The organism is Gramella sp. MT6 (genome assembly GCF_019357415.1).
Lineage (GTDB): Bacteria > Bacteroidota > Bacteroidia > Flavobacteriales > Flavobacteriaceae > Christiangramia.
This window is the reverse complement of record NZ_CP048410.1, coordinates 2750172-2980857: the sequence shown is the minus strand read 5'-3', so window position 1 is coordinate 2980857 and position 230686 is coordinate 2750172. Positions and strand designations below refer to the sequence as shown.

At 37.7% G+C, this 230686-nt stretch carries 197 protein-coding genes, 3 tRNA genes, 1 other RNA gene and 1 pseudogene (2 of these 202 only partly in view); 98 read left to right on the top strand and 104 right to left on the bottom strand.

The annotated features are described in order from the left end of the window. The 6 genes from G3I01_RS13355 to G3I01_RS13330 all read right to left on the bottom strand — a co-directional run. Positions 1–510, bottom strand: the 5' portion of a protein-coding gene (locus G3I01_RS13355) for a methyltransferase domain-containing protein (protein WP_219548696.1). It extends 219 nt beyond the left edge of the window; 510 of the gene's 729 nt are visible here — the first part of the coding sequence; its start codon is at positions 508–510; its stop codon lies off the left edge, out of view. Continuing rightward, a complete protein-coding gene (locus G3I01_RS13350) occupies positions 503–1627 on the bottom strand; it encodes an NAD(P)/FAD-dependent oxidoreductase (protein ID WP_219548694.1) in 1125 nt (374 codons plus the stop codon). Before G3I01_RS13350 ends, G3I01_RS13355 begins: the two co-directional genes overlap by 8 nt. Positions 1628–1707: 80 nt before the next feature. Further along, a complete protein-coding gene (locus tag G3I01_RS13345) occupies positions 1708–2412 on the bottom strand; it encodes an OmpA family protein (protein ID WP_219548692.1) in 705 nt (234 codons plus the stop codon). 18 nt (positions 2413–2430) lie between these two features. Continuing rightward, positions 2431–2910, bottom strand: a complete 480-nt coding sequence (locus G3I01_RS13340; protein ID WP_219548690.1) for a lipocalin family protein — start codon at positions 2908–2910, stop codon at positions 2431–2433. Between the two features lie 83 nt (positions 2911–2993). Continuing rightward, positions 2994–3155: a DUF1328 family protein gene (locus tag G3I01_RS13335; protein ID WP_108171536.1), complete on the bottom strand. Its 162-nt coding sequence runs from the start codon at positions 3153–3155 to the stop codon at positions 2994–2996. A 131-nt stretch (positions 3156–3286) separates the two neighbouring features. Further along, positions 3287–5293: a dehydrogenase E1 component subunit alpha/beta gene (locus G3I01_RS13330; protein ID WP_219548688.1), complete on the bottom strand. Its 2007-nt coding sequence runs from the start codon at positions 5291–5293 to the stop codon at positions 3287–3289. 129 nt (positions 5294–5422) lie between these two features. On the opposite strand from G3I01_RS13330, the gene G3I01_RS13325 reads away from it, so the two are divergent. From G3I01_RS13325 to G3I01_RS13290, 8 genes are all read left to right on the top strand, one after another. Further along, entirely contained in the window at positions 5423–6373 is a 951-nt protein-coding gene (locus G3I01_RS13325) for a 2-oxoglutarate and iron-dependent oxygenase domain-containing protein (protein WP_219552833.1), read from the top strand. 2 nt (positions 6374–6375) lie between these two features. Then, positions 6376–6732, top strand: a complete 357-nt coding sequence (locus G3I01_RS13320) for a translation initiation factor (RefSeq protein WP_219548686.1) — start codon at positions 6376–6378, stop codon at positions 6730–6732. Positions 6733–6756: 24 nt separating this feature from the next. Then, complete coding sequence (locus G3I01_RS13315; protein ID WP_257710599.1) at positions 6757–7689, top strand: DUF1835 domain-containing protein; 933 nt, start codon at positions 6757–6759, stop codon at positions 7687–7689. Position 7690: 1 nt separating this feature from the next. Next, a complete protein-coding gene (locus G3I01_RS13310) occupies positions 7691–8560 on the top strand; it encodes a nucleoside phosphorylase (protein WP_219548684.1) in 870 nt (289 codons plus the stop codon). Positions 8561–8633: 73 nt separating this feature from the next. Further along, positions 8634–10688, top strand: a complete 2055-nt coding sequence (ppk1, locus tag G3I01_RS13305; protein ID WP_219548682.1) for a polyphosphate kinase 1 — start codon at positions 8634–8636, stop codon at positions 10686–10688. Next, positions 10685–11536: a substrate-binding domain-containing protein gene (locus G3I01_RS13300; protein ID WP_219548680.1), complete on the top strand. Its 852-nt coding sequence runs from the start codon at positions 10685–10687 to the stop codon at positions 11534–11536. Before ppk1 (G3I01_RS13305) ends, G3I01_RS13300 begins: the two co-directional genes overlap by 4 nt. Before the next feature lie 272 nt (positions 11537–11808). Beyond that, positions 11809–13434: a hypothetical protein gene (locus tag G3I01_RS13295; RefSeq protein WP_219548678.1), complete on the top strand. Its 1626-nt coding sequence runs from the start codon at positions 11809–11811 to the stop codon at positions 13432–13434. Positions 13435–13788: 354 nt separating this feature from the next. Further along, complete coding sequence (locus tag G3I01_RS13290; RefSeq protein ID WP_219548676.1) at positions 13789–14964, top strand: ScyD/ScyE family protein; 1176 nt, start codon at positions 13789–13791, stop codon at positions 14962–14964. A 55-nt stretch (positions 14965–15019) separates the two neighbouring features. Here the strand turns inward: G3I01_RS13290 and G3I01_RS13285 are convergent, their stop codons facing one another. Continuing rightward, complete coding sequence (locus tag G3I01_RS13285) at positions 15020–15685, bottom strand: uracil-DNA glycosylase (RefSeq protein ID WP_219548674.1); 666 nt, start codon at positions 15683–15685, stop codon at positions 15020–15022. A 46-nt stretch (positions 15686–15731) separates the two neighbouring features. On the opposite strand from G3I01_RS13285, the gene G3I01_RS13280 reads away from it, so the two are divergent. Together G3I01_RS13280 and G3I01_RS13275 are read left to right on the top strand one after the other, a co-directional pair. After that, complete coding sequence (locus G3I01_RS13280) at positions 15732–17915, top strand: DNA mismatch repair protein MutS (RefSeq protein WP_219548672.1); 2184 nt, start codon at positions 15732–15734, stop codon at positions 17913–17915. Positions 17916–17918: 3 nt separating this feature from the next. Then, positions 17919–18335, top strand: coding sequence for a thiol-disulfide oxidoreductase DCC family protein (locus G3I01_RS13275; RefSeq protein WP_219548670.1), 417 nt, complete (start codon positions 17919–17921; stop codon positions 18333–18335). Here the strand turns inward: G3I01_RS13275 and G3I01_RS13270 are convergent. Then, on the bottom strand, positions 18332–19666 hold the full coding sequence (locus G3I01_RS13270) for a dicarboxylate/amino acid:cation symporter (protein WP_219548669.1): 1335 nt from the start codon (positions 19664–19666) through the stop codon (positions 18332–18334). The two genes, G3I01_RS13275 and G3I01_RS13270, sit on opposite strands and share 4 nt — an antisense overlap. Positions 19667–19685: 19 nt before the next feature. Next, a complete protein-coding gene (aroC, locus tag G3I01_RS13265) occupies positions 19686–20750 on the bottom strand; it encodes a chorismate synthase (RefSeq protein WP_219548667.1) in 1065 nt (354 codons plus the stop codon). Positions 20751–20926: 176 nt separating this feature from the next. Between aroC and G3I01_RS13260 the strand changes: the two genes are divergently transcribed. Then, a complete protein-coding gene (locus G3I01_RS13260) occupies positions 20927–21730 on the top strand; it encodes a UDP-2,3-diacylglucosamine diphosphatase (protein WP_219548665.1) in 804 nt (267 codons plus the stop codon). Positions 21731–21732: 2 nt separating this feature from the next. Here the strand turns inward: G3I01_RS13260 and G3I01_RS13255 are convergent, their stop codons facing one another. The 3 genes from G3I01_RS13255 to G3I01_RS13245 all read right to left on the bottom strand — a co-directional run bounded on the left by G3I01_RS13255 (position 21733) and on the right by G3I01_RS13245 (position 27087). Further along, complete coding sequence (locus G3I01_RS13255) at positions 21733–22107, bottom strand: response regulator (RefSeq protein ID WP_219548664.1); 375 nt, start codon at positions 22105–22107, stop codon at positions 21733–21735. Beyond that, complete coding sequence (locus tag G3I01_RS13250; protein WP_219548662.1) at positions 22100–24076, bottom strand: PAS domain-containing sensor histidine kinase; 1977 nt, start codon at positions 24074–24076, stop codon at positions 22100–22102. The genes G3I01_RS13255 and G3I01_RS13250 overlap by 8 nt, the downstream gene beginning before the upstream one ends. Before the next feature lie 89 nt (positions 24077–24165). Further along, positions 24166–27087 carry an FAD-binding and (Fe-S)-binding domain-containing protein gene (locus G3I01_RS13245; RefSeq protein WP_219552831.1) on the bottom strand — a complete coding sequence of 974 codons (2922 nt, stop codon included), beginning with the start codon at positions 27085–27087 and terminating at the stop codon, positions 24166–24168. A gap of 138 nt (positions 27088–27225) precedes the next feature. Here G3I01_RS13245 and G3I01_RS13240 point away from each other — a divergent pair, with 138 nt between their 5' ends. Continuing rightward, positions 27226–27726 (top strand): hypothetical protein, encoded by a 501-nt coding sequence (locus G3I01_RS13240; protein ID WP_219548660.1) that lies wholly within the window; start codon positions 27226–27228, stop codon positions 27724–27726. A 63-nt stretch (positions 27727–27789) separates the two neighbouring features. Here G3I01_RS13240 and bshA read toward each other — a convergent pair whose 3' ends face one another. From bshA to G3I01_RS13205, 7 genes are all read right to left on the bottom strand, one after another. Next, positions 27790–28920: an N-acetyl-alpha-D-glucosaminyl L-malate synthase BshA gene (gene bshA, locus G3I01_RS13235; RefSeq protein WP_219548658.1), complete on the bottom strand. Its 1131-nt coding sequence runs from the start codon at positions 28918–28920 to the stop codon at positions 27790–27792. 3 nt (positions 28921–28923) lie between these two features. Next, on the bottom strand, positions 28924–31851 hold the full coding sequence (locus G3I01_RS13230; RefSeq protein ID WP_219548656.1) for a glycoside hydrolase family 3 N-terminal domain-containing protein: 2928 nt from the start codon (positions 31849–31851) through the stop codon (positions 28924–28926). Next, on the bottom strand, positions 31851–32336 hold the full coding sequence (locus tag G3I01_RS13225; protein WP_219548653.1) for an ABC transporter ATPase: 486 nt from the start codon (positions 32334–32336) through the stop codon (positions 31851–31853). Before G3I01_RS13225 ends, G3I01_RS13230 begins: the two co-directional genes overlap by 1 nt. 229 nt (positions 32337–32565) lie before the next feature. Continuing rightward, positions 32566–33357 carry a (Fe-S)-binding protein gene (locus G3I01_RS13220; protein ID WP_219552830.1) on the bottom strand — a complete coding sequence of 264 codons (792 nt, stop codon included), beginning with the start codon at positions 33355–33357 and terminating at the stop codon, positions 32566–32568. A gap of 35 nt (positions 33358–33392) precedes the next feature. Then, positions 33393–34733 carry a (Fe-S)-binding protein gene (locus G3I01_RS13215; protein WP_219548651.1) on the bottom strand — a complete coding sequence of 447 codons (1341 nt, stop codon included), beginning with the start codon at positions 34731–34733 and terminating at the stop codon, positions 33393–33395. A gap of 9 nt (positions 34734–34742) precedes the next feature. Next, the gene (locus G3I01_RS13210) at positions 34743–35702 is read right to left on the bottom strand and encodes an MlaD family protein (RefSeq protein WP_219548649.1); all 960 of its coding nucleotides are present in this window, start codon (positions 35700–35702) and stop codon (positions 34743–34745) included. 50 nt (positions 35703–35752) lie between these two features. Next, entirely contained in the window at positions 35753–36877 is a 1125-nt protein-coding gene (locus G3I01_RS13205; protein ID WP_219548643.1) for an N-acetylmuramoyl-L-alanine amidase, read from the bottom strand. Between the two features lie 136 nt (positions 36878–37013). On the opposite strand from G3I01_RS13205, the gene G3I01_RS13200 reads away from it, so the two are divergent. Together G3I01_RS13200 and G3I01_RS13195 are read left to right on the top strand one after the other, a co-directional pair. Then, positions 37014–39707 (top strand): putative LPS assembly protein LptD, encoded by a 2694-nt coding sequence (locus G3I01_RS13200; RefSeq protein ID WP_219548641.1) that lies wholly within the window; start codon positions 37014–37016, stop codon positions 39705–39707. Between the two features lie 109 nt (positions 39708–39816). Next, complete coding sequence (locus G3I01_RS13195; protein ID WP_219548639.1) at positions 39817–40200, top strand: RidA family protein; 384 nt, start codon at positions 39817–39819, stop codon at positions 40198–40200. Here the strand turns inward: G3I01_RS13195 and G3I01_RS13190 are convergent, their stop codons facing one another. From G3I01_RS13190 to G3I01_RS13180, 3 genes are all read right to left on the bottom strand, one after another. Beyond that, positions 40201–40569, bottom strand: a complete 369-nt coding sequence (locus G3I01_RS13190) for a methylglyoxal synthase (protein ID WP_219548637.1) — start codon at positions 40567–40569, stop codon at positions 40201–40203. Between the two features lies 1 nt (position 40570). Beyond that, positions 40571–41557, bottom strand: coding sequence for a 6-phosphofructokinase (gene pfkA / locus G3I01_RS13185; RefSeq protein ID WP_219548635.1), 987 nt, complete (start codon positions 41555–41557; stop codon positions 40571–40573). Positions 41558–41678: 121 nt separating this feature from the next. Further along, positions 41679–46052, bottom strand: coding sequence for a translocation/assembly module TamB domain-containing protein (locus G3I01_RS13180; RefSeq protein WP_257710598.1), 4374 nt, complete (start codon positions 46050–46052; stop codon positions 41679–41681). Positions 46053–46176: 124 nt separating this feature from the next. Here G3I01_RS13180 and tsaD point away from each other — a divergent pair, with 124 nt between their 5' ends. The 6 genes from tsaD to G3I01_RS13150 are packed head-to-tail and all read left to right on the top strand — an operon-like array spanning position 46177 to position 51374. Beyond that, positions 46177–47199 (top strand): tRNA (adenosine(37)-N6)-threonylcarbamoyltransferase complex transferase subunit TsaD, encoded by a 1023-nt coding sequence (gene tsaD / locus G3I01_RS13175; protein WP_219548626.1) that lies wholly within the window; start codon positions 46177–46179, stop codon positions 47197–47199. 1 nt (position 47200) lies between these two features. After that, positions 47201–47914, top strand: coding sequence for a 16S rRNA (uracil(1498)-N(3))-methyltransferase (locus G3I01_RS13170; protein ID WP_219548624.1), 714 nt, complete (start codon positions 47201–47203; stop codon positions 47912–47914). Next, complete coding sequence (locus G3I01_RS13165; RefSeq protein ID WP_219548622.1) at positions 47915–48565, top strand: DUF4159 domain-containing protein; 651 nt, start codon at positions 47915–47917, stop codon at positions 48563–48565. Further along, positions 48562–49086, top strand: coding sequence for a TrmH family RNA methyltransferase (locus G3I01_RS13160; protein ID WP_219548620.1), 525 nt, complete (start codon positions 48562–48564; stop codon positions 49084–49086). The genes G3I01_RS13165 and G3I01_RS13160 overlap by 4 nt, the downstream gene beginning before the upstream one ends. Before the next feature lie 12 nt (positions 49087–49098). Further along, positions 49099–50187: an AI-2E family transporter gene (locus tag G3I01_RS13155; RefSeq protein WP_219548618.1), complete on the top strand. Its 1089-nt coding sequence runs from the start codon at positions 49099–49101 to the stop codon at positions 50185–50187. A 5-nt stretch (positions 50188–50192) separates the two neighbouring features. Then, complete coding sequence (locus tag G3I01_RS13150) at positions 50193–51374, top strand: class I SAM-dependent methyltransferase (protein ID WP_219548616.1); 1182 nt, start codon at positions 50193–50195, stop codon at positions 51372–51374. Between the two features lie 5 nt (positions 51375–51379). Here G3I01_RS13150 and G3I01_RS13145 read toward each other — a convergent pair whose 3' ends face one another. From G3I01_RS13145 to G3I01_RS13060, 18 genes are all read right to left on the bottom strand, one after another. Beyond that, positions 51380–52384 (bottom strand): hypothetical protein, encoded by a 1005-nt coding sequence (locus tag G3I01_RS13145; protein WP_219548614.1) that lies wholly within the window; start codon positions 52382–52384, stop codon positions 51380–51382. A gap of 172 nt (positions 52385–52556) precedes the next feature. Continuing rightward, the gene (locus tag G3I01_RS13140) at positions 52557–53831 is read right to left on the bottom strand and encodes an AMP-binding protein (protein WP_219548612.1); all 1275 of its coding nucleotides are present in this window, start codon (positions 53829–53831) and stop codon (positions 52557–52559) included. Position 53832: 1 nt separating this feature from the next. Continuing rightward, the gene (locus tag G3I01_RS13135; RefSeq protein ID WP_219548610.1) at positions 53833–55494 is read right to left on the bottom strand and encodes a C45 family autoproteolytic acyltransferase/hydolase; all 1662 of its coding nucleotides are present in this window, start codon (positions 55492–55494) and stop codon (positions 53833–53835) included. Beyond that, complete coding sequence (locus G3I01_RS13130) at positions 55494–58484, bottom strand: MMPL family transporter (protein WP_219548609.1); 2991 nt, start codon at positions 58482–58484, stop codon at positions 55494–55496. The genes G3I01_RS13135 and G3I01_RS13130 overlap by 1 nt, the downstream gene beginning before the upstream one ends. Beyond that, complete coding sequence (locus tag G3I01_RS13125) at positions 58484–59689, bottom strand: DUF2062 domain-containing protein (protein ID WP_219548607.1); 1206 nt, start codon at positions 59687–59689, stop codon at positions 58484–58486. Before G3I01_RS13125 ends, G3I01_RS13130 begins: the two co-directional genes overlap by 1 nt. Before the next feature lie 62 nt (positions 59690–59751). Further along, positions 59752–60117: a hydroxymyristoyl-ACP dehydratase gene (locus G3I01_RS13120; RefSeq protein ID WP_219548605.1), complete on the bottom strand. Its 366-nt coding sequence runs from the start codon at positions 60115–60117 to the stop codon at positions 59752–59754. Between the two features lie 28 nt (positions 60118–60145). Continuing rightward, positions 60146–60769 carry an outer membrane lipoprotein carrier protein LolA gene (locus G3I01_RS13115; RefSeq protein ID WP_219548603.1) on the bottom strand — a complete coding sequence of 208 codons (624 nt, stop codon included), beginning with the start codon at positions 60767–60769 and terminating at the stop codon, positions 60146–60148. After that, positions 60756–61376 (bottom strand): polysaccharide deacetylase family protein, encoded by a 621-nt coding sequence (locus G3I01_RS13110; protein ID WP_257710596.1) that lies wholly within the window; start codon positions 61374–61376, stop codon positions 60756–60758. Before G3I01_RS13110 ends, G3I01_RS13115 begins: the two co-directional genes overlap by 14 nt. Before the next feature lie 146 nt (positions 61377–61522). Then, on the bottom strand, positions 61523–62581 hold the full coding sequence (locus tag G3I01_RS13105; protein ID WP_219548599.1) for a beta-ketoacyl synthase N-terminal-like domain-containing protein: 1059 nt from the start codon (positions 62579–62581) through the stop codon (positions 61523–61525). Next, complete coding sequence (locus tag G3I01_RS13100) at positions 62574–63758, bottom strand: beta-ketoacyl-[acyl-carrier-protein] synthase family protein (protein ID WP_219548597.1); 1185 nt, start codon at positions 63756–63758, stop codon at positions 62574–62576. Before G3I01_RS13100 ends, G3I01_RS13105 begins: the two co-directional genes overlap by 8 nt. 3 nt (positions 63759–63761) lie before the next feature. After that, the gene (locus tag G3I01_RS13095; RefSeq protein ID WP_219548588.1) at positions 63762–64019 is read right to left on the bottom strand and encodes a phosphopantetheine-binding protein; all 258 of its coding nucleotides are present in this window, start codon (positions 64017–64019) and stop codon (positions 63762–63764) included. Then, positions 64012–64617: a 3-oxoacyl-ACP synthase gene (locus G3I01_RS13090; RefSeq protein ID WP_219548586.1), complete on the bottom strand. Its 606-nt coding sequence runs from the start codon at positions 64615–64617 to the stop codon at positions 64012–64014. The genes G3I01_RS13095 and G3I01_RS13090 overlap by 8 nt, the downstream gene beginning before the upstream one ends. Beyond that, positions 64614–65756: a beta-ketoacyl synthase N-terminal-like domain-containing protein gene (locus G3I01_RS13085; protein ID WP_219548584.1), complete on the bottom strand. Its 1143-nt coding sequence runs from the start codon at positions 65754–65756 to the stop codon at positions 64614–64616. Before G3I01_RS13085 ends, G3I01_RS13090 begins: the two co-directional genes overlap by 4 nt. Then, positions 65753–66175, bottom strand: a complete 423-nt coding sequence (locus tag G3I01_RS13080) for a thioesterase family protein (RefSeq protein WP_219548583.1) — start codon at positions 66173–66175, stop codon at positions 65753–65755. Before G3I01_RS13080 ends, G3I01_RS13085 begins: the two co-directional genes overlap by 4 nt. Further along, positions 66172–66621 (bottom strand): hypothetical protein, encoded by a 450-nt coding sequence (locus tag G3I01_RS13075; RefSeq protein ID WP_219548581.1) that lies wholly within the window; start codon positions 66619–66621, stop codon positions 66172–66174. The genes G3I01_RS13080 and G3I01_RS13075 overlap by 4 nt, the downstream gene beginning before the upstream one ends. Positions 66622–66623: 2 nt before the next feature. Continuing rightward, a complete protein-coding gene (locus G3I01_RS13070; protein WP_219548579.1) occupies positions 66624–67502 on the bottom strand; it encodes a lipid A biosynthesis acyltransferase in 879 nt (292 codons plus the stop codon). Between the two features lie 4 nt (positions 67503–67506). Continuing rightward, a complete protein-coding gene (gene fabG, locus G3I01_RS13065; RefSeq protein ID WP_219548576.1) occupies positions 67507–68238 on the bottom strand; it encodes a 3-oxoacyl-ACP reductase FabG in 732 nt (243 codons plus the stop codon). A 2-nt stretch (positions 68239–68240) separates the two neighbouring features. Continuing rightward, on the bottom strand, positions 68241–69773 hold the full coding sequence (locus G3I01_RS13060; RefSeq protein WP_219552829.1) for an aromatic amino acid ammonia-lyase: 1533 nt from the start codon (positions 69771–69773) through the stop codon (positions 68241–68243). A 462-nt stretch (positions 69774–70235) separates the two neighbouring features. On the opposite strand from G3I01_RS13060, the gene G3I01_RS13055 reads away from it, so the two are divergent. The 5 genes from G3I01_RS13055 to G3I01_RS17220 all read left to right on the top strand — a co-directional run bounded on the left by G3I01_RS13055 (position 70236) and on the right by G3I01_RS17220 (position 73464). After that, positions 70236–71471: an NAD(P)/FAD-dependent oxidoreductase gene (locus G3I01_RS13055; protein WP_219548574.1), complete on the top strand. Its 1236-nt coding sequence runs from the start codon at positions 70236–70238 to the stop codon at positions 71469–71471. 276 nt (positions 71472–71747) lie between these two features. Then, positions 71748–71830 (top strand) — tRNA-Ser (locus G3I01_RS13050). Positions 71831–71960: 130 nt separating this feature from the next. Then, positions 71961–72035, top strand: a tRNA-Pro gene (locus G3I01_RS13045). Between the two features lie 215 nt (positions 72036–72250). Then, positions 72251–73324, top strand: coding sequence for a site-specific integrase (locus G3I01_RS13040; RefSeq protein ID WP_347708992.1), 1074 nt, complete (start codon positions 72251–72253; stop codon positions 73322–73324). Next, positions 73240–73464, top strand: coding sequence for a tyrosine-type recombinase/integrase (locus tag G3I01_RS17220; protein WP_347709011.1), 225 nt, complete (start codon positions 73240–73242; stop codon positions 73462–73464). The genes G3I01_RS13040 and G3I01_RS17220 overlap by 85 nt, the downstream gene beginning before the upstream one ends. 1379 nt (positions 73465–74843) lie before the next feature. Here the strand turns inward: G3I01_RS17220 and G3I01_RS13035 are convergent. Then, entirely contained in the window at positions 74844–75137 is a 294-nt protein-coding gene (locus G3I01_RS13035) for a hypothetical protein (protein WP_219548572.1), read from the bottom strand. Positions 75138–75642: 505 nt separating this feature from the next. On the opposite strand from G3I01_RS13035, the gene G3I01_RS13030 reads away from it, so the two are divergent. The 10 genes from G3I01_RS13030 (at position 75643) to G3I01_RS12985 (ending at position 87625) form a co-directional block, all read left to right on the top strand. Beyond that, a complete protein-coding gene (locus G3I01_RS13030; RefSeq protein ID WP_257710593.1) occupies positions 75643–76245 on the top strand; it encodes a response regulator transcription factor in 603 nt (200 codons plus the stop codon). A 76-nt stretch (positions 76246–76321) separates the two neighbouring features. Continuing rightward, positions 76322–77587: a HAMP domain-containing sensor histidine kinase gene (locus G3I01_RS13025; protein WP_219548569.1), complete on the top strand. Its 1266-nt coding sequence runs from the start codon at positions 76322–76324 to the stop codon at positions 77585–77587. 74 nt (positions 77588–77661) lie between these two features. Next, the gene (locus tag G3I01_RS13020; RefSeq protein ID WP_219548567.1) at positions 77662–78006 is read left to right on the top strand and encodes a PepSY-like domain-containing protein; all 345 of its coding nucleotides are present in this window, start codon (positions 77662–77664) and stop codon (positions 78004–78006) included. Between the two features lie 311 nt (positions 78007–78317). Continuing rightward, positions 78318–79040, top strand: coding sequence for a superoxide dismutase (locus G3I01_RS13015; protein ID WP_219548565.1), 723 nt, complete (start codon positions 78318–78320; stop codon positions 79038–79040). A gap of 161 nt (positions 79041–79201) precedes the next feature. Continuing rightward, on the top strand, positions 79202–80386 hold the full coding sequence (gene chrA / locus G3I01_RS13010) for a chromate efflux transporter (protein WP_257710591.1): 1185 nt from the start codon (positions 79202–79204) through the stop codon (positions 80384–80386). Positions 80387–81285: 899 nt separating this feature from the next. Further along, complete coding sequence (locus tag G3I01_RS13005; protein ID WP_219548563.1) at positions 81286–82956, top strand: alpha/beta fold hydrolase; 1671 nt, start codon at positions 81286–81288, stop codon at positions 82954–82956. Positions 82957–83219: 263 nt separating this feature from the next. Beyond that, complete coding sequence (locus tag G3I01_RS13000) at positions 83220–83549, top strand: hypothetical protein (protein WP_219548561.1); 330 nt, start codon at positions 83220–83222, stop codon at positions 83547–83549. Positions 83550–83689: 140 nt separating this feature from the next. Beyond that, the gene (locus tag G3I01_RS12995; RefSeq protein ID WP_219548558.1) at positions 83690–84700 is read left to right on the top strand and encodes a glutamine synthetase beta-grasp domain-containing protein; all 1011 of its coding nucleotides are present in this window, start codon (positions 83690–83692) and stop codon (positions 84698–84700) included. A gap of 113 nt (positions 84701–84813) precedes the next feature. Beyond that, positions 84814–86406, top strand: a complete 1593-nt coding sequence (glsA, locus tag G3I01_RS12990) for a glutaminase A (protein ID WP_219548556.1) — start codon at positions 84814–84816, stop codon at positions 86404–86406. Positions 86407–86413: 7 nt separating this feature from the next. After that, complete coding sequence (locus G3I01_RS12985) at positions 86414–87625, top strand: ammonium transporter (RefSeq protein WP_219548554.1); 1212 nt, start codon at positions 86414–86416, stop codon at positions 87623–87625. Positions 87626–87646: 21 nt separating this feature from the next. Here the strand turns inward: G3I01_RS12985 and G3I01_RS12980 are convergent, their stop codons facing one another. The 3 genes and pseudogenes from G3I01_RS12980 to G3I01_RS12970 all read right to left on the bottom strand — a co-directional run bounded on the left by G3I01_RS12980 (position 87647) and on the right by G3I01_RS12970 (position 91522). After that, positions 87647–88375: an MIP/aquaporin family protein gene (locus G3I01_RS12980; protein ID WP_219548552.1), complete on the bottom strand. Its 729-nt coding sequence runs from the start codon at positions 88373–88375 to the stop codon at positions 87647–87649. 17 nt (positions 88376–88392) lie between these two features. Continuing rightward, a complete protein-coding gene (gene glpK, locus G3I01_RS12975) occupies positions 88393–89886 on the bottom strand; it encodes a glycerol kinase GlpK (RefSeq protein WP_219548550.1) in 1494 nt (497 codons plus the stop codon). Positions 89887–89944: 58 nt separating this feature from the next. After that, positions 89945–91522: pseudogene (locus G3I01_RS12970) on the bottom strand (glycerol-3-phosphate dehydrogenase/oxidase). Between the two features lie 144 nt (positions 91523–91666). Here G3I01_RS12970 and G3I01_RS12965 point away from each other — a divergent pair. Continuing rightward, positions 91667–92425 (top strand): DeoR/GlpR family DNA-binding transcription regulator, encoded by a 759-nt coding sequence (locus tag G3I01_RS12965; protein ID WP_219548548.1) that lies wholly within the window; start codon positions 91667–91669, stop codon positions 92423–92425. Between the two features lie 35 nt (positions 92426–92460). Here G3I01_RS12965 and G3I01_RS12960 read toward each other — a convergent pair whose 3' ends face one another. From G3I01_RS12960 to G3I01_RS12935, 6 genes are all read right to left on the bottom strand, one after another. Next, the gene (locus G3I01_RS12960) at positions 92461–93426 is read right to left on the bottom strand and encodes an acyl-CoA desaturase (RefSeq protein WP_257710590.1); all 966 of its coding nucleotides are present in this window, start codon (positions 93424–93426) and stop codon (positions 92461–92463) included. A gap of 602 nt (positions 93427–94028) precedes the next feature. Next, positions 94029–95432, bottom strand: a complete 1404-nt coding sequence (locus tag G3I01_RS12955; protein WP_219548544.1) for a TolC family protein — start codon at positions 95430–95432, stop codon at positions 94029–94031. Then, positions 95429–96775, bottom strand: coding sequence for a biotin/lipoyl-binding protein (locus tag G3I01_RS12950; protein ID WP_219548542.1), 1347 nt, complete (start codon positions 96773–96775; stop codon positions 95429–95431). The genes G3I01_RS12955 and G3I01_RS12950 overlap by 4 nt, the downstream gene beginning before the upstream one ends. 1 nt (position 96776) lies before the next feature. Continuing rightward, positions 96777–98444, bottom strand: coding sequence for an ATP-binding cassette domain-containing protein (locus G3I01_RS12945; RefSeq protein WP_219548540.1), 1668 nt, complete (start codon positions 98442–98444; stop codon positions 96777–96779). Position 98445: 1 nt separating this feature from the next. Then, complete coding sequence (locus tag G3I01_RS12940; RefSeq protein ID WP_219548538.1) at positions 98446–99120, bottom strand: TetR/AcrR family transcriptional regulator; 675 nt, start codon at positions 99118–99120, stop codon at positions 98446–98448. A 230-nt stretch (positions 99121–99350) separates the two neighbouring features. Beyond that, entirely contained in the window at positions 99351–100133 is a 783-nt protein-coding gene (locus tag G3I01_RS12935) for a DUF1206 domain-containing protein (protein ID WP_219548536.1), read from the bottom strand. A gap of 277 nt (positions 100134–100410) precedes the next feature. Here G3I01_RS12935 and G3I01_RS12930 point away from each other — a divergent pair, with 277 nt between their 5' ends. After that, on the top strand, positions 100411–101526 hold the full coding sequence (locus tag G3I01_RS12930) for an adenylate/guanylate cyclase domain-containing protein (RefSeq protein ID WP_219548534.1): 1116 nt from the start codon (positions 100411–100413) through the stop codon (positions 101524–101526). Between the two features lie 229 nt (positions 101527–101755). Here G3I01_RS12930 and G3I01_RS12925 read toward each other — a convergent pair whose 3' ends face one another. Beyond that, positions 101756–101983: a hypothetical protein gene (locus tag G3I01_RS12925; protein ID WP_219548532.1), complete on the bottom strand. Its 228-nt coding sequence runs from the start codon at positions 101981–101983 to the stop codon at positions 101756–101758. A 381-nt stretch (positions 101984–102364) separates the two neighbouring features. Between G3I01_RS12925 and G3I01_RS12920 the strand changes: the two genes are divergently transcribed. After that, complete coding sequence (locus G3I01_RS12920) at positions 102365–102823, top strand: hypothetical protein (protein WP_219548530.1); 459 nt, start codon at positions 102365–102367, stop codon at positions 102821–102823. Between the two features lie 80 nt (positions 102824–102903). On the opposite strand, the gene G3I01_RS12915 is transcribed toward G3I01_RS12920, so the two are convergent. Further along, the gene (locus G3I01_RS12915; RefSeq protein WP_219548528.1) at positions 102904–103284 is read right to left on the bottom strand and encodes a hypothetical protein; all 381 of its coding nucleotides are present in this window, start codon (positions 103282–103284) and stop codon (positions 102904–102906) included. 282 nt (positions 103285–103566) lie between these two features. Here G3I01_RS12915 and mgrA point away from each other — a divergent pair, with 282 nt between their 5' ends. Continuing rightward, positions 103567–104559, top strand: coding sequence for an L-glyceraldehyde 3-phosphate reductase (gene mgrA / locus G3I01_RS12910; protein WP_219548526.1), 993 nt, complete (start codon positions 103567–103569; stop codon positions 104557–104559). Between the two features lie 113 nt (positions 104560–104672). Here the strand turns inward: mgrA and G3I01_RS12905 are convergent, their stop codons facing one another. From G3I01_RS12905 to G3I01_RS12895, 3 genes are read right to left on the bottom strand one after another with little or no spacing between them, the layout of a single operon-like run. Next, entirely contained in the window at positions 104673–105644 is a 972-nt protein-coding gene (locus G3I01_RS12905) for a type I phosphomannose isomerase catalytic subunit (protein WP_219548524.1), read from the bottom strand. 19 nt (positions 105645–105663) lie between these two features. Continuing rightward, complete coding sequence (locus tag G3I01_RS12900) at positions 105664–107280, bottom strand: glycosyltransferase family 39 protein (RefSeq protein ID WP_219548522.1); 1617 nt, start codon at positions 107278–107280, stop codon at positions 105664–105666. Next, positions 107264–107890 (bottom strand): lipid-A-disaccharide synthase N-terminal domain-containing protein, encoded by a 627-nt coding sequence (locus G3I01_RS12895; protein ID WP_219548520.1) that lies wholly within the window; start codon positions 107888–107890, stop codon positions 107264–107266. The genes G3I01_RS12900 and G3I01_RS12895 overlap by 17 nt, the downstream gene beginning before the upstream one ends. Before the next feature lie 295 nt (positions 107891–108185). Here G3I01_RS12895 and G3I01_RS12890 point away from each other — a divergent pair, with 295 nt between their 5' ends. Together G3I01_RS12890 and G3I01_RS12885 are read left to right on the top strand one after the other, a co-directional pair. Next, a complete protein-coding gene (locus G3I01_RS12890; RefSeq protein WP_219548518.1) occupies positions 108186–108440 on the top strand; it encodes a hypothetical protein in 255 nt (84 codons plus the stop codon). 137 nt (positions 108441–108577) lie between these two features. Further along, positions 108578–108651: transfer RNA gene (locus G3I01_RS12885), tRNA-Arg, on the top strand. Positions 108652–108820: 169 nt separating this feature from the next. Here G3I01_RS12885 and G3I01_RS12880 read toward each other — a convergent pair. After that, the gene (locus tag G3I01_RS12880) at positions 108821–109534 is read right to left on the bottom strand and encodes a glycosyltransferase family 2 protein (protein ID WP_219548516.1); all 714 of its coding nucleotides are present in this window, start codon (positions 109532–109534) and stop codon (positions 108821–108823) included. 233 nt (positions 109535–109767) lie between these two features. Between G3I01_RS12880 and G3I01_RS12875 the strand changes: the two genes are divergently transcribed. The 4 genes from G3I01_RS12875 to G3I01_RS12860 all read left to right on the top strand — a co-directional run bounded on the left by G3I01_RS12875 (position 109768) and on the right by G3I01_RS12860 (position 114924). Next, complete coding sequence (locus G3I01_RS12875) at positions 109768–110712, top strand: NAD-dependent epimerase/dehydratase family protein (RefSeq protein WP_219548514.1); 945 nt, start codon at positions 109768–109770, stop codon at positions 110710–110712. 397 nt (positions 110713–111109) lie between these two features. Further along, the gene (locus G3I01_RS12870; protein WP_219548512.1) at positions 111110–112960 is read left to right on the top strand and encodes a tyrosine/phenylalanine carboxypeptidase domain-containing protein; all 1851 of its coding nucleotides are present in this window, start codon (positions 111110–111112) and stop codon (positions 112958–112960) included. Continuing rightward, positions 112957–114003, top strand: a complete 1047-nt coding sequence (locus G3I01_RS12865; RefSeq protein ID WP_219548510.1) for a glutathione synthetase — start codon at positions 112957–112959, stop codon at positions 114001–114003. The genes G3I01_RS12870 and G3I01_RS12865 overlap by 4 nt, the downstream gene beginning before the upstream one ends. 9 nt (positions 114004–114012) lie before the next feature. Next, positions 114013–114924 carry a succinylglutamate desuccinylase/aspartoacylase family protein gene (locus G3I01_RS12860; protein WP_219548508.1) on the top strand — a complete coding sequence of 304 codons (912 nt, stop codon included), beginning with the start codon at positions 114013–114015 and terminating at the stop codon, positions 114922–114924. A gap of 29 nt (positions 114925–114953) precedes the next feature. Here G3I01_RS12860 and G3I01_RS12855 read toward each other — a convergent pair whose 3' ends face one another. The 3 genes from G3I01_RS12855 to corA form a co-directional block, all read right to left on the bottom strand. After that, the gene (locus G3I01_RS12855; protein ID WP_219548506.1) at positions 114954–115274 is read right to left on the bottom strand and encodes a hypothetical protein; all 321 of its coding nucleotides are present in this window, start codon (positions 115272–115274) and stop codon (positions 114954–114956) included. Between the two features lie 78 nt (positions 115275–115352). After that, positions 115353–116495 (bottom strand): lactonase family protein, encoded by a 1143-nt coding sequence (locus G3I01_RS12850; RefSeq protein ID WP_219548504.1) that lies wholly within the window; start codon positions 116493–116495, stop codon positions 115353–115355. A gap of 16 nt (positions 116496–116511) precedes the next feature. Then, a complete protein-coding gene (gene corA / locus G3I01_RS12845) occupies positions 116512–117594 on the bottom strand; it encodes a magnesium/cobalt transporter CorA (RefSeq protein ID WP_219548502.1) in 1083 nt (360 codons plus the stop codon). A gap of 222 nt (positions 117595–117816) precedes the next feature. Between corA and recQ the strand changes: the two genes are divergently transcribed. After that, positions 117817–119919 (top strand): DNA helicase RecQ, encoded by a 2103-nt coding sequence (gene recQ, locus G3I01_RS12840; protein ID WP_219548500.1) that lies wholly within the window; start codon positions 117817–117819, stop codon positions 119917–119919. Position 119920: 1 nt separating this feature from the next. On the opposite strand, the gene truA is transcribed toward recQ, so the two are convergent. Continuing rightward, the gene (truA, locus tag G3I01_RS12835; protein WP_219548498.1) at positions 119921–120709 is read right to left on the bottom strand and encodes a tRNA pseudouridine(38-40) synthase TruA; all 789 of its coding nucleotides are present in this window, start codon (positions 120707–120709) and stop codon (positions 119921–119923) included. A gap of 148 nt (positions 120710–120857) precedes the next feature. Here truA and G3I01_RS12830 point away from each other — a divergent pair, with 148 nt between their 5' ends. The 13 genes from G3I01_RS12830 (at position 120858) to G3I01_RS12770 (ending at position 133271) form a co-directional block, all read left to right on the top strand. Beyond that, positions 120858–121727: an AraC family transcriptional regulator gene (locus tag G3I01_RS12830; RefSeq protein ID WP_257710589.1), complete on the top strand. Its 870-nt coding sequence runs from the start codon at positions 120858–120860 to the stop codon at positions 121725–121727. Positions 121728–121854: 127 nt separating this feature from the next. Next, positions 121855–122403 (top strand): OsmC family protein, encoded by a 549-nt coding sequence (locus tag G3I01_RS12825; RefSeq protein WP_219548496.1) that lies wholly within the window; start codon positions 121855–121857, stop codon positions 122401–122403. Between the two features lie 84 nt (positions 122404–122487). Next, on the top strand, positions 122488–123561 hold the full coding sequence (locus G3I01_RS12820; RefSeq protein WP_219548494.1) for a DUF3616 domain-containing protein: 1074 nt from the start codon (positions 122488–122490) through the stop codon (positions 123559–123561). A 75-nt stretch (positions 123562–123636) separates the two neighbouring features. After that, complete coding sequence (locus tag G3I01_RS12815) at positions 123637–125814, top strand: DPP IV N-terminal domain-containing protein (protein WP_219548492.1); 2178 nt, start codon at positions 123637–123639, stop codon at positions 125812–125814. Between the two features lie 11 nt (positions 125815–125825). Beyond that, positions 125826–126311 carry a GyrI-like domain-containing protein gene (locus G3I01_RS12810; protein WP_219548490.1) on the top strand — a complete coding sequence of 162 codons (486 nt, stop codon included), beginning with the start codon at positions 125826–125828 and terminating at the stop codon, positions 126309–126311. A 3-nt stretch (positions 126312–126314) separates the two neighbouring features. Then, positions 126315–127247, top strand: coding sequence for a hypothetical protein (locus tag G3I01_RS12805; RefSeq protein WP_219548488.1), 933 nt, complete (start codon positions 126315–126317; stop codon positions 127245–127247). An 11-nt stretch (positions 127248–127258) separates the two neighbouring features. Beyond that, positions 127259–128089 carry a DUF1853 family protein gene (locus tag G3I01_RS12800; RefSeq protein ID WP_219548486.1) on the top strand — a complete coding sequence of 277 codons (831 nt, stop codon included), beginning with the start codon at positions 127259–127261 and terminating at the stop codon, positions 128087–128089. Then, positions 128090–128578: a GNAT family N-acetyltransferase gene (locus G3I01_RS12795; protein WP_219548484.1), complete on the top strand. Its 489-nt coding sequence runs from the start codon at positions 128090–128092 to the stop codon at positions 128576–128578. Between the two features lie 14 nt (positions 128579–128592). Next, the gene (locus G3I01_RS12790) at positions 128593–129348 is read left to right on the top strand and encodes a sulfite exporter TauE/SafE family protein (protein WP_219548482.1); all 756 of its coding nucleotides are present in this window, start codon (positions 128593–128595) and stop codon (positions 129346–129348) included. Between the two features lie 39 nt (positions 129349–129387). Next, complete coding sequence (locus G3I01_RS12785; RefSeq protein ID WP_219548480.1) at positions 129388–130266, top strand: cation diffusion facilitator family transporter; 879 nt, start codon at positions 129388–129390, stop codon at positions 130264–130266. Between the two features lie 134 nt (positions 130267–130400). After that, positions 130401–131555: a hypothetical protein gene (locus G3I01_RS12780; RefSeq protein ID WP_219548478.1), complete on the top strand. Its 1155-nt coding sequence runs from the start codon at positions 130401–130403 to the stop codon at positions 131553–131555. Positions 131556–131669: 114 nt separating this feature from the next. Continuing rightward, positions 131670–132407, top strand: a complete 738-nt coding sequence (locus tag G3I01_RS12775; RefSeq protein ID WP_219548476.1) for an NYN domain-containing protein — start codon at positions 131670–131672, stop codon at positions 132405–132407. Between the two features lie 9 nt (positions 132408–132416). Beyond that, entirely contained in the window at positions 132417–133271 is an 855-nt protein-coding gene (locus G3I01_RS12770; protein WP_219548474.1) for a pirin family protein, read from the top strand. Here the strand turns inward: G3I01_RS12770 and hisIE are convergent. From hisIE to fabG (G3I01_RS12715), 11 genes are all read right to left on the bottom strand, one after another. Next, the gene (gene hisIE / locus G3I01_RS12765) at positions 133268–133888 is read right to left on the bottom strand and encodes a bifunctional phosphoribosyl-AMP cyclohydrolase/phosphoribosyl-ATP diphosphatase HisIE (RefSeq protein ID WP_219548472.1); all 621 of its coding nucleotides are present in this window, start codon (positions 133886–133888) and stop codon (positions 133268–133270) included. The genes G3I01_RS12770 and hisIE overlap by 4 nt on opposite strands. Positions 133889–133893: 5 nt before the next feature. Beyond that, positions 133894–134649, bottom strand: a complete 756-nt coding sequence (gene hisF / locus G3I01_RS12760) for an imidazole glycerol phosphate synthase subunit HisF (RefSeq protein ID WP_219548470.1) — start codon at positions 134647–134649, stop codon at positions 133894–133896. Between the two features lie 135 nt (positions 134650–134784). Continuing rightward, positions 134785–135510 carry a 1-(5-phosphoribosyl)-5-[(5-phosphoribosylamino)methylideneamino]imidazole-4-carboxamide isomerase gene (hisA, locus tag G3I01_RS12755; protein WP_219548468.1) on the bottom strand — a complete coding sequence of 242 codons (726 nt, stop codon included), beginning with the start codon at positions 135508–135510 and terminating at the stop codon, positions 134785–134787. Positions 135511–135517: 7 nt separating this feature from the next. After that, a complete protein-coding gene (hisH, locus tag G3I01_RS12750) occupies positions 135518–136108 on the bottom strand; it encodes an imidazole glycerol phosphate synthase subunit HisH (RefSeq protein WP_219548466.1) in 591 nt (196 codons plus the stop codon). Next, the gene (gene hisB, locus G3I01_RS12745) at positions 136108–137247 is read right to left on the bottom strand and encodes a bifunctional histidinol-phosphatase/imidazoleglycerol-phosphate dehydratase HisB (RefSeq protein ID WP_219548464.1); all 1140 of its coding nucleotides are present in this window, start codon (positions 137245–137247) and stop codon (positions 136108–136110) included. The genes hisH and hisB overlap by 1 nt, the downstream gene beginning before the upstream one ends. Further along, positions 137240–138292 (bottom strand): histidinol-phosphate transaminase, encoded by a 1053-nt coding sequence (gene hisC / locus G3I01_RS12740; protein ID WP_219548462.1) that lies wholly within the window; start codon positions 138290–138292, stop codon positions 137240–137242. Before hisC ends, hisB begins: the two co-directional genes overlap by 8 nt. Beyond that, positions 138293–139576, bottom strand: coding sequence for a histidinol dehydrogenase (gene hisD, locus G3I01_RS12735; protein ID WP_219548460.1), 1284 nt, complete (start codon positions 139574–139576; stop codon positions 138293–138295). 21 nt (positions 139577–139597) lie between these two features. Continuing rightward, the gene (gene hisG, locus G3I01_RS12730) at positions 139598–140461 is read right to left on the bottom strand and encodes an ATP phosphoribosyltransferase (protein WP_219548457.1); all 864 of its coding nucleotides are present in this window, start codon (positions 140459–140461) and stop codon (positions 139598–139600) included. Between the two features lie 214 nt (positions 140462–140675). Further along, entirely contained in the window at positions 140676–141491 is an 816-nt protein-coding gene (locus tag G3I01_RS12725) for a prohibitin family protein (RefSeq protein WP_219548454.1), read from the bottom strand. A 15-nt stretch (positions 141492–141506) separates the two neighbouring features. Continuing rightward, entirely contained in the window at positions 141507–143540 is a 2034-nt protein-coding gene (locus G3I01_RS12720; protein WP_219548452.1) for a VWA domain-containing protein, read from the bottom strand. Between the two features lie 71 nt (positions 143541–143611). After that, positions 143612–144358: a 3-oxoacyl-[acyl-carrier-protein] reductase gene (gene fabG / locus G3I01_RS12715; RefSeq protein ID WP_219548450.1), complete on the bottom strand. Its 747-nt coding sequence runs from the start codon at positions 144356–144358 to the stop codon at positions 143612–143614. 269 nt (positions 144359–144627) lie between these two features. Here fabG (G3I01_RS12715) and G3I01_RS12710 point away from each other — a divergent pair, with 269 nt between their 5' ends. Continuing rightward, a complete protein-coding gene (locus tag G3I01_RS12710) occupies positions 144628–145488 on the top strand; it encodes a glycerophosphodiester phosphodiesterase family protein (RefSeq protein WP_219548448.1) in 861 nt (286 codons plus the stop codon). Positions 145489–145556: 68 nt separating this feature from the next. On the opposite strand, the gene sucD is transcribed toward G3I01_RS12710, so the two are convergent. The 10 genes from sucD to G3I01_RS12660 all read right to left on the bottom strand — a co-directional run bounded on the left by sucD (position 145557) and on the right by G3I01_RS12660 (position 155375). After that, a complete protein-coding gene (gene sucD, locus G3I01_RS12705; RefSeq protein ID WP_219548446.1) occupies positions 145557–146432 on the bottom strand; it encodes a succinate--CoA ligase subunit alpha in 876 nt (291 codons plus the stop codon). Positions 146433–146607: 175 nt separating this feature from the next. After that, a complete protein-coding gene (locus G3I01_RS17200; RefSeq protein WP_219548444.1) occupies positions 146608–148509 on the bottom strand; it encodes a M56 family metallopeptidase in 1902 nt (633 codons plus the stop codon). A 1-nt stretch (position 148510) separates the two neighbouring features. After that, on the bottom strand, positions 148511–148876 hold the full coding sequence (locus G3I01_RS12695) for a BlaI/MecI/CopY family transcriptional regulator (RefSeq protein ID WP_219548442.1): 366 nt from the start codon (positions 148874–148876) through the stop codon (positions 148511–148513). Between the two features lie 119 nt (positions 148877–148995). Then, positions 148996–149391, bottom strand: coding sequence for a nuclear transport factor 2 family protein (locus tag G3I01_RS12690; RefSeq protein ID WP_219548440.1), 396 nt, complete (start codon positions 149389–149391; stop codon positions 148996–148998). 7 nt (positions 149392–149398) lie between these two features. Further along, on the bottom strand, positions 149399–150328 hold the full coding sequence (locus G3I01_RS12685) for a UDP-3-O-(3-hydroxymyristoyl)glucosamine N-acyltransferase (RefSeq protein ID WP_219548438.1): 930 nt from the start codon (positions 150326–150328) through the stop codon (positions 149399–149401). 10 nt (positions 150329–150338) lie between these two features. After that, entirely contained in the window at positions 150339–150905 is a 567-nt protein-coding gene (gene efp / locus G3I01_RS12680; RefSeq protein ID WP_108171414.1) for an elongation factor P, read from the bottom strand. Positions 150906–150914: 9 nt separating this feature from the next. Next, the gene (gene lpxA / locus G3I01_RS12675; RefSeq protein ID WP_108171413.1) at positions 150915–151700 is read right to left on the bottom strand and encodes an acyl-ACP--UDP-N-acetylglucosamine O-acyltransferase; all 786 of its coding nucleotides are present in this window, start codon (positions 151698–151700) and stop codon (positions 150915–150917) included. Between the two features lie 5 nt (positions 151701–151705). Next, positions 151706–153103 (bottom strand): bifunctional UDP-3-O-[3-hydroxymyristoyl] N-acetylglucosamine deacetylase/3-hydroxyacyl-ACP dehydratase, encoded by a 1398-nt coding sequence (locus tag G3I01_RS12670; protein WP_219548434.1) that lies wholly within the window; start codon positions 153101–153103, stop codon positions 151706–151708. Next, entirely contained in the window at positions 153096–154121 is a 1026-nt protein-coding gene (lpxD, locus tag G3I01_RS12665) for a UDP-3-O-(3-hydroxymyristoyl)glucosamine N-acyltransferase (RefSeq protein WP_219548431.1), read from the bottom strand. The genes G3I01_RS12670 and lpxD overlap by 8 nt, the downstream gene beginning before the upstream one ends. A gap of 24 nt (positions 154122–154145) precedes the next feature. Next, complete coding sequence (locus G3I01_RS12660) at positions 154146–155375, bottom strand: HD domain-containing protein (RefSeq protein ID WP_219548428.1); 1230 nt, start codon at positions 155373–155375, stop codon at positions 154146–154148. A 127-nt stretch (positions 155376–155502) separates the two neighbouring features. On the opposite strand from G3I01_RS12660, the gene G3I01_RS12655 reads away from it, so the two are divergent. The 5 genes from G3I01_RS12655 (at position 155503) to G3I01_RS12635 (ending at position 160206) form a co-directional block, all read left to right on the top strand. After that, positions 155503–157053, top strand: a complete 1551-nt coding sequence (locus G3I01_RS12655; protein ID WP_219548425.1) for a PglZ domain-containing protein — start codon at positions 155503–155505, stop codon at positions 157051–157053. 129 nt (positions 157054–157182) lie between these two features. Further along, complete coding sequence (gene tsaE / locus G3I01_RS12650; protein ID WP_219548422.1) at positions 157183–157587, top strand: tRNA (adenosine(37)-N6)-threonylcarbamoyltransferase complex ATPase subunit type 1 TsaE; 405 nt, start codon at positions 157183–157185, stop codon at positions 157585–157587. 370 nt (positions 157588–157957) lie between these two features. Then, positions 157958–158563, top strand: coding sequence for a hypothetical protein (locus G3I01_RS12645; protein WP_219548411.1), 606 nt, complete (start codon positions 157958–157960; stop codon positions 158561–158563). Between the two features lie 57 nt (positions 158564–158620). Continuing rightward, a complete protein-coding gene (locus G3I01_RS12640; protein ID WP_219548409.1) occupies positions 158621–159823 on the top strand; it encodes an alanine dehydrogenase in 1203 nt (400 codons plus the stop codon). 2 nt (positions 159824–159825) lie between these two features. After that, complete coding sequence (locus tag G3I01_RS12635) at positions 159826–160206, top strand: hypothetical protein (protein WP_219548406.1); 381 nt, start codon at positions 159826–159828, stop codon at positions 160204–160206. 34 nt (positions 160207–160240) lie between these two features. Here G3I01_RS12635 and bcp read toward each other — a convergent pair whose 3' ends face one another. Further along, the gene (bcp, locus tag G3I01_RS12630; RefSeq protein ID WP_219548403.1) at positions 160241–160693 is read right to left on the bottom strand and encodes a thioredoxin-dependent thiol peroxidase; all 453 of its coding nucleotides are present in this window, start codon (positions 160691–160693) and stop codon (positions 160241–160243) included. A gap of 33 nt (positions 160694–160726) precedes the next feature. Between bcp and nth the strand changes: the two genes are divergently transcribed. After that, positions 160727–161383, top strand: coding sequence for an endonuclease III (nth, locus tag G3I01_RS12625; RefSeq protein ID WP_219548400.1), 657 nt, complete (start codon positions 160727–160729; stop codon positions 161381–161383). A gap of 253 nt (positions 161384–161636) precedes the next feature. On the opposite strand, the gene G3I01_RS12620 is transcribed toward nth, so the two are convergent. Continuing rightward, positions 161637–162221: a sigma-70 family RNA polymerase sigma factor gene (locus G3I01_RS12620; RefSeq protein WP_219548398.1), complete on the bottom strand. Its 585-nt coding sequence runs from the start codon at positions 162219–162221 to the stop codon at positions 161637–161639. Between the two features lie 232 nt (positions 162222–162453). Between G3I01_RS12620 and uvrA the strand changes: the two genes are divergently transcribed. Together uvrA and G3I01_RS12610 are read left to right on the top strand one after the other, a co-directional pair. Then, a complete protein-coding gene (uvrA, locus tag G3I01_RS12615) occupies positions 162454–165243 on the top strand; it encodes an excinuclease ABC subunit UvrA (protein ID WP_219548395.1) in 2790 nt (929 codons plus the stop codon). 135 nt (positions 165244–165378) lie between these two features. Next, entirely contained in the window at positions 165379–166674 is a 1296-nt protein-coding gene (locus G3I01_RS12610) for a hypothetical protein (RefSeq protein WP_219548393.1), read from the top strand. An 80-nt stretch (positions 166675–166754) separates the two neighbouring features. Here the strand turns inward: G3I01_RS12610 and G3I01_RS12605 are convergent, their stop codons facing one another. The 4 genes from G3I01_RS12605 to G3I01_RS12590 form a co-directional block, all read right to left on the bottom strand. Next, positions 166755–168179: a polysaccharide biosynthesis C-terminal domain-containing protein gene (locus G3I01_RS12605; RefSeq protein WP_347708991.1), complete on the bottom strand. Its 1425-nt coding sequence runs from the start codon at positions 168177–168179 to the stop codon at positions 166755–166757. Positions 168180–168212: 33 nt separating this feature from the next. Further along, the gene (locus G3I01_RS12600) at positions 168213–169496 is read right to left on the bottom strand and encodes a glycosyltransferase family 4 protein (RefSeq protein WP_219548389.1); all 1284 of its coding nucleotides are present in this window, start codon (positions 169494–169496) and stop codon (positions 168213–168215) included. 20 nt (positions 169497–169516) lie between these two features. Beyond that, positions 169517–171931 carry a YfhO family protein gene (locus tag G3I01_RS12595; protein WP_219548387.1) on the bottom strand — a complete coding sequence of 805 codons (2415 nt, stop codon included), beginning with the start codon at positions 171929–171931 and terminating at the stop codon, positions 169517–169519. A 75-nt stretch (positions 171932–172006) separates the two neighbouring features. After that, the gene (locus G3I01_RS12590; RefSeq protein WP_108171397.1) at positions 172007–172288 is read right to left on the bottom strand and encodes a DUF4834 family protein; all 282 of its coding nucleotides are present in this window, start codon (positions 172286–172288) and stop codon (positions 172007–172009) included. A 106-nt stretch (positions 172289–172394) separates the two neighbouring features. Here G3I01_RS12590 and G3I01_RS12585 point away from each other — a divergent pair, with 106 nt between their 5' ends. Further along, the gene (locus G3I01_RS12585) at positions 172395–173363 is read left to right on the top strand and encodes a transporter (protein WP_219548385.1); all 969 of its coding nucleotides are present in this window, start codon (positions 172395–172397) and stop codon (positions 173361–173363) included. Positions 173364–173430: 67 nt separating this feature from the next. Here the strand turns inward: G3I01_RS12585 and G3I01_RS12580 are convergent, their stop codons facing one another. From G3I01_RS12580 to G3I01_RS12570, 3 genes are all read right to left on the bottom strand, one after another. Then, positions 173431–174693 (bottom strand): aminotransferase class I/II-fold pyridoxal phosphate-dependent enzyme, encoded by a 1263-nt coding sequence (locus G3I01_RS12580; protein ID WP_108171395.1) that lies wholly within the window; start codon positions 174691–174693, stop codon positions 173431–173433. A 139-nt stretch (positions 174694–174832) separates the two neighbouring features. Further along, positions 174833–175873: a pyridoxal-phosphate dependent enzyme gene (locus G3I01_RS12575; RefSeq protein WP_219548383.1), complete on the bottom strand. Its 1041-nt coding sequence runs from the start codon at positions 175871–175873 to the stop codon at positions 174833–174835. Between the two features lie 76 nt (positions 175874–175949). After that, a complete protein-coding gene (locus tag G3I01_RS12570) occupies positions 175950–178076 on the bottom strand; it encodes a S9 family peptidase (protein WP_219548381.1) in 2127 nt (708 codons plus the stop codon). Positions 178077–178137: 61 nt separating this feature from the next. On the opposite strand from G3I01_RS12570, the gene G3I01_RS12565 reads away from it, so the two are divergent. Further along, on the top strand, positions 178138–178464 hold the full coding sequence (locus G3I01_RS12565) for a YbaB/EbfC family nucleoid-associated protein (RefSeq protein WP_219548379.1): 327 nt from the start codon (positions 178138–178140) through the stop codon (positions 178462–178464). A gap of 61 nt (positions 178465–178525) precedes the next feature. On the opposite strand, the gene G3I01_RS12560 is transcribed toward G3I01_RS12565, so the two are convergent. Both G3I01_RS12560 and G3I01_RS12555 read right to left on the bottom strand, forming a co-directional pair. Beyond that, positions 178526–179041 carry a redoxin domain-containing protein gene (locus G3I01_RS12560; protein WP_219548377.1) on the bottom strand — a complete coding sequence of 172 codons (516 nt, stop codon included), beginning with the start codon at positions 179039–179041 and terminating at the stop codon, positions 178526–178528. Between the two features lie 83 nt (positions 179042–179124). Further along, positions 179125–180153, bottom strand: coding sequence for a GntG family PLP-dependent aldolase (locus G3I01_RS12555; protein ID WP_219548375.1), 1029 nt, complete (start codon positions 180151–180153; stop codon positions 179125–179127). A gap of 198 nt (positions 180154–180351) precedes the next feature. Here G3I01_RS12555 and G3I01_RS12550 point away from each other — a divergent pair, with 198 nt between their 5' ends. Genes G3I01_RS12550 through G3I01_RS12540 form a run of 3 tightly spaced genes read left to right on the top strand, consistent with a single transcriptional unit; the run spans position 180352 to position 183666 of the window. Beyond that, positions 180352–181824, top strand: coding sequence for a circularly permuted type 2 ATP-grasp protein (locus G3I01_RS12550; RefSeq protein ID WP_219548373.1), 1473 nt, complete (start codon positions 180352–180354; stop codon positions 181822–181824). A 3-nt stretch (positions 181825–181827) separates the two neighbouring features. Continuing rightward, entirely contained in the window at positions 181828–182772 is a 945-nt protein-coding gene (locus tag G3I01_RS12545; protein ID WP_219548370.1) for an alpha-E domain-containing protein, read from the top strand. 42 nt (positions 182773–182814) lie between these two features. Further along, the gene (locus G3I01_RS12540; RefSeq protein WP_219548369.1) at positions 182815–183666 is read left to right on the top strand and encodes a transglutaminase family protein; all 852 of its coding nucleotides are present in this window, start codon (positions 182815–182817) and stop codon (positions 183664–183666) included. A 4-nt stretch (positions 183667–183670) separates the two neighbouring features. On the opposite strand, the gene G3I01_RS12535 is transcribed toward G3I01_RS12540, so the two are convergent. Beyond that, positions 183671–186061 (bottom strand): zinc-dependent metalloprotease, encoded by a 2391-nt coding sequence (locus G3I01_RS12535; protein WP_219548368.1) that lies wholly within the window; start codon positions 186059–186061, stop codon positions 183671–183673. A gap of 97 nt (positions 186062–186158) precedes the next feature. Here G3I01_RS12535 and prfB point away from each other — a divergent pair. The 4 genes from prfB to G3I01_RS12515 all read left to right on the top strand — a co-directional run bounded on the left by prfB (position 186159) and on the right by G3I01_RS12515 (position 190700). Next, positions 186159–187257 (top strand): peptide chain release factor 2 gene (prfB, locus tag G3I01_RS12530; RefSeq protein ID WP_219548366.1). Its coding sequence is split into 2 segments (ribosomal slippage): positions 186159–186221 and positions 186223–187257, totalling 1098 coding nucleotides; the frame shifts between segments, so codons are not numbered across the junction. Between the two features lie 68 nt (positions 187258–187325). Further along, entirely contained in the window at positions 187326–187667 is a 342-nt protein-coding gene (arsC, locus tag G3I01_RS12525; protein WP_219548365.1) for an arsenate reductase (glutaredoxin), read from the top strand. Positions 187668–187678: 11 nt separating this feature from the next. Continuing rightward, positions 187679–188047 (top strand): hypothetical protein, encoded by a 369-nt coding sequence (locus tag G3I01_RS12520; RefSeq protein ID WP_219548364.1) that lies wholly within the window; start codon positions 187679–187681, stop codon positions 188045–188047. A 115-nt stretch (positions 188048–188162) separates the two neighbouring features. Beyond that, the gene (locus G3I01_RS12515) at positions 188163–190700 is read left to right on the top strand and encodes an outer membrane beta-barrel family protein (RefSeq protein ID WP_219548363.1); all 2538 of its coding nucleotides are present in this window, start codon (positions 188163–188165) and stop codon (positions 190698–190700) included. 48 nt (positions 190701–190748) lie between these two features. Here G3I01_RS12515 and G3I01_RS12510 read toward each other — a convergent pair whose 3' ends face one another. Continuing rightward, positions 190749–190925 (bottom strand): hypothetical protein, encoded by a 177-nt coding sequence (locus G3I01_RS12510; protein ID WP_026934940.1) that lies wholly within the window; start codon positions 190923–190925, stop codon positions 190749–190751. A gap of 126 nt (positions 190926–191051) precedes the next feature. Next, entirely contained in the window at positions 191052–191564 is a 513-nt protein-coding gene (locus G3I01_RS12505) for a hypothetical protein (protein ID WP_219548362.1), read from the bottom strand. A gap of 287 nt (positions 191565–191851) precedes the next feature. Here G3I01_RS12505 and fumC point away from each other — a divergent pair, with 287 nt between their 5' ends. Then, positions 191852–193249 (top strand): class II fumarate hydratase, encoded by a 1398-nt coding sequence (gene fumC, locus G3I01_RS12500; RefSeq protein ID WP_219548360.1) that lies wholly within the window; start codon positions 191852–191854, stop codon positions 193247–193249. Between the two features lie 67 nt (positions 193250–193316). On the opposite strand, the gene ccsA is transcribed toward fumC, so the two are convergent. Continuing rightward, positions 193317–196517 (bottom strand): cytochrome c biogenesis protein CcsA, encoded by a 3201-nt coding sequence (gene ccsA / locus G3I01_RS12495; RefSeq protein ID WP_257710586.1) that lies wholly within the window; start codon positions 196515–196517, stop codon positions 193317–193319. A 128-nt stretch (positions 196518–196645) separates the two neighbouring features. On the opposite strand from ccsA, the gene G3I01_RS12490 reads away from it, so the two are divergent. From G3I01_RS12490 to G3I01_RS12450, 9 genes are all read left to right on the top strand, one after another. Next, on the top strand, positions 196646–197407 hold the full coding sequence (locus G3I01_RS12490) for a Rossmann-like and DUF2520 domain-containing protein (protein ID WP_219548357.1): 762 nt from the start codon (positions 196646–196648) through the stop codon (positions 197405–197407). Beyond that, positions 197391–197906 (top strand): HAD-IIIA family hydrolase, encoded by a 516-nt coding sequence (locus G3I01_RS12485; protein ID WP_219548355.1) that lies wholly within the window; start codon positions 197391–197393, stop codon positions 197904–197906. The genes G3I01_RS12490 and G3I01_RS12485 overlap by 17 nt, the downstream gene beginning before the upstream one ends. Before the next feature lie 4 nt (positions 197907–197910). Beyond that, the gene (locus G3I01_RS12480; protein WP_219548352.1) at positions 197911–198825 is read left to right on the top strand and encodes a geranylgeranylglycerol-phosphate geranylgeranyltransferase; all 915 of its coding nucleotides are present in this window, start codon (positions 197911–197913) and stop codon (positions 198823–198825) included. 3 nt (positions 198826–198828) lie between these two features. Further along, positions 198829–199416, top strand: coding sequence for a Maf-like protein (locus tag G3I01_RS12475; RefSeq protein WP_219548350.1), 588 nt, complete (start codon positions 198829–198831; stop codon positions 199414–199416). Positions 199417–199439: 23 nt separating this feature from the next. After that, positions 199440–200327, top strand: a complete 888-nt coding sequence (locus G3I01_RS12470; protein ID WP_219548348.1) for a septum formation inhibitor Maf — start codon at positions 199440–199442, stop codon at positions 200325–200327. Continuing rightward, the gene (locus tag G3I01_RS12465) at positions 200327–200866 is read left to right on the top strand and encodes a mechanosensitive ion channel domain-containing protein (RefSeq protein WP_219548346.1); all 540 of its coding nucleotides are present in this window, start codon (positions 200327–200329) and stop codon (positions 200864–200866) included. The genes G3I01_RS12470 and G3I01_RS12465 overlap by 1 nt, the downstream gene beginning before the upstream one ends. 70 nt (positions 200867–200936) lie before the next feature. Continuing rightward, a complete protein-coding gene (locus tag G3I01_RS12460) occupies positions 200937–203426 on the top strand; it encodes a PIG-L family deacetylase (protein WP_219548344.1) in 2490 nt (829 codons plus the stop codon). Positions 203427–203534: 108 nt separating this feature from the next. Further along, on the top strand, positions 203535–205238 hold the full coding sequence (locus G3I01_RS12455) for a sodium:solute symporter (RefSeq protein ID WP_219548341.1): 1704 nt from the start codon (positions 203535–203537) through the stop codon (positions 205236–205238). Next, entirely contained in the window at positions 205235–206203 is a 969-nt protein-coding gene (locus G3I01_RS12450; protein ID WP_219548339.1) for a Gfo/Idh/MocA family oxidoreductase, read from the top strand. The genes G3I01_RS12455 and G3I01_RS12450 overlap by 4 nt, the downstream gene beginning before the upstream one ends. Before the next feature lie 118 nt (positions 206204–206321). Here the strand turns inward: G3I01_RS12450 and G3I01_RS12445 are convergent, their stop codons facing one another. Beyond that, positions 206322–207170: a DUF2911 domain-containing protein gene (locus tag G3I01_RS12445; protein WP_219548337.1), complete on the bottom strand. Its 849-nt coding sequence runs from the start codon at positions 207168–207170 to the stop codon at positions 206322–206324. Between the two features lie 152 nt (positions 207171–207322). Here G3I01_RS12445 and G3I01_RS12440 point away from each other — a divergent pair, with 152 nt between their 5' ends. Genes G3I01_RS12440 through G3I01_RS12430 form a run of 3 tightly spaced genes read left to right on the top strand, consistent with a single transcriptional unit; the run spans position 207323 to position 209843 of the window. Next, on the top strand, positions 207323–207832 hold the full coding sequence (locus G3I01_RS12440) for an SRPBCC family protein (RefSeq protein ID WP_219548335.1): 510 nt from the start codon (positions 207323–207325) through the stop codon (positions 207830–207832). A gap of 5 nt (positions 207833–207837) precedes the next feature. Beyond that, positions 207838–208536, top strand: coding sequence for an SDR family oxidoreductase (locus tag G3I01_RS12435; RefSeq protein ID WP_219548333.1), 699 nt, complete (start codon positions 207838–207840; stop codon positions 208534–208536). After that, the gene (locus tag G3I01_RS12430; protein ID WP_219548331.1) at positions 208536–209843 is read left to right on the top strand and encodes a deoxyribodipyrimidine photo-lyase; all 1308 of its coding nucleotides are present in this window, start codon (positions 208536–208538) and stop codon (positions 209841–209843) included. The genes G3I01_RS12435 and G3I01_RS12430 overlap by 1 nt, the downstream gene beginning before the upstream one ends. Here the strand turns inward: G3I01_RS12430 and kdsB are convergent. Then, positions 209840–210586 (bottom strand): 3-deoxy-manno-octulosonate cytidylyltransferase, encoded by a 747-nt coding sequence (kdsB, locus tag G3I01_RS12425; RefSeq protein WP_219548329.1) that lies wholly within the window; start codon positions 210584–210586, stop codon positions 209840–209842. The genes G3I01_RS12430 and kdsB overlap by 4 nt on opposite strands. A gap of 23 nt (positions 210587–210609) precedes the next feature. Continuing rightward, positions 210610–212046, bottom strand: coding sequence for an AAA family ATPase (locus tag G3I01_RS12420; RefSeq protein WP_219552826.1), 1437 nt, complete (start codon positions 212044–212046; stop codon positions 210610–210612). Positions 212047–212170: 124 nt separating this feature from the next. Between G3I01_RS12420 and G3I01_RS12415 the strand changes: the two genes are divergently transcribed. The 5 genes from G3I01_RS12415 to G3I01_RS12395 are packed head-to-tail and all read left to right on the top strand — an operon-like array spanning position 212171 to position 215388. Further along, positions 212171–212824: a hypothetical protein gene (locus G3I01_RS12415; protein WP_219548327.1), complete on the top strand. Its 654-nt coding sequence runs from the start codon at positions 212171–212173 to the stop codon at positions 212822–212824. Then, entirely contained in the window at positions 212808–213626 is an 819-nt protein-coding gene (locus tag G3I01_RS12410; RefSeq protein WP_219548325.1) for a DUF3822 family protein, read from the top strand. The genes G3I01_RS12415 and G3I01_RS12410 overlap by 17 nt, the downstream gene beginning before the upstream one ends. Continuing rightward, on the top strand, positions 213626–214159 hold the full coding sequence (locus G3I01_RS12405) for an RsmD family RNA methyltransferase (protein WP_219548323.1): 534 nt from the start codon (positions 213626–213628) through the stop codon (positions 214157–214159). The genes G3I01_RS12410 and G3I01_RS12405 overlap by 1 nt, the downstream gene beginning before the upstream one ends. 15 nt (positions 214160–214174) lie before the next feature. After that, positions 214175–214555 (top strand): hypothetical protein, encoded by a 381-nt coding sequence (locus G3I01_RS12400; protein WP_219548321.1) that lies wholly within the window; start codon positions 214175–214177, stop codon positions 214553–214555. A gap of 5 nt (positions 214556–214560) precedes the next feature. After that, positions 214561–215388 carry a glycoside hydrolase family 16 protein gene (locus G3I01_RS12395; protein WP_257710584.1) on the top strand — a complete coding sequence of 276 codons (828 nt, stop codon included), beginning with the start codon at positions 214561–214563 and terminating at the stop codon, positions 215386–215388. On the opposite strand, the gene rnpB is transcribed toward G3I01_RS12395, so the two are convergent. Further along, positions 215388–215701: RNase P RNA component class A (gene rnpB / locus G3I01_RS12390), an RNA gene on the bottom strand. The two genes, G3I01_RS12395 and rnpB, sit on opposite strands and share 1 nt — an antisense overlap. Before the next feature lie 114 nt (positions 215702–215815). On the opposite strand from rnpB, the gene G3I01_RS12385 reads away from it, so the two are divergent. Both G3I01_RS12385 and G3I01_RS12380 read left to right on the top strand, forming a co-directional pair. Continuing rightward, positions 215816–217789, top strand: coding sequence for a DNA polymerase III subunit gamma/tau (locus tag G3I01_RS12385; protein ID WP_219548319.1), 1974 nt, complete (start codon positions 215816–215818; stop codon positions 217787–217789). A 1-nt stretch (position 217790) separates the two neighbouring features. Continuing rightward, positions 217791–218372: a tRNA-(ms[2]io[6]A)-hydroxylase gene (locus G3I01_RS12380; protein ID WP_219548318.1), complete on the top strand. Its 582-nt coding sequence runs from the start codon at positions 217791–217793 to the stop codon at positions 218370–218372. Here the strand turns inward: G3I01_RS12380 and G3I01_RS12375 are convergent. From G3I01_RS12375 to pdxH, 4 genes are read right to left on the bottom strand one after another with little or no spacing between them, the layout of a single operon-like run. Next, entirely contained in the window at positions 218369–219271 is a 903-nt protein-coding gene (locus G3I01_RS12375; RefSeq protein ID WP_219548316.1) for an exopolyphosphatase, read from the bottom strand. The two genes, G3I01_RS12380 and G3I01_RS12375, sit on opposite strands and share 4 nt — an antisense overlap. Continuing rightward, the gene (ppk1, locus tag G3I01_RS12370) at positions 219271–221373 is read right to left on the bottom strand and encodes a polyphosphate kinase 1 (protein WP_219548314.1); all 2103 of its coding nucleotides are present in this window, start codon (positions 221371–221373) and stop codon (positions 219271–219273) included. Before ppk1 (G3I01_RS12370) ends, G3I01_RS12375 begins: the two co-directional genes overlap by 1 nt. Positions 221374–221379: 6 nt before the next feature. After that, positions 221380–221865: a histidine phosphatase family protein gene (locus G3I01_RS12365; protein WP_219548312.1), complete on the bottom strand. Its 486-nt coding sequence runs from the start codon at positions 221863–221865 to the stop codon at positions 221380–221382. A gap of 3 nt (positions 221866–221868) precedes the next feature. Then, positions 221869–222516 carry a pyridoxamine 5'-phosphate oxidase gene (gene pdxH, locus G3I01_RS12360; protein WP_219552824.1) on the bottom strand — a complete coding sequence of 216 codons (648 nt, stop codon included), beginning with the start codon at positions 222514–222516 and terminating at the stop codon, positions 221869–221871. Between the two features lie 616 nt (positions 222517–223132). Between pdxH and G3I01_RS12355 the strand changes: the two genes are divergently transcribed. Then, a protein-coding gene (locus G3I01_RS12355; RefSeq protein WP_219548310.1) for an HYR domain-containing protein crosses the window boundary here: on the top strand, positions 223133–230686 show its 5' portion. It continues 1458 nt past the right edge of the window; 7554 of the gene's 9012 nt are visible here — the first part of the coding sequence; its start codon is at positions 223133–223135; its stop codon lies beyond the right edge, outside the window.

The following is a 230686-nucleotide window of genomic DNA, read 5'->3' as shown; positions in this document are numbered from 1 at the left end:
GTGCAGATCGTTAATTACAATTCCTAATTGAGCCTGATGATATAACTGTGCAAGGAGATCTATGATTTGCTCATCTTTGAAATGATGTAAAGTTAGAGTGCAAAGAATAATATCAAATTCCAGAGCTTTGAATTCATCACTAAAAATATTGAGTGTACGGAAGCTAATATTGTCATAATCCCTGGAAAGTCTCTTTCCAAATTCAATCGCATGGGCATTGGCATCTATTCCTGTTAACTCCAGTTTATAGCCATTCCTTTTTCCCCAATGAGTAATTTGTCTTAGAATCGCTCCATTCCCACATCCAATATCCGCAATACTTACAGTTCTATTTTTAGGAATATCCTGCAACAATTTTTTAATTCCGTTGATGGTGATCCTGTTTCCTCCCAACCAGGTATTAATATTATCGAGATCATTGAGAGTTTTTCCCAATTCTTCACCCTTAAGATCGAAATCATCCATGATCTCTCTTTCATCTGTGCGTTTTGAGGTATCGATCTTACGCATAAATAGGTTTTCCGTGAGTACTCTTAATGATATGCGGCATGATTCCAGGAAATTTACCAATAAGATTCTGCGATAGTTCAGATAAGGTATTGTTCAATAAAATCTTTTGTAATACCCTTCCAGACCTTATCCTGTTATTAAAATTATTCTGCCACTTTTCTCTGTATATATTTTCCACATTTTGCCTGTTCAATTCTTTTCTCGTGTAAAAATTCACCAGACTCTCAACTGCTAATTTAGCACTGTGAATAGCCATGGCCATTCCATTTCCACAAAGTGGATGAATAAGACCGGCTGCGTCACCAATCATAAGGACATGGTTTTCTATTAAAGATTTCTTATCAAAATTTACCTGAGCAATGCTTAGATCTTTTTGAAATACAGGTTCAGATCTTTCAAAAAATTCGTTCAGCCTGGGGTTTTTCATCAACACCGCCTTCTTATAGGCCTCGGTATTTTTATACTTCTTAAAACTGCTGTAGGTAGCAAGGTAGCAAACATTTACAGTATTCATCTCGGTTCTGGACAAACCGCAGTAGCCGCCATTAAAATTATGAAGAGAAACCAGATTCCCTGGATGGTCTGCATCTTTATAATGCGCCTTTATCGCCAACCAGCCAGACTGATTTTTAATAAAGTTTCGTTCCAGTTTTTTATCCAGATTAGACCTTTTACCAAATGCACCTAAGACAAAATCTGAATAAAATTTCTGTTCTTTTGCTATTACTTTAAACTTTTCCTTTTCAAAATTAACCTCAGTAACCTGTTGGTTAATAATCGTACAACCAGCTTTGATAGCAGATCTAAAAAGAAAATGATCCAGATTAAATCGACTAATGCCTAATCCGCCCATTTTAAGGTCGCAATGAATCACCTTCCCAGAGTTGGATGAATACTCTAATTGATTAATCTTGTAAGGATTTAATTCATGTAGATCTATACCAAGGGAATCATAATATGGTAACACTTCCGTAGACAAATACTCCCCACAAACTTTATGATGAGGATATTCCTCTTTCTCAAAAAGTATGACTTCGATGCCTCGTTTACACAGATCGATAGCGGCGGTTAAACCTGCCAATCCTCCACCAATTATTATAATACGAGGCTTTTTCACATTTTCAATTTACTTAAAAGAATAAAAAAATCCCGGAAATAATCCGGGATTTAATTTAAAGATATACAAAGTAGGGTTTATTAGTTGCCCTCCTGTTGTTCAGCTTCTCTCTTAGCTTGCTCTTTAAGCTCTTCATTCGCTACGATCGCAAGTTCAACCCTACGGTTTTTAGAACGACCTTCTGCGGTAGAGTTATCATATTTTGGTTGTGATTCACCGTACCATTTGGTGGTAAACCTACCTCTATCAATACCATTATCAACTAGGTATCCAGTAACCGCCTGAGCTCTGTTCTTGGAAAGAGTAAGGTTATAACTATCACTTCCAGTATTATCTGTATGCCCTTCTACAAGGATATTAGAATTAGGATATTCCTTAAAAATATCTGCAAGTTTGTTCAAAGTTTCCTGAGATTTAGCATTGATATTATACTTCTCTGTATCAAAGTAAACTCCACTTTTCTCATCGAAGGTCACATTAATACCTTCACCTACTCTTTCTACTTCAGCCCCAGGAATTTCCTGCTCGATCTCTTTGGCTTGCTTATCCATACGATCTCCAATGATCGCCCCGGCAGCACCACCAACTACACCACCAATAATAGATCCCAGCGCGGTATTACCATCACCGGTATTATTACCAATTACACCACCTATTACGGCTCCTCCTGTAGCGCCTATTACTGCACCTTTTTGCTTATTATTCGCATTTCTGGTAGCCTCACAACCAAATAAAAGGCTTGAAATCACCAATAAAGCGAACATGTTCTTAAATACTGTCTTCATAGCTTTTCTGTTTGTTTATTATTTTGAAAAATTCATTCTAATGGTAAAAGGAGAACCGTCTAAACTCACTGTCTGCTCCCATACCATGTTGGTATCAGTTAAACTTTTAAGATTCAATCTGAATCCCTGATTACCTGTGGTAGATTTGTAATTATCATTTGTTGGCTTTAGAAGAAAATCATATACTCCTGCAGGAGTGTTCTCTTCATCGATAGACCAAATAAAATAATTTGTATCACCATCACACCCTATACCACTTACAGTATATGTGCCACGATTGTTATTTGAGACAAAATCCCATGTACTATTTTCAAAACACGAAGCAGAAGCTTCATTGAAAAGGGTCACGTTAAATTCTCCCGGATTATTTGGATAGGTGATACTGGTTAGGGTCCAGTCCCCGTCAAAGGTCTTTCGAGCCTCTTTTGCCACCTTGCTGGCGCCACCGCATGCAGCCATCATTACCGCTACGGTAAATAAAATTAAATACTTCTTCATTGTAGATTTGATTTAAAACAAAAATCCAATGTGTTTTATGAGTATCATATGAACACATTGGATTTAACGATTTGATTCTTATATTATCTTCTGAATAATCTGCTTAACAGAGAGATCACCAATAGTACAAGGAAAATATAGAATATAATCTTTGCAATATCTGCAGCTCCTTCCGCAATTCCTCCGAATCCAAAAATTGCTGCAATGATCGCGATGATCAGAAAAATAACGATTAGACGTACCATAATTTAAAGATTTAATTGATTAGTTATGTCTAAATTACAGTAGGTGCTTGCGTTCCGCAAAAGATTATTAATAATTTAACAGTGCTTTTGTTAAGTATTCTTAAATAAAATAGCTTAAATAAAGATGCTTATTAATATTCTATTAATTCCTGAAGTTTTTTCCTGAATCTGTCTTTTGGTAGATATTCTTTTTCCAATTGCTGAGCAAATGGAATTGGAGTTTCAAGGCTTCCCACGCGCATGACAGGCGCATCAAGACTTTCAAAACAATTTTCTGATATGATTGCGGCTATTTCTGAAGCAAAGCTACCTGTTAATGAATCCTCGGTAAGAACAATTGCTTTTCCGGTCTTAGTGACAGACTCACATATTCTGTCAATATCCAATGGCTGGAGACTTCTTAGGTCAATAAGATCTGCATCATTGAAGCCAAGCTCTTCCAGGATATCCAAGGCCCAGTGAACACCTGCACCATAAGAAATAATACTGACCTGCGAACCTTCCTTTATTTTTGAGGCCTTTCCAAAAGGCAAAGCATAATAATCTACGGGCACATCCTGCCTTACGCTTCTGTATAAAGCCTTATGCTCAAAATATAGAACCGGATTCGGATCATTGAAAGCAGTATTAAGCAAACCTTTTGCATCATATGGAAAAGCCGGGTAGACTACTTTTAGTCCAGGGACTTTAGTAAACCACGCTTCATTGGTCTGGCTATGAAATGGGCCTGCTCCTACTCCGCCACCACAAGGCATTCTTATAACTACATCGGCTTTTTGGTCCCATCTGTATTTTACTTTTGCCAGGTAATTCACAATTGGATTGAATCCTGAACTCACAAAGTCACTGAATTGCATTTCTACCATTGCCTTCATGCCGTTGATTGAAAGTCCCATGGCAGCTCCAACTACAGCAGATTCACAAATTGGAGTATTTCGTATTCTTTCCCTTCCAAACTTCTCGATAAAGCCTTCGGTGATCTTAAAAACTCCACCGTAATCAGCGATGTCCTGTCCCATTAAAACAAGGTTCTCATGACGTGCGGCAGATTCTTTTAGTGCCTGGGATATGGCATCCACAAATCGAACATTTTCTACTTTATCAATATCTTCAAACTCCTGATATTCAAAATCTTCATACACATCATTTAATTCTTTAGTAGAATCTGAATTAATTACTTCTTCGGCAAACGCGATTTGTAAATTATCATCGATCTCTCTTTGAAATTCACTTTTGAATTCTTCTATTTTAGCTTCATCCAGAATTTGATTCTCTAAAAGGAAATTTTCGAAATTTGAAATAGGGTCTTTTTCTTCCCATTCATCCATTAATTCTTGGGGAACATATTTAGTTCCACTGGCTTCTTCATGGCCCCGCATCCTGAAGGTTTTAAATTCAATAAGAACAGGTCTGGGATTGTCTCTTATACTCTCTGCGATCTCTCTAACTTTGATAAAGACTTCAACAATATTATTACCATCTATAATATGAGACTCCATCCCGTATCCAATACCTCGATCTGCCAGGTCTTTGCAACGATACTGTTCAGCAGTTGGAGTTGAAAGACCGTATCCATTATTTTCTATACAGAACATTACCGGCAAGTCCCAAACAGAAGCAATATTTAAAGCTTCATGAAAATCTCCTTCACTAGTACCTCCTTCCCCGGTAAAAACTGCAGTAACTTTTTTCTCTTCTTTTAATTTATGAGCAAGGGCGATCCCATCTGCTACCCCCATTTGCGGACCCAAATGCGAGATCATGCCAACAATCTTATATTCCTGCGTACCAAAATGAAAACTGCGATCCCTACCGTTAGTAAAACCAGAGGATTTTCCCTGCCATTGAGAAAACAAGCGATTTAAAGGTATGTTTCTACTAGTAAAAACCCCCAGGTTTCTATGCATAGGCAGAATATATTCATCTTCCTGCATAGCTTTAGTAACTCCAACCGAAATAGCTTCCTGCCCGATGCCACTAAACCATTTTGAGATCTTACCCTGTCTTAATAGAATAAGCATTTTTTCCTCTATCATTCTAGGCTTCAGCATTGAAGAATATAGGTCTGTCAATTCTATATTTGAAAGTTTTCCAGACTGATATCTTATAGGTTGGGATTTGGGTTTACTTGAAAGCATATAAATTGGATTATATCTCAAATGTAACTATTTTTCTATATGCTAAGAAAAATATAAAGCATAAGCATATCCCTTAATTTTACTTAACTTTGCCTGTTACCTTAAATAAAAATACTGCTAATAATGGCAATGAATAATATCCCAAGCGTAGATCTTGCTGATTTTTTATCAGATGATCCAAAACGCAAAGAGAAATTTGTAAACGAAATTGGTAAAGCATACGAAGAAATAGGTTTCGTGGCTTTAAAGAATCACTTTCTAAGCGATCAACTGGTTGAAGAACTCTATAAAGAAGTAAAGTCATTTTTTGATCTTCCGGTAGAGACTAAACAAAAATATGAGATCGAAGGTTTAGCCGGACAAAGAGGTTATATTTCTTTTGGTAAAGAACATGCTAAAGGAAAAAAAGAAGGTGATCTTAAGGAATTCTGGCATTTTGGTCAGGAGCCTTCTGAAGATGCGAATCTTACTGAGGAATATCCCGAAAATGTACAGGTTGAAGAATTAAAAGATTTCAACCATACTGGTATGGAAGCTTACAGAATGCTTGAAAAAACAGGTATTTATGTTTTAAGAGCACTGGCATTGTATATCGGGCTTAATGAATTTTATTTCGATCATTGGGCCAGTAACGGAAATAGCATTTTAAGACCCATCCACTACCCTCCTATCAAAGAAGAGCCTAAAGGAGCTGTTAGAGCAGGCGCCCATGGTGATATAAATCTTATTACACTTTTAATGGGAGCTTCCACCGGAGGTCTTCAGGTTTTAAGAAAAGATGGTGAATGGATAGATGCAATTCCTCAGGAAGATGAATTAGTGATCAACGTTGGTGATATGCTGGAAAGGCATACCAATAACAAATTGAGGTCAACTATTCACAGGGTGATCAATCCACCTAAGGAAGAATGGGATAAACCCAGATATTCTATTCCATTCTTCATGCACCCACGTAGTGAAATGAGACTGGATTGTCTTGAAGAATGTATAGATGAAGATCATCCAAAACAATATGAAGATATCACTGCCGGTGAATTTTTGAATCAGCGCCTTATAGAAATAGGACTGGCTAAAAAATAGTTATGGCAAAGAAGAAATTAGGACTGGAAGATCTTGGAGGTTTTGTTTTTTCTACAAATGATGATTTTGACGAATCTGAATATACAGATGAAGGATCTCAGGAAGAACTTTCCCCGGGAGAACAGCAACTCGAAGCACATTTTAGTAATAAAGGTCGCGGCGGAAAAACCGTAACCATAATCAAAGGTTTTCAGGGGCCAGATGATGAACTCATTTCCCTTGGAAAAATGTTGAAGAAAAAATGTGGTGTTGGTGGATCTACCAAAGACGGAGAAATTATAATTCAGGGCGATGACCGTGAAAAAATAATGCAGATCCTAAAAAAAGAAGGTTATAATGTAAAGCGTGTTGGAGGTTAATTCAACACGCTTTTTTAATTCATAATGATGAAAAATAAGACCTTACACATAGTAAATGGCGATAGTCTGGCCGAGCAAATGCAGGAATTAAATTTGCCTGGAGAGCTAATCGTATGGAGAGAATTACTTTGTGAAGGTCCTACCCTAAAGGAGATCGATCAGGAGTTCTTTAAGATCAGGAAGAAATTTCTGCGTAAAACATACGATATTTCTGCAGAGAATTACGATGAGCGTTTTATTTCAGAAGTTAAAAGACTAAAATCACTTAAAGATTACGATAATGTAATTCTATGGTTCGAGTTCGACCTTTTCTGCCATATTAATATGCTGGCTGCTATTAGCTGTCTTTCTGAAAAGGATCACCAGGCTCCAATTTCCCTGGTTTGCAGTAAAAAGCTGAAGGGAGAAAAAGAATTTCAGCCATTATCTCAATTAAGTTTGAAAGAACTGCAAAATCATTATGAGAACAGAATAGAGTTGAATACTGAGGATATCGAAGTTGCCATGCTAATTTGGGAGCTTTACTGTGGTAATAATCCTATGAAGCTAAAACCACAGATCAAGGTAAATACCAATTTTGAATATTTGTCAAGTTGTATTCGGGCACATATAGAAAGATTTCCCAACAGTATCACCGGGATTAATACCCTGGAAAGAAATATCCTCAAACTTATCCAAAACCAGGATATAAAAAATGATAATCATCTTTTAGGTTATGCTTTGCAATATCAGGGATACTATGGTTACAGTGATACCCAAATGCAACGATTATTGAAAAAACTTTCCATCTTCTACAAGCAAGATGATGAAGGTATCGTTTTAACCGAAGCAGGAGAATTAGCCCTTGAAGGCAAAAAGAATTTCTACAGAGATCTCAAGAATGATGAATTTTTTGGAGGGGCAAAAATGTATGATTTCCTTTATGAATCTGAATCACACAGATTATTAAAATTATAAAATGAGTTTAAAAGCATCTGAACTAATCCTGAATAAAGATGGTTCAATATATCACCTTGGGCTTTTACCCGAGGAACTGGCCAATACGATCATAACCGTTGGAGATCCTGCGAGAGTTTCTTCTATTAGTAAACATTTTGATTCCATTGAATTAAAAAAGCAAAAACGAGAATTCAACACCCATACAGGTATCTACAAGGGAAAAAGGATCACGGTGATGTCTACAGGTATGGGAACAGATAATATAGATATCGCAATAACAGAATTAGATGCGCTTGTAAATATTGATCTGAAAGCTAAAAAGATCAAAGATAAACTTACAAGTCTTGATATAATCAGGATAGGTACTACTGGTTCGGTTAGAAAAGAGATCCCGGTAGATTCGTTTATCGTAAGTGAACTAGCTCTGGGTTTTGACGGATTAATGCACTACTATAAAGACGATTCATTCCTAAAAAAGGAAATAGCGGCAGCGTTTGTAGAGCAAACAAACTGGTCAGATAAAAAAGCTTATCCATATGTAGTTGAAGGAAGCAAAAAACTGATCGAAAAATTAAGCTCAGATAAAACTGTGAAAGGTTTCACGGGAACCAATGTTGGTTTTTATGGTCCACAGGCGAGAATTTTAAGAGCAGATGTCCCAGATCATGAAATGAATGATAAGATAGCGAATTTCATTTATAAGGGTCATGAGATCACTAATTTAGAAATGGAAACCTCAGGCATCTATGGAATGTCTAAAATCCTGGGTCATCATGCTGTTTCCATGAACCTTGTTCTGGCCAACAGAGCTACAGGAGAATTTGCAGAAAATGCAAAAGCTATGATGGACGAACTTATTATTTACTGCCTGAACAGGATCGCTTACTAGCATTCTTATTTAACAATATATTAAAAACTAAGCCTGGAGTAGTTTGTATTTTTGATGAAACAAATCTTAACCCATGCAGCAACCTAATGAAGACCGATTTAGACATAGAGATCTAAATTGGTTGAGTTTTAATGAAAGGGTTCTTCAGGAGGCCACAGATAAGATAAATCCATTATACGAAAGGATTAGATTTCTGGCCATTTTCTCCTCCAATCTAGATGAATATTTCAGGGTACGTGTTTCACAGTTAAGGCAAATGAAACGCGTAAAAAAAAGTATCCGTAAAAAACTGGCTCTAAGGCCTTCAAAGATCACTAAACAGATTATTGAGGAGGTTAAAGAGCAACAGGATAGATTTGGAGATATTTATCACAATGAGATTATTCCAGAACTAGCTGCAAATAGCATTCATATTCTGGATGCAGACCATTTTAATTCGGAACATAACGATTTTATTAGTTCATTCTTCCAGGATAAGGTTGAAAAACATCTTAAACCCATACGCTTAGATCTTAAGAAAGAGAACGAACTATTTTTAGAAAATTCGGTCCTTTATTTTCTGGTTACTTTTAAAAATGAAGATAACCTAGCCGTAGTAAATATTCCTGTAGAGGAATGCGGAAGATTTGTTTCCCTTAAAGATGAAAAAGATAGACATGAGATCACCTATCTTGATGAGATCATTAGATATGAAGCCAATAAGATCTTCCCGGAAGATGATATCACCGGTATCTACGAAATAAAATTATCGCGTGACGCCGAACTTTATATAGATGATATTTATGAAGGGGTCCTTGCAGAAAAGATCTACACGTCTTTAAAACAACGTACAGATGGTCAGCCAACCAGGTTACTATATGATGCTGGTATGCCGAAAGAAGTTCAGAAAAAGATCAGAAAACTTCTGAAATTAGGGAAGATCGATATGATGCCGGGTGGCCAGTATCATAATTTCAAGGATTTCTTTTCTTTTCCAGACCCTACCAACAATAAGGATCTTCATTATAAAGAACTCCCTGCTCTACCTCACAAAGTGCTGGAAAATAGCGAGAATTATTTTGAAGAGATCACGAAGAAAGATCAATCTCTGCATTTCCCATATATGTCCTTTTCCTACGTGGAAAAATTCGTAGCTATGGCCGCAGAAGATGAAAAGGTAACCGATATTAATATCTCCTTATACCGCGTGGCAGATGAGTCTGATCTTACAAACTCTTTAATGAAAGCCCTGGAGAATGGAAAAAGAGTAACTGTTTTTGTGGAAGCAAAAGCCAGATTTGATGAAAAGAACAATATTAGTTGGGGAAGAAAATTTGAAGAAAAAGGAGCGAATGTTATTTACAGCTATCCAAAAGTAAAAGTGCATTCAAAGATCATGTTGATCTGTCGCCAGGAAGGTGATATTAATATGCGCTATGCCTACATTGGAACCGGCAATTTTAACAGCGAAACATCAGAGATCTATTGTGATCATGCAATTTTCACAGCAGATAAGAATATTACCAAGGAACTCAGCAGGCTTTTTAAAGTTCTTGAAGGTGAGCTGATCATTCCGCGCGAAAAAAGCTTATTGATATCTCCTTTCTCTACCAGACAGGAATTCATTAAACTTATATATAACGAAATTGAGAATGCCCGCGAGGGCAAAAAAGCTAAGATCACGGCTAAAATGAATAGTCTGGAAGATGGTGAAATGATTGATCTGCTTTATAAAGCCAGCCAGGCCGGTGTTGAGATCAGAATGCTGATTCGAGGTTTTACCTGCCTAATTCCCGGCATAAAAGGCCTTAGCGAAAATATCTATATTACCAGTGTAGTTGATAGATTCCTGGAACATGGTAGGATCTATCTTTTCGAAAATGGCGGAGATGAATTGATGTTCTACGGCAGCGCTGATTGGATGAATAGGAATCTTGACCGAAGAATAGAGGTTATTTCTCCGGTTTTAGATAATGATGTAAAAAAGGAATTCAAGGATATTCTTGAGATCCAATTGAATGATAACGTAAAAGCTAGAATCCAAGATGCTGAAGAATCCAATCGTTATGTAGAAAGGAAGAAGGGACAAAAGAAGATACGCTCACAATATGAGATCTATAAGTATCTCAAAGAAAAACATACCTCATGAAAACGATCAAAGTAGGTGGAGTGCCAGAACATTTCAATTTACCATGGCACCTTTGTATTGAAAACAATAAGTTTGAATCTGAAGACCTGAATATTGTCTGGAAGGATTTTCCAGAAGGTACAGGAGCTATGTGTAAAGCATTAAGAGCAGGAGAGATCGATGTTGCGGTGATCCTTACTGAAGGAATTATTAGAGATATCATCAACGGTAATCCTAGTAAGATCATTCAAACCTATATTGCCAGCCCACTAATCTGGGGAATTCACGTGGATGCTCGTTCTCCCTATAAAAATATTGAAGATCTTAAGGGTACAAAAGCTGCCATTAGTAGAGAAGGTAGCGGTTCACATTTAATGGCTTATGTAAATGCAGAACATAAGAACTGGGATATTGATAAGCTTAAGTTCGAGATAATCAATAACCTGGAAGGTGCGGTAGAAGCTCTTAAAAATGATAAAGCTCAATATTTTATGTGGGAACATTTTACCACAAAGCCACTAGTGGATAATAAAACATTCAGACTTGTCGCAGACTGCCCTACTCCATGGCCTTGCTTTGTTATCGCAGCTACAGATGAAATTATAAAAAAGGATTCTGTGGCATTGAAGAAGATGCTTCGGGTATTAAATGAAGAGACAAAAGGTTTCAAGCAACAAAAGGAGATTGACCTCCAGCTTTCCGAAAGGTACGAGCAAAAACTTGAAGATATTAGAAAATGGCTGGACGTTACCCGATGGAGCCAAAAACAAATAAGTAGCGAGGACCTTGAAAAAGTTCAGAAAAACCTATTGAGGCTGAATTTAATAGATCATGAAGTAAGTTCCGAAAAACTAACGCATAAGCTTTAACCCCAATTTTTATTACCATATTCCGGGATTGATTCTAAGGACATTACAACACTAATATTTTGAATTATTCATCCTAAACAGATGCAAAGTTTAATTTTTAGAATTTAAAAAACTTAATATGATAGTTTGTATCTTTGCAACTGCCTGATAATCAAAATCAATAATTCCTTATACTTAAAATACTTTTCTTCTAACCCCCTGCTGGTCATCCTTTTTCAGGATCGACGGTATTTCTAAAAATACCACCTAAAATCATCAAAAAAGCAGAGGTTATGAAAACAAGATATCTTATACTCGTTATTAGTCTAATTTTTGTTTGTTCTTCAGCGGAATCACAAATTCTAAAAAAACTCAAAAAGCAAATTGAGAACACAACAGAAAAGGTCTTATTAAAAAAAACCGATGAAAAGACGGAGCAAGTCGTAGGAAACACGATAGATAGTGTTGTAAATCCTAATTCCACTCAAAAAAACAATATCCTTCCTGGTGAAACGACAAGAGCTAACGAGGCAAAACTCATCAATACCGAAGCTAAAAGATCTTTCTATACCAATGATGTTGTTGTAAAAACATCTGATAGTAAAGGAAAAGGAAGTGAATATTATTTTGATAGTGACGAGCTTGCTGCCCGCGGACTTGCTCCAAATGGTAAAGAAATATACATAGATAGCGAAGGCTATCAATACGGATATAATGATCATGAAGGCAGATGGGAAAAGACAGGATTAATGAGATCTGACGCTATGGCCTTTATGATGCCGGCCATGTCTATGGGGATATTAAAACTGCCGGCAGGGCCAAGTTTAGATGCTTCGCAAAAACTAAAGGAACAGGGGCTGAATATGAATACTTTTCAGATCGTGGAATGGGCTTTTATTTATAAGCCGGAACATTTTCGTAACGGAGATTACGAGGAAACTAACGCTCCCTGCCCGGGTGGAGGAAACTGCCCCAAGTTCATCTATAAAGATCCAGATTATAAAGGTTCCTGGGTTTTGTTCGACAGCCAGGAACGTTTGTCTGAAATATATGCTAACGTAAATACACAGCAGGCTCAGGGTGATGGATCTTATAAATTTGAATATGTTCCCGTGAGCATTAGTGTTCCCGCAGCGGTGGAAGTAAAACAGCCATTTCAGGATCTATTTATGGCGGGAGCCGATGCCACACCTCCAGGAGAAAGAAACATAGTGCAGGGAAATAGTAGCGGAAATGATCCCGTGTATAATAATTCCATGCCTTCAAACACCAGAAATAGTAGCGTAGGTAAAGGAGATTTGCCTTCCACTTACAGTTTTGAGTGGGAGTACCACTTGAAAATGGAAATGCCAAACCAGAAGCAAGATCCGCTAGATCTGTTGATCCTTCTTAAAAAGAACACCAATTACCAGGGTATGAAAATAAAGATGGAAAAATCTGAAGAAGCGACCATGGTGTTTGATTCAAATATAAAGGCTTTGGTGATGTTCATGGAAGCCGGAAATAATAAGATTCTCCAGATCCATTCTATGGATGGACAAGAAAATCAAGGCGATATGGCCGACTTTAAAATAAGGGAGCTGCCAGATAAAACCATAATTGGTTATAAAAGCAAAGGTGTAGAACTTGAAAATGATGAATATATCGCCCAGGTTTACCACACTTTAGAAGCACCAATTGAAATGAGTCAACTGTTTAATTCATCAGGCTCTATGGGTAAGGACCTTCCGAATATAGATCCAAAGCTGATCAAGCAATTTTCAGAAGGTTTGGTAACTGAAATGCATTATACAGACAAGAAAAATTCCAAAAACAATGTCCTGTTAACTGCCCAGGCTTTAAACCAGGTAAAAACCTCCATAAATACGGGAGAATATCAGAATATGAGCTTTATGGGTCAATTGAAATCAAAGAATTGAAATCTTTTCAAAGTTTTAAACTACCTAAAAATAAAGGTTCTACGCGCAAATATTTGCATTTTTTCGCGTGTATCCTTATATTCATAGGGCTATAAAAGAACTTAAGCTAACTTAATCTGATTCCAGGTTATTTTATAAAACAGGTTTCAGAAAAGTCTAAACCTCCCCCCCTTTTTTACAATGCTATTTTTAAGCCCCTAAGTTTAGTTCAGGACAATTTAATTATTAGTGAAACTATTGCATTACCATACTGGCGATTGAAGTTATCGCCTGCAATAATGCCTATAACCCGAAACTACGGTCAAAACCTTCATGCTTGGTAATTGTGTAAATAATTAACCAAAAATTATCATTATGAAGATTTTAAAATCTAAACGACACAAATTAAGATGGCTTACTTTACTATTCCTTTCCATTGCAATTATCCTTGGTTGTGAAAAAGAATCTGAAAGTCTGATACAGGAATCCAGTGATCTGTCAGCTAAAAAAATGGAATCAACAGGTCCTTATGAATTTCCCGGAAGTATCGTTTTTGATATTTCTACTACTCCTGACGGAAGTATTATGGTGGGAGTGAATGAGTTTTCGGGAAACAGAAGTATTAAACTTATCAAGAATGGAGAAATTTCCACTATGATTGGCCTTGATACTGAAACCGATATCCAGGGAGTTGAGTCCATAGGTGCGGGAAATGCTTTCTTCACCACCGCAGGAACCGATTTGGCTCAGAATGGTGAATTGTATCGTGCTTCCAAAGGAAAAGTCCGCATGGTGGCAGACCTTGCGAAATTTGAACGTGAAAATGATCCCGATGCCTTTGAAGGCCCTAAATGGAAAAATCAGGATTGTGAAAATTACGGTGGGTTCAGTGCCGGCCCACAGAATAATCCATACAAACTTAGTGCATTTGATGGTGAAACTGTACTGGTAGCAGATGCCGCCGGAAATACTGTTTTACAGGCGACCACGGAAGGCGAAATTGACTGGAAAGCAATTCTTACTCCTCCGGTAGAAAACGGTGAATATATGGTTTTATTTAATCAGGATGGTTTAGACTGCTATGTGCAACCCGTACCAACATCAGTCGCCATATCTGAAGACGGCTATGTTTATGTTGGCGAATTAACCGGTGAGATTGACGGTGGTCTTCCTATAGGATTATCCAGAGTTTGGAAATTCCCTGCAGATGCTAATAATCTAGTTTGTTCAGAAATCGAAGGCTCAAATGAATGTAATGTCCTGATAGAAGGATTAACTTCGGTTATCGATGTTGAAATTGGCCCTGACGGACTTCTTTATGTAGTGGAATTTGATTCTAATAGCTGGATTTCTTCAGTCGCAGAAACAGTTCCAGCAGGTGGAGGCTCCATATCGGCTTATGATCCAGACACTGGTGAAATGGTTATGGAAATAGCTTCAGACCTTGTTTATCCTAGCGCAATTACTTTCGATAAAAAAGGTAATCTATGGGTCCTGGAAAATAAACTTTTCGTAGGAGGAATTGCAGAAGTTAGGATGCTTGAAATGTAAAATCAGTAATGTGACTATAATAGGAAAGACCGGCCATTAAGCCGGTCTTTTAAATTTACCAAGTAATTTCTTTTTTTCCGTGCTGCCTTAAGTAAACATTTGCCTTACTAAAATGTTTATTACCAAACCAATATCCGCGATTTGCGCTTAAAGGAGAAGGATGACCACTGGTTAAAATAAGATGTTTTGAATCATCTATTAATATTGCTTTTTTCTTTGCATAGCCTCCCCATAAAAGGAATACGACATTTTCTTTTTCTTCTGAAATGGTTTTTATCACCTTATCAGTAAATTTTTCCCAACCCTTTTTCTGATGTGACCCAGCCTGGTGTGCCCTAACCGTTAAAGTAGCATTCAGCAATAAAACTCCCTGGTCTGCCCATCGTTCCAGGTTTCCGGTGTTCGGGATAGGTTTATCAAGATCTGTTTCTATCTCTTTGAAAATATTGATCAACGAAGGAGGATGTGTAATTCCATCCTTCACAGAAAAACAGAGTCCGTTCGCCTGCCCGGGACCGTGATAAGGATCCTGCCCAAGGATGACTACTTTTGTATCTTCAAATTTTGAGTGATCGAAAGCAGCGAAAATTTCAGGGCCGGGAGGAAAACATTTATTTTCTGAATATTCCTCCTTGACAAAGTTAATCAGGTTTTTAAAATATTCTTTTTCAAATTCTTGATCAAGCTCTTTTTTCCAGCTTTGATGTATTCTTACGTTCATGAGATTAAGTAACTTTGCAGGACCTCAAAAGTAGGGAAAAATTGATATGATTAAAATTAGTTCCAGGAGTCTTGATGATCTTGAGTTTCCGGTGGTATGCGCGCAGGTAAGTGAATTATGCATCACCGGACAGGGAAAAGAAAAGGCCCTTAAAATTCAACCTTATCCAAATTATAATAAAACGGTTTTTGGTCTGAACCAAACCAATGAATATTTCAATTCTAAAACCCAGGATCAACCAATCCCAAATCATGGGTTCGATTCAATACAATCTGAAATCAAATTACTGGGCATCGATGGCTCTGTAATTGAGATTGGTGGGTTCAGAAAGATATCTGCGATCACAGAAACTGTGAACACACATCTTAAATACTTTAAAAAATACCGGGAGGCATACCCGGCCCTTTCCGAAACTGTGGCTCACATAGAATTTGATCATAGCTTAACAGATAAGATCGATGCAGTGATAGACAGATTTGGGGAAATGAAAGATAACGCTTCTCCCCTTTTGCAGGATCTTCGACGCTCCATAAATTCGGTTAGAGGAAAGATCAATACCAGCTTTAATTCTGCACTTAGCACCTACCAATCTTACGGTTATCTTGATGAGATCAAGGAAAGTGTTGTGGAGAATGTGCGCGTTCTTGCCGTAAAAGCCATGTATCGCCGGAAAGTAAAGGGTGGTATCATGGGGAATTCAAAAACGGGAAGTATCGTTTATATTCAGCCGGAAACTACTTTCAGATACACCAGGGAATTGAATAATCTAGAGTATGAAGAAAAAGAAGAAGTAAAGAGAATTCTAAAGGAGCTTACAGAATTTGCTCGCCCATATCGGGAAATTTTGATAGAATACCAGGAACTTCTTAGCGATATCGATGTTATTTCTGCCAAATCCAAATATGCTGAAAAGATCAATGGCATACTCCCGAAAGTTACCAAAGACAGGGAGCTGCATTTAAAAGAGGCTTATCACCCCCTGCTTTACCTGAATAATAAAAAGAAGGGCGAAAAGACCTTTCCGCAGAGTATAGAGTTAATGCCAGATAATCGCATTATGGTTATTTCTGGACCAAATGCAGGTGGAAAAAGTATTACTCTTAAAACTGTAGGATTGCTGCAGGTTATGCTGCAAAGTGGATTGCTCATCCCTGTTCATGAATATAGCCGAATGTGTCTTTTCAAAAAGATACTTACTGATATTGGCGATAATCAGTCTATTGAAAATCACCTGAGTACCTACAGTTACAGGTTGAAAAACATGAATTATTTCCTTCGGAAATGTGATGATAAGACCCTCTTCCTTATAGATGAATTTGGTACCGGTAGTGACCCGGAACTAGGTGGAGCTTTAGCTGAAACTTTCCTAGAAGTTTTCTATGAGAAAGGTTCCTATGGTATCTTGACCACGCATTATGCGAACCTGAAAAAACTGGCCAATGAATTGCCTGAAATGAGCAACGCAAACATGATGTTCGATAATAAGACATTAGAGCCGGTTTATAAACTTCAGGTTGGTGAAGCAGGAAGTTCGTTCACCTTTGAGGTAGCCCAGAAAAATGGAATACCATACAGTCTTATAAATCGGTCGAAGAAAAAGGTGGAAAAAGGTAAGATCCGTTTTGACAGGAGTATCGCAAATCTTCAAAAAGAGCGTTCTGTTCTTAGAAAAACCACCGATTCACTAAAAGAAAAGGAAGAAAAGGCCGCCGCGCAAAAGGAAAAACTGGAGGAAATAAACACCAGGATCCAGCAGAAACTGGAGAATTACCAGGAACTTTATGATTCAAATCAAAGGCTTATTTACCTGGGGCAAAAAGTGAATGATCTCAGCGAAAAATACTTCAGCAATAAAAAGAAGAAAGAGCTGATAGGTGAATTCCTGAAAATGGTCGAAATTGAGAACTCCAAAAGGAAGAAAGAGGATATAAAAAAGCAGAAAGCCAAAAAGGCCAAAGAAAGGCAACTAAAGCAGGAGGTTCAGAAAAAGATCAAACCTATCCGCGAAAAGAAAAAAGAAGAGAAAAAGAAGGAAGAACAGATCAAAAAGCAGGAGGCCAACAAGCCAAAGGCAAAACTAAAAGTTGGTGATCGCGTTCGCCTGGAAGACGGGAAAGCTGTAGGTTCTATTGATACTATAGAAAAAGGAAAAGCTATTGTAAATTATGGTATGTTTACCACTTCAGTAGGATTGGAACAACTGGAACTGGTCCAGTCTGCTAAAAAATAGATTATGAGTGATATTCCTGAAAATAAGAAGATCGTACTCTTTGATGGGGTTTGCAATCTTTGTAACGAAGCAGTACAGCGTATCATAAAGCATGACAAGAAAGATATTTTTAGATTCGCGTCACTGCAAAGTGAACTGGGAAAAAAGCTTGTTGAAGAAAGAGGGCTGGATCCTGAGGAAATAGACTCTATAATTCTTATCGATCCTGGAGTAGCTTATTATCGAAAATCGACAGCCGCCCTTGAGATCTCGAGAGATCTTTCCGGAGGTTATTCTTTACTTAAAAACTTCCTGTTTATTCCTGAAGTTTTCAGGGATGGAATTTATGATCTTATTGCCAGTAACCGTTATAAATGGTTCGGGAGAAAAGATCAATGTATGATCCCTACTCCCGAACTAAAAGCTAAATTTCTGGATTAAACCTTTTCGGTTTCAGAGATATTTTCTGGTTCAGGGTGATAATCATCATCCCATTCCTTCACATTAGGAGGTCCCATCATATCTACAGATTTTGCAACCATTAAAGAAACTGCCGCATCACCAGTAACATTCACCGTAGTTCTACACATATCAAGTGGTCTGTCTACTGCAAAGATTAGTGCTAAACCTGCTTCGGGAATTCCTGCCTGTGCCAGAACGATCACCAGCATTACCATTCCCGCTCCGGGAACTGCTGCTGAACCTATAGAGGCCAGAGTAGCAGTAGCAATAATTCCTAATTGTGCTCCTAAACTAAGATCCATTCCGAAAGCCTGAGCTATAAAAACCGCCGCAACTGCCTGGTATAAACTTGTACCATCCATGTTAATGGTTGCACCAATTGGCAAAACGAAACTGGTAACTTCCCTGTGAACTCCCATATGCTCTTCTACCCTTTCCATAGTTACAGGAAGGGTTGCGGCACTTGAACTTGTGGAGAATGCCAGAAGCTGGGCCGGAGCGATCCCGTTAATGAAGAATGACGGAGTGTTCTTGGTAAATATCCAAACCAGCAATACATAGACGCCAATCATCAAGGCAAGACCTACCAACACGGTTAGAGCATACATTGCCAGGGCTGCAAAAAGATCTGTACTTGGCGACTCCACTACCAGGGCTGCTAAAAGCGCAAATACACCATAAGGTGCGGTAAGCATTATAATATCTATCATCTTCAGGATGACCTCATTAAAGCCATCAAAAAATTCCTTGACGGGTTTTGCTGTTTTTTCCGGGATAAGGATCAGGCCTATTCCGAAGAAAATAGCAAAGAATATAACCTGTAACATGTTAGCATTGTCACTGGCAGCACCAAAAATATTACTAGGCACTAGATCTTCCAGAGCCTGCAAAGGTCCGGCTTCCTTCTGCTTTTGAGCATCGGTGATCCTTACCGAAGCATCGCCTTCATAACTTGCGATAAGGTCACTTCGTGTTTCTTCTGAAATTGTTCTTCCAGGACCAATGACATTTACCAGGACCAGACCAATACTTACAGCGATTACGGTGGTCATAATATAGGTCGCGATAGTACGCGTACCCATTTTAGATAACTTCGATATATCTTTAAGATCTGATATTCCCTTGATAAGAGATGCCAGGATCAATGGCACTGCAATTAACTTAAGAGCATTAATGAAGATATTACCAAAAGGTTTGATCCAATCACCAACAAAATCTGCTCCCCAACTAAAATTGGTCATTATAAGGGCAAATACTACCCCGGCTGCCATTCCTAATAATATCTGCCAATGCAGTGCAAGTTTTTTCATTTTATGAGTTTTCTAATAATTAGATTTTGGATGATTTATTCTGAAGAAAAAAGTCGGCTAACACCAGGGCAGCCATAGATTCTACGATTGGAACTGCTCTGGGCACTACACAAGGATCATGACGTCCCTTGCCCTGCATCTCTACCTCTTCTCCTTTCGAGTTGATCGTGTTTTGCTTTTGTATAAGTGTGGCTACCGGTTTAAAAGCAACCTTGAAATAGATATCCATTCCGTTGGAAATTCCTCCCTGAATACCACCGCTCAAATTTGTTTTAGTAGTACCGTCGGTATTAAAATGATCATTATGTTCACTTCCTCTCATTTTCGTTCCTTCAAAACCACTACCATATTCAAATCCTTTTACGGCATTTATTGAAAGCATGGCTTTCCCGAGTTCTGCATGGAGCTTATCAAATACAGGTTCTCCCAAACCTTTTGGAACATTTTTAATCACACACTGCACTGTCCCACCCACGGTATCACCTTCAGCCCTTACTTCCTTAATATAGGCTTCCATTTTTGACGCCAACTCAGGATCTGGACAACGCACTGGATTTTTTTCGATTTCTGAAAAATCCAATTCAGTATAATTTTTCTGCAACTCCATTTTCCCCACTGAAGAGACAAAGGCATTGATCTCAATATTCTTGAGGAATTGTTTGGCTATGCTTCCGGCCACTACCCTGCATGCAGTTTCTCTTGCTGAAGACCTTCCACCGCCACGATAATCACGAACGCCATACTTTTCATCATAAGTATAATCTGCATGGGAAGGACGATAAGTATCTTTTATATGAGAATAATCCTTGGACTTCTGGTTGGCATTTTTAATGGTAAAGCCAATTGGAGTTCCTGTTGATCTGCCTTCAAAGATTCCGGAGAGAAATTCCACCGTATCGGGTTCCTTTCTTTGAGTAACAATAGCAGATTGTCCTGGACGTCTTCTATTAAGATCATTTTGAACACTTTCTATATCGATCTCGAGTCCTGCTGGACAACCATCGATCACACCCCCTATGGCCACACCATGTGATTCGCCAAAAGTGGTTAGTTTAAACATTTTACCAAAGGAATTTCCGGGCATCAGAAGGTTTTTGAACAAATGTAATTTTTTAAGGACATATTTAAAAATGGAATCCTATTTAATGTTATGATAACAAACCGCGCTCATTTTAACCATTTAGAAATCAAATTTTAAATATGCACTAAGCTGTAAGTTAAGATAATAATTAACCTTTGCCCATAAATGTATAAGAGCGATTGAAAAAAAGGAAACCCGAAATAGTCGTTATTTCAGATGTACACCTTGGTACTTTTGGATGTCATGCGAAAGAACTACTGGAATATTTAAATACTATTCAGCCTAAAAAGCTCATCCTAAATGGCGACATCATAGATATCTGGCAATTCAGAAAAAGTTACTTTCCACAATCTCATCTGGAGGTGATACAAAAGATCCTGGAGCTTAATACTAAGGGTACAGAAGTTATTTATATTACGGGAAATCACGATGAGATGTTAAGAAAATTCAGCGATATGAAAATGGGAGAATTTAGTATCGTTGATAAGTTAATACTCGATCTGGATGGAAAAAAAGCATGGTTCTTTCATGGAGATATCTTTGATGTATCAGTTACTAAAGCCAAATGGATCGCCAAGCTAGGTGGCTGGGGTTATGACCTTCTAACCTTACTTAACAGGTTTCTTAATTGGTTCCTTGTAAAGACCGGAAGAAAAAAATATTCCCTTTCAAAAAAGATCAAAAGCAGTGTGAAAAGCGCTCTAAAATTTATTTCAGATTTTGAAAAAACGGCAGCAGAGCTTGCTATAGAACAAGGCTATAAATATGTTATTTGCGGCCATATCCACCAACCAAGAATGATCAGGAAAGTCATTAAGAACAGTACCTGCCTTTATCTAAATTCTGGTGACTGGACAGAAAACCTGACCGCCCTGGAATACCAGAACAAGAAATGGGAACTGATTTACCATTCAGAATTAAAAAAAAGAAAAATAACAAATCCCGTGGTCGCAGCAACAACTATCCTTCAGAAGAAAGATTAAATTCAGGAAGCTTTATCTTCATTTTCCAAAATCTGATCGATCTTTTCTATTAGAGTTTCCATATCGAATGGCTTAGCCAGAAAATCTACCGCACCTGCAGATTTGCATATTTCATCAACGTTATGAAGCGCAGACATCATAAGAACCGGAATATGAGCTACCTCTTCATCCTGTTTGAGCTTTTTACAAACGTCGGTCCCATCGACTCCAGAGATCAATTTATCCAGGAGAATAAGTTCAATATCATTATCCTTGATATTCTCCTTGGTCTTCTTTGGTTGCTGTGAAACGGTAACATTGTGACCGCTAAACTCAAGAATATCCTTAAGCATTAAACCAATGGTCTGGTCGTCGTCAACAATTAAAATTTTAGCCATTTTGTTTTTGGTGATTTAGAGGGATGGTAAAAGTAAATTCTGAGCCTTTGCCTAACTCGCTTTTTACATATATTTTTCCATTATGTCTTTCAATGATCTCGTTCGAGAGATAAAGGCCTATTCCAAAGCCTTCGTAAGTATCGTCATTATTACCTGAAATCCTGTAAAATCTTTTAAATATCTGATTTTGTTCTTTTTCGTTAATGCCAATTCCGAAATCTTCTACACTAACTGACACATGGTCCTTTTCGGGTTCATAGATCCTTAATTTCACACGGTTACTATCAGGAGAATATTTCAGGGCGTTAGTAACAAAATTAATGACCACCTGTCCTATCCTGTCCCTGTCTGCATGCACATCACAATTTAAATCCTGCTCAAGTTCCAATTCTACGTTCTTATTGGAATATTTCAAATCTTCCAGGATCTCCATAATGTGCGAATTTAAATTGAATTTTTCAATTTTCAGATCCAATTCATTCTGTTCGATCCGGGAAAGATCGAGCATTTCAGATAATAGCCTGATCAACCTTTCTACCTGGGTTTCAATACGGTTTAAATAAGGCTTGATTGGAAGGCGTTTCTCAGTATCTCCCATATCTTCCGGGAGTAATGATAATAACAGCTGAATATAGCCCTTAATAGAGGTTACAGGGGTCTTTAACTCGTGACTTACCAGTTTAAGAAAATCTTCCTGCCTCTTCTCGTCTTCTTTTAATTTCTGGATCTCGGTACTTGAACTTATCCAGGAAGTTATATTTCCTTCTTCATCCTTAATGGGTGTAGCCTTTGAAAGGTGCCAGATGTAATTTCCATCTTTATCCCTTATTTGAACCTCTACATCCAGGTTTTCACCTGTAGACAGGCATCTTTCCACCTCTTTCTCTATATCCTCTCTTTCTTCAGGATGCAACATGTCAAGGTAAGATTGACCAAGAAATTCCTCAAAAGTTTTGCCGACAAAATTCAACCAGCTTTGATTATAAAAAACAGGGTTTCCCTCAGCATCGCTAAGACTTATCTTATGTGGCATGAAATTTACCAGCTCGCGAAATTCTCTTTCGCTCTTTTTAATCTGTTTATTTAATAAGGCCTGGTTGGTAACTTCACTAGCAATAATAGAAACTCCTTCAATTTCGCCATTCGAATCTTTCAGCGCCTGGTATATAAAATCAAAATAGCCAAGGATCATCTCACCATCCTTCAAGTGCATTATAGGGCTCTCCTGGGCAAAAAAGGCTTCTCCAGTTTCATATACATTTCTGAAAATTTCAGGCATTCCCTGGTCAACAATCTCCGGAAGTACGTCGAATAAGGAGCGGCCTTCAACATCTGGACCTTTTCCCCAAACTTTTTTAATAGCATCATTCGCGATTTCAATTACCATATCTGGTCCCCGTAAAATAGCTATCAAGGAATTTGAAGAATGAATTAGATCCTTATATCTATGCTCACTTTCTTTTAACTCGATTTCCGTCTTTATGCGGTCGGTCACATCCTGAGCAATGATACCTATACCAATTATTTCCTTATCTGCATTGTACTGAGGCATATAGGAGAAATCGAAATAGTGTTTTATCATCTCTCCATTCTTATCATGCTCCACCGGCAGGCTTCTGGCATGGAAGGGCTCTCCCTGATAAAAAACCTGGTCGAGATAATCTTTAATTCCCTGAGTGCGTAATTCTGGAAGAACTTCCAAAAGAGATTTGCCTTCTACATTATCTCCCTTACCCCAGACCTCTTTGATAGGTTCATTGGCAAATTCGACAATATAATCTGGTCCTTTAAGGAATGTAATTAGGGAAGTTGAAGTATATACCAGCCCTTTGAATTGATAAATTTCTTCCTGTAAATCAAGATTTGAGTTTTTAAGAGACTCATTTTCCTGCCTAAGCTTTTCCAGCTCATCTTCCTTCTTAAGTAGTCGTTCTTCTAACTCCGTAATCCTAGGATCTCCCTCTATCATTAATTGTAAGTTCTGATGCAAAAGGCTAAAAATACTGTTTTAAGCTTGCCTGAAAATAATTTTAAAAAACTATTAACATAGACGGCATTTTAGACTCTATTAAGGGCATTTCTAAGTATAGTTACAGGATGAAGCGCCTGTCTTCCAGTACCATCTTTTATTTGGTGACGGCAACTTGTTCCATTAGCCGAAATAATCACCGATTTATCACTTTTTCTTACCGCTGGAAATAAGGAATTCTCTCCAATTCTCATGCTTATTTCATAGTGTTCTTTCTCATAACCAAAAGAACCGGCCATTCCGCAACATCCTGAAGGAATGATCGTAACCTTATAATTTTTCGGCAGATTTAGGATATCAAAGGTTCTTGAAGCATTAGAAAGTGCTTTTTGATGGCAATGCGCATGAACTTTTATAGTAGCTTGATTTTGGGTGAATTGTTCTGCTTTTATATTGCCTTCTGAAATTTCCTGCTTCAGGAATTCTTCAATTATGAAACTGTTTTTTGCAAGAGTATTTGCTGCAGTCTTATCATCTGCCAGCCTGAGGTATTCATCTCTGAAACTCAAAATTGCAGATGGTTCTACCCCGATCAATGGGGTCTCAGTTGAAATAAGGTCCTTGAAAATAGCAACATTTTTATTTGCCAGAACCTTAGCTTTTGAAAGAAATCCTTTAGATATCTGGCTTCTTCCGCTTTCAGGGTGATCTACTATCAAAACCCTGTACCGTAGTTTGGCCAGCAGATTCAAAGCATCTTTACCAACCTGTACGTCCAGATAATTGGTAAATTCATCATTAAAAAGATAAACCGTTTTAATAGGATCCTTAATATTGAACTTTTCCCTGTTCTTTAAATAATAAGCCTTTAGGGTTTGTTTTCCTACCAGTGGTAATTCCCTTTCCGGTGCAACTCCCAGGAGCTTTTTTGCAATTCCGGAGGTAAACCCATTAGAAAGCACAAATCTCGAGATACCAGGGAATTTCGAAGCCCTTTCATTCTGTTGGGTAATATTGGCAAAAGCCTTATCTCTGAAACTGGGTTTATTGCTTTTATGGTACTGATGCTGAAATTCAGCTTTAAGGGCAGCCATATCCACATTTGAAGGGCACTCGCTTTTACAGCCTTTACAGCTGATGCATAGGTCAAGTACCTCCTTTAATTCAGGATGATCAAAGCGATTTGGTTTATCTGAATTTGTTAAAAATTCCCGAAGCGCATTTGCCCTGGCTCTTGTAGTGTCTTTTTCATCTTTGGTTGCACGGTAGCTTGGACACATGGTTCCCCCAGCTTCAACAGATTTACGACAATCGCCACTTCCGTTACATTTCTCAGCTAACCGCAAAACACCATCGGCATCAGAAAAATCCATGATAGTGTCGATCTCCGGCTCAATCCTGTCTGGTTCATATCTCAGGGAGGTGTCCATGGCAGGAGCATCCACGATCTTACCAGGATTGAAAATATTTTGAGGATCAAAAACGTATTTAACCGCTTTCAGTAATTCATAGATGTGTCTGCCGAACATCAACTCGATAAATTCAGCTCTCACCCTTCCGTCTCCATGTTCACCGCTTAAAGAGCCATTATAGCGCTTAACCAGTTCAGCGACATCTTTAGTGATGCTCCTGAACAGTTTTACATCAGGAGATTTCTTTAAATTCAGGATTGGTCGTAAATGTATCTCCCCGGCGCCGGCATGAGCATAATAAACTGCTTGTTGATCATAAGATTTCATGATCTTGCTGAAATCTGAAATATAATCTGCCAAGACCGGTAGAGCTACAGCGGTATCTTCAATACAGGCTACGGCTTTTCTGTCCCCTTTCATATTTCCCAGCAGTCCCAGACCTGCCTTCCTAAGTTCAAGCGCCAATTCTATTTGCTCATTAAAGAGCACAGGAAAAGCATATCCCAGGCCAGATTCATTCAAGGTTTCCAATAGTGAATTAACCTGATCCTGAAGATCAGATTCTGAATCGCTTCTTAATTCCAGCATCAGGATACCCTGCGGATCACCTTCAATAAAAAAGCGATTCTCCCTGTATTTCAAACTTTCCTTAGTGCAATCCAGGATCACTTTATCCATCATTTCGCAAGTATACAGAGAGTGCTTCATAGCCGGCACTACGGCCTGCATGCATGAATCTATACTTGGATAATGTGCCGCTACCATAGCGGTATATTTTGGAGGTAGATCATCCAACTGAAGAGTTATCTCGGTGATAAAAGCCAGGGTTCCTTCACTACCTGCAATCAGTTTTGAGAAATTGAATTTACCCTTCCCTGGTTCAAAAATTTCTGAGGTAAGTAATTCATCGATCGCATAACCAGTGTTACGCCTATGCAATTCGGCAGGAGGGTAATTTTTTAATATTTCCTCCTGATTTTTTTTATCGCCTAATTTTTCATTAATCAACCGGTAGATCTTGCCCTCCAGGTTTTTCAACTTAAGTTTTGCCTGGTATTCTTCAGGAGTAAGGTCTTTGAATTCAGCTCTAGAACCATCGCTTAGGATAACCTTTAACGAAATGATCTTATCCCTGGTTGTTCCATATTTTATGGAAGTAGTTCCACTGGAATTATTTCCTACCATCCCCCCTATCATGCATCTATTAGACGTAGAGGTATTTGGCCCGAAGAACAAGCCATGTTTTTCAAGCCTCCTGTTCAGGTCGTCCCTTATAACGCCTGGTTGAACGGTAACCATTTTACGGTTCTTATCAATTTTAATAATATCGGTAAAATGCTTGGAGACATCTACTACAATCCCATCTCCAGTGCATTGCCCCGCCAGAGAGGTTCCTGCAGTCCTTGGTATTAATGAGGTGTTATGCTCTTTTGCAAAATTGATAAGTTTAACCAGGTCATCATCATTCTTCGGGAAACTTACCGCTAATGGCATTTCACGATATACCGACGCATCGGTAGCATATATTGTTTTCCAAAGGGCGTCATATTGTAACTTTCCCTGGAGCTGTTCAGATAGTTGATTTAGGGCTGCCTTCATTTTCATACTCAAATTTAGAAGTTTTCTCTTTCTCTGCTTAACAGTTTTTTAATTAATATTAACAATACATTTGCTAGCCAGGACGTTTTACTAACGGTATTCAAATTAAATTTGTTCCATCTAATAAAACAATCAAACATGAAAAAATTAGTTCTATTGGCAGCTTTTACATTTGGAGCTGTTTTTTTTAGTCAGACTAACGCTCAGACTATTTCTGAAAACGCAATTGGTTTAAGAATTGGTGGTGGAAACAGTTATGGCGCTGAAGTTTCATACCAAAGAGCTATTGGAGGCGATAACAACCGTCTGGAATTAGATCTGGGCTGGAGAAATGACAGTAATTATGATGCCATCAAATTGGTGGGACTTTACCAGTGGGTCTGGAATATTGAAGGAGGATTCAATTGGTACGTAGGTGCCGGTGCTGGATTGGGTAGTTATGACGATAATCGTCGTGATGATATAGACTATGATGATGGTCTTTTTGCGTTAATCGCAGGAGATATCGGGTTAGAATATAATTTTGATTTCCCGCTACTACTATCACTAGATTTCAGACCAGAGATAGGATTCTCTGATTATAGAGATCATGATGATTTTTCACCAGACATCGCTTTAGGAATAAGATATCAGTTTTAGATTTTCTTAAATAGATAGGTTTAAGAAATGAAAAAGTGGAGAATTGATTCTCCACTTTTTTTTTTATGCTTTGATCAGAGCTTTTTGATATAACTCTTCATACATGGGAACTATATTATTTATATCGAATTTCTCAGCCGCTTCTCCTGCCTGTTTCTTAAATTTCATTAGAGTATCATGATCGGCAAGTATGGAAATAGCACTTTCAGCCATACCCTTCACATCACCCACATCATGAAGATACCCAGAAAAACCTCCAATATTAACTTCAGGTAAACCACCTGTATTAGAGGATATTACAGGTACCGAGTGAACCATTGCTTCAAGTGCTGCAAGTCCAAAACTTTCTGTTTCAGATGGTAATAAAAAGAGGTCTGAGAAGCATAAGATCTTATCGATCTCATTACTTTGTCCCAGGAACAGAACGCGATCGCGGATCCCTAATTCTCTAACAAGTTTCTCAGCTGTTTCTCTTTCCGGTCCTTCTCCAACCATCATTAAACGAGCCTTTAAATTCTTCTGAACTTCAAAAAAGATCTTTACCACATCTTCGACTCTCTTGACTTTTCTGAAGTTACTCACATGGGTAATGATCTTTTCATCATCATGCGCCATTAATTCCCTCTGACAGTCTGTAAAGATCTGCTGCTTGAATTTCGAAACATCAATAAAGTTCGGAATAACATCAATATCTTTCTTTATATTGAAAAATTTCAAAGTATCCTCTTTAAGGCTTTCAGAAACTGAAGTTACAAAGTCGCTGTTGTTTATACTAAAGGTAACTGCCGGTTTATAGAACGGGTGATTTCCTACAAGAGTAATATCTGTACCATGCAGGGTCGTAACCATAGGAATGGATATTCCCTCTTCCTCAAGCATTTTTTTGGCCATGTATCCCGCATAGGCGTGAGGAATTGCATAATGTACATGCAAAAGTTCTATCCCGTAATTTTTCACAACATTCACCAATTTACTGCTTAAGGCAAGTTCATATGGCTGGTAATGGAAAAGGGGATATTCAGGAACATTTACTTCATGAAACCTGATATTACTGGATATGGTTTCCAGCCGAACCGGTTGTTTGTAGGTCACAAAATGCACCTCGTGACCTCTTCTGGAAAGTGCAAGGCCTAACTCTGTAGCTACTACTCCACTTCCTCCGAAGGTAGGATAACAAACAATGGCAATTTTCATCAATTAATAATATATAGATTCGTAAATAACTTTCTGAATTTCAGATCTTATATCTTCCCTTATTAATTTTCGGTTATTCGAATCGGGATAAGTTCTATTAGACAAAAATACGTAAACAATCTCTTCTTCCGGGTCTGCCCATGCAAAAGTGCCGGTAAAACCACTATGGCCAAAACTCATCATAGAAACGCAATTACATGTAGGTCCTGCCTCCCCTAATTGGGGTTTATCGAACCCAACCCCTCTTCGTACATTATCCTCGCAATAATAGCAGGTGTTATACTTATCTATGGTTTCCTTATCAAGAAATTTCTCTCCACCATAGGTACCGCCATTCATATAGGTCTGCATGATCTTGGCAACATCATTAGCTGTGCTAAATAGACCGGCATGACCTCCAATTCCGCCCTGCATAGCCGCACCCTGATCATGAACATAACCCCTGACTACCTGGTTCCTCCATAGTAGGTCATTTTCTGTAGGAGCAATTTGAGTGCTGTCAAAACGGGTTCTTGGCAAGTATCCGGTATAGCTCGCACCCATAGGCTTGTAAATATGTTCCTGGGTAAGGTTCTGCAAAGAGGTTTGATAATAAGATTCAAGGTAGTATTTAAGTAAATAATATGGCAGGTCGCTGTATTTATACTGAAGACGTCTTTCCAGGTCGCTCTCCTTTATTATGTTGATAATTGTATCGCCAGTATCCTTTCTTATATACATTTTATCTGCCACCTGTGTATTGAAAAGGTCAGATGGAGTCTCACTATAATAATCGGCAGAGAGTTTCTTTGTCTTTGGGTCTAGCGTTGAGATGTAAAACGGGATCCAGGCTTGCAAACGACCATAATGCATTAGCATATCCTGTAATCTTATCTTTTCCTTATTTGAACCTATCATTTGCGGAAGAAGTTCTCCTAGTTTAGTGTCAAAATTCAGTACTTCTTTCTCATCAAGCTCCATAACCAAAGGGAGCGTGGCCAGGATCTTGGTTAAAGAGGCTAGATCATAAATAGTAGTATCGGTTACCGGAATTTCTTTTTCATAGGTTTGATAGCCGAAATTCTTATTATAAACCACTTTTCCTTTTCGAGCTATCAGGATCTGACCTCCCGGAGTCATCTCTTTATCAATAGCTATTTGCATTATACTATCGATTTTTGCCAGATGAGCAGAATTCATCCCAACAGTTTCCGGCATCCCGTAAGAAAGCCTTTCAATATTATTAGTATTAAAACCAGTCCCAACCGGAAATTCGTCTTTTATACTTACGGGAAGCTTTCCTTTAGCATTTACTCCTCCAAACAAAACCTGAGCAACTTTCCTTTGGGCTACCGGATTATTCTGATAACCAACAATAATTCCCTCAAGATTGGCAAAGCTTTTAATATCAAGCAATGCATAAGGCCTGGCAAAAAGTGAAAGTACTGTTTTGTTCTTTCTGGCGATCTCATGCAACCATACCAGTTCTTTATCTGAAAATTTATAGGATGCCCAGGGGCTGGTATCTGGTTTATGAAACCCAACCACCACGTAATTATAATCCTCAAGTTTCTCAAGGAGATCTGAAAGATTCGCTGCTTTCACCCAATCTACGCTAGCATATTTTTTCATTTGATCCAGAAACGGGCTGCCATCATCATTTCCGAAATTAACATAGGCTATCTTCTTTTTATCCAGTTTTTTCACCGGTACGAGTGCCTTATTATTTTTAACCACCGTCACGGCATTCTCGAAAAGCTCTTCGAGCAAGGCTTCGTCTTGGGTCGTATATAGGTCTGCAATTAAATTTTTGGTCTCTATAGGCTTAAATTCATTCAATCCAACCTTATATTTTGCCTTCAATATTTTTTTAACGGAAAGTTCAAGTCTTTCTTCTGAAATTTGTCCCGAATTAACCGCGTCCACAATACTTTTTGAAGCCTTCCCTATATCTTCACTCATAAGAAGAACATCATTACCTGCAAGAAATGCATCCAGATCTACTTCTCCAGGCTCCTTATTTCTGGAAACTCCTTTCATATCAAGCGCATCAGTAAAAATGAGCCCACTAAAACTCATATTATCCTTTAGCACATCGGTAATAATAGCTTGAGATAAAGACGCCGGAGTCCCGTTTTCAGCTTCCAGTTCAGGCACGTTAAGATGAGCCACCATGATACTACTAAGTCCATTAGGGATCAATTCCTTGTAAGGATACAACTCTACTTTATCTATCCTTTCTGAAGAAAAACTGATTGTTGGCAAAGTTTTATGTGAATCTGAATCTGTGTCCCCATGGCCAGGAAAATGTTTGGCGCTGCTTAAAGCCCCTTCCCGATGCATTCCATCCATAAAAGCGAGAGCCTTCTGAGTTACGTTGAATTTATCTTCACCAAAGGAACGATTCCCAATAATGGGATTATCGGGATTAGTATTAATATCTACAACCGGAGCAAAATTAAAATGAACTCCCAATCTCTTCGTATGCCTTGAAATCGCAGCACCCGCTTCTTCTACTAATTTATTGTCCTGAATGGCTCCCAGGGTCATGTTCCATGGCAAGGCATAAGTACTATCCAGTCGCATCGCCAGGCCCCATTCGGCATCCATTACAATTAGTAGGGGTACATCAGACATTTCCTGGAATTCGTTGGTAAGCTGGGCCTGTTTAACCGGACCTCCTTTGGAAAAAATAAGTCCGCCTATATGATTTTCTTTGATTTGCTTCCTGATGCTATCGGCCTCGTTGTCATTTTTAGACCAGATACTAGCCATGAACAACTGGCCAACTTTTTGTTTCAGCGACATGGAATCGTAGATACTGTCTACCCAGGCCTTTTGTGCCAAGAGATCATCAGCCAATAATGGATCTTCGATTTGTGAAGAACCATTAAAAGAAATAAATAAAAATAAAAGTAAGATGTAAGACGGCAGGGGCTGCTTCAACTTCATTAATTCATAAATCGTTTATGCCAACTTTCAGACGCCGGAACTTCCCAGTCTGAAAGATATTCGGCCTTATTATTTACCAGGTTATTAAAGACTATAGTATTCGGGGAAACCGCACGCTGTTTGGCCATTTTTCTAAAATCGGTTAAACTTTTATAAGCGATGAATTCTCCCTGTTTATAGGATACATTCATTTTATCAAGTAGATCTACATTGTATTCCTTTTCCAGTTGCTGAATGAACTGCACAGAAGCATCTATAGAGCATCCTGAAGCGGCATTAAGTTGCTGGTCCAGGGCTATAGTTATAAAACGATTGTATTTAATTTCGTAAGAAGCTTTGAGATCTGCACCATGAGCGGTCCATTTCTCAATAAAGAGATCCAGTTTTTTAGAAATTTCCTGAATTTCTTCTTCGGTAAAAGACCTGTTGGCCTGATAAATCCATACTCTGGAGCTATCGGCCAGGCTATCAAAAGGTACTAACATAAAGGCTAATATTGATTTTGTACAAATCTAATTTATTTAGCCCACAGCTCAAATATAGTACCGTGATTTAACTTTTGATATTTCCTTTTATCATAGATAAATATTGATCAAAAAAAAGTTCTGCTAAAATTGCTTCAGCAGAACTTCTATATTAAAAATTGATGTTATTCTAAAAGTCACGAAAAAATCCGAATGACTTTAATAATTCTTATTTTAAAATTTATTTTTCCTATAGATCTTCAGCGTTGGCAATAAGCTCTGCCACGTCCATAACCTCGACGCTATCCTCCTTTTCTTTATTCTTAACACCATCTGTCATCATGGTGTTGCAAAAAGGACAACCAGCAGCTATGATCTCAGGCTCAACTTCCAATGCCTGCTCAGTTCTTTCGATATTCACATCTTTGTTCCCTGGTTCCGGCTCCTTGAACATCTGTCCTCCACCGGCTCCACAGCAAAGACCATCTTTTTTACATTTTCGCATTTCCACAAGCTCGACTTCAAGCTTTCTAAGAAGATCTCTTGGAGCTTCATATTCGTTGTTGGCACGCCCTAAATAACAAGGATCATGGAAAGTGATCTTCTTGCCCTTGAATTTTCCTCCTTCAACCTTAAGTCTTCCTTCGTTAAGAAGAGCTTTAAGGAATTGGGTATGATGCATCACATCATAATTCCCACCTAAAGCAGGATATTCATTTTTAAGGGTATTAAAGCAGTGAGGACAGGCGGTTACTACTTTTCTTATTTCGTAACCATTTAATACTTCGATATTAGTCGCTGCCTGCATCTGGAAAAGAAACTCATTCCCCGCTCTTTTTGCAGGATCTCCAGTACAGCTTTCTTCGGTTCCCAAAACTGCAAAATCCACTCCAGCTTGATGTAATAACTTAACGAAAGCTTTAGTGATCTTTTTTGCACGGTCATCAAAACTTCCGGCACATCCAACCCAGAACAAAACCTCGGGTTTTTTGCCTTCCGCCATATATTCGGCCATTGTTGGAACCTTAAGTGCATCTGCCATATCGTTGATCTTTATCTTATTCTTTAATTCGTAATTTATTTTTCTTTCGCCCAGTTTAAACGATCCATCTGGTTGTAAGGCCATGGTGCTCCGTTGTTTTCGATATTGGTCATCGCAATAGCCAGTTCGTTTGGAGCAGCACTTTGTTCCATTACCAGATATCTTCTCATATCCAGAATAATGGAAAGTGGATCTATACCTATAGGGCAGGCCTCTACACAAGCGTTACAGGTTGTACAGGCCCAAAGTTCTTCTCTGGTAATATAATCATCCAGTAATTGCTTACCGTCATCTTCAAATTTCCCATTCTTATTGATGATCTCACCAATTTCCTCTACCCTGTCACGAGTATCCATCATGATCTTTCTTGGAGAAAGTTTCTTCCCGGTTTGATTGGCAGGACATTCTGAAGTACAACGTCCACACTCTGTACAGGTATAGGAATTTAAAAGCTGTACCTGGTTAAGATCAAAAATATCTGAAGCTCCAAATTTTTCAGGTTCGCCTTCATCTTCTCCTTCAGCAGGAGCAGCAAAAGGATCGGCATTTGGATCCATCATTAACTCCACCTCTTTCTTCACCGCTTCCAGATTATCAAATTCACCCTGAGGAGTCAACTTAGAAAGATATACGTTCGGGAAAGCAAGGATGATATGTAAATGTTTTGAATAATACAGGTAGTTAAGGAAAAATAGAATTCCGAGGATATGTAACCACCAGGCTGCTCTTTCAATAATAATTAAGGTAGCATTGCTTAGACCATCTAAAAGCGGCAATAAATACTGGCTTATAGGAAAACTCCCCATAATACCGTCTTCAGAAGCATAATGATCTGCTCCATTTAATTGCAATTGATAGTCGGCGGCATTCATGGTAAGGAAAAGGATCATTAGCACCATTTCGAAGTACAGGATGTAGTTCGCATCATTCTTAGGCCAGCCTTTAAGCTCTTTACTCAAAAACCTTTTTATATGGATCACATTACGTCTAATCCAGAAAAGGATCACTCCTACGAATACTAAAAGGGCAAGGATCTCAAAACTAAATATCAGAACGTCGTAAAAACCTCCCAGGAAAGAAAAAATACGATGTGTTCCAAAAACACCATCGATCACAATTTCTAAAACTTCAATATTGATTATGATAAAACCTACATATACCACGAGATGTAACAAACCTGCGATAGGTCTTTTCACCATTTTGCTTTGACCCATAGCAACCCGAGCCATTTTCGCGAATCTTTCGCCGGGATTATCTGAGCGATCTACTTCTTTCCCTAATTTCAGGTTGCGGATTACTCGTTTAATGTTTCTGGCAAAAAAGCCAATTCCTGCCACTAAGGCAATTATGAAAAGGATCTGGGCAACGATTTGCATGGTGGTTGGTTATTTTAAAGAATCTTTCGGAGCGTCGTACGGACCAGGGTTTTTCCCAAATACTGAAAAATGAACATATCGCTTCGGATTCAGTTTAACATCCTGTAGCAATTCTTCCAGTTGTTTAGTGGCCCTGTCTAAATTATTATACACGGCGTCATCATTAATAAGTCTCGCGGCGGTACCTTCTCCATTATTCAGTTTATCGGAAATATCTTCGAAGTCTGCGATCACTTTCTCCAGATCATTTGTGATCTTACCAATGTTCATAGTAGAAAGTGTATCTGAAAACTTATTAAAATTACCAGACATCTCATCGAGATTGGTAAAAGTTCTGTCTAATTTTTCTGAATTCCCCTGAACGATACCTTGTAATTCATTGGCAGTTACCTGGAACGATGAAACGGTTGCATCAAGATTTTTGAAAGTACCTCTAATGTTATTTCGAGTAGAGTCATCAAGGATCTCAGTAATAGCCGTAAGCATAGAATCTGCACTTACTATAGTATTTTCCAGTTTTTTCTGAAGGGGTGTTAACCTGTCATTCACAAGTTCCATAATTCCTTCTTCTTTATCACCCTGGAGCGTGTCACCAGATTTGGCGACTCCCATCTCGGAATCATATTTAGGAACTATAGCCAAAGATTTCCCACCAATTATACTACCTCCATAGATAAGAGCTTCGCTACTTTTAGAAAATGGAAAATCATTCTTTACGGTAAAGGTTACCAGAAGATCTCCTGAATTATTTAAAAAATCTATACCGGTGATGGTCCCTACTTTAAGACCATTTATAGTAACTTCAGAGGAAGGAGACAAACCTTCAACATCATCATATACTGCGTAAAAGGTTCGACTGTTGTCCAGTAGATTTTCCCCTTTAAGAAAACTATAACCGAAAATTAAAATCACTATTGCGATAATAGCTAGCAGGGCAGTTTTTACCTCTCTGGAATATTTCAAAAGCATGTATTTTAATGGATACGCACAAATTTAGAAATAAATATATAAAAGCCGTTCTATTTAAGCTTAGATTTTAACGCGTCATTAACCGTTATCTTCTGGTCGTTTTTAAACGCAACGATATAACTGGTTGGGTATCCCTTCTTTATCGCTTCCTGATGTAATTGCTGAATTTTTAAATAATCTGAAGTTTCTCCGTAGTAATATTTATATAAACTACCTTCCTTGGTACGATCTATATTGCTTAGTCCTTTAAAATTATACGGCTTGGTATCAATTTTTTTAGAACCGGCAGCCAGCTGAATTCTGAATGTGACATCTTCATAGATCTGGGAAGATGGAGTCACTGGGGAATCATGATGTTCTACTGGATGATCTTTGGCGATACTTTCCAAAAGGTCCAAATTTATAGTACCGCTATATTCAATAATAGCATTGGTAATAGCTCTGGCCATGTCATCCTGCCCTCTTCTACTATTAAGATAAGGCCCTTCCTGGTTGTTGGTAAGAAATCCTGTTTCTACCAATACACTAGGCATATAAGTTTGATGAAGAACAATAAGTCCCATTTGTTTCACGCCTCTATTCTTTCTCTTAAGATCATTGGTGAATTCCTTCTGAACAAGATCTGCTAAAAGTATACTTTGATCAAGGTATTCTTCCTGCATAATAGTTAACCCGATAAAAGATTCCGGTGAGTTTGGATCATAACCTTCATAGGTAACTTCGTAATTTTCCTCCAGGTAGATCACCGAGTTCTCCTTTTTAGCAACTTCGAAATTCGTTTCATTACGGTTAAGACCTAAAACAAAAGTTTCTGTTCCTGAAGCCTGGGAACTGTGAGAATTACAATGAACCGAAACAAAAAGATCTGCATTAGCTTCATTTGCTATGCGACCTCTTTCAAATAATTCTACAAAAACATCGGTCTTCCTGGTGTAAACAACTTTAATATTGTCATATTTTTCAAGGGCCTGACCTATCTTTAAAATAATACTTAAGGCAATGTCCTTTTCCTTGAATCCATTCCCCATGTTTCCAGGGTCTTTCCCCCCGTGCCCGGCGTCAAGCACCACTACAAACTCCTCTTTTTCAGGCGGAATTTCCGCTGAAATAGCAGGAATAGAAAGACCAAATATAAAAGTTGTGAATACGAAAAGTTTAAGTAAGTTCGTTCTCATAAAAAGCTAACGCTTAAGTAGGTTGAATATTTTAATTACTATTTTTCCTGCACACCCAAAAGTCAGCTGAAAAAATATATGTAATTTTGAATTTGCAAAAAGCAAGCCAATCCGTACAAAAATAGCACTTAAAGCATTGCAAACAAATATCCCCAATACTCTTTTTTGCTTCGTTTTTACGCTGTTCTTTTCAGTTGTTCTTCATTCACAGGAAGTTGAAACCAACTCTATTCCTGTAAGATCTGAAAAGGATTCCATAGCACCTGCCATGGATTCTGAAGAGATCGCGAAACAACTCCAACCTCAGGATACAGTAAAGACCGATACCGTAGGAAAACCACAATTTTTAACCGATGTAGTTAACTACACTGCGAAGGATTATATGCGCCTAAGTCCTAAGGATAATAAAATGTATCTCTATAACGAGGCAAAGATCATTTATGGCGATATGACCATTGAAGCCGGGCTAATTATTATTGACAATGAAAGGAATGAAGTTTTTGCCTACGGGATACCCGATTCTATTGGAGAATATTCTCAAAAACCGATTTTCACCCAGGCTCAAAGAAAAGTAGAGCCAGATTCTATAAGGTTTAATTTTGATTCCCAGAGGGCACTTGTCTATAACTCAAGAACACAGGAAGCCGAATTCAATGTAAAGGGAATGGTCACAAAAAGAGAGAATGATTCAGTTTATTTCATGAAGAATGTGCGGTTCACTACTTCTGAAGATGTTGATGATCCGGAATATTTCTTTTATGCCAGGAGGATAAAATTTGTACCGGATAAAAAGATCGTAACGGGGCTGGTTAATATGTATATCGCAGATGTGCCTACACCTTTAGGTTTACCCTTTGGATATTTCCCCCTTACAGATGAAGAAACGTCCGGATTTATTATTCCTTCTTTCGGAGATAGCCAGTATGGTTATAATTTACAGAACGGAGGTTATTATTTCGCTATAAGCGATTATGTAGACCTGTTAACCCTGGGAAGTTATTATACCAACGGATCATACACACTTGAATTTTCTTCAAATTATGCCAAGCGTTATCGATATAGGGGTAATGCCAGGGTACGATATGAGAAGTTATTCAACAGTGAGCGGGGATTTCCAGATTTCAGCGAAAGATCCTCATATAATATACAATGGAGCCATAGTCAGGATGCTAAGGCAAACCCAAGTTCCAGGTTTTCAGCATCGGTTAACCTTGGTAGTAGCGAGTATTATGCAGAATCGATCAACCAGGCGAACCAGGGGAATTATCTGAATAACACATTAAGTTCATCGGTTTCTTATAGCAAAACCTTTCCCGGAGAGCCACAGGTTAACCTTAGTTTGGCGGCAAGACACTCTCAGAATACAAGAACACAGGAAATTAACCTAAGTCTTCCTACTCTTCAATTGAGCATGTCTAGGATCTATCCTTTTGCACCCGCGGGGGGAGCGAAAAAGGGATTTTTTCAGAATATCAACCTTCAGTATAACCTACGGGCAGAGAACCAAATGAATACCGTGGATTCTTTGTTCTTTAAACCTGAAATGTTCAGAGATGCGAGATTAGGAGCACAGCATTCCATTCCATTATCTACCAACTTTAAAATTTTTAAGTTTTTAAGTGTTAGTACAGGAACCAGTTACGAAGAGACCTGGGTTTCAAAAACTTTTGAAAGAAATTACGATCCCGTGATCGATGATGTGGTAATTGATACCATCAGCGGATTTGATGCTTACAGAACCTATAATTTTAACGCTAGTATAGGTACCACAATTTATGGTCTGAAGAATTTCGGGAAAGACAAGAAAATACAGGCAATCAGGCATGTGATGAGGCCTTCGGTAAGCTATAACATCAATCCCTCTTTTGATAGATATTATGATTCTTATGAACGTGATAATCCCAATACAGAAGATATCGTAGAACTGGTGGATTATTCGAGGTTTGATGGAACTTTATACGGAGCTCCCGGACAGAATTTCTCTAGTTCAATAGGGCTGAATTTAAGTAATACTTTCGAGGCTAAAGTAAGAGATAAAGACAGTACTGCTATAGATCCCAAGAAGATCACCCTTTTAAATAACCTGAGTGTTAGTACCAGCTATAACCTGGCTGGAGATTCGCTAAGATTGTCCCCTATTGCCATTCGTGGTTCTATACCTATTGTAAAAAATAAACTGGATATCAACTTTGGTGGAAACCTGGATATTTATGCCCTTAATAATAACAACAGGCGAATTGATAAGCTGAATATCGAAAATGGCGGTAGTCTCTTCAGACTTACCAATGGTAGCGTAAACTTTGGCTATGCATTCTCAAGTAAAGATTTTGACGGAACTGACGAAGAAGATACAGATGATCTGGATAATGAAACCTATAGAAATGGTGGTAGACCAGATGATCTATTCGGAAAAGGAATGGGAATAGATGGAGAGTTATTTGATGATGATCCCTTTGAAGGAAAGGAAACCGAGAATGAGAATGGCTGGTATAACTATAAGATACCATGGGATGTGCGACTCGCCTATTCTATGAACTATTCTAACAATGCAAGACAAAGCGAGATCTCGGCGCATTCTATCATGTTCAATGGTAACGTAGAACTGGCTCCAAAATGGCAAATTGGGGTGAGCTCTGGTTATGATCTAGTAAATAATGGGGTAACCCCAACGCAACTTAGATTTCAAAGAGACCTGAATAGCTGGATGATGAGTTTTAGCTGGGTGCCATTCGGGGATAGAAAGTCCTGGAACTTCTTAATAAGGATCAAAGCGAATGTTCTTAGTGATATCAAGTATGATAAGAGAAGAGTTCCAGACAGACGTCTTTAATTTGCAACTGGCAATATGAGTTTCTAATTTTCAGAACTCAAACATCATATTAGTATCTCAGAACCATTTCAGTCTAGAAATTTTATATTAACAAACTCAAATAAGACAAATGAAAAAGATCATACAAACCAAAAATGCACCTGCTCCAATAGGTCCTTATAACCAGGCAATATTTGCAGGAAATACACTATATGTATCAGGACAGATCGCCCTCGATCCAGAAAGCGGTGACCTAATTACAGATGATCTGGAAAAGGAAACGGTACAGGTTCTTGAGAATCTAAAAGCTATTATTACCGAGGCCGGTCTAACTATGGATCATATTGTAAAAACCTCAATTTTTATAAGCGATATGAATAACTTTGGAAGGATCAACGAAGTTTATTCCAGATATTTCGATTCTGAGAATGCTCCAGCCAGAGAAACCGTAGAGGTTGCCAACCTCCCGAAATTTGTTAATGTCGAAATTAGCGCTATCGCGGTAAAATTCTAATTATTCCAAACCTCGAATTAATAGCCTGGCAGTAGCCGGGTTTGTTGCCAATGGTACGTTGTGTACATCACACAACCTCATGAGCATAAAAATATCGGGTTCGTGGGGATGTTTATCTAATGGGTCTCTAAAGAAGATCACCATATCTACCAGGCCTTCGGCAATCCTCGCAGCAATCTGCGCATCGCCTCCCAGAGGTCCTGAAAGTAATTTTTCTACTTCATAACCGGCTGCTTCAGTTTTAGAACCTGTGGTACCGGTCGCAATGATCTTTAATTGTTTTGAATGTAGTATATCCCTGTTTTCATTTAAGAATTGAACCATTTCTGGTTTTTTTCCATCATGGGCAATAATAGCAATGGTTTTCATATTAGGTAGATAAGATTTCAGAAATCCTTAAGAGGTCTTTATTAATATTATGCTTTCCTTTTAGCGCCTGGTCTAAACTACAGGATTCTATTTCATTATTCATCATACCAACCATAAGGTCCTTCTTACCATCAAGTAATAGTTCCACTGCTTTAACAGAAAGTCTGCTGGCCAGAACTCTATCAAAACAGGTTGGTCTACCTCCTCTTTGAATATGACCTAGAACCGTAACCCGGGCGTCATAATAAGGAAGATTTTTCTTCACGTATTCAGCCAGTTCAAAAACATTCTTACCTATCTTATCACCTTCAGAAACCACAACGATACTTGAGGTTTTGCCTGCTCTTCTACTCCTTTCCAATGAATCGAGCAATCTTTCTAAACCAAGATTTTCTTCCGGAATAAGGATCTCTTCAGCCCCTGCTCCAATTCCGCTGTTTAATGCAATAAAACCTGCATCGCGACCCATTACCTCTACAAAGAACAACCTGTTATGGGAACTGGCAGTATCACGTATCTTATCTATGGCTTCTACCACAGTATTTAGAGCGGTATCATAACCAATAGTGTAATGTGTACCGAAAATATCATTATCAATAGTGCCGGGCACCCCTATTACCGGAATTTTATGCTCCTGGCTAAACACCTGGCCACCTCTAAAAGTACCGTCTCCACCAATAAGGATCATCGCATCAACTTCGGCTTCTTTAAGATTCTGAGCTGCTTTAGCCCTGCCCTCCTTTGTCATAAATTCTTTGGAACGAGCAGACTGTAAGATGGTTCCACCCTGGTTTACTATATTTCGTACGCTACGGGCATTCAGATTTATAGAATCTCCGCTTATCATTCCCTGAAAACCTTGGTAATAACCAACACAATCTGTATGATAATATGCACAGGTCCTAACAACCGCTCTAATAGCGGCATTCATTCCCGGAGAATCTCCTCCAGAGGTCATTACCCCAATACGTCTAACTTTTTTACTCATAAATAATGATAATTGAAACTTAAATCTACAAACTAAATTTAAAGATTAAAGCAAACAGGTCTATTTCTTTCAAAGTTAAAAGGATGATATAGAATCAGAATTAAATAATTATTAAAATTTATCAGTTTCCTTCTTCTGAAAAATTGATATAATCTGGTGCAAAAGATTTCGCCGCCTCTAATTTGGTATCATCTTCCTCTGTTTTATCTGCAATTTCGGTATTTGCTATTTTTCTGATAAGCTCTTTAAATGTATCGAAATCTACATTATAGGAAAGCCCTACTCCCTGCGTAAAACCAATTTCTTCACCAATAAATTGAATATTGTTTTCACGGTTGAAAACTTTTGCCCGGAGGGTCCCATCTTCATTCAATAAAAACTCTATTTCAAGATCGCCTATTATTACAGATTCGGTCACACCTCCAATTGGCACACCTACCTGCCCGTTAATAATAACCCGGTCTGAAATTTGGGTAGATAAAGTAAGCCCAAACCTGTCTACAGTTTGTTGATCTGGGGTACGATCACCCTGGACATAGTTAACACCAACCTGGAATTTACCATCATCATCGGCAAAAATATCGTTTACAATACTGGAAGCTCTTTCTGCAAGGGTTCCATAGATAGCCGCACCTCGTAGGCCAAATTCACTATAGAAAGTTCCCTGGGTCACCAGGAATAAAGCTTGTAATTCGGTTGTAGCCCGGTCATCTATTCTATATTGTAGTTCAGATTTTACGGTGGAACTTGCACTTGGAAAATCAATTTCGAAACCTATTTCCGGCTGTTCAATATCCCCTTGAAGATTAATGACCACCTCTACCGGTATCTTTCGATTAACCGATGGATTTTCCAGTAAAACCGCCGGGTTTGCATTGAGTGAATAAACCGCGCTTACATCTAATTGAGCATCTGTAGGGTCACCATCCCAATTTATACTTCCTCCAGACTCAACAGTAAATACTTTTTGAACCAGTCCTGCATATTTAAAATTATAAACTCCCTCATAAACAATGAAGTCACCCCACATATTAAATTTCCCGTTGGTATTAATTTCCAGCAAAAGGTTACCAGATCCACGCCCTCTAAGTGTACTTCCACTGGTCTTATCTACCACTACTTCAACTTCTGCATCATTGGTGATATCGAGATCAAAGATCAATTCAATACCTTTTACTTCAGGGATCTCAATATCTTCACCAGCAAGTCTCGCTGCTTTTTCTTCCGGACTTAGAAATCTAATAAATGAATTATCACCTACAGATTCAGTATCGCTCAATGGAATTTTGAAAACAGTACCTCTTTCCGTAGCAGCGGTTACATCTATCACCAATTCGTCTGTAGGTCCTTTTATAGTAGCCTCGCCATCGATAAAAGCAGTTCCATAATAAAGTGCATCTTCTTCAGCTTTGGTGTCCAGAACAAGCATTCTGTTAGAGTTTAGCGAAAGATCTAAGAACCATTCAGAGAAGTTCTTATGAGAAATAATACCATCCAAAGTTCCCCTGGTATTGTATTTAGTATCAACGATCTCAATATCATCAAAAACGAACTGCTGCTTAGTAAGATTCACCCTGGCTTCATCCTGTAAATCTATGTCCACGTTTAGATAGGGAATCCTGAGTCCGGCTTTATTAAGCCTTAAACTACCTGAAAAATCTGGATTCTTATAATTACCCGTTACGAATGCCCTTCCTGTAGCCAGACCACGGATATCGGTAAGTACATCTGCACCCAGTGGGGTAAAAATGGACAAATTCAATTTATTGAGATTGACTTCAAGATCTATAAGAGGCTCTGCCCCCGCAACATTTATATCCCCTATAGCTGAAAGTGATTCCATTCCTTCTTTCTTGAGAAGAGCATAAACGGAATAATTGGTGAGATCTTCATTTCCTTTCACATCAAGTCTCAGGTTACCCATAAAAGTTTCGTTTACCTGAAGTGAATCTATTTTTAGATCTGTGGTTGGGAAATAGGCGCCGCTTTCCTGAAGCAGGTCCAGGTCTCCATTCAGGGTACCAGCAAGGTCCAGACTATCAATTTCGGGGGTGATCTTTCCAATATCCACATTCACGAATTTCATCTTGAAATTCTTATATGTAGAATCTTTCATTTCGCCGGCTAACCTTATCTCCTCGTTCTTATGGCTCATCACCAGAGAATCGATCTGTAGATCCCTGAAACTATTGTCGAAAACGATCTTATTGCTCTTATTACTGTTCTCGTTAAGATACCAGACCTTATCCTTGAATTTAAAATCTGATCTTTGTATTCCAACAACGGACTTATTATCCTCATTGATCGTATGGAAAAGGTTCAGGTTGAAAACATCATTATTGTTCTTCCCTCCTTTAAATTCAGATCTTATAAATAAAGTATCCCTTTGGGTTACGTTAATAAAACTGAATTCAGAAAAATTATAAAGATCGGTCGCCACGCTATCGGCCTCAAAGAACGTATTATAAATAGGGTTGGTGTTATCTACCTGTAAATTAATATCCTCGATCATATTGTCGAAAACATCGATCCTGGGTGATTTAAAGGTGAGCCTAAACTCAGATTCATCAGACTCCACTCGTCCCCGAATATAGGTGTTTGGAGCTAATTCAATTTCAGGAAAAAACACTTCGACGATCTGGTTATAGATATCGAAATCGAATTCCATATACTGGTTCGTTGTAATGGTTTTCGGCTTGTAATTCGTGTAAATACTACCAATTGAATTTTCAACCAGGGACCCCACTTCACTTATTTTGAAGACCCCGGAGACTTCACCATTTATTACATCTGGAGAATTAATGGTAATGGTACGAACTTCCTCTTCAAAACTGGAAGTTATATTAAGATCATCAAAATAATAAAGATCATTCTGGTTTTTATAAGAAGTATTCAGAAGCAAAATATCTCCAAAAGCATTATCGATATTAGTCCCCTTCATATTCATGATCACATCACCCTTAAATACCGAAACACTATCCCGGCTTACGAAATTCAGGGTATTAAGGTCTGCATATTCTACCGATGCCTCGAAATCATATACATTAATATCTTCAGAAACGTCTATCAAACCATTGAATTCCATTTGAAGATTTGGATCATCTGATACGAAATACCCATTGAATAAAGGATTACGAAGATTTCCGATTAAACGAATATCCTTATAGGTATAATTGTTATAAGTGAACTTGGAAATTCCCCCTTTCAATTGCGTATTCAGATCTTCAGGATTAAAGCCACCACCATCAAAATCCAGGTTAAAACTTGTTTTACCTAATTGTTCGTTCTTAATGAGTCTTCCAAGGTTAATATCCCTGAAGATCAATTTTCCTTTATAGGTCGCCGTAGATGAATTATTAAAGTCGTTCAAGATAAAATCAGCATCTGCAGAACCGAGCTGGCTGGAAAGATAAACATCGGCATCCAAAGAAGAATTGGTCACGAAGGTGTGTCCTTTAAGGTTTACATTTCCAAATTCCCTTAAATTTTCTGGTAATTTACCTAACAATGGTCCGGGTAAAAAATTGACCATATCGTAGTAATTGGTGCTAAAATCTGAAAAGCTACCGTCCATGCTAAATTCCTCAGGATCTTTGGAGAAAGAACCTTTTATTTGGAAATCACCATAGATCTCGGTCCTGTCTAAACCTTGCAACTGAAAATCTTCCAGCTGAAAATCATTTAATGTCCCCGTTAAACTGGTTTTAAAATTAAGGATCTGGTCATTCCCGAAACCATCATAAAATGCTTTTAGATCGTTACTGGACAACACACTTTCTCTAAAACTGGCTTCAACCTGCACCAGGTTCTCAAAATCTGCAAAATCTGAAAGTTCATAATTAAAAAACAGATCGGCATTAATTAATGATCCTGGAGTTTGCAGTTGCATTTGCTCCAGGTGCATATTAGTTGGGTCATAATGAAATTGAGTGCTAAGATTATCAATTTCGATCCCCCTGTGCTCATAACCGCGAAGCATACCAATATCTATATCAATATTCTCATCGTCTATTTGCAGTTCATTGGCATAGATATTTAAACTATCAACAATGACCACATCCTGGGCATCGAGATTCTCATCTATATAGCTGTATTTACTATTGAGTACCTGAACATTTTTCGCATGCAATTCAAAATGCACGGAGTCACCGGTAGGTTCTTTTCTTAATTTTTCTATGAGGATCCCTAAATTGTCACGATCTTCATCCTTATATCGACGCATTTGAAGGTTAAGCCCCTCAATACGAGTATCTCCAAGATTAGGAGAATTGTTAATAAGATTTCCCAGGCTCAAGATCGAAGAACGTATCTCTTTTGCCGTTAGTAAGGTGTCTTCATGGTGATCCTCAACATATATCTCATTGAGTTTCACATTCCCGAAGTAAGTTAAGGAGACACGGCCAATAGAAAGGTTAACATCGTTCTTTTCTCTAAGAGAATCGGTAAGTCTTTTAGCTACAGAAGTTTGAACTGCAGGAATAGAAAATACTATCAATAAAATAATGAATAACAAAACGAGGGCAACCAGCGTTTTAGTTAGTATTTTCCAGAATTTTTTGATACGTTTTTATGTTTTAACTTTGCGTCTAATTTACAACTTCTATGTTCAATAATTTCTGATGCAAGACCAAAAAATCAACATTCTCGCCATTGAATCTTCTTGTGATGATACAGCCGCAGCTGTTCTTTGCAACGGAAAAATCCTATCTAATATTGTTGCAACTCAGGAAGTGCATCAGCAATATGGAGGAGTAGTTCCTGAACTCGCTTCACGTGCACATCAGCAAAATATCGTTCCGGTTATACACCAGGCGCTGGCGAAGGCAAATATCGATAAAAAAGATGTTTCTGCAATCGCCTTTACACGTGGACCCGGATTAATGGGGTCTTTGCTTGTAGGTACTTCATTTGCGAAATCACTTTCTATGGGTCTAAATATTCCGCTTATCGAAGTGAATCACATGCAGGCCCACATTCTCGCTCATTTTATTGAAGAACCTGATTTTCAAAAGCCTGAATTTCCCTTCCTCGCCATGACCATTAGCGGCGGACATACACAGATCGTAAAGGTTACCGATTATTTTGAAATGGAAGTCATTGGAGAAACCATAGACGATGCAGTAGGAGAAGCATTTGATAAAAGCGCCAAAATCCTTGGATTACCCTATCCTGGTGGTCCTTTGGTTGATAAATATGCCCAGGAAGGTAATCCTAAAGCCTTTAAATTTCCGAAACCTAAAGTAGATGGATTGAATTTTAGCTTTAGTGGATTTAAGACCTCTGTCCTTTACTTTGTACAGAGGGAGACTAAAAATGATCCGGCTTTTATTGAAAAAAACCTTAAAGATATTTGTGCTTCCATTCAATACACCATAATAGGAATACTATTGGATAAGTTGAAAAAAGCAGTTAAAGAGACTGGTATCAATCAGGTGGCCATTGGTGGAGGAGTTTCTGCTAATAGCGGAATAAGACAGGCTTTGAAAGATGCTGAGCAAAAATGGGGATGGAAATGTTACATACCTAAATTTGAATATACCACAGACAATGCCGCTATGATAGGTATTGCCGGTTACCATAAATTCCTGAAACAGGATTTTGCAGATTTTTCAATTACCGCGCAATCCAGATATAAATTTTAATATGCAGTTATTCTTCAACCCTGAAATTACTGAGAATGATTCCCAGGTCACATTTCCAAAAGATGAAAGCAGGCATATTGTAAAAGTGCTTCGGAAATCTGAAGGTGATATTCTAAATATCACCAATGGAAAGGGATTGATCTTTAAGGCGGAAATTATTATCGCTGATGTAAAACAATGCACGGTTAAGATAATTTCTGCTGAAAAGGAACCCCCACCACCCTACTATCTGCACATGATCGTTGCTCCTACCAAGATGAACGACAGGTATGAATGGTTTCTTGAAAAGGCCATGGAAATTGGAGTTCACGAGATCACACCTGTTATTTGCGATCACAGTGAACGAAAAGTAGTAAAACTCGATCGATATGAAAGAGTCCTTCTAAGCGCTATGAAACAATCCCTTCATGCTCGTTTTCCGAAATTGAATGAACCTGTAAGCTTTAAAGATTTCATGAATCAGGAATTACATGGTTCTAAATTGATCGCTCATTGCGAGGATGTGATGGAAAAACCATATCTTCAAAAGAAAGTTCATCCTTGGCAACCTGTAAATATTTTGATTGGTCCGGAAGGGGATTTTAGTAAGGAAGAAATTCATTTGGCACTGGGAAATGGCTGGGAGCAAATTAGCCTTGGCGACAGCAGGTTAAGAACAGAAACTGCCGCAATCGTTGCCTGTCATACGGTTGCTATGAAAAATCAGGAATTATAAATGCGAGGAATTCAGCTATTATTTTGTATTATTCTCCTAAGCCTTTCAAGCATCTTAAATGCTCAGGAAATTGCAGTCCTAAAATATAATGGTGGCGGAGATTGGTATTCTAATCCCACTGCGCTACCAAATCTTATAAAATTCTGCAATTCCAATATCAATACCAGTATCAACGAAAAGACGGAAACCGTTGAACCGGGCAGTACCGATATTTTTCAGTTCCCTTTTGTTCATATGACCGGCCACGGAAATGTGGTTTTCAGCGATGATGAGATCGAGAATCTTAGAAATTACCTTATTAGCGGAGGCTTTCTGCATATTGATGACAATTACGGAATGAATAAATATATTCGTACCGAGATCAAAAAATTATTCCCTGAAAAGGAATTAACGGAAGTCCCTACAGATCATGAAATTTTTTCATCGGCTTTCGATTTCCCAAATGGCTTACCCAAAATACATGAACACGACGCACTCCCACCACAGGCATTCGGCATTTTTGAAGACGACAGGTTAGTTCTTCTATTTACTTTTGAAAGTGATCTCGGCGATGGCTGGGAAAGCCCTGAAGTTCATAATGACCCTGAAGAAGTCCGATTAAAAGCCTTAAAAATGGGTGCAAATATTATCAAATACGCCTTCGAGAATTGATCGACCAACTTACTCATAAAGAAACTACGTTTCAAAAAAAGAAATTCCCCATTATTCTATTGCTGGACAATGTGATGGGAGAAGCTAACCTAGGAAGTGTTTTTAGATTAGCAGATGCTTTCGGGATCAATAAGATAATTTTCTGCCGCACTGCACCAAACCTAAAAAGCAACCGGCTTAGGCGCACAGCGAGAAATACCTATAATACCGTAAAACATGAATTTCATGAAGATCCTGTAGAAGTTCTGGAAGATCTACATACAAATGGATACACATCTACAGCGATAGAGATCACATCCTCAAGCAAACCAATGCAAATGTTCGAATTACAAAACCAGGAAAATTTCGTGTTAGTTGCTGGAAATGAAAGACATGGAATTTCCAGTGAAGTTTTATCACTTTGTAAACACTTTTATCATATAGAAATGTTTGGCGAAAATAGCAGTATGAATGTGGCACAGTCTGTTGGAATTGCGTTATACGAAATCACCAAAGCATTCAACAAGTTTGATAAGAAATAATATATTTACGCTGTGAAAGCACAAGAATTTGCAAACGGAATACTAAGAGCGACAGGTATCATGATTGGTATCGTTCTTCTGCTCTACTTTTTATGGGAAGTCCAGTCAGTGATCGTTTACGTTGCCGTTGCGGCTGTTATTGCGCTTATTGGAAGACCAATAGTAATTTTTCTAAGGAACAAACTCCGGCTACCCAACCAATTAGCTGTAATCACAGTTCTGGTATTGGTTCTTTCTGTATTTGTAGGTATTATTTTCGTTTTCGTTCCAATTGTGATCGAGCAAAGCAAATACCTTGGGCAAATTGATATTGAAGCCTTTAAGAGCGATCTTAACGATCTTAATACACAGATCAATAATTACCTTGGCGTTGAAGAGATAAATATAATTGAGGGACTTAAAAGAAGCGAATTCGTTAAAAATTTTGACGTAAGCCTCATCCCTCAGTTTCTGAACAATGTCTTCGGAATTCTAGGTGCCACATTAATTGCAGTATTTTCTATTCTTTTCATCTCTTTTTTCTTTCTAAAGGACAGTAAATTAATGCTGAACAGTATCCTTGTTTTCGCCAATCGCGGGGAAGAACAAAAATTCCAAAGGGTTTTTAATAAGATCAAGGTTTTGCTTTCCAGGTACTTCGTAGGTTTAACGTTGCAAATTACAGTTCTCTTTATTTTATATACCATTCTGCTCACTGTATTTGAGATCAACAATCCTATTGCTATCGCATTCATATGCGCATTCCTGAACCTGGTGCCATACCTGGGACCTCTTCTAGCTGGAATTCTAATGGGACTTTTTGTGATCTCCAGTTTCCTGGGGGCAGATTTCAGTGCGGTGATCCTTCCCAGACTTATTTATGTTATGTTAGGTTACGGAATATGCCAGTTAATAGACAATTTCATCTCTCAACCAATGATTTTTGGTGCCAGTGTGAAATCACATCCTCTTGAGATCTTCCTCATCATTTTGATCGCGGGATTAATGTTCGGTATTACTGGTATGGTTGTAGCAGTCCCATTTTATACGGCTCTAAAAGTGATCGCTAAAGAATCATTAAGCGAATACAAGATCGTAAAAAGATTAACCAGAGACCTTTAAAAGCCATGCTTAACCAGGCACTTTTAGATCCTGAAGTTTCAAAATTCATTCGGCAGAATCAGAAAAAAGACCTGCCAGCACTTATTCTAAAAGGTAGTCCGTTTGAGAACGTCAGCATTCAGGAATTAGCCATTCAGATCAAAGGTCTCAAGGTAGCATATAAGAAGTTTCCGGAACTTTATAACAATCCAGAGATCCTTTATCCTCCAAAACTTAATCTGGAGCAGACCTCTTCTGAAATTACAGCAAAATATAAAGCCTCCTTAATTAATGGTGATAAAGGAATTGATATCACCGGTGGCCTTGGAATAGACACTTATTACCTGTCTCAAAATTTTAACAATTTTAGTTATTGCGAATTAAATGAAGACCTGGCTGAAATTGCCAAACATAATTTCAAGGTCCTAAATGCTAATAATATAAAAGTACAGGTTGGTAATGGCCTTGATTTCCTTAGAAATTCTAAAGACAAATTCGACTGGATATATGCAGATCCTGCCAGACGGGATGACCATGGAGGGAAAGTATTCAAGTTCGAGGATTGTGAACCGAATATTCCGGAAAACATGGAATTATTATTTCATAAGGCTTCTAGCATCTTAATAAAAAGTTCGCCGATTCTGGATATCACTTCCGGTCTGACTGAATTAAAATACGTTAGGGAGATCCATATTATTGCGGTTAGAAATGAAGTAAAGGAATTACTCTGGCTTTTAGATAAGGATCAAAAAGGAAAACCGCTAATCAAAACGATCAATTTCGAAAAGGAGTCAATACAGCAGTTTTCAAATGAAAAAGATGACATTGATAAAATTGCAGAATATTCCTTACCCGAAACTTTCTTGTACGAGCCGAATTCGGCAATCATGAAAAGCGGTTTATTTGATGCATTGGCCATTCAAACCGGCACTAAAAAACTGCAGCATCATTCTCATTTATATACTTCAGAAAAATTAATAGACTTCCCAGGAAGAAAATTTAAAATAACAGAAATTAAAGGATTTAAGCCTGCTGAGTTAAAGCGTTACTTTAAGTCTAAAAAAGCGAATATCACTACTAGGAACTTTCCCGAAACTGTAGAAAATATCCGGAAGAAATTTAAAATTAAAGAAGGTGGGAATGATTTTATTTTCTTTACTACAAATATGAGAGACGAAAAAATAGTCATCTTCTGTAAAAAGGTCTAGGTCCTTTAAAATTCATTTACCTGATCCACTTCAAATTGCCTCATCGCCTCTCCTTCTTTCAGCTTGTAAGAGATCTGTCTCATTTTACCAGTCTGTTTATCATTCTCATAAATAGGAAATCGCCTTACTAAAGAGGTTTCCACCAGAGCAAATTCATCATGTCCTTGATATCCTTCAGCAAGTTCTGATCTATTCTCTAAAGAAGGGAATGAAATTAAACTCATAGATTTCTTATTATTAGTAGTAAAACCATAGACATTTCCTTTTTTGCTCTCGCCAGAAGCATGGGTAAAAACAACTACTTCTGGAGAACCGTCAGAATTCAGGTCTTCAACTTCTGCATTTTTTACGTTTCCTTCAATTTCAAAAGTCAATGGCTGATTTGGTTGCTCCAGGCCAAAGGCATAAACCGTTAACCTATTTTTACCATTATCATTTATTGAAGAGATATTGAAACCAACATCCTGAAGCGTCAAAACTTTACTAAACAGGGTTTTATCTATTTGCGTACTATCCAGTTCCTCATTAATCTTACGATAAGTACCGGCAACACTTGCGCCACCAGAACAGTAAAAAGCTAATACGCCTTCAAACTCAGGTTCTGCGGGCGAAATGGTCAGGTTTGAATCTTCGAACTTATAAAGTATAGTTTTACCGTCGAGTACAGAACTATAGGTATTTTCGTCAACTCTACTGGCTGTAGCATCAAAAGTACAGGTCGGTTTTTTTTTGTCTGCTCTTGATCTTACTTTTATATTTATCTGATCATTACCCGCATCAGTTACCGCAACAGAAACCCAATCATAACCTTCATCTTTCTGACTATAACCATCATCTACATAATTGCCTATTAACTGGTTTTCTAACTTAGACTCTGATGTTTCATTTTCTTGATCCTGGATCGTTTCAGGAAAATCTGAGGCCTCCTGTTTTGGCGATTTCTCTGCCTTATTTTTACAGCTACCAATGGTGATCATCAGCATCAGCAAAACAATAATTTTTTGTTTCATAGAATCTCATTTAGGATGATAGAGCAAGTGCTCCTAAAAACCTGGAGTTATTTGATAAAAAATAAAATCAACAAACAAACACCTACTTTTAAATAATCAACTGAAAGGCAATTGATTAGCACCTAAAAATAAAGAAATAAATTAATACTAAAATCAGGTAAGTTTTGATTTCTTATCTAAAATCCCTGAAGATCTGAGGTTTCCTACTCGTCCTGGGAAATTTCATTTTGTTTAGTTCTACCAGTGGAGAAACTTTTATTTCTGGTGCAACATTTAGTTGTGACCTGAAATAATCTTTTAATTCCTCAAATTCCATAAAGGAATCCGGGACTATTATTACTAGTTTATCGTTATTAAGATCATCAAGGTAAGCTTCGATCAGGAAGTTTTCAATTTTCCCATATGCGTTAAGTACCTCAATGATATGTTGAGGATACAGGCTTGTGCCTTTAAATTTGATCTTTTGCTGCTTTCTACCCAGAACCGGACCCAGCCTGATAGAATTCCTACCACAACTGCAGGCATCATCCCAGTAAGTTAGCATATCACCCGTAGCAAACCTTAACAAAGGCATGGTCTGAGTTCCCAGGGGGGTTACTACTAATTCTCCGATCTCACCTGGTCTAACCTGCTGTCCATTTTCATCCAGAATTTCAGTATATATAAGATCTGAAGCTACATGATTCCCTGTATGTGCCGGGCATTCAGTAAAAGCGGTAGACATTTCTGTTGACGCATAGGTGGAGAAAAGTTCGATATTCCACAAGTCAGTTATCTTTTTTCCTAGTGCATTTAATTGGAATTCCTGGTCTCGCAAAGGTTCTCCAATACAGATAGCAGCTTTTACTGATGAATTCCTGTAATCGATATTATTTTCTTCGGCGAATTGAATCATTTTCACTAAAAATGAAGGAACAGCAACCAGGTAATCTGGTTTAAATTTCTCTATACTCTCCCATTGCAATAGAGGTAATCCGCTCCCAGTCCTGATGATGCCTGCTCCTAGTTTTCTTAAACCAAGAAAGTAAGCAAGACCGGCCATAAACCTTCTATCCAGGGTTGTAGTGATCTGAACCTTATCTTCTTTTTTGATCCCGACCTGTTCAAAAGACCTGAATTCATTTTCAGCGAGGCGGTCAAGATCGGCATTATTAAGTGCGAAATTAACCGGGCTTCCAAGCGTTCCAGAGGTGGTGACATAATCTATAATATCGGCTTCCGGAACCGCAATAAATTCTGAATTTTTCTTTTGCAGATCTTCTTTTGTTGTAATGGGTAAATTGTGCAGATCTTCAAAAGTCTGAAAGCCTTGAGGATCTATGGAATTCTCTTTGAAAAGTTTTTTATAGAATGGAGAGTTCTTCGAAATATATTCTATTTGGCGCTTGAGAAAGCTCCATTGTTCTGCTTTGATATTCTCGATTTTTTCAAAAGATAGATCGCTCATACTATAGTTTTCGATAGCTTTTTCTGATCATTTTTTCAACCATTTCTGCATCTGGAAGAGTTGTTACTTCCCTCTTTTTGGCCTGTTTGAAATGAATAACCGCCTGCTTATAATTTTCTTTCTGATAATAGACCTGCCCCGCTAAATACCATGCTTCCCAGAAATTCGGATTCAGTCTTACAAGTCTTTCTGCATCCCTCAATGAAACTGGTTTATTTTCAGCTAGATCCTGCTTTACCTGAATTTCCAGTTTTCGGAATTCTTCATAATCGCGGAAGGCTTCAGTATGCATAAAATTACTTTCAGGAATATTATTTTCAATATCTGCCACCGAACCGTTGACCAATCCATTCTCAAATTTTGAAAAAACTTCATCGAGATCATAAGCGACGAATTCACCCATCTGGTACGGATTAGAAGAAACCCAGACCTTTCTCTCTTCAGGTTTAAAAACAATCCCGTGATGAGCCAATAATTGGTTGATAGCTTTTTCATTGCCGTAACCAATCTCCTTATCATCGAGCCCATTTATATTTCTTAAAACTGCAACCGCTTTTTCAGGATCAATTTTATCGGTTTCAGAAATGAGTTCCTGCATTCGGTCATACCTGTATTTAGAATGACTTTCTTCAATGGTTTTTAGGTTCCTGTTATCATCCAGATAGGGCTCACTTTGAAAGTGATTGCTGCAAATTAGTTTATCTGAATTTTCAACCTCGTAAACTCCAAAATTGCCGGGAGAAACCTCTATTAAGATCGCTTTACGCTCATCTCCACTGCCCACCATAATAGACTCAGACACGAAGACCTCTCTTTTCCTTGCGATCTCAATCGCCTCAGAAGTATTTGAAGCGTATTGCAAAATTTCTCGTGCTAAAAGACTAATCGGAGTTTTAGCAACCAAAGGCATTTTAGATTTTCCGGCATTTATAGTAACGGAAATTCCTTTTTCATTCATTCCGCTCACCGCACCAATAAATCCTCCCCAGGTATACATCATAAATTTATGGCCTGAATCTGGATTTATAAATGCAGCAATTTTTTGATCACCAAATTCATCCCCTGCATAAAAGTCAAAATTTCGGCCAAGTATTAATTGTCCGTCTTCAGTTTTAGAATCCCATGCGGCAAAAGAAGTACAGCCAACCAGCATCAAGTCCTGTAAAGCATGCCCGATATCGTGAGCTCCATGAAAATAAAGCATTCTAACGTAACCTGGCGCGAAATCATCATAACGCTTCAAACCGTATCGGGAAACGCCGTAGATCTCCTGTTGGTACTCCTCAGGGACGTGTAAATACATTTTTCTATTGAACCAAGAGACCACACTCTTTAAAAAACCACGGTAACTTTCTGAAGGCACCATTTCCTGGAGCTTGTTCATAAATGCTATTTCCTGGTGATGTATAAGCTCTCTGGTGAGATTGCCGTTCGCAACTCCCCTTTCCAGGGCATCCCCTTCCAGGTAAAGTTCCCATATCCCCTGTTTATTTTGGTAAAGCTGATTTTCACCAAGACTGTAGAAACTATCGCTGTGTTTGATTCTTGTAGTATCTATTTTTTCAATACCGGAAACATCGGGCCTTTGCTGCATAGATTTTTTAACTCCACAAGCAGTAAGATTTATAAAAACCAGTAATATCAGCAATATTCTCGATTTCATTATTCCGCTTTTCTTAAGACCAGAATATTATTCTGGCGATAAATGATCTCGAAATTCAGGTCTAGTAACCATCGATTTGGAAACTCGGAATCAACAAAAATGACCTTTTCAGCATTTTTTCCAATAATTTCCTTTAATTCCTTTTCAGATTCAAAATTACCGTACACAACATATACCCTTGTATCTGGCAATTCATTGAGTTCTTTATAGAAAGAAATATCGGCAGATTTCGACCTGGCCGTGCTTCGGGAGATCTGGAAAGATTCATTATCAGTTTCGAGGGCGTGTATACTCGATTCTTCAAATTTATAAGAAAGAAACAATGGTATAATTCCGTAACCAGAATTTATCACCGAGATACTCTCTCCATTCTCTATATAATTACTAATTCGTAGATTCTTTTCCCTTATCGTTCTGAATCTTTTTCGCACTTGTGAATACACAGATCTATACCTGTAGTTATCCAGAACAGCACGTTTTCGATATAATTTTTCACTTTCGGTTCCAGTGATACTACCTTTAAAATCTCCCAACTGTCTTAAATAAAATGGTGATTTTCCACTTTCAGCTCTGTTCAAGATCAATTTTCTAAAAATAGCTCTTTGCAGAACAAAACTTACGGAAACCGCTGTAATCACTCCAATTATCGATACAATGGAAACCGATTTCAAAGCGGGATGCTGCGCGAAAATGAGCGCTCCCATTCCCAGTAATGTTGTTATCACCGAAATAAGTATGGAAGTCTGGTAGGTCTTCAATTCATTTTTTCCCGTCTCATATTCATTAAGACTTGCATTAGTAATGAAAATGCTGTAATCCAGTCCTAAACCAAATATAAAGGTGGAAATAATGATATTTAAAATATTGAATTCAATGTCCAGTAACGCCATGATCCCCAGGGCGCAAATCCAGGTAACTGCAATTGGCAATAAGGTAAAAAGGCTAATTTCAAGATTTCGGTATGAAATTAACAGCACCAGAAATACCGCCAGCACCGATATCAAAATAAGCTTATTAAAGTCGTCCTTAAGGTTTCCAAGAAAATTCTGGTTCATTGCCTTGCGGTCTAAAGCAAAAACCCCCTGTTCATCTTTATAATAAGACACAAACTGGTCTGCATTCTCTTCTGGCAGGCTCACCGTACTTGTTACTGTGGCGATGTCTTCTCCTTCTGATATAAAATCATCCAGATATAAAGATCCTGCTCTCTTATAATCGTTTAAACCGATCGTTTCAAAATCTTTATCAAGCTGATCATAGAACCTTTTGAAGGTCTGGGGCCTGAAACCATATCCTGAAGAAGTATTTAAAAGATCTCTTTTTAAACTATCCTTTTTAGATGGCGTCCAGAAAGAATCCCAGTTCTCTATCCTTGCGGCTTGGGTCGTGGTAGATGAGATCACTCCGCCTATACTGCTGAAATTCTGAATAAAACCTTCGCTCTCAAATTCCCGAAGCTGCTGATATAACTTATTATTTTGTTGAAGCGCTTCATCAACAGTATTCCCATAGGTAACCATGTAAACGCTCTTACCTGATCTTCCGGCAAGGCCTTCAACCTTTTCTTCCAGTTCCCTGATCTTCTCCGGCTGATAATTCAATTTTGAAAGATCGCTATTGAATTCTACTTTGTTGAAAAAGAATAATGAAATGACAAAGACCGCCATTACACCGATCACTAAAGGTTTTACTCTTGAATAATCTATGGCCGCGATCCTGTCCAGGAAGGTCGTTTTTTCAACATCTGTTGAACCCGGATCATAAAATAGCGGAATCAGGATCAAAGCAAAAACAGAAGAAAGCAACACGCTAACAGCCGCGAAAACACCAAGATCATTAAGCGCTTCACTTCTTACAAAGATTAGACAAAGAAAAGCTATTGCCGTAGTAACACTGCTCATAAGAACAGGTTTAGTAATATCCAGATACAGATTTTCTGTATCCCGGTTATTTCTAAAATGCGTTAAAATATGTAAAGCATAATCGAGGGTTACGCCTATTAATATCGCTCCTATTCCAAGTGAGATAGCAGAAACACTTCCTTTAAAAATACTAAGGACCGCAATAGCTGTGACGCCGGCGAGCAGACTTGGTAAAAACAACAAGAGTGGAACATATATCTTCCTGTAGAAAAATATAAGCAGGATCAACAGCAGGCTAACTGCGATCCCCATGGTTAGCTGAATATCTTTTCTTATACGGTTCGCATTTGCCAAAGAATAAAGCACACCGCCGAAGTAACTGGCTTCCACAGAGGGATAAATCTCATTCAGATTTACAACAGTCGACTCTAACGAATTGATAAATTTTTCATTCCTGTTGGTTTCCGAAGCCGGAAAAGCAGGATCTAAAAACAGGATTATATGTTGCCTGTCTTTTGTAATTAGGTAATTCTTATAAATACTAAAATTATCTCCAACCTGTAATTCCTGTAGTTTTTCCAGCCCCAGATTTGTAAAATTCAAGGGATCACTTAAGAAGTAATCTTTGGTTACGAAACCGGTGGGAGACATAAGCTGTCTATATCCTGATGCTAACCGATCTTTAATACTATCCTGATACAACCTGGTCTCAATTACCTTATAATCCTGTTCATTCAGAAAAATGGGTAGATTTTCATGAACAAAATTATATATCTCCTTCAGGTCCTTTTCGGGAACTTTACCCTTGATCTCCAGAATATAATCTGAATAATCTTTTTCTAATATGCGAGTAAATTCATTAGCATAAATAACCAGTGAATCCGGGCTAACATTTTCTGATTCTGCCGAAATACTTACGATCAGTTTATCTGAAAAATCTGCTTCTTTCAATATCTTTTTTAGCAATACCTGCCTGTCCCCTCCAGGAATGAGCTTGGTTATATCTTCCTCCAGGTCGATATTCCATGCAAAAAATGAAATGATAAGGGTGTACAAAAACAGTATTGAAAAACCAATGATCTTGTGGTTCTTCAAATATTTGTGAATATTGTAGAAAGCTTTGTGCATTAAGGTTTCACCACCTGCTTTTGGTTAAAGACCGAAAATAAAAAATAAAATACAATCCACAGGCTTATCGCCATGACAATTGCAAGGGCAAAACTACCCATTATATATTGCCATAAGCCAAGGAAAACATCGGCGCCAGTATCGAATTTTTGAAGTTTAAGTTCCCAGTCAAAACCTTTCCCGGTAATTAAAGATCCAGCCTGGTAACTTGCGTAAACAATAAATGGAATTAAAGGCGGTATACTAATATTCGAGAATAAGAAGGCTATAACCTTATTTAATTTGAAAACAGCCGCCAGAGTAAAGACCAGTAAAGTATGGATTCCCCAAAACGGTGATATTCCAACGAAAATGCCTAAAGCGATCGCAGCAGCCTTTTTGTGCGGCGGTTCCTGACTTTTGATAATGTCTTCTTTCCAGAACCTCTTGAAACCTTTATTCTTAAAATCCTGGTATTTATTTCGAGGGTGAATATAGAAGAAACTCACCAGTACAAACCACATATAAAGAAGAACGATCCTTACAATATCCCAGAAAGGCCTGAAATGAGTAACCCTTTCCCCTTCTTGATATAATACCTTGATAGGGATGTTCTTTACTTCTGCCTTTTTCCATGCAGCTTTAACCAGTACCTCGATCTCTAATTCGAATTTCCAAGTAATAAGTTTTAGGGAGTTAAAAAGCTTTATGGGATATAATCTATATCCGCTTTGAGTGTCATGAAGCTCTATACCAGTAACCACAAGAAACCAGAAGTTTGAAAACCTGTTTCCTTTACTACTCTTTCCCGGTATTCCATCCCGCCCCATATTTCGGTCACCAACAAGTAAAAGTTCGGGATCTTCTGCTTGTCTGGATTCAAGTTCGGTTAAAAAAACATCCAGGTCATCAGGATAATGCTGGCCATCAGAATCTATGGTAATCGCGTAATCATAACCCAACTCTTCAGCAAACATAAACCCGGTCTTCAGGGCCATGCCTTTGCCTTTATTTTCTAGATGCTTCCTTTGATGAAAATCTGGGTGCTTTTCCAGGATCTGGGAAGTACCATCTGTAGATCCGTCATTTATGATTATGATCCTGTTTGTATAAAGCTTTAGATCAGTTAAAAAATGCTCAAGTGAATGGGCATTATTGTAGGTAGGGACAATAACGCAACAATTAAGATCTTCAAATCTGCTTTGAAAAACAGGCTCTTTTTTCACTCTGAAATCATTTACTGCAAAAGTATTATTTATTCAGAGAGCAACATAACCGAAATGAAGTTTTAGATCGTTTTATATAAGGAGTTAATTTTTAACACAATACCGCTCTTATTCTTAGCTAAGCCTTTAAGTTTGATGAATTCACCGGTTTCAGTGAGTTGAGAATCGAGTATAAGTTCATCATCCTGAGTAGGATCAAAAACAGCAGTGAATTTCACGTTATCGGCACGCACTAACTGCAGGTTCTTATCAAATATCCGCTCGGCTTCTTCTTTAAAAAGTTGCATTAGAACAACTCCCGGAGTCACCGGCCTTCCAGGAAAATGACCTTTATAGATCTCATGGTCCTTATTAACTCTCAGGGTAGTGACCGCAGCGTCTCCTGCGACAGATGTATTGGATACTTTATAAAATCCTTCTAAAATCATAGTTAGTTTTTCGTGAAGGCAAGATACTTTAGTTTTGAAAAACTGAAGGAGGAATAGGCTGATTAATTTTTATATTCTTCATGGAAATTTCGGTATAATCTCCAGAAGGGTCAATAAGTCTCACAGATCTAATTAGATGCTCTGCATTGAAATTGATCCATATCTCTTTGAACATTCCGCGAAGATTTTGATCTTTAGGAATAATAAGTGCCTTTACGTTGGGACCGGCATGGTGATAGGTAATATCAAAATCCTTATCGGCCATAAGAATCTTACCATTTACGCTTCCGGCTACCAATTCACCCATCTTATCAAACAGTTTATTAGAACTAAGATCAACTTCAGATAAATGGCCTTCTTCTACGATATAAAGTTTTGAGTCCTTAAACAGTAACTGGTAATCGTAAGGCTTGATATATTCCCATTTTAAGGTATTTGGAGACCTGTAATAGACCTTGCCCTGACTTTCAGGATTTCCATCCATCATTTTCATATGCTTAACCTGTGAGAATTCTGCAGAAAAACTGTTTATATCGTTAGATCTTTCAATCACACTGGCTTTAAACGCCTGCTTTTCTGAATTGCTTAAGGTGCCATTTTGGGATAGCATGCTCAGGCTAAAAAGGAAAATGAAAAGTTTAATTATACGCATGAATATTAAATAATTTATCAGGTCTTACGGTTCTTAATTTACGTTGTTTTAGAATAACCAATAATTGTTCCAATATGACTGACGTTTTAGGCATATTATCATGTAAAAGTATAAGATCACCTTTATTCAGATCTTTAGTGATCCTTTGGATGATCTTTTCAGGAGATTTTGTGATCGCGTCGTAGGGCCTAATATTCCAACCTATTACTTTATGTCCCGTCTTTTCGAGGGCTCTTTTAGTTTTCGGGTTTATGATACCAAATGGCGGCCTGAAAAGGTTAAGATCTACTCCGCCGATCTGCTTAGCGATCGTATCGCATTGCTCGATTTCTTGCTGAATAGTTTTACTGCTAAGAAACCCCATTTTCCTTGTATGCGAGAAAGTATGATTTCCCACGATATGACCCCGATCTATGATCTCTTTAAAGATTTCAGGATGTTTCTCAATATTTCTTCCAATACAAAAGAAGGCAGCTTTAGCATTATACCTATCCAGAATTTCAAGGATTTCCAGGGTGCTTTCTGCAGGGCCATCATCAAAACTTAACGCAACCGCATTCTCATTAAAATTTGGATTTTTGTGATAAGCTTCGACAAAAAAATTCAACTGTACATTGGTTGACAGTACCAGAATTATTATGATATACACAAGCAAGATGACAATAACCGGCCATAGCGGCCAACCATTAAGGTAATAAAAAGCAACTGAAGTAATTACAGCAATTGCGAAGAGGATTTTAATCAGTTTATAGATCAATGGCTTTGTAAAAGAATTAGACCGTGGTTTCTCCCCAGATATTGATTATAGATCAAAACCTTCCTGGGGACTTTGCAATTTAAAGTATTCAATTTAAAAATCTCCGGAAGCTTCTTTTCTTTCAGGATTCTAGAGGCAAGCCAGAATGCATATGAAGAAATCGAATTATTATCTCCTACCAGATGTTTAAAGCCTAACTGACATTTTTCTAAAAACATACCTTGCTGTAGATCTTCATAAAAATGGTCAAATCTATGATCTCCATTTTTTCCAAGTATTACTGCATCGATCTCTGAAAGATCAGTATCATTTCTAGAAAGAAATTCTTCGATTTTTGAATTCAATTCAGTTGAATCAACTGAATTTATAATTTGCACATCCTTAAATTCAGCATAGGTATTTTCATTAATTTCTGAACTTAGGGAAAAGAATGCTGCAGATTCAGATATAATTGTACCAGGACTTATAGTTGAAAAAAGATCAAAATTATTGATATTCTTTTCTTTTATCTGCCCGTCCAGTCTTTGGAAACCGGTAAATTGGGTGGATGTCTCATCTACCCCACCTACCAGGATGTTTCTAATTTCTCCCATTTCACTTATCAAAATGGCATCCAAGAGAGCACTTTCAAAAGAAGCGGAATTCTGCGTAAAAGTCATGTTATGTCCATTGCATTTAAGATCCAGGGCAATCTGTCCAGCAACGGTATTATGTGTGGATTGAATAAAGGAAGTTGGGCTCAAAAGACCTTCTTCAGATTCCAGCATATTGGTCATGAATTTTTCTGTATCCTGCATACAACCCTGGCCGGTACCCACCAAAATAGCGTCTGGATCATCTACACCTGCCTGTTTTAATGCTTTCTTTGAACAATAAAGCCCCATTTTTACCGCCTTGGACATACGCCTAAGCATCATGGGTTTTATCAGCGATTTATAATCTACATCTAAAGAAGGAAGTATATTTTCACTATAGGTCTGCGGAATTTCATTCGCAAAGATATCTTCAGATTGTGGGGAAACAGATGATATTCCATTAATAAAAAGCCTACTCATCTTTCTGAAATATTAAAGATGTGCAATTTCCGCCAAAGCCGAAGGAATTAGAAAGCACTGTCCTGATCTCCTTTTTCTGAATTTGAGTTACCGGCTTCAAGCTGGTTTCCGACATCTCGGAATTAAAATTCAGATTGGGATATATTTCATTATTCTGGATCGCCAATAAACTGAAGATCGCCTCTACCGCACCTGCGGCTCCAAGCGTATGACCTGTAAAAGCCTTGGTAGAACTGAATTCTGGAACAGTATCATGAAAAACCCTCTTTAAAGCCACGCTTTCCGAAAGATCATTATTTACAGTGCCGGTTCCGTGAGCGTTTATATAGTCTATTTCTGAACCTGCTATTTCAGCTTTCTTCAAAGCTTGCGAAATGGCCTGGTATGCTCCTTCTCCATTTTCAGATGATGCGGTTTGATGAAACGCATCATTAGCATTGCCATAACCAGAAACCCGTCCCAGAATTTCTTTCTCTCCTACAAGCTCATCAGCTTCAAGCATTAAATAAGCCGCGGCTTCCCCGAGATTTAAACCTTCACGGTCCTCGTCGAAAGGTTTGTTCTTTTCCTGGGAAAGGATCTTTAAAGAATTGAAACCGTTCAAAGTAAACCTGGTCAAACAATCACTACCACCTACAATAACTCTTTTCAACTTTCCGGATTCAATCATTCGTGCTCCCATCATGATGGCATTCGCAGAGGATGAACAGGCAGTACTAATGGTGGTTATCACTCCTTTTAAGTTAAAATATTCCGCGATCTTCTCTGTAGTATAACCTGGATGCTGCGCCTGTATATATTTACGAATTTCAGGTTTATCGATAAAATCAGAAAAATGCTCTTCAGTCATATCTATTCCTCCAATACTGGTGCCTGAAATAAATCCAGTATCTTCCGGAAACTGGTCAAAATTACTATTCGAAAGCAATTCATTAATAGCTAGAGTCCCAAGCATAGCTGCACGAGTATAGGAATGATCCTTTGGTAACTCAAGTATTTTGGTTAGTTGGGAATTACTCAGTTTGATCTCTCCTACGGGAAGATCATTCAAATTAGTTGTAAGGATTTCAGGCAAACTAATTCCGTCATTACCGTTTCTCAGTGATCTATGGGCCTCGTCGATATTATTCCCAATAGCGGAAACAAGCCCCATTCCGGTAACGGCTACGCCTCTCATAGATTAGCGTGTCCTGTTTTTCTCGATAAAATCTGCCATCGTATTTATAGAATTAAAGATCTCTTTGCCCTGGTTCGGGTCTGTAAGTTTAATCCCATAATCCTTTTCCAAAAGCACAATAAGCTCTAAAGCATCAATGCTATCCAGCCCAAGACCATCACCAAAAAGGTGTTCATCATTCTCTATTTCACTCGCCTCCATATCCTCGAGGTTGAGTTGTTCTATAATGCTTTTTTTTAATTCGGTATGCAGGTCACTCATGTGTAGGTAAGTATAATTTCTTTAGCTCCTCTTCGTTAAACTCTGTTCCGCCGCTAAGAGCAATTTGCCACAAAAATACATCATAATCGTTATTGTGCAAGTCCACCCAGCCACAAAGCACATTATCAACTTTTTTCTGATAAAATAGGGCCTTACAATAATCAATAAACAGGGAAGGATCAAACTCCCGGGATACAAAAAAGACGTTCTCAGAATTTAGCTGATGTCTTATACTTATTTCTCCCAGCATAATATTGGGTAAAGTATAAACGAACAGCGAAGGAGATGGAAAATCCTGCATTGTTTCGGCATATGCTTCATCGGTGTCAAGACTTGAGGCCGAGTTGGCAAATACAAGGGCAGTTTCCTTATTACTAATATTCCCGCTTGTTAAAATTTCTGTTCCCAAATATCCTAGTTTGGAAAGGCTGTCCATCTTAAAGAATTTGGGATATTTCAGATTAGCATGCCTGTAAATCGTCTTCAGAAATTTGGATAGATCAATTTCATTTTCCTTCCCAAAAATAAGATCTCCATTTTTCCAAATTTTGGAGTTCCTTATGGTTATAGAGCTCTGTATAAAAAGATCCTGACTCATATAGTTTCCTTTTTTAAAAGCATAGCCAGGTTACAACCTCCAAAACCAGAAGCAGTTTTTAGCGCCAGTTTCAACTCTTTATCCTCATTTTCCTGAATAATATTCAATTCTCTTGAAACCCCTGATTTGGTAAAATTCAGGGAATTATACAGTTTATTATCCAACAGGCTATGCCTTGTAAGAATACTCTCAATTAAGGCCGAGGTTCCCAAAGTATGGCCATAAAAACCTTTAAAACTATTCACAGGTGTTTTATTCAAACCGGCCCGGGAAAAAGCGATGGCTTCCATCTCATCGTTGTAAATGGTAGCAGTCCCATGTGCCGAGAGGTAGTCTATTTGGCTGGGATCTATATTGTTGTTATGAAGCAATCGGGAAATACTTTGATACAAACCTTCGCCGGTCCTGCTGGGTCCTGAAATATGATTTGCATCATTTGCCGTTGTAGCATCTAGATACGCTACTTTTTCAGGAGTTTCTGAATTACCTGGACCTATTAAAACAGCTGCTGCTGCTTCCCCGAGGCTTACTCCCTGCCTGTCGTTGGAAAAAGGCCGGCATGGTTCCGGACTAATCGCCTGAAAGGATTGAAAACCAGATAACACAAATTCTGAGACCAGGTCCCCGCCAGCGACAATTGTATTTGAAAACCTTCCGCTCTCAATAAGATCATTAGCTGTCTTAATAGCCAAAGCGCCAGATATACAAGCGTTAGAGACCACTATGGGTTTTGTTTTTATTCCGAAGAAATCAGTGATAACTTCAGCCATTTTCCAGAGTTTAAGCCTTACCGCCGGAAAATCGTTTTTCCCTAACTGATCTATATTACCTTTAGTTGTTGATATGATTAAACCCGTATTTCTAAGGTCAAGATCTGGATTATCATCAAGTACTTGTTGAACGGCCAGGATGAGCATTTTTTCTAACTTGGTATAAGCGTTAGGATCTCCAATTTTGCTAAATCTCTCATCTATTATTGATTCTTCGAGCAATCCGGCATAAAAACCATGCTCAAAAAATCTTGGATTCTCATGTAATTTTAACGCTGATTCTGATCTAAGAATAGCCGCAAGGTTTTCTTTTGTGCTAAAGCCGATCGGAGAAATTATTGAATCACTTAATAGGTAGTTCCTGCTCATTTAATCAATCCCATTTTCATTTTCCAATCTAAGAAAAACGGTGGATTGTTGAGTACCAATTCAGAATTTTTATCGGTAAATACCTGAATGGTTTTACCGGTACAGATCAGTTTTCCAGAAGAAAAGATCTTATACTCAAAGATGATCTTGGCAGCTTCAGAATTCACATAGGTAGTTTCCACGTCAAATTCGTCGCCATATTTTAAAGGAAGTTTATGCTCACATTCCGTTTTAACTATGGGCGTGGCAAATCCATTTCTTTTAGCATCCAGATAGGAAATACCATGATCTCTACAGAAATCTTCCCTGCCCTCCTCAAAATATTTATAATAATTGCCGTGCCATACGATCTGCAAAGGATCACATTCGTGAAAACGGACTTTCATCAATGTAGTAGTCTTCAAATCCTCCTGGCTCATTCTACCGTTACGGTTTTCATTTCTGAAGTCGCGATTACCACTCCCCTTTCATTCTCGGTCCTGGCTGAAACTGACGTTACATTCATGATCTCATGAAGTATCTGAACGTATGTTTTCAGCTTTTCTCCAACTTCTGGCAAAGCAAATATTTCAACGGTTTTGATAACTCCTATGAATCCGGTTTTAGGTTTTGTTTGTCCACTCAAAGACCCCTGGTAACCTCTATGAAGGGACATGCTTTGGGCCATATGTTCAATCAAACCGCTTTCCGCAAGTTTATTTCCGTCAAGCAATACATTCTTTTCGGGAACGGTAAAACCTGTAACACCTGTTAGCGAAGTATATTCAAAAAGAGTATCAACAAAAACAAAAGGTTCTTTTTGCGGAATAAGGTTTATGATCTCCTCATGCGAGGTAATTGGATGATGTAAAAGGTTTTCTGCCATTTTTAACTAAAATCGTTCCAGTAATCGTAGTAATTATACCACTGATGAGGATATTTTTTTACCATTTTTTCAAGATCGTCAAGATAATATTTTAAAATTTCCTGAGCGGTGAATTTTTCAGGTTTGTATGGCCGAGCATAGAAATGATAGTGAAAATTCTTTTCTCGCATCAAATGAACAAAAAGCACAGGGATCTTATTTCTGCCAGCCAGTTTGAATGGTCCCTGGGGAAACTTCACCTGCTCACCAAGAAACTGCGCCTTATAGGTTTTTGAATGTTTTAAGTACCTGTCTGCGGCAAATACCAGAAGTTCATTATTCGCCAGAGCCTCCTTCATTTTAAAAATATGACTGAGATCTTCTTTGAGGACGATGATCTTCACCTCTGAGGTACCGGTAACAGATTCAAGATAATTCTTGATCTGCCGGTGTTCAAAATCGGTTATAACAAGATTAACCACCGCATCTGAATGTCTTTCTTCAAAAAAGTGTTTGGCAAGATTGAAATTACCTATGTGTGCGGTAAGTAAAATTCCGCCTTTATTCTGTTTTAAAAGGTTTTCTATATGTTCAACTCCATCAAACTCAAAGGTGAATTTATGTTTTAATCCGCTGGTAATGGCGATCCGGTCCAACTGTATCCTCCCAAATGTAAAATAGCTTCGGTAAACATTAAAAGCAGAATTCAAAGGTGAATATCCCAGTCTTTTCCTAAAAAGATAATAGGTGCTTTTTGTAGAAGTAAAGGAGAAGAATATAAAATAAAGGGCCACGAAAAGAAGCACAAAATAGGCCGAATATAATCCGGTCTTTTTGATTATTTGCACATAGATCTTGAAGCCTAAAAGAGTACCTCGAGATTTTCCTTTCCAGGTTGCCATAACTCTAGGAGTATAATCCACCATTTATATTTATCACCTCTCCGGTGATATAAGAAGATCTATCTGAAGCCAGAAAACTAACCAGTTCTGCTACTTCTTCAGCTTCTCCAAATCTATTTAGAGGAATGAGTTTTTTAAATTCTTCCTCATTGAAGTCTTTGGTCATATCAGATTGAATAAATCCGGGAGCAACTGCATTTACCGTGACTTTACGTTTTCCAATCTCCTGAGCTAAGGCTTTGGTAGCAGCGATTACAGCTCCCTTAGCAGCTGAATAATTTACCTGCCCGGGATTGCCTTTTAATCCTGAAAGTGAAACTATATTGATTACCCGGCCGTACCTGCTTCTTAGCATATCCTTCAACACAGCTTGAGTTACATTATAGAATCCATTTAAACTGGTATCTATCACCGATTTCCATGATTCTTTACTGGTAAAAATGAACAAACCGTCTTTAGTAATTCCCGCATTGTTCACCAGGATCTCAATTTTAGAATCAGGATTTTCAGATTTCCATTCTTCAATGGAGCTTTGAACAGCATCAGCATTCGTTACATCGAATTTCAGAATCTCACACTTTACTCCCAAACCCTCGATTTCAGCACGGATTTCCTCAGCAGCTTCTGTATTCGAATTATAATTGAGTAAGATATTATATTTTAGATCTGATGCGATCTTTAGACAAACCGCCTTTCCTATTCCTCTTGATCCTCCGGTCACCAATGCGTACTTCATAATTAGTAGGCTTCGTTATTCTTTAAATATTCTTTTAAATCTTTAATTTCCTCATATAGCGGCCTGTCCTCCTTTATCTGCGGAATAATTTCTCTTAGAACTCCTAATTTAGATCTGGTCGCAGAGGATAATCTGTCGTCAAAATCCAGGTAATAAAGAGCCTGTATGATCGTAGCCAGCTCTGTTGAAACAACCTCGAAACTATTATCTATAACCTTCCTGGTCATATTAGCAGAATTTGCTCCCATACTCACAATATCCTGATTATCATTATTATTGGGAATACTGTGAACATACATAGAATTGGAAAGCATCTGGTTCTCGGCCGTAGTGGAAACCGCGGTAAACTGTGCGCCCTGCATTCCGAAATTTAGCCCCAGTTTCCCCATATTCACAAAGGGTGGTAAGATTTCATTAAGCTTGGAATTCAGTAAATAATTCAGCTGTCTTTCCGCCAGCATAGACGTTTTGGTCACAGCCAGGCGTAATTTATCCATTTCAAGAGATACGTAATCTCCATGAAAGTTTCCGCCGTGATAGACATGCTCTGTCTCTACATCAATAATAGGATTATCGTTGGCAGAGTTCACTTCTTCAATTAGGATCTTCAATGAGTTTTCCAATGTATCTGAAACCGGTCCTAAAATTTGCGGTACACATCTCAAACTATAATACTCCTGCACCTTTTCCTTAAAAAAAGTATTCCTGTCTGCGCCATTGGCATATAGATGATCGTTACGGTCGCGGGTAAGCTTTGAATCCTTGAGGTGCTTCCTCATATTTTCAGCAATCTTCTGCTGACCTTTATGAAGCTTAGAAGAATTAAGTTCCTTAGAAAGGTGATCGTCATAAGCTTCTACGATCTCATTGATGACCGAGCTACAAAAGATTGACCAGTTAAGCAGGCGTTTTGAGTAAATAAGATTTACAATTCCTATTCCCGTCATAGCCGAGGTTCCGTTCATCACGGCCAGACCTTCTCTTATTTTAATTTCGGCAGGTGGAATATCTAATTTCTGAAAAACATCACTGGTTTTTGCTCTTTCACTTTCATAAATCACTTCCCCTTCGCCAATAAGCACCAAGGCAAGATGGGCAAGCTGCACAAGGTCTCCAGATGCTCCAACTCCACCATGTTCGAAGATCACCGGAGTTACATTCTTATTAATTAATTCTATAAGAGTTCTCGCTATCGAAATATGGATACCAGATTTCCCTAAACACAAGGTATTTAGCCGGGCAAGCATAAGAGCCTTTACATAAAGCGGTTGCATGACAGCTCCAGCTCCAGTAGAATGACTTCTTATAAGATTAAGTTGTAATTTGATCTTATCGTCATCATTAACCCTGTACTGAGCCATTGGCCCAAAGCCTGTATTAACCCCGTAAATGATCTTGTTTTTGGAAAAATCCCTCAGGAAATTATAACTGTTTTCAAGTCTTTCTTGTGCGCTATCACCTAGTTCAATCTCTTCATTATCAAATAGAACCTGGTAAAAATTTTTAAAGTCAAGGGCATTATCTAGATTCAGCATATACCTTTTCTGCAAGTATTTTAGATTTTGGGTAGCTGTTAAAGCTTTTAACAAATGTAGTATAATTAATAGAAAACATAGCTCATCATAAGAGTTGATATCTCAATTATTTAATGAAAAACCTCTACTATGCCCTATTCATTTTAAGAGAAGATAAATTTAACCTTACCAATATCAGTAAGACTTTAAATAAAAGTTAGATGTTCTATGATAACTGAATATTTCAAATCAAGTAAACTACATTTGAGTATGATTAGTATCTTAATAATGGGCGTCGTAAGCGGGATCCCAGATTTGATATCGAGTCTTTCTTTATAACAACCTTTGCTCATTTTAATATTAATCTCTTGCTAATATCTCAGGAAAAGTCCTAACAATCCGGTTAGGGCTTTTTTTTGCACTAAATGGACTATTCGAATTGCCGGTTTCTGTTTAAGTTTGCTAAAACATAGCCTACATTTTATGGAAAAGGAAATCAGGGATATTGTGATCATCGGCGCAGGACCATCTGGAAGCGTTGCGGCGGGTTATTTGGAAAAAATGGATACTTCTGTTCTAGTTATTGAAAAGCAAAAGTTCCCTCGCTTCAGCATTGGTGAAAGCCTTATCCCCAGATGTATGGACAATTTTGAGGAAGCAGGTTTTTTAAATATCCTGAAAACAAAGGGCTTTCAGAAAAAATTCGGAGCACGTTTTATCAAAAAAGAGATGGTTGCTGAATTCGATTTCAGTAAAAAATTTGGTGAGGGCTGGGACTGGACGTGGCAGGTACCTAGAGCCGAATTTGACAAGGTCCTTACAGATGATCTAATTTCACGAGGTATAGATATTAGGTTTGAAACGGAAGTTATCTCCATTACCTATAAAAATGAGCTTTGGACGATCAAAACAATAAACAGTCAGGCAGAAGAGGCTGAGATCAAATGTAAATTTATTATTGATTCCAGCGGTAACGGCCGCGTCCTGGCTAAGGAATTAGACCTGGAAGCTCCGCCAAAGATCTATGACCATTCCTCTATTTTTACTCATATAGAAGAAACATCAAGGCCTGTAGGAATTGAAGGAGAACAAATAACTTTTGAAGTTTTGGATACAGAAACCTGGTTCTGGTACATTCCTTTCTCCAACGGAAATTCCAGTCTGGGCTTCGTAGGACCAAACATATGGTTTGAACAGTTTGATGGGGATCCTGAAGAAAATTTCAGGAATATGCTGATGAAAACCGATTATTACAATGGAAGGTTTGATGAATATCCGTTCAAGTTTAAACCGGTTCGATTCAATAACATTTCCAGAAATGTAAAGTATATCCATGGAAAGGGATTCGCGCTAACCGGGAATTCAGCAGAATTCCTGGATCCTGTTTTTTCCTCGGGTGTTGCTTTTGCTACTGAATCAGGATTATTAGCGGCAAAGCTCGCTTACAGGGAGCTTCAAGGTGAAAAAATTGATTGGAAATCGGAATATTCAGATTTCATAAGAAAAGGTGTAGAAGTATTTTCCACCTATGTTAAAGAATGGTATACTGGACGATTACAGGATATATTTTTTCATCCAAGTCCTTCTCCAAAGATTAAGTCACAAATTTGCTCGGTATTAGCAGGTTATGTATGGGATCCTAAAAACCCATTTGTAAGAAACCATAAGAAAGCAATTGAAAATTTGCACGAGATCATACACAAGGAATTAGAAATTTAGGTTTTGAACTTCAGGAATGTTTTAATATTGGTACTTTTTTTCAGATATAATATTAATTAAAACCTTTATCTAAAATAACTCCTATTGATAAAATTTCTGAACTATAATTTTTTTTAAAAAATTTGAATTCCGTATTTCTTTGAAGCCTAGAATATTGAAAAATAATATGAATTTAAAAGCTATAAAAAGAGTAAAAAAGGAATAAAAGGTTTGGAAGGTACATAAGTAAAAGTTACATTTGCAACCGCAAAAATACTTGCGAAGTTCTTAAATAACGGAGAGGTGGCAGAGTGGTAATGCAGCAGCCTGCTAAGCTGTCATCCTTCTTGGATGCCCGGGTTCGAATCCCGGTCTCTCCGCTAGATTTTTAGTCTGCGGTTTTTTATTCTCTTTTTCTGGCTGAAAAATTGGGATAAATTTCCTCCGCATCCCGGGTGCTTTTTTAAAGTGATTTGGATCGGAAAAGACTAAAAATAAATTGTAATTATTCGGGGTGTAGCGTAGCCCGGTTATCGCGCCTGCTTTGGGAGCAGGAGGCCGCAGGTTCGAATCCTGCCACCCCGACGAACCACCTAATAAGTGGAAACAAAACACTGTTAATCTCTTGATTTTCAGTGTTTTTTGTTTTTAGGGATATCAAATAATATCATTTTAAAGCATAAGTCTGGTGAATCATTCGGTGAATCAATTTTTACAAATAATTCCGTAACTTCCTAAGGCATTTGAGTTAGTTTGATTTTCGTCTTTGCGAACTGATTGTTTCATTAAAGACGCTTGAAATGCCTGATTACACTACCTTTTCCGTATTATTCTTTGTCCGAAAACATCATGATGAGACCAAGAAATTATTTATTTATGCCCGAATTACTGTTGATGGAAAACGCTCCGAAATTAGTCTGAAAAGATCAATTCCGGTGAATCAATGGGATACCTCAAAAGGACGCGCCAGGGGAACCGCTCCAAAATCACGAATTCTAAACCAGTACTTAGACCAGGTTTACAATAAGCTGTTAGACTGCCATAAGCAGCTGTCGTCAGAGAATAAAGTTATCTCCGCCCAGACTATCAAAGCCCGTTTCTATGGGAAGGATGAACATCACAAAACTTTACTGGAACTGATGGATTATCATAATACTAATATGAAGAATGTATTAAAACCCGGCACCCTCAAAAACTATTATACGACCGAAACTTATTTAAAGGAGTATTTAAATAAAAAACTGAAATGCAATGATATTAACCTTAAACAGATCAATTACCGGTTTGTAACGGACTTTGAACAGTTCTTACGCAATTATTCGGCAAAAGTTTCACGCAAGACCTGTGGGAATAATGGTACCATGAAACACCTGGAACGTTTCAAGAAGATGCTTAACCTGGCTATTAAACTGGAATGGCTGGTAAAAAATCCATTTGACAACTTTAAATTCCGGTTTGAGAAAAATGAACGGCAGTATCTCAATAAACGGGAGCTTCAAATATTAGAGACGACCGAATTTACGAGAAGTAGCTTGCAAAAAGTAAAAGATATTTTTGTTTTCTCTTGCTATACGGGGCTTGCTTATGTTGATATTAAAAAATTAACCCTTCATCAGATTGTAAAAGGAATTGATGGGAGTAACTGGATCTATACCAAACGGGAAAAAACAGAAGAAACTATAAAGGTGCCTGTACTTCCCCAGGCGCAAATCTTATTAGATAAATACAAGGACCAAATTATATCAGGTGATTATTTGTTTCCTGTTTGTTCCAATCAAAAGGTCAATAAATACCTAAAAGAGGTGATGCAGCAACTGAAAATAAAAAGACTATCACCTTTCATTCTGCCAGGCATACCTTTGCCACCACCATAACTTTATCTAACGGGGTGCCAATTGAAACGGTCTCTAAGTTATTAGGACATACTAAATTATCGACTACGCAGATCTATGCCAGGGTGATTGATTCCAAAATATCCAGTGATATGGAATGTTTAAAAAAGAAATTAAAATAAAGATGATTGACTTTGAAGTAGGTATAAAAATAGCCCTAATCCTAAAAGGGACATAATTATACCAATTATAAGAATTAAATAATGTACAATCTTTAGTTTGAACATATGATAATTTGAAGTCGCAATTAAGTTCTTTCTTATGGAGACGATTGCCGTTTTACCAATTAGTATTGTCAATTTAGGATCAGCTTAATATATTAATTCCGTGCTAATTACAATATGTGTGGGCTCAATCTTGATTATTTCCGATGTTCTCATGAAGAAAATGAGATGTTTATGGAGTATCTAAACTTTTAGGGAATATCAAAATAGTAACAACCCAGATTTATGCGCGAGTGATATCCACGAAAATTTCCAAGAAGGCACAATACTCGAAAAAAAAGTAATAACGGGATTTTTAAATCCTTCAAAAAAGCAGTTGGTACAAACCAACATGTATGAAAAATTTTGTCCCGCCTGCGGGACGAAATCGAATAGCAAGACGGTAACACGCTACGCGATGTTATTCGATTCCTTAAATTCATAAATATTTGTTGTTCAGTGTTTTATAAGTTAAACTATCCTATAGTATATCCACCCAAGTGGATATACCCATCTGAAAAGACCTATAAAATAAGGAAGGCTATAGCCAGTATATAATGAAATAGTATCCATTTTGCCCAAAAAAGGTTTCAATTAAGCAAGTAGGCCTGGAGTTTTCTAAAAAACCAATAGCTCTGTTTCAGCAAAAGAGGTTCATTCCTAATTGTCCTGGACACGAGCCAAAAAGCTTAGATTATTAAATGTTTGAAAGAATAATATCAAAAAGATTTTTTTAAGTTCACTAGGCGGTAACTAAAATTCACCGATCAGGATTTCAGAATTCTTTATCTTCTTTCATCACCTTATCTTTCGATGCGAAAATGACAAACTTTAAAATTAACCGGAGCCCATAAACCACTCTGTTATTTATAGCTCCTCTATAATTTTAAAGCTTGAAGCTAGGAGCATCAAAAGGTAATGCGATGGCGCTGGAAGAAGTAAATAGAAATAAATAAAAACCAGTTCATCCTGATCTACAGTATTTTTTTTCACAGCAAACGGAAAATGCTCAAGATGAAAAAAGTAAATAGTGTTTTCTCTTTTAACTTTTTGCTAGTAATTTTCAAATATTATTTATTATACATTTAAAGTAAAATCAAAGATAAAAAAGGGTTAATTCTGTTATTGCAGTCACGGCCCTTTTTTAGTATTCAAATATTTGATTACTCCCGATGGTCGCAATGAAAAAAGAGATGTTTATTGTGGAAACCAAACATCAGAATTAGTAGAATCAAAGCCCCCTATCTATCGAACTAATACTATGAAATGTTTGGTCGCTAAATAAACTACCTTTCCATTCATGGCATTAAGGATTTGGGAATATTCTTTCTTTTCATTCCCAAAGTACGCATATGATCAATCAAATTAGCTTTTACACAGTTTTCGATTTGATCCATCGGAATTCGATAGCTGCTTTTGCATTTATATTCCATCTTATTATCACAAAGTTTAGTGGTTAAATCAAGGTCTACCTTATTTCCATGAGTTTTGGTGTGTAAATAATAATTAAACTCAATATGCTCTTTATCTGCCAATGGAGAGCCTTTAATTTTAGGAATATAGACCGCATCTTCTAATTTCTGAAATTCCATAGTTACTGGTTTTTAAGGTGATTTATAAAATATAATAAATTTTATGATTGGAATTGAAATAGGAGCAGTTTGTTAAGAAAAAAGGGAAATGACGCTTTTACCTGCATTTCCCCTTTTAATTCCACTTGGGGGGTGACCCTTTGTGGAATAAACTTTATTAAAAGTTTACCGTGATTTTAAAGATACAAATTATTCTTTGCAACCTCCGGGCGCAAAGCAAGATTGTCATGACAATGACACATCTTGCTTTGTTTTCTTTTTTTGAATGATAAAGTATTATTTGGCAAAAATTACCACATAGGACTTTGTTAAAGTCATAAGATTTTGGCATTTAAAGAAGTAGGTAGTGCAGCACTTCAGATCGCATTTTTAATCTGAACAGCCGAAGCTCCAGGATTAATGGAAGCATATAAAACTACAGCTCTAGAAACATATTGATTGTTATTAAAATTTCAAAAGTATCCTTTGCAATATTTCTACAGAATTAATTCTGTAATTTGGAATTATGAAACTGCTTATAATAGAAGACGAACCTGAAATGCTAAAAAGCCTTGAAGATTTTGCCATAGAGGAAGGGTTTACTTGTGATACCGCAGGCAATTATTGGGATGGTGCTGAGCGTATCAATCTCTATGATTATGATTGTATTATCCTAGACATCAATCTCCCTGATGGAAGTGGGTTCGATTTACTTGAAGCTCTCCATAAAACAGATAAAACCGATGGAGTAATTATCCTTTCTGCTCGTAATTCCCTTGATGATAAAATAAAAGGACTGGGCTTGGGGGCGGATGACTATTTGACTAAGCCCTTCTATTTTTCAGAACTAAATGCCCGTGTAAAGGCAATTATCAGAAGGAAACAATTTAAGACTAATAAATTGGTTCGTTATTCAAACCTTATAATCGAACCAGATCAGTACATTGTGGGAGTCAATGAACTTGAAAGTAAACTTTCTCTGACTAAAAAAGAATATGCAATACTCACTCACTTGATTAGTAATCACAAGCGGGTACTTACCAAAGTTTCATTGGCAGAATATATATGGGGAGATTATGTAGATGAGGCACAGAGTTTTGATTTTTTATTCTCTCAAATCAAAACCTAAAACGTAAATTAAAAGATGCCGGGGCACAGGTGGAAATAAGCAATATTTATGGTATTGGTTATCAAATTAAGTCTTTATGAAACTACTTACCTACACTTCCCGCATTCAATTACTTTTTTTCCTGATCCTGTTCGGGATTTTTTCAATATTGTTTTACCTGGTACTAAATTGGAACGTACTTCAGAATGTGGATGAAGTACTGTATAACCGCAAAGACAACCTGCTGGCTTATCTTGAAGAAAATCCTGAAGCTCCATTTAAAGAAGACAACCCGCTAGACGATTTTACTTTTTATACTGTTGCAGAAACTGTGTTCCAGGAAAGTTACGAAAGTTACTCCGACACTCTTATTTATGAGCCTGTTGATAATGAGTTCGATGAATACCGCAAACTAACCACTTTTGCGAAATTACAAGGTGAACATTACCGGCTGGAAATAATAAAGCCCCACCTGGAGGCGGCAGAAATGATCAGTACAATCGCTATTACTCTCGGAAGTTTATTTTTGGGGTTAGTATTGTCTTTTTATTTATTCCAACGTTTTATCTCACGAAAAATATGGAAGCCGTTTTTTGGAATACTCGAAAAAATTCGGCTTTTCCGATTGGATAAGCAGGAACTACAAGAACTGCCATCTACATATATAGATGAGTTTCGGATGCTAAATGAAGCCGTTAATGAGCTGACCCGGAAAAACAAGGAGGTATTTGAAAATCAGAAGCAGTTTATAGAAGACGCCTCCCATGAATTGCAAACACCCTTATCCATAATTCAGTCAAAATTGGAAGCGCTAGTGAGCAGAACCACGTTAACCGCAGAACAAGCAGCTATTGTAGACAGTATCATTGGCTCTACGCAACGGCTAAAAAAACTGAACAAAACCCTTTTACTGCTGGCCAAAATAGAAAATAGTCAGTTCCTGATGACGGACGAGGTTAATGTCAATGGAATAATCGGCAGATCCCTGGAATATTATGACGAACAGAAAAATATCCTGAATATTAAAATGAAAATTAATATAAGAAAAAGGGTTGTAATTTCAGGAAACAAGATGCTTACCGAAATCCTCATCCAGAATTTGCTTAAAAATGCCTTTTTACATAATGTCGAAGATGGAATGGTAGACATAAAATTAGACAAGAAACAATTGGTTGTTACCAATTCTGGCAATCAAAAAAGTATAAGTCAAAAAAGGCTGTACCAAAGATTTAATAAATCTTCTAATAATCCTGAATCTTGGGGCTTAGGGTTATCAATTGCTTTTAAAATTGCCGATAAAAGTAATTGGAAATTAAAATATAATTTCGAAGGGAATCAACACATTTTCACAATATATTTCTGATTCTCCAAAATTTCTACAGAGTTGTTTTTTAAATTTCAATTTCAATAAATGTTTAATTTTAAAATCTTATTGTTATGAAAACAAGTAAAAATTTATTTCGCATTTTATTATTCTCCTTACTTTTTATAGGAGGTAATGTGGCTACAGCAACTGCCCAATCGGAGATCAAAGAGTTAAGTGAAAAGTCCATTGAGTTCTCTGAACTACCCGAAGCCGTAAAGGATGCTTTTAAGAACTCGGAATACGCCGAATGGGAAATAGAGGAGGTGGAAAAGGTTGAGACCAATAAGGGCACTATGTATGAGCTTGAGGTCGAAAACGAAGATGAAACCTATTATGAACTTTATTTTAGTCCGGAAGGAAAATTAGTGCTCAAAAAAGAGAAAAGCCACAAAGATGGTGAAGATGATCATCGATAATGCTTCAACTAATAAAATCTAAAGGATTTCAGACCTTTTATAGAAGCTGAGGGCTGCCAAGAAGAATTTCGACTTGTGTAGATCTCAGCTCTTAATCTTTTACCATCCTCTGGATTAATAAAGAGGAAAAATAAGAAGAAATACTTGAATATGTTTCCTTGTTACTTTTGATACGTATTAGATTCAAATTTTTCTTTCTATGCCCATTGCTGTTCGTTTTTTGGCAATGAGATCCCGGAATTTGGAGTTTAGTATTCTATTTTAAAATAAGGCCAGAAAAATCATTAATTAACTTTTAAATATAAATGCAAATGGACCGAAAAGATTTTATAAAAAATTCAACAATATTGGGTAGTGCAACTATCCTCCCCGTTAATAACGTTTTTTCTCGAGGTGTGAATGAAAATGGTATTGATAAATTAGTAGATAACAATGGTAATTTTATTCAGAAGTCGCTACCTTACAATAAAACCTTTCTGGAACCTCATATGGATGAAGAAACTCTGCATCTACATTACGAATTTCATCATGGTGGAGCGGTAAAAGGAGCTAATAAAGATCTCGACAATATTAAAAAGCACCTTAAGTCTGGTGAAATGGAAATGGTCGATTTATGGACAAGGAAATTAGCCTATCATTTTTCAAGCCACGTACTTCATTCTATTTTCTGGACTAACCTGTCCAATAAATTAACCAAGCCAAAAGCAGATTTATTAAAACAGATAGAAAAAGATTTTGGTTCGTTTGATAAACTCCAAGCATACATAGCCAAAGTTTCCAAAAGTGTTGAGGGCAGTGGTTGGGGTATTTTAGGTTATCAGCCTTACTCACAGTCCCTTACACTTTTGCAATGTGAAAACCATCAAAAATTAACACAATGGGGGGTTATTCCTATTTTGGTAATAGATGTATGGGAACACGCCTATTATTTAAAGCATAAAAATAAAAGAGGAGATTTTGTAGATACTGTGTTAGATATTATTGATTGGGATAATGTAGCAGATAGATATAACACCGCCATTAAACTTCGATAATTGGAAAAATTACCTTTCAAGGAAGCCCTGAGAGTATGGGTGAAAGTAGCTATCCACAGTTTCGGAGGACCAGCTGGGCAAATTGCAGTAATGCATAAAATATTGGTAGAAGAAAAAAGTGGATCAGTGAGAGCCGTTTTCTACATGCTCTCAATTACTGCATGTTATTGCCGGGACCAGAAGCACAGCAACTAGCTACCTATATCGGCTGGTTGCTTCACAGAAACAAGGGAGGACTGGTTGCGGGGATATTATTTGTCCTACCAGGTTTTATCTCCATATTAATCCTTAGTATTCTCTATGCAGCATACCGGGATATAGGAATTGTAGAAGCCATTTTTTTTGGCATTAAACCTGCTGTATTGGCCATCGTTATTGGTGCAGTCATCAAAATAGGGAAAAGAGCCCTAAAAAATGAGGTCATGGTGAGTATGGCAGTACTCGCTTTTATCGCTATTTTTTTCTTCCAGATCGACTTTCCTTATATTGTTCTGGCTGCTGGGTTAATAGGTTTTATAGGCGGAAAACTTTGGGAAGAAAAATTTCATGTAATAAAGGGACATAGAGAAAAAAGGGATGAAGATAATGCCTTTTATATAGACAGCTATATCCAGCCGGTAAAGCCGTCTCTTGTAAAAAGCCTGAAAACCATATTCCTCTTTTTAAGTTTATGGGCACTACCGTTGATACTGATCGCCATGTGGATTGGAACGGAGAACATTTTCTTCTCAGAAGGGATATTTTTCAGTAAAACGGCAGTGGTTACGTTTGGAGGAGCTTATGCAGTCTTGGCCTATATTGCTCAAAAAGCAGTGGAAGATTATGGCTGGCTAAGAAGTGGGGAAATGCTGGACGGTCTGGGAATGGCAGAAACAACACCGGGCCCCCTCATCCAGGTCGTTCAATTTGTTGGGTTTATGGGAGCTTATCGCTTATCTGGTACGATGGATCCTCTTATGGCCGGCATCTTAGCTTCCTTTTTGGTGACCTGGACAACTTTTATTCCCTGCTTCCTGTTTATATTTACCGGCGCACCCTATATTGAATACCTCCGGGGCAATAAAAACCTAACCACTGCCTTGTCAGGAATTACGGCTGCAGTCGTAGGCGTTGTACTCAATCTTGGGGTTTGGTTTGCTATCTATACACTTTTTGGACGAGTAAATGAAAGCCACTCATACGGAATAAGATGGTTAATTCCGAAATGGGAAACCATTAATATTCCTTCAATGGTAATTGGAATTATTGCTGCATTTGTTTATTTCATCCTTAAATGGGACATGCTAAAAACCATTGCTGTGAGCATTTTGTCAGGAATAATTTACTTCTTCATCTTTAATAACTAGCTTTAATGAAAAATTTAATCCAACATCTAAGCGGCAATAAAAATGGATGTTTCAAATTAAAAAGTAACTCAATTAAGGACTTATAAAAGGGTGAAGGAGAAGCCCGGCTTATGCAGTCCGGCTAACTTCTAAATCTTGTCCATTAGCATCTTTAAAGAAAAATAGTAGAGACTCGGAAAAGTAGTTTTTTGAAGGGGCTATTTTATAGAAAATCATATCTTTATACCACAAAGGCGAGCAAATAAAATGAACTCTCTTTGTTTTATGAAGTTTGGTGAATCATTCGGTGAAACATCAAAATAGTTAACAGTGAAAGTATTGTGGTTAGGGCGTTTGTACAAAAATAAATTATCCTGCCACCCCGACCATAAAAATCCAATCACACATCGTGGTTGGATTTTTTGTTTGGAGAAAATCGAAGTTTACTTCAGATTGGAAACGAACAAAAAAGACAAAGGGTGAAGCCTGATTGGATTTTGATGAGCAACAATACCAAACTCAGGATCACCGACAACAGGGAGGTAATCCTGCCACCCCGACCAAAAGCCTTACATTTTTTGAATGTGAGGCTTTTTTTATGCCAAAATATTACGGAAAACATTGGCTCTCCAAATCCTTCTGGACTCCCCCCGGATCAAGACCATTATCAAATCACATTGAATCCTTATCTAAAGTATTTCCGAAATGATTGTCTGTAACAATCTTAATTTAGAAAAGAAGATTTGAGAAATTATAAAGGACTGAAAAATTTAATATAAACTGAATAGAATAGAAAAATGTTGTTTTCTTAATATTACATTTATAAAATTAAACTTATTACAAAATTTTAAAAATAAGTCCCTTACAGATTTTAAGCTTAGTATTTACAAATAATATTCAGCAAAACGAACATCAATTCAATGAAACCCACAACTCAATACACCAAAAATTCGCGTATCAATATCGCCTATCAGGTTTTTGGATCGGGTGCTATAGACCTTGTGTATATCCCAGGATGGGTTTCGAATATAGACTGGATGTGGGGATGTCCGGAACTGGTCAATTTTTTTACTGAACTAGGTAAAATAGCCCGTGTTATTTTATTCGATAAACGAGGAACCGGACTTTCAGATCGTGTTACCGAGCTTTCTACTTTAGAGGAACGAATGGATGATCTTCGCGCGGTGATGGATGCTGTGGGTTCAGAAAAAGCTGTATTATTTGGTCATTCAGAAGGAGGATCTGTTTCGGCATTATTTGCAGCAACCTATCCAAAACGTACTATTTCTCTTATCACTTTTGGAATATTTGCTAAGCGAATCTATTCGCCAAATTATCCCTGGGCGCCTACCAATGAAGAGCGTCAGGTGGTTTATGACATGATCGAAAATAGCTGGGGAAGCGGAGAAATGAACTTAGAGTCTCTTGCGCCTTCCAAAGCGAATGATAAGGTCTTTATGGACTGGCTGGCAAATTATCTTCGCTCTGGTGCCAGCCCTAGTGCAGCTCTAGTGCTAACTAAAATGAATACCGAGGTAGATATCATTGATATTCTAGGATCCATCAAAGTCCCTACCCTCATCATGCAGCGCACTAACGATATCGATGTGAAAATTGAAGAGGGAAGATTTATTGCCGAAAGAATTGAAGGAGCCAGGTTTGTAGAACTGGAAGGTGACGACCATCTTTTTTGGGTAGGTAATACGAAAGAAGTCCTGGATCATATGAAAGCCTTTATTTTAAATGAATTTACCGTTGAAAATCATGAGCAGCAACTTTTCACCATTGGGGCTGCAAAGATCATTTCAGATCAAAGGCTTAACCAAGGTCAGCTAGAATTTTTTACCCAATACGTAGAGCAGTATCGCGGAAAAGTTATTGAAAGCGATGGGCAAACATTCATAGCTACTTTTGAAGGCCCCAGTAAGGCTGTAAATTGCGGCCTTGGTCTAATTGAAACCGCAAAAACCTTAAACGCCCAACTTGTTTTAGGTGTTCATATTAAGGAATCTCCTGTAGACGAAGCCCATTTTATAAGCAGAGAAACAAATCTAACCATAGAGTCTATACTAGAGCAGGCCAATCCAAATCAGATTTTGGTTACTCAAACAGTAAAATACCTTCTTTCTGGGGCAGGTTTGAGCTTTAATCAAAATAAAACCATATTTGAAGCCAACACAGGTGAACCAATAATTCTGTATTCAGTTGTAGATGAATCCAAACTAGATCTGCAACACGATACTCCTTATCAATTCCAACTTCCTAAAAACGATTCATTTCTGGAAAATGTGCTCCAGCATATAGATGATCATCTTGGGGATGAATTTTTTAGTGTGGAGATCCTGTGTAATGAATTAGCGATTAGTGATAGACAGTTACAGCGAAAGCTTAAAGCAATTACCAACAAATCTCCCATACAGTTAATCTCTTCTGTTCGCCTTCACCGCGCCAAGGAACTTCTTCTGGAAGGAAAACATAATATTGCTGAAATTGCCTACCAAACAGGTTTCTCCAATCCTTCCTATTTTTCAAAATCCTTTAAAAAAGAATTCGGAATTACTCCATCAGCTTTTCAACAAAAGGAGTTGTAAAAAATATCCTTCTATGGGACTCTTTTTTTGTTTTCAGACTAAAAAAAAAGCTACTCTTTTTTCTTTTAAATGCTGAATAGAAATTGTTTTAAGGTTTTGTTTTTCAGTTTTTTACATATGATCTGTCGGAAATGTAATAGCCTGTCGGAATTGTTATTACGAATGTCGGGAATGTTGATTTTTTCGACGGTTTAGTTCTAATAAAAAGGCTCTTATTCAATCTACATTTGTCCAGGTAAAAATCAATAAAAATACCTGACATAATGAAATCCAATATTCTTATCACATTAGTATTCAGCTTAATAGGTTTGTTCTCATTTTCCCAAGAGAAAAATATAACCGGGCCCAAAGCTAAAAATCATAAAAACTGGGTAGGTCATAATTTTAACACGCAGATAATTCTTAAAAATCATAATCACAAGCCTGTAACCGGGCCTAAAGCTAAAAATAGCTATAGTAAGAAGGATGATTGTGATACCTACCAGTTTATACCATCCGAAAGGACGATTGTTACAGGTCCTAAATTCAAAAACCAGCAATTTAAAAATTCAAATCCTAAGAAGGAAGAGCCTTCCTTTCTCACTTATTTATAAAATTCATCGATCATCATTAAAAAAAAAATTATGAGAACAAATGATCACTTAAGAGTAAAAACTAAATCATCCATAAGAACCACATGGAATACAAGAAGAAAACATCGCACAACTATGTTCAATTTTAAAAATCAATAATTATGAAAACGTTTAAATGTGAGTACATCTGGCTCGATGGTTATAAACCGGAAGCCAACTTAAGAAGTAAGACAAAGATTATTTCAGGAGAGGAAGAACCTTCCCTAAAAAACCTGCCTCTATGGTCTTATGATGGGAGTTCAACCCAGCAGGCTGCAGGTAGTTCTTCAGATTGTATTTTGAAACCGGTAAAAGTCTGGAAAGATGCAGGCCGAGATAACGGGTATCTTGTAATGTGTGAAGTTTTCAATGCAGACCTTACACCTCATAAGACAAATAACAGGGCCAAATATGAAGATGCTTTAGACTTCTGGTTCGGTTTTGAACAGGAATACGTTATTACTAAAAACGGGCTTCCCTTAGGTTTCCCAACTGAAGGATATCCGGCACCTCAGGGCAAATATTATTGTGGTATTGGCACCAAGAACGTGGTTGCCCGTGATTTTGTAGAAGAACACCTTGACCTTTGCCTGGCTTGTGGTCTAAATATTACCGGGATAAATGCCGAAGTAATGGTGGGTCAATGGGAATTTCAACTATTAGGAAAAAGTGCAAAAGCAGCTTCAGATGATCTATGGTTGGCGAGATATTTACTTTTTAGAGTTGCTGAAAAGCATGGTCTGGAAATCGAATTACACCCTAAACCGGTAAAAGGCGATTGGAATGGTTCTGGAATGCACGCCAACTTCTCTAATGAACAAATGAGATCTGTCGGCGGGGAAGAATATTTCAAGAATATCCTTAAGAATTTAGATATCACACATGAGGATCATATTGCAAACTACGGTTCTATGAACCATGAAAGGTTAACAGGGCTACATGAAACTCAATCTATAGATCAATTTTCATTTGGAGTAAGTGATCGTGGAGCTTCAATTAGAATTCCTATTACAACAGTAGAAAATGACTGGAAAGGTTATTTGGAAGACAGGCGTCCAGCTTCTAATGCATGCCCTTACCTAATCACATCTAAAATCGTTGAAACGGTAACTGAAAAAGAATTGGCTTATTAAAATTCAGTGATCAAGGGTTAATGAGAAAAGGTTGCCTGTAGATTTAAATTTTTCATTAGTAGGATTATGATTTTATAGCCCGGGCAGCCTTTTTTTTCTTAAAAATATTAGATATGATTACCACTACACAAATTGATAGTAATGCTGCTGATTCACTTTTTAGAATGCTGGATCCTGAAGGCAAAAACAGCATAGATCCACATAAATTTTTGAGTCAGTTATCTGGAGCTGGTATTCTCCAGGATGATCCGAGATTGAGGGAACTTTTAGACCTGCCACATTTTAGACAGCAGATCAATAAAGGAAATCAAATAGCCAAAACCGAATTCAACGAAATTCTTCAGCAGAATGCATTGATTAAGAAATCACTTTCGAAAAACCTGGTTATCCCAGATTTTGAAGCTTTCTGTCAACAAATTCAGGATATTTTTCTGGATACTCAAAGAAATAAAGGAGGGAAAGTAGCCGATTATATCCCTCAATTAGCGAGGGTAGATCCTGAGCAGTTTGCTATTTCAATTTGTACGGTAGACGGTCAACGATATTCCATTGGAGATTCAAACACCAATTTCTGCCTGCAATCCTCTTGTAAGCCTATAAATTACTGTATGGCTCTGGAGGAGTTGGGAGAGGAAAAAGTACATACGCATGTAGGCCGTGAGCCCAGCGGGCAATCTTTTAATGAATTGGCCCTGAATCTTAAAGGTCTGCCCCATAATCCTATGATAAACGCAGGGGCAATGATGAGCTGTTCGCTTATTGATAATAAAAACAATAGTGCCGATCGTTTTGATAAAGTAAACAAAACCTGGGAGGCGCTCTGCGGCGGAAAAAAGATGAGTTTCAATAACTCGGTTTATTTATCTGAACGTCAAACCGCAGATAGAAATTTCGCCTTAGCGTACTTCATGCGGGAAAAAAATGCCTTTCCAGAAAACACAAATCTTACGGAAACGCTGGAATTTTATTTTCAATGTTGTTCAATTGAATCCAGTTCATATGATCTTTCGGTTGCCGCAGCTACTCTCGCAAACGCAGGCACAAATCCATTAACCGGAAAAGCAATTTTCAAGTCTTCTACAGTTCAGAATTGCCTTTCCCTAATGTTAAGCTGCGGGATGTACGATTTTTCCGGTGAATTTGCTTTTAAAATAGGATTACCTGCCAAAAGTGGAGTTTCTGGAGCACTTATGCTGGTAATTCCAAATCTTATGGGAATAAGCATCTGGTCGCCAAGATTAGATGAAGTAGGTAATAGTGTTCGAGGTGTGGAATTCTGCGAACGCCTTGTGGAACGTTTCAGTTTTCATCAATACGATTCGCTTACGGGAAATTCATCGAAGGTGAATCCTCGAAAAAAGGAAAATGAATTGATGGCTTCAAAAGTTATGGAGTTAATAAGATCTTCCAGTCATGGAGACCTGGATGAAATATTAAGATTAGAGGCTGAAGGAGTGAATCCAAATATCTCCGATTATGATGGGCGCACGCCGCTTCACCTGGCAGCCTGTGAAGATCAAATTGAGGTGGTCAGGCATTTTATTCAGAAAGAAGTCCAGTTATCGCCAAAAGATCGCTGGGGGAATACTCCTTTAGACGATGCTAAGAAATTTAAAAATAAAGACATCGTAAGCCTGCTTGAGGAAGCGATCAAATCTCAAAATAAAGATCACAACACGTCTAAAGTTTTAGTTACTAAAAAATAAGAAAGAAATGATGAATTCAGGAGATACCGCTTGGGTGCTAATTGCAACAGCACTGGTAATGCTAATGACGCCGGCAGGCCTGGCACTTTTTTATGGAGGATTGTCCAATAAAAAAAATGTAATGAATACGGTTGGGATGAGCTATGTCGCGTTTTGCCTGGCCACTATTGTATGGGTAGTTGCTGGTTACAGCATTGCTTTTGGACCAGAAGGGCATCCCATTTTTGGATCGATAAAAAATCTGTTTTTGAAAAATATTCCTATAGATCAGTTAGTTGGGTCTATTCCAGAAATGTTGTTCGTCGCCTTTCAGGGTGTTTTTGCCGCTATTGCTGTTGCCCTAGTTTGCGGGTCGGTAGTTGGACGTTTGAAATTTAAAAGCTGGATCATATTTTCTATTCTTTGGGTGTTATTCGTTTATGCGCCTCTGGTTAGGATGATTTGGGGAGAAGGATTGTTAAATGGATTGGGAGATCTTGATTTTGCAGGCGGCACTGTGATTCATATAAATGCCGGAGTTGCAGGTTTACTATTATCAATTTTACTGGGAAAAAGGAAAGAGAAAAATTTATTCGAGGCTTCCCCTTCTTCTTCAAAATTGACCATTTTAGGCTCTGCGCTTTTATGGTTTGGCTGGTTCGGTTTTAATGCTGGCAGTCAGCTTGCGGCAGACGGCATTGCTGCGAATGCCTTGCTAGTTACCAATGTTGCTGCGTGCGCTGGAGGACTCGCGTGGATGGCTTTAGAATGGTATTTAAAGAAAAAACCTTCAATTTTAGGATTGGCCTCTGGTGCGATCTCCGGCTTGGTGGGAATTACTCCTGCGGCAGGTTATGTGGGCATAGATGGAGCTTTGATAATTGGACTTGTCTCTGGATTGGTGGGTTACTATGGAGTGGTACACTTGAAAAAGGCTTTGAACTACGATGATACGCTGGATGTTTTTGGAATTCATGGCCTGGTGGGTATTTGGGGCGCCCTGGCTACCGGCCTTTTTGCTGATCCTTCTATAAATGGAGCAGCAGGTTTATTCTACGGCAATCCCTATCAAATGATTCCTCAAATAACAGTAATTTTAGTGACCATAATTTATTCACTTACAGGAACTTTTATTCTATATAAAATAACCGGATTCCTTACAAGAGGTACCAGAGTAGATGAGGCAACCGAACTCAATGGAATTGATAAGGCTTATCATAAAGAGCGAAGTTTTTCTTGAGGTTTAAATCATTCTATTAAATCATAATACTAGAAACAATCCAGCAGCGATAATAGAACCTATTAAAGGGCCCACAATTGGTATCCAGGAATAGTTCCAGCCACTGTCTATTTTACCTTTTATTGGTAGAATAGCATGCATGATCCTTGGACCAAGATCCCTAGCGGGATTAATGGCATATCCTGTAGTGCCACCAAGGGAAAGACCAATTCCCCAGACTACGAAAGCCACAGGAATTGCCCCAAGTGAACCAAGCCCAACCGTGGTGCCCGAACCGTCATTGATCTGTGCTTCTGAAAAATAAAACACACAGAAAAGCAGGACAAAGGTTCCTAATATCTCACTAAGAATATTCCGGAAGTTATTGGGAATAGCAGGTTCAGTACAAAAAACAGCCCTTTTAAGATTTCCATTTTCCGTCACATCAAAATGATCTTTATACATGACGTAAACAAGGGAAGATCCTAACATTGCTCCAATCATTTGTGCTGCAATATAAATAGGTACTTCAGACCACGGGAATAAGCCAGCTACGGCAAGTCCAATTGATACCGCGGGATTAATATGCGCTCCGCTATACGGTCCTGCTATGACCACACCCGCAAATACAGCAAGTCCCCAAGCAGTAGTAATACTTAACCATCCACCTCCATTCCCTTTTGTTTTCTTCAGAATGTCATTAGCCACATTACCCCCACCAAGAAGAATGAGTATACCTGTGCCTAAAATTTCAGCGACGAATGGAGTCATAATTTACCTGTTTTTGTCTAGAGGGTTGTCCAGTGCTCCAGTGCTTTTACAGCATTGTACCAACCATTTATTTTCACCTTAATATTCTCCCTGTCCTCCACCGGATTGAAACGGATCTCTTCCTGCCACATTTCCCGAATCTGTTCCTCACTTTCCCAGTAACCAACGGCGAGTCCTGCCAGGTAAGCAGCTCCAAGAGCTGTAGTTTCAGTGATCTTAGGCCTTATGGTGATAGAATCCAGCACATCTGCCTGAAATTGCATCAATGTATCATTTACTGCTGCACCACCATCTACCCTAACCTCTTTGATCTGAATCTCTGAATCTGCCTGCATCGCTTTAAGTATATCCATGGTTTGATAAGCGATAGCTTCTACAGAGGCCCTGGCTATATGTGCATCTGTAGTTCCACGGCTAATCCCAAAGATCGTTCCTTGGGCCTTCTGGTTCCAATATGGCGCTCCCAGGCCAACAAATGATGGAATAAAATATACTCCATCTGTACTATCTACAGAAGCAGCCAACCATTCTACATCTGAAGACCTTCTTATAATTCCGAGTCCATCACGCAACCATTGAACAACAGCTCCGCCAATAAAAATACTTCCTTCAAGAGCATAATGCGTTTTCCCGTTAATTCTCCAGGCTACAGTAGTTAATAGATTATTTTTAGAAAAAATAGGTTTCTTTCCGATATTCATCAACATAAAACAACCGGTACCATAAGTACTTTTAACCATTCCTTTTTTGGTACACATCTGGCCAAACAATGCTGCCATTTGATCTCCGGCGATACCGGCAATTGGGATCTTAGATGCAAAAACAGTTGTTTTGGTTATCCCATAGATTTCGCTTGAATCCTTTACTTCTGGCAACATACTTTTAGGAATATTGAAGAACTTTAGAAGTTCGTCATCCCAATTCATGGTATTTATATTGAATAATAAAGTACGGGAAGCATTGGTAACATCAGTAATATGAAGTTCCCCTTTAGTGAAATTCCAAATGATCCAGCTATCGATCGTTCCCATAGCAAGTTCTCCTGCTTCAGCCCTTTCCCTAACTCCTTCAACATTATCCAGGATCCATTGTACTTTTGTGCCGGAAAAATAAGCATCGATCACCAGGCCGGTCTTTTGCTGAATCATTTCACCATCTCCATTCTTCTTGAGCTGCTCACAATAATCTGCCGTACGTTTATCCTGCCACACGATCGCATTATATACGGCCTTACCAGTTTTTCGGTCCCAGACAACCACTGTTTCTCTCTGATTCGTAATTCCTATTGCAGCTATATTTTCACCATTAAGTCCTTTTTTCGTAGTTGCTTCAGCAGCAACTCCAGCCTGAGTAGACCAAATTTCGTCGGGATCATGTTCTACCCATCCTGGTTTTGGAAAATGTTGCCTGAATTCCTTCTGAGCTATGGAAACTATACTTCCTTTTTTATCAAAAACTATTGCGCGTGAACTTGTAGTTCCCTGATCTAAAGCTAAAATATACTGTTCCATAGATATTGAATTTAGGCCCTAAAAAACAAGAACCCGGTTATTAATGTAAGGAATCTCTTTAACTACAGGTATAACGCCTGGCCAAAGCAGTAAATTCATTTATCTGGTCATCTTCCCATTTCTCATCTTTCTCTAACTCATCTGCAATTAAACGGGCGACCTCCGGTGCCATATCAATAGCTGCTTCGGCATCAAGAAATAATGCTCTTACCCTTCTGGCAAGAACATCTTCAACAGTCCTCGCCATTTCAAAACGCACGGCCCAGATCACTTCGGCTTTTACAAATGGTAACCTTTTATCTAACAGATCACCTAATGCGGGTTTATCTGAGATCAATCTTTCAATTTCTGGCCTGTCACTACCATAGAATTGCAAATGACCATTTTTCTTAGAATTCTCTATAGCCCCATGTAATTTCAATTCTTTGGTCCTGCACTCTTTAGCAGGAAGTTTACCTAAAGAAATTGCTTTGTCTATGGTATCTTCTGCCATTCTTCTATAAGTGGTCCATTTTCCGCCAGTTACCGTGATCAATCCAGAATCCGAAACGATAATCTTATGACTTCTGGATATCTCTTTACTTTCTTCAGATTTGTCCTTGGGCGCAGCAAGCGGACGCAAACCGGCAAAAATGCTTTTAATATCAGACCTGGTTGCCCTTTTGGTATTGTAGTTATTAAAGGTATTTAAAATGAAATCAACTTCCTTTTCTAAAGGTTGCGGTTCAAGACTATGGCTTTCCAGATTTGTATCTGTAGTTCCCACCAAAACTTTATTATGCCACGGAATTACAAATAGTACTCGCCCATCTTCAGTTTTCGGAATCATGATCGCATCTTCTCCCGGTAAAAAAGATTTATCAAGTACAAGATGAACTCCCTGGCTAGGAACGATGGTCTTTTTAGCATTAGAGTCTTCCATTCTTAGAATATCATCAGCAAAAACACCGGTGGCATTAACAACCAATTCACCGTTAAATTGATATGTCTTGCCAGTTTCGGTATTTATTGCAGACACCCCTGAAATATCACCCTTTTCATTCTCAAGAAGATCGATAACTTTAAAGTGATTTAAAAGGGTCGCTCCATTTTCTATACAGGTTTGAGCTATATTTATGGCCAGCCTGGCATCATCAAACTGCCCATCCTTATAAATTACTCCTCCCCTTAGCCCATCGACCCTTAAGTTAGACAATCGCTTAATTGTTTCTTCTTTACTTATATGAGTTTATTTTCCAAGACTTAATTTCCAGGCAAGTAGGTCGTAAGTTTTAAGACCCAAAGTATAATAAAAGCTATCGAACCACCTGTAATTTGGAATCACAAAGGTTCTATTCTCCACTAAATGCGGAGCATTCTTAGAAAGCAATCCTCTTTCGTAAAGGGCCTCCATCACTAAGCCAATATCACCCTGGGCAAGATAGCGAACACCTCCATGTACTAATTTCGTGCTACGGCTGGAAGTCCCCTTTGCATAATCTACCTGTTCCAGCAATAGAGTTTTATATCCTCGCGTAACACTATCCAAGGCTATTCCTAAACCGGTAGCTCCTCCTCCAATAACTATAACCTGCCATTTTGAAGTATTTTCTATACCATCGATTATAGAATTCCTTGAATAGATATTCTCTTTCATTAAATTTTCTTTACTTTCGTTTACTTTCAAATATAATTATATTTAAGTCTAATTGAAACATATCGAAGTTTTTAACGACTGTTTAATTAAGTGCAATTATTAACTCTAAAAACAGGCTTTATACTTTTGTAAAAGAGACAATACATGGAAAGACACCAATCCATCCTGGACATATTAAAAGAGAAAAAACATGTAAAAGTGCTGGAACTTTGTGAAGTTCTGGACGTAAGCGCCGTAACTATAAGAAAGGACCTGAAACTTCTTGAAGAAAAGGGATTGTTATATAGAACACATGGTGGGGCTTCTTTGGAGAATCCTTATATAAATGAGCGGCCTATCCAAGAAAAAGAAAAGATTTCGATCCAGGAAAAGTCAAAAATAGCCGAAGCTGCTGCAAAATTAATTCAAGTAAATGATTCTATAATGATTGCTTCGGGTACTACCGTGCAACAACTGGCCAGGGCAATCGAACCTAAAGGTAAATTGAATGTAATCACCTCCTCTCTTTTTGTAGCTTTAGAATTATTGAAACATCCTGATATTGAAGTGATCCAATTGGGAGGAAAAGTTAGACATAGTTCAAGTTCGGTAATTGGTCATAATGCGCTTCAGATCTTGAATAGTATTTCCTGTAATCAACTTTTTCTGGGAGTAGACGGCATAGATCTGGAGTATGGTTGTACCACAACCAGTTTAGAAGAAGCTGTGCTCAATAGAAAAATGATAGATGCAACACAAAAAACCATTATCCTGGCCGATTCTTCCAAATTTGGAAAGAGAAGTTTTGGTAGAATTTGTAGACTGGACGACATTAATCATATAATTACCGATGACCGTTTGGATAAAACTATCCATAATAAATTAACTGAAATGGGTATTGAAGTCACCCTGGTGAAACAATAAGTACAAAGTATCTATAAAATCTCTGTATTACCTTTCTATCCAGCGTTCCAGACCACATTCTTTTTACCCAACATCCTGAGCATCTTAATGTGATCCCATATTGCTCCTACAAAAGTCTTTTTTACATGATATGGAATACCGTGCTCCTTTGCAGTGTTTTCTACGATCTTGGATATCTTTCTATAATGAACATGGCATATGTTGGGAAATAAATGATGTTCCACCTGGTAATTTAATCCACCTATTAACCACGAAAAGATCTTGCTTCCGGGAGAGAAATTGCTGGTTGTAATTAACTGGTGCCTGTACCAATCTCCCTGAATTTTATTTTTATCATCTGGTAGAGGAAAATCTGCATCAGGTATAATATGCGCGATCTGAAAAACGGTACTAACCAGGAAACCCGTAACTAGATGCATACTTATAAATGCCAGTAATATGATCCACCAGGATAATGGCACCATAATTAGAGGTAAGATCAAAGCGTAAGTATAATACAGAAGCTTCCAGCCGGCTATTGAAACTAATTCTTTCTTGAATTCGCTTTTATTATCAATAAACCCCATATTCTTATAGCGTGTTATCCTTACAAAATCCTTCACTGTAACCCAGAGAATAGTAGATATACTATAAAAGAACCAAACATAAACAAATTGAAACCTATGCGTCCAATGCCATTTAGTATTTGGTGAAAATCGAAGGAAAAAAGGAGGATTTATATCATCATCGGCACCATTAACATTCGGATACGTATGATGTAAGACGTTATGCTGTATTTTCCATACAGAGGCATTAGCGCCAATTAAATTGAAGGTAAGACCCAGAGCATTATTCAGCTTTTTATCCTTTGAATAAGACCCATGAATGGCATCGTGCATAATTCCCATCCCTACGCCAGACATTCCAAAACCACTTATAATATAAAGCAGAAATAAAAGCCAGGGATTAGCGATCAAGCCAGTGTTAATAGCGATAAGAGGTCCAAAGAAAAGAAAGAGCATGAATACGGTTTTTGATACCATGCTGGTATTTGCATTCTTGCTTAAATTATTTGATTTGAAATAGTTATTAACGCGACTTTTCAGCGTTTTGGAAAAATCGGTATTTCTATTTGTAGAAAAACTTGGGGCATTCATATATCATTATTTTATTAAAGCTTTTAGTTCTCCACTTTTTATTAAAATAATGTCTACTTATTCTTTAAAAGTAAAATGCAGGGTCGAGGGAGGTGAGGATTTACATAACCACATTGTCCATATGAAATTATATCATCCGGAAGAAAGTGAAAACATTTAAACTTACCATTCATAGATGGCTTTTTAAGAAAAATGATTAACACTTCAGAAACTCAGAGTTTCCATTTTAATTCTCGTAAATTTCAGGGAATTACAATAGAGGAAAGACTTAATTCAAGAATTCTTCAATATCCTTATATACATTCTGGAACGCCTAAAAACAATAGCGTTAGAAACATGCTATAAGGTAATGGAAAAATACCACAAATGGTTATATATTTATAATTATTAATTATATAATTGAAATACTTTGGTTAACCTAATTGAGCTTTATAGTCTTTTCAGGCTAGTTGAAAGAAAGTTTAATCTTATTGAATTTCAATTCCCGGAGCAGTATTCTTAAATAATTCAGCTTTGCTTTTCAGTAATTTCCGGGCCATTTCAATTTCTTTTAATTTTACCGAAATAAGTTGATTCTCCCTGCTATTTATAAGGAAAAGGGAACTTTCGCCGAGTTCAAACTTACGTTCCTCAGCATTCATCATTATGGCATAATCCTGCACTAATTCGCTCATCATCACATTCTGATCTCTTAAAGCAAATATTTCATTCTGTAGCGCCTTAAGATCATTTTCAATTATTAAGCGTTCACTTGCAAGGTTCAGTTCGGCATTATTGAGTTCAATTTTTGCCAGCTGTAAATCACCTCTTTCTTTTCTTAAGAATAAAGGTAAGCTGAATTTCATCCCGAATTTGTAATTCCTGTTATTCAGCGTATTGATTTCATCAGCAGTTTCGGTTAGAAAATTATACTGAAGATCTAATTTTGGAAGTAATTTATTAGCTCTCAGTTTTTTCTCGATCTCCAGCATATCCACATCATAAGAAATTGACCTTACCTTGGGATGTTCACTTATATCAACCCCTAAAAGGATCTCATCTATCTTCAGAGTTTCAGATACTTCCTGTTGAATTTCATCTTGCGGTACGACCTTAGAAGTTAATTCGAGTGGGATGTTACCTTCAGCCCAGATAAAATTCGAAAGGTTAAGTTTTGAGTTATTAAGTTTCAATTCACTCTGATTAAGATCAATTCGCCGGTTTTGTATACTTAAACCCGCTTCAACAGTATCTATAGCTGGCTTATCTCCTACTCTGAATTGACTCTTCACCCCGTCTAGCCTCATTTCGGCATTCTGCAAAAAGTTTTGAAAAAGCTGATATTCCCTGTAATTAGCATACCATTCAAAATATGCAAGTGAAGCTTTATATAAAATTTCCGTCACTTGTAACTGCTGCTTCAACCTTGACTGATCACGGTATATTTTAGCCTGTTTCAGGGAAGCCATTCTTTCACTCATAAACAACCCATCAGCTACATTTAAAGAAACCCCTGCAGAATAAAGTCCGTCATCGGGAACAGTATTCTGGGGATTTAAATATTCGCCGGCATTATCCTCGAACTTCGCATTAAATTCGAGTCCGTACCAGGTTGGGATCTTAAAGGCTGAGCTAAAATTGCTATAATACTCTGTAGACTTATAATTTTTAGTATCATAATCTGCTTCTATTTTAGGATCAAAACTACCCCTGGCCTTCAATAGTTTCATCTCTCCCTCATCCAATAAAAGGTTCGCCTGCTTTACCAGGGGATGGAATTTCTTTACCATGGCAAGATATTCGGTATAACCCAAGGCCAGGCTATCTGGAGTTTGAGAATAACCGATTTGAGAGGTAACCAGAAATACAAGTATGATTAGAATCCTTTTCATTTCTTTGCTTTTTCGCTATTTTCAGGAGTATAATAATTTGGCGGGAAACCATTCAATTGTCGCCATATTTCATACCAGATAGGCACATCTTCCAGTAAAGCTAAAGTATTCGCACCAGAACCTACCCTAACCGCCGCTGGCCATGGGTGATCATCTTCATCCTGAGCAAGCAGAACCCTGTATTTACCATTTGGACTAATAAAATTTTCGATAGCCACAATTTTAGCACCATAGGTACCGTAAGAAACATTCGGCCAGCCGCTGAAAACGATCGCGGGCCAACCATCAAACCTGATCCTTACTTTTTCACCTTTATGCAGTAAGGGTAGGTCTATAGGCTCAACAAAAGTCTCTACTGCCAGTTCATACTCTGAAGGCATGATGCCCACAAGTGGATCTCCTTCTTTAAAGGTCTCCCCTATTCCAGATTTTATGGCTTTATTTATATAGCCGGTTTGCGGTGCCCTTATGTAATAAAGATCATTTCGCATCTGATAATTCGTGAAAGAACTCTCCAGTTTTGAAACATCAGCTTCAGTTTGGTATAGGTCACTTTCTGCCGTGGACCTTTCACTTCTTGCTTTGGAGATCTTATCACCATATTCTGCATCTATCCTGTTCAATTCAATTTCAGCATTGATAATATCGTTACGGCTGTTCAGGAGTTTGTTTTCCTGAGAGATAAGTTTCGCCTGGGATTCCTGCAATTTCAACCTCTTTTCTTCAAGGTCGGTCATAGACTTCAAGCCTTCTTCATTAAGCTGTTGAATACGATTAAATTGTCTTTCAGCAATTTCCAGATTGATCTTAAATGCTTCCAGGTCTATGCTATCACTTCGCATTTTCAAAATGCTTTGCCTTAGTTTGTTTTGAGCCTGCTCAAGTTTAAGATTTTTCTCTACCTGCAATGAATTTATCTGGCTACCCAGAGAGCTTATCTTATTTTCATAGGAATCCAGAGACCTCTTCTTTGAATTCACCTGGTCGCCCGTCCTCTCTGCCAGTTGTGGATCAAAATATTCATTTTTGATTTCTGAGATGAAAAGGATAGTATCTCCCTTTTCAACGAAATCTCCTTCATTTACATACCATTTTTCAATTTTCCCAGGGATAGGAGATTGAATGGTTTGTGGCCGTTGTTCCGGAGTAAGTGTCGTAACAGAACCCGTTCCCGATACCGTTTGCGTCCAGGGTAGAAACACCACAATGATCAAAAAGGCTGCGAAAAATTTAAGAAAGCGGTTAAAGTACTTATAATGTGATCCTCTAAGCACCTTTTTACCTGCCTCGTATTGCCCTAAATCAACCTTATCGTATAATGAATTATTGGTTATATTCAGCATCTTATACTCCGTTATTTACTAATTTACCCTGCTCAATTTGCAGAATGCGGTTACAATAATTTTTCCATTTTTCCTCCTTACTGCTCACAATTACAGACCATGAATTTTCAGGACTGAAAATAAAATCAAGAATCTTATTCTCTTCCTCTGGATCTAATTGATCAAGGGGGTCATTCAATATCAATAAGGAAGGTTTTCTCACTACACTTCTGGCAAGAATAATCTTTCTGCTAACAGAATATGGGATTTGTAAACCTTCCGGATGAATAACAGTATTAAGACCTTTGGGTTGCTGTTTTACGAAATCGGCTAAACCGGTTTTCTCCAAAGCCCAACGAATATCCTGCTGAGAAATACTTTTATCTCCAAAGGTGATATTGTCTAACAAGGTCCCCTCAAATGGAGATTCTTCAGAGAGGGATTGCCCAAGCATTGACCTGTAATGATTCAATCTTAAGCTTTTCAGGGAAATATTATTTACAAAGATCTCCCCGGAAGTTGGTTGTATTAAACCTGCAATAAGTCTTAGCAAGGTAGATTTACCTGCACCATTAACTCCCTTTAGAAGGATCTTATCGCCGGGACTTATTTTAAGATTGATTCCATTAATTATATTCTTTCCATTGAATCCTTGATAAGAAATATCATCAAGTTCAATATGTAAAGGTTCATTTTCTGAAAATGGTTTTTCTCCGTCCTGGTCTTCCAGCTCCTTATCTACAACCTCCCCCAGTTTTTCGAGTGAAGTGAGCACATCATAGAATGATTCCAGCCCTAGGATCATTTTTTCTACGGAACTGATTATTAAAAGGATAATAATTTCAGCAGCAACGAATTGTCCAATATTCATCTGTTGATTAAGAACTAGAATCCCCCCTATTAATAAAAGTCCGGCAGTTACCAATACCTTAAATCCAATCATTTGTATGAATTGCAATTTAAGTACCTGGAAGTGACCTTCCCTTGCATCCAGATAATCGCTCACCATCTTGTCATTTCTGGAAATTGCCAGATTTGTTCTTCCGGAAACTTTGAAACTAACCAGAGTCCTGGCCACTTCCTGAATCCAGTGTGCGATCTTATATTTATGCTTAGATTCTACAATACTCGTGTCAAGTCCTTTTTTCGCTGTGATCTTAAAAACTATATAGATCAGGAATACCAGCAGCAGTCCGTAAATTATAAAGAAAGGATGGTAAAGCGATAACAAAATGATACCAAGAATTACCTGGGTTAGTGCAGCTGGGAAATCCAGCATAACCTTGGTTAATCCCTTCTGAATAGTAAGAACGTCAAAGAATCTGTTAGCTAGTTCTGGTGGATAAAAATTTTTCAATTCGTCCATTTTGATCTTCGGAAAGCGATAGATGAACTCAAAAGAAGCCCTGGTAAAGATCTTCTGCTGAATATTCTCCAAAATCCTGATCTGCATTAACTGAAGTATTCCCACGAAAGCAACACCAAGAGTTACCAGAATTACTAGGACGATCCAGGAAGTAGAAATACGAGCTCCCTGCATCAAATTCACAATAGCCTGAATTCCCAATGGTACAGATAAGCTAACCAAACCTGAAAAAAGCGCATAATATAAGATCTGTAAAAAGTCTTTCTTTTCTAACTTCAACAAACCTACAAATCGCCTCCAGGGTGAAAGTGTTTTCTCCTTCATTTTAATTTTTTATTAGATTATTTACCATATCCTTGAAATATTCTGTAGGTGTTATGCTGTCATTACAATCTGTAATAGATTTGAAATGTTCCCTAAGAAAATGTTGATGTAGAGTGCCGTCGATGATGGTACTCGCCAGGCTTGACGGGTACAGATAATCCTTATTTACGGCAGTGAGCATCTCTGAAAGTCTTCTCACCAAACGCTTATAAATTGAAAAGTAGCCTTCTAAATTTTCCTCATCAACCTCTTTGGTTAAATAGGATTTTGAAGATTCATTTACGATAATATTGCTCAATGCCACTTCATTGATATGACCAAATCTCGAGTCTTCTTCTACCGGCTTTGTGATCACCTCTATGGCTTTAATCAGCTTTTCCCCATTGTCGGCGATGTTATTGGTCGCAAATACTAATTGAAATTCTTTCCATCCCCAAAACCAGGAAGTTATATAAACAAGGAATTTATGTTTATTCTCAAAGTACCGGTAGATCGAACTTTCATTAGAATTGATTTCCTTACCCAATTTCCTAAAGGTAAAGTTCTCAAACCCAATTTCATCGATGAGTAAAATTCCCTGTTCTACGATCCTTTTCCCAAGAGCCGTGGATTCAGGATCTTTAAGGTATATTCTATCGCTTACTGATATTTTAATATCCTGAAGAAGATGTTTCATGCTTCAAATTTTGCACAAATATAATAGTATTACTTTTTATTTTAATAGTATTACTATTATTTAACAAACTTTTGAAAATTGTAAAGAAGAGAGTAATCGTTTGCAGGTTGAAGATCTATTTAAAAACCCGGGGCTTGTTTCTTTTTAAATCCCTTTTACCGATTAATATCTTAAACAAAAAAAGCCTGCTGATTTTTTTCAACAGGCTTATATAGTTATCATTAATTCATTTATCTAAGACTCGCTACACTGATAGCGGGATGCTTAGCTTTTATGAACATATAAACTCCATATCCCACAAAGCCTAAAGCAACTATCCCAAGCACAATAGAACCAAATTCGTTCTGGATATAACTGAATGCGTCGGTTTGGGTACTAATTTTATTACCGCTGGCAAGGCCAGATTTTAATGTAAGATATGCCATCAGGCCAATTACCACACCTCTGGCGGTATGACCAAATTTCCCTGCATTTATTAAAAGTTTCTGTTCTTTTTGGTCAAGTCCTGCTTCTTCTACTTCTTCTCTGAACTTATTCGAGTAAGCACGGTAAAGATCATAAATGGCTTTTATTGCCATTCCTAATCCAATAATTATAGCAATAGTGTCACCATTAGATCCAGACATTAGTGAACCCATCATAGATCCAGATCCTCCAGAACTACTTCCAAAAGCTAATTTGAATGAATAAAAAGCGAAACCACCATAGATTAATCCACTAATAAAATAGGCTACTCTCTTAGCATATCCCTTGGCATTATCTTCCAGACCTTTAGGATTTGCAAAGACCTGGTACATTCTCCAAAACACATATCCTAGCAATCCAATTCCTAGAATGATAAGAAGTATCTGCCCGTAGGATTGCTGAGCTACATACTGTAATGCTCCTTTAGATCCTGTTTGTTGTCCTCCCTGCCCAAAAGCAGCAAGTGCCGTTAAAACTCCAATTAAAGAATAGACGGCTCCTTTCGCAGCCATACCAAAGCGTGCAAAATTCTCTTTTTTATTACTCATTTTAATAGTTTTTGGTTGATTATCTCTAGTAAAGTTATAGGATAAACGAATGCTGACTAATTAATTAGAAAAACTTTATACTAATTTTAGCTAAATCTTTGAGATTTAATAAATTTGATTCTCCTTTTATACTAGCTTTAACCTACTGGTTACTTTTAATATTACAGAATTTTAATTATCGGCTTATTTTCTTCCATCCTCCGGTATTTCATGGGCAAGAATCTATGGCAGATACTAGAACCTATTCGTATTTAATATATCTGTCATCTCATTCAATATGCGTTTACGTCCGAAAATAAGGGTTCAGCTTTTCTTGGTTCTTGGTATTACCCTTTTCTGGATTGCAAGTGGTGCCTTTATGGCTTTCTATAAATGCGTGAACTATATACCCTCTACGAACGAATTTGTCTTCATGGTTCCAAACCAGTTAAGTTTTTTTCGGTTTCTTCTGATCAATATAATAGGACCAGCCGTTGGTGGATTTATAGGAGGAAGTATCCTGGTATTTTACCTGAGCGAAAATCTCAGGAGAAAGAGCTACTGGTATTACATGCTCATAAACTTTCTTTTTTTCATCGGTTTCATTTTGCTCCTCAACACCTTAGTGCCATATATTTTCTACTACAGGGAAGAAATCGCGAATGCTGAAGAACCTTTGAAAAGAGCTCTGGACCTATTAATATTTAGCCCATATGCAGTTAGAAATGTTGTGACCTGGTTAATTATCGCCTGGATCACTATCCAAGGATTAAATATTTATGAAAAATATACTCCTTCCACACTAATTTCTATGTTTCTTGGCCGTTTCCACAGGCCAAATGAGGTAGACAGAATTTTCATGTTCCTGGACCTTTCTAACTCCACAACCATTGCAGAGCGCTTGGGACATATCAAGTTCTTTAATCTCCTAAAAGATTTCTTTAGTGATATGACAGATCCAATTTTGAACTCACAAGGCGAAATTTATCAATATGTGGGAGATGAGATCGTAATTTACTGGCCGGTTAAAAGATCTGTGATAAAACATATGCAACCCATAGCATGTTTTTTCAGAATCGAAAAAAGCATTCAGGAAAGAAGCGAATATTATATTAATGAATATGGCCTGGTTCCTTTATTTAAAGCAGCCATTCACAAAGGGCATGTGGTAGTTGGAGAAATGGGGGCAATTAAAAGGGAGATCGTTTTTTCCGGAGATATATTGAATACTACCTCAAGACTAATGGAACAATGCTCTATTTTCAAACAAAAGCTTATTATTTCAAATGAAATGCTGGAACTAATTCCAGAAGAAAAGAAATCTAAATATAGCCTTCTTCATTTAGGAGAGTTAGCCTTGAGAGGAAAATTAAGTAAATGTCACCTCTATGGCGTTGATCTAAAAGACGAGTAACTCTCTATACCTTAACCCTGGAATAACGTAATAAACAGTATAAATAAAACACTGATTAAAAAGATCACAAATTTTACCTGATCTTCCCTTTTAGTTTGAGAATCCATAAAATTAAATTTTAGAATTAGAATCAAATTAATTGGGGTAATTAATGTAGGGATTAGGATATTAAGTTTTGATAATCAAGACTTAATGATTTAAAATTACATTTTTTATCGGAATATCAAAATCATTTTTTTTCAATAAATTTTTGATGATCTGAAAGCCATTTATCGAGTTTCACTTTCTTTTTTTTGGCTACTTCTCTCCCACTACTTAGCTCAATCCATTCAGAGTTTGTCTCTGAAAGCTTATAGGTTTTAATGGTAGAATATAATTGAATACCCATTATTTTATAACTATTAATGGCTTTAATCGAATATCCATCACCATTTTTTGACACATTTATCAATTTCATCAATCCTCATTTAGATCATTCAAAAAATCAGCCTTACTCTTAGACCTAAAAATTTTTCCTAATGCGTTATTATAAAAGCGGAAATTTAAAAATTAAGCCTGGAAACAGTAATCACTTAAATTCTAAAATAGCGTTAACTTTTATCTCAATGGAGAGCCAATAACCAACTAATTCTGGCACCTCACCTTAGCCAAGGTATTTCTTTATGATTTTTTTATAGGTTTAAATATAGACAATATCACTTAAAAAACTATATTTCAGTTACTTATGATTTATTCTTGATTTTAGGACAAATGTTAATTCTTAAATTTTCCTTAATTAAATACAATAGGTTTTTTAGCTTTACGTTCCCACTAAACCAAACAAAAGATCTTATACCCTATGAAAAGATTTAAAATTGTGTTAGTATTCGTAATGGTCAGTATGCTGCTTTCTTGTGATACCGATCAGGATGACATTAGCATTTCTGAAGCTGAAGCGAACGAACTCAACATGATCGCTCAAGAAGGAGAATGGAAAATATCCCAATTTACCAGAAACGATGTTGAAAATACAGCTAATTACTCCGACTATAGCTTCGTTTTTGAAGATGGCAATAATCTAATGGCGTTTGGCTCTATTGATGAAGTTTCAGGAACCTGGAGAGTTAGTAATGATTCTGGAGACGAATTTGATCCATATGACGATGTAGATTTTCATATCTTTTTTAGTTCTCAAGGTAAGCTTGGAGAGCTAGCAAATAACTATGATGTCATTGCAGCGACAGATTCTGAGATCAGACTTATCCTGCAACAAAATAGCAACGGAGATTCTGCCAGACTTACCTTTAGTAAGAATTAGCAAATTCCAACGAAATTATAAATTCTTAAAATTACCGGGTTTTTTAGGTCTTTCATTAATAATAATGGTAAGATTTAACCCTACTCGGTTACTTTAAAGGTTTTTTCAATAGAAATTCCTTTTCCATTCTTTTGAAACCCTTCTACCTTTATTTTAAAAATACCGGTTAGATCTGATGTGAAAAATTCAAAGCTGTTTTGCTTAAGTTCCGGTTGCCAGAAAAGCTGCGGCCGATAATCGGGTATTCTGGATAGTTGTGCTTTCTTCTCGGCAGAAGAGTAATCGGGAGAATAATAAACTTTAGAAGGTTCTGTCTGGACCATATCTAAGGTATGATCTGCCTTAAAATCTGGTGTACCTTCTTTAATTGTTTCTACCATAATGATTCCCTGAAAAACCTCGGGACCATAGAAGTACTTATCCCTCACTATAATGATCTTCTCGATAAGTTTAGCATCCATATTTTTCACTTAATTCAACCCCCGTTAACTAAAGAAAGGTTCTGATAACCAATTACAGAATCATGTAACTTAAACAACTCTTCTCTGGTGTCTGAATCTTGTGAAAATACCGTGTGAAACTGAAAAAATAAAAAAAGAAGAAAAAATGGGACTAAATACATAGAATAAATATCTTCCAGATTGGCGGAAGAATTTCAAACTTATAAAAATATTAATACTTATAAAAATTTTAAAATTTATATTGGAACTTGATAAATTATCCTTTTAAAAATTATCGAAAAAATGGAATATAAGGCTTCAAATAAAAGATATGATAATATGCAATATAGACGCTGTGGCAAAAGCGGAATCAAACTTCCACTTCTATCACTGGGTCTATGGCATAATTTCGGCGACCATGATAATTTTGAGAATGCTAGAGAAATTCTCAGGACCGCTTTTGATAATGGAATCACTCATTTTGACCTTGCTAATAATTATGGCCCACCTTACGGCTCTGCAGAAAAGAACTTTGGAAAGATCTATAAAGAAGATTTTAAAAAATACAGAGATGAATTAATTATATCTACTAAAGCGGGATGGGATATGTGGCCCGGCCCGTATGGTAATTTCGGTTCCAGGAAATATCTTATTGCCAGCCTGGATCAATCCTTGGAAAGAATGGGACTGGATTATGTAGATATCTTCTACCATCATAGACCAGATCCAGAAACTTCATTAGAAGAAACAATGGGAGCGCTGGACCAGATCGTAAGACAGGGGAAAGCTCTTTACGTTGGCATATCACAATATAATGCTGAAGATACGGCTAGAGCCGCAAAAATTCTAAAAGATTTAGGAACTCCATTTCTTATTCATCAACCAAGATATAATATGATGGACCGCTGGGTGGAAGATGGTTTATTAGACACACTTGAATCTATAGGTGTGGGAAGTATCGTTTTTTCTCCCCTTGAACAGGGTATACTTACTTCTAAGTATTTACATGGAATTCCAGAAGGGTCCCGTGCAGCAAAAGAAGGAAGTTACCTGGATAAATCACAAATCACAGATAAGGTAGTGGACCAGATACAGAATTTGAACGAGCTTGCAGATTCAAGAGGTCAGAGTCTTGCGCAAATGGCCGTTGCCTGGTTATTGAAAGATTCAAGGGTAACCTCTGTTCTTGTTGGAGTAAGTAAAGTTTCTCAGTTAGAAGATAATATTGACGCTTTAAAGAACATCAATTTCAATAATGATGAATTACAGAAAATAGATACAATCCTGGGCTATTAAAATAGTTGTTGTTTCTGATTATAGTAATGAAGATGAAAATTCTGAGGCTAGAAAAAGGTACAGCAAGTTTTTATACCCTCATAAGCAAGTTTAAAATATAATATGCTGGAGATTTATTTAATGTAAATTTCCAGCAATTCTGCATTCTTCGCCTTAATATGAAGTTTGTTCGTGGAAGCAGGAATCAAAAGGCTCTGCCCTTTTTCAATCTTTTCATTATAATGATCAACGATTATTTGAGCATTACCTTCAACACACATATAAACAACAAATGAATCGAGCCAGGAATAATCCATTTCTATTTCTCCTTTTACGGGCAGGAAATTAGTACTAAAATATTCACAGGAAACTATCTCTGACGATCTGTTGATCTCCTTCTCATAGGTTAAATGATAATCATCCTTTCTTCTGAAATCTATTGCATCCAATGCTAAAGCAGTATGCAGCTCCCGGCTTTGCCCTTCTGAATCTTCCCGGTTCCAGTCATAGATCCTGTAGGTTATATCTGAAGTTTGCTGAATTTCTGCAAGTAGAATTCCACCACCTATAGCATGCACCTTTCCTGTATTGATAAAAAAGGAATCGCCTTTTTCAACTTCCTCGAAATTTAGAAGTTCGGTTATCTTCCCTTTTTCAAGATGATCCAAATATTCCCTTTTATCGAGGTCCTTTTTGAAGCCTATATTCAACCTGGAACCTTCATCAGCCTGCATCACATACCACATTTCTGTCTTCCCGAAGGAATTATGTCTTTGTTTTGCTAATTCGTCATTAGGATGCAATTGCACAGATAAATCGGTCTTGGCATCAATAAACTTAATAAGAAGAGGAAAATCATTCCCAAATTTAGAATATATCCCCTTTCCTACTAACTCACCCTTATACTTAGAAATTAAATCGGTTAATCTAGTTCCTTTTTCAGGTCCGCTTTCAACAATGGATATATTGCCGTCGACACCAGATATCTCCCAGCTTTCACCAACGCTTTCTCTAATCGTTTGTTTATTGAGTATATCTCTAAGCTTACGGCCTCCCCATATCTTATCTTGCAGAATTGGTACAAACCTGATTGGGTAATTGATCATTTTGAATTTGATTTTTTGGCTAGGGCTTCTTTATTAAATATAAGTCTCTATACAATCTGTTCTTATGGGTGTTTCCCACCGGATTCATATCTATTTCATCTATTTTTTCAATATTATAATCCGGGAAAGTTTCAAGCATGGAATCATAATTTATAGGAGTATTCAATAACAGGAATTCATTTTCAGAAGGCTTTTCATAGGTTTCGCCATTCCATAGAACTTTAATAGGCCTGCCATATTCCCATATGATCTCTGGAGTAAAATCCTTAAATTCATAAACAGGAATATCCATTTTCTCCCTGTAAGTGTCAACTGCCAGGATACTTTTATATTCAGGGTTAACTTCTAACTTTTTGGCAATTGGTAAACCAAAGAAAATAACACTAATAATGAACCATACAGATAAATAAAATACTGGTTTTATTTTATTCTTTTTAAGGTAATAAAACATCAAAATCCCAATTCCAAAAAGACAAATTGAGGTCATTAAGAACCACGGCCAGATACTCGGTAGAAGTTCATTAAGATAAATGAATCCCGCGATTGGGAACAATAAGCCTATGAACGCGATGAGACCGAAATTGAAATAAACCACCCACTTTTCTTTTTTCGGAAGCATATCAAATCTTCTGAAAAGATATTCTATATAAAAGGCGGTATTCAGCGCCAACGGAATAAGAACCGGTAACAGGTATCGTGATTTCTTTTCTGGAATAATAGACAATAGTACTACCGATCCCAGAGTCCACCACAATGTGAATTTATAACCAGGTTTGTTGAAAACGCGATTCTTCAAATAGGGATATAAAAGACTTACGAATGCAGGGATGGTCCAGATTCCGCTTTGTATCACAAAACTCCAGTAATAATAAAATGGCCTTACATTATAATCCAACCAACGCCCGGTTTCTCTATCTGTTATCTTTGCGACGGCCTGCGTATCAAAATAATATACATATAGGCTCCAGGAAGCGGAAACAATGGTAGCCATCACCAACATTAAGACCACCGGAAACCAGTTCTTTTTAAAATCTCTATACTTAAATACTACTCCAAAAGCTATCAAAAACGGTAACAAAAGGGCGTACATGGAAACCGGTCCCTTGCTTAGAAACGAACAACCAATTAGAATCCCAGATATTATGGCATTACTGTATTTAGAAGTTTCTTCTGTAAATAATTTATAGATCCCATAAATGGCCATTATCATCCATGCATGAGTATGAATATCCCACTGCCCATCCCTTCCGGAATATAAAATATAGAAGGAAGTTGCCGCAATTAGGCCTGAAATAAAGGCGTATCTTCTATTAGCAGTAAACTTCAGCCCCAGTTTGTAAATAAAAATTACGGAAATAGAACCCATGATTGCCGCAGGTAACCTTAAAGCAAAAAGGCTTTTCATTCCGAAAAGAAACATTGAAATGGCTGTCAACCAGGTGGGAAGCGGAGGTTTTTCATATCTGGGTTCATTATTTAGGGTCGTGAAGATCCAGTGATCTAAATTGAGCATTTCCCTCGCTGTGGCAAAGTTACGGGCTTCCATGATATTCACAAATATGGCATCAAGATTAACGAAGAAGATCGCTAAACATACCAGAACCAATAAAAGAAGATAATTATCCTTTAACTTCATTCTTTTGAATATAAATATTTCTAATATACATAATCAAGCCAAAACCATGACCAGCCAACAGCACTGGATCCTCCCTGATAATCGCATAAACCATAATAAGTCCTGACCCCAGAAGGCTTAACAGCCAGAATCCAAGAGGTAATGAGGATATCTTCTTTCTTTCTGAATAAACCCACTGATAAATAAATCTTAGGGTAAATACCAGGTGACCCACAGAACCGAGAACTATTAACCAGAATGGAATAGCATCATTTCTAAATAATTTTGCGGCGTCATATTCATTGTTATTAAAACCGTAGACCACAATAAGAAGTGGAAATATCCATAAAAATATCCTGAAAAATTTCGGGATCTTTAGCCACTGTCCTTGCAGCTGAAGGTTTCTTATATAAATGAAATACGTTAAAGTTTGGCCCATCATGATCGCAAAATCATCCCTCAAATAACCATATACAAAAAGTAAGAAGGAGGCTAGTAAACTTAAATGCCAAAAAATAATTGGCGTAATGATCCTTTTACTTTTTTCTGAAAGTACCCATTGTAAGATCATCCTGCCAGAGAACAATAACTGGGCGATAAAACCAAGAGTGTAGATCAACCAGCTATCCATTAATATTGGCTATTTCATAGTTCAGAAAATTTACTTTTAAATAGCTCTTTATAAAGAAATATAATCCATCTCTTATACTTCCATAAAAATGCAGAAAATTGAACATATTAAGGTTCTGGGAATTTTCGGCTAAATTAAGATTATTTCGGGAACCTCATATAAAGTACTTTACCGATTAATTAATGCGTTTCAAAGATTTTCAATCAACTTAACCGGTCTGAATTATTTTAACCTATATATTTGATTCACCAAATCTACATTACTTCCTGCTTGGCTAACTGTAAAACAATTAGTTATGCTCAAAGAACAGGGATATATCCTCAATGTTGAGGAAGAATACAAACAGATAGAATCTGTTAAGGAGTGGATTCATCAAATTCATGAATCCGGAACATTCTTTAATCTATCGCTCAAGACGCTTGAATTGATACGTAGATTCAACAAACTATATACAGAGGTTATTAAGAATGACAATCCAACTCCAGGTAACGTAAATCAGTTGATCATCATTTCAAAAGGGCTGGAATCTGAATTAGTTCAAGAAAATTAGAAAAAACTAAAAAGTACTATTTGCTGATAATCAAAAACTTCCTTCAGGAAGTTTTTCTTTTTTTCATATTCGGTGAATTTTTAGATAAAAAAACATTGTATAATTTATAAAGTGGCTTATATTTGCAACCGCAAAAAGGTGGCATAGCTCAGCTGGATAGAGCACCTGCCTTCTAAGCAGGCGGTCCCAGGTTCGAATCCTGGTGCCATCACGAAAAGCCACGTTTTTAACGTGGCTTTTTTGTTTTTATCTACACCCCTATTTCTTAAGAAATTTCAGTAATCAAAAAATAAAAATGCAACATACTCTGTTGGAGAAAATTCAACAGAAAGTACGCTTTAAGAAAGCAAGAGATAGTTTTTAATTAGCCCAATAGAAGATCAGGACCTTTTAGAAACATTATAATTAATATAATTCTTCTTCATCCACAAGTAAGCGAAGCAGTCCATAAGAGGTTTTATCAACCTATTCCTTAGACCAAATTTAGGTGTGCCAGCCATTCTAGGGTAATGTTTAATGGGGACCTGCTTTATCCTTCCACCCTGCAACATGATCATCGCTGGAAGGAATCTGTGCAGCCCTCGAAACATAGGGATACGTTTCGCATAATCTGTTCTAATGATCTTTAAAGGGCAACCGGTATCATACATACCGTCATGGGTAAACCAGTTTCTTACGGTATTTGCTATTAAAGACGATAAATTCTTGATCCCGGAATCCTTACGCTCATGTCTGAATCCATTAACCAACTCATAATTACCGATCTCCTCCAATAGAAGATCAAAATCAAATGGATCTGTCTGAAGATCTGAATCTATATAACCTGTTAGGTTGGTAGTAGAATAATCGAACCCAGCTTTAATGGCAGCACTAAGACCACAGTTCTTTTCAAAACTGATAAAATTAAATTCAGGATTACGATCACAAATCTCGATCATCAGGTTTTCAGAATTATCCTTAGAACCATCATTCACCAGCAGGATCTGGCAATCAATTTTAGATTTAAGAGCATATTCTTTCAACTTTTCCTCAACACGTATTAGATTCTCCTCTTCATTATAAACAGGAACGATGATGGTGAGATTATAATCCATTCTAAGAATTTAAAATTTGCGCAAAAATAGTTGTAATAATACTAAAAGACAATCTTTTGAAATTTTTAAAGGATTGGTTTAAATATTCCTGGAAAGTGGAAAATAATGCGGTATTTGAAGTGTGGTTACTTTATCAATAAGAGCTTCTTAAATTTAAAAGTTAGTAAAAGCTATGTTTTCTGCGGGCTATTGATTTATTTTGCCTGATTTTTGATTTCAAAATTGTAATAAATATGAATGTTTTAGTAACCGGTGCCGCTGGATTCATTGGATCTCATTTTGCTGAGAAAATAGCTTCCCTTGGTTTTAAGGTTATTGGAATTGATAATTTTTCAGAATATTACAGCAGGGACCTTAAAGAGAAAAATGCTGGCGACCTGGAATCAAAAGGAATCCGGGTAATCAAGCATGACCTGTGCGATGGAGATTTCAATAACCTTATAAAGGAAGATATCCATTATATATTTCATTTTGCAGGTCAACCAGGAATCTCTGCAAAATCAACATTTGAATCTTATCTAGAGAATAACTTTATAGCCACTCAAAATCTTTTAAATTTTGCCCTGACTCAAAAGAAGCTGAAATTATTCGTGAATCTAAGCACTTCTTCTGTTTACGGTAAATTTGCAACACTTGCCGAAGACGAAGAAACCAAGCCGGTTTCAGATTATGGAGTCACTAAATTAGCAGCAGAGCAACTGGTTTTGTCCCGGTCACGGTCAAATCTTTTAAAAGCCTGCTCCTTAAGATTATTCTCGGTATATGGGCCACGAGAAAGACCAGATAAATTATTCACCAAACTAATAGATTGCGCCATCAACGATAAGAACTTCCCATTATTTGAGGGAAGTACCTCCCATATAAGAAGTTTTACTTTCGTAGGTGATATTATAGATGGGATTTTAGGTGTAATTGGAAAGGAAGATATTTGTGACGGTCAGATCTTCAACATAGGCTCAGAAAACGAACACACTACCCAGGAAGGTATCGATATTATTGAGAAGATCACTGGCAAAAAGATAAAATTTGATCACTTACCAAAAAGACCTGGTGACCAGCTTCGTACAAGCGCGAATATCGATAAAGCTAGAAGGCTTTTGGGCTACGATCCAAAAACTACATTTTATGAAGGTTTGGAAAAGCAAACTGAATGGTTCAGAAAGAATTGGGTGAAATAACTTACCTGTTCAGTAATTAAATAAAAAGTCTTTGATATCAACTTTCCGTTATATCTGGAATCTGATTTCCAGACTCTAATTTATTACCATACTCATAATAAAGCCATAATTCCTTGTATTCAGCAAGTCATAATTTCTTTTAAAAAAATGGATTGGATTTAGTTCAAATTTTCAATTTGTCCTTTTTACTCTGAATTATCTTCTCAAATTATTGATAATAGCACATAAAAGCTTTCACATTAATTAATAAGCTTTCATAAAGTATTGTCAAAAGGTTCCTTTTAGAAGGTCAGACCTGCAAAACTTACTAAATTAGGTAGTACGATTATTTCAAACCGATCAATAAACCCTTATAAATAACAGCATCAGGCCGTTATTTGTGTAAGTTTTCAAAATAATGCAGGAAATACCTGACCTATCTGAAAATTCTATTGAACAAATTTTAACAATTCTCAAAGAAGAGAAAGAGATAAGTTGTCGCTTACCTGATAGGGGAATTTTACATATAGAGAAGGAACTTCCCTACCTGGTGATTTACCGTCGAAAACCAAATGATAAAGGCACTAGAAGATTTGTAACCAATGAATCTTCTTACATGGTAATAGGAAATGAAGAGTTCAAAGGATACCAGAAATTACTTTATAAAATTTCAGACCAGATTTCTGCCGAAATGAAATCGTACCTCTTGTTTGAGATATATGCGGGAGATATAGATTCAACAAAGATTAAGATCAAAGGACCGGCACAGAGGTTACCTTCCACCCTGGACACATTACAGGAAGAGTTTTTAAAAATAAATTCAGAATTTACAGGTTTATACCTGGACACAGAGATTCTGGACACTCCCAACAGGCAACCCGAAGGCTCTCAACCTCTTATGAGTATCGAAGATGCCAAGAATTGCGGGGCTGTTGTCGTAGGCCTTGAAATACCACCGATATACAGAAATGATGAGAACCATTTATATCCGGTATTTTTCAGGAATTTCAAAGATTACCTAATCAAAGTGATCCACCGCTCTTTTTTTGAATTCATAAGAGTTCAAACTTCCGGCGGTGTTGCCAGTTTCAATGCACTGGGCCGAAAATATCTAAAGCAGATCGTATTTGATATAGACAAGCAACTGGCCAATATTGAAAAATCTTATCAATTTCTATGGCTGGTATCCCCGGCTAATATCCATGATATTAAAAAGCAATTCTTCGAGAGTAATTATGAGAAAGTGATCGATTACCATTACAGGTTATTACCTGTTGATCCAGATGTTCTTAAAAGGAAACTTTACAATCTGAAGCTTGAAGATATCGATGATCCTGCCATGTCCTATTTGTTCCGTGAAAAACGTGAGGAACTGGATATGCAGATCACCATGCTAAATGAGCGCGGAACCAGGAACTTCATGTATGATAGTATCAGGCTATACAAAGGTGTAGAAAATAATTTATGCGAGGAAGCCAGAAATATTCTTGAAAACGTTCCGGAAGAATCAGAATCTGAAGTAGATGAACTTTTAGATGCAAAAGCTTTCAGTAGTATGGCTCGAAAGGAATTCGATTATTTCAGGAAACAGGATGAAAACTTTAAATGCAAGGTACACATCAGGAAAGATGTAAATGTGATGATGGTTTCGCACGGTGAATTATACATTCCGGCAGATTATAAAATGAATCGTGTAGAAGCTGAAGCTCTCATACAACATGAGGTGGGAACACATGTTTTAACCTATTATAATGGTAGCAATCAACCCTTGAATCAGTTAAGTATTGGTCTGGCAGATTATGATCCGCTTCAGGAGGGACTGGCCGTAATGTCTGAATTTATGGTAGACGGACTTACCGCGAACCGGCTTCGAATTCTGGCAGGAAGAGTGATTGCTGGACAGGCTTTAATGGACGGAGGAAATTTCCAGGAAATATTCAGATTATTGAAATTAGATCATGGATTTTCTCCAGAAAGAGCTTTCAATATTACCTCCCGCATCATGCAGGGCGGTGGTTTTATGAAAGACATCATCTATTTAAAAGGCCTTGTATTATTAAAAGAACATTTAAAGAATGGCGGTGAATATGAACCTCTTTTAGCCGGTAAATACGGTATAAAGCACACCGGGATCATTAAGGAACTTACAGATAGAAAAGTTTTAAAACCTGTACAGGTAAAGCCTAGTTACCTGCACAGTGAAAAAATGTACGAAAAATTAGAATTAATCAGGCAGGGTTTAAGCCTGTCACAAATGGTATGTAAATGAAAATATGTTTTGTATTAAATGATATTGAAAGTGAAAAAAGCGGAACTTCGGTCGCTTTAATGTGTATGGCCCATCAAAGAGGTCATGAAGTTTATGCGATGGGAGTTGGTGATTTTAATTTTCACCATGACTCGCCTATCACTATCAATGCCACGCAGGTGCCTAAAAATACCAAAACCAAATCTCCAGATAAATTCCTGGAAGCTTTACAGGGTAAAAAAGCAAGGAAAAAGCAATTAGATTCCACCAAACTGGATGTATTGTTCATTAGGAACAATCCAACCGAGGAAGAAGGAAGACAATGGGCTGAACAGGCTGGTGTAGCATTTGGAAGAATGATACAACAACAGGATGTTTTGGTTCTAAATGATGCTTATGCTCTTTCCCATGCTTTTATTGATAAATTGTATTTCGAGGAATTACCTGAAGAGATCAAACCAGATTCAATCATCACTAGGGATAAAGACCAGCTTTTAGATTTCTGGGAGAAACAGAATAAGAAAATGGTTCTAAAACCATTGGAAGGTTCTGGAGGACAGGATGTATACCTCATCGATGAACATGAAAAGAATGTAAATCAGATCATAGATCATTTGAGCTCTCAGGGATATGTCATTGCTCAGGAATTTTTACCTGCGGTAAAGGATGGTGATGTTAGAGTTCTACTTCTTAACGGAAAAGTTATGGAAAAGGATGGAGAAAAAGCAATTATTAGACGAGTAGCCGGAGAAGGTGAATTCCGAAGTAATTTTGCCCTTGGCGCTACCGCAGATAGTAGTGATCTAACTCCAGCCATGAAAAAGATCGTTGAATTAACCGCACCTAAATTAATTAGAGACGGACTCTTCTTTGTAGGTCTGGATATCGTTAAAGATAAACTCATTGAAATAAATGTTCTTAGCCCGGGCGGAATGGAGCATTTCAAGGATATCGGCCTACCACCTTTTACAGATTATGTAATTGAAGCGATCGAAAGAAAAGTTGAATATAAAAAGGCATACGAAGGTCAGCTAAGCAATCGAACCTTAGCTACGATGGACTAAAATATTGTTATGAGCATAGAATTGAAAAAGGATATTCCAAGGATCATAGGGAAATACAGTTCTGGTAAAAAAGGCCCCCTGCTTTTTGTGACGGGCGGAATTCATGGAAATGAGCCAAGCGGTGTCAAAGCTTTGATAACAGTTTTTGAAGAACTTGAAAGAATTAAGCCTGAAATTGATGGAACGATTGTGGGAGTTTCAGGAAATAAAAAAGCGTTAAATCAAAATAAACGCTATATAGATGAAGACCTCAACAGAACTTGGACAGAAGATAATGTAAAAAAAGAATCTCCCGATTCTCATGAGGAGAGAGAGATGTTCGAGATCATAAATGTCCTGAAAGAGCAATCTGAAGGCGATTTTACAAAACGATATTTTTTAGATTGCCATACCACTTCTTCAGCGAGTCTCCCCTACATCTCGGTACAGGAAGTGAATGATAATGATGAATGGGCACATAAATTCCCTACCTATATTATTAGGGGATTTAGTGATATCATTACGGGAGATATAGATCATTATTTAAGCAGGATAGGTATGACTGGTTTCGTTTTTGAAGCTGGACAGCATACGGATAAAACATCCCAGGAAAACCATGAAGGTGTTATTTGGCTGGCTTTAAAGGAAGCTTGCAATTTTGACTTAACAAAAATTTCAACCTATCCGGAATGTGTAGATAGTTTTGCAAAGAAAAATGCACCGGAACAAAAAACCTTTGAGATCATATATCGCCATGGCCTGGAAGATTCGGATATTTTTGAAATGGAGCCGGGTTATGAAAACTTTCAAAAGATCAAGAAAGGGGAACTACTAGCAAAACAAAATGGCAATGACGTTGTGAGTGAATGGGATGCTTACATTTTTATGCCGTTATATCAATCCCAGGGAAATGATGGTTTTTTCGTAGTGAAAGCAGTATAAAATTCAAGGCCGGTATGCCCGGCCTTTTTCTATTCCTTAACGATCCCAATAACCTCACCAGTGCTGCAATTTAACCGTAGTAATTCTTTACCAGTTAATCCATACATACCAGAAGGAACCCTGTAATCACCTTTACCATCATGTGATACAACCATGATGATCTCAACCCCGCTTCGAGGATCAACCAATGGACTTTTACACGAGGTGTCATCAAGACTTAAACCAGGTTTTGGCTCAAATGCCACAGGAGTATCTGTCGCAGGTCTGACTGTCTTTTCATTAAAATTTTGTGTAGTTCCACAACCGAAGAAAAAGGCCAGGAATAGCAGGCTGTAAAAAGTTCTTTTCATCTGATTTCAGAAATTAAATTAATCTTGAAATTAAATAAAATTCCAATTCAAATTTCTGAAAATCAATTTATTGAATAGTTATTTTACAAACTCAAGACAAACAGGCGTTTTTATCTGAAATACTGGTTCCTGTGGCTTCAATTTTCCAGTTTCTTCATTGATCTTATAGGTAGTAATATTCCCGGTATCCTGGCTGGCGGCATAAAGGTATTTTCCGTATGGTGAAATCGCGAAATTTCTGGGTGTCTTTCCTGCAACCGGAATATAATCCACATGGGTTAGTTTACCAGTTTCAGAATTGATCTGAAAAATAGCTATGCTGTTATGGCCACGATTGGAGGTATATAAAAATTTTCCAGAAGGATGTATATGGATATCCGCAGCTGAATTCCCCTGGCGATATGTTTCAGGTAATGCTGAGATATTTTGAAGATGGTTAAGACTTCCATCGCTTTTAACTGAAAAAGCACTTACAGTACTATTCAATTCATTTATCGAATATAGAAAACTTCCATTTTTAGCAAAGCTTATGTGGCGCGGGCCAGCACCCTTTTCCAACTCAATAGATTTCTCCTTGTGAGGTTCTAATTGGCCAGTCATAATATTAAAACGATAGATCCATATTTTATCATTTCCAAGATCGGCTATATAAGCATAACGATTATCCCCACTAATTTTTACAGAATGTGCATGCGCTGAGTCTGAATTTTCCAGTTTTAGCTCCTGGCTTTTCCCTAAACTACCATCAGATCCAATTTTATAGACCATCACAATCCCGCCCATATAATTGCTTACAAAAGCATATTTACCAGATCTATCCAGAGCAATGTGACAGGGGGCAAAACCACCTGTTCCAAGTTTTCCAATATTCTTTAAAGAGCCGTCCTCCTGAATTTCAAAAGAATGAACTACACCGCTATCACCATCCTTAGGTCCAAGTTCACTTACGGCATAAACATATTTTCCCATTTTGCCCACTTTCACAAAGGAAGGATTTATAAGCTGGGCGGCGGTACAAACGAATTCAAGATTCCCGGTTTGAGGATCCTGATTCAATAAATATATCCCTTCAGCTTTTCCATCCACGTGTCCTTCTTTCCTGGTATAGGTCCCAACGTAGATCTTATTTATAGAATCCCTTTTCTTTACCACATCGCTCTGCGCTTCCATAGGTTTAAAACAAGTAATGGACAGAAGACATAAAATTATCAAACTTCTCATAATATTGTATTTATGGTTATAACCATTTTTTTCTTTTGAAATAATAGAGCATTAATAAGAAAATAATGATCATCACTCCCCAAAGTACAAAGTAGCTATATTTCCATTGCAATTCAGGTATATATTCAAAATTCATCCCATAGATACCCGCAATGAAGGTAAGCGGAATGAAAATACTTGCCATGATCGTTAAAACCTTCATCACCTCGTTCATCTTGTTACTTATGGTAGTCATATAAAGGTCCATAAGACCCCAGATCATTTCCCGATAAATATCTATATGTTCTGAAATCTGAATGATATGATCATGAAGATCTCTAATATAATTGATGGTACTATTTTCTATAAGGCGAGTGTCCATTTTTTCTAATCTGCTTACTACTTCCCTTAAAGGAAAAACAGATCTTCTTATTCGCAATATCGTTTGTTTTAGTTCCTGGATCTCCTGGGTTACATTATCATTTGGTTTATTGATAAATAAACTGGCTTCCATTTCTTCAATGCGATCACTTATATCATCTATCACCAGGAAATAATTATCTATTATAGAATCGAGTAGAGCAAACATTAAGTAATCTGCAGACCTCCCGCGAATCCTTCCTTTCCCAGTCTCCAGTCTTTCCCTTACCGGGTCGAATACATCCCCATCTGATTCCTGAAAAGTTAATAGGTAATTCTTGCCAACGATCATACTTATATGCTCATTCTCAATATTACCATTCTTATAATAAAGCATCTTGGCGACTATAAAAAGGTAATCCTCATACTCTTCTACCTTAGGTCGTTGCCCAGTGTTCACTATATCTTCCATCACCAGTGGATGAAGTTCATAATATTCGCCCAGCTTTTCAATCTCCCTAACATTACTAAGACCATCAATATTGAACCAGGTGATCCTCTCCTCGTCTACGAACTTGAAAGCATCTTCTGTAGAAGTAGAAGTAAATCTTTCATATTGCTCAAGATTATAATCTATTACATCGAGTTTGGTTTCGCCAGAATCCTTTGTTCCCACGTAGGTCATGGTACCCGGGATCTGGTTTACAGTTTTGGTATTCTTGGGACGGCGAAGCAAGGATTTAGGTCTTTTAAGAGCCATATATAAGTATTTAAAAGCAATTTAATCAATAAGGTCAATTTCCAGACCTTGAAATCTTCCGATTATAAAAAGCAGTTAACCGAATTTAATTTTGATAAATGTAAGAATAATCCGCTAACACAAGGTTTTTAGATCACTTTGAGCTTCTCATTTTTGAAAAATAAAACTGAATTGAAGTTTAGAAATTGAATAAAATCTAAGCTTAATTTTACCTTTGCGCCTATGAAAGAAGCTGTGCTGTTAGATACCCTGAAAGAATATTTTGGTTACGAGAGTTTTAGACCTCTTCAGAAAAAGATCATAGCATCTGTTTTTGACGGAAAGGACAATCTGGTCATTATGCCCACCGGTGGTGGTAAGTCTATTTGCTATCAGTTACCAGGGATTTTGCTTCCAGAGATCACCCTGGTCATTTCTCCGCTTATTGCCTTAATGAAAGATCAGGTGGATGGGTTAAATGCCAATGGGGTTCCCGCGGCTTACTTGAATAGCAGTCAAGATGAAGCAGATAAGCAGGCTATTTTTCAAAAGATCGATAATAAGGAGATCAAATTACTATATGTAGCACCCGAAAGTCTTCAGTTCGTAGACCGGTTCCTCACCGATGGTAAGGTAAGCCTTATTGCCATAGATGAGGCACACTGTATTTCCAGCTGGGGTCACGATTTCAGGCCGGCCTATACTCAACTTGGTTATTTAAAGAATCGCTTCCCTTCTACTCCGGTTCTGGCGCTAACCGCTACTGCAGATAAAGCTACCCGAAACGACATCTGCAAACAGCTTAATATCCCGAATGCTAAGAAACATGTAGCCTCCTTTGATCGTAAGAACCTGAGTCTCGAGGTGAAACAAGGTATTAAACGTTTTGAACAGATCTCAGATTTTTTAAAGAACAGAAAAAAAGAAAGTGGTATCATCTATTGTTTAAGCCGAAAGACCACTGAAGAACTTGCTTCAAAACTAAAAGTAAAAGGTTTTAAAGCCGAAGCCTACCACGCTGGCCTGGATCACCTGGAGCGTTCACAGATCCAGGATGATTTCATCAATGACGAAAAACAGATCATCTGCGCGACCATCGCTTTTGGGATGGGTATCGATAAATCGAATATCCGCTGGGTGATACATTACAACATGCCGAAGAACCTGGAAGGTTATTACCAGGAGATTGGCCGTGCAGGAAGAGATGGATTACCATCAGACACACTTCTCTTTCATAGTTACTCCGATGTGATCCAGCTTCAGAAATTCGCTTCGAATGCCAAGAACGAAGAAGTTCAGCTGGCTAAACTGGATAGGATGAAGCAATATTCAGAAGCTCTGAGCTGCCGCCGAAAGATCCTCTTAAGTTATTTCGGGGAATACCTGGAAGAAGATTGTGGTAACTGCGATATATGCCGGAATCCACCTGAATTCTTCGATGGAACGGTAATAGCACAAAAAGCACTTTCCTGTATCTTCAGGTTGAAAGCTTCTGAACCAATTTCGGCCGTGATCGATGTTCTTCGTGGTTCCCAGAACGAAGTAGTAAGAAGAAGTAATTACCAGGAACTCTCTACTTACGGGATCGGTAAGGATATTTCCTGGCATCATTGGCAGCAATACATCATTCAGCTTATCAATTTAGGATATATAGAGATCGCTTTCGACCGCAACAATAGACTGCAACTTACCGAACAGGCTAAAAAAGTCCTTTTCGAAAATGAAAAAGTGCCTCTGGCAGATGTCAAGGATAAAAAACCACAGGCACAGGCTGAAAAAACTACTACTGCAAATAATTCCTTATTCGAAAGATTAAGGCAATTGCGACTGGAAATTGCCCGGGAAGAAGATATTCCTGCTTATCTCATCTTTAATGACGCTGCCTTAAAGGATATGGAAAAACAACGACCAATGTCAGATTCCGAATTCATGCTCATTAATGGAGTGGGAAGAAAGAAAATGGAGGATTATGGTTTTAGATTTATAAAGGAGATCATTGCTTTTAGCAAGGAAAAAAGAGAAAAGAAAACAAAAAAGAAGACCAAAAAAGGGAATACTTTAAAAGAAACCCTGTCTCTTTATAAAGATGGTTTAAGTGTAGAGGAGATCGCAAAAGAACGAGGCGTTGCCAGGAATACGATATTCTCCCATTTAATAAAACTCTATGATGAAGGTGAAGAAGTAAACCTGAAGCAATTCGTGCCTAAATCTGAGCTGCAATCCATTAAAACTGCCAAAAAGAAACTGGATAATCCCAGCGGACTAAGAACCTATTTTGAACATTTTGAAGAAGCTATTCCGTATGAAACCATCAAGATCTCATTAAAGATCCTGGAAAAGGAATAGGTCAATCGAATTCGATTTTATTTAATATTAATCCGGAAGCCGGGGCAATATAGTCCATTTGTAATTCGGGACTATCAGGTTTAAGACTATTACTGATGTCCTCAAGGCTTAACTCTCCCCTGCCTACCAGCACGAGGCTGCCCATCATGAGCCTAACCTGGTGACGCAAAAATCCGGAGGCATGAATATGGAAAATATAGGAACGCTCCGGGAAGAAATTGGCGGTATACTCAGTATTCTCTACCAGTTCAGATTTGATCATCTCTCTCTCAAAAGTGCTCTTATCTGAAACCCGAACGCAATAGTTTTTAAAATTATGTTTTCCCTGGAATAAGCTTGCGGCTTCCTTCATTTTTTCAATATCCAGATCTTCCTGGAAATTTGCCATAAAGGGAGCGCAAAAAGGATGAAATTTGTCCCCTACGCTAAACAAATAGGCGTATTCCTTGGTTTTGGAATGCTGGATGATATTGAACTTTTCATCTACTTCTTCTATACTTAATGCCCTAATATCCTGGGGAAGGTTTTTGTTGAAATCTTTCAGAAATTCATCCAGGTCTGCAAGAGGTTCATGATCAAGGAATAATTCAAAAGCAGATTCTTCTGCAGAAACCATGGCATCTGTCCTGCTAGTCCCAAGAATTTTACATTTCGCATCGGGCATGACCCATCTCAATGTTTTAGTGATCAAACCTTCCACGGTTTTTACATCTGGTTGTTTTTGCCAACCATGCAAACGGTAACCTAAATACTGAATCTTAATAAAATAATAGAATCGCTTTCGGAACAAATCTTGGATTTTGGCCAAAGATATTCATAATAATCTGCAAACCTAAAGTACTGTAGCAAGTCATTTCATAAGAGATTAATATTCTTATAATTAATCCCAAAATCACTAAATTTATATTGAGTAGATGATAGTTTCTGAATCGCTCCAGATGATCGTAGACATTTATAACTATTTCAAGAAAAGACCGGGATTCCATAAACTTATAGGAGAACAATACCTTATTGTTGAATATAAATGTCCGCTAGAAGTGGAAGACTACCAGTTCTGGACCGAGTCTAACCTTATAACTTTTGTAATAAGCGGAAAAAAGGACTGGATATCTGCCGGGGATATTTACCATATTGAAACTGGTGATGCCTTATTTATTAAGAAAGGTGTTTATACCACTAAACAATATCTTGATGTGGAGTATTGCGTTATCCTCTTTTTTATGCAGGATAGTTTTATAAAAGAATTCATATTAAATAATCCGGATCTTAACCTCACAAAATTTATCCCCAAAAATTCCTTTAACCAGGTTTACCCTATAGAAACTACCGAAACCTTTCAGTCTTTGGTTTTCAGCATTTTTAATTATTTCAAGTCTGGCGAAGATATACCCCGAAATCTTGTTGAAATAAAATTCAGGGAACTTCTTTATAATATTGTTCTAAACCCTAAGAACTCTGCCCTTATCAATTATTTCATTTCCCTGAAAGAACAGGCCGGATCGAATCTTGAAAATATCATGCTCAAAAACTTTCAGTATGATCTTAAAATAGAGGATTTTGCCAGGCTCAGCGGACGAAGTGTCTCCACATTTAAAAGGGATTTTAAAAATGAATTCAATACCACTCCCGGTAAATGGATCCTGGAAAAAAGGTTGCAAAGGGCGAAAAGCCTTATCGTGGGTACAAATCTTAATATAAATGAGATTTGCTTTGAGAGCGGATTTAAGAATCCGTCACATTTTAATGAAGCTTTTAAAAGAAAATATAAATCGACTCCGAGAGAATTCAGATTAGAAAATATCCATTAGTGATCCAAAAGACCCCTAGAGAAAATAAATTGAACTTAAGAGAAAATAGCTTCCCCCTAACCGTTCATAAATTTGACTATAGATAATCGCTAAAAAGACTGGTCTTTTTTAGCTAAAAATCAAAGTCATGAAAACAAATTCGATAGTAAAACAAAGACAATTACCCCTAATTGAAAATTATGTAGAATCTCCTGAAAAAGCCTGGATCACAGATGTAGCTTTTGTTGAAGGAAAAAACCTTGACAAACCTTTTCATACGGAAGTAAAGATTAATGAAGAATTACAAACATCTGTTGGTATTGGGGTTCACCGGGCCCTAGGTGGTTACCACGATCTTCCCAATCCCGGGGATATGTTATGTGCTACCCTGGCTTCCTGTTTTGAAAGTACTCTTAGAATGATCGCAGAAAGAATTGGCGTAAAACTAACCTATACCTTCGTCAAGGCCGAGGCTCATGTAGATGTAAGGGGAACTTTGATGATGGACAAAACGGTGCCGGTTGCCTTCCAGTCTATGGACCTAACCATAAAAGTCAAAACTGACAATGATGATAATAAATTACCGATTTTGCTAAAAGCAACTGAGAATAGTTGCGTCATCTTTCAGACTTTGAGATTAGCTATCCCAATTAGGATAAAGAATGAACAAGAGATGGCTCATGCCGTGGAATTATAAATTATAGTTAATTTATGAAGGCTCTTTAAAAAGAGCCTTTTTTTATTGCTTTTATCTGGGTAGATTGAAGAAAATATTCCGCGCATGAAGCCAAGTCAGAAAAAAGTAGCCCATAAATGCCTTCTAAAATTTGAGGAAGGTTTTTCAAATATGGAAGATCTAAGGACTGAGATTTCCAGTAGTCTTGCTACAGATAACAATCTTTGGTTAAGCTATGATGAAGATGCCGGAATTGAACGCCTCACCAGAACAGAAAATGGTTATGGTTATCATAAGCATTATGACCTTTTTGATTTTTTTGACCTTCCCTCTAGCAATGGGGAAGCAGACATGGAAGCACTCGCCTATCAGGAACCATATCTTTGGTTCTGCGGAAGTATGAGTCTCAAAAGAAATTCGCCATCGTCAGACGAATCCCTGGATAAACAACTTATGCAATTAAGTGAGATCGCCATAGATGAGAACAGGTTCAGTCTTGGATGCATACCCTGTATTAATAAGAATGGTACTTATGAATTACTGAAAGAATCCGATTATAAAGGCAGGAAGATAAGGCCGCTAATGCTTAGGGGCGGCACAAAGAGCACCGAATTGCATAATGCACTTATGACAGATGAACATCTCGAAAAGTTTATGAGAATCCCTTGTAAAGATAATGGCTTCGACATTGAAGGCCTGGCAGTTTTTGAAAATAGGATCTTTATAGGTCTAAGAGGTCCAGTATTGAATGGATATGCCGTGATCCTTGAAATAGGCTGTAAGGAATTTGACGGGGAACTCCTTCTTTCAAAGAAACCTGATGAGGAAAAGCTATATCGAAAGCATTTTCTGGATCTCAATGGAATGGGGATAAGAGAACTCAATATTACCAAAACTGGAGATCTTTACCTTTTGGCTGGCCCTACTATGGATCTTGATGGGACCATTAGTATTTATAAGATCAAGGGCGGTCTGCCAGATGAAAAAGGAAGCGTGATCCATGATCCCGAAAGATTGTTTGATGTTGCCAGGGGTGCTGAGCTAGAACATGGAGCAGATAAAGCGGAAGGAATGGCTTTTCTACCAGATGGCAAACTACTAATTACATACGACACGCCGATTAAAGAAAGATTAGAAGGAAATACCGGAGTATGGATGGATTGTTACGATCTTGACTGATCCTGGAATCTGTTTGCAAGGTCTTAATGAATGCCCTTTATATTTTTTATCTTGCTAAATCAAATAACGATCCTAATGAAAAAGTCCCTACTATTATTTTTCCTGACTGCTCTTATAAGTCTTACCGCTGTTTCACAATCAGGAAAAGATCAGGTAACCAGTGAAGATTACGAAAGGGCTGTACAGTTTCTTAGTGAGAATACAGATGCCCTGGTCTATAGAAAGCACGTTAGTCCCACCTGGCTGGATAGTGAGAACTTCTGGTACCAGGTTTCTACCGTGAATGGAGAAGAATATGTACTGGTTAATGTCAGGAATGGTGAAAAACAAACTGCCTCATCATTAGATAAATTACTGAGCAATACTAAACTTCAGAAAAAGTCGGATGAAAAATTATATACTAGTTCAGAAATGGTTTCGCCCAATGGTAAGAAAGTGGCTTATATTAAAGACTGGAATCTATGGATGAGAAATCTTGAAACAGGCAAGGAAACCCAGCTTACCAGAAATGGAATAGAGAATTACGGTTATGCCACCGATAATGCCGGATGGAAAAAAAGTGATAAGGCAATTCTGTTATGGTCACCAGATTCTAAAAAAATTGCTACCTACCGCCAGGATCAAAGACATGTGAGCGATATGTATCTAGTCACTACAAATATTGGCGCGCCTAAATTGCAAAAATGGAAATATCCCCTTCCGGAAGATGAAAAAGCGATACAAATAGAAAGGGTAATCGTTGATACAGAGAATCAGGAGGTCATTAACCTAAAGATGGAACCTGATCCACGCAGAGGAACGCTTTGCGATAATATTAGCTGTTCCGGAAGCTACGATGATAATGAATGGAGTGAGGATTCCTCGAGATTGTATTTTGTATCTACTTCCAGAGATCATAAATCGGCAAAACTCAGAATGGCAGATGCCACTACCGGTGAAGTAAAGGACATTTTTGAAGAAAAAGTAGATACACAATATGAATCTGGTCGCGGGGAGATCAACTGGCGTTATCTGGATGATTCGAATGAGATCATCTGGTATTCAGAAAGAGATGATTATGGCCATCTGTATCTGTATGATGCTGAAACTGGCAAATTGAAAAACCAGATCACTAGTGGTGATTTTGTAGTCACCAAATTATCTTATGTGGATGAAGAAGAAAACGAGATATATTTTTTAGCAAATGGAAAGAACAAGGAGGAGAACCCATATTTCAGTTATCTCTATAAAATAGATCTTTCAGGAAAGAACTTAAAAAGTCTGACTCCTGAAACCGGAACCCATTCTATCAATTGGTCTCCAGATCATCAATATTTTGTGGATAATTACTCCACTCCTACTCAACCAAATATTGCGGTTCTAAGGAAAAGCAATGGAAAGATCATTAAAGAACTCGAGAAAGAAGATATTCAGGCATTAATAGAAAATGGCTGGAAGGCCCCAGAAGAATTTTCTGTAAAATCTGCGAATGGGGAATGGGATCTTTACGGACTCATGTTTACTCCTACACACCTTGATAAAACTAAAAAGTATCCGATAGTAAATTATATCTACCCTGGACCACAAGGAGGAAGTATTCGTGGCTGGTCATTTAAGGCCTCCAGAAGGGACCATCAGGCCCTGGCAGAGCTCGGTTTTATAGTCATCGTTTTGGAAGGAACCTGTAACCCAGGTAGAGAGAAATCTTTCCACGATGCCTGTTATGGAAGTCTTTCAGAAAATACTTTGCCAGACCAGATAAGTGGAATAAAACAACTTGCTGAGAAATATGCCTATTTAGATACCACGGAAATTGGTGTTTGGGGTCATTCCGGTGGAGGTTCCGCCACGGTAGCTGCCATGTTTAAATATCCCGATTTTTATAAGGTCGGTATTGCCGAATCTGGTAACCACGATAATAGAAATTATGAAGATGACTGGGGAGAAAGGTATATTGGACTTATGGGAAAAGATCCAGACAGCACTTCTGCTTATATTTATGATGCTAACGCACAATATGCTGATAATTTAGAAGGTGAATTAATGCTGATTCATGGAGCGATGGATGATAACGTACCACCTTATCACACTTACCTGGTGGTGGATGCACTTATTAAAGCCAATAAGGATTTTGACCTTATCATTCTGCCACATGCACGACATAGTTATGGTGATGATTTCTATTATATTATGCGAAGAAGATGGGACTATTTTGTAGAGAAACTAAGAGGTGCTACTCCTCCTGAAAACTTCAAAATAAACCTGAAAAAATAAATAAAATCAAAATGAAAGATCCTGAAATAGTAGAAATGGAACCGAAAAAGCTGGTAGGCATTAGCCTTCACACCAGTCTGGCAGATGACAAAACAGCTCTTCTCTGGAAAAGGTTCATGAAGTACAAAAAGAACATCACTAACGCTAAAAGCGATGATCTCTTTTCTGTTCAGGTGTATGATGAAGGATTCATGTCTGGACAATTCAATTCTCAATCGGTCTATGAAAAATGGGCTGCTCTTGAGGTAGAAGATTATTCAGATCTTCAGGAAAATATGAAGGGACTAAAACTTCCCGGTGGATTATATGCCGTTTTCACCCATGAAGGGACCTCCAAGGAATTTGCTGAAACGGCGAAATTCATATTCGACGAATGGATACCAGCTTCTGAATATACCCTGGACAACAGACCACATTTTGAAGTTCTGGGCGAAGAATACAAAGGTCCTGAAAATCCTGATTCAAAAGAAAAGATCTGGATTCCCATCAAAAAATGATCTATGAGAAATTATCTATCTCTTGTCCTATGCTTTATCTCTTCCATAGGTATTTCTCAGAATTTACTTAAAACTGAACCGGTCTTCAAAGACTTTCAGGAATTATTAAAAACCAGGGATTTTACCGTTTATGAAAACGAAGCTTACTTCACTTTACAGAGCATGAATGAAAATATCTCTGTAATCGTTAGAGCCAGGAGGAATAACAATGAATGGAATGATAGAGTTATCGTTGATTTCAGCGGAAAATATAAGGACCTTGAGCCTATGCTCTCCCCAAATGGATTGAAATTATTTTTCGTCTCGAACCGCCCTGTCTCAGATTCAGCAACAAAAAATAAGGATTTTGATATCTGGTATGTTGAAAGAAATAAAATTGATGATGAATGGTCTGCACCGATTAATTTAGGTAAACCTATCAATACGAAAGCAGATGAGTTTTATCCCTCTGTCACTAATTCCGGAAATTTATATTTCACCAGGCCCAACCCGGATAATAAATCTGAAGATGACATTTTCTATAGTCAGTTCATTAACAATTCATATGCTGATCCAACGGTTCTTGATGACGCCATAAATACGAAGGGATATGAATTTAACTCATACATTGCTCCAGATGAAAGTTACCTTATTTTCTCTGGTTATAACCGGGAAGACGGTTTAGGGAGTGGCGATATGTATATAAGTACTAGATCAAAGGACGGGAAGTGGTCTAAAGCTAAGAACCTTGGAAAAGGAATAAATTCAGACCAAATGGATTATAGTCCTTTTGTAGATACCACTACCGGCATCCTATACTTTACCAGTAGAAGATCTGCTCTTGAAAAAGAGAAGGATCAGGATTATTCCGAGCTTATCAACATTATAAATTCCTATGAAAATGGCCTAAGCAGAATTTATAGGGTTGATTTTTCTGAATTTATTGAAGAAGAATAAAATATTGAAATTTGAAAGATCAAAATATTCTTGACCAGTTCAAAGGTTTTCTCAACACCAGGGATATTTTCCTTTCCAATGATGGAACAATAAAATCCTTTAAATTTCCTGAGATCAATATTACAGATTCACTATTGAATGATCTTAATGATCTAGATCATCCCCGAAATTCAGTTCTGGGAAAACGAATGGAAAGTTTCTTTGAGATAGCCATTAGGAATAGCAGCAAGTATGAATTGATCGCTTCGAATATCCAGATCATAAACGAAAAAAGAACAATTGGCGAATTGGATTTCCTGGTTTTTGATAATGAAAGATTAAAGCCTTTGCATATTGAGCTGGTCTATAAACTTTATGTTTATGATCCGGAACTTTCTCCTGAAAAAAATAAATGGATCGGCCCGAATAGAAGAGATAGTTTTTCTGAAAAATTGCAAAAATTAAATTCAAGGCAGTTTCCCTTGCTCTATAGCCAGGAAGCGCTTTCTTATCTTGATGATTTGAATTTAAATTCTGTTGAAATAGAACAGCAGCTTTGCTTTAAAGCCCAGCTTTACCTACCTAGAAATTCAGAATATCACCAATCTGGCCTCATAAATCCCGATTGTTTAACCGGAAACTGGTTAACCTTAGAAGATTTCAAAAATTCGGGGTGGAAACAAAATTTGTTTTTTAGCCCAGGAAAAAGAAACTGGAGCTGTGATCCTTCAATTAATTCTGAATGGTACAGCTATGATGATTTACTTGATAGTATTCAGCAATTATTTGAAAAAAAGAAAGCTCTCTTGGTTTGGATGAAAACAGAAAATTCAATTCACAGATTTTTTATAGTTTGGTGGTAAATGATTAGAGCAATAACATCTACCGATGCCACGGAGATCCTCCATATCTATGAGCTGGGGCTGGAAACGCGTAATGCGACTTTCGAAACCAAAGTGCCAACCTGGGAAGAATGGGATAATAAACATCATCTGCATTCCAGATTGGCCATGGTTGAAGAAGACCAGATTCTAGGATGGGCTGCCCTGGCTCCCTTTTCTAAACGGGAAGTTTACAAAGGCGTGGCAGAAGTAAGTATATATATACATCCTGCTCATTCAGGTAAAGGAATTGGTTCTAAATTAATGCAGGAGTTGATCAGATCTTCAGAAGAAAATAAAATCTGGACATTGTTCTCCAGCGTATTTCCAGAGAATCAAGCCACCATCAGGCTGCATACTAAGTTCGGATTCAACCTCCTTGGTCGTAGAGAAAAGATCGCGCAATTGGATGGAATTTGGCGAGATACACTCATTTTTGAAAGACGAAGTAAAATTGTTGGAATAAATTAAATACTGAATCAATAATGGTGGAACTATTCCAGGAGATCAATATTTTATATTTAATAGTACTCTTTTTTGCAGGATTAATTGCTTTTACCATTTCTACAGTTTCCGGTGGAGGTGGTGCATTGATACTGGTTCCTCTTTTAAATTTCATGCTGGGCACTTCTAAAACCGCACCTGTTTTAAACCTGGGAACTTTTATTGGGAGACCTGCCAGACTTATTCTATTCTGGAAATATATTAACTGGAACGTTTTCTGGTATTATGTACCGGCCGCCTTGCTAGGAGCCTTTTTAGCCGGATGGTTCTTTACTAGAGTAGATTCTTACTGGTTACAGATCCTGGTCGGTTTATTTCTAATAAGTACTGTATTTCAATATCGATTTGGTAAAAAGGAAAAGTCATTCCCGGTAAAACTTTGGTATTTTATTCCTCTTGGATTTATTGTTTCTGTTTTAGGAACCATCATAGGTGCCCTTGGTCCAATTTTGAATCCCTTTTACCTTAATCTTGGATTAGACAAAGAAGAATTGATCGCGACCAAGACAGTAAATTCATTTTTTCTAGGGATCGCCCAAATTGGAAGTTATACATTCTTTGGATTGTTACATGGAGATCTATGGATCTACGGTATTGCTCTTGGGCTTGGAACAGTGGCTGGTAACATTCTAGGAAAAAAATTCCTCTCAAAAATGAAGAGTAGTACTTTCCGTAAACTGCTCATACTTTTTATGGTCGTTAGCGGAATTTTACTCATTTATAATCAGCTGAAGTAACTTATTATTTTAATTTTGTAATCTCCAAAAAACTACGTTATGCAGCCGGGTTACCGGGAAGCGGTTAAAGCCTCCTATTTTAGTATTGCAGGAAATGCCCTTTTAGCAATTGCTAAGGCAGTAACCGGTATTTTTGGAAATTCCTATGCGCTTATCGCAGATGCAATAGAATCTACTACCGATGTTTTTTCTTCTTTGCTGGTTCTTCTCGGTTTGAGATATGCCAACAAACCTGCTGATGAGAATCATCCCTATGGCCATGGAAAAGCCGAGCCACTTATTACCTTCATGGTGGTAGGATTTCTAATAGTTTCTGCTACTGTAATTGCTTATGAAAGTATTGAGAATATACAAACACCTCATGAAGTTCCGGAACCGTATACCCTGGTAGTTCTTATGGTAATTATCCTGATCAAGGAAATTTCATACCGGTTCGTTTCAAAAAAGGGAACCGAAATTAATAGTTCAGCCTTAAAGGCAGATGCCTGGCATCATCGCAGCGATGCTATAACTTCCCTAATGGCATTTATCGGGATTTCTATTGCGCTCTTTTTGGGCAAGGGTTATGAAAATGCAGACGACTGGGCTGCTTTGTTCGCTTCAGGATTTATCCTTTTTAATGCTTATCTCATCTTAAGACCGGCTCTAGGTGAAGTGATGGATGAGCATAGATATGATGATGTTGAATTAGAGATCAGGGAAATTGCCCAGAAAATTGACGGAGTTGTGGATACCGAAAAATGCTTCATTAGAAAGACCGGAATGACCTATCACGTAGACCTTCATATAGCGGTAGATGCTAAAATAAGTGTAAAAACAGGGCATGATATCGCACATAGAGTAAAAGACGGTATCCTGGAAAAACTACCACAGGTTGCAGATGTTTTAATTCACGTGGAACCAGACGACGAACTGTAGAACCATTCAGTTTCGTTTAAATAAACTTTGATAATTATTAAGAAATATTTAGCACAACACAGCGGCTTAGGGCTTTGATGTGGCTCTGGTAAGGCGTATCTTATAGGTTAAATTAACCGAAAAATATATTAGATATGTCGATGATTAATGAACAAGAATTCAAAAAACTGGCCAATATAAAGAGTGACACTTGTGTTTCCATATTTATACCTACACAGCGGGCCGGGAAAGAAGTACTCGAGGAAAAAAATAAAAAGCATTTACATTGTGAATGGGTACAGATCCGTAAAAAACTAAAAGAAGATAATGTTGAAGAAAGCGTTATAGAAAAAATAGGGAAACCTATCCAGGAACTTCTGGAAGACCGGGACTTTTGGAGACATCAGTCTGATGGTCTGGCCATTTTTGCTTCTCCAGATTTTTTTGAAAGCTATACTTTACCAGTGAATTTTGAAGCTTACCACTATATTTCAGAGGAGTTTTACGTAAAACCTCTAGTTCCGGCAATGACAGGCGACGGGAAGTTCAATATTCTTGCTATTCAACTTGAAAAAGTAAGTCTCTTTGAAGCTTCAAAATATAGCATAGCACCTGTTGAAATTGATGACCTCACCCCTTCCCGACTGGAAGAAAGGGTTGGTTTCGATTTTAAAGAAAAAGCCTTGCAGTTCAGGACTCAGGGAGAAGGCGGAGATAAGACCCAGTTTCATGGACATGGAGGAAGTGAGCGTGATGAAAAAACGGAGATCAAACAGTTCTTCAGAGCAGTAGACCAAGGGTTGAAAGACTATCTAACCCGGGAAAAATTACCATTGGTAGTTTATTGTCAGGATTACCTGTTTCCAATTTATAAAGATGCGAACACTTACAATCACTTGATGGACGAAGTAATTCCCGGAAACCCGAATGACTCTGATCTCTTAGGCATACATCAAAAAGCAATGGAAGTGGTGGAGCCTTATCTAAATGAGAACAGGAATGAAAAGATCGAAAAGTATAAAGAGCTAAGTCAAACCGAAAATACCACTTCTGCAGTGAGCGATATCATTCCTGCTGTTTATCAAGGAAAAATAGATACTTTATTTATTGAAAACCGGGCTGAGATCTGGGGAGATTATAAAGAAGATGAAATGAAGGTGGAATTTTCAGAGGACAGAAAGAATGGAAGCATATCTTTATTGAACCTCGCTGCCAAAAAAACGATTGAAATGGGTGGAAAAGTCTATCTAGTGGAACATGAGTTCATGCCGCAAAAGAAATCAAAAATGAATGCTTTATTGAGATTCTAAAATAATCGATGGGCCTGTAACTAACTTGCAGGCCCATTTTAATATATTTTTGGCTGAATAAGAAAGGACTAATATTTTAATCTTAACTTTAGTCACCCAAATAAATAAAAATTAATGGAAACAAATTTAGCTGTACTTATAGACGGCGACAATATACCATCTGCTCATGTAAAGGAAATGATGGAAGAAATTGCCAAATATGGCAACCCTACGATCAAAAGAATCTATGGTGACTGGACCAAACCTCATTTAAATAAATGGAAGAATGTTCTCTTAGAGAACGCTATCCATCCTATTCAACAATACGGTTATACACAGGGAAAAAATGCGACAGATTCTGCCATGATCATCGATGCGATGGATATTCTATATTCCAACAAAGTTGATGGATTCTGCCTGGTTTCAAGTGATTCAGATTTTACCCGCTTGGCTACGAGGCTTCGAGAAGCTAGTATGAAGGTTATCGGCATCGGCGAGAAAAAGACTCCAGATCCTTTTATTGTGGCATGCGATAAATTCATTTATATCGAGATCCTTAAGAATAACACTAAGGAGTCTGAGAGTGATAAAAGCAATAAAGAAAAAGGCACTAAAAAGCAGAACTTAGATAAGATCACTCCAAAAGTGATTAGACTCATATCTCATACTATATCTGATGTAGCCGATGAAGATGGCTGGGCTTTTCTAGGAGATGTGGGAAGTTTACTTCAGAAAAAGCAACCTAATTTTGACTCAAGGAATTACGGATTCCAAAAGCTGACTCCTATGATAAACTCTATAGATAAATTTGAGATCGAGTCCAGGGAAAATGCTAATTCCAAATTCAAATTAATTTACGTTAGAAATAAATAGACTTTTAAAATGAGGAATATTAAGAAACTGCATAAAGCGGAGTATCGTCCTATGGGGGATCTTGAAACATGGTCTCCTCTTCCCAGCCGTAACCTGCAAATGATAGATCCATTTATATTTCTGAATCATCACGGACCTCAAAAGTATCCACCAAATAATAATGGTTTGCCTTTTGGACCGCATCCTCATCGCGGGATGGAAACGGTAACTTTTATCCTTGACGGCGACATTGCACATAAGGATAGTAGCGGCCATAAAAACGTTATTGAAAGTGGTGGCGTTCAATGGATGACTGCCGGTAGCGGACTTATTCACGCGGAAGTGTCTTCCCAGAAGTTTAAAGAGGAAGGTGGCCCACTGGAAATTTTACAGTTGTGGGTCAATTTACCTAAAAGACTGAAAATGATGCAACCCACCTACCACGGACTTCAAAAAGAACAGATTTCAACCTGGAAAAATGAAGAAGAAACAATCAGGGCTCAGGTAGTTTCAGGAAATTTTAAAGGAATTAGAGGAGCATTTGACACTCCCACTTCAGTAAACTTATCTACGGTGCACTTTGAAAAAGATTCCGAAATTCAACTGGAGATCCCTAAATCTGATAATATTTTCTTTTATGTTATTGATGGTGAACTTGAAGTGAACGAGATCAATGTTCCAAGATTACATCTCGCTGAATTTTCTAAAAACAGTGAAATTCTAAATATTAAAGCTACAGAAAAAAGTATACTCCTTCTTGGGCATGCAGAACCATTTGATGAAAAGGTGGTATTTGGCGGACCGTTCGTTATGAATTCCGAAGATGAGATCCACCAGGCTTACGAAGATTATAAATCAGGAAAAATGGGTGGCTGGGAAGACTAATGTCTTCCCTCCAGTACTTTTACTATATCTTTCAATCCAAATCCTTTTGCTTTTAGTAATATCAAGTAATGAAAAAGCAAATCGGCACTTTCATTAAGAAATAGGTCATCATTATCATCTTTGGCCTCGATCACTGTTTCTACAGCCTCCTCTCCTACTTTCTGAGCGATCTTATTAATTCCTGCATCAAAAAGTGAAGTAACATAGCTATTTTCGTTTTCCTTTCGCAATCCTGGCTCGGTTTCACTTAATTTTTGACGACTTTCAATAATTCCTTCAAGTTTCGAAAGAAAACCATATTCTACAGTATTTCCTTCAGCCCAGCAGGTATCGGTTCCCTTATGACATACAGGACCTTCCGGATTTACTTCCACCAAAAGGGTGTCGTTATCACAATCCAGTTTTATATTTACCAGATGTAGAAAAATACCGCTTTCCTCACCTTTCGTCCATAATCGCTCTTTAGTTCTACTATAAAAAGTAACTTTTTTTGTCTGGTTGGTTTTCAGAAAGGCTTCCTCATTCATGTAGCCTAACATCAGTACCTTTTTTGTAATTGAATCCTGGATTATTGCCGGAACCAGGCCATCGCTGTTCTTATTGAAATCTATATTCATTTTCTTTATATTCTCACCGGTATACCGGCTGTTCTTAGTTGATTTTTAAGATCTGAGATCTCTATCTCCTTAAAATGGAAAACACTGGCAGCTAGAGCAGCATCTGCTTTTCCTTTCTGAAATGTATCCTGAAAATGCTGAATATTTCCTGCTCCTCCGGAAGCAATAATAGGAATATTTAATTCCTCAGAAAGTCTGGCCAGAGCCTCATTCGCAAACCCATTTTTGGTACCATCATGATCCATTGAAGTAAAGAGGATCTCTCCCGCTCCGCGCTGTTCAACTTCTTTGGCCCATTCAAAAAGATCCAGTTCGGTAGGAACTTTACCTCCTACGAGATGTACTTTCCATTTCCCATCAATATTTTTTGCGTCTATCGCCACCACCACACACTGACTTCCAAATTTATCAGAAAGCTGATTTATAAGATCGGGGTTTTTAACTGCGGAAGAATTTATAGAAACCTTATCGGCTCCATTCTTAAGCAGGATATCTACATCTTCTACTGAAGAAATCCCGCCACCAACGGTAAATGGAATATTGAGTTGTTCGGCGACATCCAGCACAAGCTTTGCCAGGGTTTTTCGTTTTTCTTCCGTTGCTGAAATATCAAGAAAAACCAGTTCGTCAGCACCTTTCTCGGCATAGGCCGCAGCCAGCTCCACGGGATCTCCTGCATCTCTCAGGTCAACAAAATTGACTCCTTTAACTGTCCTTCCATTTTTGATATCAAGACAGGGTATTATTCGCTTAGTTAGCATCTTTTTAGATGTTAGATAATAGATTTTATTTTTCGAAAGTTTCAGTATTCGTCATCCTGAACTTGTTTCAGGATCTCAAAATTAGAAGCTGAAACAAGTTCAGCTTGACGCTTTTCCATTAAAGTAAACTAGCTACTATTTATTTAAAATATAATTCTCCAATTGTTTTAAACTGATCCTATTCTCATAGATCGCTTTCCCTATGATTACTCCTTCGCAGCCTAATTCTGCCAGTTTAGGCAGCTCATCAAATTCTGAAATTCCACCGGATGCAATAAGATAGATGTTTTGTGTTTCAGACAGGATCTCTTCATAAAGATCAAATGATGGGCCTTCCAACATTCCATCTTTAGAAATATCTGTACAGATCACATATTTCGCCCCCTTCTCTTCATAATTCTGAATAAATGGGATGATTTCCTTGTCTGAATCTTCCAACCAGCCGGAAACTGCTATCTTTCTATTCTTTGCATCTGCTCCTAAAATGATCTTGTCACTTCCATACTTTTGAAGCCAGTTCTGAAATATATCAGGATCTTTTACAGCAATACTTCCACCGGTGATCTGATTCGCGCCACTTTCAAAGGCGATCTCCAGATCTTTATCAGATTTCAATCCGCCTCCAAAATCAACTTTCAGATCAGTTTTTGAAGCGATTTGTTCAAGGATCTTATGATTTACAATATGTTTAGACTTCGCACCATCCAGGTCTACCAGGTGTAAATATTCAATTCCGTGGTCCTGAAATGATTTCGCCACCTCCAGGGGATTCTCATTATAAATTTTCTTGGTATTGTAATCACCTTTTGAAAGCCTTACACATTTACCTTCGATAATATCTATTGCCGGTATTATTCGCATTCTAGTATTAATTTAATTCTAGCTTCAAAAAGTTTTTAAGTATCTGTTCGCCTGTTTTGCTGCTTTTTTCGGGGTGAAACTGTACCCCGTAGAAATTATCACGATGTAAAGCCGTGGAATAGTTCACACCATATTCTGTTCTGGCAATTTCATCTGCACATTCGGGAACGTAGTAACTATGCACGAGGTAAACATATTCGCCGTTTTCAACATTATCGAAAAAATGTGAATCAAGATTTGTGATCTGGTTCCATCCAATCTGGGGAACTTTTACCGAATTATCAAATCGTTTCACATCGGCATCAAAGATCCCCAGGCCTTTTGTATCACCTTCCTCGGAATAATTACACATTAACTGCATTCCCAGACAAATGCCCAGAACAGGTTGCTTCAGCGTGGGTATTACTTCATCAAGACCTGTTGATCGCAACATTCTCATCGCGCTTCCTGCTTCTCCCACACCCGGGAATATAACTTTATCGGCTTTCCGGATCTCTTCAGCATCACTGCTTAGCTCAGCCACAAAGCCAAGTCGCTTTATCGCAAATTTGATACTTTGGATATTCCCGGCTCCGTAATCTATAATTACTATTTTCATTAAAGCATTCCTTTTGTAGATGGTAAGATCATTTTTTCGGTGTCTCTTTTTACCGCCATTTTTATAGCTTTTGCAAAGGCTTTAAAAATAGCTTCTATCTTATGGTGCTCATTTTTACCTTCAGCTTTAATATTCAAATTTGCTTTGGCACCATCGGTGAAAGACTTGAAGAAATGATAGAACATCTCTGTTGGCATTTTGCCAATCATTTCCCTGTTGAAATCTGCTTCCCAAACCAGCCAGTTTCTTCCGCCAAAATCGATGGCGACCTGAGAAAGACAATCATCCATAGGTAAACAAAATCCATATCGCTCTATACCCAGCTTATTACCAAGTGCTTTACTAAAGACCTCTCCTAAAGCGATCGCAGTATCTTCGATAGTATGATGTTCATCAACCTCCAGATCGCCTTTAACAGCGATTTTAATGTCCATCTGTCCATGACGTGCTAACTGATCAAGCATATGATCAAAAAAGTCGATACCGGTGCTTATATCACTTTTTCCGGTTCCATCGAGATTCAATTCAATTTTAATATCAGTTTCATTGGTCTTTCTCTCGATAGATGCTGTTCTATCCTGTAATTTCAGGAACTCATAGATCTCTTTCCATGAATTGGTTTTCAAAGCTATTCTATTCTCAACTTCAGATTTTTCATTTTTCACTTCATCCTCGCCGAGCTCCTCATGATTATCAATGAAAATTCCCTGACCACCAAAGTTCATGGCAAATTCTATATCTGTAAGTCGGTCACCTACCATAAAAGAGTTCTTCAGGTCATAATCTGAATTATCCATGAATTTTCTTTCAAGTAAACCGGTATTTGGCTTCCTGGTAGGTGCATTCTCTTTGGCAAAGGTCCTGTCTATCAATACATCGCTAAATTCAACCCCTTCATTCTTAAAAGTTTTGATAATAAAATTCTGAATTGGCCAGAAATCGCTTTCCGGAAAACTATCAGTTCCCAGCCCGTCCTGATTGGTCACCATTACGATCTCATAATCCAGCTCTTTGGCTATTTTACCCAGGTAGGTAAAAACTTCAGGATAAAATTCAAGTTTATCCAGACTGTCGATTTGATAATCCTCAGGCTCATGGATCAATGTCCCGTCACGATCTATAAATAATAATTTATTCATTATCTAATTCTTTAAATGCTTTGATGAGTTTCTTATTTTCTTCCTTAGTTCCGACAGTAATTCGCAGGCAATTTTCGCACAATGGCTGGTTGCTTCTGTTTCTTATAACAATTCCTTTTTCAAGAAATTGATCATAGCGTTTGTTTGCATTATCTACTTCCAGAAGCAGAAAATTAGCGTCAGATCTATATATTTTTGAAACAAAATTAACTTCAAGTAATTGTTCAACTAAAAGCTTTCTTTCACTCTTAATACCAGCAACTTGTGTTTTTATTTTATCTAAATCAAATAAGGTTTCCAGAGACTCATTCTGAGTAAGTTGATTCACATTATACGGAGGTTTGATCTTATTCAGAATAGTAATAATTTCTTCTGAAGCATATAGAACTCCAAGCCTGATCCCTGCCTTTCCAAAAGCTTTAGAAAAAGTTTGAGTAATGATAAGAGTAGGGAAATCTTCCAGCATGTTGATCCAGCTATCTTTCTCTGAAAAATCTATATACGCCTCATCGATCACCACTAGTCCATTAAACCTTTTTAGAATCGCTTCTATTGTATTCGCTTCAAATGAATTCCCGGAAGGATTATTCGGTGAACATAGAAAAATGATCTTGGTCCTGGAACTTACCTGTTCAAAGATCGCGGTAACATCTGGTTCAAAATCGTGGTTTAATAAAACCTCCCTGTTTTCAATATCATTGATATCGGCAAGCACTTTATACATGCCGTAGGTAGGCGGTAGTGAGATAATATTATCTCTTCCAGGCTCACAGAAAGCCCTGAAAATAAGATCAAGGACTTCATCACTCCCATTACCTAATAAGATATTGGATGGAACGACGTTCTTAATTTCAGAAAGCTTTTCCTTAACCTTAGCTTGGTGCGGATCTGGATATCGGTTTAGCCCATTATCATTGGGGTTCTCATTCGCATCCAGAAAGATCATTTCCGCTCCCTGAGTTTTGAATTCGTCTCTGGCAGAAGAATATGGCTTTAATTTCGCCACATTTGGTCTGATCAATTTATTTAAATCAAATACCTCCATTTAATTCAGGTCTTTTAATCTTAGACTTACTGCATTCTTGTGAGCCTGCAAACCTTCAGCTTCAGCAAGTAATTCTATGGATGGTCCAATTTCTTTAATTCCCTGTTCCGAGATCTTCTGAAAAGTGATGGTCTTCATAAAACTATCCAGATTTACACCGCTATATTGCTTGGCGTAACCATTTGTGGGTAAGGTGTGATTTGTTCCGGAAGCATAATCCCCTGCACTTTCAGGGGTATAATTTCCTATAAAAACAGAACCGGCATTTACAATTCCCTGCACAAAATAATCTTCATTTTCAGAACAAATAATAAAATGCTCAGGACCATATTCATTAATAAGTTCCAAAGCTTCTTCTTTTGAGCTAACCAGGATCAATCTTGAATTCTCTATAGCTTTATCAGCTATCGCTTTTCTTGGGAGCTCCTGAACCTGGGCTTCGATCTCATCTGAAACTGCATTGATCAGCTTTTCTGAAGTTGAAACCATGATCACCTGGCTATCTATTCCATGCTCTGCCTGACTTAAAAGATCTGAAGCAACATAAGCCGGATTTGCTGAATCATCTGCAAATACCAATAATTCTGAAGGGCCTGCCGGCATGTCTATGGCTACCTGATATTTTGTAGCGAGCTGCTTCGCAACCGTCACAAACTGATTTCCAGGACCAAATATCTTATATACCTGCGGAACATCTTCAGTTCCAAATGTCATCGCTCCAATAGCCTGAATTCCTCCAATTTTAAATATTTGAGTTACACCACAAAGTTCGGCCGCATACAGAATTGCCGGATTTACGTTTCCATCTTTATCCGGAGGAGTGCATAAAACGATCTCTTCACACCCGGCAAGCCTAGCTGGAATAGCCAGCATCAAGATCGAAGAAAATAAAGGTGCCGTTCCGCCCGGAATATAAAGCCCAACTTTCTGGATCGCTTTCTTTTCCTGCCAGCATTTTACTCCATTAGTAGTTTCAACACTGATCTTTTCAGTTCTCTGGGCCGCATGGAATTTTTCAATATTAGATTTCGCCAGTTTTATAGCCGATTTTAATTCTTCTGAAATTTCCTTATCGGCATTCTGGACTTCATTTTCTGAAACCTTCAGCTCATTTAATTTAATTCCATCGAACAGCTCGGTATATTTAGCAACTGCGGAATTCCCTTTTACCCTGATCTCATCAAAGATTTGATTGACCGTTTGCTCAATATCGGCAACGGTTTGAGTTGGTCTTTTCAGGATCTCAGGCCAGTCTGATTTTGAAGGATTTAATATCTTATTCATAATCTTAATATTCAGCAGTTATTAAATTACCATTTTTTCGATTGGCGCAACCAGAATTCCTTCTGCTCCAAAGTTCCTAAGCTCATCCAGAACCTCCCAGAAACGCTCTTCATTGATCACGGTGTGCACGGAACTCCAGCCTTCTTCTGCTAATGGTAATACCGTAGGGCTTCTCATTCCGGGCAAAAGCTTTATTACATCCTCCAGCTTCTCATTCGGAACGTTCATAAGAATGTATTTAGAAGTCCTGGCATTCAACACAGACTTCATTCTGAATTGCAACTTCTCAAGGATCTTCTTTCTTTCTTCAGAAATTTGAGGAGAAATAGCAAGTACCGCTTCACTTTTCAGCATCACCTCTACTTCTTTCAAACCATTTTTAAATAAAGTACTTCCACTGGAAACGATATCGCAAATAGCATCTGCAAGACCAATGTTTGGAGCGATCTCCACCGACCCATTAATAATATGAAGTTCCGCTGAGATACCTTTCTCTTTCATGAATTCATTCACTGTATTAGGATAAGAGGTAGCTATCTTCAAACCATCCAGATCCTTAATTCCGGTATAATTAAAAGATTTTGGGACCGCCAGGGATACCCTGCATTTTGAAAATCCGAGTTTTTCTCCTTTAATGATATCCTGACCCTTTTCGATCAAAACATTTTCACCTATGATCGCAACATCTACTACTCCATCCCTAAGATATTGCGGAATATCTCCATTTCTTAGATACATAACTTCCAAAGGAAAGTTTCTGGATGAGGCTTTAAGCTGCTCTTTTCCATTATCTATAGAAATGCCAGCGTCTTTTAGAATCCCAATGGAATCCTCGAATAATCGACCTGATTTTTGAACTGCTATTCTTAATTTTTCTTTACTCATGATCTTAATTGGTAGTATTAGAAATAAAAAAACCCGCTTGATTGCTCAAACGGGTTATGATATTTTAGTTAAAGTTACAACATATCATATTCACCTCGCCTGAGCGTGGGTAGAAAAATGATGGTGATGTACTGTATAGTTTCTCATTGTGAGTTCAAATCTAAATAAAATAATCAGAAATAAAACCTGAAAATTAATTTTTAAGATTTGTTTATTAGTTGTTACCTAAAATTATAGGCATTCCACTATCTCCCTGACCTATCACAACAACTTTAGCATTTGGGGATTTCGCCAGTTCTACTGTAGCTTGAATTCCTTTTTCCTTCAGCACCTTATCTGTCAAAGATTCACTTAGGATGCGGTTTGCCGTAGCTTTACCTTCGGCATCTATACGCTGGCGTTCTGCTTCCTGTTCAGCCTTGGTCAACCTAAATTCATATTCCAGGGATTCCTGCTCCTGTCTAAGCTTTCTTTCAATCGCCTCTTTAATAGTTGAAGGCAAAGAGACATCTCTAACAAGAACTTCATTCACCTGAACATATTGTTCATCAAGCAACAGGTTGGTTTCGTCAAAAATCTCCTTCTGGATAGCTTCTCTTTTACTAGCATAAAGCTGCTCAGGATTGTAACGTCCTACAACCGCTCTGGTTGCCGATCTAATTGCCGGCTGAAGCAAACGCTGGATATAAGCCTCTCCTTTCTCCTGATGTAGTTTTCCTAATACTTCATATTCTGGTTGAAACCAAACTGAAGCATCTAAAGATATTTCTAATCCATTTGAAGAAAGAACAGTCATTTCTTCATCTAGAGACTGTTGACGTACCTCATAAACGAATACTTTGTTCCAGGGAGCTACAAAATGGAAACCTTCAGATAATGGTGGTTCCTCTGTTACAACACCTCCACCGAAAGTTTTGTATAATACTCCGGCTTCACCGGAATCAATAGTAACAGTACTTTTAGCGATAAAAATTATTAAAATGACGACACCAATAAACAATGGTATGCCAATCTTTGGTAATCTTTCCATAAATAAAAATTGTGATTAAATTAGTCCTAAATATTTTCGGTAAAACCATTCAGCGGCAAGAAAAAATATCAAAATGAACAGTAGGTAATACCAGTCTATCAAAGGTACGGTTTTTTGCCGGCTTTTTTGGACAGGTTTGAACTTATCATCAGTAAGTAAGGTATTTACGAGGTCATTCAACTTATCTGGATAATAAAGTATAGTTCCGTTATTATCTGCAAAAGACTGCATGCCAGAAAGGTTAGAAGAAACAAACTGCTGCTCTGTATTATATTCTACCACCTCGAATTGACCAGATTTAGAAAGGCCTCTTCCCTGTACACTAACGGTATAAGAATATTCACCGGGCTTTAGATCTCCTCCATCAAACTGATAGAAGTTATTCTTTAGAACCAGGTCTGAGGTAAATTCTTCATCTGCTCCCTTATTTTCTATACTAATTCTCAAATTCACACCCGGATCAAACTGATAATTTTCATCAAAATACTGTGCAGAAATAACTACATTCTGGTTGGCATAATAAAAATTCTCTGCATCTACAGTTAATCGCTGTCTTGAGTTGCTTGAAGCTAAATTTTGAACTAGTTTGCCTATAAAATTGTCAAAATCTTCAAAAGAACGGTTATCCAAATATGATTTAGCTCGCCATCGCCAGATATTCTCACCAAATAAGAATCCTGATTTTGGAGTGGTTTGTGTAACACCCATCAAAGGATCCCCGGTTTTAACTCCCTGCAGTTCCTGAGAAAGCATTACATTAAATCTTTTCTGATTTATTTCCAGAGGACCAAATCTATCAATTAGAGGAGGGAAATCATCAAAGCCTATATTTTCAAATTGAAAGGAACTAAATACGGGATTATAAACAGGAAATATTTCCTGTGACTGGCTGGTCGCATTTTTATTATAGCCAAGATCCAGGGCATTCAAATAATTCCAGTCTGTTTTAGTACCGGTAACCACCAGATAGTTTAGATCCTTTTCAAGAATTTCCGCGATCGAATTATTAAACTTTCTGTTTACCTGGTACAGTATAACTAATTGATAATATGATATATTTAAATTTTTATCATCTAAATATTTAATATTTACAGTACGTTGCTGATTACTAGCTATAGATTTCTCAAAAGCTCCCAGGTCTGGATGAGCAACATCGCTTAAAATAAGAATAGAAGTTCGCTCATCAACTACCTCGATAGCAAATTTCTGCTGATTATTAACTTCATTCCTTTCATCTGAAAGCGTTTCGACTTCAACCGAATATGTTTTAACTCCCAGTGAATTAGCCGGCAATTCAGTTCTAATGACTTCCGACTGTGAATCCTTGGAAAATTTAAGTTTTTGGGTATAAATTATTGACTCTCCAGATCTGATATTGAAGCTGGCCTCTATATCTTCTTTTCCAGCATAATTGACAAATACTTCGACAGGAAACCGGTTGTTAAGAAAGGCGTACCTATTAGCATTGATCCTTTCAATGCTTAGATCTTTATAACTGGTGGTATCCCCTATTATCAAAGGAAAAATGTTAGTACCGGTTCCTTTATTAAAATATCTAAAATCCCTGCCCAGGCTTTGATTACCATCCGTTAACAGCACGATGACAGGGTTTTGATTGGAATAGATATTTTCAGCTTCAGAAAGCGCCGAATAGATATCGGTCTGGCTAGCTAGGAAATCCAAGGAATCATTTAAACCCAGTTTTTCTCCGAAATAAAGGCGATTTACTTCAAAATCCTTCTGAATATCGGTATTACCGCTAAGAGCATCAGAAATCTCACTGATCTTATCCTCAACATTCAAATATGAAATAGATTGAGAATTATCTGTAAGCAGGATCAGTTCTGGCTTATCTATTTCGTAATCTACAGATGTTATCTTTGGATTGATCAAAATTAAAAGCACCAGAAAGACCGAAAGTGCTCGCAATGAAAAAAATATATAGTCTTTCCTCCTTCTAGGATTCTTATGATACAGATACTGAAAAAAAGCGAACCCCAGCGCTGCAATGAGAGCCAGGGTTATATATAAGATCGTGCTTGTATCCATTAAAATAAGTTAGAATCGTGAAGTTAACAATTAAATGGAATATTTCACATTCTAACCAGAAAGACGAGATCTTAGGTGTGCATTCCTCCGTCTACATGGATCACCTGTCCAGTTACGTAAGAGCTAAGATCGCTACCAAGATAAACACACGCATTGGCAATATCTTCTGGTTTACCCCCTCTTTTCAAAGGAATAGCATCTCTCCATCCCTGAACGGTCTTTTCATCGAGCTTCTCTGTCATTTCTGTTTCAATGAAGCCTGGAGCAATTACATTAGTTCTAATATTTCGAGATCCAAGTTCCTGTGCAATAGATTTAGAAAATCCAATGATTCCAGCCTTTGAAGCCGCATAGTTAGCCTGCCCGGCATTTCCGGTAACACCAACCACAGAACTCATATTGATAATACTTCCGCTCCGCTGTTTCAACATAGTTCTTTGAACGGCTTTGGTCATATTAAAAATAGATTTCAAGTTCACTTCGATAACCTTATCAAAATCCTCTTCACTCATTCTCATAAGCAGATTATCCTTAGTGATTCCCGCGTTATTAACTACGATATCTATTGAACCAAAATCTTCGACTACGCTGTCTACCAATTCCTGAGACTCTTTAAAACTTGCAGCATTAGATTGATATGCCTTGGCTTTTACACCCAGAGCTTCAAGTTCTTTCGCAAGTTCCTCTGCAGATTGTGACGATGAATTATAAGTGAAAGCGACATTTGCCCCGTGCTGAGCAAATACCTGAGCGATACCTTTTCCTATTCCGCGGCTACCGCCTGTAATTATAGCATTTTTTCCTTCTAATAATTTCATATTAAATGATCTTGGTTAATTCTCTGTCCAAATATAGCAAAAGCTATTTTGGATTGAATAATTTTCATTTGAAGATTCAAGGCGGAGGGAATATTGAAAGTTCGGTGATCATTAAAAGCTAACAAATCAATGATCTTAGATTAAAGCGAGATGCTGAAATTTCCTTTTATTTTCAGAATCGAACTTAACATTAGTTAGTTAGCTTCAAAATGCTTATTTTTAGGTAGTTACGAATTTCAAGTGATCAAGATTCCAAAATTCTTTCCAGGATGTTCAAGAGCAGTCTCATACCTCTATGCTTCTCGTGGATCCTGATGCTAATAACAGTATCGGGTTCAGGTAATAGCTCGTACCCCGAAAGTAGAAGCCTTTACAGTCCTGAAGATAAAATCCTTATTGCCGCTCACCGCGGAATTCATTCTAAATTTCCCGAAAATTCAATTCCGGCAATAGAAGAATGCATAAAAATGGGAATTGATATTGTAGAAATTGATATAAGAGAAACCAAAGACAAAGTACCGGTGCTAATGCATGATTCCAGTTTATTCCGAACTACCGGTAGCCATAAAAAGATCTCAGAGCTTGAGTTCACTGACTTGAAGAATTACCCCTTGTTATTTGATGAAGATAAAACCGAACACCTAATTCCAAGCCTTGAGCAGGTTCTGCAGGTAGCAGAAAAAAGGATAATTCTTAACCTGGATTACAAACAGGACGACCTGGAAGCTTTTAAAAGAGCTTACAGTTTGATCACCAAATTCGATATGGAAAAACAGGTCATCATAACTTTGAACAACCTGGAATTAATCCCTGAGCTCTACAGCTTGAATCCAGACATTAGGATCATGCCGGTGGCATTTAGCTGGTGGAAAATAAACATGGCTACCAGTTATGACTTTTTAGATATTATCCAGCTTTATCACCGGCCATATTCAAATTACAGAATTCATAAATTAGAAGAAAAGGAAATCGATATCTGGGTAAATGCGCTTCAGAAATATGACAGATTGGAAAAATCCGGGAGAAATGGTTTTGAAAAGCTTATTTATATAAAAAAGGCAGATATCATACAGACAGATTACCCGGAGGAACTCCTGGTTTTTCTTCGCGAAAAAGGCCTACATGATTAAATCTTATTCAAAAAAAATCCCTCTCTTACATCGTAAAAGAGGGAATATATATTTGATCTGAAAAACTCTTAAGCTTTAAGAACTTCAGCTACTTTCATTCCAATTTCGGCAGGAGAATCAACAACGTGGATTCCGTTGTCTCTAAGAATTTTCTTTTTAGCCTGAGCTGTATCTTCACTACCACCAACGATAGCACCAGCATGACCCATGGTACGTCCAGCAGGAGCGGTTTCACCAGCGATAAAACCTACAACCGGCTTTTTATTTCCATTAGCCTTTACCCACTGTGCTGCGTCTGCTTCTAACTGACCACCGATCTCACCGATCATAACGATACATTCGGTCTCATCATCATTCATCAATAGTTCTACAGCTTCTTTAGTAGTAGTTCCAATAATTGGATCTCCACCAATTCCAATTGCAGTGGTAATTCCAAGACCTTGTTTTACAACCTGATCTGCAGCTTCATAAGTAAGAGTACCAGATTTAGAAACGATACCTACTTTTCCTTTTTTAAAGACAAAACCTGGCATAATACCAACTTTAGCTTCTCCAGGTGTAATAACACCAGGACAGTTAGGACCAATCAATCTACAGTCACGATCTTTAATATAATCTGAAGCCTTTACCATATCGGCAACAGGGATACCTTCAGTAATGGTGATAATAACTTTAATACCTGCATCAGCAGCTTCCATAATCGCGTCAGCAGCAAATGCCGGCGGTACAAAGATGATCGATACATCTGCCCCGGTTTGCTCAACTGCATCAGATACAGTATTAAATACCGGTTTGTTAAGGTGCTTCTGTCCTCCTTTACCTGGAGTTACACCACCAACTACATTCGTACCATATTCTATCATCTGCTCGGCATGGAAAGTTCCTTCACTTCCAGTAAACCCCTGCACGATTACTTTAGAATTTTTATTGACTAAAACGCTCATAAGTGTCTTTTGAATTTTGGATTACAAAAGTATGTTTTTAAATATAAAAGTTAAAAGCTTTTTACAAGTTTATTAAAGCTTTAACCTCTTCGAAATCCCTTAAATATCAACAATTCTGATACTTTAAAAAAAGAAGCCGGGAATTTCCCGGCTTTCAATCTTTCTTTCTTTATGGTTATATATAAATTTTAACTGCATCTTTATTTTCAGAAATTTTCCTGATATCTATCTGTTTTGCTTTGCCTTCCTTTATAATTTTCATTGCTTTTTGATAACTTATTTCGTTATCATTTAAAAAATAAACAGCATCTTTTGGATACTTCGTGATTGATTTCTCTTTACTAGCAGTGGTTTTTACAACAAAGCCATTCTCATTATTTACATCTTCAGTTAGAACATTTGAATCTCCATTATTCCTTGAAGAATGTGCTTCAGATTTATTTTGATGTCTTTTTTCAGCTTCAATCTGCCTTCTTTCCATCTCTTCCTGTCTCTCTTCAAGTTCTTTCTGTTTTTGCTCCATCCTCAACTCAATTTCCTCCACACGTGCTCTTTCCCTGGCCTGATCACGCAGTATTCGCTGTTTTTCGGTTTCAGAAAGTTTCTGGTCATTATTTAACTGTCTTTCCAGCTTTCTCAATTCAGCTTCTTTAGATCTCAACGCCGCCCTTTCCTTTGCCAATCTCTCCCTGTCTTCTTTAAAATTAGCTGAATGTTCCCTATGAGGAATCTTCATTCTTTCCTCATGGTCAAGTTTATCCTCCAGTAATCCATTATGCTCTGGATGAGGCGGTGGAGGTGGCGGAGGCGGAACCTGCCCTATCTCTGCAGGAGAAGGTGGTAATGGTGGTGGCGGAGGTAGAATATTTCTTCCTGTTACTTTGGCTAGCCTGGTTTTTTTAAACTCTCTATCCAGTTCTTCCATAAATCCATCAACTGCATTAGAAGTTTTCAAATTAATGCTAACGTCCATTAGTTCTTCATCCTTTAATTTTGAAGTCACTGCATCAATCTCCTCAGCAAAATTCCCAGGTTTTGTGGCTTTGCCATTTATCCAGACCTTCTCGTTCTCAACTTTGATCCTTAGATCTGGTTGCTGGTAGACAGATTGTTTATTTGCTATGTCAACCGGTTGATATTCGGTATTAGATTCCAAAAATGGTAATTCCGAAGTTTTTAAATTTGCTGGACTCTTTTCAGAAATATATACTGGTTTCGCTATTATTTCATTATTGAAAAAGAAAATACAGCAACCTAATACAGGCACAAAAAGTCCCGCTCTCAAAAGGAGTTTTTTAATTGAAAAATCTTTAGTGATCATGATAATTCGTTTTTTGATTAATGAATGATTTATTGGGCTTGATAAGGTATTGTGATGATAGCCCGAACTGTAATTAAATAGAATATTTGAATATTCTAAAGCATTGAAATCTTTGGAGAGAACTTCTTTATCTGCTAGAAATTCATGATTTAATTTGATAGACCTTTTGATCCAGAAAAATATTGGGTTGAACCAGAAAATGATCTGAAGTATTTCAATAAATACGAGATCTAAGGAATGCCTTTGATCTACATGAGCCTTTTCATGCTCAATAACCGCTTCAGAAATTTTATCATTTTTAAATTCGGTTTTATTCAGAAATATATAATTGAAAAATGAATAGGGATCCAGTTTTTGCCCCAGCAGTATATAGATATAGTTGAGTTCTGTGAGACGTTCATTACTGTTTGCTTCCTTTAAAAGGGATCGTAAATTTTTATAAAACCGATATCCAAAGAAAAATAATCCTGCCAGGTAAATACCCGCCGCGCCATATAATAATATCTGCCAATTGATCCATGAATCTTTAGAATTCCGGTCAGTAAAATTAACTTCCTCAAACTCTCCACCGGTGGAAGGAGCCGGCACTTCTACTTCATAAGTAAAGGTAATTAGCGGCAAAGAAAAGGATAGGAATAATGCAGCTAATAAGTAGATACGCTTAACCTTATGAAAATTTTCATTTTCAAGGAAAAACTTATAAAAGCTGAATAAAACCAGCAGGCATAATCCCGATTTAAGTAAATAGATCAACATTCTATTTATTTTTAATTCTTTCGTCTATTAATTTACGGATCTCCTTAAGCTCTTCTTCAGAAAGATCAGTTTCACTTGTGAAAAACGATGCGAACTGCGAAGCGGAATCGTTGAAAAAATTCTTAATCATCCCGCTCATTTGCTTAGAGAAATAATCCTTCTTTTTCACTTTCGGAAAATATTCCCTGGACCTTCCCTGCTTGGTGTAGCCAACAAAGTTTTTATCCTGCATACGTTTCAGCAAGGTTGCTACCGTAGTTAAAGCCGGTTTTGGTTCCGGATACTCCTCCACGAGATCTTTCATATATGCTTTTTCCTTCTTCCAAAGGATCTGCATTAATTGTTCTTCTGAATTAGAAAGTTCCATAAATATTTATTTACTCTACAAATGTAGAACAAAATATCTTATTCTACAAACGTAGAATTAAAATAAATAAAAAAACCTCTGAAATGTCAGAGGTTATATATAAATAGAATCAATTTTGTTTAATTCCAGGGATTTTCATCGATCTCCTCTCCCAGCTGGCTAATCTGGACTCCCCTATATAGCTTTCCATCTTGTAATTCCCAAATTGCGATAAAATGCGCCAGAGGCATTTCTTCTTCAGGGTTTTCTATTGTTCTTACGTGGTATGTGAAATGGATAGCTACATTATCACTTTTCGCAACTACTTTCTCCACTTCTGCTCTAAGGGAATCAAAGGATTTAGCTAATTGCTCGCTTATTTGAGCAATTCCCTCAAGGTTCAATTTTTTCATACCAGTGGTACCATACCAGGAAAGTTCAACATCGGGATGCAGATAACTTCTTAGCACATCTTCATCCTTATAGAAATTGGATTCATAGAATTTCTTTACAATTTCTTTTGTTCTCAAACCCATAGTATACTTATTTTAAGTTTTTTACAATCTCCGGCAATTTTTTGATTGCCGCATATTCTTTCAGTTTAGTACGTACCTCTCCAAAAGGTGTGCCCCAATAAGTTGTATTAGGTGTAGTATCTTTTGAAACACCACATTGTGCCATTAATACAGTTCCAGTAGCAATAGTAACATCGCTTCTAATCCCAACCTGGCCCCAGATAGTTACATCATCCTCTACTACAACGCAGCCGGCAATTCCAACTTGCGAAGCAATAAGACATTGTTTCCCAATTACAGTATCATGGCCAATCTGGATAAGATTATCCAATTTTGAGCCTTCACCTATTATAGTGTCCCCGGTAACTCCGCGGTCTATGGAACAATTAGATCCTATCTCTACATTGCTTTTAACCAATACCCGTCCACCAGACAATAATTTGTCAAAACCTGAAGGACGTTTTTTATAGTAAAATGCATCGCCACCCAAAACAGTTCCCGCGTGAATGATCACATTATCTTCAATAATACAATTATCTCCAATATTTACATTGGCATGGATCAAACAATTTTTTCCAATCTTAACATTATTTCCGAGCACCACGTTAGGCTGCAAAAAGGTTCCCTCACCTATTTCAACCGAATCTGGAACTGCTACATCTGCTCCCTTAAATGGTTTAAAGTGCCTGGTAAGTTTATTGAAATCCCTGAATGGATCTTCTGAAACAAGTAAAGCCTTCCCCTCAGGACAATCTACTTCTTTGTTTATTAAAACTATGGTAGCTGCAGATTCCAGAGCTTTATCATAATACTTAGGGTGATCCACGAATACAATATCACCAGGGGTAACCACGTGGATCTCATTCATTCCCAATACCGGGAACTCAGGGTCACCAATGAAAGTACAATCTATTAGCTCTGCTATTTCTTTAAGGGAATGTTTACGAGGGAATTTCATTAATAATAAATTATTCCTTGATTCTTTCTTTGTAGGTTCCCTTTTCTGTCTCGATCTTTATCTTGTCTCCTTCGTTAATAAATAAAGGAACGTTCACTTCGAAACCAGTTTCAACAGTTGCAGGTTTAGTTGCGTTTGTAGCCGTATTTCCTTTCACTCCAGGCTCTGTATGAGTAACTTCAAGAACAACACTTGCAGGCATCTCTACAGAAAGCGGCATATTATCTTCTGTATTGATAAGAATAGTTACAACTTCACCTTCCTTCAGAAGTTTAGGCATATCCAGGGCATTTTCAGTCAGTCGAATCTGAGTATAGTCTTCGACGTTCATGAAATGCCAGAATTCACCATCTTCATAAAGAAATTGAAACTTATGAGTTTCAACTCTAATATCTTCGATTTTATGACCTGCGGAAAATGTATTTTCAAGAACTTTTCCTGTAGTAACGCTTTTTAGCTTTGTTCTTACGAATGCCGGACCTTTTCCTGGTTTAACATGCAAAAATTCCGTGATCTTATAAATATCATGGTTATATCTAATACAAAGTCCGTTTCTAATATCGCTGGTTGTAGCCATTTTAATATTTTAATTTGAGCTGAAGTATCCTTTCATGATACCTCTTTGTGAGTTTTTAATGAATTCTAATATTTCGTCTCTTTCCGCTGTTGCTTGCATTTCTGCTTCAATAATCGCCACGGCTTGAGAGTTATTATAATTTTTCTGGTACAGTATTCTATAAATATCCTGGATCTCCCGAATCTTTTCAGTCGTAAATCCTCGACGTCTTAGACCTATTGAATTGATCCCTACATAACTTAAAGGTTCCCGTCCTGCCTTTACAAAAGGAGGAACATCTTTTCTTACCAAAGACCCCCCGGTTACAAAAGCATGTTTCCCGATACTGCAAAACTGCTGAATCGCTGCCATTCCGGCTAAGATAACATACTCCCCAACATTGATGTGTCCCGCAAGAGTACTGTTATTTGAAAATATGCAATTATCCCCTACGATACAATCGTGAGCGATATGGCAATAAGCCATGATCCAGCAATTATTACCAATTACAGTCTTCATTCGATCTGTAGTACCTCTGTTGATTGTAACACACTCTCTAATGGTAGTGTTATCACCAATCACGGTAAGAGTATCCTCATCGTTGAATTTTTTATCCTGTGGCACTGCAGAAATTACTGCGCCTGGAAAAATACTGCAATTCTTCCCGATCCTGGCGCCTTCCATAATACTCACATTGGAACCAATCCAGGTACCTTCTCCAATCACCACGTTATTATGTATCGTCGCAAAAGGTTCAATTACAACATTCTTTGCAATTTTCGCTCCCGGATGTACGTATGCTAAGGGTTGGTTCATGCTATTTATTTTGATTTAACTATTTGTGCCATTAAGATGGCTTCAGTGGCAAGTTGCCCGTTTACATATGCATATCCCTGCATTTGACAAATACCTCTCCTTATTGGAGCTAATAATTCTAATTTAAATATAAGTGTATCTCCTGGTACTACCTGTCTTTTGAATTTTACATTATCGATCTTCATAAAGAAGGTAAGGTAGTTCTCAGGATCTGGAACAGACTTCAAAGCTAGTATCCCACCGGTTTGAGCCATTGCTTCTACCTGAAGAACACCTGGCATCACAGGTTTTCCAGGGAAGTGCCCTACGAAGAACGGCTCGTTCATAGTTACGTTCTTCATCCCGATCACATGCGTATCGGTCAACTCATAGATCTTATCTACAAGTAAAAATGGTGATCTGTGCGGCAAGGTATCCATTATATCATTCACATCCATCAATGGTGGTTGCGAAAGATCTATTTTAGGAACATTATTCCTTTTCTCTGCCTTAATAACCTTGGCCAGTTTTTTAGCAAATTCGGTATTTACATGATGACCCGGTTTAGTGGCAATGATCTTACCTCTAATTCTGGTACCAACCAATGCTACATCTCCAAGTACATCTAATAATTTATGTCTGGCAGCTTCGTTAGGATAATGTAAGGTTAAGTTATCCAGTATTCCATTAGGCTTAACAGATATCTGGTCTCTGTTGAATGCTACCCTTAGTTTCTTCAGTGTTTCTTCACTGATCTCTTTATCAACGTAAACGATCGCATTATTAAGGTCCCCTCCTTTTATTAGGCCATGCTCCAATAATGTTTCTATTTCGTGCAAGAAGCTGAAAGTTCTGGCATCGGCTATTTCGGTTTTGAATTCAGATAAATGTTCTATGGAAGCGTTCTGCGTTCCAAGAACCTTTGTTCCGAAATCCACCATAGTGGTCACTTGGTATTCATCTGCAGGCATTGCGATTATTTCACTTCCGTTCTCGTCACGATAGCAAATAATCTGATCTACAACATATTCTTCGCGTTCTGCCTCCTGCTCTACCGTACCTGCTTTTTCTAAAGCCTCAACGAAAAATTTGGAAGAACCATCCATAATTGGAGGTTCAGAAGCATTTAATTCAATATAAAGGTTGTCTATTTCTAAACCAACACAAGCAGCCAGGACATGCTCTGAAGTTTGAATGGAAACCCCATTCTTATCTAGATTAGTACCTCTCTGGGTATTAACCACATAACTTACATCAGCCTCAACTTCCGGGCTACCTTCAAGGTCTACCCTTCTAAATACATAACCAGTATTTTCAGGTGCCGGTTTAAAAGTAAGCTTCACTTCTTTACCAGTATGCAGGCCAACACCTTCAAGAGAAACTTCTTCCCTGATTGTCCGTTGCTGTAAATTTCTATCAGCCATTATTCATTTTTTTTTCGAGTTGGTGTATTATATTCATAGTTCGAGGCAGGTTCTTAAAATGTATATAGGATTTGTTATAATCGCTATACCCAATTGCAGGTGAACCTTGTAACATTTCATCGTCTTTAATATCCCGCCCAATTCCTGATTGCGCCTGGATCTTCACACGATTTCCTATGGTGAGGTGACCGGCAATTCCTACCTGGCCTCCAATAAGACAGTTCTTCCCGATCTTGGTAGAACCGGCAATTCCCGTCTGAGCAGCGATCGCTGTGTTTTCACCAATTTCAACATTATGAGCTATTTGAATATGATTATCCAACTTCACTCCTTTTCTTATGATTGTAGAGCCCAATGTAGCCCTGTCTATTGTAGTTGCGGCTCCAATATCCACATGATCTTCAATGATGACATTTCCTATTTGAGGTACCTTACTGTATTCTCCTGTTTCGCCTGGGCTAAATCCAAAACCATCAGCACCAAGGATCGCACCACTATGAATGGTGACGTCATTACCAATAAGGGTTTCAGAATATATCTTTACTCCTGCAAAAATGGTCACATTATCACCAATTTTTACATTATCTCCTATATATACATTGGGATAGACCTTAACATTTTTTCCGATCTTCACATTTTCTCCTACGTAAGAAAATGAACCTAAATATAAGCCTTCACCATATTCAGCAGAATCTGACACATGACTAGGATTTTCTATTCCAGACTTATTTAGCTTGATCTGATTATAGTATTCCAACAAAGTAGAGAAAGCCTTGTAGGCATCCTTTACTTTTATGAGCGTTGTATTAACCGGTTGCTCTACTTCAAAATCATCATTTACGATGGTAATAGAAGCATTAGTTGTATATAGAAAGGAGGTATATTTAGGATTACTAAGGAAAGTTAGTGATCCTTCAGCACCTTCCTCGATCTTGGCAAGCTCAGAAACTTCGGCTTCAGGATTGCCCTCAACCTTACCTTCTAATATCTCGGCTATTTGCTCTGCTGTAAATTTCATTCTGGCAAAAGTAAAAAAAATGAGTTAATCTTTAACTTTTGGATAACACATATAGTATTTAGTAACGGTATTTGTGAGGGCTTTTAAATTGAATTGATCTGAAACCTTGACTACGTCGTTGATCTTTCCGTTCTTATGGAGGATATTTATATTATCCTTTTCTCTCTTATAGGCTAAGTTTGCGATTTTCCCTTCGAATACAAAGTAAGAAGCTTCCTTTTCAGAAATATCATATTTTTTCTGCAGTGCCAGCGATCGCTTTTCCAATTTTTCTTTGGAAGGTTTTTTCTTTTTAATCTTTACTTTTAGAAGATTCCTGTTAATTATCATTTCACAAAGATTACTAAGCACAAAATCGTCTGCATACATCCATTCTTTCATAGCAGAGATCACATCATTGTCATCCAGCCTTGCGAACATATTTAAGGTCTCATCATCAAAATCCTCCCTGGTCACCTTATTTTTCAAGAAGTACATCAAGGAGCCACTTGCGTGCAGAACCTGGCCTTGCTGAATTAGTTCTTTAGCTCTTTTAAGCACACGTATTAATAATTGTTCTGCTACCAGGCTAGTTTTATGCAGGTAAACCTGCCAGTACATCAACCTTCGGCCTATAAGGAATTTTTCTACGGAATAGATGCCTTTTTCCTCAACTACCAGTTCATCATTAACCACATTAAGCATAGTGATCAAACGCTCACTATTTATATTTCCTTCCACCGCGCCCGAATAAAAACTATCTCTTTTAAGGTAATCCAGGCGATCCATATCCATCTGACTCGAGATTAACTGGTTCATGAACTTGCGTTCATACGTACCCTTGAATATCTTGATAGCCAGAGTTAAACTTTGGTTAAAGTTTGAATTCATCTTTTCCATGAAAAGCAATGAAATGGTCTCATGGTCAACACCTTCCACTAGACTATGCTCCATAGCATGACTAAAAGGACCATGTCCTATATCATGCATTAAAATAGCTGTTAGCAAGGCTTCCTCTTCCGCATCAGAGATCTCAACACCCTTGTACTTAAGCACCCGCACGGCTTTCTGCATTAAATGGACACAACCTAAAGCATGATGAAACCTGGTGTGATGCGCTCCTGGATAAACAAGGTATGAAAGACCCATTTGAGATATTCGGCGCAATCTTTGAAAGTAAGGATGTTCAATTATTCTAAAGATCCGCTCGTTCGGGATGGTAATAAAACCGTAAATTGGATCGTTTAATATTTTGAGTTTAGTTTGTGAAGCCAAGCTTTATTTTTCTAAAATTCTAAACAAAGATACATATATGAAATGAGCCACGGTAAATTCTTATTATCAAGTAAGATACTAGTGGAAAATTACATATTTATATAAATTACAAATACAATAAAACTATATGAATAATATCAAAATTTTATGGGTGGACGACGAAATCGACTTGCTAAAACCTCATATCATGTTTTTAGAAAGCCGGAATTACGAAGTTACTACCAGTAAAAGTGGTACGGAAGCATTGGAACAGATTGAAAACGAAAATTTTGATATTGTTTTTTTAGATGAGAATATGCCAGGTTTAACCGGTCTGGAAACTCTTGCCGAGATCAAGGAAAAACGAGAGACCATTCCGATTGTAATGATCACCAAGAGTGAGGAGGAATATATTATGGAGGAAGCCATTGGCTCTAAAATAGCCGATTACCTTATAAAACCTGTAAATCCAAATCAGATCCTTCTAAGCATAAAAAAGAACCTTGATCATTCCAGACTGATTTCAGAAAAGACCACTTCCAACTACCAGCAGGAATTCAGGAAGATCGCCATGGAAATGTCCCAGGTAAATTCTTATGAAGAATGGGCAGAGCTTTATCAGAAATTGGTTTACTGGGAAATTCAACTTGAAGATATAGAAGATTCCAGCATGGTGGAGATTCTGGAATCACAGAAACAGGAAGCAAATAATCAATTCTTCAAATTCATTTCGAAGAATTACCAGAGTTGGTTTGAGAAAGACGCAGAACCACCAGTAATGTCTCATACCTTGTTCAGAAAAAAGATCCTCCCAGAGATCAATATGGAGCAACCTACTTTATTAGTAGTAGTTGACAATTTAAGGTATGACCAATGGAAAGTACTGGAACCAATAATTAATCCTTTTTACAAGAAAGAAAAGGAAAGCGCCTATTATAGCATTTTACCAACTGCCACTCAATATGCACGAAATGCGATCTTTTCAGGACTTATGCCCAGTGAAATGGAAAAGCTTTTTCCAAAATACTGGAAAAATGATACCGAAGAGGGCGGGAAAAATCTTTATGAATCACAATTCCTGGAGGAACAGTTAAAGCGACTGGGAGAAGACCTGAATTACGAATATCATAAGATTAGCAGTCTTAAAGCAGGAAAAAAACTGGTAGATAATTTCAAAACTCAGAAATCCAATGATCTTACGGTAGTTGTATATAATTTTGTGGATATGCTCTCCCATTCAAAGACCGAGATGGAAGTGATCAAGGAATTGGCTTCAAATGACAAATCCTATCGAAGCTTAACCCAAAGCTGGTTTAAAAATTCACCTTTACTGGAGATAATCCAGAAAGCACAGCAATCTGGTTTCAAACTTATCATTACTACAGACCATGGAACTATTAACGTGAAAAATCCATCAAAAGTTATAGGCGATAAGAATACCAGTTTGAATTTGAGATATAAAACAGGCAAAAGCCTTACATATGAAAACAAAGAAGTACTTGCGATAGAGAACCCTAAGTCTGTTTATCTTCCTACAATAAATATGAGTAGTTCTTATATTTTCGCTAAGGAAGATCTATTCTTTGCCTACCCCAATAATTACAATCACTACGTAAGTTATTACAAGAACACTTTTCAGCATGGCGGGGTCTCTTTAGAGGAAGTCGTAATTCCCTTTGTAGTCCTGAATCCTAAATAATCGATAAAATACACATTTCATCGATTAAAAACATAAAAAATAATTGTATCATCCTGATATTCAGTTACCTGTGGTGGTATAATTATTTTTTACATATATTTACAGTCCCAAATCTGACATATTGATATTATGGAGTTAACCTATAGACTTCAAGAACTGGATGTAGCCGTAGATTATATTCTAAAAAATACCAAAAGCAAAACTTTGCTTTTTTACGGCGAAATGGGTGCAGGAAAAACTACTCTTATTAAAGAGTTGGTTAAGGCACTTGGCGTACAAGATACAGCCTCCAGTCCCACGTTTTCATTAGTGAACCATTACGAGTCAGAGGAAGGATCTGTTTTTCATTTCGATTTTTACAGGATCGAGGATGAAACTGAAGCTTTAGACATGGGTATTGAAGATTACCTGGAGTCAGAAAGTTGGAATTTGATAGAATGGCCGGAAAAAATTGAAAATTTACTAGGGGAAAACACCCAAAAATTGCTACTTCAGGTAGAATCAGAAGAAACAAGAAAGTTAAAGTTTTGTTAACAAAACGAAAAACAGGGAAAATAGAAGCACAAAACTTATTGTAAGAATTTTTTTACTTTTACAATTGTTTTATAAAGTTAAAATTGGAAATTATATTCATTGAACGATTTATAAATAAATTTAACCTAACATATTTAAAGTTCAAATTGCGATTTTCAGGCGATTTTTTACCTGAAAAAAAGCTGCAAAAGTACAACTAATGTTTTAACTGACAGGATTTTAAGTTGTTATATGTTTGTCTCAGAAAACAGAACGAAACAACAACTTTTAAAACCTATAATTATGAAACTTAAAGCAGTACTTTTCGCAGCAGCAATATTTGGAGCTAGTTTTTTTGTAACTTCAACTACAGATAACGATACTAATAAAGATGAAATTAAAAAGCAAGCTGTCGACAGAAGACTCATCAAAGTTCCTACTAACGGGTAGTATACTTGCTATAATTATAGCCTTTTCACCTTATTTATTTTATATATATGAAATTTTCCCAAACGGCCGCGTTTGGGAAACTTCTTTATTTACGTATGAGAGCAAGTATTATGAAGATGTTCTTACTGCAGCTTGGACATATTCAAGCAAAATTGTTCCGTTAATTCTTCTTCTAATCTGGTTTTTTACATGTAAACATTGGTGGTATCATGTAATATTGGTTCCATTAATAATGTACGGCTATCAATTAATTTCCGTTTTTTATGAAGATGTATATTTAGATGTTATTGCAATGGATAGCGGAGATTTAGTTTTTATGGCTCCTTTTTTCATAATAATACTTTCCATAGTTTATTTAGTTCGTATTAAAATCTTTGACAAAATTTATGGAATCGATTTATCAGAATTAGATGAAACGGAAATCTCAGTATTTTCTCCAATTTCAGATAAAGATCTTAAAGAGATCAAATATTTTCAGGAAGATGAAGATATGGAAGAATTAGAAGAGTCTAACCTACTAATTGAAGACTACTACCGCAAACTATAAATCAATATTCTTCATTTTATTAATTTAGTTGTAATTTAACTGCTTTAACATATTTACATGGGAAAACAGCAGGTATCACCTTTTACGAAGGCTCAACTAATACCACAAGAAGAAACCCTCGAGATCTATAAGCGTAAGGGTGAGCTTTTTATAGGAATTCCAAAAGAGACCGCCTATCAGGAAAAACGAATTTGTTTAAGTCCGGATGCTGTGGCTGCAATCACGGCTCATGGTCATAGAGTCATGATAGAATCTGGTGCAGGGAAATGGGCTAGATTCAGCGATAAAGATTATTCTGATGCCGGTGCTGAGATCACTAAAGATACCCGAAAAGTATTCTCCTGCCCAACGATTTTAAAGATCGAACCGCCATCCATTGAAGAACTTTCATATATAAACCCTCAAACTATATTAATCTCTGCGCTTCAGATAAAAACTCAGTGTAAAGAGTATTTTCAAAAACTGGCAGAGAAAAGAATTACTGCCCTTGGCTTTGAATTTATTAAAGATGATGATGGTAGTTACCCGATTGTTAGAGCCTTAAGTGAGATCGCAGGAACTGCTTCGGTTTTAATTTCTTCAGAGATCATGAGCAATCATGCCGAGGGTAACGGACTAATGTTTGGTAATATTAGTGGGGTTCCTCCAGTAGAAATCGTTATAATTGGTGCAGGAACGGTGGGTGAATTTGCAACGAGATCTGCGATAGGTCTTGGAGCCAGCGTAAAGGTTTTTGATAGTTCCCTAACCAAATTAAGAAATATCCAGGCCAACCTGGGAAATACCTTTTACACAAGCACTATTCAGCCAAAGAACCTTTCTAAAGCTTTAAAACGTGCAGATGTGGTTATTGGAGCGGTAAGAGGTAAAGACCGGTCCCCTATTCTAGTTACTGAAGAAATGGTACAGTCTATGAAACGTGGAGCGGTCATCATTGATGTAAGTATAGATATGGGTGGCTGTGTAGAAACCAGCGAAATTACTTCTCACGATAATCCTATTTTCACTAAACATAATGTGATTCATTATTGTGTCCCAAATATTCCTTCAAGATATGCCCGAACCTCTTCGCTTTCAATCAGTAATATTTTCACTCCTTATCTCTTACATATTGGAGAGGAAGGCGGACTTGAAAATACCTTGAGATTTGATAGAGGTTTACGCAATGGTTTGTATTTTTACCATGGAATTTTAACCAGCAAATCTATTGCAGACTGGTTCAATCTTTCCTATCGGGATATAAATCTTTTGATCTTTTAAGTATGAAGTTTGTGCATCGCCTTGCCTATTATGGGCTGGGGCTTTTTTTTGGAATTGTTATTTTACTTTTCTTTTTAGGCGGAAAAAAAACATCTTGTGATTACTCTCCAAATGCCAGGGTTCTGAAGAATATTAAGATCAAGGAAAGAAGATTTTCTGAAAGCTCGATGGAGTTCTTTCAAACCAATAATATTGACACGTCAATGGTATCTGAAATTCTAAAGGATGGCGATGTCGATTTCAATAGAAGTAATACAGATGCTGAACCATGTAATATTTATTATATCTCAGGAGGTCCTGAAAACAATATTCTGGAATTAGAGATCGAGAATTGTGATAGTACAGCTACAATTCAAAATGCTTACATTAAAAAAGACGAGTAGATTTTACCCGTCTTTTTAACTGTAAATATTTAATCTATTCCAGGATCTGCTCCGCATGTTCTTTGGTCTTCACTTTTTTGATCACTTCCTCTATCTTTCCCTCTTCATCAATAATAAAGGTAGTTCTGTGAATTCCGTCATATTCCTTACCCATGAATTTCTTAGGTCCCCAAACACCATAAGCATTGATAACCTCTTTATCCTCATCTGCTAGTAGCGGATATTTAAAGTCATACTTATTTTTGAAATTCTGTTGTCTTTTTTTAGAGTCAGCGCTTACTCCAAGGATCTCATATCCTTTCTTTTTCATTACATCATAATTATCGCTTAGGTTGCAAGCTTCCGCTGTACACCCCGGAGTACTAGCCTTCGGATAGAAAAATAAGACTAACTTTTTACCTTTATAATCAGATAATTTGATCTCATTCCCATCCTGATCTTCAGCTTTAAAATCGGGAGCCTCATCCCCTTCTTTCAATGTTGTCATAATTATTACTTTTGCCAATAAATTTAAAGCTTTATGACCAAACAGGAAAAGGTACAGTTCGTTATTGATACGTTAAATGATATTTACCCAGAGATTCCAATCCCTTTAGATCATAAAGACCCCTATACATTATTGATTGCCGTCTTGCTATCTGCTCAAAGCACAGATGTCAAGGTGAATGAGATAACACCGATTCTTTTCGAGATTGCTGATACTCCTCATAAAATGGTAAAGTTATCTGTGGAAGAAATTCGAGAGATCATAAAACCGGTAGGATTATCTCCAATGAAATCCAAGGGTATCCATGGTTTATCTAAGATCCTGATAGAAAAATATAATGGAGAGGTTCCTGCAGATATGGAGGCTTTAGAAGAATTACCTGCCGTTGGACATAAAACTGCTAGTGTGGTAATTTCCCAGGCTTTCAATATTCCCGCTTTTCCTGTGGACACACATATCCACAGACTTATGTATCGCTGGAATTTAAGTAACGGAAAAAATGTAACGCAAACTGAAAAGGATGCAAAAAGATTATTCCCTAAAGATCTCTGGAATAAGTTGCACCTTCAGATAATATGGTATGGAAGGCAATACTCACCTGCAAGAGCATGGGATCTTGAAAAGGACATCATTACCAAAACCATTGGAAGAAAATCTGTAATAAAAGAATACTTGAAGAAAAAGAAATAAAAAAGACCTGTAGGCTAATAACACAGGTCTTTTTATAAATTAATTCATAAGCGTTTCAAACTTCATCTTCTTATACTCAATTACACTAAGTGCTTTTGAATAATTCAAAAGAAACTCTATAGTCTCTTTTTTTGGTTGTGGACGATTAATTTTTTCTTCTTTCGAAGATTTTTTAAAGTAAAGTTTCCCCATTTGGTATTATTTTATGATGGTTTTATAGAATAACGTTACAAACGGGGGGATATTGTTTCTATTAATTAGTTAAAATTAAATTTCTCTTCTCGATAATCTTTCTCAAATTGATCAATGCGTAACGCATTCTTCCCAAAGCAGTATTTATACTAACTCCGGTGCGTTCAGAAATTTCTTTAAAACTCATGTCTTTATATATACGCATGGTCAAAACTTCTAGCTGATCTGCAGGTAGTTCCTTGATCAATTCCTGAACATCACATTCGATCTGATCTTTAATCAATTGTTTTTCCGCATTAAGATCTCCATCACTCAAAACAGAAAAAATATTGAAATCCCCACTATTATCAAATTTGGGCATTCTTTTGTTTCTTCTAAAATGATCGATGACAAGATTATGGGCAATTCGCATTACCCAGGGAAGAAATTTACCTTCTTCATTATATTTTCCTCTTTTCAAGGTCCGGATCACTTTGATGAAAGTGTCCTGGAAGATATCTTCAGCGATATCCCGGTCATAGACCTTTGAAAAAATAAAACTGTAAATACGATGTTGGTGACGAGTGATGAGGGCGCCAAGTGCGTTTTCATTTCCATCAAGATAATCACGAACGAGCGAAGCGTCAGTTACCTTAGTGTTATTCATAACAGTTACTTTAATGTACAGAAATTAGGTATTCCTGTGGGTTAGGTTATTTAGTTTAAAAAAAAGTAACTGTGCTTAATAGGCAACTATGTATTGGTTCTGCACCAAATATAGCAAGATAAAATCGAGAAATACAAACAAAACCTTAAATTTTTAACAATACTATAGGTTTTTATAGGCTTTCTTTCCCGCTTCATTATGAGTAACTTTGCGCTTTTAGCAGAAATTGAGAATGACAACAGATATATCACAGGTAGACCCCAAACAGAACATAATCATTAAAGGTGCAAAGCTGCATAATCTTAAAAATATAAATGCGGTGATCCCAAGAAATAAGCTGGTGGTGATCACCGGATTATCGGGTTCTGGAAAATCCAGTCTTGCTTTTGATACACTTTATGCTGAAGGTCAACGCCGGTATGTAGAAAGTCTTAGCTCTTATGCTCGACAATTTCTGGGCAGGCTCAATAAACCAAAAGTAGATTATATAAAGGGGATTGCCCCTGCCATTGCAATTGAACAAAAGGTAAATTCAACTAACCCCCGCTCTACCGTGGGTACATCTACCGAAATTTACGATTACCTGAAATTGCTTTTCGCCAGGATTGGTAAAACCTACTCTCCTATTTCTGGAAATGAAGTTAAAAAAGACACGGTCACAGATGTAATAAATTATGTAAAGGCGTTTCCAGAAAGAGAAAAGCTCCTCCTTCTTGCTCCAATTCATGTGGAAGAAGGTAGATCTTTGGAAAAAAAGATCAAAATTCTTGCTCAACAGGGATATAGCCGCATTAAACTTGATCATGATGTGGTAAGGATCGATGAAACCGATCTTTCCAAAGCCAAAGATGATAATACATGGCTGGTAGTAGACCGGATCATTACCAAAGATGAAGAGGATTTTTATAATCGCCTTGCAGACGCGATAGAAGCTGCTTTCTTTGAAGGTAAAGGAGAATTGTTCATCGAAAAGCTTTCTGATAACAGCTCAAGACACTTCAGCAACAAATTTGAGCTGGACGGAATGAGTTTCCTGGAACCTAACGTGCATCTATTCAGTTTTAATAATCCTTACGGCGCCTGCCCTAAATGTGAAGGATATGGAGACGTGATTGGGATCGACGAAGACCTAGTTATTCCAAATACGGGCCTTTCAGTTTACGAAAATGCCATCTTCCCATGGAGAGGTGATAGTATGAGCTGGTATAGAGATCAGTTAGTGAACAATTCACACAAGTTCGACTTCCCTATTCATAAACCATATTTTGAACTAAGTGATGAGCAAAAAGACCTTATCTGGAATGGGAATCAATATTTTGAAGGATTAAATCAATTTTTTGAATTTCTTGAGAGTAAAGCTTATAAGATTCAGAACAGAGTTATGCTTTCTCGTTACCGAGGCAAAACAAAATGCTCGGCCTGTAAAGGCAAAAGGCTAAGACCTGAAGCTCAGTACGTGAAAATTAATGATCATAGCATTACAGACCTGGTTGAAAAACCACTGGATAAAGTAAGAGCATTTTTTAAAGATCTCGAACTGAATGAGTATGATGAAAAAATAGCTAAAAGACTTCTAACCGAAATTCGTAACCGACTAGAATTCCTTTCAAATGTTGGTCTAGACTATCTTACTTTGAATAGAAAATCCAATACATTATCTGGGGGAGAATCTCAAAGGATCAATCTGGCGACATCATTAGGAAGTAGCCTGGTTGGATCTATGTATATTCTGGATGAACCATCAATAGGTCTTCATCCCAAAGACACCGAAAAACTAATTGGAGTTTTAAAGAATTTACGCGATCTGGGAAATACAGTTATTGTGGTAGAGCATGATGAAGAGATCATGAATGCCGCTGATGAGATTATCGATATTGGCCCCGAAGCAGGAACAAATGGTGGTTATGTGGTAGCCACTGGTACCATGAAAGATATCCTGAAGTCTGATTCCTTGACCGCGAGCTACCTTAATGGTAAAATGGAAATTGAAGTTCCTGAAAAAAGAAGGACTTCAAAGAATAAAATAAAAGTTCTTGGAGCCAGGGAAAATAATTTGAAGAATATCGATGTTGAATTTCAACTGGGAATATTTACAGCGATCACAGGTGTATCTGGAAGTGGAAAAAGTACCTTAGTAAGAAAAATTTTGTACCCGGCAGTGCAAAAAGAAATAGGTGGCTATGGAGAGAAAGCAGGCCAGTTTAGCGGCGTGGAAGGAAACTTCAAAAGCCTTGGGACAGTTGAATTTGTAGATCAAAATCCTATTGGGAGATCTTCCAGGTCTAACCCTGTGACTTATATCAAAGCTTATGACGATATAAGAAACCTTTTTGCCAGCCAGAGGCTAGCAAAATTAAGAGGTTTCAAGGCCAAACATTTCTCTTTTAACGTCGACGGAGGTAGATGCGAAACCTGTAAAGGTGAAGGCGAAGTTACTATAGAAATGCAATTCATGGCAGATGTACATCTTGAATGTGAAACCTGTAATGGTAAGCGGTTTAAAAAAGATGTGCTGGAAGTAACCTTTCATGATAAGAACATAGATGATGTTCTTAATATGACCATTGATGATGCCACCAAATTCTTCGAAGATCATGGTCAGGACAAGATTGTAAAGAAATTAAAGCCACTTAAAGATGTTGGGTTAGGATACGTGCAATTGGGACAAAGCTCTTCTACCCTCTCTGGAGGTGAAGCCCAGAGAATAAAACTTGCTTCTTTCCTCGTTAAAGGAAACACTAAAACCAAGGCGTTATTCATTTTTGATGAACCTACTACAGGATTACACTTTCATGATATCAAAAAACTTCTGAAATCCTTTAATGCTCTTATTTCGAAAGGACACACGGTAATTGTTATCGAACATAATATGGATCTAGTAAAGTGTGCAGACCAGGTTATAGATCTTGGTCCGGAAGGGGGTGAAAAAGGTGGATACCTTGTGGGACAGGGAACCCCGGAGGAACTTGCTAAGAATAAAAAATCCTACACCTCAAAATATCTGGAGGAGAAACTATCCTGAAAATATAATGAATTAAATATCAGTTTTTTAGATCATCACAAAGTGGAGTAAAGCTTTGCTAGTCCAGCATTTACGGACTTTGGCACGTACTTTGTATTTAATAGTGAAATGTTCATAATTAAATACTCTACTACCATGAGAAACCTGACCCTTATTTTCGCATTCTTATTTATTGGATGGTCAGTATCGGCATCCGTAAATTCAAAACCAGCCACCACTAATTATTATAATTATAACGATTCATTCATCTTTGTTGAAGGAGGAGTTGAATTTGCGGTTTACCCAAATGGTGAATTCGATTTTTATTATAATCCGGAATTCAGAAGAGGAAATTCGGTACATTTTTCAACCCCGAATGTAAACATAAGTTATAATGGAGGTTATAATTATGATCCTTATGTTCAGTACGACGACTACGGAGCAGTGATTCAAATTGAAAATGTACCGGTGTATTATGACTATTATGGCAGGATCATCCAGGCTGGAAACATATACCTTAGTTATAATAACTTTGGTAGACTGGCCAGGGTAGGTAATTTACATGTACATTACAATAATCACCATCACATAACTCACTACAGCGGATATATTAATCACTATAATAGACGCTATGTTTACAGACCATGGCATGATTATTACCGTCGTCCAAATGTAAATGTTAGTATAGTTTTCGGTAGACCTTACCGCGCATATTATGAGCCTCAGAGAATTTCATATAACAAGTATGTAACTGTTTACAATAATTATTATTCTAAAAATAATAGAAGAAAGAACTTTTACAGACCTTCTCAAAAAGTGAGATCATATAATCACGGTAGAAGGACTAGCTCAAAGCGCAATATCGCCTATGTAAATAACAGTAATGATTACAATAGAGCAGCCACCCGGGAAAGTGTATCAAGAGACCGGGTATATTCTGAAAGGAATAAAAGCTCCAGAGTGAAATCGGCACGGAACACGAGAGGTATTGTAAATAACAGATCTCCGAGAACATACAGTGAAAGAAACGAGAGAAGTACAGATTCCAGGGGAAGGTCTTCCAAAATTGGAAATAGCACTCAAAAAAGACAAAGTACAGTTAGAGAGCGTTCTGTTAGATCGCCACAAAATCAAAACTCTTCTGTTAGGTCAAGAACTGAAAATCGAACTTCAAACAGGGTTGAAAGACCTACACAGGTTTCCAGAGATAGATCAATTCAGAATAAGACAAACACGAGAATTAAGCGTTCATCTCCTGTAACCAGAGGTAGGACTATAGAAAAAAGCACTAGAAGTTCTGAAAGGAATGCTGCTGTAAAGCGTCCAACAAGACAGAGCAGTTCTTCTGTTAGAACTAGAACAAATTCGGGAACTTCAAGATCTCAGTCTGTTAGAACAAAAAAATCTTCTGGATCGAGAAGTTCGGCACGAAATGTGAATAATAGATTATAGATGACAAGTTCATAATTTAATTTTTTGGTTGGTTAGTTGGAAAACCCTTGACGCTCCCACGCTGATAGGGTTTTCTCGTTTTATGACCTTTTCAGAAATTTATCTATCATCAAATTGAGGTCTTCAGAAAATCTTAGGTAGTAAACGATAATAAGATATAAAACACCTGATAGCGTTCCTTTTACAGCAATATTAATAACCGCATGTAGTGGGAAATTCAGAAAATAGAATCCAATACTAAATAAGGCCGTTAATAATAACGCCCAGGTAGATTTAGTAGTAAACGGATGAATTTTAAACTTTTTGAATACTATGAATACTTTCGAAGTATTATAAAGAGAAAATGCTATAAAACTAGCTACTGCCGCTCCTTCAATTCCATACTCAGGAATAAAAAGAATATTAAGAACAAAAGCTACCAAAACCAGGATCACCCCTACCCCAAGGACAATGCGATAATAATCTGAATTAAAAAGAATACTATTATTATTGCCCAGAAAATTATCATATAACTTAACCAGCGAGATCAACAACACGATCAAAATACTGATCTCATATTCTTCAGGGATCAATTCATACAAAGAATTCACATTGGTAATGATCCAGACAAAAATGAGTCCGCTAACAATTAAGAGGTTCAGGGAACTTTTTTCATATAGATCTTTAAGCCCAGATTTATCTTTATTGTTCAACATTTCAGCAGTAAGCGGATTGGTGATCTGGTGCATCGCTTTTTGAGGAACAGAGATGACGGTAGCTATATAAACCGCAATTCCGTAAATAGCGACGTTCTCGATGGGTAGATAGTGTTCTATCATCACTTTGTCCAGATCTAATAGAACGGTGGCTACAGAGGCTGCCAGAAGTATCAGAGAAGAGTATTTTAATACCGGAGATAGATTCCTTGGGAATTTAAAACTGAATTTGGGTCTGTGAAGTGAAAAAGCATACATAGCCATCAAAATAGTCCTGAAAACAAAAACTCCCGAAATACTGTAAATAAAGAACTCTACATTTATCCATTTAAAATAGAAAGCAAATAGAAGCAGACTTATACAAAGCCTGTGAAAAACCTCCTTCATCAAATTCCCGAATGCGCTTTTATAGTAGATCTTAGACCAGGAAAAGAAAACTTCAAAATAAGCGGTCGCCAGAGCTATCACAAAAATAAGCCAGACGTAAGGTTGCACCAGACTGTTCTCTCCCTGAAAATAATCGAGAAGGTAATTGTAAAATATAAGACCAATAGTCCCTAAGATCAATCCCACCACTGCTGGAATTACCAAAACAAAATTCAACAACCTGTCCTGATCTCCTCTGGTTTTGTAGGAGGTAAAGAATTTAATAAGAGTACTGTGCACTCCGAATACCAGGAACGGCCAGATAAGATTAGCTGCCGATAACAGGAAACTTACGAGTCCGTAATATTCCTGATCCAGAAAATATGTAAAAAGAAATAACGTATTCACAGCCCCGATACCGAAACCAACATATGTGGTTACCATATTTTTTAAGGACTGATTAATTATTATTCCCATCTAAATCTGCTTAATTAAGTTGGCAAGTTTACCGGTCAAGGTCCGGCGATGATATTTTTCAATATCATGTAATGCAGAACCAGGTTCTCCATGGGAATATTTTTTAAACATTTCCAATAAGTGACCTTTGAGTCTTTGTACATCTGTATAAGAAAAAACCTTTCCGGAATTCGTTTCTGAAATTATCCTTGCAGCATCCCAATTATCAGGGCCTATTGCCAAAATAGGAGACCCTGAGGCCAGGTATTCAAAAAGCTTCCCGGGAATAATTCCTCTGGTTTCATTAGAATCTATTTCTATCAGTAAAAGAACGGAGGCCTCCCTTTGCATTTCCAATGCCATTGAATGGCTAACATACCCTTCATTAATCAGATAATCTTCCAGACCAGCATTATGAATACTTTCCAGAACTACTTCACTAACTTTCCCTGCTAATCTTAGCCGAAAATCCTTTTGAAAACCTCTGTTTTCTTCCAGTAATTGTTGTAGCGCTTTCCATAGATTTTCAGGATTTCTACCCGAAAGTAATGATCCAATGTGAGCTATTTGAAATTTGTTTTGATCGACCGATTTTTCATGAATTTCAGAATCAAAACCATTAGTTATTACCGTGATTGGTTGAGACGTTTTAGTCTCAAATTCAGTTTTGGTCGTGAAGCTGGTGGTAATAATATGATCTGCAGTATTCAGCACCTCACTTTCCAGTTGTTCGTGCTTTTTCCTAGAGCTTTCATTTAATTTAAGCTTTTCATGATAACCTATCTGTGTCCAGGGGTCTCTGAAATCTGCGATCCACTTACAACCTAATTCCTTTTTTAGACTCAAACCAATTAGATGTAAACTATGGGGAGGCCCGGTAGTTATGATTGCATCATAATTGCCGTTCTTAAGTTCCTGCTTTAGAAAATTAATCGACGGCTTGACCCAGAACTTGCGGGCATCGGGAATAAAATAATTACCCCGAATATATAACATTGCCTTTTGCAGTGCAGACTGATTTTCTTCTTTCTGAATGATCCCGGAACTAATGGTTTCAGTATCCTTTTTTGAAAAAATTCCAGCGATCGAATAAGGTTCAAATATCTTTTTCTTTAATACTCTTATCCCCTCTGGAATTTCAGCTTCAAAACTATGATCAATGATAGGGTAACTTGGATTCTCAGGAACATAGACCACAGGTTCAACATCAAAATCTCTTAAATACTTAACGAATTTAAGCCAGCGTTGAACCCCGGGGCCACCGGCCGGTGGCCAGTAATATGTAATAATGAGAACTTTTTTCATTCAGGTATAAGATCAAAAGATCACTTTCTCTTTTTCAGCTCGAAACCAATTCCGCCTATAAAAACAAGACCAATGAGAATAGAACTTATGAGGGCGATACTGCTACCAGTCTTCACTACCTCAGGCTCAAATTTGAATACGATTTCGTGTTCCCCTGCCGGAACATTCATTCCTCTTAAAACGTAGTTTACCTGAGCATGTTCTGCAGGTTCGCCGTCAATGTATGCCTGCCAGCCGGGTTGGTAATAATTTTCAGAAAAAACCACAAACTGATTTGACTCAGCATTAAATTTATATTTAAGATTATTAGGTTGATAGCTTATCAGCTCAATGGTTGCTCCTTGATCGAAACTGAAATCTTCCTGAACAACATCCCGGAATTTCGAATTGATCATGGCAGTATTTCTTAGATCTGTATCTTTAAGAGCCAACATTTCCTGGTCCTGACCTTCTACCCATTTAATATTTTTTACGATCCAGGCATTTCCATAGGCATTTGGATTTTGTTGGGCCTGAGTACCTTCTTCAGTCGGAACAATAAAATATTTCACATTTAACATGCTCAATATTTCCATGTTGTTATTTGAGATATAGAAATCGTACAGTTCCTGAATTCTACCGGGTTTTGCAGCATGATAACCACCCAGTGCATTGTGATAATATGATGTTCTACCGGTATTAAATGGACTTCCGGAAACATCAAAAACCCTGTAATGACCATTATCTTCTAAGATAGCTTCATCTGCAGCTAATTTTTGAAATGGTTGCTCCATCTCCCTGGCCAGAACAAAATCTTCTTCATTCACATATCTTTTGTCAACTCCAATCAGGTCTACTAATAAAAGAATGCAAAACCCGCCAATTAGCAGATTTCTGTTCAGTTTAGCTTTCAAATATCCCCATATAAGCCCTGCCGAAAGCAATACAAATACCAAAGAACGAATTACATCGGTAGTAAAAATACTTTTTCGGTCTTCCTCGAGGGCTTTCATGAAGTCCATTCCGAACTGTTGAGAATACATTGCATCATTTGCTCCTTCAAAATCGAATAGAATTGATTTGAACAATAAGAATATTAGTAATAAGCCTCCTGTAATGATCGATGACCATTTTAAGGCATATATTTTTTCTTCCTTTTTAACTTCAGTCAGGAATAGCTTATAAAGGCCCATAACGGCAAGCATAGGCAAACAAAGTTCCAGAATAACCTGTATAGAAGAAACCGCTCTGAACTTATCATACAACGGCACAAATTCGATGAAAAACTTAGTAAAGAACTCAAAATTCTTACCCCAGCTCAAAAATAAAGCCAGCAGACTTCCACCTACGATCCACCATTTTAATCTTCCCCTTATCAAGAACAAAGCGAAAACAAATAAGAAAATTACCGTAGCCCCAATATAAGCTGGTGCCCCTACAAATGGCTGATCACCCCAGTAGGTTGGAGCACTTTCCGTAAAACCTTCAGCCTGGACCGGCGAAGCTCCAATTTCCCTTAAAGCATTGTATAAGTTAGAATCCCTTCCAATATTTTCAGAACTTCCACCTCCCATGAACCTTGGAACCATCAGATTGAAACTTTCTAAAATTCCGTAACTGTATTCGGTTATATAATCAAAACTTAAACCTGTATTCTGCTTCGAGCTTCCGTCAGGTTCAATTGTAAGATTAGATTCTCCACGTGTACTGAATTGAGTATACTCGCTCGTTGCCAATAGGTTCGTAGCATTAGCTGCTATTGCCAGCACAACAGCAACAACCATGATGCCCAAAGCTTTAAAATACCTTGGGAGCATTTTTTTTCGATAAGCATCAATAAGATAAGCTAGGCCCAGAGCTATTACCAATAACAGCAAGTAATAGGTCATCTGGAAATGGTTTGCCTGAATCTCGAGCGCCATGGCTACCGTAAGCACAAGAAAGCTCCAAATGTTGCGATGCCTGAAAATGGCTATGATCCCGGCAAGCACCATAGGCATGTATGCAATTGCATGTGCCTTGGCATTGTGACCAACTCCCAGAATTATGATCAGATAGGTTGAAAATCCAAAGGCGATTGAACCTAAAAAGGCAAGTTTATAATCTACCTTCATACAAAGGAGTAGAATGTAGAAACCTATAAAATAGAGAAAGAGATAATCTGCCGGCCTGGGCAGAAATCTCAAGGCTGTATCAAGTTTTTTTACATAATTGTGAGGATAGTAAGCGCCTAATTGATATGTAGGCATTCCCCCAAATGCAGCATCGGTCCAATATGGTTCTTCCCCGGTCTCTGCCCTGAAGTCATTTTGCTCCTTGGCCATCCCGATATATTGAATAATATCGCTTTGGTAAATTTCCTTTCCCTGCAGGACCGGATTAAAGTAAAATAATGATAAAATGATAAAACCTGCCAGAACTAACAGGTGAGGTAAGAATTGCTTCAATTTAGCCATTAATCGGACTTTTGATTTTGATCACAAATTTTGTGTAAAACAAAGTCGGTCTAGTGACTTTGCTAAAATCCGAAATTAATCAATTTCTTCGTAATCGATATATTCACCAACATTTTTATTGGACTGCTTTCCGTTTTTCGGCTTTTTATCGATACTAACTTTTCCTTCTTTATCCTGAGGTCGCTGTGCTCCTCCAAACTGCTGATTGAATTGTTTTTCAAATTTCTGACCCATCTTTTTCATAAACCACTTCAGGATCAATGGACCAAAAAATCTAAGTAATATTTTAAGACCAAAGTATACTAACAGAACGATAAGTACCGTTTTTAATACCCCGGTTAATGATGCTTCTAACATTCTAAGTCTTTTTACAAAAATAAAAATAAGCCTCCACAATCAGGGACGCTTCGGCTATAAAATTATAATAAATCTTATATCTTTGAGAGACCTAACCCGACCAATTATGCGTAAAACAGCCATACTTAGCCTTTTTCTAATTATTGCTACCAATCTCCACGCTCAATATACCGAAACCATAAATTCGAACAGACCGGGACAATCCCAGGGAGCTTTTGCTGTTGGAACCAATGTTATACAACTTGAAAGCGGACCTTATTTTGGGAGTGAGGAACATACAGGACTTGGAACCGATACCGATATCTGGGGCGTAGATTACCAATTAAGATATGGGTTACTTTTTGAGAATCTTGAATTGAATCTAACCGGCTCATTTGAGTCTCAGGACATATTCAGGGATTTTCTTGGAGTGACGAGTGAATCAACAATCAGAAATTTTAAAACAAATTCTATAGGTGCCAAATATCTAATTTTTGATCCCTATAAAAGTCTGGAAGAAGACAAACCCAATTTATACAGCTGGAAAGCGAATCAACGATTCAAGTGGAAAACACTAATTCCTGCCATTTCCATTTACGCTGGGGCTAACTTTTCCTTTGGTGATAATCCCTATTTATACGAAGGAGAAGGAAAGTTTAGTCCAAAGGCAGCAATAATTACTCAGAACAATTGGGGTCGCTGGGTTTTAGTATTAAACCTTATTGCAGATAAACTTTCTGAAGATTACAGATCTTACACAGGAATAGTTACGGTTACCCATACCCTTTCTCAAAATCTGGCGATTTTTGGAGAATACCAGGCTATAAAGAGTGATATATATGCAGATGATATTTTACGAGCGGGAGGAGCATATTTAATAGGTGAAGACTTCCAGTTCGATGTTTCTGGCCTGGTTAATTTTAAGGACACCCCATCAAAGTGGCAGGTAGCGGCAGGAGTTTCTTATAGGTTTGATCTTCATAAAATGGATGAATTCCTGGAGGAATCTAATGAAGGTAACAAAAGAAGACAGAGAACTGAAGAGCTTAATAAAGAAGGGGAAGAAGTTATAGATGAAGAAGGAGGACTCGAGTAACTGAAATCAATAAAACTAAAAATGCCCTGCAAAATGCAGGGCATGTTTTATATCTGAATATTTTTGATTACTTATTAGACATCGCTGCCTCAACGGAAGCTGAAAGTCTTTTATAAGTACCATTTTCAAGTCTTTCACGAATAGCTGAAAAAGCTTCTACTGTTTCTTCAACATCTTGTAAGGTATGGGTCGCCGTAGGGATCATTCTAAGAAGGATCAATCCTTTTGGAATTACCGGATATACAACGATAGAACAGAACACCCCGTGATTCTCACGGAGATCCTTAACCAAAGCCATAGCTTCTGGGATACTTCCCTTAAGATAAACAGGAGTTACACAACTTTGTGTAGTTCCAATATCGAATCCGTTATCTTTTAATCCGTTTTGTAATGCATTTACATTCTCCCAAAGCTTTTCTTTAAGCTCTGGCATAGTTCTTAGCATATCAAGACGCTTCAATGCTCCAACCACCAACTGCATTTGCAGGGATTTAGCGAACATTTGTGATCTAAGATTATATTTTAAATAATCTATGATCTCTTTATCTCCAGCGATAAATGCTCCTGTACTGGCCAGTGATTTTGCGAAAGTTGCGAAATATACGTCTATTTCGTCCTGTACTCCCTGCTCCTCACCTGCTCCGGCTCCTGTTTTACCAAGAGTACCAAAACCATGAGCATCATCTACGAATAATCTAAAGTTATATTTTTTCTTAAGCTCAACGATCTCCTTCAATTTACCCTGTTCGCCTCTCATCCCAAAAACACCTTCAGAGATCAATAAAATTCCTCCTCCGGTTTGTTCTGCGATCTTGGTAGCACGCTGAAGATTCTTCTCGATACTTTCCATATCGTTGTGCTTATAGGTAAATCTCTGACCTAAATGCAATCTAACACCATCAATGATACACGCGTGTGCATCTACATCATATACGATCACATCCTGCTTAGAGACAAGGGCATCGATCGTTGAAACCATCCCCTGATATCCAAAATTTAATAGGTAGGCTGCCTGCTTGTGTACAAAAGAAGCAAGTTCATCCTGTAATTTTTCATGAAGATCAGTATGACCACTCATCATTCTCGCTCCCATAGGATAAGCAGAGCCATACTCGGCTGCAGCTTCTGCATCTACTTTACGAACTTCAGGATGATTGGCTAGCCCAAGGTAGTCGTTGATACTCCATGTAATAACTTCTTTACCGCGAAATTTCATCCGGTTAGAAATTGGTCCCTCTAGTTTAGGAAAAACGAAGTATCCTTCTGCCTGCTCAGCCCATTTACCCAGCGGTCCTTTGTCTTTGTAAATTTTATCAAATAAATCCTTCATCGGTCATTTTTTAGACGAGCCGCAAAAATACTGAAATTTGGCTCAATTGTACAAAGTAAATTATAAACATCGAAATCTAAGAAAAACAAAAGCATCCTACAAAGGATAGGATGCTTTTGTTAATAAGTGTTAAAAACTTTTACTTGATCACTTCTATAGATTGAGAGTTGGTCTCGTGTTGTGTATCGAAAAATCCCTGCTCGTTCATCCATTCATCGCTATAGATCTTACTCATGTATCGCGATCCATGATCAGGGAAAATAATCACCACATTCGAATTTTCATCAAATTCACCTTCCTCATTAAATTGCTTTAATCCCTGCATAGCTGCTCCACTGGTATAACCTACAAAAAGACCTTCAGTCCTTGCCAGTTCCCTGGCTGTGTGGGCTGCGTCTTCATCAGTTACTTTTATGAATTTATCTATGGCATCAAAATCTGTTGCGGTAGGAATAAGGTTTTTACCTAAACCTTCTATTCGGTAAGGGTAAATTTCACCTTCATCGAATTCACGAGTTTCGTGGTATTTTTTAAGAACAGAGCCAAATGCATCGATTCCTAATATCTTAATATCCGGATTTTGTTCTTTTAAAAATCTTGCAGTTCCAGAGATAGTTCCCCCGGTACCACTACAAGCTACTAAATGTGTGATTTTTCCTTCAGTCTGCTTCCAGATCTCAGGTCCGGTTGAGTGAAAATGAGCATCAATATTCAATTCATTGAAATATTGATTAATATATACAGAACCTTTTATATCGTTGTGAAGTCTTTTTGCTACTTCGTAATAAGAACGGGGATCATCAGCAGGAACGTTAGCCGGGCAAACATAAACCTTGGCTCCCATGGTCTTCAGCATATTAATCTTATCCTGGGAAGATTTTGAACTTACCGCAAGAATACATTCATATCCTTTGATACAGCTTACCATTGCAATACTAAATCCAGTATTTCCGGAAGTGGTCTCTATAATGGTGTCTCCAGGTTTTAAGATGCCTTTTCTTTCAGCTTCCTCAATAATATGAAGGGCGATCCTATCCTTGGATGAATGTCCTGGGTTAAATGATTCTACTTTAGCGAAGTAGTCCCCTTTAAAATCCTGTGTAATCTTATTTAAGTGAATTAACGGTGTATTACCTACTAATTGCAATACATGGTCATAAACCTTTAAGTCTTCTCTCATAAATCGAAGTTCTTTTTACAAAAGGCCCTAAAATAAAACTTATTGAGGCCGGTCAAATTTAAGGCAAATTTTTTAATTATTGATTTATACCCTCCAGATCCAGTAAAAATGCGTATTCCTCAGCTACTTCTTTAAGAGCTTCAAATCTACCTGAAGCACCTCCATGACCTGCATCCATATTGGTATGAAGCAAGAGCACATTATTATCTGTCTTTAACTCCCTGAGTTTCGCAACCCATTTGGCAGGTTCCCAATACTGAACCTGGGAATCATGAAGACCGGTAGTAACAAGCATATTTGGATATTCCTGAGCAACTACATTATCATATGGAGAATAAGATTTCATGTAATCATAATAATCCTTTTCATTCGGATTCCCCCATTCATCATATTCACCTGTAGTTAGCGGAATACTATCATCTAGCATAGTAGTTACGACATCTACGAAGGGAACCGCAGAAATTACTCCATTATATAGGTTCGGAGCTAAATTCACCACTGCCCCCATCAATAATCCACCGGCAGAACCTCCCATTGCATAAAGGTGATTAGATGAAGTGTAGTTTTCTTTGATAAGGAATTTTGAAACATCAATAAAATCTGTGAACGTATTCTTCTTAGTGAACAGTTTCCCGTTCTCGTACCATTCACGGCCAAGATATTCCCCTCCACGAATATGTGCGATCGCATAGATAAAACCACGATCTAATAAACTCAACCGAACTGAAGAGAAATATGGATCTATAGTAGAACCATAAGATCCGTAGGCATATTGTAGTAATGGACTATTTCCATCTTTTTTAGTTCCTTTTCTATAAACAAGAGATACGGGAATTTTAGTTCCATCTTCGGCTGTTGCCCAAAGCCTTTCAGATACATAATTGTTCTTATCGAACTTTCCGCCCAGAATTTCCTGCTCTTTTAAAACAACCTTATCCCCGGTCTTCATATTATATTCAACAACTGAAGTTGGGGTTGTAAGACTATTATAGGTATACCTCAACAGATCTGTCTCAAAATCTGGATTAATGGAAGTATAAGCGGTGTAAGTCTCATTATCAAAAGGAATATAATATTCCTTGCTGTCATCCCATTTAATGATCCTTATTTTATTCAGGCCATTGGTACGCTCGCTAACCACGAGGTATTCCTTGAAAATATCGATATCCTCAAGAAGAAAATCTTTCCTGTGAGGGATCACATCTACCCAATTCTCCATTCCGGTCTCATCAACCGGAGTTTTCATCAGTTTAAAATTGGTAGCTTCATCTTTATTGGTTACCACATAAAAGTGGCCGTCGAAATGCGAAATGCTATACTCGAGACCTCTTACTCTCGGCTGGAATACAGTAAACTCCCCTTCTGGTTTATCTGCATCAAGAAAACGATATTCCGTAGTAAGCGTACTATGAGAACCAATAATGATATATTCTCTGGACTTAGATTTATAAACGTAAGTATTAAAGGTTTCATCTTCTTCCTCAAAGACCAATTCATCCTTTTCAGGATCTGTTCCCAGGATATGCTTATAGATCCTGTAAGACCTCAAAGTTTGAGGATCTTTCTTAGTGTAGTAAAGTGTTTTATTATCATTAGCCCAGGTAGATCCGCCGGTGGTATTCTTGATCTCCTCGTCGTAGATCTCACCGGTTTCAAGATTCTTGATCCTAATAGTGTATTTTCTTCGGCTTAAAGTATCTGTCCCAAAGGCTACCAGCTTATTATCCGGACTTACATTAAGACCACCTAAACTATAATAATCAAAGTCTTTGGCCATTTTGTTCACATTGAACATGATCTCTTCTGGTGCTTCCTGGGATTCCTTTTTTCTTGAATAAATTGGGTAATCATAACCTTTTTCAAATCGGGTGATATACCAGTAACCATTCAGTTTATAAGGCACAGATTCATCATCCTCTTTGATCCTGCCTTTCATTTCCTCGAATAATCTCTCCTGAAATTCTTTAGTATGGGAGGTCATTTTATCGTTATAATCATTCTCGGCCTCCAGGTAGGCAATGACTTCAGGATCTTCACGCTGATTCATCCAGAAATAATTATCTATCCTTACATCACCATGCTTCTCAAGCTCTTTAGCTACTTTCTTTGCTTTTGGGGCTTCAATATCTTTTTTCAAATCATTTTTGTTTTGCGCGGTTGCAAATGTAACGCATCCTAATAGAAATACTAATAGTCTTTTCATTTTGACTGGTTTGATGCGGTAATTTAGTAAATTTGAATTCATAAATTTTAAATCGAAAAATATGTTTGGAGATATGATGGGCATGATGAATAAACTGAAGGAAGCCCAGGAAAAAGTAGAAGCAACTAAGCAAAGATTAAATTCTGTTCTTGTAGACGAACAAACCAGTGATGGGCTTTTGAAAGTAACCATTACTGCTAATAGAGAGGTAAAGAATATTTCTATAGATGATTCCTTGCTTGAGGACAAAGAACAACTGGAGGATTACCTGGTTCTTACCATGAACAAGGCTATTGAAAAAGCTACAAAAATAAATGAAGCTGAAATTGGAGCTGCGGCTAAAGACGGAATGCCAGATATTCCTGGAATGGACGGATTAATGAAATAAGGTTTCTGAAAATATCCAGAAAATAAAAAGCCCGGAAGTAAATTCCCGGGCTTTTTCTATTTTATGCTTCTCCCCTTGCAGGATAATCATCTTTAATTACAAAAGAGATAGATCTTAATAGCTCATCGAACTTTGGCCGGGCAAAAGGCATTGATTGAATACTTGCAGAATAAAGTGTATTATCTGGCCGTATCAGGAAAAGGGCCGGTTCAAGAAAAACTTCAGGTTCTGAATCCTTTGTCGCTTCTGAAATGAAAAGCCCCCATTTTCTACCTTCATCAACACTAAAATCATAGCCAATATTGAGATTATCAATATCCCATTCCTCTACAGTCTTTTGCGCCAGTTCCTCGGTATTTGAACTTACGCAAATAACATTAACTCCTTTATCTCTGAAATCTTCGATCTTCGTGTTCAATTCTTCCAGGTATTTCATACAAACCGGGCAATGTATGCCCCTGTAAAAAACAAGCATGGTAAAATTTTCAGGTTGATTATCCCGAAGATCCCATTTTAAACCTTTAGTGGTCTTTACAATCAGTTCCGGAACTTCCTGTCTTGGTTTCAAATTCTTCATAAATCAATTTTCCTGAAAAATAACTGAATTTGAACCTCATTGCTATTAAACCCCTGCTAATCTTTAGTTAAGTTTAATTAAAACTACAGATCAATATTTTGAAGTAGAGACAGGAATTGATGATGCATTTCTTCTGAATAATCAAGATGAGTCACGATCCTTAATTTTCCCTGCCCCATATTGCTTATCCGGATGCTATTTTCTGAAAGTTTATCCATAAAGGCTTTTTCATTTTCTGGATCCTCCAGGTAAAAAATGATGATATTAGTTTCTACAGGTTCTACTTTACCAACATAATCAAGCGATGATAGCACCTCAGCAATTTCTGAAGCTCTTGCATTATCTTTTTTCAACTGCTCCAAATGATTATCCAGAGCATAAATCCCAGCCGCAGCCATAAAACCAACCTGACGCATTCCACCACCCAGAACCTTACGAACTCTGATTGCATTCTTCATCAACCTTTTATCTCCAATTAGAACTGATCCCATTGGAGTTCCAAGCCCTTTGGATAAACAAACCGAAATGGTATCAAACAATTTTCCATAATTTTTAGGGTCTTCATTATTCTTAACAATAGCATTAAATAATCTTGCCCCATCTAGATGCAATCCAAGATCGTTCTTATCGCAAACTTTTCTAATTTTCTTTATTTCTTCCAGATCATAGCAGGCACCACCACCTTTATTTGTTGTGTTTTCAAGACAAACCAAAGTGGTTAGCGGGCTATGATAAAAATCTGGTGGATTAATGCTTTCTTCCACCTGTGTTGCTTTGATCATCCCACGGTCTCCATCCACTAGCTTACATGAAACACCACTATTAAAGGAAACGCCTCCTCCTTCATAATTGTAAACATGAGCCCACTTATCACAGATCAATTGTTCTCCCGGCTGGGTATGAAGTTTTATCGCGGCTTGATTAGCCATACTTCCGGTAGGGAAAAATAAAGCCTCATCTTTACCAAACATATCCGCAAGCTTTTTTTCCAGAGCATTGATCGTTGGATCTTCTTTATAAACATCATCACCAACTTCGGCAGACATCATAGCCTGCAACATTCCCTTGGTTGGTCTGGTTACTGTATCACTTCTTAGATCTATTTCTTTCATGGTAATTTTTTCTAAAATGCTAAGGTAAAATTTAAATGTCTTTTTTCTAAAATCCACTATTCACAATAAAAGCAGGCTATTTTCTTTTTATATGAATTTTTCTGAATGTTTGATTGTTTATCTGTCATTTTTCGCAACGTTTTGTTTAAACACCTGAAAATGAACAATTTTATTTGTATTTTAAGGCAAATCTGATCTATGAAAAGCAATAATGACAATCCAACCTTTGAGTCTTATAATCGAGATCCTAATCTTTATGATGAGATCTTTGACGAAAACAATAATGTAAGGCAAACCTATAAAACCTTATTCGAACTTTACAGTGAACATTCCGCAAAAGATTTTGGCAGACTTAATAATAAAGCCAAATCTTCTTTTTTTAATCAGGGTATTACTTTTCAGGTATATGGAGATCACGAGATCAAGGAAAAGATCTTTCCATTCGATCTTTTTCCAAGGATCATAGATCCTGAGGAATGGGAAGTCATAGAGAAAGGTGTATTGCAAAGAAGTAAAGCTCTTAATGAATTTCTCTGGGACCTTTACCATGATAAGAATATTATAAAAGAAGGGATCGTACCACTGGAACTCATAAGTTCTTCAGTAAACTACCTGGATCAAATGAACGGATTCGATCCACCCGGTGGGATCTATAATCATATTTCAGGTACAGACCTTATCAAACATTCAGACGGGAAATATTATGTGCTGGAAGATAATATTCGCTGTCCTTCCGGAGTAAGTTATGTGATATGTAACCGAACCGCATTAAAAAGAGCTCTTTTCGGTGTTTTTAATCATTATCAAGCCTACACCGTAACTAATTATGCCGAAAATCTTCTGGAAATACTGGAAACGGTAAAACCTAAAGGCGTGGATGTCCCAAATTGCGTGGTGATCACTCCTGGGATCTATAATTCTGCCTACTATGAACATTCCTACCTGGCTAAGGCGATGGGTGTTGAATTAGTTGAAGGACGTGATCTTTTTGTAGAAAATGACTTCGTCTACATGAAAACCATCAACGGTCCCGAAAAAGTTGATGTTATCTACAGGAGGATAGACGATCAATTCATAGATCCGTTGGAATTTAAACCAGATTCTGCTTTGGGTGTTCCCGGACTTATGGCTTCCTATAAAAAAGGAAACGTTTGCCTCGTAAACGCTCCCGGAACCGGAGTGGCAGATGATAAAGCTATTTATACCTATATGCCGGAGATCATTAAATATTATTTAGACGAGGAGCCAATTTTAAATAATGTGCCTACCTATCATTGCAGCAGGCCAGATGAGTTGAAATATGTACTTGAAAATGTTCATAACCTGGTGATTAAACCTGTAGATGAAGCCGGTGGTTATGGAATTTCTATTGGTAACAGGCTTAGTAATGATGAGATCGAAGAGGTTAAAAAAACTATACAGGCCAGTCCACGAAAATATATTGCGCAACCAATCATGTCATTATCTGTTCACCCTACCTATATTGAGGATAATGAATGTTTTGAACCAAGGCATGTAGATCTAAGGACCTTCACTTTACTCGGCGCAGGAAAGGATTTTGTGCTTAAGGGCGGACTTACCCGTGTTGCTTTACAAAAAGGAAATCTAATAGTTAATTCTTCTCAAGGTGGTGGTTCTAAAGATACCTGGGTTTTAAAAAACAATCAATAATTTATGTTAGCAAGAGTAGCCAATAACCTGTTCTGGATGGGAAGATATATTGAACGTCTTGAACATGTAGCAAGATATTTAAATGTAAACTATTTCGCCTCCCTGGATGCACCCAATGAACTTTCACAGTCGAGACAATTTGTGCTTCAGTCCATGCTTTTCATGGCAGATGATTTTAGCCGTACTGAAAAACCTCTGGACGAGGAAGAAGTTCTATATGACATCGCCCTGAATCCAGACACAGATTTTTCGATCATTAATTACGTAAAACTAGCTCGCGAAAATGCAAATTCTGCTAGAGATCTTATTTCTACTGAATTATATGAGTCGATCAATAAATTCTACCATTTTGTATTGAATTACCCGGTAGAGAATTTCAAAAAGCGAGGCCTTTACGATTTTACGGTTCAGGTAACTGAAAATGTTTCCATCCTAAGAGGAAAAATTCGGGGTACGTTGTTACACGATGAAGTCTACGCCATTATCATGTTAGGTGTGAACATCGAGAGAGCCACGCAGGTTATCCGCATTATCAACTCCAAATTCAAGGATGCAGTAATTGCCCAGGGAAGTTATGGTGACACCTTAAAGAACAGTTATGAATGGACCACCTTGTTGAAATGTGCCGAGTCTTATGATATGATGAGACGATTCTATCGTCAAACTCCAACCAGTATAACCACTCTGGAATTCTTGATCCTCAATACCGATTGCCCAAGGTCTGTAATGAATAGCCTTAATGAAGTTTGTAAACATATTATGGTCCTTACCCGGGAGAAACACCCATCTAAAGATTCTTCTGCCTTTTTGATTGGCAAGGTACGTGCAAAGTATCAGTTCAAGGTAATTGAAGAGATCGAACAGGATCTGGAAGCATTTATTGAGAATATCCTGGATGATCTGAATAGTATCGGTTTAAAATTACAGAATGAATATTTTCATTATTAATTCATAAAAATCACCTTAATTTGCTGCTCCAAAAATTTCATTATGAATCTGGATTATAACATAAAATACGTTGCCAAAAATACTTATGAAAATAAGGCGAGCAGTGCACTTTGGCAGTTTTTAATAATTCCGGAAGACAATGAATCTCAGGAATTGATTGCAGATACCTTCACGAATTCGCTGAAAATCCCGATAGAGAGATCAATTAATGGTTATGATTTTCCTACCTATCGCATACGACCGAAGCAGTCTTTTGAAGAAATTGAATTCACTGCAGATTTTAAACTGGTAAAAAAAGTAGAAAATATTTTCGAGAAGGTATCTCAGGAATTTTCCGAAAATGAATACAATGAGCTAAGGTCTCTGGAATTTAGAGCTGAAAATGATGTTTTCTTACGTCTTACAGATCTTACCACTTTACCTCAGGAAGTTGATTTTAAATTTGATGAAAACATCAGTCTTTTTCAAAATCTTCAGGACCTGAATTCCTGGATCAAAAAAGAATTCACATTTAAGACCAATGTTACTGATATTGATACAGATCTAAGTCACATCCTGGAGATCAAACAGGGAGTATGTCAAGATTTCACTCATCTTTTCATCGCGATCGCAAAGCAATTTGGAATTCCATCCAGGTATGTATCAGGCTACCTGCACCAGGGAAATGGCTATTTTGGGGATTCACAAATGCATGCCTGGGTAGAATGTTGTTTACCCAATAGTGGCTGGATAGGATTTGACCCTACGAATAATTTAATCGCTGCTGAAAATCATATCAAAGTAGCACATGGTAAAGACTACACAGATTGTCCTCCCCTTAAAGGAGTGGTTTTCTCCTCTGGCAAGAACGAAACGGAATATACTGTTCAGGTTTCCTCCCAACAACAGCAATAGATTTCTAATAAGCTCCTATGGGAGAACCATCAGGGATCTTTGGAATATTTATTTCCAGCTTGAAGTCCTCAGGTTCTTCCCGGAATCTTTTAATATTACGGTACATTTCTTTTGAAACCGGATCATCCTTACCTCTTAACCAGTTGGCAAGTTCATCAACTTTTTGATTGGCAACAGATCTTACCAAAGGTGTGGCTTTATCATTTATCGCCAGATTAAGAAGATGCTTAAATACATTGAAATTGATCGTATTCTGAACACTGGAATCATAGCTATCCTTCTTCGTGTTTTTAATTGTCTTATTTATCATTTCTTCAAGTACATAATCAAGCCCGGGAAGATCCTTATTTAATGCATGCTGTTGTATAAGTCTTTCTGCCCTGGCCGGATGAAGTAATAAAGCTAAGGTCATCTCGCTTGCGGTAGCCGGGGCACCTAAAGCGTCAAACGCCACATCGGTATTACTTTTAAATGATTCCCGGTCTCTGCCAAAGCCAAAAGCCCTTGGTGGAAATAGTTCCAGTTTATCCTGCGGGATGGCAAGTTCTTCCGCAGTTAGCGTCTTAAGAATACTCTCCAAGGCTTTTTCCTGAAGTTTTGCATCAAGATGTTTTACAATAGTGCTATTACCTCCTTTTACGGCATAATTGTATTCCAGACCTCCGATAAGTTTTACCGCCGCTTCTGTCTGATATCTGTGGAAAAAATAAAGCGGCACAAAAACATCTTCGAGTATTGTATATGGCTCATTGGTCCTGATGTTGTCCTTTGAAAAATTCTGAATTGCTTTCTTCCTTATTTCAAGAACCCTTTCCAGTTCATCTGCTGCATCTTTACCATTATCCCATAGATGAGCAAAGGCATGGGCTCCACCGGTTGCTCTAGCATCTGAATCTGTAATAAAAGTAAGTCCGTCAAGGCGGACTTTTTCCATTACAGAATTAAGATATTCCCTTTCTTCCATTCCTTCAGGAATATCACTATAACTATATTTCACGGTTACTTTATCCCACTCTCCTATTCCGGTATCATATGCGTTGGCGAATTCAATTTCACCATTATTAATTTCGAACTGGGGATGAGGATAATCCATTACCGAAGCTCTTTCATTAGTGCTTGCAGCAAAATTATGCGTAAAGCCAATGGTGTGGCCAACCTCGTGAGCAGATAATTGCCTGATCCTGGCCAGAGCAAGTTCCATCATGAGATCGTGATTAGAATCGTTTTCAGCAAAAGGTTTATTCATCATCGCCTGTGCGATCATAAAATCCTGACGTATTCTTAAACTTCCAAGACTAACATGACCTTTAATGATCTCTCCAGTTCTGGGATCAACAACGCTGGCACCATAACTCCAGCCTCTTGTTGATCTATGCACCCACTGGATCACATTGTATCTTACATCCAGGGGATCTGCATCCTCCGGTAACATTTTCACCTGAAAGGCATCTTTATATCCAATATTCTCAAAGGCCTGATTCCACCAGCTAGCTCCTTCCAGTAAAGCAGAACGAACAGGCTCAGGAGTTCCCGGGTCCAGATAATAAATGATCGGTTCTACAGCCTCACTAATTTCGGCTTCAGGATCCTTTTTCTTTAAACGATGTCTTATAGCATAGCGTTTTTTAATAGGCTCAAAAACCGGCGAAGCATAATCCATATAAGAAATAAAGATCGCTCCGCTCCGTGGATCAAAAACCCGCTTTTCATAATCATTATCAGGCAACTTCACGAAAGAATGGTGTTGAGTAACACTAATATTCTTAGCATCTGGAACTACAGAATTGATGGTCCTGCTTTTAGGCTCTCCTTCGAAAGTAAGCAGGGCTTCAAATTCAACATTTTCAGGAAATGCTTTTGTCCGTTCAAGAGACAAAGCACTTTTTGATTTATCCAGTTTATAGGTGCCGTATTCACCTTTTTTCAATGTTTCTGCAACTCCATGGGTATCCTGCATTAAAAACGGAGTAAAATCAATTATATACTTCCCGTCTTTTTCCTCTTTAATTTCAAATCCAAAAAGGACTGATTTCGCAAAGGCTTCTGCTACACTTTCCTTTTCTGCCGTATTCTCAGTGATCGCCCTGTAATTCTGGTTAGGCTGAATAAGCAATAATTTATTCCCTGCTTTCTGGAACTTAACCACGGCTTCTCCTCCTAACTGTCCGCGATCCAAACCTATATCATTAGATCCTACTCCGGTAGTTAAGAAATGAGTATAAAGAAATTCAGTTTCCAGGCTATCTACCTCCAGGTAAATTTCATCTTCCTTTTCATTGTAATGAAAGTTAAAATAACCTTCATATTTCTGAAGATCTTCCTTTTCTTCGAGGAACTGAGCCTTCATAGCAAATGAAATACTGAAGGCCAGAATAATACAGGTAATCTTATGCATAAAGGGATTTTTTAAAGCTTTCTAAAACTAAAAAATATTCGTTAAATCCTTTCTCGAAACTCCCTTTAATTCTATTTTTACGTCAAATCAACCATGAATGATAACAATAGAGAACATTAGAGATCTTAAAGAGCGCCTGGTTGCGTTAAGGAGGTATCTTTGACATTGATGCCAAAAAGATCGAAATAACCAATATGGAGGAAAAGACCTTTGCTCCTGATTTCTGGGATGACCCCAAAAAGGCTGAACAGATCATGAAAGAGGTCAATGCTGAAAAAAGCTGGGTTGGTGATTATGAAAAAGCCGAAACCCTTGTAGAAGACCTTGAGGTCCTCTACGAATTCTATAAAGAAGACGAAGCGACAGCAGAAGATGTTCAGGATAGATATGATCAAGCTTTAGATCTTATAGAAGATCTTGAGTTCAAGAATATGCTCTCTGAAGAAGGAGATAGCATGAGTGCGGTTCTTCAAGTCACTGCGGGCGCCGGTGGTACCGAAAGTTGTGACTGGGCAGAGATGCTCATGAGAATGTATCTAATGTGGGCTGAAAAGCGCAAATTCAAGATCCGTGAACTCAATTACCAGGCAGGAGATGTTGCCGGCGTCAAAACGGTTACCCTGGAAATCGAAGGTGAATTTGCCTTTGGCTGGCTTAAAGGTGAGAATGGTGTTCACAGGCTGGTTAGAATTTCCCCGTTCGATTCAAATGCCAAAAGGCATACTTCGTTCGCTTCTGTATATGTATACCCGTTAGTGGATGACAGCATAGAAATTGACATCAATCCTTCAGACCTTAGCTGGGAAACCATGAGGTCATCTGGTGCCGGTGGTCAAAATGTAAATAAAGTGGAAACAGCAGTTAGGTTGCGCCACGCTCCTACCGGAATTGTTATTGAAAACTCTGAAACCCGTTCTCAGCTCGAAAACAAGAATAAGGCCTTGCAGCTTTTAAAAAGTCAGCTTTTTGAAATAGAACTTCAGAAAAGACAGGAACAGCGACGTGAGATCGAAGACTCAAAAATGAAAATTGAATGGGGATCACAGATTAGAAATTATGTGATGCATCCTTATAAATTGGTCAAGGACGTTCGCACAGGTGAAGAAACTGGAAATGTAGACGATGTTATGGACGGCGATATAGACAGGTTTCTAAAATCTTTTTTAATGATGATGGGACAACGGAACGAAGATTGATTAAATACCGGTTCAATTAAGTTTTAAAAATTGAAATATTTGATTATTTTAAAAATAAAAAGAACAAAATGCTAAGGATCTATCATAATGCGAGATGCAAAAAGTCCAGAGAAGGACTTGAAATTTTGAAAAATTCAGGCAAAGAGTTTGAAATAAAAGAATACCTTAAGGAACCCCTAAGTGAAAATGAGCTGGCAGACCTTATTAAAAAACTTGATATTACCCCAATTCAGCTTGTTCGCAAGAACGAAAAGATCTGGAAAGAAGATTATAAGGATAAGGATCTGAGCGATAAAGAGCTTATTACCGTGATGGTAAAGAATCCAAAATTAATAGAAAGGCCGGTCGTAGAAACTGAAAGAAAAGCCGTGATAGGCAGACCGCCCTCGAATATTGACAAACTGCTTTAAACATAATAGAAATGAAACTTCAACATAGAATAGCATTAATAAGTGTTGCCGCGGCGGCGGTAGCGGGTTTCGTTTATTCCCAGATCTATATTCACGAGAAGAATAGAAAAGAGATCAAGGAAGTTGCAGGCGAATTAGCTGCTACATGGAAGAGTCAGTTAAGGCTTAATGAAGAGCAGACTCAAATGCTCGAAGATTCTATCATTGAATATACCATTAAGAAAAACGAGATCATTAACTCCAGTCTGGGGATCAACCAACAGATTAATAAGCTTAAGACAATTCAGAACAGCGAATACAAATCACTGAAAAAATTTCTGACGGAAGATCAGTTTGAAAATTATGTTCATCTTAACAAACAGCTTACGCGTAAATCCTGATTTTTAACCAATTAAACAATTTGGTTATATTTTTTTAATTTTTTGCTTAACAAAAAATTAACCGTTTAGGATTAAACCATCCCGATTCTTATTGGTCATAGGACAAAAATTGACAATGACCAACAAAAAATTATTTACCCTCAGTTTACTACTGGGATTATTCAGCTTTTTATCTTTTTCTGGATACGCTCAAGGACCTTCCGATTTTAAAAAAAACACCATAACAGGTAAAGTAATTGATGACGAACTAAATGTACCGTTAGAATATGCTACTATATCTGTACAGAACGTAGAAGATCCTTCAGACCTAACCGGTGGAATAACTGATGCTAAGGGACAATTTTCTGTAGAGGTCAAGAATGGGACTTACAATATAATTATTGAATTCATTTCTTATGAAACCAAAGAATTCAAGAACCGAAAAGTAACAAACGATCTTAATCTTGGCACTATCAAGCTTGGTCTGGGATCTGAAAACCTCGATGAGGTTGTAGTTAGAGCTGAAACTACACAGGTAGATATCAGACTCGATAAAAAAATATATAATATCGGTAAAGATCTTACCACGGCTGGAGGAACGGTAAGTGATGCCTTGAACAATGTTCCATCCATTTCAGTAGATATTGAGGGCGGAATTAGTCTTCGTGGAAATGATAACGTAAGAATTCTTATAAACGGCAAACCCTCTGCAATGGCTGGTTTTGGGAACACTGATGTTTTAAGCCAGTTGCCTGCAGAAGCTATCGAAAGAGTTGAGGTTATCACCTCCCCTTCTGCCCGTTATGATGCAGAAGGAACTGCAGGAATCATAAATATCATATTACGAAAAAAGGAAACTTTAGGATTTAACGGTTCTGTAAACCTTAATGCTGGGATTCCTGAAAACGCGAGTATTTCAACAAATCTAAATTACCGTACAGATAAGTTCAATCTTTTCACTACCACCGGTTACCGCTATAGCGAATCTCCTGGTTATGCATATTTTGATACAAGGTATTTCGAGCCAAGAGAAGATGTTTTCCTGGGAAATCTGGAATATGACCGGAATATTGAAGACAGGGATTATGACCGAATAAATCGTGGCTTTAACACGAATGTTGGTATGGAGTATTATATTTCAGACCTCTCCTCTATTACCGGATCCATTTTTTACCGAGTGGGAGATGATCGAGATGTAACCCTGAACAAAAACGATTACATCCTGAATGGCGAAAATCTGTTAGGAACTAATCGAATGGAGGTTGAAAACGAAGAAGATGAAAGCATACAGTTTTCACTTAATTACATCAAAAAATTTGATGAAGAAGGACATGAACTTACTGCCGACTTCCAATTTGAAAATGATAGCGAAACGCAGGATGCTTTTATAAACGAACCAGTTCTTTATAATAACACTGATATTGATGCGATCAGGGTTCCTTCAGAATCAACGATCACTTTAGAAGATCAGAAGGAGTATCTTTTACAGGCAGATTATGTAAGACCTATTGGTGAAGATTCTCAATTTGAAGCAGGGTATCGTGGGAATATTGAAAACGAGGTTACAGATTATGAGTTATACCAGGAAGATGCTGATGGTAACTTTATCCTGAATGAAAATCAAACCAATGTTTTTGATTATACCGAAAACGTACAGGCATTATATTCACAGTACGGTACCAAATTGGGCGATTTTAGTTTCCTTCTTGGGCTACGCCTTGAAAACACCAATCTAAAAGGTAAAATCGATTCAGAATTGACTGAAGAAGAACTGCAGGAAGAGTTTTCATTTGATATAGACACAGATTTTGATAATAATTACCTCGGTTTATTCCCTACCGTAAATATCATATATGAATTAGGGGAGCAAGAAAACATTACCCTGGGTTATAATAGAAGGATCAACAGACCAAGAGGCTGGTATATTAATCCATTTCCTTCCAGAAGTAGTCGTAACAATATTTTCCAGGGAAACCCTAACCTTAATCCGGCATTCTCAAATGCTTTTGATCTTGGTTATCTTAAAAGATGGGAGAAATTCACTTTAACTTCTTCTGTATATTACCAGAGAGAGACCGATGCCTTCCAGAGAGTTCAGGAAGAAGTATTTATTACGGGACCAAATGGGGAGGATATTGAAGTTATTAGAAGTATTCCTTTTAACCTGGCTACAAATGATAGAATGGGTGGAGAAGTTGGCTTTCTATACAACCCTGCAGATTGGTTAAGACTTAACGGTAGTGCGAACTTATTCCGCTTTAAGCTTGATGGTGAATTTAACGGGGTAGATTACAGCCAGGACAATTTCAGTTGGTTTGGTAGATTTAGTTCTAAAGTCTCTTTACCGTGGAAGATCGACTGGCAAACAAATCTTTTCTACCGCGGACCATCAGACGAAATTCAGGGAACCCAGGAAGGTATTTTGAATATCGACCTTGCCTTTAGTAAAGAAATATTGAATGATAATGCAACCTTATCATTAAATATTAGAGATATTTTTAACGGTAGAAAAAGAGCGAGTTATACAACTACAGAATTCTTCGAGCAGGATAGTGAATTCCAGTGGAGACAGGGACAGTCTGTAAATATTGCTTTCATTTATAGATTCAACCAGAAAAAACAACGTCAGGAAAGAAGAGGTGGAGATGAAGATTATGATGAAGGTGAATTCTAATAAGAAAAGTTAAGCCATAAAAAAAGGGACTATTTTTAGTCCCTTTTTTTATGCTTTTTCCGCTTTAGCTTTTTTGCGAGCTTCGCGCTTTTCTTTGATCAACTCTCCAACAGAACCTCCAATCCAGTAAGGAAGGAATGCCATTAAAAAGATCATAAGCCAGAAACCCATTGTCAATATTGCTAAAAATGCTAAGAAACCAAGGTATTGATCGAATTCGAACATAACAGTCAAAGTTTGATTTGAATCTGGCCAAAGATATGAAGTCTATGGCGCTTATCACAAAAAAACCCTGTTTTTTTACAAACTTTAGAAGTTACAGGCTAATAATATTTTTCTTTAATGTTTAATTTATTCAAGATATATAAGCCTGAATTCACCATCCAAATTACCAAAAATACCATCAAAACTATTTTTCATTTCCTTGCAGGCGATCTTCCCTTCTATATAATTGTCTCGTACTGAAGTTATTTCGATAAAGTTTGATTCCCGGTTCAAAGCCCCTCCAGGATCCAGCCTCCAGGACTCGGTCCTGCTCTGACTTTCAAACTTTACCCAGCTCTTATTATAAAAATCGTCTCCAATGCGATATTTCCCGGGCCCAATATAATTCTCGATCATTATCTCCATTAGATAACCATTGGCGGAAAAGGCCTTGGAGTGAAGGTTTATTCTGCCTGAAGGCATTAATATTCTTTTGAATCCCAATGGAGCAACTCTCTCATCTGAAAGAAAATCTACCCCATTCACATTTGCTATTAAAAATTGTTGAGATTCAACTCCATTGTCGTCATCCGAACTACATCCTGAATTTATCAGTAATAACACCGATACCATTAGGTAATAAAAATACTGCTTTCTCATGGTTGTTGAATTTAAATTTTCATTGTTGAAAGTTACGGCTTTCCGTACCCTTCTGAAAAGGGAAATTCCCCCTATTTTAATTATAATACATTGCTTTACAGTATTTTACGATACTCTATTTATAGTATAGCTATTTTTAATTAAGCGTAATTTTCAGGCCAGTTTCTTGCTGAAATTGTGGAATTCGTAAAATATGCTCTTCATTAAGAAAAAATTAATTTTAAAGAATTTTTAGTTTAAAGAAAATTGCGAAACATTAACTTTGCTCGACAACCAATTTTAGTATTATGGATTACAGAATAGAGAAAGATACCATGGGGGAAGTTAAAGTTCCTTCAGATAAATTATGGGGTGCACAGACCGAACGTTCACGCAACAATTTTAAAATTGGTCCCGCTGCATCCATGCCATTAGATATTATTTATGGTTTTGCCTACCTTAAAAAAGCAGCTGCCTACACCAATTGCGAGCTGGGTGTGCTTCAAGTAGATAAAAGAGACCTTATAGCAAAGGTTTGTGATGAGATTCTGGAAGGAAAACACGATGACCAGTTTCCCCTGGTGATCTGGCAAACAGGAAGTGGTACTCAAAGCAACATGAATGTGAATGAAGTTATAGCTAATCGTGCCCATCAGTTGGCTGGTAAGGAGATTGGGGAAGGAGAAAAGACACTTCAACCTAACGATGATGTAAATAAATCTCAGTCTTCTAATGATACTTTTCCAACAGGAATGCATATTGCGGCATATAGAAAGGTCACTAAAGTGACTCTTCCGGGACTGCGTAAACTTAGAGATACTCTTAAGAAAAAGTCTGAAGAGTTCAAGAATACCGTGAAAATTGGTCGTACACATTTTATGGACGCTACTCCCCTAACCCTTGGACAGGAATTTAGCGGTTATGTGGCCCAACTGGATTATGGTATTAAAGCTCTTGAAAACACCCTTCCGCATTTAGCTGAACTTGCTTTAGGTGGAACAGCTGTTGGTACCGGGCTTAATACTCCAAAAGGTTATTCAAAAAGAGTGGCAGAATTCATCGCGAAATTTACTGATATGCCATTCGTTTCTGCCGGTAACAAATTCGAAGCTCTTGCTGCACATGATGCTTTTGTTGAAACACACGGAGCACTTAAACAACTGGCAGTGTCGCTTAACAAAATAGGAAACGACATTAGAATGCTTGCTTCCGGACCAAGAAGCGGAATTGGTGAGATCAATATCCCGGCAAACGAACCTGGTTCTTCTATCATGCCTGGAAAAGTAAATCCAACTCAATGTGAAGCATTAACCATGGTTTGCGCCCAGGTTATAGGAAATGACACTACAATGAGTGTAGGTGGAATGCAAGGCCAGTTTGAATTGAATGTATTTAAACCAGTAATGGCAAATGCATTATTACAAAGTGCAGAGCTACTAGGGGACGCATGTGCGTCTTTCGAAGAGCATTGCGCCAGAGGAATTGAGGCAAACGAAAAGAGAATTCAGGAGCACCTGAATAATTCATTAATGCTTGTAACGGCCTTGAATACTAAAATAGGTTACTATAAAGCAGCTGAGATCGCAAATACAGCTCACCAGAATGGAACTACTTTAAAGGAAGAAGCAGCGAACCTTGGTTATGTGACTGAAGAGCAATTCGACGAATGGGTAGACCCTAAAGATATGGTGGGGAATTTGAAATAATCCCTAACCCTAAGAACTAAAAAGCCCCTGCAGAAATGCAGGGGCTTTTTTTATAAGATATTCAAACTTAGATAGTATCTCTGTTCTCTTTGATTTCTTTTCTGGCCTTTTTAGCATAATGCTTATTATACTTCCAATAAGAAAGAGCTCCCAATATCGTCACTCCTATTAAAGTATAGTAAATAAATGTTGGCGTAATAACCTTATCTCCACTGGCGTACGAATGCAGACCGCTTAAATAGAAATTCACTCCAAAATAGGTCATCATGATCGAAGAATACGCGATCACAGACATGAAGTTAAAGATCCAGCGTCCTCGTAAACCGGGTACTAATCTCATGTGAATAACAAAGGCATAAATGAAAATACTAATTAGAGCCCAGGTTTCTTTTGGATCCCAGCCCCAGTATCTTCCCCAGCTTTCATTTGCCCATTGTCCTCCCAGGAAGTTACCAATAGTAAGCATCACAAGTCCAACGGTTAGCGCTAGCTCTGTAATGATGGTGATCTCCCTGATATTTAAAAGCATCTTCTTTTTGTTATTCTCGGTGGTAAGGATCATTAAGAGTAATGCCACCACACCCAGGATCATTCCAAGGGTTAAAGGACCATAACTCCCCACAATTACGGAAACATGTATCATTAACCAGTAACTATCAAGTACAGGTTGCAGGTTAGCAATTGCTGGATCCATCCAGTTCCAGTGTGCGATCATAAGTATCATTGATGCTACAAAAGCAGTTGATGCAATAGTAAGATTCGATTTTCTTCCGAAGGCGAGACCAAAAAACATGGTAGCCCAGCCAACATAGATCATAGACTCATAGGCATCACTCCAGGGAGCATGGCCTGAAATGTACCATCTTGCAGCAAGACCTGCCGTATGTAATACAAAAAGGATAAGAATTGCTACTGCACTAATATTTATTAGACTTCGAATAACCTTATTGTCGTAAAAGATCTGAATGATGACGAACACCAACATTAGAAGACCAGCAACCATATACATCCAGAAAAGATTTCTGAACACATCATACTTGTTATATAAGATCTCTGTATCGATCTTCTCTTCTGAAGGCATTACTTCAGAACCAAATTTCTGCTGGTAACTTTTAATACTTTCTAAATACTGGTTTGCTTTAGCATAATCTCCGGTTTCACGAGCATCTCTTAAAGCATTCATGTAAAGTGGAAGGATCTGTTTGGTATAGACCGAGTCCATCCCTTTCAGATTGGACTCATCTACCTCCTTATAAGAGATCCACTTATTGTTATCGTCACCTGGAATAGGGAAAATCTTCAGGATATTACCATCTAATGCACTATATAAAAGGTTTACCTTCTTATCGGTATTAATAAAATCCTTCTGAAATTTATTTGGAACCGCAGCCTGATAGGCCCCTTCGAGATGTGGAGATAGCTTATAAGCTCCTCTTCTATCAAAGAAATCGGTTAGAGCGAGATATTTCTTCCCTTCTTCCACTCCAAGGATCTTATGCAGGCTATCATTATGCTTTTCAACAAAAATAAGTGGCACATCATACCAAACCATCGGATTCTCAGTAATGGAAATAAGTACCTGGTCTGAGGTTAGATCTTGATAAGTATCTGATTTACTTAATTTTCTTAATAACTCTGAAGAATATGTATTTGCAGGCTTCATCCTTCCTCCAGCATCCTGGATAATCAAACGTCCAAATTTTTCAGCATGCTCTTGCTTTACCGCATTCGCCACAATAAGGCTATCAAGTTGAGATTTTGCGGTCTCACTATGGTTGTGATCATCATTCTGGGCATTCATTCCGAAAGCCATAGAAATAATGGCTAGAATGGTGGCCATGGATTTCTTTTTACTTTTCACCTTATCCAGCATAACTTTTAGCTTTCCGAATCTTGAACCTTTATCAAATAAGATCCACATTAAACCAAAATATAATAGGAAGTACCCTATATAAGTGATCCACGTCCCCCAGAAATCATGATTCACAGAAAGAATAGTTCCTTTCTCATCAGGATCGAAACTGGATTGGAAAAACCTGTATCCTTCATGATCCAGTACATGGTTCATATAAATCTCATACGGCATAGGTTCCTTTCCTTCTTCTATAAGCTCTACTTTACTTTTAAAGGAAGCATAACCAGGAGTAGGCCTGTCTGCAGTACCTGGATATTTTTCTGCTATAAAATCATTAAGTTTTAAAGCAAAAGGCAATTCTTTTTCTATGGAACCGTAATTAAGGAAAATTTCCAGATCGCCCAAGTTCACCTGAACAGGATCTGCAACAATTCCTTGTCCGCCAAGTAAAGTGACAGTTTCAGTCTTGCCACCCGAAGATACATTCAGAGTCACCGCATCCATGTCGTTCTTGGTCTTGGGATTGGTTGGAACAATATCGTACTCACCCTTAACCACAGGTTCCGGAATCACAAATTGCATATTACCAATATTGTAAAGCGATCTAAGCATTAATGCCTGGGTAGAATCTTTAACAAGTTCTCCTTGCTTTTGATCTGCCATTCTCATATAAGTACCATCAAATGGCGAATCAATAAGATATTCTCCATCATCTGTGATCTGAATATTGATCGCCCCATCTTGAGGACTATTCAGTGTAAACAGAACATTATGGATATTACTTACCTGCCCCTGTTGTAAATAATGATCATGGCGATTACCATCTCCGGCTTCGACGATCTTTAAATAATTCTCTCCATCCTCGGTAGGAACCAAAGCTTCTTCAGCTCCGTGGATAAAATTGGTAACTTCAAATTTTACGGGCTGCCCGTTAAAATCTGTATTCAAAGTATAATCATTCTCTACTTCAGGCCCAAAAAGCACATCTTCCTGAAGCACCCTTCTACGCGGATTTCCATCGATCTCACCATCAATAAAAAACGTGAGATAGGATTCCTGGGTCATGAAAACGTTGGTGGTCTCCCCTTCTCTAATTGGCATGATGCCCTCATAACTTATATAACGAGTTACAAAAGCCCCGATAAGAATCAAAATAAAGGACAAGTGAAGTAATAAAGTACTCCATTTTTCCTTTTTATGGAGCTGATAACGCTTAATGTTACCAATAAAATTGATCAAAAGGAAAAGCATGATTCCTTCAAACCACCAGGTGTTATATATTAAGATTCTTGCGGTTTCGATACTATACCAGGTTTCGATGAAAGTACCCATGGCCATGGCTACAGCGAAAAGTATAAACAAGACGGCCATTATTCGGGTAGAAAAAAGGATTGAGGCTATTTTTTTCTGCATGGAAAAAGTGTCATTTTAACGGCTGCAAATTTAACGATTTATTATGTGTTTTTACAGGTAATCCCAATTCAATCTCAAGTACACAAATGTTAATTTCACCCGCTTAAAAATTTTGGTATTTTAGCCGAATGATTAAAGTGGTAATTATTGGCGCTGGAAATGTAGCTACTCACCTGTATCATTGCTTTAGAGAAGCAACCGATCTGGATGTAGTTCAGGTTTTTAACCGAAATAAGGATCACCTTGATTTTGTTAAAGAGCCTGAAAAAAGAGTTACAGACCTGAGCGAAATTGCTGAAGCAGACCTCTACCTGATTGCTATTAAAGATGAAGCAATTCAAGATCTTGCTGGAAAACTTAAGCTCAAAAAAGGAATAGTAGTTCATACTTCAGGAAGTCAGGATATGCAAACTCTGGCAGGATTTGATAATTACGGGGTATTCTATCCTTTGCAAACATTTTCGATAACTAAGGCCGTTAATTTTAAGGAGATACCTATTTGCCTTGAAGCTAATTCAGAAGAAAACCTGGAGTTTCTGAAGAAAACTGCGGCTCTAGTGAGCGATAAGATCTTTGAAGTAAATTCAGAACAGCGAAGAGCTTTACATGTATCAGCTGTTTTTGTAAATAATTTCAGCAACCATTTATTTGCACTTGCAGAGGATTATTGTAAACAGAACCAACTTCCTTTTGAGATCCTAAGGCCTTTAATAAAAGAGACCGTTTCCAAGATCGAAACCTTAGATCCTTATTCAGCTCAAACGGGACCTGCATTGAGAAATGACCATAAAACCATTGCTGCTCATCTTGAAATGCTGGATGAAGACAGAAAAAAAATCTATACTATATTAACTGAATCTATACAGAATTTCCATGGAAAAAAGCTATAAAGAACACCTTAATCAAATTAAAACCTTTGTATTTGATGTCGATGGAGTGCTTACTGACGGAAGGATACAGATATCCACAAGTGGTGAACTCCTAAGAACGATGAACACGAAAGATGGATATGCCATGAAAATGGCGCACAAGGCGGGTTATACCGTGTGTATCATAAGCGGAGGAAAAAATGAAGGAGTTCGTGCACGGTTAAGAGATCTTGGAATTACAGATATCTATCTTGGAGTTAGTGATAAGGTGGAACAAATGGATGAATTCTTTGATATTTATAATATTAAACCTGAAGAGGTTCTATATATGGGAGATGATATTCCAGATTATTATCCAATGAAATTAGTGGGGCTTCCATGTTGCCCTCAGGATGCCGTTCCTGAAGTTAAAGAAGTTTCACTCTATGTTTCTCATAAAATTGGAGGTGACGGTTGTGTGAGAGATGTTATAGAACAGGTGATGAAGGTACAGGGCAAATGGATCGAGAATAAGTCTTAGGTCTATGCTTAGTTACTTTAAACTTATAAGAGCAGGAAACTTATTTTTTATTGCTCTTACAATGTTCCTTATTAAATATGGCCTTTTTGAACCTTTTGGAGTGGCCATAACACTAAACCTTTTTGGATTTTCGCTTCTGGTTTTAGCAGTAATAGCCGTCGCAGCTTCTGGATATGTGATCAACGATATTTTTGATGTCCCGGCAGATCTAAAGAACAAACCCGAACGCACTTTTATCAATAAGGATATTTCAGAAAAGGCTGCCTACAGACTATTCTTTATTTTGAACATTATTGGAGTTGGTCTTGGATTCTATCTTTCGAATTTGATTGGCAGACCCGGTTTCACAGCGTTCTTTATATTCGGATCTGCAATTCTCTATCTGTATAATTCACAATTTCAGCAAACGATCCTTGTAGGGAACATCCTGGTGAGTCTTATTGTAGGATTGATTCCAATTGGCGTTGGCTTATATGATCTATTGCCTGCCATTACTCCGGGAAATCAGCAAACTCAATCTACCATATTTTCAATTTTGATAGATTATTCAATTTTTGCATTTCTAATAAATTTCCTTAGAGAAATTGTAAAAGATCAGCAGGATATTGACGGAGATTATAATGCCGGTTATCGCACCCTGCCCATCGTTTTTGGTAAAAAGCGCACCAACAAGATCCTGTTTGTAATAGGTTTGTTACCGCTAGGTTTCCTCATCTATTATATATATCAGTATCTATTTGAAAATACCATCGCTGTTGTATATACCCTCCTCTTACTGGTGGCCCCACTACTCTTTTTTCAGATAAATATCTGGACTGCGGAAAAGAAGACAGAATACGGCAGACTAAGTATGGTGCTAAAAGCTGTACTTTTCTTCGGATTGATTTCAATTGGCTTACTACAATTCATATTACTATAGATTATGCTGAAAGACTTACTTAAAGATCATGAGATCATTCTGGCTTCAGGTTCCCCAAGAAGACAGAAATTCTTTCAGGAGTTGGAGATTCCGGTAACAATTGATGTTCGCCCGGTTGACGAAGTTTTTCCAGAACATTTAAAAGAACAGGAGATCACCGATTATCTCTCTGCTCTAAAAGCAATGGCATTTAAAGACCTTAAGGAAAACCAGGTTTTGATCACCAGTGATACTATCGTATATCATGAAGGGGAAGCCATGGGCAAACCAAAAGATCATGATGAAGCAGTTGCTATGATCAAGGCTCTTTCAGGCAAAGACCATGAGGTCATCACTTCGGTTTGTTTCACCACTGCCGATTCTCAAAAAATACTGAATCATACTACCAGGGTCTATTTTTCAGATCTAAGCGATGAAGAAATAGAATATTACGTTAGCAATTATAAACCTCTGGATAAAGCAGGTGGTTATGCGATACAGGAATGGATAGGCTTGATCGGGATTGAAAAGATCGAGGGCAGTTATTTTAACGTCGTAGGCTTACCCACTCATCTGGTATATAAAACGATCAAAGAATTACTGAAAGCCTGAAATTTGTAACTTTATAAGAAAATATGGTCCGATTTTCTTTCTTGTTTCTTGTTTTAGCCATTCTCACTTCCTGTGAAAACACTTCTTCACAAAAGCAAAATCTTGATCTTTCAGATGATTTTAAGGAGTATTGGTATTCTGGAGAGGCCGAGATCACTTCCTACCACCTGGAACAGGTGAGGTATGGTGAAATAAGAAACGGAGAAGCTGTACTCATCTTTGTAACCGAAGATTTCCTGCCAGAAGAACAGGTAAAAGCTAATTCTGCGGCGAAAGAGAATATTTCAGTTCTTAAACTGAATGCAACCAAAAACTTTATCACCGGTATCTATCCTTACAGTATAATGCAAAGCACCTTTTATCCTCTAAATGGGAAGGAGCATGCTCTAAAGGTTTCAGCATCCATACAGGAATGGTGCGGGCAGGTATACACGCAGCTCAATAATCGGAATAAATACGAGGTAGTTAGTCACTCCTATTTTCAAGGGGAAGCTGATAAAAACTTTAGCCTTGAAAAAGTTGCACTGGAAAATGAGATCTGGAACCGGTTAAGAATAGACCCTGATAAGATTCCCACAGGAAAACTAAAAATGATACCATCCCTGGAGTATTTAAGGTTAAGTCATAATGAACTAAAAGCCTACGAGGCTAATTCAGAATTTTACACCATAGATCACCTCAATGTGTACAGGCTGGAGTATCCTGAACTTAAAAGAAACCTGAAAATTTACTTTAGCAGAACTTTTCCCTATACTATTGAAAAATGGGAAGAATCCTATCCTTCAGGTTTTGGCGAAAATGCGAAAATGCTTACCACCAAAGCAGTAAAAAAACAGCGTATAAAAAGTGATTACTGGAATAAAAATTCGAATAAAAATCTACCTTTGCGTGATAAACTGGAATTAAATTAATGTACGAAGTATTCACAAATTATCGCGACGAATTGATATACACGCTTGCCGTTATTATCCTTTTAATGATCATTCAGTTTGTACTAAGAAAGGCGGCCAATAAGGTAGGAAAGCGCAGTGAAATAAATATTACCAGGACCAGATTGATGTTTAAATACATCAATATCTTGATTTTCCTGATCGCAGCATTTTTGCTTTCGTTCGCCTGGGGTGTAGGATTATCTGAACTTGCATTAATATTTTCTTCAACTTTTGCAGTAATAGGAGTTGCCTTATTCGCGATCTGGTCTATTTTGAGCAATATTACTTCGGGGATTATCATGTTCTTTTCGTTCCCATACAAAATTGGAGACACCATCAAGATCCACGATAAGGACCTACCTATAGAAGCCGAAATTGAAGATATTAAAGCATTTCATCTGCATCTTAGAACCTCAGATGGAGAATTGATCACCTATCCCAATAACCTTATTCTTCAAAAAGCTGTTTCTCTTATCGAAACACACAGAAGGCATGATGAAGGCAAAGATGCCCTTTAAATTAAAAGATCACTAAATTATTCGGATTGGAGGTTTTAAAGTTTTTATATTTGGTAAAACCCTTTATCTAATGCGAAAATTAGTTTTTGCCCTGATCCTTCTCAGCTTTTCGTTCAGTAAAGCACAGGCTCCGGAAAAATGGAGTTCTTCAGAAATATATAATCATATTAAAAAACTGAACTTTTTAGGTTCGGTTCTATATATCGCCGCACATCCCGATGATGAGAATACACGGCTTATCTCCTATTTTTCAAATGAGAAAAATGCAAGAACTGCCTATTTATCACTTACCAGAGGAGATGGCGGGCAAAATTTAATAGGGCCCGAACTCAGGGAACAATTAGGATTAATCAGAACCCAGGAATTACTGGCTGCCAGACGAGTGGATGGCGGAAAGCAATTCTTTACGCGGGCAAATGATTTTGGGTACTCAAAAACTCCTTCTGAAACTTTAGAGATCTGGAATAAAGATGAAGTGTTAAGTGATGTCGTTTGGATCATCAGGAAATTCAGACCAGATGTGGTCATTAACAGATTCGACCATCGCACTCCCGGCAGCACCCATGGTCATCATACCTCTTCAGCCATATTAAGTGTTGAAGCCTTTGACCTTGCCGGCACCAAAAGTGCCTATAAAGACCAGCTGGAATATGTAAAACCATTTCAGCCAAAACGACTTTTCTTTAATACCTCTCCGTGGTTTTACGGCGGTGATGAAGCCTTTAAAGCTGCAGATAAATCTAATTTTATAAGTTTCGATACGGGCACCTATTTCCCATTACGCGGAATGTCTAATCCAGAGATCGCTTCCATTAGTAGAAGCCAGCATCGTTCGCAGGGATTTGGAAGTACTGGTAGTCGTGGCAAGCTGATGGAATATCTTGAGTTGCTAAAAGGAGAACTACCTTCAAAGAATGCTGATGTTTTTGACGGGATAGATACCAGCTGGAATCGCGTAAAAGGCGGTGAGGAAATTGGCAGGATCCTCGAAGATGTTCAGAATAATTTTGATTTTGCTAATCCTGCTCAAAGTTTAACAAAATTGGTACAGGCCTATAATCTTATTCAGGACCTGGAAGATGGGCACTGGAAACAGGTGAAGACTGAAGAAATTAAAGATATCATCTATGCATGCTCCGGTTTATACCTTGAAGCAGTCGCTGGGAAACCATCTATTACTCCTACTGAAGAACTTCAGGTAAGTCTTGAAGCGATCAATAGAAGTAATGAGGATATCGTTTTAAATTCGGTAGAATTAACTCCGAACAATTCGATTTTAAAACCCCAGGTAAGTCTTAAAAACAATAATGGCTGGGATAGCAATATGACCTTCAAGATCCCATCTACCGCCGATTACACTACTCCATATTGGCTGGAAGAAACCGGTACCATGGGTATGTATACTGTAAATAATCAAGAATTAAGAGGCCTGCCTGAAACACCTTTACACACGAAAGCTACTTTCAATCTATCGCTTAACGGGACCTCTATTAGTTTTGAAAAACCGGTTGTCTATAAATATAATGACAATGTATTTGGAGAAACCTATAAGAATTTTGAGATCGTACCACCAGTAGATCTTAAATTCGAAGAAGATGTTCTCATTTTTAATAATACTCAGCCTAAAGAAATCAATATTCAGGTTACCTCAAAAAGACCAGATCTAAGTGGTGACTTAAATTTAAAAGCCGGAGCCGGCTGGCAAATAGAACCTATAAAAACCAGTTTTTCCATAGAAACATCTGGTGGGACAGAAAACTTAAAATTTAAGATTACTCCCCCGGAAGGTCAGAATGAAACAAGGCTCACTCCCGAAGCTACTATCAATGGAGATATTTATAATCAAAACCTGATTGAGATCAATTATGAGCATATACCAGATCAAAACCTAATTAGAACCGCGAGTTTGAAACTGGTAAAACTGGATATAAATAAAAAAGGTGAAAGTATCGCATATATTGAAGGTGCCGGTGATGTGGTTCCCGAAAGCCTGGAACAAATTGGATATTCGGTAACAAGAATTTCTCCTGAGAATATTACACATAATTCGCTTAAGAACTATGATGCGGTGGTTTTGGGAATAAGAGCTTTCAATGTAGTAGACGCGCTTAAATTCAAACAGGATATATTACATGAATATGTAAAGCAGGGAGGAACCATGATCGTACAGTACAATACCAATAGAGGTCTCGTTGTTGATCATATATCACCATTCAGTTTAACTTTATCGCGAGACAGAGTTACTAATGAAAATGCAAAGGTGACATTTTTAACACCTGATCATCCTATACTTTCCTCGCCGAATAAATTAACCGAAGCCGATTTTAAAGGTTGGGTTCAGGAACGTGGTTTGTACTTTCCAGACCGTTGGGATGAGAACTTTACACCTTTGCTCAGTATGCACGATGAAGGAGAAACACCTAAAAATGGTAGCCTTTTGGTAGCTCAATATGGTGATGGATATTATATCTACTCAGGAATCAGCTTTTTCAGACAATTTCCGGAAGCTGTTCCTGGAGCCTTCAGACTTTTTGCTAATTTAATCTCAATAGGTAAATAATGGAGAAACCCGAAACTTACCATTGGAAAAAAAGCTATACCCTGGTTCTTATTGCCAATGCGATATATATACTGGCGTTTTATTTAGTAATGAATTATTTCGCCTGATATGAATTTAATAGATTGGATCATCCTTGGTGGTACTATAGCATTTATTGTTTGGTATGGAGTTTATAAATCGCGTGGAAGCAAGAATGTTGAAGACTACATTGGAGGTGGAAAAAATGCCAAATGGTGGACCATAGGTCTCTCGGTTATGGCAACCCAGGCCAGTGCCATCACATTTCTATCCACACCCGGACAGGCTTTTCATGATGGGATGGGTTTTGTACAGTTTTATTTTGGACTACCAATTGCTATGGTGATCATTTGTATGGTATTCATTCCCATATATCACAGGTTAAAGGTTTATACCGCTTATGAATATCTGGAATCAAGGTTCGACCGGAAAACCAGGACCTTAACGGCTATTTTATTCCTTGTACAACGAGGGTTGGCCGCCGGAATCACCATTTTCGCCCCGGCCATCGTGCTATCAGCTGTCCTTGGATGGAATCTAACCTCGTTAACCATAATTATTGGTGTACTTGTAATTATCTACACTGTTTCCGGAGGGACCAAGGCCGTAAGTGTAACCCATAAGCAACAAATGGCGGTGATATTTACAGGAATGGTGGTTGCCTTTTTTATAATATTAAGTTACCTGCCAGACTCAGTGAGTTTTACCAATGCTTTGGAAATTGCCGGAAAAGGCGGCAAAATGAACATTCTCGATTATTCATTCGATTTTGAAAATAGATATACTTTATGGAGCGGACTAATTGGAGGTAGTTTTCTTGCCCTCTCCTATTTTGGTACAGACCAAAGCCAGGTTCAAAGATATCTTTCAGGTGGTTCGGTTAGAGAAAGCCAGATGGGTATGATCTTCAACGGACTCTTAAAAGTTCCCTTGCAGTTCTTTATTCTTCTGGTGGGAGTAATGGTCTTCGTTTTTTACCAATTCAATACGGCTCCCTTAAATTTCAATCCTGCAGCTACAGAAACTGTTTTAAATTCTGACTATGCCGAACAGTACAAAGACCTGATGCTCGTAAATGAAGAAATTCAGGAGAAAAAGCAGAATATAAGTCTGAATTATGCTGAAAACAGATCAGATTACAACGAAGCCCAAACAGCAGATTTTGAAAAAGAATATCTTCAACTTGAACAACAGCAAAAGGATGTTCGGGAAGAGGCTAAGCTTTTTATAGACGCTTCAGATGAAGACGCTGAAAGCAACGATAAGGATTATGTATTTATCCACTTCATTTTAAATAACCTGCCACGTGGATTTATAGGCCTTCTGCTCGCAGTGATCCTTTCAGCAGCAATGTCTTCCACTGCTTCAGAACTTAATGCCCTTGCTTCCACTACCGTAATAGACCTGTACAGGCGTAATCATAAACAGGCAAAATCTGAAGAACACTACCTGGCAGCGTCAAAATGGTTCACATTGATGTGGGGAGTCATCGCGATTGCATTTGCCAGTTTAGCAGACCTGTTTGATAATCTAATCCAACTGGTTAATATCATAGGTAGTATTTTCTACGGAAATGTTCTGGGGATATTCCTGCTGGCATTTTTCATTAAATCTGTAAAAAGCAACGCGGTTTTCATCGCTGCCATTATTACACAGGCAATCATATTCCTGGTTTTTGAACTTGAGCTTATGCCTTATTTATGGCTGAATGTTCTTGGATGTGGCCTGGTAATGTCCATCGCTTTTCTTATACAATTATTTACTCAGAATAAATCTGAAATCGAGACATCATGAAGAAGATAAATTGGGGAATTATAGGTCTTGGAAAGATCGCTAACAAATTTGCAGAAGGGCTTACTAATGTTGAAAATGCAGAAATTTATGGTGTGGCCAGCAGAAGCAAGGAAAATGCCATTTCTTTCGCAAAAGAATATAATGCCACAGTAGCTTATGAATCTTACAAGCAACTAATGCAGGATGAAAAAGTAGATGTCATTTATATTGCCACTCCCCATGTATTTCATCATGAACTCACCATGGAATGCATCAGAAATGGTAAGGCTGTTTTATGCGAAAAGCCTTTTGCTATGAATATAACTCAGGCAAAAGAAATGATAGAACTGTCAAGGTCTGAGAACGTTTTCCTGATGGAAGCATTATGGACAAGGTTTTTACCTCATTTCCTATTTATAAATGAAAAAGTCGAGTCTGGCGATTTAGGAAAAATAAGATCTATAAACGCCGATTTTGGATTCATGGCAGAATATGACAGATCCAAACGACTTTTTAATAAAGAATTAGGTGGTGGAAGTCTATTGGATATTGGTATCTATCCTGTTTTTATGGCATACAGCCTTCTTGGCAAACCAGATAAAATTGAGGCTAAAGCTGAATTCACTGAAACCAATGTGGATGCTTCCTGTGATATCAGGTTTAGTTATCCAGATGGGGTTAAGGCCGAATTATTCTCAACCTTATTAGAAAACACGCCTACTACGGCAGAAATAGAACTGGAAAAAGGAACGATCTTTCTAAACTCGAGGTTCCATGAACCAACTTCAGTTAAGATCACTTCAGAAGGAAAAGAAGAAACTTTTGAATTTGGTGTAGAAACCAAAGGATATAATTTCGAAGCTGAACATGTGACTAGAATGCTCCAGGAAGGAAAAACCGAAAGTAACATCTGGAACCTGGATAAAACCCATGATCTTATGAAACTTCTGGATGCAATTAGAGAGAAGATAAAGTTAAAGTATTAAAAAAGGTTTTCTAATTTTCTTTCGTCAAGCTGAATTTATTTCAGCTTCTTTTGAGGTCCTAAAACAAGTTCAGGAAGACGGAAAATCAGAAAACCTTTAAAATGAAAGCGGGTGAAAATTATTTACTTCCCTCCCACTCTGCAATAGATTCTTTATTCATTTTCACATAATCGGCATTGTTAGCTTTTTCAGCAGAAGCCAAAGATTTTTTCGCAGTCTCAATAGCCTGATCTTTTTTACCCATTTCAGCTTCGATCAGTGATTTTCTTCTAAGCATCCAGAAAGCCTGGTCTCCGGCCATTTCAGTAGCTTTACTAACCCACTGGTAAGCTTTCTCAAGATCCTTACCAGATTCATGATAATAAGTACCTGCTGCGAAGTAATCACTTGCAGTTGGTCCATTCATAATCTTTTCAATACTTGCAGTAGCTAATTCATCTGTAGGAACTTCTAATAACAAGGTCGCCTTAGTATTTTCCCATGCAAAATTCAGACTGGCAGAATCATTTGTAATATCATGCAGCATTATTACGAAAGAGTCCATAGACATTGGTAATTCGGTAGTTTCAGCTTTAGCCTTCAAAGCTACTTTAGACTCATCCCAGTTTTGAGGTACTCCCCAATTGTCTGTGGATGAATAAAACATTACTTCCCAGGAATCTTTATTCGGAATTGAATAAATAGCATAGGAACCTTTTTCCAATTTCTTCCCGTTGATCATAACATCTGTACTGAAATTTATTTTCGTATTGGCATTTGCACCAGTTCTCCATACTTCACCATAGGGAACTAGGTCACCAAAAATGGTTCTTCCCCTCATAGCCGGTCTGGAATATTCCAGGGTTACATCTGTAAGACCTACCTTTTGCTCGATCTTGATGGCTGGACTAGGCTGGGGAGTTTGTATCTGTGCATTAACAGAAAACGTAAGGCACATAATGAATACAAGAGATAATAGTTTTTTCATTCTTTTAAAGTTTTAGTTTAAGTAAATATAGTAAGAAGCTATAGTTCTGGAACACTAAAATAGGCTTTTCAGAAGTTTTGTTTATATTTTGTTTAACTTTAATTATTTCTTTTTAAACAAAATGAAATGTAATTTTACTTCAAATATTTAGAATGAAGCTTTATACTTTACACAGCACCCAGAAATTGCCAATTTCATTGGAAGAAGCCTGGGAGTTTCTTTCAGATCCAAGAAACTTAAAAACCATAACTCCAGATTACATGGGCTTCGAAATCGTATCCGGCGCAGACCGGCCAATGTATCCGGGACAGATCATCCAGTATATAGTGACTCCGGTCGCTGGAATTAGAACCAAATGGGTTACTGAGATCACTCACGTAAAGGAAGGTGAATATTTTGTGGATGAACAACGTTTCGGACCATATGCTCTGTGGCACCACAAACACTTTATAAAGCCAATTCCGGGTGGAGTAGAAATGGAAGATGTAATAGATTATAAGTTACCCATGGGTATATTAGGGCAAATGGCGCATCCTTTCCTCGTAAAACCTAAGCTTCAGGAAATATTTGATTATAGACAGGAAAAGCTCCTGGAACTTTTTGGTGAATACCACGAAGACATTTCAAAAACTGAAACCCTTAAACAGGATATACTAAACTAATAATTATGAAAAAGAATATCTTACTAATAGGTGGCTCTACTGGAATCGGACTTCAAATTTCGGAACTTCTTAGTAGTGACCATAATATAATTGTTGCCTCCAGAAATACCGGAAATCTTGATACGGAAAAAGTAACCCATCTTGATTTCGACGTTCTTAAAGACAATATTGAAGACCTTGATCTTCCAGACCAAATCGATGGACTTGTATACTGCCCGGGATCTATAGAATTGAAACCTTTTAAAATGATCAAACCCGAAAATTTTGAAAAAGAAATGCAGCTTAACTTTTTCGGATTGGTTAGAAGTGTTCAGGGAGTTCTGGATAAACTAAAAAAATCACCACAGGCAAGTCTAGTATTTTTTAGTACAGTTGCCGTAAAGGTAGGAATGCCATTTCATACGAATGTGGCCGCGGCGAAAGGTGCAATTGAAGGTTTCGCCAAGTCTCTAGCTGCAGAGTATGCGCCTAATTTTAGAGTAAATGTTATAGCTCCATCCTTAACAGATACACCTCTCGCGGAAAAATTATTATCAAACGATGATAAAAGAGAAAAGATGAATAAAAGGCATCCTCTTAAGAGAGTTGGAGAGGCTAAAGATATTGCAAACCTTGCTGCTTTTCTTTTAAGTGATAACAGTGGTTGGATAACAGGTCAAACGCTTGGAGTTGATGGCGGTTTATCAACCATAAACAACAATTAATGGGAAAGGAAGTAAACATTTTTTGGTTTAGAAGAGATCTAAGACTTGATGATAATGCAGGCTTTAAGGCTGCACTTCAGGATGAATTGCCAGTTTTACCCATTTTTATATTTGATAAGGAGATCCTCGATAAATTACCGGAAGATGATGCCCGGGTAAGTTTTATTCATGATACCCTTCAAAGGATGCGTGATGAGCTCCAGGAAGAAAATGGAAGTTCAATTGCCATGTATCACGGCACTCCTGAAAAAGTTTTTAAAGATCTCATCAAAGATCACAAAATAGGAAAAGTATTCACCAACAGGGATTATGAACCCTATGCGAAAGAACGTGATAAAAAGATCAAGAGCCTGCTTGAGGATAATGATATTGAATTTCAGGATTTTAAAGACCAGGTAATATTCGAGAAGGACGAAGTGGTAAAACAAGATGGAGATCCCTATGTGGTTTATACTCCTTACAAAAATACCTGGCGTGATAAATTCAGTAGTACCGAACTTGAATTTCATTATACGAAGAGGTACAGGGATAATCTAATTGAAAACAGCAGGTTACCCAATCTTAGCCTGAGCGATATAGGTTTTAAAAAATCTTCTATAAAAGTACCCGATTATAAAGTCACCCCCGGTCTAATTCAGGATTATAAAGATAAACGAGATTATCCGGCCGTGGAAGGTACTTCAAGATTAGGACCACACCTGCGATTTGGCACTGTTAGCGTTCGCCAGATGGTTAGAGATGCAAATAAGGAAAAAAATAAAACCTTTCTGGATGAATTGGTCTGGAGAGAATTCTTCATGCAGATCCTTTACCATTATCCCGATACGGTAACCGAAGCTTTCAAAAAAAAGTATGACCGTATAGATTGGCGTAATAACGAGGAGGAATTTGAACTCTGGAAACAAGGAAAAACGGGTTATCCACTTGTAGATGCAGGAATGCGTCAGCTAAATGAATCCGGTTATATGCATAACAGGATCAGGATGCTGGTAGCTTCATTTCTTTGCAAACATCTACTTATAGACTGGCGATGGGGTGAAGCTTATTTTGCTGAAAAACTACTGGATTACGAAATGTCTTCCAATGTTGGGAACTGGCAATGGGCAGCCGGTAGCGGTGTAGATGCGGCGCCGTATTTCAGAATATTTAACCCAACCACCCAGATAGATAAATTCGATAACGATAAAGAATATATTAAAGAGTGGGTGCCAGAATTTGGAACCGATGATTATCCTGAAAAAATGGTGGATCACAAAGAAGCCCGCGAAAGAGCACTAAAAACTTACAAGGAAGCTGTTAGTAATTAACTTAGCAGCTTCCTTGCTTTTTCAAGATCTTCCGGAGTATCTATACCAATACTTTTCACACTTGTTTCTACCATTTTGATCTTTTTACCGTATTCGAGGTATCTTATACACTCGATCTTTTCAGCAGCCTCCAATGGCAGCATCGGTAAACGGTAGAAATCCATAAGGGCAGATTTTCTGAAGGCGTAGATACCTATGTGTTTGTAGTATGTTACCTTGGCTGAAGTATCTCTGGGATAAGGGATAGGAAACCTGGAGAAATAAAGGGCAAAATCATCCTTACCGGTGATGACCTTCACGTTATTGGGATTAGTGATCTCATCGCTCTCCTTGAGTGGAGTTTTCAGAGAAGCTAGATCTATCTCTTCTGCTCCTTCCTGCTCAAAGACCTCGAGGAGTTTAGCCAGACTGTTTTTATCAATAAATGGTTCATCTCCCTGAACATTTACTACGATATCCACATCCATATGTTCAACAGCTTCAGCAATACGATCGCTCCCGCATTCGTGTTCTTTCTCACTTCTAATTACCTGTCCGCCTTCATTTATAATTTCATCGAAGATCTTCTGACTATCTGTAACCACATAAACTTCATCAAAAAGACCAGTATTTACAGCAGCTTCATATGTTCGGGTGATCACCGTTTTACCATTAAGGTCTTTCATTAATTTCCCTGGAAATCGTGAAGCTTCATAACGGGCGGGAATCATCGCTATGATCTTATTTTTCGCTGGTCCTTTCATAAATTTTTCAGTAAAAGTAATAATTAGTTAGATGTGAAAAAATCATCTCCAAAACCAATAAGATATAATTTATCCTGTGCCCTGGTTACCGCTGTATAAAGCCATCTCAGGTACTCCTTTCCTACTCCGTTAGGCAAATAAGGCTGCTCAATAAATACATTTTTCCACTGGCCACCTTGGGATTTATGACAGGTAATGGCATAAGAGAATTTGATCTGCAAGGCATTGAAGTACTTGTTATTCTTAACCTTCATAAACTGCTTATACTTAGAGCGTTCATCGGCATAATCTTTTTTCACTTCTTCGTAGAGCTTGTTGGATTCTTCATAAGTAAGTGAAGGGGTATTACTGGTGAGAGTGTCAAGCATGATAACTGTTTCAAAGGGTCTCATTTTAGGATAATCTACCATTTGCACCTGAACTTCTGCAAAGCGGAAACCATATAATTCTTTAAATCCGAAGATCTCCAGCACCTTAACTATATCGCCATTCGCTATAAAACCAGCTTCACTGGTTGGCTTTACCCAGAAATAATTGTTTTTCACTACCATAAGATAATCCCCGGCCGAAAGTTCTTCTTCCTGGAATAAGATTCTTGATCTTATTTGCTGATTATATAAATTGGCTCTTTTATTGGATCGTACAATGATACTCGTGTCTTCATATCCATTGATACCATAGGAATCCTGTATAGCATCCATGATCTCATAACCATCTACCAATCGAACTACATCTGCATTTTGTGTAATTTCAAACTTGAAACTTTCGTAAAAGCCTTCCTGTAAACTTTCCCTGATTAGTGTCGCGTTATGAAGAATATCACTGCCTTCACTTTGTCTAACCACCTCATCCAACTCAATAAATGATACTTCTTTATTATAATTCATTCTAAGTTTATCTTCCTCAAGAGCAGGACTCAGTTCCATTTTTACCGGGGGAAGCTGAGCGGTATCACCAATAAGAATTAACTGACAGTTATGGCCCTGATAAACATATTGAATAAGGTCATCCAAAAGGGATCCATTCTCGAATAATTTAGAATTTCCTCCATCATCTGAGATCATCGAAGCCTCATCCACGATGAAAAGGGAATTTTTATGCTTATTTGGTTGTAAAGTGAATTGAACCCCACCTCCACTTGATTTCTTTGGAAAATAGATCTTTTTATGGATGGTAAAAGCTTCTTTATTGGAATAATTTGAGATCACTTTAGCCGCACGACCTGTAGGGGCAAGCAAAACACCAGATTTTCTGATCTTCCATAGATTCTTCACCAGCGTACTGATAATGGTCGTTTTACCGGTTCCGGCAAATCCCTTTAATAGAAAAAGCCTGTCCTTACCTCCATTAACGATGAATTCAGATAACATCTGTAAAGCAACATTCTGTTTATCTGTTGCGGCAAATCCAAGATCATCAATTAAGAGTTTGAAAAAGGAATCCGGAGTGGTTTTTTCCATATAAAGTGCATAAAATCTCAAAGATAAGAATGGATTTTTATGACAGAAACTTTTACGAATAAAAAAAAGTTGTAGATTTGCGTGTAACCAATAACCTTCAAATTAAAACATAAACTTTTAGAGCATGAGATTTGTAATACAGATACTTCTTTGGTTGGTGATTATCTTCCTGGCATATCTTACTTTCAACGCGGTTTACGAACCAATTCAATTTAACAAGATTAAAGAAAAAAGATACGCTAAGGTTATCAAAAACCTTAAGGATATCAGATCTTCTGAGTTAGCGCACAAAGAGGTAACTGGAAAATTTCAGGGAGACTGGGATAGCCTGGTAAAATTCCTTGATACTGCAGAGTTTGCTATTACTCAACGTAGAGATACAACCTATCTTGATGAGGAATACAAGAAAACATACGGTGTAGACCAGTATATCGAAAGTGTAGTTATCGATACTCTTGGATTTGTACCAGTAAAAGATTCATTATTCAAAGGTAACGAAGAAAGATACCGTACCATGATGAATATACCTATTGAAGGTGTTGACGGTACTTTTGACCTTGAAGCAGGAACTATCACTAAAGGTGAATCACAAATCCCTGTTTTCGAAGTAAAGGTTGCCAAAGCTAGAATTCTTGCCGATCAGGACAGAACATTAGTTCTTCAAGAGAACGAGATCCAGTCTGTTGATGATGTAAACGGTAGATATATTAGCGTAGGTTCTATGAGCGAGGTCAATACCAGCGGTAACTGGCCAAAAGTTTATGGTGACAACGAATAAAGAAACAAATCAATATAAGAAACTGTCCATTCAGGTTAGCTTGAATGGACTTTCTTTTTGTATCCTGGAAAGAGATACGAATACCATCAGCTATTTCAAGAAATTTGATTTCAAGAAGCAGCTGGACCCAATAAAGGTTCTTTCTAAAATTGAAGAGATATATGAGCAGGAAGAAGCGCTCAACCAGAAGGTAGATAATGTAAACCTGGTTTTTAATAATGCTCTCTTCAGCCTTGTTCCAGAAAAGTTATTTGACGATGAGCAGGCCGCAAGTTATCTCAAATTCAATACAAGGATCCTTAAGACAGATTTTATCGCCTTTGATAATTTGAAGGATGAAATTGTAAATGTCTATATCCCCTACACCAATATCATCAACTACTTTTTTGACAGGTATGGTGAATTCGAATACCGGCATGCCCTTAGCGTTCTTATAGACTCTTTATTGGAATTGCCAAAAGAGACTAATGGACCAAAAGTATATCTCCATACTCTTTTTGGTCATTATGAACTCGTCATTATAGAAAACGGGAAAGTTATCTTTGCCAACAGTTTTGAATATGATACTAAAGAAGATTTTCTATACTATCTTCTTTTCACAGCCGAGCAGTTAAACCTCGATCCAAATATTTTTGAACTTGTACTAATAGGTGAGATAAATAAAGATTCTGAAGAATATAAAATGGTCTGGGATTATATTAAGAATATATCTTTCATGGGACCGTTCCATTCATTTAACTTCGAAGAAAAGGCTAAACCCGAAAAAGAACTTTCAGAATACCTTTTAATAAAAACTTTATAATGCGAATAATTTCAGGAACTCATAAAGGAAGAAGAATTATCGCTCCATCTAAACTACCGGTTAGACCCACTACCGATGTAGCCAAGGAAGCATTATTCAATATCCTGAATAACCATTATCATATTCCTGCAGTTAGCGTAGTGGATCTTTTTTCGGGAACCGGAAATATCTCTTACGAATTTGCAGCTAGAGGTTCTGAAACTATTACCTCGGTTGACGCGAATTTTGATTGTATTAAATTTATTAAGAAGACTGCAGCAGAACTGGATTTCCCAATAAATACGATCAAGAGCGATGTCTTTAAATATTTAGAAAAGGCACCTATCAAGGCAGATATCATATTTGCAGATCCACCTTATGATCTAGAAAAGACGGAATTCGCCAGGATTCCTGAACTCGTCTTTGAAAGATCCTTACTAAATGAGGATGGTCAGTTAATCATTGAGCATTCCAAGTATACAGATCTATCAGACCTGGCAAACTTCAGGGAAAGTAGAAAATATGGTAGCTCAGTTTTTAGTTTCTTCGAATAATAACTATATTTAGTTATGACCAAATCTAATAAAAAGCTGGATCTGGCATTCACCAATCTAGTATTCTACGATTCCGTAGTAATTTCCACTGTAAAAGAAGACGTGGTAATAGAAAAAGAGCATATAAATAAGCTTCGGGTGACCTGTGTGAACCATTTTGGTGAAAGGGATTTTATCTATATCACCCATCGTAAGAATCCGTACAATGTAAATCCAATTATATATATAGACCTTTTAGAGATCGAAACTTTAAAAGGTATCGCGGTTATCAGTGATAATATTGAAAGACTGAAAACAGCCAATTTTGAAAAGAACTTTTCCCCTGTTCCTTACGAACTATTTCAAAATAAGGAGGAGGCTATCGCCTGGGCCCAGAGTATTGTGATGGCCAACTAAGATAAATGAAATCAACCTTCCTCCTAACTCTATTATTTATTTCAACATTCTCTTTGCAAGCACAGTCCCAGAATTATAAACTTATCTGGAAGGACGATTTTAATTATTCTGGAAAACCAGATCCAGAAAAATGGAATTACGAAACCGGATTTGTTCGTAACCTCGAGAAGCAGATCTACACCAAACGTAAGAAGAACGTTAGAATTCAAAATGGCAATTTAGAACTAATTACCTTAAACGAAGATTATAAAAATAAAAGCTATGATGCTTACATCAGGAATTATAGGTTTAACACTCCCTATGCTGAATTCACCTCTGGAAGTATAAATACCAAAGGAAAGTTTGAGTTTAAATATGGTCGGATAGATGTATGTGCAAAATTACCTTTGGGTAAAGGCTTGTGGCCGGCAATATGGATGCTGGGTTCAAATTTCAATGAAGTAGCCTACCCTGAAGCCGGCGAAATTGATATTATGGAATACGTAGGAATTGAGCCGAATGAAATTCATGGAACCGTACATTTTCCTGAAAATTATTCCAGAAAATTAAGATCTGACGGTGGTATTAAAAAATTGAAAGACCTTTCAGAAAAATTCCATGTTTATTCGGTAGACTGGTCTAAGGATAAGATAGATTTACTGGTTGATAATGAAGTATACCATAGCTTTGAGGTTGAGGAAGCAGGTTCTGAAAACAATCCTTTTCGAAAACCATTTTATTTAATTCTGAATCTTGCGCTTGGTGGAAAATGGGCCGGAAAAGTCGATGAAGAAGTATTACCTCAAAAATTCTTAATTGACTATGTTCGGGTTTATCAACGAATGGAAGAATAAAAAAAAGCAGGCCTGTAAGCCGGATTCTGTCACCCGATAATTGATCGGGCTCCTTATCATTTGTCTGAAATTAGCGTTACCACTAATTTTTAGCTGCCTACCCTCCGGCAACGGACGGGTAATCCTTGAATGCCGGTATACATGGCATTGCACCGCATAGAGTTTACCTGATTTCACTACAGCTTAACCTGTACATCCTTTCTGTTGCACTGGTCCTGATCTCACGACCGGTGGGCGTTACCCACTATGCTACCCTGTGGTGTCCGGACTTTCCTCCCCGAAATAATGTCGGAACGATAAGGCGGCCTGCTTCAGGGCAAATGTAAGTTAATTTATGTTGATTTCTTCCCGTATTTGTTCATAAATAAGGCTCCTCTCACTGGACTTTAGGGCTGTGATTTTTATATTTGTAGTTCAATACTTTTTGATGGAGCATTTTGTAGTATCGGCAAGAAAATACAGGCCGCAAACGTTTAAAGATGTGGTTGGCCAGCAGGCGATCACCAATACCCTGGCGAACGCCATAAACAATAATCACCTGGCTCAGGCTTTATTGTTCACAGGTCCTCGTGGGGTAGGAAAAACTACCTGTGCCCGTATTCTTGCCAAAATGATCAATCAAAGAGAAACCCAGGATCCAGATGAGGATTTTGCCTTCAATATTTTTGAGCTGGATGCGGCTTCTAATAACTCGGTAGACGATATTAGAAACCTTATAGACCAGGTTAGAATACCACCCCAGGTAGGAAATTACAAGGTCTATATCATAGATGAGGTGCACATGTTATCTCAATCTGCTTTTAATGCATTTCTGAAGACTCTTGAAGAGCCGCCAAAACACGCGATCTTTATCCTGGCTACCACAGAAAAACACAAGATCATACCTACGATCCTTTCCAGATGCCAGATTTTTGACTTCAAAAGGATCACGGTAACCGATGCTAAGAATTATCTTGGTTATATTGCAGAGCAGGAAGGTGTAAATGCAGAAGATGATGCATTACATATCATAGCCCAGAAAGCAGACGGCGCGATGAGAGATGCTTTATCTATCTATGACCGGGTAGTGAGCTTTAGTGGTAATGATCTCACCAGGCAGGCTGTAACAGAGAACCTTAATGTTCTCGATTACGATACCTACATGCAGGTTACAGATCTAATCCTGGATAACAATATTCCGCAGTTACTTGTTAAATACAATGACATACTAGCCAGCGGTTTTGATGGGCATCACTTCATTGCAGGACTGGCTTCTCATTTTAGAGACCTTATGGTTTGTAAAGACCAGAGAACCATCAGCCTATTAGAAGTTGGTGAGCAAACTAAAGCCAAATATTTTGAACAGTCTCAAAAGACTTCGCATCAATTTTTACTAGAAGCTATAGAACTGGCGAATTCTTGTGATCTTAAATACAAGACCAGCCATAACCAACGACTTTTAGTTGAGTTGTGCTTGATGCAACTCGCCTCAGTAACTTTTGGTTCAGAAAAAAAAAAGGTTGAACGAAAAATAGTTCCCGCCGATAATTTTGAACAGGAAGCGGTAAGCATTTCTTCAGAAAAAAAGGAACTGGTAAGAGAAAATGAACATGACAACTCCTCCCCTTCTGAAGAAAGTAATTTACCCGAACCAAAAGTAGCAACCCAATCTTGCGCCAAGGAAGAGGAAGAACAATATTACTCTGAAGAAAGCCCGGCAGAATCTTCTCCTCAACCTGAAATCCCTCAGTCTGAAATTTCACAGGAGAAGGAAGAATCAGTTGAAGATTCCAAGGAGGAACCCAAAACTGAAATCAAAGCAGAGCAACCGGTATCTGAGATTACTTCTGAGATTGAAACAGCCAGGATCGCAGAATCTGAGCAAAAGGTTGAGATCGAAGAACCGGTAAGTGAAGCTATAAAGGAGATCGAACCGGCTAAAAAATCATTCCCGGAGATCAAAAGGGAAAAGGTATCAGGTCTTTCTTTAAAAAGTATCGGAAAGAAAAAAGAGCTGGAAGAACAGCAAAAGGCCATGATGCCTACAGAAAAGGTCATGGACGATGATTTCACCGAGGAAGATCTTGTAACCGAATGGAAGAATTACACCGAGAAACTAAAAAGAAAAGGTGAAAAGATCCTGGCTTCGATCTTCGAATCCCAAACGCCAACACTTCAGGATAGGGAAATTCATCTAACCTTTCCAAACGAAACCATGAAGATCGACCTGGAAAGAGAAGAAAACAGGTTAATGAGCTACCTAAAGGCAAAGCTCAGAAATACTCATATAACTCTAAATATTCATGTTGATGAAGCTACTTCTAAAAAGTATGCTTTCACCCCCCAGGAGAAATATGAGAAATTAAAAGAAGCGAATCCCTTATTAGATAAGTTAAGAGCCACTTTTGATCTAGACGTATAGTATGTTAGGACTTAAATTACCCACAGACCCGAGATGGGCAGGTATCGCCGAAAAGAATATTGAAGAAATTCTTGTAGACCACGCTTATTGCGAGCAAAAAGCCGCATCTACCGCTATCTCACTGATAGTTACCTACCCGGAATATTCTGAATTGGTAACCGCGATGACCGCTTTAGCCAGGGAAGAAATGGGTCATTTTAAAATGGTGCACGATCGTATTCTGAAAATGGGCTTCACCATGGGATGGGATCGAAAAGATGAATACGTAATTAAATTAAGAGAGTTTTTTCCAAAAGGCGGCAGCAGGGCTACGCAGTTAGTTCACCGCTTACTTATAGCAGGCCTTATTGAAGCAAGGAGTTGTGAAAGGTTCAGGCTGCTTTCAGAAGAACTTGAAGATAAAGAGCTTGCCAAATTCTACCGCGACCTAATGGTAAGCGAAGCAAATCATTACACGATGTTCCTTAAATTCGCCAGAAAGTATGGCGATAGAGAAACAGTAGATCAGAAATGGCAGGACCTTTTAGAATATGAGGCGCAGGTCATGAAGGATCTTGGAACTAAAGAAAGTATCCACGGTTAGGATTTCTTCCTTTTAGATTCATTATAAAGTGATTTAATGATCCCATCTGCAAGTCCGATTTTTGGAACGTAGATCCAGTTAGCTTTGGCCCACTTCATAGAATTGACATAGATCTTCGACGCAGGGATAATCACATCTGCCCGGTCATTTTTAAGATCCAGTTCTGTGATCCTTTCTTCATAAGTATATGAATTCAGTTTTTCGTCGTAATCTTTAAGATACTTAAGACTTAAGGGTTTACCTTCCTTTTTACCACTGGTCTTAAAAATATTATTGATGTTTCCTCCAGATCCTATCAGGTCTATATCATCATAATCCTTTGTAGTTTGTTTTACCCAGTCCTGCATTTCTTCCCAGGTTTTATGTTCCACCAGGTCCTCCATCATTCTTACCGTTCCAACCTTAAAAGATCTTGAAGCAATCGTTTTGCCATTGCTGTACATTGTATATTCTGTACTTCCCCCTCCTACATCAACATAAAGGTAATTGCAATCGTTCTGGATCAACGCGTGAAGATCTGTCACTGCAATGATCGCCGCTTCATGGCTACCATCTATAACTTCAATTTCAATACCTGTTTTTTCTTTTACCGTTCTGGCAATTTCAACGGCATTCTTTGCTTCCCTCATTGCCGAAGTCGCATACGCCTTATATTTCTCAACTCCATGAGACTTCATTAATAAATTAAAAGCCTGCATAGTGTCAATAACCCGGGCTCTATTTTTATCAGAAACCTTTTGCTTTAAGAAAACATCTGCACCAAGCCTAATAGGTACACGCACCAGCGATGTTTTTCTGAAGTTAGTTTCCATACCTTCCTTCTCGGTGATCGTTGAAACCAGAAGCCTGACTGCATTTGATCCAATATCTATCGCTGCGTAAGTTCTTTGCTTTATCATTATTCCTGAATATCTGTTTTTCTTAAATAATAGTCATATAAGGCAAACTGAGACCTTATTTTAGTTCCTTTGCTTTCTCTATATGGGTTTTCCATTCCCCTGCAGTGATTCCTGGCTTTCACATTGTCATTCCAGCTGATATCGAAGGTCTCTATAAGCTCCTGCTTGATATCCTTATCATAAACAGGACAGGAAATTTCAACTCGCTGATCAAGGTTTCTTGTCATAAAATCTGCAGAAGATATGTAAACTTTATTGTCTGTATTATTCTCAAAAATGAATACACGCGGGTGCTCCAGAAACTTATCTACGATACTTATTGCTTCGATATTTTCACTTAGACCTGGAACTCCCGGCACCAGGCAGCAAATACCTCTAACAATTAGCTTGATCTTTACCCCGGCTTTGCTGGCGTTATATAACTTATCGATCACCCCATTATCAGAAAGGCTGTTCAACTTCAGTCTAATTCCTGAAGGTTTCCCATTCCTGGCATTGTCTATCTCATTCTGGATCAAATTATAGATAACGTGACGGGTATAATGTGGAGAAACGATGAGATGCTTGTATTTGTTCACTTTATAATTGGTCTCAAAGAAATCAAATACCATGTTCACCTCCTTCAGAATTTCAGGATCTGCAGTAAACAAAGTGTAATCTGTATATACCCTGGAAGTACTTTCGTTGAAGTTCCCAGTGCTTATAAATCCATATCTTCTTAGCTTTCCGTCCTCTTCCCTTTCTATTACACAGGTTTTACAATGGACCTTAAGTCCAGGGACACCAAAAATTAGATTGACGCCTTCCTCCTGCATTTGCTCTGCATATCTAATGTTCGCTACCTCATCAAATCTTGCCCTGAGTTCGATCTGTACAGTCACTTTTTTACCATTCTTCACAGCATTGATCAAAGAGCTGGCAATGTGCGAGATCTTAGCAAGCCTGTAAATTGTGATCTTTATGGTCTTAACCTTTGGATCCAGTGCGGCTTCTCGTAAAAATTTAACCACATAGGCAAAACTCTGGTAAGGAGTATAAAGTAAGTAATCTTTGTCTGCAATACCTTTTAAGACACTTGTTTGAAGAATTAATCCTGGTATAGGCAAGGGTTCTCTTACTTCATATTGTAGTTCTGGCCCTCCCAGGCTCGGGAAATCCATATAATCCCTTCTATTGTGGTAGCGCCCACCTGGGATAATACTATCTGTGGCATCGATCCCCATCTTATTCATAAGATAAGTAAGGGTATCACTATCAATATTTTTATCATAAACGAACCTAACGGGATCACCTTTGATCCTGTCCTTAACGCTATCTGAAATTTTTTCTATAAAGCTTTTACTAAGATCACTGTCCAGATCTAGCTCAGCATCCCGGGTGATCTTGATCATATGAGCCGAAAGGCTTTCATATTTAAAAATATTGAATATCGTGTTGAGATTATATCTTATAAGATCATCAAGAAGAATAACATATTGCTTTCCATCCTCTTCAGGTAATACAACAAACCTTTCAATGTTCCTTGGTATCTCGATAAGTACAAATCGCTTCTCCTTGGTTTGACGTTTAATATTGCCTGAAATTCCCTGTGAACCTTCAGCTTCTTCAGCCATCACCATCTTAACCGCTAAATAAGCTGCGCTATCCTTAAGAGAAGGCATTTCAGGCAGGTCATTCAAAATGATGGTAACAAGGGCCGGACTAACCTTGCTCAGGAAGAAATTCTTGATGAATTCCTTTTGATTGCGGGTTACCTGGTCCTCGTTTATTATATGGATGTTATGAGATTTCAACTTCGTTTGAATATCATCAAGGATCTTCAAACTTTCAGATTGTTGATCTATAACAATTTTGGTGATCTCTTCAAGTAACTTGTTCGCCTTTATTCCACCGAGAACTTTTTTCCCCGCTTTCCCGGCAAGGTCAATACGCTTTACGGTTGCATATCTTACCTTAAAAAATTCATCAAGATTATTGGAAAAGATCCCTAAAAATCTAAGTCTTTCAATTAATGGTACCGTTTCATCTGCGGCTTCCTGTAAAACTCTGGCATTAAAAGATAACCAGCTTAATTCTCTGTTTATATAACGTTTTTCGGCCATAAAGATCTATCGTAGGTTTTTAGGCAGTAAGGTTAGAATTGTTTTGCCTTTTCGAACTTCTTTCCAGGAATCCACCTCAAAGTCTATAACACACAAACCGGTTGTAGGAAGATTGTCTATTTTCTTGTCACCAAGAGAGTTCACGAGTATGGTCATAGCTGGATTATGGCCAAAAACAATTAAACGTGGGATATCATCTTCACATGATCTTATTACCGACAAAAGTTCATTTTGGTTGAAGGTATATAGATCCTCTTTCACTACAAAATCTTTATCGGGAACATTCAGCCTTTCCTTAAATAATTTGGCAGTTTCATGTGCTCTCACCGCATAACTGGTCCAAAAAAGCGCTCCTGGCTCATAGAAATTCTGAAAAGCATTTAAAACTACTTTCGCATCATTATATGCTCTTTTTTTTAAAGGTCTTTTATGGTCTGGCAGATCATTATCCCATGAGGATTTTCCATGTCTAACTAAGATTAATCTTTTCATATTTTAAGGTGCTAGTCGTTCAATTTTCCAGTTATTTTCAGAAATATAAGAGAAGAGGATCCTGTCATGCAACCTGCTTTTACGGCCCTGCCAGAATTCAAATTTAAAAGGCTTTACAATATATCCACCCCAATTCTCTGGTTTTGGGATTTCTCCTTCCTTATATTTCTCTTCAAGATCATTAAGCTTTGATTCCAGATGTTCTCTCGAAGGAATTGATGAGCTTTGATCTGAAGCCTTAGCGCCAAGCTGACTGCCGCGGGGACGGCTTTGAAAATACTCTTCAGATTCTTTCTCCGGAATTTTAGAAACTTTTCCCTGAATTATAATTTGCTTTTCTAAAGATGGCCAGAAAAATGATATACAACATTGCGGATTTTCACTTATTGCTTTCCCTTTCTGTGAGTCATAATTAGTAAAAAAAGTAAATCCCTCTTTACTAAAGCTTTTAAGGAGAACAATTCTGGATAAAGGGATCATGTCTTTTCCAACCGTAGAAATATTCATGGCATTGGCTTCTTCCACATTTTCAGACTCGTCTGCAAGCTGAAACCAGGATTGAAATAATTCTAAAGGCTCTCTGGGAATATCAGACTCCTTTAATTCTCCTTTTTCGTATGATTTTCGATAGTCTTTAAGGTCCTTCTGCATTTCTTTGGAAAGTTTCATGCAATTTACAAGATTATTAAACAAGGCTGAAATGTTTTTATTTGAATTAAAGCCGTCTTCTGTTTTATAACACATATCACCGTTAAAGGGTAAGATTGCCAATTATATTTTTACAGAATTAACTCTCAATTGAACTGGAAAAGACTACAAAATAAATCTATGTAAATCACCTAATTTCAGAGCTTTAATTCCGCTTTTTTGGTCAATTTATTAGGGTTTTCCCCTATCATTTTCAAACTCTTCCTACAAAATTCCTACAATTAATCGGGAAAATATCACCATTTTGAAGGGGGACAAAAAGAAAAATTATGCATTTTACCGAATTTATTCCCCGTTATATCTAAAAGTTTTTAAATCCTCTTCTTTAACGAATTAGTTGTAATAGTTTTACACCATAATTACACCATAATAGAGTCACCCCCACACTTCTATAGGTAATTCCTCAAGATTACCAGGTGTTTTTTAACCCTTGTTTTTTCATACTGAACGCCCCAAATCAGATGTAATTGATTTTCTCTGAAAGTCAAGCTATTGAAATTATTAAACACTATCGCTAACACCGATATAAACAAATTTGATAATTCTAAACATTATTGATATGATTTGGAAAACTACTACTAAAAGTAATTACGGAAAATTGAATAGTCCATTACAGGGCTTTGATTTCCGGGATAAAGTGTCCTCTTATGGCCAGTTAATTCTGTTAGGGCTCTTTTTTATATTCTCAAATTCTTATGGCCAGACTAGCTCAAGTACCATAGATGGGGATCCATGTATTACTTTTGACAGCTGTCCTGATGATCAGGTATTATGTGCCGATACTGCCAATGAATTGGGAGAGTATGGCGCACAGGTAACCTGGACCACTCCGAGAATTTCACAGACCTGTACCAATACGGGTAGTACTGGGAATTTCCAAATGCTTTTTGAGCTGAACGAAGCTTTACTTGGCAAGGATTGCTGGGATTTTACTTACATCCAAAGGGTTGGAACCGACGGGGGTTATGTAAAACTATTTTCCAGTAACAATAATAACGCAGATGGTAGTAAAAAATCAGTTATTACAACTCCTTACCTTGTTCTTGAACAAGGTTCAACCACTTCTATCGATTTAACCTATAATGAAGGAGATTATGGAATTGAATTATTCCTTATCCCTGAAAGCGGTTCAGCCATTCCAAGTGGATCTTACACAAGTGTAACTGCCGCACAAACAACATATGATTTCACGATTTCTTCAACAGGAGTATATAGATTACAATATGTTTTTACATATAGAGGAAACCGACCACCAAAAGCTAATACCGGTGATACTATAATTGCTGTAGACGGAATTTTATATGATGATGGCTGTAGCGGTGGTGTAGATTTTACAGTTTCCGGTCCTACAAAAGGCTTTTATCCGGTTGGATCTTATGATCTACAATATGTTGCAACCTATACAGATCCAGACGGTACAATAAAACAAAAGATCTGTTCATTTAATATTACGGTAGTTGGCATTGAAGCTGAAATCACCGGAAATGAAGAAATAAATTGCAACAATGAAAGTATTACATTAACCGGACAGGCAACTGGTTTACAAGGAACTCCTTCCTATTCATGGAATACCGGTGCTTCAACTGCATCGATAGATGTTAGTTCTCCCGGAGATTACACGGTAACCATTACAGATGAGGAAACAGGATGTTCAAATTCAGAAACTGTAACGGTTCTTCAGGATAAAACAGCTGTTAACGCACAAATTTCAGGAAATGAAGAGCTTAATTGTACTACTTCAAGCATTACTCTGGACGCAGGTGCATCTACAGTGCAAGGCACCGCTTCTTATTCCTGGAATACCGATTCTGCTACCGGAGCCCAGGTTGGAACTTCTTCTACTTTACAGGTAACTTCCCCGGGAACCTACTTTGTAACGGTGACCGATAGTGACAATGGATGTTCTGCTTCTACTTCGGTGGAGGTAACTCAGGATATATCTCCTGTAACAGCCAGTATCACAGGGAATGCAGAACTTACCTGTGCCAATACCGAAATAACTTTAGACGCTTCAACTTCAACTGCCCAGGGTAATGTATCATACTCATGGAATACAACTAGCGCGGATGGAACACAGGTTGGAACTTCTTCAACATTGAATGTCAGCTCCCCTGGAACCTTTTATGTTACTGTGACTGACACTGATAATGGTTGTTCAGATTCGACCTCTGTAGAAGTTACTCAAGACATTACTCCAGTAACTGCCGATATCTCAGGAAATGAAGAATTAACCTGTGCCAATACCGAAATTACTTTAGACGCTTCAGGTTCAACTTTCCAGGGAACAGCTTCCTATTCATGGAATACCAATAGCGCTGATGGAACACAGGTAGGTACTTCAGCAACTTTAGCTGTTAGCTCTCCTGGCACCTATTATGTAACTGTAACCGATGCCGATAATGGATGTTCCGCTTCCACTTCTGTTGTAGTTACTCAGGACATTACCCCTGTTACTGCAGATATCTCAGGAAACGAAGAATTGACATGTGCCAATACCGAAATTACTTTAGACGCTTCAGGTTCAACTGTGCAAGGACCAGCTTCTTATTCATGGAATACTAATAGTGCTGATGGAACCCAGGTAGGAACTTCAGCAACTTTAACTGTTAGCGATCCTGGAACTTATTATTTAACCGTAACAGATGAGGATAATGGGTGTTCTGACTCTACTTCTGTGGTAGTTACTCAGAACATTACTCCAGTAACCGCAGAAATCTCTGGAAACGAAGAATTAACCTGTACGAATACTGAAATCACTTTGGACGCTTCAGGTTCAACAGTGGAGGGTCCTGCTACATATTCCTGGACCAGGGTTACCTTAGAAGGGACTGTGGTTGGTACAGAGTCTAGCTTACTGGTATCTGAACCAGGGACTTATTTTGTGACTGTAACTGATGCTGAGAATGGATGTTCAGATTCTGCCTCTGTGGTAGTTACTCAGGACATTACTCCGGTAACTGCAGATATCTCTGGAAACGAAGAATTGACCTGTGCCAATACCGAAATAACTTTGGACGCTTCAGGATCAACCTTCCAGGGAACACCCTCGTATTCATGGAATACCAATAGCGTAGATGGCCCTCAAGTAGGAACTTCAGCTACGTTAAATGTTAGCACTCCTGGAACTTATTATGTAACTGTAACCGATGGCGATAATGGATGTTCAAATTCTACCTCTGTGTTAGTTACTCAGGATATTACACCTGTTACAGCAGATATCTCCGGAAATGAAGAATTGACCTGTGCCAATACCGAAATTACATTAGACGCAGCAGGCTCAACAGTTCAGGGGAATGCTTCCTATTTTTGGAGCACCGGAGCTACTTCAGCTTCTATCGAAGTTACCCAGCCTGGCGATTATACAGTTACTGTTACTGATAGTGATAATGGTTGTTCCGCTCAGACTACAGTTACCGTAACTCAGGATATTACTCCGGTTGTTGCTGATATTACTGGGGTTGAAGAACTTAATTGTACTACAACAAATATAACTTTAGACGCTTCTGGATCAACAGTTCAAGGATCTGCTTCCTATTTATGGAGCACTGGAGCTACTTCAGCTACTATCGAAGTTACTCAGCCTGGAGATTATACAGTGACTGTAACCGATAGTGACAATGGTTGTTCCGATCAAACTTCTGTAACCGTTACTCAGGATGATCTTTCAGCGGAGGCTATAATTACCGGAAACGAAGAATTAAATTGTAACACTACCAGCATCACTCTTGATGCGAGCACCTCAAAAGTTCAGGGTACTGCTTCTTATGTATGGAATACGGGAGCTACTTCCGCTTCAATTGAAGTTACTGAGCCTGGAGATTATACCGTTACGGTGACTGATAGTGATAACGGATGTTCTGATGAAACTACCGTAACTGTAACTCAGGATATTACTCCAGTCGTTGCTGACATTACCGGTAATGAAGAACTAACCTGCGCTGTTACCGAAATCACTTTAGATGCTTCGGGGTCTACAGTTCAGGGCAATGCTTCTTATGAGTGGAGCAACGAGGCAACTTCGGCTACTATATCGGTAACCGAGCCTGGTGATTATACCGTAACGGTGACCGACAGTGACAATGGATGTTCTGCTCAGACTACAGTTACCGTAACTCAGGATATCACTCCAGTGGTTGCTGACATCACAGGAAATGAAGAACTAACTTGTGTTACTACCAGTATTACACTGGATGCTAATGTATCAACTGTTCAGGCTGATGCTTCTTATTTATGGAGCACCGGAGCAACTACTTCTTCTATTGAAGTTACTGAACCAGGAGAATATTCCGTTACTGTAACTGATAGTGATAATGGATGTTCTGATGAAACTACTGTAATCGTAACCCAGGATATTACTCCGGTTGTTGCTAATATCACCGGAAATGAAGAACTAACCTGTTCAACCACCGAGATCACTTTAGATGCTTCGGCTTCTACTGTTCAGGGAACAGCTTCTTATGCATGGACCAAAGATGGTGATGCTACTGTACTTGGAACTAACGAAACACTAACTGTTTCTGAAACCGGAATGTATTATGTAACAGTAACCGACAGCGATAACGGATGTTCTGATTCTGCTTCAGTTGAAGTGACCCAGGATGCTAACCTTCCAGTCGCTACTATAACAGGAAATGAAGAATTAACTTGTACTACTACCGAAATTACTTTAGACGCTTCAGGTTCAACTGTGCAGGGTACTGCTACTTATTCCTGGACAAAAAATACTTTAGAAGGAACTGTGGTTGGTACTAACGCTACACTATTAGTATCTGAACCTGGAACTTATTTTGTGACTGTAACCGATGTTGAAAATGGATGTTCAACTACAGACTCAGTAAACGTTACTCAGGATATTACTCCGGTAACTGCTGATATCACTGGAAACGAAGAATTAACCTGTGCTACTTCAGAGATCACTTTAGATGCTTCAACTTCTACAGTTCAGGGAACTGCTTCTTATGAGTGGAGTAACGGGGCGACTACCGCTACTATTACCGTAACTGAACCGGGAGATTATAGCGTAACTGTTACCGATAGTGACAATGGATGTTCCGCTGAAACTACTGTAACTGTAGCTCAGGATATCACTCCAGTGGTTGCTGATATTACAGGAAATGAAGAATTAACCTGTGCTACTACCGAAGTTACTTTAGATGCTTCTGGATCTACCGTACAGGGACCTGCTTCTTATGAATGGAATACCGGAGCGACTACCGCTACTATTACCGTGACCGAACCGGGAGAATATTCCGTTACCGTAACCGACAGTGACAATGGATGTTCTTCTGAAACTACTGTTACCGTGACTCAGGATATTACTCCTGTGGTTGCCGATATCAATGGAAACGAAGAACTCACCTACTCTACTACAGAGATCACTTTAGACGCATCGACTTCTACTGTTCAGGGAACAGCATCCTATGAATGGACCAAAGATGGTGATGCTACTATAATATCAACTGACGAAACACTAACTGTTTCTGAAACCGGAATGTATTCCGTAACAGTAACAGATAGCGATAATGGATGTTCTGATACTGCTTTTGTTGAAGTGACCCAGGACGCCAACCTTCCAACTGCTACAATATCAGGAAATGAAGAATTAACCTGTATTACTACTGAAATTACTTTAGACGCTTCAGGTTCAACAGTGCAGGGTACTGCTACTTATTCCTGGACTAAAAACACTTTAGAAGGACCTGTGGTTGGTACTGATTCTACACTATTAGTATCTGAACCGGGAACTTATTTTGTAACCGTAACTGATGCTGAAAATGGATGTTCAACTACAGATTCAGTAATCGTTACTCAGGATATTACTCCGGTAACTTCCGAAATTACTGGAAACGAAGAATTGACCTGTGCTACTACCGAAGTTACTTTAGATGCTTCTGGATCTACTGTGCAGGGAAATGCTTCTTACTTATGGAGCAACGGAGCAACTTCCGCTACTATTGTGGTAAGCGAGCCTGGTGATTACACCGTAACTGTGACCGACAGTGATAATGGATGTATTGCTCAAACTACAGTTACCGTAACTCAGGATATTACTCCGGTAGTTGCTGATATTACAGGAAATGAGGAACTAACTTGCTCTACTACAGAGATCACTTTAAATGCTTCAGGATCTACCGTTCAGGCTGATGCTTCTTATTTATGGAGCACTGGAGCGACCACTTCTTCTATCGAAGTTACTGAGCCGGGAGATTATAGCGTAACTGTAACTGATAGTGATAACGGATGTTTTGCTGAGGCTACCGTAACTGTAGAACAGAATACGATCACTGCAGAAGCTATTATAACCGGAAATGAAGATCTTGATTGTAACAATACTTCAGTTAATCTGGACGCTAGTACTTCTACAGTTCAGGGAACTGCTACTTACTTATGGAATACAGGAGCAACTTCAGCTTCTATCGAAGTAACCGAAGCAGGAGATTATTCTGTAACTGTTACCGATAGCGCCAATGGCTGTTCTGATGAAACTTCAGTAACTATTAATTTTATTGAAGATACAGAGCCTCCGGTTATTACCGAATGTGCTGCTATAATAAATACAATGGCTGATGAAGGAGTTTGTACTGCTTCTGAAGTTGAACTGGGAATGCCTGTTGCAACTGATAATTGCCCAGCCGAATTGAATATCATTAACAACGCTCCGGCTGTATTTCCACTAGGAGAAACTACAGTAACCTGGACAGTAACTGATGCTGCAGGAAATTCAACTACCTGTGAGCAGATCGTAAATGTGATCGATAATCAGGCACCAGTTATTACTGCTTGTGCTTCAGATATGATGAATGTTGAAGCTGATAACGGAGTTTGTGAAGCATCTCAGGTTGATCTTGGAATGCCTGCAGTTTCTGATTACTGTACGGCTACTGAAGATCTAACTATTACTAACAACGCTCCGGCTGTATTTCCTCTAGGAGAAACTACTGTAACCTGGACCGTGACCGATGCTGCAGGAAATTCAACTACTTGTGAGCAGATCGTAAATGTGATCGATACTCAGGCACCAGTTATCACTGCTTGTGCTTCAGATATGATGAACGTTGAAGCTGATAATGGAGTTTGTGAAGCATCTCAGGTTGATCTTGGAATGCCAACGGTTTCCGATAACTGTACTGCTACCGAAGATCTGACAATCACTAACGATGCTCCTTCTGTATTTGCTCTGGGAGAAACTACAGTAACCTGGACCATTACCGATGCTGCTGGAAACTCAACAACTTGTGAGCAGATCGTAAATGTGATCGATACTCAGGCGCCAGTAATTACGGCTTGTGCTTCAGATATGATGAATGTTGAAGCAGATAATGGAGTTTGTGAAGCATCCCAGGTGGATCTTGGTATGCCAGCAGTTTCTGATAACTGTACTGCAACTGAAGATCTGACTATTACTAACAATGCTCCTGAAGTATTTCCTCTTGGAGAAACTACAGTAACCTGGACCGTGACCGATGCTGCAGGAAACTCAACAACTTGTGAGCAGATCATAAATGTGATCGATACTCAAGCACCAGTTATCACTACTTGTGCGTCTGATATGATGACCGTTGAAGCTGATAACGGAGTTTGTGAAGCTTCTCAGGTTGATCTTGGAATGCCAACAGTTTCTGATAACTGTACGGCTACTGAAGATCTGACAATCACCAACGATGCTCCAACTGTATTCGCTCTTGGAGAAACTACAGTAACCTGGACCATCACCGATGCTGCCGGGAACTCAACAACTTGCGAGCAGATCGTAAATGTGATCGATACTCAGGCACCAGTTATCACTGCTTGTGGGTTAGATATGATGACCGTTGAAGCTGATAACGGAGTTTGTGAAGCTTCTCAGGTTGATCTTGGAATGCCAACAGTTTCTGATAACTGTACGGCTACTGAAGATCTGACAATCACCAACGATGCTCCAACTGTATTCGCTCTTGGAGAAACTACAGTAACCTGGACCATCACCGATGCTGCCGGGAACTCAACAACTTGCGAGCAGATCGTAAATGTGATCGATACTCAGGCACCAGTTATCACTGCTTGTGGGTTAGATATGATGACCGTTGAAGCTGATAACGGAGTTTGTGAAGCATCTCAGGTGGATCTTGGAATG

Bases quoted from the DNA above. Each gene is read 5' to 3' on its own strand.
- G3I01_RS13345 (WP_219548692.1), bottom strand. From the start codon at position 2,412: ATGAAGACAGTATTTAAGAACATGTTCGCTTTATTGGTGATTTCAAGC.
- G3I01_RS13340 (WP_219548690.1), bottom strand. From the start codon at position 2,910: ATGAAGAAGTATTTAATTTTATTTACCGTAGCGGTAATGATGGCTGCA.
- G3I01_RS13335 (WP_108171536.1), bottom strand. From the start codon at position 3,155: ATGGTACGTCTAATCGTTATTTTTCTGATCATCGCGATCATTGCAGCA.
- G3I01_RS13330 (WP_219548688.1), bottom strand. From the start codon at position 5,293: ATGCTTTCAAGTAAACCCAAATCCCAACCTATAAGATATCAGTCTGGA.
- G3I01_RS13325 (WP_219552833.1), top strand. From the start codon at position 5,423: ATGAATAATATCCCAAGCGTAGATCTTGCTGATTTTTTATCAGATGAT.
- G3I01_RS13320 (WP_219548686.1), top strand. From the start codon at position 6,376: ATGGCAAAGAAGAAATTAGGACTGGAAGATCTTGGAGGTTTTGTTTTT.
- G3I01_RS13315 (WP_257710599.1), top strand. From the start codon at position 6,757: ATGATGAAAAATAAGACCTTACACATAGTAAATGGCGATAGTCTGGCC.
- G3I01_RS13310 (WP_219548684.1), top strand. From the start codon at position 7,691: ATGAGTTTAAAAGCATCTGAACTAATCCTGAATAAAGATGGTTCAATA.
- ppk1 (WP_219548682.1), top strand. From the start codon at position 8,634: ATGCAGCAACCTAATGAAGACCGATTTAGACATAGAGATCTAAATTGG.
- G3I01_RS13300 (WP_219548680.1), top strand. From the start codon at position 10,685: ATGAAAACGATCAAAGTAGGTGGAGTGCCAGAACATTTCAATTTACCA.
- G3I01_RS13295 (WP_219548678.1), top strand. From the start codon at position 11,809: ATGAAAACAAGATATCTTATACTCGTTATTAGTCTAATTTTTGTTTGT.
- G3I01_RS13290 (WP_219548676.1), top strand. From the start codon at position 13,789: ATGAAGATTTTAAAATCTAAACGACACAAATTAAGATGGCTTACTTTA.
- G3I01_RS13285 (WP_219548674.1), bottom strand. From the start codon at position 15,685: ATGAACGTAAGAATACATCAAAGCTGGAAAAAAGAGCTTGATCAAGAA.
- G3I01_RS13280 (WP_219548672.1), top strand. From the start codon at position 15,732: ATGATTAAAATTAGTTCCAGGAGTCTTGATGATCTTGAGTTTCCGGTG.
- G3I01_RS13275 (WP_219548670.1), top strand. From the start codon at position 17,919: ATGAGTGATATTCCTGAAAATAAGAAGATCGTACTCTTTGATGGGGTT.
- G3I01_RS13270 (WP_219548669.1), bottom strand. From the start codon at position 19,666: ATGAAAAAACTTGCACTGCATTGGCAGATATTATTAGGAATGGCAGCC.
- aroC (WP_219548667.1), bottom strand. From the start codon at position 20,750: ATGCCCGGAAATTCCTTTGGTAAAATGTTTAAACTAACCACTTTTGGC.
- G3I01_RS13255 (WP_219548664.1), bottom strand. From the start codon at position 22,107: ATGGCTAAAATTTTAATTGTTGACGACGACCAGACCATTGGTTTAATG.
- G3I01_RS13250 (WP_219548662.1), bottom strand. From the start codon at position 24,076: ATGATAGAGGGAGATCCTAGGATTACGGAGTTAGAAGAACGACTACTT.
- G3I01_RS13245 (WP_219552831.1), bottom strand. From the start codon at position 27,087: ATGAAGGCAGCCCTAAATCAACTATCTGAACAGCTCCAGGGAAAGTTA.
- G3I01_RS13240 (WP_219548660.1), top strand. From the start codon at position 27,226: ATGAAAAAATTAGTTCTATTGGCAGCTTTTACATTTGGAGCTGTTTTT.
- bshA (WP_219548658.1), bottom strand. From the start codon at position 28,920: ATGAAAATTGCCATTGTTTGTTATCCTACCTTCGGAGGAAGTGGAGTA.
- G3I01_RS13230 (WP_219548656.1), bottom strand. From the start codon at position 31,851: ATGAAGTTGAAGCAGCCCCTGCCGTCTTACATCTTACTTTTATTTTTA.
- G3I01_RS13225 (WP_219548653.1), bottom strand. From the start codon at position 32,336: ATGTTAGTACCTTTTGATAGCCTGGCCGATAGCTCCAGAGTATGGATT.
- G3I01_RS13220 (WP_219552830.1), bottom strand. From the start codon at position 33,357: ATGGCAGATGCACTTAAGGTTCCAACAATGGCCGAATATATGGCGGAA.
- G3I01_RS13215 (WP_219548651.1), bottom strand. From the start codon at position 34,733: ATGCAAATCGTTGCCCAGATCCTTTTCATAATTGCCTTAGTGGCAGGA.
- G3I01_RS13210 (WP_219548649.1), bottom strand. From the start codon at position 35,702: ATGCTTTTGAAATATTCCAGAGAGGTAAAAACTGCCCTGCTAGCTATT.
- G3I01_RS13205 (WP_219548643.1), bottom strand. From the start codon at position 36,877: ATGAGAACGAACTTACTTAAACTTTTCGTATTCACAACTTTTATATTT.
- G3I01_RS13195 (WP_219548639.1), top strand. From the start codon at position 39,817: ATGAAAAAGATCATACAAACCAAAAATGCACCTGCTCCAATAGGTCCT.
- G3I01_RS13190 (WP_219548637.1), bottom strand. From the start codon at position 40,569: ATGAAAACCATTGCTATTATTGCCCATGATGGAAAAAAACCAGAAATG.
- pfkA (WP_219548635.1), bottom strand. From the start codon at position 41,557: ATGAGTAAAAAAGTTAGACGTATTGGGGTAATGACCTCTGGAGGAGAT.
- tsaD (WP_219548626.1), top strand. From the start codon at position 46,177: ATGCAAGACCAAAAAATCAACATTCTCGCCATTGAATCTTCTTGTGAT.
- G3I01_RS13170 (WP_219548624.1), top strand. From the start codon at position 47,201: ATGCAGTTATTCTTCAACCCTGAAATTACTGAGAATGATTCCCAGGTC.
- G3I01_RS13165 (WP_219548622.1), top strand. From the start codon at position 47,915: ATGCGAGGAATTCAGCTATTATTTTGTATTATTCTCCTAAGCCTTTCA.
- G3I01_RS13150 (WP_219548616.1), top strand. From the start codon at position 50,193: ATGCTTAACCAGGCACTTTTAGATCCTGAAGTTTCAAAATTCATTCGG.
- G3I01_RS13145 (WP_219548614.1), bottom strand. From the start codon at position 52,384: ATGAAACAAAAAATTATTGTTTTGCTGATGCTGATGATCACCATTGGT.
- G3I01_RS13140 (WP_219548612.1), bottom strand. From the start codon at position 53,831: ATGAGCGATCTATCTTTTGAAAAAATCGAGAATATCAAAGCAGAACAA.
- G3I01_RS13135 (WP_219548610.1), bottom strand. From the start codon at position 55,494: ATGAAATCGAGAATATTGCTGATATTACTGGTTTTTATAAATCTTACT.
- G3I01_RS13130 (WP_219548609.1), bottom strand. From the start codon at position 58,484: ATGCACAAAGCTTTCTACAATATTCACAAATATTTGAAGAACCACAAG.
- G3I01_RS13120 (WP_219548605.1), bottom strand. From the start codon at position 60,117: ATGATTTTAGAAGGATTTTATAAAGTATCCAATACATCTGTCGCAGGA.
- G3I01_RS13115 (WP_219548603.1), bottom strand. From the start codon at position 60,769: ATGCGTATAATTAAACTTTTCATTTTCCTTTTTAGCCTGAGCATGCTA.
- G3I01_RS13105 (WP_219548599.1), bottom strand. From the start codon at position 62,581: ATGAGTAGGCTTTTTATTAATGGAATATCATCTGTTTCCCCACAATCT.
- G3I01_RS13100 (WP_219548597.1), bottom strand. From the start codon at position 63,758: ATGAGAGGCGTAGCCGTTACCGGAATGGGGCTTGTTTCCGCTATTGGG.
- G3I01_RS13095 (WP_219548588.1), bottom strand. From the start codon at position 64,019: ATGAGTGACCTGCATACCGAATTAAAAAAAAGCATTATAGAACAACTC.
- G3I01_RS13090 (WP_219548586.1), bottom strand. From the start codon at position 64,617: ATGAGTCAGGATCTTTTTATACAGAGCTCTATAACCATAAGGAACTCC.
- G3I01_RS13085 (WP_219548584.1), bottom strand. From the start codon at position 65,756: ATGAGCAGGAACTACCTATTAAGTGATTCAATAATTTCTCCGATCGGC.
- G3I01_RS13080 (WP_219548583.1), bottom strand. From the start codon at position 66,175: ATGAGCCAGGAGGATTTGAAGACTACTACATTGATGAAAGTCCGTTTT.
- G3I01_RS13075 (WP_219548581.1), bottom strand. From the start codon at position 66,621: ATGGCAGAAAACCTTTTACATCATCCAATTACCTCGCATGAGGAGATC.
- G3I01_RS13070 (WP_219548579.1), bottom strand. From the start codon at position 67,502: ATGGCAACCTGGAAAGGAAAATCTCGAGGTACTCTTTTAGGCTTCAAG.
- fabG (WP_219548576.1), bottom strand. From the start codon at position 68,238: ATGAAGTACGCATTGGTGACCGGAGGATCAAGAGGAATAGGAAAGGCG.
- G3I01_RS13060 (WP_219552829.1), bottom strand. From the start codon at position 69,773: ATGCTGAATCTAGATAATGCCCTTGACTTTAAAAATTTTTACCAGGTT.
- G3I01_RS13055 (WP_219548574.1), top strand. From the start codon at position 70,236: ATGGAAAAGGAAATCAGGGATATTGTGATCATCGGCGCAGGACCATCT.
- G3I01_RS13040 (WP_347708992.1), top strand. From the start codon at position 72,251: ATGCCTGATTACACTACCTTTTCCGTATTATTCTTTGTCCGAAAACAT.
- G3I01_RS13035 (WP_219548572.1), bottom strand. From the start codon at position 75,137: ATGGAATTTCAGAAATTAGAAGATGCGGTCTATATTCCTAAAATTAAA.
- G3I01_RS13030 (WP_257710593.1), top strand. From the start codon at position 75,643: ATGAAACTGCTTATAATAGAAGACGAACCTGAAATGCTAAAAAGCCTT.
- G3I01_RS13025 (WP_219548569.1), top strand. From the start codon at position 76,322: ATGAAACTACTTACCTACACTTCCCGCATTCAATTACTTTTTTTCCTG.
- G3I01_RS13020 (WP_219548567.1), top strand. From the start codon at position 77,662: ATGAAAACAAGTAAAAATTTATTTCGCATTTTATTATTCTCCTTACTT.
- G3I01_RS13015 (WP_219548565.1), top strand. From the start codon at position 78,318: ATGGACCGAAAAGATTTTATAAAAAATTCAACAATATTGGGTAGTGCA.
- chrA (WP_257710591.1), top strand. From the start codon at position 79,202: ATGTTATTGCCGGGACCAGAAGCACAGCAACTAGCTACCTATATCGGC.
- G3I01_RS13005 (WP_219548563.1), top strand. From the start codon at position 81,286: ATGAAACCCACAACTCAATACACCAAAAATTCGCGTATCAATATCGCC.
- G3I01_RS13000 (WP_219548561.1), top strand. From the start codon at position 83,220: ATGAAATCCAATATTCTTATCACATTAGTATTCAGCTTAATAGGTTTG.
- G3I01_RS12995 (WP_219548558.1), top strand. From the start codon at position 83,690: ATGAAAACGTTTAAATGTGAGTACATCTGGCTCGATGGTTATAAACCG.
- glsA (WP_219548556.1), top strand. From the start codon at position 84,814: ATGATTACCACTACACAAATTGATAGTAATGCTGCTGATTCACTTTTT.
- G3I01_RS12985 (WP_219548554.1), top strand. From the start codon at position 86,414: ATGATGAATTCAGGAGATACCGCTTGGGTGCTAATTGCAACAGCACTG.
- G3I01_RS12980 (WP_219548552.1), bottom strand. From the start codon at position 88,375: ATGACTCCATTCGTCGCTGAAATTTTAGGCACAGGTATACTCATTCTT.
- glpK (WP_219548550.1), bottom strand. From the start codon at position 89,886: ATGGAACAGTATATTTTAGCTTTAGATCAGGGAACTACAAGTTCACGC.
- G3I01_RS12965 (WP_219548548.1), top strand. From the start codon at position 91,667: ATGGAAAGACACCAATCCATCCTGGACATATTAAAAGAGAAAAAACAT.
- G3I01_RS12960 (WP_257710590.1), bottom strand. From the start codon at position 93,426: ATGCTCTTTCTTTTCTTTGGACCTCTTATCGCTATTAACACTGGCTTG.
- G3I01_RS12955 (WP_219548544.1), bottom strand. From the start codon at position 95,432: ATGAAAAGGATTCTAATCATACTTGTATTTCTGGTTACCTCTCAAATC.
- G3I01_RS12950 (WP_219548542.1), bottom strand. From the start codon at position 96,775: ATGCTGAATATAACCAATAATTCATTATACGATAAGGTTGATTTAGGG.
- G3I01_RS12945 (WP_219548540.1), bottom strand. From the start codon at position 98,444: ATGAAGGAGAAAACACTTTCACCCTGGAGGCGATTTGTAGGTTTGTTG.
- G3I01_RS12940 (WP_219548538.1), bottom strand. From the start codon at position 99,120: ATGAAACATCTTCTTCAGGATATTAAAATATCAGTAAGCGATAGAATA.
- G3I01_RS12935 (WP_219548536.1), bottom strand. From the start codon at position 100,133: ATGAGTAATAAAAAAGAGAATTTTGCACGCTTTGGTATGGCTGCGAAA.
- G3I01_RS12930 (WP_219548534.1), top strand. From the start codon at position 100,411: ATGCGTTTACGTCCGAAAATAAGGGTTCAGCTTTTCTTGGTTCTTGGT.
- G3I01_RS12925 (WP_219548532.1), bottom strand. From the start codon at position 101,983: ATGAAATTGATAAATGTGTCAAAAAATGGTGATGGATATTCGATTAAA.
- G3I01_RS12920 (WP_219548530.1), top strand. From the start codon at position 102,365: ATGAAAAGATTTAAAATTGTGTTAGTATTCGTAATGGTCAGTATGCTG.
- G3I01_RS12915 (WP_219548528.1), bottom strand. From the start codon at position 103,284: ATGGATGCTAAACTTATCGAGAAGATCATTATAGTGAGGGATAAGTAC.
- mgrA (WP_219548526.1), top strand. From the start codon at position 103,567: ATGGAATATAAGGCTTCAAATAAAAGATATGATAATATGCAATATAGA.
- G3I01_RS12905 (WP_219548524.1), bottom strand. From the start codon at position 105,644: ATGATCAATTACCCAATCAGGTTTGTACCAATTCTGCAAGATAAGATA.
- G3I01_RS12900 (WP_219548522.1), bottom strand. From the start codon at position 107,280: ATGAAGTTAAAGGATAATTATCTTCTTTTATTGGTTCTGGTATGTTTA.
- G3I01_RS12895 (WP_219548520.1), bottom strand. From the start codon at position 107,890: ATGGATAGCTGGTTGATCTACACTCTTGGTTTTATCGCCCAGTTATTG.
- G3I01_RS12890 (WP_219548518.1), top strand. From the start codon at position 108,186: ATGCTCAAAGAACAGGGATATATCCTCAATGTTGAGGAAGAATACAAA.
- G3I01_RS12880 (WP_219548516.1), bottom strand. From the start codon at position 109,534: ATGGATTATAATCTCACCATCATCGTTCCTGTTTATAATGAAGAGGAG.
- G3I01_RS12875 (WP_219548514.1), top strand. From the start codon at position 109,768: ATGAATGTTTTAGTAACCGGTGCCGCTGGATTCATTGGATCTCATTTT.
- G3I01_RS12870 (WP_219548512.1), top strand. From the start codon at position 111,110: ATGCAGGAAATACCTGACCTATCTGAAAATTCTATTGAACAAATTTTA.
- G3I01_RS12865 (WP_219548510.1), top strand. From the start codon at position 112,957: ATGAAAATATGTTTTGTATTAAATGATATTGAAAGTGAAAAAAGCGGA.
- G3I01_RS12860 (WP_219548508.1), top strand. From the start codon at position 114,013: ATGAGCATAGAATTGAAAAAGGATATTCCAAGGATCATAGGGAAATAC.
- G3I01_RS12855 (WP_219548506.1), bottom strand. From the start codon at position 115,274: ATGAAAAGAACTTTTTACAGCCTGCTATTCCTGGCCTTTTTCTTCGGT.
- G3I01_RS12850 (WP_219548504.1), bottom strand. From the start codon at position 116,495: ATGAGAAGTTTGATAATTTTATGTCTTCTGTCCATTACTTGTTTTAAA.
- corA (WP_219548502.1), bottom strand. From the start codon at position 117,594: ATGGCTCTTAAAAGACCTAAATCCTTGCTTCGCCGTCCCAAGAATACC.
- recQ (WP_219548500.1), top strand. From the start codon at position 117,817: ATGAAAGAAGCTGTGCTGTTAGATACCCTGAAAGAATATTTTGGTTAC.
- G3I01_RS12830 (WP_257710589.1), top strand. From the start codon at position 120,858: ATGATCGTAGACATTTATAACTATTTCAAGAAAAGACCGGGATTCCAT.
- G3I01_RS12825 (WP_219548496.1), top strand. From the start codon at position 121,855: ATGAAAACAAATTCGATAGTAAAACAAAGACAATTACCCCTAATTGAA.
- G3I01_RS12820 (WP_219548494.1), top strand. From the start codon at position 122,488: ATGAAGCCAAGTCAGAAAAAAGTAGCCCATAAATGCCTTCTAAAATTT.
- G3I01_RS12815 (WP_219548492.1), top strand. From the start codon at position 123,637: ATGAAAAAGTCCCTACTATTATTTTTCCTGACTGCTCTTATAAGTCTT.
- G3I01_RS12810 (WP_219548490.1), top strand. From the start codon at position 125,826: ATGAAAGATCCTGAAATAGTAGAAATGGAACCGAAAAAGCTGGTAGGC.
- G3I01_RS12805 (WP_219548488.1), top strand. From the start codon at position 126,315: ATGAGAAATTATCTATCTCTTGTCCTATGCTTTATCTCTTCCATAGGT.
- G3I01_RS12795 (WP_219548484.1), top strand. From the start codon at position 128,090: ATGATTAGAGCAATAACATCTACCGATGCCACGGAGATCCTCCATATC.
- G3I01_RS12790 (WP_219548482.1), top strand. From the start codon at position 128,593: ATGGTGGAACTATTCCAGGAGATCAATATTTTATATTTAATAGTACTC.
- G3I01_RS12785 (WP_219548480.1), top strand. From the start codon at position 129,388: ATGCAGCCGGGTTACCGGGAAGCGGTTAAAGCCTCCTATTTTAGTATT.
- G3I01_RS12780 (WP_219548478.1), top strand. From the start codon at position 130,401: ATGTCGATGATTAATGAACAAGAATTCAAAAAACTGGCCAATATAAAG.
- G3I01_RS12775 (WP_219548476.1), top strand. From the start codon at position 131,670: ATGGAAACAAATTTAGCTGTACTTATAGACGGCGACAATATACCATCT.
- G3I01_RS12770 (WP_219548474.1), top strand. From the start codon at position 132,417: ATGAGGAATATTAAGAAACTGCATAAAGCGGAGTATCGTCCTATGGGG.
- hisIE (WP_219548472.1), bottom strand. From the start codon at position 133,888: ATGAATATAGATTTCAATAAGAACAGCGATGGCCTGGTTCCGGCAATA.
- hisF (WP_219548470.1), bottom strand. From the start codon at position 134,649: ATGCTAACTAAGCGAATAATACCCTGTCTTGATATCAAAAATGGAAGG.
- hisA (WP_219548468.1), bottom strand. From the start codon at position 135,510: ATGCGAATAATACCGGCAATAGATATTATCGAAGGTAAATGTGTAAGG.
- hisH (WP_219548466.1), bottom strand. From the start codon at position 136,108: ATGAAAATAGTAATTATAGATTACGGAGCCGGGAATATCCAAAGTATC.
- hisB (WP_219548464.1), bottom strand. From the start codon at position 137,247: ATGAATAAATTATTATTTATAGATCGTGACGGGACATTGATCCATGAG.
- hisC (WP_219548462.1), bottom strand. From the start codon at position 138,292: ATGGAGGTATTTGATTTAAATAAATTGATCAGACCAAATGTGGCGAAA.
- hisD (WP_219548460.1), bottom strand. From the start codon at position 139,576: ATGAATAAGATATTAAATCCTTCAAAATCAGACTGGCCTGAGATCCTG.
- hisG (WP_219548457.1), bottom strand. From the start codon at position 140,461: ATGAGTAAAGAAAAATTAAGAATAGCAGTTCAAAAATCAGGTCGATTA.
- G3I01_RS12725 (WP_219548454.1), bottom strand. From the start codon at position 141,491: ATGGAAAGATTACCAAAGATTGGCATACCATTGTTTATTGGTGTCGTC.
- G3I01_RS12720 (WP_219548452.1), bottom strand. From the start codon at position 143,540: ATGGATACAAGCACGATCTTATATATAACCCTGGCTCTCATTGCAGCG.
- fabG (WP_219548450.1), bottom strand. From the start codon at position 144,358: ATGAAATTATTAGAAGGAAAAAATGCTATAATTACAGGCGGTAGCCGC.
- G3I01_RS12710 (WP_219548448.1), top strand. From the start codon at position 144,628: ATGTTCAAGAGCAGTCTCATACCTCTATGCTTCTCGTGGATCCTGATG.
- sucD (WP_219548446.1), bottom strand. From the start codon at position 146,432: ATGAGCGTTTTAGTCAATAAAAATTCTAAAGTAATCGTGCAGGGGTTT.
- G3I01_RS17200 (WP_219548444.1), bottom strand. From the start codon at position 148,509: ATGTTGATCTATTTACTTAAATCGGGATTATGCCTGCTGGTTTTATTC.
- G3I01_RS12695 (WP_219548442.1), bottom strand. From the start codon at position 148,876: ATGGAACTTTCTAATTCAGAAGAACAATTAATGCAGATCCTTTGGAAG.
- G3I01_RS12690 (WP_219548440.1), bottom strand. From the start codon at position 149,391: ATGGGTTTGAGAACAAAAGAAATTGTAAAGAAATTCTATGAATCCAAT.
- G3I01_RS12685 (WP_219548438.1), bottom strand. From the start codon at position 150,328: ATGAAATTCCCTCGTAAACATTCCCTTAAAGAAATAGCAGAGCTAATA.
- efp (WP_108171414.1), bottom strand. From the start codon at position 150,905: ATGGCTACAACCAGCGATATTAGAAACGGACTTTGTATTAGATATAAC.
- lpxA (WP_108171413.1), bottom strand. From the start codon at position 151,700: ATGAACCAACCCTTAGCATACGTACATCCGGGAGCGAAAATTGCAAAG.
- G3I01_RS12670 (WP_219548434.1), bottom strand. From the start codon at position 153,103: ATGGCTGATAGAAATTTACAGCAACGGACAATCAGGGAAGAAGTTTCT.
- lpxD (WP_219548431.1), bottom strand. From the start codon at position 154,121: ATGAAATTTACAGCAGAGCAAATAGCCGAGATATTAGAAGGTAAGGTT.
- G3I01_RS12655 (WP_219548425.1), top strand. From the start codon at position 155,503: ATGAATAATATCAAAATTTTATGGGTGGACGACGAAATCGACTTGCTA.
- tsaE (WP_219548422.1), top strand. From the start codon at position 157,183: ATGGAGTTAACCTATAGACTTCAAGAACTGGATGTAGCCGTAGATTAT.
- G3I01_RS12645 (WP_219548411.1), top strand. From the start codon at position 157,958: ATGAAATTAAAAAGCAAGCTGTCGACAGAAGACTCATCAAAGTTCCTA.
- G3I01_RS12640 (WP_219548409.1), top strand. From the start codon at position 158,621: ATGGGAAAACAGCAGGTATCACCTTTTACGAAGGCTCAACTAATACCA.
- G3I01_RS12635 (WP_219548406.1), top strand. From the start codon at position 159,826: ATGAAGTTTGTGCATCGCCTTGCCTATTATGGGCTGGGGCTTTTTTTT.
- bcp (WP_219548403.1), bottom strand. From the start codon at position 160,693: ATGACAACATTGAAAGAAGGGGATGAGGCTCCCGATTTTAAAGCTGAA.
- nth (WP_219548400.1), top strand. From the start codon at position 160,727: ATGACCAAACAGGAAAAGGTACAGTTCGTTATTGATACGTTAAATGAT.
- G3I01_RS12620 (WP_219548398.1), bottom strand. From the start codon at position 162,221: ATGAATAACACTAAGGTAACTGACGCTTCGCTCGTTCGTGATTATCTT.
- uvrA (WP_219548395.1), top strand. From the start codon at position 162,454: ATGACAACAGATATATCACAGGTAGACCCCAAACAGAACATAATCATT.
- G3I01_RS12610 (WP_219548393.1), top strand. From the start codon at position 165,379: ATGAGAAACCTGACCCTTATTTTCGCATTCTTATTTATTGGATGGTCA.
- G3I01_RS12605 (WP_347708991.1), bottom strand. From the start codon at position 168,179: ATGGTAACCACATATGTTGGTTTCGGTATCGGGGCTGTGAATACGTTA.
- G3I01_RS12600 (WP_219548389.1), bottom strand. From the start codon at position 169,496: ATGAAAAAAGTTCTCATTATTACATATTACTGGCCACCGGCCGGTGGC.
- G3I01_RS12595 (WP_219548387.1), bottom strand. From the start codon at position 171,931: ATGGCTAAATTGAAGCAATTCTTACCTCACCTGTTAGTTCTGGCAGGT.
- G3I01_RS12590 (WP_108171397.1), bottom strand. From the start codon at position 172,288: ATGTTAGAAGCATCATTAACCGGGGTATTAAAAACGGTACTTATCGTT.
- G3I01_RS12585 (WP_219548385.1), top strand. From the start codon at position 172,395: ATGCGTAAAACAGCCATACTTAGCCTTTTTCTAATTATTGCTACCAAT.
- G3I01_RS12580 (WP_108171395.1), bottom strand. From the start codon at position 174,693: ATGAAGGATTTATTTGATAAAATTTACAAAGACAAAGGACCGCTGGGT.
- G3I01_RS12575 (WP_219548383.1), bottom strand. From the start codon at position 175,873: ATGAGAGAAGACTTAAAGGTTTATGACCATGTATTGCAATTAGTAGGT.
- G3I01_RS12570 (WP_219548381.1), bottom strand. From the start codon at position 178,076: ATGAAAAGACTATTAGTATTTCTATTAGGATGCGTTACATTTGCAACC.
- G3I01_RS12565 (WP_219548379.1), top strand. From the start codon at position 178,138: ATGTTTGGAGATATGATGGGCATGATGAATAAACTGAAGGAAGCCCAG.
- G3I01_RS12560 (WP_219548377.1), bottom strand. From the start codon at position 179,041: ATGAAGAATTTGAAACCAAGACAGGAAGTTCCGGAACTGATTGTAAAG.
- G3I01_RS12555 (WP_219548375.1), bottom strand. From the start codon at position 180,153: ATGAAAGAAATAGATCTAAGAAGTGATACAGTAACCAGACCAACCAAG.
- G3I01_RS12550 (WP_219548373.1), top strand. From the start codon at position 180,352: ATGAAAAGCAATAATGACAATCCAACCTTTGAGTCTTATAATCGAGAT.
- G3I01_RS12545 (WP_219548370.1), top strand. From the start codon at position 181,828: ATGTTAGCAAGAGTAGCCAATAACCTGTTCTGGATGGGAAGATATATT.
- G3I01_RS12540 (WP_219548369.1), top strand. From the start codon at position 182,815: ATGAATCTGGATTATAACATAAAATACGTTGCCAAAAATACTTATGAA.
- G3I01_RS12535 (WP_219548368.1), bottom strand. From the start codon at position 186,061: ATGCATAAGATTACCTGTATTATTCTGGCCTTCAGTATTTCATTTGCT.
- arsC (WP_219548365.1), top strand. From the start codon at position 187,326: ATGCTAAGGATCTATCATAATGCGAGATGCAAAAAGTCCAGAGAAGGA.
- G3I01_RS12520 (WP_219548364.1), top strand. From the start codon at position 187,679: ATGAAACTTCAACATAGAATAGCATTAATAAGTGTTGCCGCGGCGGCG.
- G3I01_RS12515 (WP_219548363.1), top strand. From the start codon at position 188,163: ATGACCAACAAAAAATTATTTACCCTCAGTTTACTACTGGGATTATTC.
- G3I01_RS12510 (WP_026934940.1), bottom strand. From the start codon at position 190,925: ATGTTCGAATTCGATCAATACCTTGGTTTCTTAGCATTTTTAGCAATA.
- G3I01_RS12505 (WP_219548362.1), bottom strand. From the start codon at position 191,564: ATGAGAAAGCAGTATTTTTATTACCTAATGGTATCGGTGTTATTACTG.
- fumC (WP_219548360.1), top strand. From the start codon at position 191,852: ATGGATTACAGAATAGAGAAAGATACCATGGGGGAAGTTAAAGTTCCT.
- ccsA (WP_257710586.1), bottom strand. From the start codon at position 196,517: ATGCAGAAAAAAATAGCCTCAATCCTTTTTTCTACCCGAATAATGGCC.
- G3I01_RS12490 (WP_219548357.1), top strand. From the start codon at position 196,646: ATGATTAAAGTGGTAATTATTGGCGCTGGAAATGTAGCTACTCACCTG.
- G3I01_RS12485 (WP_219548355.1), top strand. From the start codon at position 197,391: ATGGAAAAAAGCTATAAAGAACACCTTAATCAAATTAAAACCTTTGTA.
- G3I01_RS12480 (WP_219548352.1), top strand. From the start codon at position 197,911: ATGCTTAGTTACTTTAAACTTATAAGAGCAGGAAACTTATTTTTTATT.
- G3I01_RS12475 (WP_219548350.1), top strand. From the start codon at position 198,829: ATGCTGAAAGACTTACTTAAAGATCATGAGATCATTCTGGCTTCAGGT.
- G3I01_RS12470 (WP_219548348.1), top strand. From the start codon at position 199,440: ATGGTCCGATTTTCTTTCTTGTTTCTTGTTTTAGCCATTCTCACTTCC.
- G3I01_RS12465 (WP_219548346.1), top strand. From the start codon at position 200,327: ATGTACGAAGTATTCACAAATTATCGCGACGAATTGATATACACGCTT.
- G3I01_RS12460 (WP_219548344.1), top strand. From the start codon at position 200,937: ATGCGAAAATTAGTTTTTGCCCTGATCCTTCTCAGCTTTTCGTTCAGT.
- G3I01_RS12455 (WP_219548341.1), top strand. From the start codon at position 203,535: ATGAATTTAATAGATTGGATCATCCTTGGTGGTACTATAGCATTTATT.
- G3I01_RS12450 (WP_219548339.1), top strand. From the start codon at position 205,235: ATGAAGAAGATAAATTGGGGAATTATAGGTCTTGGAAAGATCGCTAAC.
- G3I01_RS12445 (WP_219548337.1), bottom strand. From the start codon at position 207,170: ATGAAAAAACTATTATCTCTTGTATTCATTATGTGCCTTACGTTTTCT.
- G3I01_RS12440 (WP_219548335.1), top strand. From the start codon at position 207,323: ATGAAGCTTTATACTTTACACAGCACCCAGAAATTGCCAATTTCATTG.
- G3I01_RS12435 (WP_219548333.1), top strand. From the start codon at position 207,838: ATGAAAAAGAATATCTTACTAATAGGTGGCTCTACTGGAATCGGACTT.
- G3I01_RS12430 (WP_219548331.1), top strand. From the start codon at position 208,536: ATGGGAAAGGAAGTAAACATTTTTTGGTTTAGAAGAGATCTAAGACTT.
- kdsB (WP_219548329.1), bottom strand. From the start codon at position 210,586: ATGAAAGGACCAGCGAAAAATAAGATCATAGCGATGATTCCCGCCCGT.
- G3I01_RS12420 (WP_219552826.1), bottom strand. From the start codon at position 212,046: ATGGAAAAAACCACTCCGGATTCCTTTTTCAAACTCTTAATTGATGAT.
- G3I01_RS12415 (WP_219548327.1), top strand. From the start codon at position 212,171: ATGAGATTTGTAATACAGATACTTCTTTGGTTGGTGATTATCTTCCTG.
- G3I01_RS12410 (WP_219548325.1), top strand. From the start codon at position 212,808: ATGGTGACAACGAATAAAGAAACAAATCAATATAAGAAACTGTCCATT.
- G3I01_RS12405 (WP_219548323.1), top strand. From the start codon at position 213,626: ATGCGAATAATTTCAGGAACTCATAAAGGAAGAAGAATTATCGCTCCA.
- G3I01_RS12400 (WP_219548321.1), top strand. From the start codon at position 214,175: ATGACCAAATCTAATAAAAAGCTGGATCTGGCATTCACCAATCTAGTA.
- G3I01_RS12395 (WP_257710584.1), top strand. From the start codon at position 214,561: ATGAAATCAACCTTCCTCCTAACTCTATTATTTATTTCAACATTCTCT.
- G3I01_RS12385 (WP_219548319.1), top strand. From the start codon at position 215,816: ATGGAGCATTTTGTAGTATCGGCAAGAAAATACAGGCCGCAAACGTTT.
- G3I01_RS12380 (WP_219548318.1), top strand. From the start codon at position 217,791: ATGTTAGGACTTAAATTACCCACAGACCCGAGATGGGCAGGTATCGCC.
- G3I01_RS12375 (WP_219548316.1), bottom strand. From the start codon at position 219,271: ATGATAAAGCAAAGAACTTACGCAGCGATAGATATTGGATCAAATGCA.
- ppk1 (WP_219548314.1), bottom strand. From the start codon at position 221,373: ATGGCCGAAAAACGTTATATAAACAGAGAATTAAGCTGGTTATCTTTT.
- G3I01_RS12365 (WP_219548312.1), bottom strand. From the start codon at position 221,865: ATGAAAAGATTAATCTTAGTTAGACATGGAAAATCCTCATGGGATAAT.
- pdxH (WP_219552824.1), bottom strand. From the start codon at position 222,516: ATGCAGAAGGACCTTAAAGACTATCGAAAATCATACGAAAAAGGAGAA.